General features: G+C 40.6%; 179 protein-coding genes, 17 tRNA genes, 1 rRNA gene and 1 pseudogene (1 of these 198 cut by a window edge). 129 read left to right on the top strand and 69 right to left on the bottom strand.

The genetic code is table 11. The features are described 5' to 3' along the window. The first annotated feature begins 188 nt into the window (after positions 1 to 188). The 19 genes from rrf to FBF75_RS05020 all read left to right on the top strand — a co-directional run bounded on the left by rrf (position 189) and on the right by FBF75_RS05020 (position 3731). A 5S ribosomal RNA gene (rrf, locus tag FBF75_RS05110) occupies positions 189 to 304 on the top strand. A 9-nt stretch (positions 305 to 313) separates the two neighbouring features. Continuing rightward, a tRNA-Asn gene (locus FBF75_RS05105) sits at positions 314 to 388 on the top strand. Positions 389 to 392: 4 nt separating this feature from the next. After that, positions 393 to 483 (top strand) — tRNA-Ser (locus tag FBF75_RS05100). 19 nt (positions 484 to 502) lie between these two features. Then, positions 503 to 577 (top strand) — tRNA-Glu (locus FBF75_RS05095). A 32-nt stretch (positions 578 to 609) separates the two neighbouring features. Beyond that, positions 610 to 685, top strand: a tRNA-Val gene (locus tag FBF75_RS05090). A gap of 15 nt (positions 686 to 700) precedes the next feature. Continuing rightward, positions 701 to 777 (top strand) — tRNA-Met (locus FBF75_RS05085). A 14-nt stretch (positions 778 to 791) separates the two neighbouring features. Then, positions 792 to 868: transfer RNA gene (locus FBF75_RS05080), tRNA-Asp, on the top strand. Positions 869 to 887: 19 nt separating this feature from the next. Continuing rightward, a tRNA-Phe gene (locus tag FBF75_RS05075) sits at positions 888 to 963 on the top strand. 6 nt (positions 964 to 969) lie between these two features. Further along, a tRNA-Thr gene (locus FBF75_RS05070) sits at positions 970 to 1042 on the top strand. 15 nt (positions 1043 to 1057) lie between these two features. Then, positions 1058 to 1142 (top strand) — tRNA-Tyr (locus FBF75_RS05065). 13 nt (positions 1143 to 1155) lie between these two features. Continuing rightward, positions 1156 to 1229, top strand: a tRNA-Trp gene (locus FBF75_RS05060). A gap of 24 nt (positions 1230 to 1253) precedes the next feature. Beyond that, positions 1254 to 1329 (top strand) — tRNA-His (locus FBF75_RS05055). A gap of 9 nt (positions 1330 to 1338) precedes the next feature. Next, positions 1339 to 1410 (top strand) — tRNA-Gln (locus FBF75_RS05050). 7 nt (positions 1411 to 1417) lie between these two features. Continuing rightward, a tRNA-Gly gene (locus tag FBF75_RS05045) sits at positions 1418 to 1492 on the top strand. 5 nt (positions 1493 to 1497) lie between these two features. Further along, a tRNA-Cys gene (locus tag FBF75_RS05040) sits at positions 1498 to 1568 on the top strand. A gap of 14 nt (positions 1569 to 1582) precedes the next feature. Next, positions 1583 to 1671 (top strand) — tRNA-Leu (locus tag FBF75_RS05035). A 38-nt stretch (positions 1672 to 1709) separates the two neighbouring features. After that, positions 1710 to 1791 (top strand) — tRNA-Leu (locus FBF75_RS05030). A 324-nt stretch (positions 1792 to 2115) separates the two neighbouring features. After that, on the top strand, positions 2116 to 2910 hold the full coding sequence (locus FBF75_RS05025) for a phosphotransferase (protein WP_017360395.1): 795 nt from the start codon (positions 2116 to 2118) through the stop codon (positions 2908 to 2910). Between the two features lie 119 nt (positions 2911 to 3029). After that, a complete protein-coding gene (locus FBF75_RS05020; protein ID WP_017360394.1) occupies positions 3030 to 3731 on the top strand; it encodes a hypothetical protein in 702 nt (233 codons plus the stop codon). 45 nt (positions 3732 to 3776) lie between these two features. Here the strand turns inward: FBF75_RS05020 and FBF75_RS05015 are convergent, their stop codons facing one another. The 5 genes from FBF75_RS05015 to FBF75_RS04995 all read right to left on the bottom strand — a co-directional run bounded on the left by FBF75_RS05015 (position 3777) and on the right by FBF75_RS04995 (position 6572). Then, positions 3777 to 4322 carry a histidine phosphatase family protein gene (locus FBF75_RS05015; RefSeq protein ID WP_017360393.1) on the bottom strand — a complete coding sequence of 182 codons (546 nt, stop codon included), beginning with the start codon at positions 4320 to 4322 and terminating at the stop codon, positions 3777 to 3779. A gap of 71 nt (positions 4323 to 4393) precedes the next feature. Further along, positions 4394 to 4585, bottom strand: a complete 192-nt coding sequence (locus FBF75_RS05010; RefSeq protein ID WP_017360392.1) for a hypothetical protein — start codon at positions 4583 to 4585, stop codon at positions 4394 to 4396. Positions 4586 to 4702: 117 nt separating this feature from the next. Next, on the bottom strand, positions 4703 to 4996 hold the full coding sequence (locus FBF75_RS05005; protein ID WP_017360391.1) for a hypothetical protein: 294 nt from the start codon (positions 4994 to 4996) through the stop codon (positions 4703 to 4705). A gap of 64 nt (positions 4997 to 5060) precedes the next feature. Beyond that, positions 5061 to 5750: a DUF1963 domain-containing protein gene (locus tag FBF75_RS05000; protein WP_017360390.1), complete on the bottom strand. Its 690-nt coding sequence runs from the start codon at positions 5748 to 5750 to the stop codon at positions 5061 to 5063. Between the two features lie 18 nt (positions 5751 to 5768). Continuing rightward, complete coding sequence (locus tag FBF75_RS04995; protein ID WP_017360389.1) at positions 5769 to 6572, bottom strand: DUF2262 domain-containing protein; 804 nt, start codon at positions 6570 to 6572, stop codon at positions 5769 to 5771. A gap of 534 nt (positions 6573 to 7106) precedes the next feature. Here FBF75_RS04995 and ltaS point away from each other — a divergent pair. Then, positions 7107 to 9050 (top strand): lipoteichoic acid synthase, encoded by a 1944-nt coding sequence (ltaS, locus tag FBF75_RS04990; RefSeq protein ID WP_007497007.1) that lies wholly within the window; start codon positions 7107 to 7109, stop codon positions 9048 to 9050. A 156-nt stretch (positions 9051 to 9206) separates the two neighbouring features. After that, positions 9207 to 9773: a signal peptidase I gene (gene lepB / locus FBF75_RS04985; RefSeq protein WP_017360387.1), complete on the top strand. Its 567-nt coding sequence runs from the start codon at positions 9207 to 9209 to the stop codon at positions 9771 to 9773. Positions 9774 to 9815: 42 nt separating this feature from the next. On the opposite strand, the gene FBF75_RS04980 is transcribed toward lepB (FBF75_RS04985), so the two are convergent. After that, on the bottom strand, positions 9816 to 11108 hold the full coding sequence (locus FBF75_RS04980) for a homocysteine synthase (RefSeq protein ID WP_008349114.1): 1293 nt from the start codon (positions 11106 to 11108) through the stop codon (positions 9816 to 9818). 265 nt (positions 11109 to 11373) lie between these two features. On the opposite strand from FBF75_RS04980, the gene FBF75_RS04975 reads away from it, so the two are divergent. The 12 genes from FBF75_RS04975 to FBF75_RS04915 all read left to right on the top strand — a co-directional run bounded on the left by FBF75_RS04975 (position 11374) and on the right by FBF75_RS04915 (position 20643). Continuing rightward, the gene (locus FBF75_RS04975) at positions 11374 to 11529 is read left to right on the top strand and encodes an FbpB family small basic protein (RefSeq protein ID WP_008349111.1); all 156 of its coding nucleotides are present in this window, start codon (positions 11374 to 11376) and stop codon (positions 11527 to 11529) included. A gap of 162 nt (positions 11530 to 11691) precedes the next feature. After that, complete coding sequence (locus FBF75_RS04970) at positions 11692 to 12459, top strand: ABC transporter ATP-binding protein (protein ID WP_008349106.1); 768 nt, start codon at positions 11692 to 11694, stop codon at positions 12457 to 12459. A 14-nt stretch (positions 12460 to 12473) separates the two neighbouring features. After that, the gene (locus FBF75_RS04965; protein ID WP_136944495.1) at positions 12474 to 13463 is read left to right on the top strand and encodes an aliphatic sulfonate ABC transporter substrate-binding protein; all 990 of its coding nucleotides are present in this window, start codon (positions 12474 to 12476) and stop codon (positions 13461 to 13463) included. A 44-nt stretch (positions 13464 to 13507) separates the two neighbouring features. Beyond that, positions 13508 to 14296, top strand: a complete 789-nt coding sequence (locus tag FBF75_RS04960) for an ABC transporter permease (protein ID WP_231583298.1) — start codon at positions 13508 to 13510, stop codon at positions 14294 to 14296. A gap of 14 nt (positions 14297 to 14310) precedes the next feature. Then, positions 14311 to 15453, top strand: coding sequence for an FMNH2-dependent alkanesulfonate monooxygenase (gene ssuD, locus FBF75_RS04955; protein WP_046527430.1), 1143 nt, complete (start codon positions 14311 to 14313; stop codon positions 15451 to 15453). Between the two features lie 543 nt (positions 15454 to 15996). Beyond that, positions 15997 to 16209: a hypothetical protein gene (locus tag FBF75_RS04945; RefSeq protein ID WP_003211695.1), complete on the top strand. Its 213-nt coding sequence runs from the start codon at positions 15997 to 15999 to the stop codon at positions 16207 to 16209. 115 nt (positions 16210 to 16324) lie between these two features. Further along, positions 16325 to 17071: an ABC transporter ATP-binding protein gene (locus FBF75_RS04940; RefSeq protein ID WP_008349096.1), complete on the top strand. Its 747-nt coding sequence runs from the start codon at positions 16325 to 16327 to the stop codon at positions 17069 to 17071. Then, the gene (locus tag FBF75_RS04935; RefSeq protein ID WP_136944493.1) at positions 17049 to 18515 is read left to right on the top strand and encodes a hypothetical protein; all 1467 of its coding nucleotides are present in this window, start codon (positions 17049 to 17051) and stop codon (positions 18513 to 18515) included. The genes FBF75_RS04940 and FBF75_RS04935 overlap by 23 nt, the downstream gene beginning before the upstream one ends. Beyond that, the gene (locus FBF75_RS04930; protein WP_046527427.1) at positions 18499 to 19404 is read left to right on the top strand and encodes a PqqD family protein; all 906 of its coding nucleotides are present in this window, start codon (positions 18499 to 18501) and stop codon (positions 19402 to 19404) included. The genes FBF75_RS04935 and FBF75_RS04930 overlap by 17 nt, the downstream gene beginning before the upstream one ends. Then, positions 19401 to 19682: a hypothetical protein gene (locus FBF75_RS04925; protein ID WP_008349089.1), complete on the top strand. Its 282-nt coding sequence runs from the start codon at positions 19401 to 19403 to the stop codon at positions 19680 to 19682. Before FBF75_RS04930 ends, FBF75_RS04925 begins: the two co-directional genes overlap by 4 nt. A 79-nt stretch (positions 19683 to 19761) precedes the next feature. Further along, on the top strand, positions 19762 to 20442 hold the full coding sequence (locus FBF75_RS04920) for a hypothetical protein (protein ID WP_046527426.1): 681 nt from the start codon (positions 19762 to 19764) through the stop codon (positions 20440 to 20442). 127 nt (positions 20443 to 20569) lie between these two features. Then, positions 20570 to 20643, top strand: a tRNA-Gly gene (locus FBF75_RS04915). A 97-nt stretch (positions 20644 to 20740) separates the two neighbouring features. On the opposite strand, the gene FBF75_RS04910 is transcribed toward FBF75_RS04915, so the two are convergent. After that, positions 20741 to 21337: a hypothetical protein gene (locus FBF75_RS04910; protein ID WP_082114290.1), complete on the bottom strand. Its 597-nt coding sequence runs from the start codon at positions 21335 to 21337 to the stop codon at positions 20741 to 20743. An 83-nt stretch (positions 21338 to 21420) separates the two neighbouring features. Between FBF75_RS04910 and queG the strand changes: the two genes are divergently transcribed. The 9 genes from queG to FBF75_RS04865 all read left to right on the top strand — a co-directional run bounded on the left by queG (position 21421) and on the right by FBF75_RS04865 (position 31262). Next, positions 21421 to 22569 (top strand): tRNA epoxyqueuosine(34) reductase QueG, encoded by a 1149-nt coding sequence (gene queG / locus FBF75_RS04905; protein WP_136944501.1) that lies wholly within the window; start codon positions 21421 to 21423, stop codon positions 22567 to 22569. A 61-nt stretch (positions 22570 to 22630) separates the two neighbouring features. Continuing rightward, positions 22631 to 23533, top strand: a complete 903-nt coding sequence (locus tag FBF75_RS04900) for an amidase domain-containing protein (protein WP_098681060.1) — start codon at positions 22631 to 22633, stop codon at positions 23531 to 23533. A 43-nt stretch (positions 23534 to 23576) separates the two neighbouring features. Continuing rightward, a complete protein-coding gene (gene trmL / locus FBF75_RS04895; RefSeq protein ID WP_003211950.1) occupies positions 23577 to 24050 on the top strand; it encodes a tRNA (uridine(34)/cytosine(34)/5-carboxymethylaminomethyluridine(34)-2'-O)-methyltransferase TrmL in 474 nt (157 codons plus the stop codon). 442 nt (positions 24051 to 24492) lie between these two features. Beyond that, on the top strand, positions 24493 to 26388 hold the full coding sequence (locus tag FBF75_RS04890) for a PrkA family serine protein kinase (protein ID WP_017360374.1): 1896 nt from the start codon (positions 24493 to 24495) through the stop codon (positions 26386 to 26388). 140 nt (positions 26389 to 26528) lie between these two features. Continuing rightward, a complete protein-coding gene (gene yhbH / locus FBF75_RS04885; protein WP_007497035.1) occupies positions 26529 to 27692 on the top strand; it encodes a sporulation protein YhbH in 1164 nt (387 codons plus the stop codon). A gap of 363 nt (positions 27693 to 28055) precedes the next feature. Continuing rightward, complete coding sequence (locus FBF75_RS04880) at positions 28056 to 28688, top strand: biotin/lipoyl-containing protein (RefSeq protein ID WP_007497037.1); 633 nt, start codon at positions 28056 to 28058, stop codon at positions 28686 to 28688. Between the two features lie 39 nt (positions 28689 to 28727). After that, positions 28728 to 30347: a DHA2 family efflux MFS transporter permease subunit gene (locus FBF75_RS04875; protein WP_035392594.1), complete on the top strand. Its 1620-nt coding sequence runs from the start codon at positions 28728 to 28730 to the stop codon at positions 30345 to 30347. A gap of 17 nt (positions 30348 to 30364) precedes the next feature. Then, positions 30365 to 30889, top strand: a complete 525-nt coding sequence (locus FBF75_RS04870; RefSeq protein WP_017366904.1) for a flavodoxin family protein — start codon at positions 30365 to 30367, stop codon at positions 30887 to 30889. Between the two features lie 13 nt (positions 30890 to 30902). Then, the gene (locus tag FBF75_RS04865) at positions 30903 to 31262 is read left to right on the top strand and encodes a hypothetical protein (RefSeq protein WP_017360371.1); all 360 of its coding nucleotides are present in this window, start codon (positions 30903 to 30905) and stop codon (positions 31260 to 31262) included. Positions 31263 to 31377: 115 nt separating this feature from the next. Here the strand turns inward: FBF75_RS04865 and cspB are convergent, their stop codons facing one another. Next, on the bottom strand, positions 31378 to 31578 hold the full coding sequence (gene cspB / locus FBF75_RS04860; protein ID WP_008349061.1) for a cold shock-like protein CspB: 201 nt from the start codon (positions 31576 to 31578) through the stop codon (positions 31378 to 31380). A gap of 211 nt (positions 31579 to 31789) precedes the next feature. Further along, a complete protein-coding gene (locus FBF75_RS04850) occupies positions 31790 to 32881 on the bottom strand; it encodes a GGDEF domain-containing protein (protein WP_007497045.1) in 1092 nt (363 codons plus the stop codon). A 94-nt stretch (positions 32882 to 32975) separates the two neighbouring features. Here FBF75_RS04850 and FBF75_RS04845 point away from each other — a divergent pair, with 94 nt between their 5' ends. Next, positions 32976 to 33356, top strand: coding sequence for a hypothetical protein (locus tag FBF75_RS04845; protein WP_008349057.1), 381 nt, complete (start codon positions 32976 to 32978; stop codon positions 33354 to 33356). Positions 33357 to 33391: 35 nt separating this feature from the next. On the opposite strand, the gene FBF75_RS04840 is transcribed toward FBF75_RS04845, so the two are convergent. Beyond that, positions 33392 to 33808 (bottom strand): spore coat protein, encoded by a 417-nt coding sequence (locus tag FBF75_RS04840; RefSeq protein WP_136944492.1) that lies wholly within the window; start codon positions 33806 to 33808, stop codon positions 33392 to 33394. 153 nt (positions 33809 to 33961) lie between these two features. Here FBF75_RS04840 and FBF75_RS04835 point away from each other — a divergent pair, with 153 nt between their 5' ends. Together FBF75_RS04835 and FBF75_RS04830 are read left to right on the top strand one after the other, a co-directional pair. After that, positions 33962 to 34468 (top strand): YhcN/YlaJ family sporulation lipoprotein, encoded by a 507-nt coding sequence (locus tag FBF75_RS04835; protein ID WP_008349054.1) that lies wholly within the window; start codon positions 33962 to 33964, stop codon positions 34466 to 34468. 156 nt (positions 34469 to 34624) lie between these two features. After that, on the top strand, positions 34625 to 35500 hold the full coding sequence (locus tag FBF75_RS04830) for a hypothetical protein (RefSeq protein WP_017360367.1): 876 nt from the start codon (positions 34625 to 34627) through the stop codon (positions 35498 to 35500). Between the two features lie 29 nt (positions 35501 to 35529). Here FBF75_RS04830 and FBF75_RS04825 read toward each other — a convergent pair whose 3' ends face one another. Next, positions 35530 to 36174, bottom strand: coding sequence for a spore coat protein (locus tag FBF75_RS04825; protein ID WP_017360366.1), 645 nt, complete (start codon positions 36172 to 36174; stop codon positions 35530 to 35532). Between the two features lie 144 nt (positions 36175 to 36318). Between FBF75_RS04825 and FBF75_RS04820 the strand changes: the two genes are divergently transcribed. The 3 genes from FBF75_RS04820 (at position 36319) to FBF75_RS04810 (ending at position 43269) form a co-directional block, all read left to right on the top strand. Beyond that, the gene (locus tag FBF75_RS04820; protein ID WP_136944491.1) at positions 36319 to 39681 is read left to right on the top strand and encodes a CheR family methyltransferase; all 3363 of its coding nucleotides are present in this window, start codon (positions 36319 to 36321) and stop codon (positions 39679 to 39681) included. A gap of 82 nt (positions 39682 to 39763) precedes the next feature. Beyond that, positions 39764 to 42670: a 5'-nucleotidase C-terminal domain-containing protein gene (locus tag FBF75_RS04815; RefSeq protein ID WP_136944490.1), complete on the top strand. Its 2907-nt coding sequence runs from the start codon at positions 39764 to 39766 to the stop codon at positions 42668 to 42670. Between the two features lie 32 nt (positions 42671 to 42702). Then, a complete protein-coding gene (locus tag FBF75_RS04810) occupies positions 42703 to 43269 on the top strand; it encodes a class D sortase (protein WP_024719945.1) in 567 nt (188 codons plus the stop codon). A 34-nt stretch (positions 43270 to 43303) separates the two neighbouring features. On the opposite strand, the gene FBF75_RS04805 is transcribed toward FBF75_RS04810, so the two are convergent. Then, on the bottom strand, positions 43304 to 44206 hold the full coding sequence (locus tag FBF75_RS04805) for an RluA family pseudouridine synthase (protein WP_136944489.1): 903 nt from the start codon (positions 44204 to 44206) through the stop codon (positions 43304 to 43306). Between the two features lie 108 nt (positions 44207 to 44314). Between FBF75_RS04805 and FBF75_RS04800 the strand changes: the two genes are divergently transcribed. The 3 genes from FBF75_RS04800 (at position 44315) to FBF75_RS04790 (ending at position 47181) form a co-directional block, all read left to right on the top strand. Next, positions 44315 to 44656: a DUF5365 family protein gene (locus FBF75_RS04800; protein WP_136944488.1), complete on the top strand. Its 342-nt coding sequence runs from the start codon at positions 44315 to 44317 to the stop codon at positions 44654 to 44656. 306 nt (positions 44657 to 44962) lie between these two features. Beyond that, a complete protein-coding gene (locus tag FBF75_RS04795) occupies positions 44963 to 45628 on the top strand; it encodes an HAD family hydrolase (protein ID WP_019743733.1) in 666 nt (221 codons plus the stop codon). Positions 45629 to 45642: 14 nt separating this feature from the next. Next, positions 45643 to 47181 (top strand): bifunctional GNAT family N-acetyltransferase/carbon-nitrogen hydrolase family protein, encoded by a 1539-nt coding sequence (locus FBF75_RS04790; protein ID WP_007497061.1) that lies wholly within the window; start codon positions 45643 to 45645, stop codon positions 47179 to 47181. 45 nt (positions 47182 to 47226) lie between these two features. On the opposite strand, the gene FBF75_RS04785 is transcribed toward FBF75_RS04790, so the two are convergent. Next, positions 47227 to 47643 (bottom strand): hypothetical protein, encoded by a 417-nt coding sequence (locus FBF75_RS04785; protein WP_046343052.1) that lies wholly within the window; start codon positions 47641 to 47643, stop codon positions 47227 to 47229. A gap of 166 nt (positions 47644 to 47809) precedes the next feature. Between FBF75_RS04785 and FBF75_RS04780 the strand changes: the two genes are divergently transcribed. The 11 genes from FBF75_RS04780 (at position 47810) to FBF75_RS04730 (ending at position 61326) form a co-directional block, all read left to right on the top strand. Further along, entirely contained in the window at positions 47810 to 48226 is a 417-nt protein-coding gene (locus tag FBF75_RS04780; protein ID WP_008349030.1) for a VOC family protein, read from the top strand. Positions 48227 to 48309: 83 nt separating this feature from the next. Further along, on the top strand, positions 48310 to 49227 hold the full coding sequence (locus tag FBF75_RS04775; protein WP_007497064.1) for an AEC family transporter: 918 nt from the start codon (positions 48310 to 48312) through the stop codon (positions 49225 to 49227). Between the two features lie 28 nt (positions 49228 to 49255). Further along, positions 49256 to 50848 carry a PucR family transcriptional regulator gene (locus FBF75_RS04770; RefSeq protein ID WP_136944487.1) on the top strand — a complete coding sequence of 531 codons (1593 nt, stop codon included), beginning with the start codon at positions 49256 to 49258 and terminating at the stop codon, positions 50846 to 50848. Between the two features lie 241 nt (positions 50849 to 51089). After that, positions 51090 to 52427 (top strand): aspartate aminotransferase family protein, encoded by a 1338-nt coding sequence (locus tag FBF75_RS04765; protein WP_136944486.1) that lies wholly within the window; start codon positions 51090 to 51092, stop codon positions 52425 to 52427. A 163-nt stretch (positions 52428 to 52590) separates the two neighbouring features. Then, on the top strand, positions 52591 to 53148 hold the full coding sequence (locus FBF75_RS04760; protein ID WP_079920238.1) for a glycerol-3-phosphate responsive antiterminator: 558 nt from the start codon (positions 52591 to 52593) through the stop codon (positions 53146 to 53148). A 215-nt stretch (positions 53149 to 53363) separates the two neighbouring features. Further along, a complete protein-coding gene (locus FBF75_RS04755) occupies positions 53364 to 54179 on the top strand; it encodes an MIP/aquaporin family protein (RefSeq protein WP_008349011.1) in 816 nt (271 codons plus the stop codon). A gap of 15 nt (positions 54180 to 54194) precedes the next feature. Then, the gene (glpK, locus tag FBF75_RS04750) at positions 54195 to 55691 is read left to right on the top strand and encodes a glycerol kinase GlpK (RefSeq protein WP_007497075.1); all 1497 of its coding nucleotides are present in this window, start codon (positions 54195 to 54197) and stop codon (positions 55689 to 55691) included. A gap of 139 nt (positions 55692 to 55830) precedes the next feature. After that, a complete protein-coding gene (gene glpD / locus FBF75_RS04745; protein WP_017360355.1) occupies positions 55831 to 57492 on the top strand; it encodes a glycerol-3-phosphate dehydrogenase in 1662 nt (553 codons plus the stop codon). 144 nt (positions 57493 to 57636) lie between these two features. Continuing rightward, a complete protein-coding gene (locus tag FBF75_RS04740) occupies positions 57637 to 59382 on the top strand; it encodes a phospho-sugar mutase (RefSeq protein ID WP_046343060.1) in 1746 nt (581 codons plus the stop codon). Positions 59383 to 59533: 151 nt separating this feature from the next. Next, positions 59534 to 60679, top strand: a complete 1146-nt coding sequence (locus tag FBF75_RS04735) for a GAF domain-containing sensor histidine kinase (protein ID WP_052321030.1) — start codon at positions 59534 to 59536, stop codon at positions 60677 to 60679. Beyond that, positions 60676 to 61326 carry a response regulator gene (locus FBF75_RS04730; protein ID WP_052321031.1) on the top strand — a complete coding sequence of 217 codons (651 nt, stop codon included), beginning with the start codon at positions 60676 to 60678 and terminating at the stop codon, positions 61324 to 61326. Before FBF75_RS04735 ends, FBF75_RS04730 begins: the two co-directional genes overlap by 4 nt. Before the next feature lie 162 nt (positions 61327 to 61488). On the opposite strand, the gene FBF75_RS04725 is transcribed toward FBF75_RS04730, so the two are convergent. Beyond that, positions 61489 to 61737, bottom strand: a complete 249-nt coding sequence (locus FBF75_RS04725; protein WP_008349000.1) for a YhdB family protein — start codon at positions 61735 to 61737, stop codon at positions 61489 to 61491. A 128-nt stretch (positions 61738 to 61865) separates the two neighbouring features. Here FBF75_RS04725 and FBF75_RS04720 point away from each other — a divergent pair, with 128 nt between their 5' ends. Then, positions 61866 to 62249, top strand: a complete 384-nt coding sequence (locus FBF75_RS04720) for a YqzG/YhdC family protein (RefSeq protein WP_136944485.1) — start codon at positions 61866 to 61868, stop codon at positions 62247 to 62249. Between the two features lie 45 nt (positions 62250 to 62294). On the opposite strand, the gene FBF75_RS04715 is transcribed toward FBF75_RS04720, so the two are convergent. After that, positions 62295 to 63770 (bottom strand): catalase, encoded by a 1476-nt coding sequence (locus FBF75_RS04715; RefSeq protein WP_035703421.1) that lies wholly within the window; start codon positions 63768 to 63770, stop codon positions 62295 to 62297. 160 nt (positions 63771 to 63930) lie between these two features. Further along, positions 63931 to 64362: an Rrf2 family transcriptional regulator gene (locus FBF75_RS04710; RefSeq protein ID WP_035392563.1), complete on the bottom strand. Its 432-nt coding sequence runs from the start codon at positions 64360 to 64362 to the stop codon at positions 63931 to 63933. A gap of 183 nt (positions 64363 to 64545) precedes the next feature. Here FBF75_RS04710 and FBF75_RS04705 point away from each other — a divergent pair, with 183 nt between their 5' ends. Both FBF75_RS04705 and FBF75_RS04700 read left to right on the top strand, forming a co-directional pair. After that, positions 64546 to 65745 (top strand): globin domain-containing protein, encoded by a 1200-nt coding sequence (locus tag FBF75_RS04705; RefSeq protein ID WP_136944484.1) that lies wholly within the window; start codon positions 64546 to 64548, stop codon positions 65743 to 65745. Positions 65746 to 65812: 67 nt separating this feature from the next. Then, positions 65813 to 67237, top strand: a complete 1425-nt coding sequence (locus tag FBF75_RS04700) for a SpoVR family protein (RefSeq protein WP_410552160.1) — start codon at positions 65813 to 65815, stop codon at positions 67235 to 67237. A gap of 52 nt (positions 67238 to 67289) precedes the next feature. On the opposite strand, the gene FBF75_RS04695 is transcribed toward FBF75_RS04700, so the two are convergent. After that, complete coding sequence (locus FBF75_RS04695) at positions 67290 to 68654, bottom strand: alkaline phosphatase (RefSeq protein WP_017366922.1); 1365 nt, start codon at positions 68652 to 68654, stop codon at positions 67290 to 67292. 354 nt (positions 68655 to 69008) lie between these two features. Here FBF75_RS04695 and FBF75_RS04690 point away from each other — a divergent pair, with 354 nt between their 5' ends. Further along, positions 69009 to 69839 (top strand): C40 family peptidase, encoded by an 831-nt coding sequence (locus FBF75_RS04690; RefSeq protein ID WP_008348987.1) that lies wholly within the window; start codon positions 69009 to 69011, stop codon positions 69837 to 69839. Positions 69840 to 70295: 456 nt separating this feature from the next. Continuing rightward, positions 70296 to 71696 carry a branched-chain amino acid transporter BcaP gene (bcaP, locus tag FBF75_RS04685; RefSeq protein ID WP_017360346.1) on the top strand — a complete coding sequence of 467 codons (1401 nt, stop codon included), beginning with the start codon at positions 70296 to 70298 and terminating at the stop codon, positions 71694 to 71696. Between the two features lie 44 nt (positions 71697 to 71740). Here the strand turns inward: bcaP and FBF75_RS04680 are convergent, their stop codons facing one another. The 3 genes from FBF75_RS04680 to FBF75_RS04670 are packed head-to-tail and all read right to left on the bottom strand — an operon-like array spanning position 71741 to position 73561. Further along, complete coding sequence (locus tag FBF75_RS04680) at positions 71741 to 72031, bottom strand: hypothetical protein (protein ID WP_008348984.1); 291 nt, start codon at positions 72029 to 72031, stop codon at positions 71741 to 71743. Continuing rightward, entirely contained in the window at positions 72019 to 73077 is a 1059-nt protein-coding gene (locus FBF75_RS04675) for an anti-sigma factor (RefSeq protein WP_052321002.1), read from the bottom strand. Before FBF75_RS04675 ends, FBF75_RS04680 begins: the two co-directional genes overlap by 13 nt. Further along, entirely contained in the window at positions 73070 to 73561 is a 492-nt protein-coding gene (locus FBF75_RS04670; RefSeq protein WP_008348979.1) for a sigma-70 family RNA polymerase sigma factor, read from the bottom strand. Before FBF75_RS04670 ends, FBF75_RS04675 begins: the two co-directional genes overlap by 8 nt. 387 nt (positions 73562 to 73948) lie before the next feature. Between FBF75_RS04670 and FBF75_RS04665 the strand changes: the two genes are divergently transcribed. Beyond that, entirely contained in the window at positions 73949 to 74551 is a 603-nt protein-coding gene (locus tag FBF75_RS04665) for a lysophospholipid acyltransferase family protein (protein ID WP_017360344.1), read from the top strand. Positions 74552 to 74589: 38 nt separating this feature from the next. Here FBF75_RS04665 and FBF75_RS04660 read toward each other — a convergent pair whose 3' ends face one another. Together FBF75_RS04660 and FBF75_RS04655 are read right to left on the bottom strand one after the other, a co-directional pair. Further along, positions 74590 to 75921 carry a hemolysin family protein gene (locus FBF75_RS04660; protein ID WP_007497105.1) on the bottom strand — a complete coding sequence of 444 codons (1332 nt, stop codon included), beginning with the start codon at positions 75919 to 75921 and terminating at the stop codon, positions 74590 to 74592. A 58-nt stretch (positions 75922 to 75979) separates the two neighbouring features. Then, a complete protein-coding gene (locus FBF75_RS04655; RefSeq protein WP_076821966.1) occupies positions 75980 to 76420 on the bottom strand; it encodes a MerR family transcriptional regulator in 441 nt (146 codons plus the stop codon). A gap of 335 nt (positions 76421 to 76755) precedes the next feature. Here FBF75_RS04655 and FBF75_RS04650 point away from each other — a divergent pair, with 335 nt between their 5' ends. Next, on the top strand, positions 76756 to 78138 hold the full coding sequence (locus FBF75_RS04650) for a hemolysin family protein (protein ID WP_025207018.1): 1383 nt from the start codon (positions 76756 to 76758) through the stop codon (positions 78136 to 78138). 89 nt (positions 78139 to 78227) lie between these two features. Then, entirely contained in the window at positions 78228 to 78620 is a 393-nt protein-coding gene (locus tag FBF75_RS04645; protein ID WP_017360342.1) for a hypothetical protein, read from the top strand. On the opposite strand, the gene crcB (FBF75_RS04640) is transcribed toward FBF75_RS04645, so the two are convergent. The 3 genes from crcB (FBF75_RS04640) to FBF75_RS04630 are packed head-to-tail and all read right to left on the bottom strand — an operon-like array spanning position 78617 to position 80100. Further along, positions 78617 to 78982: a fluoride efflux transporter CrcB gene (gene crcB / locus FBF75_RS04640; protein ID WP_136944482.1), complete on the bottom strand. Its 366-nt coding sequence runs from the start codon at positions 78980 to 78982 to the stop codon at positions 78617 to 78619. The genes FBF75_RS04645 and crcB (FBF75_RS04640) overlap by 4 nt on opposite strands. Next, complete coding sequence (crcB, locus tag FBF75_RS04635) at positions 78983 to 79384, bottom strand: fluoride efflux transporter CrcB (RefSeq protein WP_136944500.1); 402 nt, start codon at positions 79382 to 79384, stop codon at positions 78983 to 78985. Next, the gene (locus tag FBF75_RS04630) at positions 79384 to 80100 is read right to left on the bottom strand and encodes a glycerophosphodiester phosphodiesterase (protein WP_136944481.1); all 717 of its coding nucleotides are present in this window, start codon (positions 80098 to 80100) and stop codon (positions 79384 to 79386) included. The genes crcB (FBF75_RS04635) and FBF75_RS04630 overlap by 1 nt, the downstream gene beginning before the upstream one ends. Before the next feature lie 305 nt (positions 80101 to 80405). Here FBF75_RS04630 and FBF75_RS04625 point away from each other — a divergent pair, with 305 nt between their 5' ends. The 3 genes from FBF75_RS04625 (at position 80406) to FBF75_RS04615 (ending at position 82521) form a co-directional block, all read left to right on the top strand. Further along, entirely contained in the window at positions 80406 to 80507 is a 102-nt protein-coding gene (locus tag FBF75_RS04625; protein ID WP_017360338.1) for a YhdX family protein, read from the top strand. A gap of 164 nt (positions 80508 to 80671) precedes the next feature. Continuing rightward, positions 80672 to 81760, top strand: a complete 1089-nt coding sequence (locus tag FBF75_RS04620; protein ID WP_017360337.1) for a mechanosensitive ion channel family protein — start codon at positions 80672 to 80674, stop codon at positions 81758 to 81760. A 29-nt stretch (positions 81761 to 81789) separates the two neighbouring features. Continuing rightward, positions 81790 to 82521 (top strand): NAD-dependent protein deacylase, encoded by a 732-nt coding sequence (locus FBF75_RS04615; protein ID WP_411809934.1) that lies wholly within the window; start codon positions 81790 to 81792, stop codon positions 82519 to 82521. Positions 82522 to 82559: 38 nt separating this feature from the next. On the opposite strand, the gene FBF75_RS04610 is transcribed toward FBF75_RS04615, so the two are convergent. Beyond that, positions 82560 to 83414, bottom strand: coding sequence for a polysaccharide deacetylase family protein (locus FBF75_RS04610; protein WP_039169286.1), 855 nt, complete (start codon positions 83412 to 83414; stop codon positions 82560 to 82562). 295 nt (positions 83415 to 83709) lie between these two features. Between FBF75_RS04610 and dat the strand changes: the two genes are divergently transcribed. After that, complete coding sequence (gene dat, locus FBF75_RS04605) at positions 83710 to 84564, top strand: D-amino-acid transaminase (RefSeq protein WP_017360334.1); 855 nt, start codon at positions 83710 to 83712, stop codon at positions 84562 to 84564. A 48-nt stretch (positions 84565 to 84612) separates the two neighbouring features. Here dat and FBF75_RS04600 read toward each other — a convergent pair whose 3' ends face one another. Further along, positions 84613 to 85119: a universal stress protein gene (locus tag FBF75_RS04600; protein WP_017360333.1), complete on the bottom strand. Its 507-nt coding sequence runs from the start codon at positions 85117 to 85119 to the stop codon at positions 84613 to 84615. Between the two features lie 559 nt (positions 85120 to 85678). Here FBF75_RS04600 and bmrC point away from each other — a divergent pair. From bmrC to FBF75_RS04585, 3 genes are all read left to right on the top strand, one after another. Beyond that, positions 85679 to 87436: a multidrug ABC transporter ATP-binding protein BmrC gene (gene bmrC, locus FBF75_RS04595; RefSeq protein WP_136944479.1), complete on the top strand. Its 1758-nt coding sequence runs from the start codon at positions 85679 to 85681 to the stop codon at positions 87434 to 87436. Next, complete coding sequence (locus FBF75_RS04590; protein ID WP_136944478.1) at positions 87433 to 89448, top strand: ABC transporter ATP-binding protein; 2016 nt, start codon at positions 87433 to 87435, stop codon at positions 89446 to 89448. The genes bmrC and FBF75_RS04590 overlap by 4 nt, the downstream gene beginning before the upstream one ends. A 234-nt stretch (positions 89449 to 89682) precedes the next feature. Next, entirely contained in the window at positions 89683 to 90339 is a 657-nt protein-coding gene (locus tag FBF75_RS04585; protein ID WP_136944477.1) for a hypothetical protein, read from the top strand. 118 nt (positions 90340 to 90457) lie between these two features. Here FBF75_RS04585 and FBF75_RS04580 read toward each other — a convergent pair whose 3' ends face one another. The 7 genes from FBF75_RS04580 to FBF75_RS04550 all read right to left on the bottom strand — a co-directional run bounded on the left by FBF75_RS04580 (position 90458) and on the right by FBF75_RS04550 (position 96706). Further along, entirely contained in the window at positions 90458 to 91075 is a 618-nt protein-coding gene (locus FBF75_RS04580; protein ID WP_017360329.1) for an NAD(P)-dependent oxidoreductase, read from the bottom strand. A 284-nt stretch (positions 91076 to 91359) separates the two neighbouring features. Then, on the bottom strand, positions 91360 to 91563 hold the full coding sequence (locus FBF75_RS04575; RefSeq protein ID WP_008348940.1) for an alpha/beta-type small acid-soluble spore protein: 204 nt from the start codon (positions 91561 to 91563) through the stop codon (positions 91360 to 91362). A 226-nt stretch (positions 91564 to 91789) separates the two neighbouring features. Then, on the bottom strand, positions 91790 to 92896 hold the full coding sequence (locus FBF75_RS04570) for an ABC transporter ATP-binding protein (protein WP_024719977.1): 1107 nt from the start codon (positions 92894 to 92896) through the stop codon (positions 91790 to 91792). 137 nt (positions 92897 to 93033) lie between these two features. After that, complete coding sequence (locus FBF75_RS04565) at positions 93034 to 93909, bottom strand: helix-turn-helix domain-containing protein (protein WP_035392536.1); 876 nt, start codon at positions 93907 to 93909, stop codon at positions 93034 to 93036. 20 nt (positions 93910 to 93929) lie between these two features. After that, complete coding sequence (locus FBF75_RS04560) at positions 93930 to 94139, bottom strand: YheE family protein (RefSeq protein WP_008348933.1); 210 nt, start codon at positions 94137 to 94139, stop codon at positions 93930 to 93932. 145 nt (positions 94140 to 94284) lie between these two features. Further along, positions 94285 to 95643, bottom strand: a complete 1359-nt coding sequence (locus FBF75_RS04555; protein WP_052321006.1) for a YheC/YheD family endospore coat-associated protein — start codon at positions 95641 to 95643, stop codon at positions 94285 to 94287. Then, positions 95600 to 96706, bottom strand: coding sequence for a YheC/YheD family protein (locus FBF75_RS04550; protein WP_052321007.1), 1107 nt, complete (start codon positions 96704 to 96706; stop codon positions 95600 to 95602). The genes FBF75_RS04555 and FBF75_RS04550 overlap by 44 nt, the downstream gene beginning before the upstream one ends. 214 nt (positions 96707 to 96920) lie before the next feature. On the opposite strand from FBF75_RS04550, the gene FBF75_RS04545 reads away from it, so the two are divergent. The 5 genes from FBF75_RS04545 to FBF75_RS04525 all read left to right on the top strand — a co-directional run bounded on the left by FBF75_RS04545 (position 96921) and on the right by FBF75_RS04525 (position 102809). Then, the gene (locus FBF75_RS04545; RefSeq protein ID WP_052321008.1) at positions 96921 to 98054 is read left to right on the top strand and encodes a DUF445 domain-containing protein; all 1134 of its coding nucleotides are present in this window, start codon (positions 96921 to 96923) and stop codon (positions 98052 to 98054) included. Between the two features lie 122 nt (positions 98055 to 98176). Beyond that, entirely contained in the window at positions 98177 to 98533 is a 357-nt protein-coding gene (locus tag FBF75_RS04540) for a YlbF/YmcA family competence regulator (RefSeq protein ID WP_007497132.1), read from the top strand. 446 nt (positions 98534 to 98979) lie between these two features. Next, the gene (locus FBF75_RS04535; RefSeq protein ID WP_008348923.1) at positions 98980 to 99846 is read left to right on the top strand and encodes a Cof-type HAD-IIB family hydrolase; all 867 of its coding nucleotides are present in this window, start codon (positions 98980 to 98982) and stop codon (positions 99844 to 99846) included. 113 nt (positions 99847 to 99959) lie between these two features. Further along, the gene (locus FBF75_RS04530; protein ID WP_017366935.1) at positions 99960 to 101459 is read left to right on the top strand and encodes a coproporphyrinogen III oxidase; all 1500 of its coding nucleotides are present in this window, start codon (positions 99960 to 99962) and stop codon (positions 101457 to 101459) included. Positions 101460 to 101534: 75 nt separating this feature from the next. Then, positions 101535 to 102809 carry a lysine N(6)-hydroxylase/L-ornithine N(5)-oxygenase family protein gene (locus FBF75_RS04525; RefSeq protein WP_057079748.1) on the top strand — a complete coding sequence of 425 codons (1275 nt, stop codon included), beginning with the start codon at positions 101535 to 101537 and terminating at the stop codon, positions 102807 to 102809. 36 nt (positions 102810 to 102845) lie between these two features. On the opposite strand, the gene FBF75_RS04520 is transcribed toward FBF75_RS04525, so the two are convergent. From FBF75_RS04520 to FBF75_RS04510, 3 genes are all read right to left on the bottom strand, one after another. After that, positions 102846 to 104069 carry a cation:proton antiporter gene (locus FBF75_RS04520; protein WP_136944476.1) on the bottom strand — a complete coding sequence of 408 codons (1224 nt, stop codon included), beginning with the start codon at positions 104067 to 104069 and terminating at the stop codon, positions 102846 to 102848. A gap of 3 nt (positions 104070 to 104072) precedes the next feature. Further along, on the bottom strand, positions 104073 to 104570 hold the full coding sequence (locus FBF75_RS04515) for a cation:proton antiporter regulatory subunit (protein ID WP_017366937.1): 498 nt from the start codon (positions 104568 to 104570) through the stop codon (positions 104073 to 104075). 64 nt (positions 104571 to 104634) lie between these two features. Further along, the gene (locus tag FBF75_RS04510) at positions 104635 to 104961 is read right to left on the bottom strand and encodes a potassium:proton antiporter (RefSeq protein WP_234710318.1); all 327 of its coding nucleotides are present in this window, start codon (positions 104959 to 104961) and stop codon (positions 104635 to 104637) included. Positions 104962 to 105096: 135 nt separating this feature from the next. On the opposite strand from FBF75_RS04510, the gene FBF75_RS04505 reads away from it, so the two are divergent. Further along, positions 105097 to 105912, top strand: a complete 816-nt coding sequence (locus tag FBF75_RS04505; protein WP_081375120.1) for an enoyl-CoA hydratase — start codon at positions 105097 to 105099, stop codon at positions 105910 to 105912. A gap of 35 nt (positions 105913 to 105947) precedes the next feature. Here the strand turns inward: FBF75_RS04505 and FBF75_RS04500 are convergent, their stop codons facing one another. Beyond that, positions 105948 to 106136, bottom strand: a complete 189-nt coding sequence (locus FBF75_RS04500; RefSeq protein ID WP_008348907.1) for a YhzD family protein — start codon at positions 106134 to 106136, stop codon at positions 105948 to 105950. A 173-nt stretch (positions 106137 to 106309) separates the two neighbouring features. On the opposite strand from FBF75_RS04500, the gene FBF75_RS04495 reads away from it, so the two are divergent. From FBF75_RS04495 to FBF75_RS04480, 4 genes are all read left to right on the top strand, one after another. After that, complete coding sequence (locus FBF75_RS04495; RefSeq protein ID WP_074042128.1) at positions 106310 to 107524, top strand: metallophosphoesterase family protein; 1215 nt, start codon at positions 106310 to 106312, stop codon at positions 107522 to 107524. A 16-nt stretch (positions 107525 to 107540) separates the two neighbouring features. Beyond that, positions 107541 to 110327 (top strand): ATP-binding protein, encoded by a 2787-nt coding sequence (locus FBF75_RS04490; protein WP_136944475.1) that lies wholly within the window; start codon positions 107541 to 107543, stop codon positions 110325 to 110327. A 62-nt stretch (positions 110328 to 110389) separates the two neighbouring features. Further along, complete coding sequence (yhaM, locus tag FBF75_RS04485) at positions 110390 to 111343, top strand: 3'-5' exoribonuclease YhaM (RefSeq protein ID WP_007497151.1); 954 nt, start codon at positions 110390 to 110392, stop codon at positions 111341 to 111343. A 108-nt stretch (positions 111344 to 111451) separates the two neighbouring features. After that, positions 111452 to 111682 carry a sporulation YhaL family protein gene (locus FBF75_RS04480; RefSeq protein ID WP_017360318.1) on the top strand — a complete coding sequence of 77 codons (231 nt, stop codon included), beginning with the start codon at positions 111452 to 111454 and terminating at the stop codon, positions 111680 to 111682. 55 nt (positions 111683 to 111737) lie between these two features. Here the strand turns inward: FBF75_RS04480 and FBF75_RS04475 are convergent, their stop codons facing one another. Next, positions 111738 to 112613 carry a peptidylprolyl isomerase gene (locus tag FBF75_RS04475; protein ID WP_007497153.1) on the bottom strand — a complete coding sequence of 292 codons (876 nt, stop codon included), beginning with the start codon at positions 112611 to 112613 and terminating at the stop codon, positions 111738 to 111740. Positions 112614 to 112774: 161 nt separating this feature from the next. Here FBF75_RS04475 and FBF75_RS04470 point away from each other — a divergent pair, with 161 nt between their 5' ends. Next, positions 112775 to 112861 carry a YjcZ family sporulation protein gene (locus tag FBF75_RS04470; RefSeq protein ID WP_008361129.1) on the top strand — a complete coding sequence of 29 codons (87 nt, stop codon included), beginning with the start codon at positions 112775 to 112777 and terminating at the stop codon, positions 112859 to 112861. Between the two features lie 145 nt (positions 112862 to 113006). Further along, positions 113007 to 113096: a YjcZ family sporulation protein gene (locus FBF75_RS04465; protein WP_017360317.1), complete on the top strand. Its 90-nt coding sequence runs from the start codon at positions 113007 to 113009 to the stop codon at positions 113094 to 113096. A 53-nt stretch (positions 113097 to 113149) separates the two neighbouring features. Here FBF75_RS04465 and FBF75_RS19790 read toward each other — a convergent pair whose 3' ends face one another. Further along, entirely contained in the window at positions 113150 to 113335 is a 186-nt protein-coding gene (locus FBF75_RS19790; protein ID WP_072368131.1) for a hypothetical protein, read from the bottom strand. Positions 113336 to 113417: 82 nt separating this feature from the next. Continuing rightward, on the bottom strand, positions 113418 to 113936 hold the full coding sequence (locus tag FBF75_RS04455) for a DUF3267 domain-containing protein (RefSeq protein ID WP_007497155.1): 519 nt from the start codon (positions 113934 to 113936) through the stop codon (positions 113418 to 113420). A gap of 234 nt (positions 113937 to 114170) precedes the next feature. Between FBF75_RS04455 and FBF75_RS04450 the strand changes: the two genes are divergently transcribed. After that, positions 114171 to 114515: a YhaI family protein gene (locus FBF75_RS04450; protein WP_007497157.1), complete on the top strand. Its 345-nt coding sequence runs from the start codon at positions 114171 to 114173 to the stop codon at positions 114513 to 114515. Here the strand turns inward: FBF75_RS04450 and FBF75_RS04445 are convergent. Both FBF75_RS04445 and FBF75_RS04440 read right to left on the bottom strand, forming a co-directional pair. Further along, complete coding sequence (locus tag FBF75_RS04445; protein ID WP_008348891.1) at positions 114493 to 115107, bottom strand: HTH-type transcriptional regulator Hpr; 615 nt, start codon at positions 115105 to 115107, stop codon at positions 114493 to 114495. The genes FBF75_RS04450 and FBF75_RS04445 overlap by 23 nt on opposite strands. A 187-nt stretch (positions 115108 to 115294) precedes the next feature. Continuing rightward, the gene (locus FBF75_RS04440; protein WP_007497160.1) at positions 115295 to 115651 is read right to left on the bottom strand and encodes a YtxH domain-containing protein; all 357 of its coding nucleotides are present in this window, start codon (positions 115649 to 115651) and stop codon (positions 115295 to 115297) included. A 128-nt stretch (positions 115652 to 115779) separates the two neighbouring features. On the opposite strand from FBF75_RS04440, the gene yhzF reads away from it, so the two are divergent. Beyond that, positions 115780 to 115971 carry a membrane protein YhzF gene (gene yhzF, locus FBF75_RS04435; RefSeq protein ID WP_008348888.1) on the top strand — a complete coding sequence of 64 codons (192 nt, stop codon included), beginning with the start codon at positions 115780 to 115782 and terminating at the stop codon, positions 115969 to 115971. A 253-nt stretch (positions 115972 to 116224) separates the two neighbouring features. Here the strand turns inward: yhzF and FBF75_RS04430 are convergent, their stop codons facing one another. The 3 genes from FBF75_RS04430 to FBF75_RS04420 all read right to left on the bottom strand — a co-directional run bounded on the left by FBF75_RS04430 (position 116225) and on the right by FBF75_RS04420 (position 118535). Beyond that, the gene (locus FBF75_RS04430) at positions 116225 to 116743 is read right to left on the bottom strand and encodes a tryptophan transporter (protein WP_008348886.1); all 519 of its coding nucleotides are present in this window, start codon (positions 116741 to 116743) and stop codon (positions 116225 to 116227) included. A gap of 125 nt (positions 116744 to 116868) precedes the next feature. After that, entirely contained in the window at positions 116869 to 117948 is a 1080-nt protein-coding gene (gene serC / locus FBF75_RS04425) for a 3-phosphoserine/phosphohydroxythreonine transaminase (RefSeq protein WP_007497164.1), read from the bottom strand. A gap of 158 nt (positions 117949 to 118106) precedes the next feature. Next, positions 118107 to 118535: an HIT family protein gene (locus tag FBF75_RS04420; protein WP_024719993.1), complete on the bottom strand. Its 429-nt coding sequence runs from the start codon at positions 118533 to 118535 to the stop codon at positions 118107 to 118109. Between the two features lie 487 nt (positions 118536 to 119022). Between FBF75_RS04420 and FBF75_RS04415 the strand changes: the two genes are divergently transcribed. The 3 genes from FBF75_RS04415 to FBF75_RS04405 are packed head-to-tail and all read left to right on the top strand — an operon-like array spanning position 119023 to position 121730. Further along, positions 119023 to 119763, top strand: a complete 741-nt coding sequence (locus FBF75_RS04415; RefSeq protein ID WP_008348877.1) for an ABC transporter ATP-binding protein — start codon at positions 119023 to 119025, stop codon at positions 119761 to 119763. Continuing rightward, a complete protein-coding gene (locus FBF75_RS04410) occupies positions 119756 to 120976 on the top strand; it encodes an ABC transporter permease (protein WP_076821949.1) in 1221 nt (406 codons plus the stop codon). Before FBF75_RS04415 ends, FBF75_RS04410 begins: the two co-directional genes overlap by 8 nt. Positions 120977 to 121022: 46 nt before the next feature. Next, a complete protein-coding gene (locus FBF75_RS04405) occupies positions 121023 to 121730 on the top strand; it encodes an EcsC family protein (RefSeq protein ID WP_061418577.1) in 708 nt (235 codons plus the stop codon). 28 nt (positions 121731 to 121758) lie between these two features. Here the strand turns inward: FBF75_RS04405 and FBF75_RS04400 are convergent, their stop codons facing one another. After that, positions 121759 to 122946, bottom strand: coding sequence for a M20 family metallopeptidase (locus FBF75_RS04400; RefSeq protein WP_008348870.1), 1188 nt, complete (start codon positions 122944 to 122946; stop codon positions 121759 to 121761). 697 nt (positions 122947 to 123643) lie between these two features. Next, positions 123644 to 124129 (bottom strand): antibiotic biosynthesis monooxygenase family protein, encoded by a 486-nt coding sequence (locus FBF75_RS04390; RefSeq protein WP_136944474.1) that lies wholly within the window; start codon positions 124127 to 124129, stop codon positions 123644 to 123646. Positions 124130 to 124256: 127 nt separating this feature from the next. On the opposite strand from FBF75_RS04390, the gene FBF75_RS04385 reads away from it, so the two are divergent. The 7 genes from FBF75_RS04385 to FBF75_RS04355 all read left to right on the top strand — a co-directional run bounded on the left by FBF75_RS04385 (position 124257) and on the right by FBF75_RS04355 (position 134507). Continuing rightward, the gene (locus FBF75_RS04385) at positions 124257 to 126392 is read left to right on the top strand and encodes a transglycosylase domain-containing protein (RefSeq protein ID WP_136944473.1); all 2136 of its coding nucleotides are present in this window, start codon (positions 124257 to 124259) and stop codon (positions 126390 to 126392) included. Positions 126393 to 126516: 124 nt separating this feature from the next. Then, positions 126517 to 127575: a uroporphyrinogen decarboxylase gene (hemE, locus tag FBF75_RS04380; RefSeq protein ID WP_136944472.1), complete on the top strand. Its 1059-nt coding sequence runs from the start codon at positions 126517 to 126519 to the stop codon at positions 127573 to 127575. Positions 127576 to 127607: 32 nt separating this feature from the next. Continuing rightward, complete coding sequence (gene hemH / locus FBF75_RS04375) at positions 127608 to 128546, top strand: ferrochelatase (protein WP_017366949.1); 939 nt, start codon at positions 127608 to 127610, stop codon at positions 128544 to 128546. A gap of 22 nt (positions 128547 to 128568) precedes the next feature. Next, a complete protein-coding gene (hemY, locus tag FBF75_RS04370) occupies positions 128569 to 129981 on the top strand; it encodes a protoporphyrinogen oxidase (RefSeq protein ID WP_048002574.1) in 1413 nt (470 codons plus the stop codon). A gap of 175 nt (positions 129982 to 130156) precedes the next feature. Next, positions 130157 to 130735 carry a TetR/AcrR family transcriptional regulator gene (locus tag FBF75_RS04365; RefSeq protein WP_007497184.1) on the top strand — a complete coding sequence of 193 codons (579 nt, stop codon included), beginning with the start codon at positions 130157 to 130159 and terminating at the stop codon, positions 130733 to 130735. Positions 130736 to 130799: 64 nt separating this feature from the next. Beyond that, positions 130800 to 133109 carry a YhgE/Pip domain-containing protein gene (locus FBF75_RS04360; RefSeq protein ID WP_136944471.1) on the top strand — a complete coding sequence of 770 codons (2310 nt, stop codon included), beginning with the start codon at positions 130800 to 130802 and terminating at the stop codon, positions 133107 to 133109. Between the two features lie 348 nt (positions 133110 to 133457). Continuing rightward, positions 133458 to 134507 carry a M42 family metallopeptidase gene (locus FBF75_RS04355; protein ID WP_025207042.1) on the top strand — a complete coding sequence of 350 codons (1050 nt, stop codon included), beginning with the start codon at positions 133458 to 133460 and terminating at the stop codon, positions 134505 to 134507. A gap of 32 nt (positions 134508 to 134539) precedes the next feature. Here the strand turns inward: FBF75_RS04355 and FBF75_RS04350 are convergent, their stop codons facing one another. After that, complete coding sequence (locus FBF75_RS04350; protein ID WP_008348850.1) at positions 134540 to 135829, bottom strand: cation:dicarboxylate symporter family transporter; 1290 nt, start codon at positions 135827 to 135829, stop codon at positions 134540 to 134542. A gap of 339 nt (positions 135830 to 136168) precedes the next feature. Beyond that, positions 136169 to 136306 carry a protein YhfH gene (gene yhfH / locus FBF75_RS04345; protein ID WP_008359029.1) on the bottom strand — a complete coding sequence of 46 codons (138 nt, stop codon included), beginning with the start codon at positions 136304 to 136306 and terminating at the stop codon, positions 136169 to 136171. A gap of 155 nt (positions 136307 to 136461) precedes the next feature. Here yhfH and FBF75_RS04340 point away from each other — a divergent pair, with 155 nt between their 5' ends. The 3 genes from FBF75_RS04340 to FBF75_RS04330 all read left to right on the top strand — a co-directional run bounded on the left by FBF75_RS04340 (position 136462) and on the right by FBF75_RS04330 (position 139923). Then, positions 136462 to 137205, top strand: coding sequence for an MBL fold metallo-hydrolase (locus FBF75_RS04340; protein WP_056705114.1), 744 nt, complete (start codon positions 136462 to 136464; stop codon positions 137203 to 137205). A 2-nt stretch (positions 137206 to 137207) separates the two neighbouring features. Beyond that, positions 137208 to 138197, top strand: a complete 990-nt coding sequence (gene lplA, locus FBF75_RS04335) for a lipoate--protein ligase (protein ID WP_008348846.1) — start codon at positions 137208 to 137210, stop codon at positions 138195 to 138197. Between the two features lie 172 nt (positions 138198 to 138369). Beyond that, positions 138370 to 139923 carry a fatty acid--CoA ligase family protein gene (locus tag FBF75_RS04330; protein WP_060780940.1) on the top strand — a complete coding sequence of 518 codons (1554 nt, stop codon included), beginning with the start codon at positions 138370 to 138372 and terminating at the stop codon, positions 139921 to 139923. Positions 139924 to 139938: 15 nt separating this feature from the next. Here FBF75_RS04330 and FBF75_RS04325 read toward each other — a convergent pair whose 3' ends face one another. Continuing rightward, positions 139939 to 140355 (bottom strand): YhfM domain-containing protein, encoded by a 417-nt coding sequence (locus FBF75_RS04325; RefSeq protein ID WP_007497192.1) that lies wholly within the window; start codon positions 140353 to 140355, stop codon positions 139939 to 139941. Positions 140356 to 140529: 174 nt separating this feature from the next. Between FBF75_RS04325 and FBF75_RS04320 the strand changes: the two genes are divergently transcribed. Next, entirely contained in the window at positions 140530 to 141813 is a 1284-nt protein-coding gene (locus tag FBF75_RS04320) for a M48 family metallopeptidase (protein WP_136944469.1), read from the top strand. A 46-nt stretch (positions 141814 to 141859) separates the two neighbouring features. Here the strand turns inward: FBF75_RS04320 and FBF75_RS04315 are convergent, their stop codons facing one another. From FBF75_RS04315 to FBF75_RS04300, 4 genes are all read right to left on the bottom strand, one after another. Beyond that, complete coding sequence (locus FBF75_RS04315; RefSeq protein WP_008348814.1) at positions 141860 to 143005, bottom strand: serine alkaline protease SapB; 1146 nt, start codon at positions 143003 to 143005, stop codon at positions 141860 to 141862. 386 nt (positions 143006 to 143391) lie between these two features. Then, the gene (locus FBF75_RS04310; protein WP_025207047.1) at positions 143392 to 143976 is read right to left on the bottom strand and encodes a histidine phosphatase family protein; all 585 of its coding nucleotides are present in this window, start codon (positions 143974 to 143976) and stop codon (positions 143392 to 143394) included. Positions 143977 to 144037: 61 nt separating this feature from the next. Further along, positions 144038 to 145399 (bottom strand): globin-coupled sensor protein, encoded by a 1362-nt coding sequence (locus FBF75_RS04305; protein ID WP_370539267.1) that lies wholly within the window; start codon positions 145397 to 145399, stop codon positions 144038 to 144040. Positions 145400 to 145424: 25 nt separating this feature from the next. After that, complete coding sequence (locus FBF75_RS04300) at positions 145425 to 146957, bottom strand: FAD-dependent oxidoreductase (protein WP_025207048.1); 1533 nt, start codon at positions 146955 to 146957, stop codon at positions 145425 to 145427. A 142-nt stretch (positions 146958 to 147099) separates the two neighbouring features. Between FBF75_RS04300 and FBF75_RS04295 the strand changes: the two genes are divergently transcribed. After that, positions 147100 to 147960, top strand: a complete 861-nt coding sequence (locus FBF75_RS04295) for an SDR family oxidoreductase (RefSeq protein ID WP_017366957.1) — start codon at positions 147100 to 147102, stop codon at positions 147958 to 147960. 58 nt (positions 147961 to 148018) lie between these two features. Here FBF75_RS04295 and FBF75_RS04290 read toward each other — a convergent pair whose 3' ends face one another. Then, on the bottom strand, positions 148019 to 148255 hold the full coding sequence (locus FBF75_RS04290; protein ID WP_008348804.1) for an IDEAL domain-containing protein: 237 nt from the start codon (positions 148253 to 148255) through the stop codon (positions 148019 to 148021). A gap of 289 nt (positions 148256 to 148544) precedes the next feature. Here FBF75_RS04290 and FBF75_RS04285 point away from each other — a divergent pair, with 289 nt between their 5' ends. From FBF75_RS04285 to FBF75_RS04275, 3 genes are all read left to right on the top strand, one after another. Next, on the top strand, positions 148545 to 149123 hold the full coding sequence (locus tag FBF75_RS04285) for a competence protein ComK (protein WP_046526639.1): 579 nt from the start codon (positions 148545 to 148547) through the stop codon (positions 149121 to 149123). Positions 149124 to 149266: 143 nt separating this feature from the next. After that, on the top strand, positions 149267 to 150373 hold the full coding sequence (locus FBF75_RS04280; protein ID WP_025207097.1) for an alanine racemase: 1107 nt from the start codon (positions 149267 to 149269) through the stop codon (positions 150371 to 150373). A 301-nt stretch (positions 150374 to 150674) separates the two neighbouring features. Then, entirely contained in the window at positions 150675 to 151157 is a 483-nt protein-coding gene (locus FBF75_RS04275; RefSeq protein ID WP_025207098.1) for a hypothetical protein, read from the top strand. Between the two features lie 30 nt (positions 151158 to 151187). Here the strand turns inward: FBF75_RS04275 and pdxR are convergent, their stop codons facing one another. Further along, the gene (pdxR, locus tag FBF75_RS04270; protein ID WP_169476044.1) at positions 151188 to 152627 is read right to left on the bottom strand and encodes a MocR-like pyridoxine biosynthesis transcription factor PdxR; all 1440 of its coding nucleotides are present in this window, start codon (positions 152625 to 152627) and stop codon (positions 151188 to 151190) included. 143 nt (positions 152628 to 152770) lie between these two features. Here pdxR and FBF75_RS04265 point away from each other — a divergent pair, with 143 nt between their 5' ends. From FBF75_RS04265 to FBF75_RS04235, 7 genes are all read left to right on the top strand, one after another. After that, positions 152771 to 153940 (top strand): MFS transporter, encoded by a 1170-nt coding sequence (locus FBF75_RS04265; RefSeq protein WP_017360232.1) that lies wholly within the window; start codon positions 152771 to 152773, stop codon positions 153938 to 153940. Between the two features lie 62 nt (positions 153941 to 154002). Further along, complete coding sequence (locus FBF75_RS04260; protein ID WP_025207101.1) at positions 154003 to 154281, top strand: barstar family protein; 279 nt, start codon at positions 154003 to 154005, stop codon at positions 154279 to 154281. A 158-nt stretch (positions 154282 to 154439) separates the two neighbouring features. After that, a complete protein-coding gene (locus FBF75_RS04255; protein WP_017366964.1) occupies positions 154440 to 155390 on the top strand; it encodes an ABC transporter permease in 951 nt (316 codons plus the stop codon). Further along, the gene (locus FBF75_RS04250; RefSeq protein ID WP_008348643.1) at positions 155383 to 156333 is read left to right on the top strand and encodes an iron chelate uptake ABC transporter family permease subunit; all 951 of its coding nucleotides are present in this window, start codon (positions 155383 to 155385) and stop codon (positions 156331 to 156333) included. Before FBF75_RS04255 ends, FBF75_RS04250 begins: the two co-directional genes overlap by 8 nt. After that, positions 156324 to 157082 (top strand): iron ABC transporter ATP-binding protein, encoded by a 759-nt coding sequence (locus tag FBF75_RS04245; protein WP_056705126.1) that lies wholly within the window; start codon positions 156324 to 156326, stop codon positions 157080 to 157082. Before FBF75_RS04250 ends, FBF75_RS04245 begins: the two co-directional genes overlap by 10 nt. Before the next feature lie 22 nt (positions 157083 to 157104). Beyond that, on the top strand, positions 157105 to 158049 hold the full coding sequence (locus tag FBF75_RS04240; RefSeq protein ID WP_129548218.1) for a siderophore ABC transporter substrate-binding protein: 945 nt from the start codon (positions 157105 to 157107) through the stop codon (positions 158047 to 158049). 191 nt (positions 158050 to 158240) lie between these two features. After that, on the top strand, positions 158241 to 159197 hold the full coding sequence (locus tag FBF75_RS04235) for an LCP family protein (protein ID WP_136944467.1): 957 nt from the start codon (positions 158241 to 158243) through the stop codon (positions 159195 to 159197). A gap of 34 nt (positions 159198 to 159231) precedes the next feature. Here FBF75_RS04235 and FBF75_RS04230 read toward each other — a convergent pair whose 3' ends face one another. Together FBF75_RS04230 and FBF75_RS04225 are read right to left on the bottom strand one after the other, a co-directional pair. Continuing rightward, positions 159232 to 159666, bottom strand: a complete 435-nt coding sequence (locus FBF75_RS04230; RefSeq protein ID WP_008348634.1) for a hypothetical protein — start codon at positions 159664 to 159666, stop codon at positions 159232 to 159234. 86 nt (positions 159667 to 159752) lie between these two features. After that, the gene (locus FBF75_RS04225) at positions 159753 to 160115 is read right to left on the bottom strand and encodes a YhjD family protein (protein ID WP_017360224.1); all 363 of its coding nucleotides are present in this window, start codon (positions 160113 to 160115) and stop codon (positions 159753 to 159755) included. 160 nt (positions 160116 to 160275) lie between these two features. Between FBF75_RS04225 and FBF75_RS04220 the strand changes: the two genes are divergently transcribed. Together FBF75_RS04220 and lepB (FBF75_RS04215) are read left to right on the top strand one after the other, a co-directional pair. Beyond that, positions 160276 to 160893: a TVP38/TMEM64 family protein gene (locus FBF75_RS04220; RefSeq protein WP_017360223.1), complete on the top strand. Its 618-nt coding sequence runs from the start codon at positions 160276 to 160278 to the stop codon at positions 160891 to 160893. Next, complete coding sequence (lepB, locus tag FBF75_RS04215; protein ID WP_007499139.1) at positions 160893 to 161405, top strand: signal peptidase I; 513 nt, start codon at positions 160893 to 160895, stop codon at positions 161403 to 161405. Before FBF75_RS04220 ends, lepB (FBF75_RS04215) begins: the two co-directional genes overlap by 1 nt. A 35-nt stretch (positions 161406 to 161440) precedes the next feature. Here the strand turns inward: lepB (FBF75_RS04215) and FBF75_RS04210 are convergent, their stop codons facing one another. Continuing rightward, on the bottom strand, positions 161441 to 162583 hold the full coding sequence (locus tag FBF75_RS04210; RefSeq protein ID WP_048002596.1) for an AbrB family transcriptional regulator: 1143 nt from the start codon (positions 162581 to 162583) through the stop codon (positions 161441 to 161443). 274 nt (positions 162584 to 162857) lie between these two features. On the opposite strand from FBF75_RS04210, the gene FBF75_RS04205 reads away from it, so the two are divergent. Genes FBF75_RS04205 through FBF75_RS04195 form a run of 3 tightly spaced genes read left to right on the top strand, consistent with a single transcriptional unit; the run spans position 162858 to position 164580 of the window. Continuing rightward, positions 162858 to 163280: a BlaI/MecI/CopY family transcriptional regulator gene (locus FBF75_RS04205; protein ID WP_136944466.1), complete on the top strand. Its 423-nt coding sequence runs from the start codon at positions 162858 to 162860 to the stop codon at positions 163278 to 163280. Beyond that, entirely contained in the window at positions 163273 to 164112 is an 840-nt protein-coding gene (locus FBF75_RS04200) for a M56 family metallopeptidase (protein WP_048002565.1), read from the top strand. Before FBF75_RS04205 ends, FBF75_RS04200 begins: the two co-directional genes overlap by 8 nt. Before the next feature lie 57 nt (positions 164113 to 164169). Next, positions 164170 to 164580, top strand: coding sequence for a DoxX family protein (locus FBF75_RS04195; protein ID WP_008348626.1), 411 nt, complete (start codon positions 164170 to 164172; stop codon positions 164578 to 164580). A gap of 191 nt (positions 164581 to 164771) precedes the next feature. Here FBF75_RS04195 and FBF75_RS04190 read toward each other — a convergent pair whose 3' ends face one another. Then, complete coding sequence (locus tag FBF75_RS04190; protein WP_007499129.1) at positions 164772 to 165218, bottom strand: ferritin-like domain-containing protein; 447 nt, start codon at positions 165216 to 165218, stop codon at positions 164772 to 164774. Between the two features lie 166 nt (positions 165219 to 165384). Here FBF75_RS04190 and addB point away from each other — a divergent pair, with 166 nt between their 5' ends. From addB to FBF75_RS04165, 5 genes are read left to right on the top strand one after another with little or no spacing between them, the layout of a single operon-like run. Further along, a complete protein-coding gene (addB, locus tag FBF75_RS04185; RefSeq protein ID WP_050827122.1) occupies positions 165385 to 168894 on the top strand; it encodes a helicase-exonuclease AddAB subunit AddB in 3510 nt (1169 codons plus the stop codon). Next, positions 168872 to 172576, top strand: a complete 3705-nt coding sequence (gene addA, locus FBF75_RS04180; RefSeq protein WP_050827123.1) for a helicase-exonuclease AddAB subunit AddA — start codon at positions 168872 to 168874, stop codon at positions 172574 to 172576. The genes addB and addA overlap by 23 nt, the downstream gene beginning before the upstream one ends. A 25-nt stretch (positions 172577 to 172601) precedes the next feature. Continuing rightward, on the top strand, positions 172602 to 173777 hold the full coding sequence (gene sbcD / locus FBF75_RS04175; RefSeq protein WP_007499123.1) for an exonuclease subunit SbcD: 1176 nt from the start codon (positions 172602 to 172604) through the stop codon (positions 173775 to 173777). Then, entirely contained in the window at positions 173774 to 177169 is a 3396-nt protein-coding gene (gene sbcC / locus FBF75_RS04170; RefSeq protein ID WP_136944465.1) for an exonuclease subunit SbcC, read from the top strand. The genes sbcD and sbcC overlap by 4 nt, the downstream gene beginning before the upstream one ends. Positions 177170 to 177186: 17 nt before the next feature. Then, positions 177187 to 177486, top strand: a complete 300-nt coding sequence (locus FBF75_RS04165; protein WP_048001713.1) for an HNH endonuclease — start codon at positions 177187 to 177189, stop codon at positions 177484 to 177486. A gap of 47 nt (positions 177487 to 177533) precedes the next feature. Here the strand turns inward: FBF75_RS04165 and FBF75_RS04160 are convergent, their stop codons facing one another. The 8 genes from FBF75_RS04160 to FBF75_RS04125 all read right to left on the bottom strand — a co-directional run bounded on the left by FBF75_RS04160 (position 177534) and on the right by FBF75_RS04125 (position 181003). Further along, the gene (locus FBF75_RS04160; RefSeq protein ID WP_003211468.1) at positions 177534 to 177752 is read right to left on the bottom strand and encodes a spore germination protein; all 219 of its coding nucleotides are present in this window, start codon (positions 177750 to 177752) and stop codon (positions 177534 to 177536) included. A 22-nt stretch (positions 177753 to 177774) separates the two neighbouring features. Continuing rightward, on the bottom strand, positions 177775 to 178209 hold the full coding sequence (locus FBF75_RS04155; RefSeq protein WP_024720023.1) for a spore germination protein GerPE: 435 nt from the start codon (positions 178207 to 178209) through the stop codon (positions 177775 to 177777). Beyond that, positions 178209 to 178385 carry a germination protein GerPD gene (locus tag FBF75_RS04150; protein ID WP_003210893.1) on the bottom strand — a complete coding sequence of 59 codons (177 nt, stop codon included), beginning with the start codon at positions 178383 to 178385 and terminating at the stop codon, positions 178209 to 178211. Before FBF75_RS04150 ends, FBF75_RS04155 begins: the two co-directional genes overlap by 1 nt. Then, entirely contained in the window at positions 178382 to 178996 is a 615-nt protein-coding gene (locus tag FBF75_RS04145; RefSeq protein WP_136944464.1) for a spore germination protein GerPC, read from the bottom strand. Before FBF75_RS04145 ends, FBF75_RS04150 begins: the two co-directional genes overlap by 4 nt. Before the next feature lie 31 nt (positions 178997 to 179027). After that, positions 179028 to 179261: a spore germination protein GerPB gene (locus FBF75_RS04140; RefSeq protein ID WP_035392485.1), complete on the bottom strand. Its 234-nt coding sequence runs from the start codon at positions 179259 to 179261 to the stop codon at positions 179028 to 179030. A gap of 14 nt (positions 179262 to 179275) precedes the next feature. Next, entirely contained in the window at positions 179276 to 179497 is a 222-nt protein-coding gene (locus tag FBF75_RS04135) for a spore germination protein (RefSeq protein ID WP_003211745.1), read from the bottom strand. Positions 179498 to 179624: 127 nt separating this feature from the next. After that, the gene (locus FBF75_RS04130; protein WP_008348605.1) at positions 179625 to 179786 is read right to left on the bottom strand and encodes an aspartyl-phosphate phosphatase Spo0E family protein; all 162 of its coding nucleotides are present in this window, start codon (positions 179784 to 179786) and stop codon (positions 179625 to 179627) included. Between the two features lie 122 nt (positions 179787 to 179908). After that, complete coding sequence (locus FBF75_RS04125; RefSeq protein ID WP_136944463.1) at positions 179909 to 181003, bottom strand: CotH kinase family protein; 1095 nt, start codon at positions 181001 to 181003, stop codon at positions 179909 to 179911. Between the two features lie 203 nt (positions 181004 to 181206). Between FBF75_RS04125 and FBF75_RS20000 the strand changes: the two are divergent. From FBF75_RS20000 to FBF75_RS04110, 3 genes and pseudogenes are all read left to right on the top strand, one after another. Continuing rightward, a pseudogene (locus tag FBF75_RS20000) lies at positions 181207 to 181257 on the top strand (hypothetical protein); the annotation flags it as partial. A gap of 274 nt (positions 181258 to 181531) precedes the next feature. Further along, positions 181532 to 181858 carry a hypothetical protein gene (locus tag FBF75_RS04115; RefSeq protein ID WP_048001711.1) on the top strand — a complete coding sequence of 109 codons (327 nt, stop codon included), beginning with the start codon at positions 181532 to 181534 and terminating at the stop codon, positions 181856 to 181858. 18 nt (positions 181859 to 181876) lie between these two features. Further along, on the top strand, positions 181877 to 182139 hold the beginning of the coding sequence (locus FBF75_RS04110) for a fumarylacetoacetate hydrolase family protein (RefSeq protein ID WP_007499116.1). 643 nt of this gene lie beyond the right edge of the window; the window shows 263 of its 906 coding nt (coding positions 1–263); it begins with the start codon at positions 181877 to 181879; its stop codon lies off the right edge, out of view.

The following is a 182139-nucleotide window of genomic DNA, read 5'->3' as shown; positions in this document are numbered from 1 at the left end:
ATCAGGTTGATAGGTCTGAGGTGGAAGCGTGGTGACACGTGGAGCTGACAGATACTAATAGATCGAGGACTTAACCTATATTCTAATGTGAAAAATGAACATTGTTATCTAGTTTTGAGAGAACATTTTTTGAAATATCTCTTGATTTATTTGTAATACATAGTATAATATCTTTTGTCACTAAATTGTCTGGTGATGATGGCGAAGAGGTCACACCCGTTCCCATACCGAACACGGAAGTTAAGCTCTTCAGCGCCGATGGTAGTTGGGGGTTTCCCCCTGTGAGAGTAGGACATCGCCAGGCTTTCTTCATTCCGCAGTAGCTCAGTGGTAGAGCTATCGGCTGTTAACCGATCGGTCGTAGGTTCGAATCCTACCTGCGGAGCCAATTTGGAGAGCTGTCCGAGTGGCCGAAGGAGCACGATTGGAAATCGTGTAGGCGGTAACCCCGTCTCAAGGGTTCGAATCCCTTGCTCTCCGCCACAAGATACATATAATAGAGGGCCCGTTGGTCAAGCGGTTAAGACACCGCCCTTTCACGGCGGTAACACGGGTTCGAATCCCGTACGGGTCACCATTTTTATAGAAATACATACCAGCATTTTATTCGGAGGATTAGCTCAGCTGGGAGAGCATCTGCCTTACAAGCAGAGGGTCGGCGGTTCGAGCCCGTCATCCTCCACCATATCTTTTATATCGTCGCGGGGTGGAGCAGTTCGGTAGCTCGTCGGGCTCATAACCCGAAGGTCGCAGGTTCAAATCCTGCCCCCGCAACCAAATTTCTCTTTATTGGTCCGGTAGTTCAGTTGGTTAGAATGCCTGCCTGTCACGCAGGAGGTCGCGGGTTCGAGTCCCGTCCGGACCGCCATTTTTCAAAAAGAATATTTGGCTCGGTAGCTCAGTTGGTAGAGCAACGGACTGAAAATCCGTGTGTCGGCGGTTCGATTCCGTCCCGAGCCACCACTATTTGCCGGTGTAGCTCAATTGGTAGAGCAACTGACTTGTAATCAGTAGGTTGGGGGTTCAAGTCCTCTTGCCGGCACTGTTTTTCAAATGTGGAGGGGTAGCGAAGTGGCTAAACGCGGCGGACTGTAAATCCGCTCCCTCCGGGTTCGGCGGTTCGAATCCGCCCCCCTCCACCATTTTTATTTTCATAGGGGCATAGTTTAACGGTAGAACAGAGGTCTCCAAAACCTCCGGTGTGGGTTCGATTCCTACTGCCCCTGCCAATTATATGATTCATAACATCTATGGCGGTTGTGGCGAAGTGGTTAACGCACCAGATTGTGGCTCTGGCACTCGTGGGTTCGATTCCCATCAATCGCCCCATTTTATTATTGGGCTATAGCCAAGCGGTAAGGCAACGGACTTTGACTCCGTCATGCGTTGGTTCGAATCCAGCTAGCCCAGTTGATATGCGGAAGTAGTTCAGTGGTAGAACACCACCTTGCCAAGGTGGGGGTCGCGGGTTCGAATCCCGTCTTCCGCTCCAATTATGGCGGCATAGCCAAGTGGTAAGGCAGAGGTCTGCAAAACCTTTATCCCCGGTTCAAATCCGGGTGTCGCCTTTTTTGAAAAGACTGCCGGGGTGGTGGAATTGGCAGACACACAGGACTTAAAATCCTGCGGTAGGTGACTACCGTGCCGGTTCAAGTCCGGCCCTCGGCACCATTTTTTATTTATTATAAGTTGCGCTCTTTAATGATCATGCCGGTGTGGCGGAATTGGCAGACGCGCACGACTCAAAATCGTGTTCCTCACGGAGTGCCGGTTCGACCCCGGCCACCGGTATCTATTAAAAGTTTCATGATTGGTTTTTACCGTGAACCTAACGTTTCACCCTCGTGGTGAAACGTTTTTTTGTGGTTTAAATGAGTTATTTAGATGAAAATAGAATCCTATTAGAACAGAATGAGCATGTACTACTTTTAACAGAATAAACTTTAGATGATTTGCAACATTTGGTACGATACATTTAACCATATAAGGAATCAAAATGGAGTAGCGCATTCACATAAAACAGTGAATTACCTTTGTGTAACTAAATGAATATTTGTGGGTACATACACATCTTTAGCTTGCATCATCATTGTGACCCAGTTTGGGGGAGAATTTATGAAAAAACAAAATGACCATGAAGAGTTATTGACAGGTGGAAATGTCTCCAACGTATATCGTTCAGGAGATACGGTTCGCAGAGAGGTAAAGTCAGACAATATGAATATACAAAAGCTGCTAAAGCATTTAGAAAAAAAGAATTTCTCCTATGCTCCAACGTTTTTAGGGGTTGATGAAAAAGGTAGAGAGATCTTGTCCTTCATTGAAGGTGTAGCCGGTCATGATCCCTTAAAAGAATACATGTGCTCTCACAATGCTTTAAAAGAAATAGCGAGAATGCTTAGACTGTATCATGATGCTGTTAGTGATTTTCCCATTTCAGACGATTGGGAACGAATGGACAATACGCCTAACAACATAGAGGTTGTGTGCCATAATGATTTTGCGATGTACAATATTATTTTCAAAAATAAAAAGCCAGTGGGAATCATTGATTTTGATGTAGCTGCCCCTGGTCCAAGGCTTTGGGATATTGCATATACCCTTTATACATGTGTGCCTCTCAGTAGACTTTTTCGCACTGAAACAGGGGAGGTCGTGAATTATCATTCATTAGAGCATGCAGCCCATATAAAGTATAGAGTCAAACTGTTTTTTGAAGCTTATGGTGAGGACATAGCAGAAGATTATGTGGATATGGTGCTGCTGCGTTTAGAAGGTTTATGTCAATACATGAAGCGAAAAGCGAGTGAAGGGGATAGAGCTTTTCAAAAAATGATTCATGAGGGGCACTTTGAACATTATCAAAAAGACATACAATTCATTCATGAGCACAGAAAAGAATGGGTTTGAGGATGCCAAGGGTTTTATAAAAGAAAAAGGACAACTCATCTTTTTACTAGTTTCATGTGGATGTTACAATTGGTTATAATAGTTCAATAGAATGAATGTAAAGAGGCGGAGTTGTTATCTTGCAAACGAAGACGATATTACAGACTATTATTGAAGATGAGCGATCACATGATTATCCGCTTTTTAGACAGTACTGTGTCAGGAAAGAACAGGGTCTGCGTAAAGATGCGTTAAAGGTTCTTCAGTCTTTTGTTGAAGAGATGAATAAGAACGAATTTACAGCACGGCGTTCATTTGTTGCTTGGCTGTTTGATTACATTGAACGTTTTGAGGATGGTCATCATTTGCTTGTGTATCCATTGGTAAATGGGGTGATCCACCCTGTTCTTCAAGAGTGGGAAAATATTGATCCAATGGATGCCAGACCGTATCGATGGCAAGGCTTGTTTGTGCATCAGGAGGAAGGGCTGCCCTATTTATTGAAGGCATTAGAGATGGGAGGCAGCAAAGAGCAGCGAGTGATTGTCCAAATTTGCGAAACCTATTTCTCGGCTTTGTGGTATTCGTTCCATCATATACATGAAGATCTTTATTTAAGCACCTATGAGAAAGATCATGAGCGAATTCAAGGGATTCAAGATGTCATGAAACTGATCGAAGATAAAAAGGTTCAAACCAATGTTGAAAAACTAGCAGTCTACTATAACCAGCTTTTATCGGACTGGAAGGAATTTCAGCAGACGGAGACAAGAGGCTTTGTGAAATGGTGTGCGGATCGTAAGAAGCCCTATGAGTGGGTACAGACATTTTACTATCACTAATAGTTGTTTTTCATAAGAAAAAGGCAGGGGTCAACTCTGCCTTTTTTATTTATGCCATATTCTTTCTATTTCTACATGGCCTGGTTTAAAATATTTCAGGATGTAGACATCTGGATTGCTTAGTTGTTCCCACTCCTTGAATCCAATTGCAGAATCGGCGTGTTTTAGAAGCAGGCTCATAATATTGCCATGAGTGGCGAATAAAGTATGATCTCTTCCTAATTTTATTTGTTCATAGAGTGCCTCTACAATACGATTCATCGCTTCTTGGCTCGATTCTCCGCCTTCACAGGTCATATGCAAGTCCGAAAAACTGAGCTTTAGTTTTTCATACCAATCTTCCATTGGTTGACTGCTTAACCTACGTTCAGAGAGACGCTTGTCAATTTGTACCTTGATCTGTTTGACATGAGCAAGAGGCTCAGCGGTTTGGATCGCTCGTTTATAAGGACTTGAGATGATCTGATTGAGCTGAATGCCGGAAAAAAGCTGTGCGAGTTCATGCGATTGTGTGATGCCTTGAGGCGTTAAAGACGCATCCTCGGATTGTCCATCTGCTTGACAGTGTCTGACGAAATAATATGTCTTCATAGGGGGTACACCTTCCTCTAAGTATAAAAAAATCATCCAATATTGGATGAGGGTTCACGAAAGTTTAGGTTCTATTTGTTCGTGTCTGCTTCTTTGTATGGATCTATGAGTTTGGAGGTTAGGTCTAAGTTGAACAAAAAATCATCTATGGTGTCTGTGCCAAAGGGAAGGGTGGAAAAATTAATTGGGATGCTGTCTTCTTGCGTTTCTGAAGTAATCGGCTGTTTGTGCTGCTTTTTTCTCCAGTTCTTAAACAAGCGCATGTGAGGCCCCCTTTTCTATAAAAAGATGGATTTATACATAATATACGGGGAGAGTTGTCCGAGCGTCAATTGTTTTCTTCAAAAGGATTTATTACATTTGTACGGAAAGAGCCACAGCTAAGTGCGGATCTTTCCGTGTTTTGACATGGCACGGTGTATGGCTTGTTGTACCTTTCGTTCGCATCTGATGTTGTATGGCTTCTTATGGAGTTTACTCGTCTTAAATTGACCAATTACACGGCGGACTCCTTGATCATAAATGATCAGCTCTCTGCTCGTTTGATCATTTAATAACGCTTGAAACCAGCTGTATTTTTTTAGCTGTGTTGCATTCCGTGATATATCTTCTTCATCTACCTGTAGAAAAGGGATATACAGAGCAAGATTGAAGATGTCTAAAATGAATCCCATATCACTGGCCCCCTTCATATCGTTTATTACGTTTAGAAAGGGGAATGGTTCCTTTCAATTGGTTTTAAAAACAATCCCAGTGCATGAACCATTCTTTATTGTCTTTGTCGTAATAGAAATACATCGTGCCGTTATCACCAATCATGAACCGAGGTTTTTCTTCAGAGGCGATTTGCAGCATGAATTCTCCTGACATCTGGTGGGGAGGAGATTGGATGTAAGCTCCGTATCCACCGATTTTTGTGAACGAGTAGTTTGAGTAATGCTCGAAGAAATGATCTGTCGCTTCTTCACTTTCATTAACCTCTGATAAGTCAACGTATGACCAAGCTTCCTCCCAGCATGGATAATCCGGTTGTTCCCCTTCGAGCCACTCTATCTGAAAAGGTTTAATTCCTTTCACGTCTTCAGGGGTCTCAGCGATTTCTAATCCTTCCATTGATGAATATTCAATGAGTTTCCAGCCCTCACCGTTTTTGGCGATATCAATCGGAAGGGTTTTCTTGTTGATGAAAATTTGAATCATCTTACATTCATCAAAGCCGTTCATTCCCCCTGGTACTTCGGGTAAATACATTTGTAAAATGGGAATCATAGCTCCATCTTGATCTGCCGGCCACCCTTTATCACGTTGGATGAAAAAATGGCCAGCAAACCAGCTGTACTTAGATGGATCAGGACGAAATCCGCCTATTTTGGCTACAATAGGTGTTTTTCCTAGTTGATTTAATTCGTCAAAAGCTTTGATCTTCATTTATCCATCCCCCATTCTTTAGCCAGCAATGTGTGCATCTTGAAACGTTCCATTCATATTGCCAGAGACAATGATGACATGTCCCCAAAATAAATCTCCGTCATGATAGTAGGCTTCGAATTCTCCATTTGGATAAGCATGGAGGCTTTCAAGAGAGATGCGGCTGATAAATTGATCCGGTGTGATCTCTTCTGAATGTTCAGCGGAGTCGTCTTGTTCCTGCCAATCTTTTGCTAGTTCAATCAGCTGATTTGCTGCATATGACTTCATGGAGGCATCCCATGTTGTCTGCTCTTCTACGAGTTGTCTAGCCGTTTTCAGAGAGTCATTCATTTCTTCCTCTTCTTCAAGATTGAAGTAAAGAAGGCACTCCTCATTGCCCCACTTGATGGTTGTTTCAAATAAGTCTAGTCCTTTCACTAATTCAAAGGTACCCAGCTTGTCATCATGGTAAAAGATAGGTTGTTGAGCTTCTTCTAATATTTCTTGAAGTTCTTTATCTTCAGTATCTGTATCAACAAGTGAAACGAGCATAAATTCACCTTCACCTTTACGTACTTGAAGTGTGACGATAGATTCTTTATGTAATTGCGCTTGTTTTTCTCGTAATCCCTTTTCATCTGTTAACCAGCACAGTCTCACTTTTTCGGTTATGATGCGGTCTTTTTCCTTCCATGCAATGAGCGGGATTGAAGCAGTCCAAAGAGTCTCTTTTCCTGCTTTTCCTGCGCCGACTCCAGAAGGTCCTGTAACAGCCATGATGTCTATCACTTCTTCTGAGAATCTTTGTTCAAATATGTTGATTTGTTTGTTTGATTTCATAGGATGTCCCCCAGCTTGATTTATTTGATGGAGCTATACCTTTATCACACCGTACATTGGCAGGGGAAATCAAGCTTTTTTTATTTAAAACTGTTTTTTAGGTATGTGGCAGCAGAGAAGATACATGGATTGTAGGAGGTTGAGTCACAATAAAAAAGCAAATCGGTTCGGATTTTGTATAAATTTGGCTAAGTGAGTCGAAAAGCCTAGGTGATTCTTCCTTTTCTTTATAATTACTTTGACACGATTAGATGAAAAAAGTAAAGTAGTACTGAGTGATTTACAAAACCTTCATCATTCTCTGAAACATGAAGTGGCAGTAAATTTAATGTAAATGGATATTTTTCCTTTTATTTACTCGTATTTTTTTTGAAACTTATGATGCTTCTTATTCGTTATATTAAAGGAGCACATGTAACCTGCGGAGAAAAGAGCATCGGAATGCTTGGTGCAGAAGATTTACATTTGCAAAATCAATGTAAATTTTTTATGATTTCATTTATATCAGATCGAAAATAAGAAAGAAGAGGTTTTATGAAAAAAATATTTGCGAACAAATATAGCTTTTTTGTTTTGGCTGTCCTTTTATTTTGGGCAAAATCGTACACAGCCTACAAAATGGACTTTAATTTAGGAGTGAAGGGATCTTTTCAAGAGGGTCTTCTCTTATTAAATCCATTCAGTTCAGCCATCGTGTTTTTAGGACTTGCTCTCTTTTTGAAGGGGCGTAAATCGGCCATTGTTTTAATTGTCATTGATTTTATTATGACCGCACTTTTATATGCGAATGTAGCGTACTATCGTTTCTTTGATGATTTTTTAACCTTCCCGACAATGAAACAAGCCGGTAATCTTGGGGGAGGTATGACTGGCGGTGTATTAGCAAGTATTAAGCCGCATGACCTTTTGTACTTCCTTGATATCATCATTTTAATTGCCATTGTCATTTGGAGACCAGAAGTGAAGAAGTTCCAAATGAAAAAAACTTTCGCACTGCTAATTGTGGCTGCAGGTGTTGGACTGTTCTTCGTTAACCTACACTTAGCTGAAAAAGATCGTCCAGAATTATTGACGAGAACATTTGATCATAAGTACATTGTGAAATATTTAGGTGTTTATAACTATGCGATTTATGACGGCGTGCAAACTGCACAAAATGCAACGCAGGTAGCAAATGCGAGTAGTGATGATTTAACGGATGTCGTGAACTATACGACTTCTCACTATGCGAAACCAAATGCAGAATACTTTGGTCAAGCTAAAGGGAAAAACATCATCAAAATCCATTTAGAAAGCTTCCAGTCATTTTTAATTGACTACAAGTTAAATGGAGAAGAAGTGACGCCGTTTTTAAACAAACTAGCTCATGGAAAAGAAGATTTTACGTATTTTGATAACTTCTTCCACCAGACTGGTCAAGGGAAGACTTCTGATGCTGAGCTCATGATGGATAATAGTATGTTTGGCTTACCAGAGGGTGCAGCGTTTGTGACAAAAGGTGAAAATACCTTCCAATCACTTCCTGCCATCTTAGATCAAAAAGCAGGCTATACGAGTGCAGTGCTTCACGGGGATTATAAATCTTTCTGGAACCGTGACACGATTTATAAACATATGGGAATTGATCAATTCTTCGATGCATCTTATTACAACATGGATGAAGAAAACCTTGTAAACATGGGTTTGAAGGATAAACCATTCTTTAAAGAATCAATCCCAATGTTAGAATCAATGAAAAAGCCATTTTATGCACACTTAATGACATTGACCAACCATTATCCATTTAATTTAGATGAGAAAGATGCGACAATCGCTAAGGCAACAACTGGCGATAAAACAGTGGATAATTATTTCCAAACAGCGAGATACTTGGATGAGTCATTAGAACAATTCTTTAAGGACTTGAAAAAATCAGGTCTATATAAAGACTCAGTGATTCTATTATATGGTGATCATAACGGTATTTCTGAGAACCATAACCGTGCAATGAGTGAGATTCAAGGGAAAGAAATTACGCCATATCAAAATGCACAAAATCAGCGTGTACCGCTCATGATTCGGATCCCTGGGAAACAAGGCGGCGTGAATCATACGTATGGCGGTGAAGTAGACGTGATGCCGACGCTTCTTCACTTACAAGGTATTGATTCAAATGAGTACGTGAATTTTGGAACAGATTTATTCTCTAAGAAGCATGATCAAACTGTTGCATTCCGTAACGGAAACTATGTGACACCAAAATATACCCTTGTAGATAATACGGTCTACGATACAAAAACGGGTAAAGTGGTGAAACAAAACAAAAAGACAGAAGCGATTAAAGCCCGTGTTGATAATCAGTTAAGCTTGTCAGATAAAGTACTATACAGGGATCTTCTTCGATTCCATAAGCTATCTGATTTTAAACCAGTGAATCCATCTGATTATTTCTATGGTAAAACAAACAAAGAGACAGAAGCGGATTCTTCTGCTAACTAACTGAGTTTTGGGCAAGCACAGAAAGGTGCTTGCCTTTTTCTCTCTTACAGCTTGATTTGTTGGCAAAATATGTTTATATTTAGGGAGAAACAAGCGTGGCGTCAGCGGTCAGCTGGCGATAACTCATTTTGTCCTAGGGGATTTCAGGAGGAGCTTATGACAACAAATACAAAAACACAAAAAAAGAAATCAGAATTATGGGGCTGGATCAAAGCCATCTTAATCGCATTTATTGCTGTTTTTATCATTCGTAACTTTTTATTCGCACCGTATATTGTAAAGGGGACTTCTATGGAACCGACACTGCATAATACAGAGCGGGTGTTTGTGAATAAAACAGTCGATTACTTCGGCGATTATAAACGCGGACAGATCATCGTTCTTGATGGGGAAGACCGCAGTACTCACTATGTGAAACGATTGATTGGTTTACCTGGTGATAAAATCGAAATGAAAAATGACCAGCTATATGTGAACGGTCAAAAAGTGGCAGAGCCTTATTTAGCATCAAACAAAAAGAAAGCTGCCGCAGATGGCACCTTGCTGACACCTGATTTCGGTCCTCTTACAGTTCCTAAAGGAAAGTACTTTGTCATGGGTGACAACCGCCAAAACTCAATGGACAGTCGCAACGGTTTAGGTCTTTTTACAAAGAGTGATATTCAAGGGACAACATCATTCGTGTTTTATCCCTTCCAAGATATTCGATTAATCAATCACTAGTCAATAAGAAAAAGCACACAGGTGTGTGCTTTTTTTGTTTGGTTAAGACTGGCTTTTTGAAATCGCCTGTTCTAGATCTGCCAGAATATCTTCAATCGCTTCTGTTCCAACAGATAAACGAATAAGTTCTGGTGTCACCCCTGTGGCTTTTTGCTCTGCTTCACTTAATTGCTGATGCGTTGTGCTGGCAGGGTGGATGATGAGTGACTTAGAGTCGCCTACGTTTGCAAGATGTGAGAAAAGCTGAACCGAATCAATGAGTTTTTTTCCTGCGTCTTTGCCACCTTTAATGCCGAATGTGAGGATGGCGCCTTGCCCTTTTGGTAAATAAGTTTGAGCCAGCTCAAAGGATTCATGGCCTTCAAGACCTGGATAGCTGACCCATTCTACAAGAGGATGATCTTGTAAAAATTGTGCTGTCTTCAATGCATTTTCACTGTGGCGTTCAAGGCGAAGATGCAATGTTTCTAAGCCTTGCAAGAGTAAAAATGAGTTGAATGGTGATAAAGCCGCCCCTAGATCACGTAAGAGCTGTACACGTGCTTTTGTGATATAAGCTGCTTCGCCAATCGCTTCTGTATACGTCAGACCATGATAGCTAGGGTCTGGTTCCGTCAGGCCTTTGAACTTATCACTATCACTCCAAGGAAACTTGCCGCTGTCGACGATGACTCCGCCAATGGATGTGCCATGGCCGCCGATGAATTTCGTCGCTGAATGGACAACAATGTCTGCGCCAAATTCAATCGGTCTTAACAAATAAGGGCTTGCAAGTGTGTTATCCACAATTAGAGGAATGTGGTGCTTGTGTGCAATGGCTGATACGGCTTCAATATGTAAAATGTCGCCTTTTGGATTTCCGATGCTCTCTGCATACACTGCTTTTGTTTTATCTGTAATGGCTGCTTCAAGTTCTTCAAGGTTTGAGGAATCCACAAACTTTACTGTTATTCCAAGCTTTTTCAAGGTATGAGCAAATAAATTATATGTGCCGCCATACAGACTGCTGGAGGATACGATTTCGTCACCAGCTCCTGCAATGTTTAAAATGGAGTAAGTGGTCGCTGCTTGTCCTGAGGAGACAGCAAGTGCACCAATTCCGCCTTCAAGCTCAGCGATCCGTTTTTCAAACACATCATTTGTCGGGTTCATAATACGTGAATAAATATTACCGGGTTCCTGAAGTCCAAATAAATTCGCCGCATGCTCACTATCTCTAAAACCGAAAGAGCTTGTTTGGTAAATAGGTACAGCTCTTGAATAGGTGGCTGAATCCAGTTCTTGACCTGCGTGTATTGCTTTTGTTTCTAAACGAAATTGAAGTTCTTCTGACATGTGTGTATCCTCCTTTTGTTAGATAAAACCAACTACTTTAATAAGAAATATTTAATAAGACTATAAATCTTGTTTAGTGCCCGGTCAATCATTTTTTAGATAAATCTGAAAAAACAATAAATATAGTTGACATGTCGGAATAGTATGTATTAACATAAGCATACTGAAAATACCAACAAGAATCGCTGATCGGTCAACCGAAGGCTCGTTCACTCAGACATGAGTGAAGGGCCTTTTTTTATTTTAATCAGGAGGGAAGTTGAAGATGGAGAAAAAGAAAAAACGAAAAAAATACAGAAAACATATGGATATCACATTAGACATTTTGATTGAGCGGAACAAATATGAGATTTACAGCAATCAAGAACGAATAGAAGCCATTTACGATCGTATTGATGAAAAACATACAAGGTCGAAATAACCATTTTATAAAATATAGTTGATTTATAGGAATAATATGATTTAGGATGGTGCTAACAACTCAATATGAAAAGCTGATCGGACAAAACGAAGGCTCTTATCTCTCTTTTGGGATAAGGGCCTTTCTGTGTATCTATCTGATGACAAGAGGAGTGAACTTGCATTGACTATTTCCATTGATATTGTGGATAAGTCTTTTTGGAAAGACAAACAAACCATTCAAGTGCTTGAAAACGTAAGGCTCACCATCGTTCCTGGTGAATTCGTGACGGTGATTGGTCCGAGCGGTTGCGGGAAAAGTACATTGCTGAAGATGATTGGAGGGCTTGATACAGATTATGATGGGCAGATCGTGATAGGAGAAAGGCGTGTGACAGAACCAGGAATGAAACAGGGCTTTATTTTTCAAGAGCATCGCTTATTTCCATGGTTGACGGTCGAAGAAAATATCGCTGCCAATTTCAATTTAAAACAAGCAGCTGTTCGCCGCAAAGTGGATGAATTAATTGACATTGTTCGGTTAAAAGGTTTTGAACACGCCTATCCACATGAGCTTTCAGGCGGGATGTCACAACGTGTTGCTATTGCAAGAGCACTCCTGCGTGATCCGGAGATTTTATTGCTTGATGAACCTTTTGGTGCGCTAGATGCATTTACACGGAAACACTTACAGGATGTGCTGCTGGATATTTGGCAGGAGAAAAGAACAACGATGGTGCTTGTCACTCATGATATTGACGAATCCATTTATTTAGCCAATGAAATTGTGCTGTTACAAGCAAGACCCGGCCGAATTCATAAAATCCTTCCCGTGAACTTACCATTCCCGAGGAATAGAACGTCAACAGCTTTTCAGAGCTTAAGACAAAAGGTGCTTTCAGAATTTGAGAAAACAGATGAGCTGTTACTGACGAATGGCTCAGGAATTTAAGGAGGTCAAATCGAATGAAAAGGCAAAAAAGGATCGTTCTCTTTCTGGGTATCCTCCTTGTATTAGCTGGGTGTGGTCAAGCAGCGAATGGCTCAGAAGACAAGCCGAAAGAGATTCGGATTGGGATTCAGCAAAGTCTAAGCCCACTTCTTTTAGCAAAGGAAAAAGGGTGGTTTGAGCAATCATTTGAAAAAGAAGGTATGAAAGTCAAGTGGGTGGAGTTCCAAAGTGGTCCTCCCCAATTCGAAGGGCTCGCCGCCAATCAATTAGATTTTTCACAGGTTGGTAATTCACCTGTTATAGCTGGTCAGGCAGCAGGTATTGATTTTAAGGAAATTGGTTTATCTCAGGATGGGTTAAAGGCGAATGGGATTTTAGTGAATAAGAACAGTGAGATTCAAAAAGTAGAAGATTTAAAAGGGAAAAAAATCGCCGTTGCCAAAGGAAGCAGTGGTTTTGACTTTTTATACAAAGTATTAGATCAGGCAGGTTTATCTGCAAAGGATGTCCAGATCATTCAGCTTCAGCCGGATGAGGCAATATCTGCGTTTGAAAATGGGTCAGTTGATGCTTGGTCGATCTGGGAGCCGTTCTTATCACTTGAAACGATAGAAAAGGGAGCAAAGCTACTGGTTAATGGAGAAGCGACCGATTTATATTCACCTGGATTCACACTTGTCAGAACCAAGTTTGCCGATGAGTACCCTGAACTAGTGGTGCAATTTTTAAAAGTATATGACAAAGCGGTGAAATGGCAGAAAGATCATCAACAGGAAGCCATTACACTTTATGCTCGTTTAAAACAATTAGATCAGAAGGTGGTGACACAAGTATTAAACAATACAGAGCCGCTCAATGAGCCCATTTCTAAGAAGATCATAAACGCCCAGCAGCATACAGCTGATTTTCAATATCAAACAAAGGCGATACAGCGGAAGATTGATGTCAATCAGGTGGTAGATAATTCGTTTATTGAAAAAATGCTGAAAGAGGAGAAGAATTGATGAAAGCTGCATCTAACCCAGCCCTTGTGACTAAAACCGAGCGAATGAAGAAAAAAAGGAGAAAAGCTTCATCCTTCATCATGTTAAAAGGACTTGTATTACCTGCTTTACTCATTGCGATTTGGCAGGGAGCTGCTGCTTCCCAAATCGTTTCTTCTACTGTACTACCTGCACCCACTGTCATTGCAGAATCTTTTCGTGAGTTGATTCGTTCCGGTGAGCTGTTTGGCCATATTTACATCAGTCTCTACAGAGCAATATGCGGGTTTTTACTTGGGGGAGGTTTAGGACTTGCGATTGGTTTGTGTGTCGGTTTTTCTAGGAAAACCGAGCAGTATGTAGATCCGACCTTGCAAATGCTGAGAACAGTTCCTCATTTAGCGGTGACTCCTTTATTTATTCTTTGGTTTGGTTTTGATGAATCAGCGAAAATTTTATTGATTGCACTTGGGGCTTTTTTTCCAATCTATATCAATACCTTTCTAGGAATTCGCAGTGTAGATAACAAGCTGTTCGATGTGGCTCGCGCTTTAGAGTTTAATCTGTATCAAAATATCACAAAGCTCATTTTACCTGCTGCCCTTCCTCATATTCTTCTGGGCGTGAGGCTTTCATTAGGCATTGCCTGGCTTGGTTTAGTGGTGGCTGAATTGATGGGGTCGAGTAGTGGAGTTGGCTACATGATTATGGATGCAAGACAATTCTCGCAAACTGATAAAGTGTTTGTAGGGATTATCATCTTTGCGGTAGTTGGTAAGATGACTGATTCATTTGTACGGCTGTTAGAAAAGCGACTGCTCAAATGGCGCACAAGTTATCAAGGTGGAAAATAATAGGAGGCGATATGATGAATATTCTATGGTTTATTCCAACGCATGGGGATGGGCGTTATTTAGGATCATCGAAAGGGGCAAGACAGGCAGACTATCCGTATTTTAAACAAATTGCTCAAGCTGCCGATCAGCTTGGGTACACAGGGGTCTTGCTGCCTACTGGTAGATCTTGTGAAGATCCATGGCTGACAGCGACCGCTTTAGCTGCAGAAACAACTCATTTAAAGTTTCTTGTGGCTCTTCGGCCAGGGTTGATGCAGCCGTCTGTTGCTGCTAGAATGACCTCCACATTTGATCGGCTTTCAGGCGGGAGACTGCTGATCAATGTTGTTGCGGGAGGAAGTAAAGAAGAACTTGAAGGAGACGGGCTATTCATTTCTCATGATGAACGCTATGAGGCAACAGAAGAATTTTTGACCATCTGGAAGCGGTTATTGAAAGGAGAGAATGTTCAGTTTCAAGGGAAGCATCTGCAAGCACAAAATGGACGTCTGCTATTTCCACCAGCTCAAACACCACATCCACCCGTTTTTTTTGGAGGATCATCAGAAGCAGGCATTCAAGCCGCTGCAAAACATACAGATGTTTATTTAACTTGGGGCGAGCCGCCTGCACAAGTAAAAGAGAAAATCGCACAAGTGAAAAAGCAGGCTGAAAAGGAAGGAAGAACGGTGAGGTTTGGTATTCGACTTCATGTGATCGTGAGAGAAACGGAAGATGAAGCTTGGCAGGCAGCGGAACATCTGATTCGTCATTTAGATCAAGTGACTATTGATGAGGCGCAAAAGACTTTACAAGGGATGGACTCAGTAGGGCAAAAACGAATGGTTGAATTACATCAAGGGAATAAAGAGAAGCTTGAAATTAGCCCTAATCTTTGGGCAGGTATTGGCTTAGTTAGAGGCGGGGCAGGAACAGCGCTCGTCGGGGACCCGCATACAGTAGCAGAACGTATAATAGAATATCAGTCTCTAGGTATTGATACATTTATCTTTTCTGGTTATCCGCACTTAGAAGAATCTTATTATTTAGCAGAACTTGTTTTCCCGCTTCTCCCATTTAAAAGAAATGGTGATGTAGGACCACACGTTCCTGCTGGTGAAATTATTGGGAACAATTACTTTCCTGATACAGCCTCTGCTGCAAGTTCCTCATAAATGAAAGCAAAGCAGTCATACTTGTGTCGGGCTGCTTTGCTTTTTTTATAGAAAGAGATGCAAGTAAAATGATATGTGCTGTGGAAGAAGGCAAGGGCTTTTTTCCCAACAGGATTTCTTGTATATACATATTTTAAGAGACAAGAGAAGAAGGAAAATATGCTCACTCTTTTATCGGAATTATCAGTTAATATGTCGTATTTGATGTGTTAACGACATATAATTAGGACTTTTATATCTGATATATCGGGGGAATTCTTTCTATCTCAAAAAAATGAAAGATTAAATAGAAGAGATGATGAAAATGAACTATTTGAAAAAAGGCAGAAAAAAGATGGATTTATTGCCAATATTTGGGTCTTGTGGTTCTTATGTTGTGGTGAAAAATAGTAAAAAAGGGAGAATTTATACAGTTGAACATGAACAATTGAATAAAAAGTCACATTTTACACGAAAATATGTTCGGTCAAAAATGGGATCTTCTGTTGATGTTTGGAGTGTGACGCCTATGATACGATCATCATAAGCTGGGAGGTGAAAAGTATGACTTATGCAGCGCCGCAAGTTGACTATTCCACTATGGAACCTGCTATTATGGACCAAGCTTGGTTCTTAGTATTTGTTGCTGTCCTTCTTGGATTGGGAGCAACAGTTGTTCTAGGAGCAGCAGTTTGGTGTTTAGCAAACGGCAAGGGTAGCTTTACAGGAGCCGTTCAGTGGGAAAGTGGCTTAAAAGTCCAAATTGAATGTAAGTAGCTATACTTAGGATTCATCTTTTTACTTCTTAGATAAGACACCAGGGCTAAACCGTCTGTGGCGGGCGGTTTAGCCTGATCTGTTTTTAAAGAATATGCAGACACTTGGAGGTTATATGTTTACGATCGAGAATTTAACCAAGACGTATAAAAATAACGTGACTGCTGTCAATGATTTTCATTTAAAAATTGCCCCTCATCAAATCGTTGCTGTGGCTGGACCAAATGGATCCGGTAAAACAACGATGATTAACTGTGTACTCGGCATCATTAAGCATACAGAAGGAACGATTCATATCAAGGACGTCACAAATGATGATCCATCCTTTAAAAAACAAGTCGCCTATGTTCCAGATGATCTGCTGCTCCCTGAAGCATTGACTGGTGCTGAATATTTAGATTTCGTTTCTTCTATGTATGAATGTAAAACAATTCAAAGAAGAAATCAACTAATTGAATTGTTTGATATGGAATCAGCTTTATCAAGACCGATTGAAACCTATTCCCATGGAATGAAAAAAAAGACACAGCTGATTGCTGCCTTTATGCTTGAGAGTCAATTAGTGATCATGGATGAGCCCTTTAGAGGACTTGATATTGAAGCGGTTATAAACACAAAAAAACTAATGAAACGTTATGCCGAGCACCATGGTGCAATCTTGCTTTCAACGCATGATATGCTTTCAGCGGAAGAGCTGTGCCACAAGATCGCCATTATTTCTAAAGGAAATAAAATGGATGAAGGGACGGTTTCAGCCTTAAAAGAAAAGTATCAATCAAGCACATTGGAACAGGTGTTTCTGAAAGCTTCAATGTTAAGTGATAGGGGTGCACATTTTGATGAAATCATTAATCATTTCTAAAATGATGCTTAAAATGTGGCAGCAGGAGATGTATAAGCTCTTTGATACTCAAACGAAGCGAATCATTGTGGTCTTATTCTTTTTGTTTGCAGTCACAATGGGAGCCATCATCGGATACAGTTTTACGGGTGTCTTTATGAAGGCTTTCTTAAATGGAGATGAACGTTCACTTGGGTTGTTGGTTGTGTCGATGGCAATCAATGCATCCATTTTTACAAGCTTGTTATTTGTGCTGATCAAAGTCAGAACACCTGAACAAGATCGTTTTTCTATGCAGCTCAGCTGGTTTCCGCTGTCTACCTTTCAAAAAAGTCTTGGTTACTTCATTCCGATGGTGACAGTCGTGACAGGGCTTGTTTTATTTTTCATCGGGATCTTGCTTTTACCTAATTTTATTGCACAAGGGATCGGTATTTTCTTTATTCTTACGTTCTTTTTGATGGTGCTGTTGCAATCGCTCTTTGTCTTAACACTGCTTCAGCTCATTTACAACGTGACTTATTTACTCGTACTAAAATTAAAATTACCGTTGCAAAAATTTGCAGCGATATTTGTTTTATTAGCGCTAGTTGTAGCCTATGGAATGACACATTTCGACATTAATCAAATACAGCAATCATATGTACAGTTTGATTATCATTTGATGTATTTTACAGCACCGTTTTTCTTAGCGGCACAAGGGATGTCTCCTGACGGGGTGAATTATGCGATGTTGATCCTCTTCATCTTATTATCTGCGGGAGGCGCATTTATTTCTCTTGCTTTAATGCCAATTATGGCTGAGAAAAAAGCGTTAACCTTTCTGCACAAACTGCCATTTTCATCTTCGAAAAAGTGGTCACTCATTGTAAAGGAAATAAAGTCACAAGTGAGAAATGAAGAAAATATTTTAAACTTTCTCATTCTCCTTATTGTCATTTTATTTGTCCGTTATCAGTTTGCCTTCCGCTTTGAAGGAGAAGCTTATTTTGTCTTATGTGCGCTAGCTGGGTTAACAGCTTTTAATTCATTCGGCAATGACAAACGTATGCTTGGGATGTATAAAACGTTTGGTCTAAGGCCGTGGGAAGTGGCACTTTATAAGTTCCTCGGGCTTTTGCTCGTTGGTGTGATCCAAATTGTTTTATTTATGATCACAACACTGACGCTCCCGGATCAGATCTGGATCGTGTTGATTGGCGCTGCTGTCTTGTGTAATGCAACGGCTCTCTTTTATGTGGTGGGTATTTTATTGCCCCTTGATCGAAATAATCCATACACAGGCATTTTCTCGTTTGGAGCGCTTATTTTAATCATGATTCCGATTGTATTTATTGGAAACTATGTGATAGGGGAATCGAGTCAAATGATTCAGTGGCTGCTTGTGGCAGGATTTGAATGTCTGCTCATCTTTGCCATATATAAAGGTTTTTCATGGAGGTATTCACATGATTCAACTTCTTAACAATAAGCTAAAGATTGAGCGGGTGCCGGCACTTGCGCCATATGTGACTTTACAAAAAAGACATTTGACTGATACGCAGTACGGAAGTTCGCTTCCGATTAACGAAAGTGCATATCATATGTTAACGAAAGTGGATGGTCAAAGGACAGAGGCGAGTATTACGGCAGAGCTCGCCGATTTGTTTCAGGTCGATGAGTCTGTGATTGCCCGTGATTTTTATCAATTGATGATGGGGCTGAATCAGCATCACTTGCTGTCGATTCATTATCAATCGCCATATCGGACTGTCACAGCCTTCTGTCAATTTTTTAAGCAGTATCAAGTAAAGATGAAAGAGCGGTTTGACTGCACGGGTCATTCATTTCTTCACATATTGGGTACGGCTCTGCTGATGGTGACGCGCAAAATCATCTTTTTCTGGGTGCTTTTTATGATCATGGCGGGAATCGCCTTTTTATTTATTCCTGATCCATCGATTGCAGCCATTGCGATTTATTTTACGATTATTTATTTCGGATTAATTACTGGAACTGCCTTGCATGAGGCGGCGCATGGGTATGCACATCGGAAGTTCGCCGGCCGGGATGGCCCTCAAGGCTTTTTTGCGAGCGATATGATGTCTGTGAAATTTGTGAGACCTGTTTTAGATCCGTTTCAGAAAAAACAAGTGTGGATTACACTGCTTGGTCCGCTTTTGCCGGGGCTCATTGGCGCAGTCGGAATCATTGTGACTGTTTTATTTCTAAAAGAAAATCCAATTTCGACAGGGTTTTTCATTTTTTCAATCACATATTTTATTCAATTGCTCTACCTTCTTCCGTTTATGGGGGATGGTAAGTCTATTATGAAGCAGTTATTGCTTGGTGGAATGGGAGGACAACGATCATGAACGTTCAGGCAATGAAACAAGGTGCAATTGTTGGTAGTTTCCTAGGTTTCTTAGGTTTTCCGATGTTGACCATTGGTGTTCTGTTCTATCACTTATTTCAATCAAAAACAAATAATGAATTATTATTTAACAGTCTTGCTTTTGAGATGGAAGGTTCGTCTGCATTTACGTTCCAAATCAAACCAAACTTTTTTATTTATATGGTTGTCATTTTTGCTGTCAGTTTTCTCATTGTGGCATTCCTATCAGCCATGAAACAGAAAAAAGCGAAAGATTAGGAGAATTCTCCTAATCTTTTTTTGTATAATCAACCAAATTTTAGTATAATGAAAAATAAAAGTATAAAAGGGGATATCAATGATTAAGAAATGGAGCATTCTTTTATTTACTGTTTTTCTATTAGCAGGATGCGGCGAGAAGGCTGCAGAAACAACAACGACAGAGAAAACGGTCTCAGAAAAACCTGCAACAGAGAAAAATAAGGAAAAAGCAACTCACGATGAAGTAACTGTCGAACCTATGAAACTAACAAAAAATGAAAAAAGTCTTTTGGAAGCATTATCAGATAAGCCGTTTGAAGCGATGACAGTGAAAGGACTAAAAGGCAGTAATAAAAGTGTATCCTTGATCGGTATGCATTACAAAGATGGACAATTATTAAAAGAAGATACAAAAAAAATCACCATTGACCTTCATCAAAATGGCGTCGATAACAGTGTGAATTTTATCTATCAGCTAGAAGATGAAAAAGATGATCTGTTAAAAGTAACGTATAGCTTATGGAAAGATAAAGAGCAAAGCGAACTAACGAAACTCTCGACTAGCATGGATTTCAAACAGGACGTGGGAGGAAACACAACGATATCAGCTTCAGATCTTTTTCACATGTCTCCTGGAGAGAAAAAAGTAATTTCTACTACCATCACAACTGGAATGAACCATGAGTTTTCTAGTTTAACAGGTTCTGAAAAGAATCTGAAAGAGGAATTAAAAGATGTAAAGCAGGCTTATTTGGTGTATTTGCAACTAGACAAATAACTATCGTAATATATATGGAGAATATGAAATTTTTTGACGAAAAATCTTCATATTCTCTTGACGAATTGTTAAGAAAGTTGTAACATAATAAAAGTCAACGCAATGACGTTCTCTTTAAAAGATTGATGCGGGTGTAGTTTAGTGGTAAAACCTCAGCCTTCCAAGCTGATGTCGTGAGTTCGATTCTCATCACCCGCTCCAATACATAATTTTGTTTATAACGCAGTATTTCGTTTCATAGATAAACGAAGTGTTGCGTTTTTTATTATGTCAGTATAATGTAAAAAGCACTGTGACCCTACAGTGCTTTTTCAATGAGTTCATATTTACTTTCTCCACCATGTATTTGTATAAACATCTTCGTCAAGGATTGTATAAGCGCTTCACTCTTTTCCCGGGAAATAGATGGTGGGAAGAGAATGATTTGAAGAATGTTTTTTGTGTCATGAGAAATTTGAGCTTTACTTGCTTGAGAAAATAACCCTGTAAGCTCTGCGCCATCCTGCCATTCAATATGACCAGTTTCATTTTTGGATAATGAAAGAGGCCCTTTCAATTGATCGGCATCTAATGTGAGGATAGGCAAGAAATATTTTAGTGAGAAAAATATCGACAAATCCTGTACGGAATTGGTCGAGTCAATAAATTGTTCTTTTTGAATATCAGCAAGAAGCGGAAGAAAGGGGACATCTTCTAGAAGATTCGTCCATTCTTTGATCGCGGGTACTTCTTCCAAAGTTTGATCTTCATATTCAAAAAACAAAGATTCTTGAAACAGGCGCAGTCGGCCTTTTAACATTTGAGGGGATTTTCCTATCTCAATATGTGAATATTCAATCTGTCCAACATGGATAGACTGGCTTTGAGGTTGGGAGATTTCCATTTGTATCTTCACAGTGACTCACTCCAATCGGTCATGATACACTCGTATTATACTGAAAACAACTGAAGAAACAAAGAAAGGAGGTTTGCAAGGTGATTCATGTTGGACAATTAAAAGAAGAATTAATTCAATATGCGAACGAAATTGGTGTCGATAAAATTCGATTTGCAACTGCTGATACATTTGATTCATTAAAGGACCGCCTCATCTTACATGAATCGTTAGGGTATTTGTCCGGTTTTGAAGAGCCTGATATCGAAAAACGAACAAATCCTGCTTTGCTGCTTCCAAAAGCAAAATCAATTGTCGCCATTGCGCTCGCATACCCTTCCAAAATGAAAGATGCTCCCCGAAGTACAAAGGATGCAAGAAGAGGGATTTTTTGCAGGGCTTCATGGGGAACTGATTATCATGTTGTGCTGAAAAAAAAGCTCGACATGCTTGAAGAATTTTTGCGCAGTAAACACGAAGATATACGGACAAAATCAATGGTGGACACAGGTGAATTGTCTGACCGTGCTGTAGCCGAACGTGCTGGCATTGGCTTTAGTGCAAAGAACTGTATGATTATCACACCAGAGTTCGGATCTTATGTCTATTTGGCTGAGATGATTACAAATGTTCCATTTGAACCGGATGAGAAAATAGAAGACCAGTGCGGAACTTGTAATAAATGTGTGGATTCATGCCCAACGGGTGCTCTTGTGAATCCAGGCCAGCTTAATTCTCAAAGGTGTATTTCGTTTTTAACACAGACAAAAGGGTTTTTACCTGACGAATTTCGCTCGAAAATAGGGAATCGGTTGTATGGATGTGATACGTGCCAAACGGTCTGCCCAATTAATAAAGGGAAAGACTTTCATCTACATCCTGAAATGGAGCCGGACCCTGAAATTGCAAAGCCGCTCTTAAAGCCACTGCTGACAATCAGCAATCGTGAATTTAAAGAGAAGTATGGTCATGTTTCTGGATCATGGCGAGGGAAAAAGCCTATTCAGCGGAATGCCATTTTGGCACTTGCTCACTTTAAAGATACATCTGCTTTGCCAGATTTGGTTGACCTGATGCATAAAGATCCAAGACCGGTCATTCGAGGCACGGCTGCTTGGGCAATCGGTAAAATTGGCGATGGTCAGCAGCTTTCAGAACTCGAAAAAGCCCTTGAGCGGGAAAGTGATGAAGAAGCAAAACAAGAGATCATCAAAGGGATTGAATTGTTACAAACACCTTTAAATACTAAATAACCTCCCATTGAACATAGAATGAACCAAACAGAGATGTTAAAAAAAGTTTGGTGGTGTCTGTGTGAAACAATTATTAGAACAAACGTTAGAAGACAGACTGGCATATTTATTAAATGGCAGTACGATCAAACAGCCGCAGCTGATGTCTGATGTGGACGCTGTGGAGCGAAAGAAAGAGCTGTTTGCAAGAAGACAAGTTGAGATTGTCAAGGCGAAAGCAAAAGCAAAACTTCTCGATTCAGCTATTCAAGATGATGGAGCTCAGCAAATACAATATCTCGCTCACCTCACTTATGTCTGTAAGGATATAGACGATTCTTTTTATTTAGAGGAACAGGTTGAGAAAAGAGAAGCGTTTCTTTATAACGACATGCTTGTGAAAGATCGGATGATGTTAGAAGAACGACAAAAGGAAGATCAGGTGGATGAGCGCTTCCAAAACGAAGACCAATTTGGAAGAGCTTTTCACTATGACCGGCGAGCAGCTGTTCAATATGCTGAGACGTATTGGAATAAACGGAATCCAGCCTATAAAAATTTTGAAGATAACTGTACGAATTTTATTTCACAATGTCTAAAAGCAGGGAATGCGCCAACGAGAGGATATCCGAACCGTGGATCTGGCTGGTGGGTTCGTCCACATACGTGGAGCTACAGCTGGACGGTGGCACATTCGATGAAAAATTATTTAGCCAATTCCAAAGCGGGGTTGAGAGCGAAGAAGCTCAAGGAGCCGCAGGAGCTTCAAATAGGTGATGTGATTTGCTACGATTTTGAGGGTGACGGTAGGTATAATCATACAACCATTGTCGTTGATCATGATAAAGGCGGAATGCCTCTTGTGAATGCACAAACGTATGACAGCCGTATGCGTTACTGGTCGTATGAAGATTCAACGGCTTATACACCTAATATTCGTTATACGTTTTTTCACATTTTGGACGATGCTCCGAAGGATAGTTAATGGTATAATGTTGAGCGGAAAAGAAAATTAGAGGTGAACTTTTTTGGGACTTCATGTCGTTTTATATCAACCAGAAATTCCAGCTAATACTGGAAATATTGCGCGAACATGTGCAGCAACAAATACAACACTTCATCTGATTCGTCCGCTTGGTTTTTCGACAGATGATAAAATGCTGAAGCGTGCAGGACTCGATTATTGGAAATATGCCAATGTCGTCTATCATGATTCATTAGATGAATTGTTTGAGGCTCATCCGAAGGGGCAATTTTTCTATATCACAAAGTTTGGGCAAAAGCCGCATACAACGTTCGATTACTCGCAACTAGATGAAGACTACTTCTTCGTATTTGGCAGAGAGACAAGTGGATTGCCAAAAGATTTGATTGAACGGAATATGGATCGCTGTCTACGTTTACCAATGACAGAGCATGTTCGTTCACTGAATCTATCGAATACGGCAGCGATTCTTGTGTATGAGGCGCTTCGCCAGCAGCAATACCGAGATTTGATATAAGAACATGATAAAAGCCGAGATCCGATCTCGCTTTCAGTGAATATGTAAGTACTGAAAATATGAACGAAATGAAAAAGGATGTTCCGCTGATGGAACATCCTTTTTTTCATTTACCAGGCTTGCCTTCGTAGCCAGCTGTGAAAATGGATACTAAAAACGTAATGATGACGCCCATCATAATGACCGTTCTCATATAAGCTCCCCCTTATCCCTTTGTTCCTTCGCTGCCAGTTTCATATGTTGTGAAGTTCGCCTTGAAAAGCAGGAGATGAAGATCATTTTCCTCCTGTTTTTCCTTTATTATGAAGGGTCTTGCGGATGGTTGTCAATTCAGTTTGCCAATTCGTCATTTTGAAGAACGAAAGCATGTAATAGGACGCCTCCGCATAGATTGTAAAACAGTATCTGATTTCTAGCTTCAATCTTGAAAGAGGAGGTTCATATGGATATTTTAAAGAAAATTGAACAGCACAGAGAAGAAGAGCAGCGACTGAAATGGGAAGGCACCTTCAGTGAATATTTAGATATTATTAAAGAAAATCCACTTGTCGCTCAATCTGCTCATTCTCGCGTTTATCATATGATTAAGGACAGCGGGATTGAAGAGGAGAATGGGGTCAGAACCTACAAATTTTTTGATCAGGAGCTTTTTGGTTTAGAGGAATCATTGGAAAGGCTAGTGGAAGAGTATTTTCACCCTGCGGCTAAACGTTTAGATGTCAGAAAGCGTATTTTATTGTTAATGGGGCCAGTCAGCGGCGGGAAATCGACGCTTGTCACAAGGCTGAAAAGAGGGCTGGAAGAGTATTCACTAACAGATCATGGCGCAGTCTATGCGATTAAAGGCTGCCCAATGCATGAAGATCCGCTTCATCTCATTCCGCAAAATCTGCGGGAGGATTTCTATAGAGAATACGGCATACGTGTGCAGGGGAATTTATCACCTTTAAACTTGATGAGGCTCGAAGAGGAATATGGTGGCCGCATTGAGGATGTGAGAGTGGAACGAATTTTTTTCTCAGAGGACAAACGGACCGGCATTGGTACCTTCAGCCCGTCGGATCCGAAATCTCAGGACATTGCTGACTTAACAGGAAGTATTGATTTTTCAACGATTGCTGAATTTGGTTCAGAGTCAGACCCGCGTGCGTACCGGTTTGATGGAGAGCTCAATAAAGCAAACCGTGGAATGATGGAATTTCAAGAGATGTTAAAGTGTGATGAGAAATTTCTATGGCATCTTCTTTCATTAACGCAGGAGGGGAATTTTAAGGCGGGGCGTTTTGCGTTGATTAGTGCGGATGAATTGATTGTTGCACATACGAATGAAACGGAGTACCGATCATTTATTTCGAATAAAAAGAACGAGGCTTTACACTCAAGAATTATTGTGATGCCGATCCCTTATAATTTAAAGGTGACAGAGGAAGAACGCATTTATCATAAGATGATTTCAGAAAGTGATGTCTCAGATGTTCATATTGCACCGCATACGCTAAAGGTGGCTGCGATGTTCTCTATTTTGACAAGGCTGAAAGAGCCGAAGCGGTCTGATATCGATTTGGTGAAAAAAATGCGACTGTATGATGGGGAAAGTGTCGAAGGTTTCCAATCTGTTGATATTGATGAGATGAAAAAGGAATTTCATGACGAAGGAATGAGCGGAATTGACCCGAGATATGTCATTAACCGCATTTCATCCACCATTATTCGAAAGAACATGGAATCCATCAATGCACTGGATGTCCTCCGTTCCTTAAAAGAAGGACTCGATCAGCATCCATCGATCTCAAGTGAAGATCGGGAACGTTATTTGAATTTTATTTCTGTCGCACGAAAAGAGTATGACGATATGGCGAAGAAGGAAGTTCAAAAGGCATTTGTGTATTCCTATGAGGAGTCTGCGAAAACTCTCATGGATAATTACTTAGATAATGTTGAGGCGTACTGCAATAAAAACAAACTGCGTGATCCGTTAACAGGTGAAGAAATGAATCCTGACGAAAAGCTCATGCGTTCAATTGAGGAACAGATCGGCATTTCTGAAAACGCCAAAAAGGCATTCAGAGAAGAAATCCTCATTCGGATTTCAGCTTATGCGAGAAAGGGCAAACGCTTTGATTATAATTCTCATGAGAGATTACGAGAAGCCATTCAGAAGAAGCTCTTTGCCGATTTGAAAGATGTCGTGAAAATTACGACATCGACGAAAACCCCGGATGAGCAGCAGTTGAAGAAGGTCAATGAAGTAGTGGCGCGATTGATTGATGAGCATGGCTATAATTCTACAAGTGCAAATGAACTCTTAAAATATGTAGGCAGTCTTCTGAATCGTTAATAAATGAAGGAGGCATTATTGGCGCAAACTAGCACCGGTAATGTCTTTTTTAAAAATCATCGTCATTTCGACGACGGCCAGCATACGATAATGGAATCGATGGGTACAAGAATTGTCCAAAAAGGTGAGGAGGGGGATGGATGTCCCGGCAAGAAAAAAGTCAGTTTATTGTGTCTCAGGAAGACTGGTCCCTCCATCGAAAAGGCTTTGATGACCAGCAGCGTCATCAGAAAAAAGTCAAAGAGGCGATTAAAAACAATTTGCCGGATCTTGTCACAGAGGAAAGCATCATCATGTCTAATGGCAAAGATGTGGTCAAAATTCCGATCCGTTCTTTAGATGAATATAAAATTCGGTACAACTATGATAAAAATAAGCATGTAGGTCAGGGGGATGGAGACAGCCAAGTTGGCGATGTGGTCGCTCGGGATGGATCTGACAGTAAGCAAGGGCAGGGAAAAGGTCAAGGTGCTGGAGATCAAGCCGGTGATGATTATTACGAAGCAGAAGTCTCATTAATGGATTTAGAGGAAGCGCTGTTTCGTGAGCTGGAGCTACCAAATCTTAAACAAAAGGAACTTGATGATATCGTTGTCGAGGAAATTGAGTTTAATGATATTCGCAAAACGGGGTTAACCGGTAATATCCATAAAAAACGAACAATGCTGTCAGCATTTAAACGAAATGCCATGACAGGAAGCCCTTCCTTTTATCCTATTTATCCAGAGGATATTAAGTATAAGACGTGGAATGAAGTCACCAAACCAGAATCAAAAGCGGTTGTCCTAGCGATGATGGATACGAGCGGAAGTATGGGGCTTTGGGAAAAATATATGGCGAGAAGCTTTTTCTTTTGGATGACACGTTTCTTGCGGACAAAGTATGAGACAGTCGAGATCGAATTCATTGCTCACCATACAGAGGCGAAGGTCGTAGACGAGGAGCATTTCTTTTCTCGGGGAGAGAGCGGGGGAACCATTTGTTCTTCTGTCTATCGAAAGGCACTAGAGCTCATAGACGAACGATATCCCCCGTCACGATATAATATTTATCCTTTCCATTTTTCTGATGGTGACAATTTGACCTCTGATAATGCACGGTGCGTGAAGCTCGTTTCTGAAATTATGAAAAAAGCCAATTTATTTTGTTATGGTGAAGTGAATCAATATAATCGGCATTCTACGTTAATGTCAGCATACAAACATATTCAGGATGAGAAATTTAAGCATTATATTTTGAAGCAAAAATCAGACGTTTTTCTCGCATTAAAAAAATTTTTTCAGCAGGAAGAAGTTCTTTCTTAAAGAGAACATTCAAAAAAACCTTTCAGCATAAGGGCTGAAAGGTTTTTTGTGTGGAGAAGGAAGGGATCACCAGAAAAAAAGTAAAACTTTCTCTTTGACATTTCAATTTTCATTTATTAATATTTAATCTTGTTAAATATAAGTTTTTCAAAAAAAGATGCCGATCGTCTTTTCTTCTTTTTCTGCTTTTTGCTCATAAGTGAACAATAAGTATAAATGGGCTGCACACCATTTTCAGCAGAGTAGAAAAAGGGGAAACAGGCAGCTCTATGAGCTTGTTTCATAATCTGTCAGATGATGGGCATTCTAAGTTTGCTAAAGCAGATGACACTATATTTTTATACATGAAAGGAGAAACAAAACATGAACAGAGGGCGTTTATTGCTAACAAATATTATTGGCCTTATTGTGATTCTTGCCATTATTGCCGGAGGTGCTTATTACTACTACGAAAGCACAAACTTCGTAAAAACAGATGAAGCAAAAGTGACAGGTGACATGTATCAAATTACAGCGCCAGCAGCTGGACAAATCAAAGGCTGGGACATCAATGAAGGTGACGAAGTGCAAAAAGACAGCACAGTGGCAAAAGTTGAAGGAGAAGCAAAAACAAACATTAAAGCAGTGGCTGATGGCACATTAGTCAAAAAAGAAGTACAAAACAACCAACAAGTGCAGCCTGGGACAGTTCTTGGTGAAACGATTGACCTAAGCAAGCTTTACATTACAGCGAATATTAAAGAAACAGACATTAAGAACATTGAAAAAGGTGACAAAGTGGACATCGTTGTAGACGGCGATCCTGATACAACATTTGAAGGAACAGTTGAACAAATTGGTTATGCAACAAACTCAACATTCAATATGCTGCCAGCAACAAACTCAAGTGGTAACTACACGAAAGTGACACAAAAAGTAGCAGTGAAAATTTCAATTAAAAATCCATCTGACAAAGTACTTCCAGGTATGAATGCTTCTGTCAAAATTTCATCTTAATGATGACTGATATCAAAAAATGAAAGGAGGTTGTCTGAGATGGCAAATCAACCTGCAGCGACAAAACAGGGAGCAGGCTCCTTGTCTTTACTGATCATTTTAATGGCCGGTTTGTTCGTAGCGATTTTAAACCAAACGCTTTTGAACGTAGCCATGCCCCATTTAATGACTGAATTTAATGTGAGTGCGACGACAATTCAGTGGCTTACAACAGGTTACATGCTTGTCAACGGGGTGCTCATTCCGTTATCTGCGTTTTTAATCACACGTTTTGGCCAGCGCAGCTTATTCCTCGTGGCGATGATTTCATTTACACTAGGGACTTTTATTTGCGGTATTGCGCCAAACTTTTCTACGATGCTGATTGGTCGTTTGATTCAGGCAGTCGGTGGCGGTATCTTACAGCCGCTCGTCATGACAACAATCCTTTTTATTTTCCCTCCAGAAAACAGAGGGAAAGGAATGGGGATTTTTGGTCTTGCGATGATGTTTGCGCCAGCTGTCGGACCAACGTTATCTGGTTATATTATTGAACACTATTCATGGCGTATTATGTTTTATGGACTTGTACCAATCGGTGCGATTGTCATTATCGCGGCTTTCTTTATGTTTAAAAATATTGTAGAGCCTAAAAAAATCAAGCTGGACAGCCTTGGTGCGATTCTGTCGATCGTTGGTTTTGCTTCGCTTCTATACGGAGTGAGTGAAGCGGGAAGTGATGGTTGGACAGATCCAATCGTTTTATCTACGATTATCATTGGTGCGATTGCGATCATTCTCTTTATTTTCCAACAGCTAAAAGCGGATAATCCGATGCTTGATTTCCGCGTGTTTAAATACAGCATTTTCTCATTATCAAGTGTTATTAACATTATTATTACCGTTGCCTTATACACTGGGATGTTCTTACTACCGATCTACTTGCAGAACCTCGTTGGGTTTACTGCACTGCAATCGGGGTTATTAATGCTTCCAGGGGCACTTGCGATGCTCATTATGTCCCCAATTTCAGGGATTTTGTTTGATAAATTTGGACCTCGTCCACTTGCCATTGTAGGGATGCTGATTACGGTTGTCACCACATACGAGTTTACAAGGCTGACGATTGATACATCTTATAGTCACATTGTGCTCATGTATGCAGTACGTGCCTTTGGTATGTCACTCTTGATGATGCCAGTCATGACTGCTGGGATGAACCAATTACCGCAGCATTTAAACAGTCATGGTACAGCGATGTCAAACACACTGAGACAAATCAGTGGTTCGATCGGTACGAGTTTGATCACGACGATTTATACAAATCGCACGACATTCCATTATTCCAATATGGCAGATCAAACGAATACGGCTGACCCGTTCTTTATGAATTCATTCCAGGCGGCTGTCTCTAATGTGATGCACCATATGGGCATGACAGCAGAAGCTGCTCAAAAATATGTGTCGACCCAGCTCTTTACGAAAGCACAAGTTGATTCCAATGTGATGGGCATCAATGATGCTTACATGTGGGTGACATTATTCTGTGCAGCTGGTGTGATTCTCAGCTTGTTCCTGCGAGATGTACGTAAGGATAATAAGCGAAAAGAAAAGCAGGATAAGAAACAAGAAATGACATTGCTTCCAGCACCTAAGGAAGCAAACCAAGATGCAAGATAAGTGTGGAGGGACCGTACATGAAAATTTATGTCGTATACGATAGTGAAGGTGACCATACAAAAGCACTTGCAGAAGCGATTGCAGCTGGCGCAGGTGAAACAGAGCAAGCTGAAGTGTTCATTGATCATGTGAAAGATGCGGATATCCGCAAGCTTGATCAAATGGATGCAATCATTTGGGGCTGCCCTGGTCACTTTGGTACCATTAGTTCTGGATTAAAGACATGGATTGACCGTCTTGGGTATTTATGGGCAGAAGGAAAACTTATCGATAAAGTCGGTGCCGTTTTCTGTACCACTGCAACAACACATGGCGGATTAGAAATGACGATGCATAATTTGATTACGCCAATGTTCCATCAAGGGATGCTTGTGGTCGGCCTTCCTGGAAATGTTCCAGAAAATGCGTTATACGGCTCTTATTATGGAGCAGGTGTGACGTGCCCGATTGATTCTGATGAAGTGATTTCTACAGAAGGCATTGAGCTGGGGAAAGCATTAGGAAGACGTGTAGCATCAGTCACTGCGTCATTTAAGCGATAAGGAGAGGGTTCTTTTGGCGACGATTATTGTAGCGTTAGTAGCTGCTGTTCTAGTCATTATCGGATTAGTAGCGTTCAATGTCAGACACGCTTCGGCCGAGAAGGAAGAGATCAAAGAAGATGTATCGAATCATCCTGACGTGCCGCATAGCGAGCCAGAAGTTGCGGCGAGACCTGTAGAGCCTGAAGTGGAAGAAAAAGCGTCAGAGCCTTCTCAGACAGATGATGCTCCGTCAGGTGATGATTTCTATAGACAGGCGCTTCAAAAGTTTAAACAGCCAGAACCACCTGTCAAAGAAGAAGAACCAGAGACGAAAATGAATGATGATATGTATCGTTCTGCTTTACAGAAACTAAAGCAGAAGGACAAATAAAAAGAGAACCTCTCGTCAGGTTCTCTTTTTTTTATTACACAAAAAAACCGCCGGCATAAAAGCCGAGCGGTTTTCCTTCACTCTATAAAGTGCTAAAAGAGCAGATGCTCTTAAATTACGCTTTGTTAACGTTAGCAGCTTGTGGTCCACGGTTACCTTCAACGATTTCGAAAGAAACTGATTGACCTTCTTCTAAAGTTTTGAAGCCTTCGCCTTGGATAGCAGAGAAGTGAACGAATACATCGTCTTGACCTTCTACTTCGATGAATCCGAAACCTTTTTCAGAGTTGAACCATTTTACTTTACCTTCTAACATGAAATTTCCTCCTAAAGCGATCTTAACGCTTAAATTCACTATTCTTGCTCTTACACAAACTTCAAAGACGAAAACTCTTTCAAAACTTTCTTCTTAAAGATGATACGAACAAAAATAATTACCTTTACTTTACCAGTGTTTGCGGGAAAAAACAACTGTTATACGAAAACTTTTTTAAAAATAATTAGCGCTAACAAATTGAGGAAAAAGCCTATGTTAAGTGTTCTCTTTTTCGTCCAGAAAAGCTCACTTTGTTTCTGCCTGACTGCTTCGCTTTATAGAGCTCCTGGTCTGCAATAATCGGTAATTGTTTCATGTTTTCACTTGTTCCTGCATCATAAGCACATCCAATTGACACCGTAATGTGAATCGATGTTCCGTTTTGTAAATAAATTGGCTGATCCGCCATTTTTTTTCGTAAACGTTCCGCAATTTGCCATGTTTTTTCAACGGAACAATTCGGTAAAAGCACAGCAAATTCTTCACCACCGATCCGCCCAATATAATCAGAGCTTCTTGTGTTTTTAATTAGCCTTGTTCCGATTTCTTTTAAAACGATATCTCCCTCATGATGTCCATACTGATCATTGATGGTTTTGAAATAATCGATGTCTAGGTAAATCAAGGACATTTGATGGATAGGTTGCTTTAAGTTCAGAGAAAAAGCATCACTTAATATTTCATCGAATTTCCGTTTATTTAAAACACCAGTTAAAAAGTCATAATGAGCTTGGAATTTATACAAATTTAACATCTGATACGCTTTTGTTTGATGCTCAATGACATAAAAGTTAAATAAACCGGCAATATACGAGAAAATCCAATAGGCAGTATGCAGTTCAAACGATCTTTCATTGACGATGATGATAAATAAAATCGTCGCAATGACGTTACTCATGGTAATAGATAACAGCATTTTTACGACGTGATTGATATGACGCTCAGCAATTAAAAAAGAAGCTGTGGCGATAAATATCATGGAAAAAATATTAATGAAAGAAGCAACATTGGCTTCGATTAATAATCGGCCAATAATGATCACGCAGGCTGCAATGAACGTTTGTGCAATGCCTCCATAAAATGCCGTTAAAATAAGGGGGATATGTCTTAAATCGATGATGGCTGGTCCTGCTTTAATAGAGAAAAACATTAAGAGGACACCGAGTAACCCAGAAATCATTCCTTTAAAAATTTGTCTGAGCAAGGTGTCTTCCTTTTTTAAAAAATTCTCTTTAAACACAAGCATCAATAAATAATGGAAAGTGACAAGAATTGTTAAATTAATAAAGAGGTCTCTTAGCAAAATAAAATCACCTTTTTAAAATTACTAAAATTTGTTGCAAAAGAAAAGAGGAAACAAGATAATTAATAAAAATTTCACTTATGAGGGGTTTAAAATGAGGAGAAAACAATTTCCAGATCGAACGGACTGGCTTTCTTTTTTTGAGACGTGGCCTGATGAAGGATTTGAACGAGATATGCCCATTGAATATCAAGATCTAACGTTTCGGTTTGAGAATGAGGAAGAGCGATTTGTGGTGACGATGTCTCTTGGAGTACAAGAATTTTCTTTGAAGGCTGTTCGAAAAAAGGACGCATCCGTTTTAGGAGTATATGCCTTTAAAACTGTGCGACATGTAGAAATAAAAAAGGATCGGCAGCATGAAAAAGAGCTGTTGATACTATTAGATGGTGTGGAACGGTTTGTTATCACGATCGAAATCACCTTCTTACCTTCCTTCTGCATCATGGTGAAAGAGCATTTTTCAGGAGAATGAACAGGAGCCTTTCTGAAAAAAGGCTCCTGTTTTAGTTATTTGTGCTCGATGTCATTGAGTACTTGCTGAATAGATTCATCATCCATTACATTCATGACACTTTCATCAATGTGAAGAGACTGGGCGTAAGACTCTCTCGGCGGCTGATGAGTTTGGTATGTTTTTGATGATGTTTGATGCTGATTTGTTTCATTTGGCTGGACAGCGGTGAATGCCTGCTTGATCATTTGTCCGACTTCAGCTGTGCCTTTTGAGTCTTTATGTGAATGCGAATGGGACTCATGACGAGATGACTCATGCTGGTGTTGATCTTTGCCTTTCATCATTGAGGACAAATTCATTTGAGTCATGCTGCTTAGTCTTCTCCGTAATAGTGGTGAAAATAATGCAATGATGGCTGTTGATGCTGCGATCATTGCACCAGTACTCATACCTTTTCTCTTTTTAAACAAACGAATCCCTCCATTTGATCGTGATGATACTTCTTCATCATGTTTAGGATGACCAATCAAGGCTGATTTATGAATTCATTGCTGAAATAGAGGATGTGTGCATAAAAAGTCTGCTGGATGAAAAACCTATGAGCAAAAGGAGGGAATCAATTGATGAATAAGAAATGGATGCTATCTTTATTACTCGTTCCAACATTGATCACTGCTGGGTGTGGAATGAACAACCAAGGCGATGAACGAAGAGGAACAATGAAACGACAGTACGAAAATGTCACATATAAGAACGACAACATGAGACAGGATCAACCAAATGTGCAAACACCTCAGAAGGTGAAAGTGGCAGATAAGGCATCAGAGCTTGTTGCCAACATGTCTGAAGTGAAAACAGCGAACGTACTTGTCACAGGGAAAAATGCATTTGTTGCTGTCGTGCTTGAAGGCAATAAAAGCGGAGATGTAACAGACGATTTGAAAAAGAAAATTTCTGACAAAGTCAAATCGACGGATCAACAAATTGATAATGTGTATGTATCTGCTAATCCAGACTTTGTCGATCGTATGGCAGGGTACGGAAAACGTATTAGAAGTGGAGAGCCAATTTCAGGATTCTTCGACGAGTTTACTGAAACGGTTCGACGTGTCTTCCCTGAATCTAAATAGCTACGACAAAAGCCGTATGTCATATGCGGCTTTTTTGTTTGGAACCGCACCTTGCGCACCTGACTGCATAAAGTAAAAAATATATCACCTCTTGTTGATCTTTGTTTTTTCATAGAAAGAGAAAGAGGTTGCAGGATGAATTCAGGTGGGGAGTAAATGAAAGCAAAACCGTCATTAATTCATAAAAAACTTGTAAGCGGAATGATTGCAGCAGGTTTGATTTTTTATGCGTTCACTGCGTACTTGATTTATGTAGCGTTCCAGCTGGCAGGGCAATATCTAGAGGAGCATTCTTCGCCTAAAACGGTCTTAACGGAAGGACTCAATAAGCAAGTCTATGAACATATTCGAATCTACTATGCAGACGATGAGAGCGCCTTTGTCGATCTGACCATAGAAGCGCTTGAGCAGGCAAAGAAGAGGACGATGTCAGTGTTTCAGTATGAAGCTGATAAACCGTTAGATATCATTTATTTTGATGATAAAGAGACGATTGAGCAATTTGCTGGCATCAAGCATATTACAGGTTTTTATTCTGATGTTGATCATATGATTGGATTATACCCAGATAAACGGGAAGAATTGTTGAAGAAAGAGACACTGCCTTTATACTTTTTCAACACGTTATTCATTCATGAGTATGCCCATTTCGTTTTCTATGAAAAGGTGCATGCATATAAGGTATCTCCAGTCGTCTTTCCCCTTTGGTTCCATGAAGGAACAGCAGAATGGACGGCCTATGATGTGCTGAATGCCACGTCTGAACGGTTTGACGTCATTCCTTTTAAATCTCTTTATTCTGATCAAGACTGGCAAGAATCTCGCACGACGTATGAGACAGATGTTTATTTACAAAGCTACTATATGATCTATGAGCTTGTGGAGCTTTATGGACGAGATGTCATACATGAGATCATGGAGGAAACGGCGAAAACTAGTCGTTTTGATAGAGGGTTTGAACAAGCGACAGGACAACGTCTCACAGATTTTGAAGAGCAATTTAAACTGAATTATCAAAGAAAAAACGGCTGACCTGTAAATAGGTCGGCCGTTGTTTTTATTTAATGAAGCGGTTTTTGCTGGTTGGCTTTGCTCGGCGGCATCTGCACTTGTCCCTGCATAGGGGCAAATGTAGATGTCATCGCCTGCATATCTTGAGCTGTAAGCTGCGGAACTTGATAATAGCTATGTTTGTTTTGATATAAGAAAATTTCATACGCCATTTCAATAAAGTTCGGGATTTGCGCTGCAAGCACACGTCGTACCACAGGGTTTGTGACCTCTAATGCAGTCATTGAGAGTAATCCAGCATGAGATTTCATAAGACCAAGCATATGCCCTGTAATTCCCGCATCCTTTACATCCTGTAATGATTGATTTGGCTTCTTAGGCTGAGATGGTTTTATTCCGTATGTCACCTGTGTCTGTTCGTTCATCATATAAGTAGATGTTTCTTCACTAGGCTTTTGACCAGTAGAAAAGCAATCTACCGTGACGTTGTACTGGGACAATACAAATTGATATTGTCGATCTAACATGTCGGATAATGCGGGATCTTGGATAAATTGCCGAAAGATCATGTATTGATCCAAAATATTAATGGTCCCTGCTAATACCTCATGTAAATCAAATAACTCATGCCCGCCATGATTGAATTGGGGCTGCTGGACATGTCCTTGAACGTTTGGTTGCTGATCGTTTTGCATAAAGAATCCTCCTTCTGTTTATACAGTCTGTTTTAATGTGAGGAAGTTTTCCTCCTTTCATGCAAAAAACATTATTTACAATTAGAGGGTTTTCTTCCTTTTTGTCGAAAAAATGTATCAGACGAATGAACATGGGGGTACCAGATGCAGGACAAAATCATTAATCGTTTGATAGAAGACGAACATGTGCAGGCACCAGTGATTGGCATCGGTGTTTCGCCGTTTGAACAGCATCATCTTGAGGCTTTTTTTCAATCATTTCCGCATGAATTAAATGCCTCTTTTATTGTTGTGCAAAATCATGTGACAGGCGATTGTGTAACTGATTTGGAAGCACTTGTTTTACCGATTGGCTACCGGGCAAAGCCGATTAAGCATGGTGAGAAAGTCATGAAAAATACGATTTATGTTTGTCCGCAGCATGCAGCTGTGACATTGACAGAAGACAAACGGCTACACATAACAGAGCAGCATCCTACAAACAAGGCGTGTGCTGTGAATTCGTTGTTTCAGTCACTTGCCAATGTGCAAAAGGAAGAGGCCTATGCGATCTTTTTTCAAAAAGGCTATTGTGTAGGAAGTGGTTTGCTTCAAATCGTTGAGCAAGGCGGTACAGCCATATCGTGCAGTGAGACAAATAGTGGGTTTGATCGTATGTATCATCAAACATTTCAAGACCCTTCTTCACTTGCGTCATATATAGCCAACATCATCAACGTTCCGCAGACAGATGTTGCAGACCCTGTTTTAATCAGAATCATTGAACGTCTTGAAATGCATAAAGGAATTGCATTTTCAACCTATGAGAAGCGCAGACTGCTCTCTGTCATTCAAAAAAGAATGAGGAGTGCGAACCAATCGATCTCCTTGTTGTCCGAGTACGATCGTTTATTAGAGAGAGAACCAGATGAGCTTGATCGCCTGCATGTACAGCTTTTAAGCGGCACGACTTCCTTTTTTAGAGATATGGAAGCCTTTCGAGTATGTGAACATCACATCATTCCGTCGATCATTGATAATACATTAAAAAATGGGAAATCTCGATGCCGAATTTGGATTGCAGGATGTTCTACAGGTGAAGAAGCCTATTCTTTTGCGATGTTATTTTTAGAAGAAATGAAACGAAGACAAGTGTCCATTGAACTTCAAGTGTTTGCAACAGACATCAACCGGAAAGCCATTCAAAGTGCAAGCAAAGGTGTTTATTCGCTTGAATCTATGGCACGGATGCCAGAAAAATGGAGGGCGCGATATTTCGAAAAAAAAGGTGACGCTTTTATTGTGAAGCAGTCGCTTAGAAAACATATTGTCTTTGCTCCTCACAATTTATTGATCGATTCACCTTTTATCCACCTCGATTTTATCAGTTGCCGAAATGTTCTGATGTACTTCCAGCCAGAAGTACAAAAACGAGTCTTATCTCGATTCCAATATGCACTAAAGGATCAAGGGATGTTGATATTAGGACCGAATGAAAAGGTACCCAATATCCCTCGTTTATTTCATTTGTTAAATGAAAAGTGGAACATTTACACCCACTCAAACGTTCCTAAATACAATGCAGGTCATACGGAGTTAAAAAAACGAGCTGTCCAATATATGAAAGAAGTAGAGCAGGAGTATGATGCATGTTTCATCATAGACGATTGCGAGAAAATTCTCGCGATATCAAACGGTGCCTATTCTTTCTTAGCGCATGCAGAAGTCTCAGATGAATTATGTGAATATGTAACCCCTGATTATATGAAAGAGATACTAAGTCAAAGCTTTCAAAAGGTGTGGACTGAAGAGACTGAGGTTGTCTTTCAACATGTCCTCATTTCGGAAAATGGAAGAAAGCAGTATGCAGATTTTACAGTGAAACATTTTGATCGCCGTTTTAAAGGAGTATACGTCATTCTCATTCGGAAGAGTGAGAGAGGAAAAAATCAAAAGAACGGCAGGGACAAAGGGATGTTAGAGCAGAATTCGGTTTATCAACAGCGAATTGTCGATTTAGAAAACGAGCTCAATGAGGTCAAACAAAAGGAGCAAGAAGCAAGGGCTCAATTAAAAGAAAAAAACAAGCAAATAGAAGTGCGCGAGAAAACAAACGAGCATTTTATTAATATCATTAACAACTTAAAGGTGACAAGAGAAGAACTGTACCGGCCGTCTGTGAAGCCAGAACTTGCCACGTTGTTTGTGGACCGGGAAATGAATATTCGCTATCACACTCCTACAGCTGCCTCTTTATTCACTTCAGCTCAAACCCGGCACCAGCAAACGTTTCAATCGATGGTGAAGAAGCTATCGAAGGAAATGCTCTATCATGATATTCAATCTGTCATTTCAGATAGGCGCGTGATCGAACGTGAAATTGAAACGAACGAAGGAGAACAATTCACGGTTCATTTGACGCCTTTCTATGATCAAGATCGCGAGGGAGCAGTGATGACCTGGATCAAAATGACCGAAATGACGAAATTGAAGCAGGCTCTTCATCTTGCGGTGACAGCACTTGATAACAGCCATATTCATATTGTGGTTGCAACAGGAGAAGGCGTTATTCAGTGTGTCAACCAGCGCTTTTGTCAGTTTGTACAACAGCATGAATATGACTTGATCGGAAAAGATATTTTTTCTGTCTATTATGCGTTGTGTCAATGTGATGATCTAGTGAAACAATGGGACGTGTGTTTAAGAGAGGGCAGCTGGACAGGTGAGTTGTATTTTCAGGACTTATCAGGGCGTGAGCGATGGGAAAGAGTCTCTTTACACCGAATCGATGACCCTGACAAAATGCAGTCTACTGTCATGCGGATTTCGGAGGATATTACAAGTCAAAAACAGTCTGAGAAAATGCTGATGAAGTCTGAAATGCTGTCAGCAGTTGGACAGCTTGCAGCTGGTATTGCCCATGAGATACGTAACCCACTTACGTCGTTAAAAGGCTTTTTACAGCTAATGATTCAAAGTAAAAAGTATAAGAAGGATTATGCCGATGTGATGATGTCAGAGTTTAATCGGCTTGAGTCTATTATTAACGAGTTCCTTGTGCTCTCTAGAAGCAAATCTGTTAAATTTGAACCGGTGAATGTGAACCTTCTCCTCGAAGAAGTCATTATGGTCGTTGAATCTCAGGCGGTCTTAAAAGGAGTGTCGATTCAAAAGAATTTGGCTCCCTCTCTGCCACATATTCAAGGCATTCCAAATGAACTGAAACAAGTGTTCCTTAACATTCTTAAAAATGGAATTGAAGCGATGGATGGAGTAACAGGTGTGATCCAAGTGACTTCATTATTGAAAAACGACCAAATGATGCTGATATTTGAAGACCAAGGAAAGGGCATACCAGAAGAGGAGATTGGGAAATTAGGTGAACCTTTTTACACAACGAAAGAAAAAGGCACGGGTCTTGGATTAATGATGACCATTAAGATTATTGAAAGTCATGGCGGTACCATTCGTTTTGAGAGCAAAAGCTTTGAAGGAACACGTGTGATTATTACGTTTCCAAGTAATTGAGATCAGTTTTACACGAAATCCATCCAGTCTCAATATTTGCTTTGTACACTAGAAGAGATGAAGTTCAAAGGGGAGAAATCTAATGAAACGTATACAATCCATTCGAATGGTCTGTTGTTTGATTTTGGTGATATTTAGTCTGCAATCTTTACTGCCTAGTATGATGACAGCTGAGGCGTTTAGTGTTTCTGAGAAGAAGGACACTTTGTGGAAACAAACAAAGCCGATGAACATAAAAAAAGCTCGCAAACTGATAGGAGAAACGGTGACGGTGAGCGGTATCGTAACAGCAGATCAATCCGCTATAGGGAATGGGAAACTATCAACATATATTCAAGACAAAACAGCTGGTCTCAATATTTATTCTGCGCAGCCTAAAAACTTCCCAGAACTAAAAGCTGGCATGAAGGTCACGGTGACAGGCAAGATCACGACTTATAAAGGGCTCATTGAAATTGTGCCAGATCAAGACCATCTGAAGATTGATGCTGTGAATCAACCATTGCCTTCGCCAAAAAAAGTTTCAGTGAAACAATTGGAAACGGATCAGGCAGGTAAATATGAAGGAAGATTAGTGAAGGTAAAAGGCTATGTAGAACAGGCGCCAGATCAGCCGGCTGGCGGTGGATACAATGTGGTCATCATCGATAAAAAATATCATAGCACAGTCCTTAGAGTCATGGTTGATACTGGTGCCATTGATCAAGTGAAGACCGGAAAATGGTATGAGTTTACTGGCGTTTTAAGCAGATATGATACGCTGCAAGTACTTCCAAGACACAAAACCGATGTCAAATTGCTGAAGCACCAGCCAAAGCCGCCAAAAATCAAAAAAGAATATGAGGCAACGGTAGATCGTGTTGTGGATGGAGATACCATTCATTTGAAGAAGCCTGTGCTCGGCACAACAAAGGTACGCTTCGTGAATATGGACACACCAGAAACCTACCACCAGCCCAAAAATGAATTAGATCAAAACCAGCTGCGCTTTGGACAAAAAGCGACGGATTATTTAAAAACGCTTCTTTCAAGTGGTGATCGAGTCACATTAAAGATTGGCCCGGAAGCAAAGGATGGATATGGACGTCTTTTAGCTCAAGTCAAAACCAAAAAAGGGCTGAATACGAACCTAGAGCTTGTGAAAAAAGGATATGCCCCTACTTATTTCATTTGGCCTGTTGGAGATGAAAAAGAGTATCGGATGTTCCAGCAAGCAGTGAAAGATGCCAAGGAAAAAGGGCTTGGTATTTGGAATGAAGAAGATCCTCTGCTAGAACAGCCGTTTGAATTTAGAGCACGCGAGCAGAAAAAAGGGCTCACACGTTATGTGGGAGATTCATCTGCAAAAACCTACGTATCACCTGACAGCTGGAATGAGATCGATGTGGATAAACGTATCTTTTTTGCTTCTAAAGAAGAAGCAGAGCAGGCTGGATATCAGGCGTCAGAATCATCCAGTGAAGTTCCATTAACCATTTTAAGTATGAATGATTTGCATGGGAAAATTGATCAGCAATATGAGCTGGATGTAAAAGGTGATGGCAGTAAAGGAACATATGGACGGATGGATTATGTGGCGGCTTATATAAAACAAAAGCAAGCTGCGCAAAAAAATACACTGACAGTTCATGCAGGAGATATGATAGGCGGAAGCTCGCCGGTTTCTTCTCTTTTACAAGATGAACCAACCGTTGAACTAATGGAGAACATCGGCTTTGATGTTGGGACTGTCGGCAACCATGAGTTTGATGAAGGTGTAGATGAATTATTGCGCATCTTAAAAGGTGGAGATCACCCGAAAGGCACAAAAGGATACGATGGGCAGAACTTCCCGCTTGTTTGTGCAAACTGCGAATACAAGGATACTGGCAAACCACTTTTACCAGCCTATGAAATCATGGATGTCGAAGGAATTCCTGTAGCTTTTATCGGGGTTGTGACAACATCAGCGGCAGGTATGGTCATGCCAGAAGGAATTAAAGACATTCAATTTACTGATGAAGTCCAAGCTGTCAATGAAGCAACGAAAGAATTAAAGCAAAAAGGGATTAAAGCGATCGCAGTTCTGGCTCATATGACCGCCTCTCAAAATGGCGATACCATTACTGGAGAAAGCGCAAGGCTCGCCAAAGAAGGTGATGACGAAATTGATGTCATTTTCGCTGGCCATAATCACGAAGTGGTCAATGGAGAAGTGAATGGAAAATTAATTGTCCAAGCCTTTGAATACGGAAAGGCAATTGGAGAAGTCAATGTCACACTTGACCGGAAAACAAAGGATATTGTCAAAAAGAGTGCAAACATCCAGTATATAGACCAGGCTGGTATTGAAAAGGATCAGGAAGCAGCGGACATTTTAGCCCATTACGGAAAAGAAGTGGAGCCGATTATTAGTGAGGTTGTTGGAGAAGCTGGCGTCAAGATGGAAGGTGGCTATTCCAATGATGGTGATACACCACTTGGCAACCTCATTGCGGATGGCATGAGATATTCAATGAAAAGTGACTTTGCCATGATGAATGGCGGCGGGATCAGACAAAATCTCGAAAAAGGACCGATTACTTGGGGTGATCTCTTTAATATTCAGCCATTCGGAAATGTGTTAGTGAAGCTGGACATCAAGGGGAAAGATTTAGTTGATATCATTGAAGCTCAAATATCTCCTCAATTTGGACCGGATTATAGCATTTCAGGCTTTTCTTATTCGTACGATCCGTTAACATATAAAGTAGTCGACTTAAAACTGCCTGATGGTTCTTCCGTTGTTTTCGACAAAACGTATACACTCACAGTGAATAATTTCATGGCGACTGCCACTGGAAGTAAGTATGCGCCGATTGGACGGCTAGGGAAGAATCCGGAAACAGGCCCAGAAGATTTAGAAGCAACAGTCGCTTTTGTAAAGAGCTTCGAGGGAGCTTCTATTGTGTATCAAAAAGAGGGCCGAATTCAACAAGCGAAACAAGAAGAAAAGGCAGCAGCAAGCTAAAGAATCATCACCAAGGGCGAAGGAGTTAAAGCATGAAAAAGTGGCTTGCAGTGATTGTCATGTCAGCGGGAATTGTGGTGCTTGGCTGGGGAATCTGGCAAATGGCTTCTACTCACCTACAAACAGCACATTCTTTAGAGGAAGCAAAAAAGGTCGTAGAAACTGATCAAGGGATGACAAAGGAAAAATTTTCACCTGAAATGGGGAAAGCCTCTGGCATCCTGACCATTCCGAAATTAAAAGCCGATTTGCCGATTGTTGAAGGGACAGATGCGGACGACCTTGCCAAAGGCGTCGGTCATTACAAAGGCAGTTATTACCCTGATCAAAATGGACAAATCGTTTTGTCGGGACACAGGGATACGGTCTTCCGCCGGACTGGTGAACTGGATATTGGGGATCAGCTGAAAATCACTGTACCGTATGGTGAGTTTGTTTATGAAATTACGCATACGAAAATTGTGGATCAGCATGATACATCCATTATTACCTTACAAAATAAAAAAGAAGAGCTTGTGTTAACCACATGCTATCCATTTCATTTTGTCGGCAACGCACCAGAGCGGTACATTATTTATGCGAAAAGAGCATCTGTCTAACGTCAAAAGAGCCTGTATGATCAGGCTCTTTTTTCTACATATTGTCCATTAATTCAGCCATATCAGGTGGGAGCGGTGCTTCTATCGTCAGCTTTTCACCTGTGAATGGATGGTTCATGTCTACTTGTTTGGCATGAAGGGCGCACCTGTTTATCAGGTCACGCTTCCCGCCATATAATGTATCGCCAGATAAAGGATGCCCGAGACTGCTAAGATGGACCCGAATTTGATGCGTTCTGCCTGTTTCTAATCGCAGCTTAATGGCCGTCATCTGTAAACGTTTATTGAGATGGAAGACCTCATAATGAGTCTTGGCGCTTTGACCAGTAGGAGAAACCCTCCTTCTGACGGCATGGTGTTTATCACGTCCAATGGCTGCTTGGATCGTTCCTTTCTTTTTCTTAAACAGTCCTTGTGCGATGGCAAGATACGTTCTGTTAATCGCTTTTTTTGAAAGCATTTGATCGAGTACAGCATGTGCCAACCTGTGTTTGGCAAAAATGACGGTGCCACTTGTGTCTTGATCCAGCCTATGTATATGTCTGACCCGCTTTTCTTCTCCATTTGCTTGAAAATGGAAAGCGACTAGGTTCGCCAGCGTACCTGTTTGTCCTTTTTCATTTGGATGCGTCGGCCTTCCAGCAGGCTTTTGGACAATTAATAAATGCTCGTCTTCAAAGAGTACCTCTAATTCACCGTATTCTGGCGTTACATCACTTTCTTCCGTCTCAAATAAATCAATGAGAATCTGATCACCTGTACTCACTTTTGCAGCATGGTGGGCAGGTTTTTGATTGAGACGGACTTTTTGGTGCTCCATCCAAAAATGGATAATCGGTTTAGAGGCAGACACTTCTTCTTTTAAAAATTGACTTAAGGAAATGCCATTTTGCTGCTCACCTACTTTTAGGGAGAGCGTGTGTCCTTTTATGATCATGATATTCGTCCTCTCTTTGGGTATATATAGGAAACACTTACCTTGGCGAATGACTTTTTTTCTGTGCTATTCTGAATGGAGTAATAACGACAGAGAGGTAGATGCCACGTGAGATTAATGAAAGCTGCGACAGACCTTCAGGAGCAGGAAATTGAAGAAATATCAAAGGAAATTGAAGATCTTTTATCCCATTCCGTAAATGAAGAAGAGCAGGAAAAACAACCCCCGCTTACATTCATTGATGGTGTGTATAACGGGACAATGGATGATGCTTTTGGTATCTTATCAGGTCTTCAGTTATTACATACCATTATTTTAAAGCCGAAGCGTCATATCACAAAACGAGATCGTGAGTTATTTGAACTCAACCGTGAACAAGTTAATGCGTGCGGCTTTTCTTTCCCGTTTGATTTAGATGATTTTGCAGGCCGTCACCTTCAAAATGCGTAAAAGTTGGTGTGAACTTCCTTGTTAACTTACAAGGTCGTCGCACATACTATTTTTAAGGGAACGGAGAAACCTTCAAGATCTGTAATACCAATTCCGCTCTTTTTCAACAATGTCTATTCTCCACGAATCGGAGCGCTTGGATCTCTTGCAGAAAGAATCGAACATGACAGGAGCCTGACAAAACGATGCAGGCTCCTTTTATACATAATCATTTTAGCAGACATTCATCTTTGAAAGTCAATTTTATTCACGATATGATAGCAGTATGGAAGATATTTCAGACTTTCGGAAAAAGGAGTGGCCTCTTTGGTAAAGGCGATTATATTTGATTTTGATGGATTAATTTTAGATACAGAAACACATGAATATGAGGTTCTGCAGGAAATGTTTGCTGAGCATGAATCGGAGCTGCCTCTGTCTGTATGGGGAAATGTGATTGGAACGCAGGCGGGTTTTAAGCCTTTTGAATATTTGGAAGAGCAGTTAGGGAAGACATTAGATCATGAGGCGCTTACAGCGGACCGGCGTTCTCGTTTTCAAAAGAGAATGAAGGACGAAGCAGCAAGACCTGGTGTAGAAGCTTATTTAGAAGCGGCAAAGGAGCTTGGAATTAAGATTGGACTCGCTTCCAGCTCAGATTATAAATGGGTGTCTGATCACCTCAAACAAATTGGACTTTTCGATTACTTTGAATGTATCCGCACGTCAGACGATGTGGAAGAAGTGAAGCCTAACCCAGAACTTTATTTGCAAACCGCACAATGCTTAGGCGTTGAGCCAAAAGATTGCGTGGCATTTGAGGACTCTGTGAATGGGTCAATCGCTGCCAAACGAGCGGGTATGAAATGTGTCATCGTGCCAAATAAAGTGACGAGCACACTGCAGTTTGAAGAATATGACGCGAGATTAGAATCCATGGCTGAAATCGAATTGCTCCAGCTATTCCATCAGCTTGAAAAAGAGGATCAGTAAGGGGGCAATACATCATGGCAGAAAAACTAGATTTAACGCGATTTGAAAAAAGAATGGTGATTCGAAATATTAGAGAAGAAGATATCGACCGAATCATCGCATTGCAAGAGGTATGCTTTCCAGGCATGGACCCTTGGAAAAAAGAGCACCTTGAAAGCCACCTTGAACATTTCCCAGAAGGCCAGTTCTGTGCGGAATTCGAGGGAGAAATCATTGGCTCATGTTCAAGTTTATTAATTAACTTTGATGAATACGATGATCGTCACACATGGCAGGACATCACAGATGATGGATATATCACAAACCATAATCCAGATGGGATGAATATGTACGGAATTGAAGTAATGGTCAGTCCTGAGTACCGCCGGATGAAAATCGGTCATCGTTTATACGAAGCAAGAAAAGACTTAGCGAGAAGATTAAATTTAAAAAGCATCATCATTGGTGGACGTATCCCGAATTATCATAAATATCAAGAGGAAATGACGCCTCGCCAATATGTAGAGCAAGTCATGCTGCACCAAATTTATGATCCTGTGCTATCTTTTCAGCTGTTAAATGAATTTAGCCTGATGCGGATCAATCCGAATTACTTGCCGGATGATAAAGCTTCCAGCACGTACGCAACGCTAATGGAATGGAACAATGTCGATTATCGCCCGCAATCGAAAAGATATTATAAATCGGCGTTCCCAGTGCGAATTTGTGTCATTCAATATGCAATGAAGCAAATTCATTCCTTTGAGGAGTTTATGAATCAAGTGGAGTATTACGTGGATGTGGCATCAGATGCGTCAGCTGACTTTGCCGTTTTCCCGGAAATCTTTACAACCCAGCTTATGTCATATTTAGAAGAGAGATCACCAAGTCTAGCAGTGCAGCGGATCACAGAATATACCGAGGACTACATCAATTTGTTTACAGATCTCTCGGTCAAGTACAACATTAATATCATCGGTGGTTCTCATTTCGTTGAAGAGGAAGGGAAAATCTATAATATCGCCTATTTATTTAGACGTGATGGAACGATTGAAAAGCAATATAAGTTGCATATCACGCCGAATGAAAGAAAATGGTGGGGGATTTCAGCTGGTGACCAAGTCCGGGTATTTGATACGGACTGCGGTAAAATTGCGATCCAAATTTGCTACGATATTGAATTCCCTGAGCTTGCTCGAATTGCAGCTGACAAAGGAGCGAAAATTATTTTCACTCCATTCTGTACAGAAGACCGTCAAGGCTATTTACGAGTGCGTTATTGTGCGCAGGCGAGAGCGGTTGAAAATCAGATATATACGGTCATTTCTGGAACGGTCGGAAACCTTCCGCAAACAGAAAACATGGATGTCCAATATGCACAATCAGCCATCTTTGCACCATCTGATTTTGAATTCGCAAGAGATGGCATTGTAGGAGAATGCAACCCGAATATTGAAATGGTGGTTGTCGGTGATGTCGACTTAGAAATATTAAGAAGGCAGCGTCAAGATGGGACGGTTCGTCAGCTGAAAGACCGAAGAAGAGACGTGTACCATATTGAATATAAGAAATAACCAAAACAAGCGCCCCGCAGTTATGCGAGGCGCTTTTCTGTATGTTTACATTTTCTTTAATGCCACTGTAGCAAAATGGGCAATGCTTTTGGCAGCTAAAAATGGAACGTCTGATTTAACAAGAGATTGATAAATCGTTTTTTCTACTTGTTTCCATGTAAGATCAGACTCTTCTAAAAGATTTTTTAAATCAGGTCCTACATGCTGGTTGAAAAACTGTTCAAATTGTTCACGTTTTTCTTGTCCGGCAATCACTTCTAATTTTTGTAGCCACTTTTCTTGTTTTTGGAAAGATTGTTCGATGTTTTGTTTAATGGTGTCTGTTGTTGAAGGAAGCTGAAAATCACTTTCTGCTGTCACCTGCTTCGTTTGAATAGATGCAGCATCAGCTGTTTGTGTAATAGGTGAAGCGAATAAAAGGACAGAGGTGGAGAGCATCAAAGATTTTGCGATTGTTTTCATTAAGAAAACCTCCTAGTTCATTTAGTATTGTGCACGAGATTTATTATACATTTTTGTTAAAATAAGGTAATGGGGCTTACCGCTTATTTTTTCATGCGACAAAGGGATGCCAAATGAAAAGACGAATATACTGAATGGAAATGATGTTTTACAAAGGGAGAGGGATATGGGGCGACAATCTAAACATCTGTATATCAATTTGCCGGTTAAGCATGTAAATGAGTCAAAGGCTTTCTTTGAACAGCTGGGTTTTGACTTTCAACAAGAACTGACGAATGAACATGCTGCTTGTTTCGTGATGAATGAGACGATCACAGTCATGCTGTTATCACTTAAGCATTTCCAATCCATTTCAGAGAAGGAATTGGTAGATGCTAGAAATGGCGCAGAGGTCATTATCTCTTTACAGGTCGAGACGAGGGAAGAGGTTGATGAGCTTGTAGAGCGTGCGATCGCAGCTGGTGGTTCACCGTTTAAGGAAAAACAAGACCATGATTTCATGTATGGCTGGAGCTTTCAGGATCGTGATGGTCATTTATGGGAAGTGTTTTATATGGATGAGGAGAGAAGCGACCTTTCATAAGGGTGCTTCTTTTTTATTGATGATCAGTGGTATGATAAGAGGGTAAAAAATAAGGAATTCATCTAGAGAAAAGTAGGTGCTGCATGGAGTTTTTACTTGTCTTAATGCCAGTGTTCGGCATATTCCTTATAGGGTATATTGGGCAGAAGACAATTGGTTTTGATATACATACGCTCTCATCAATGTCTTTATATTTAATGTCACCATTTCTTGCGTTTGAAACCTTTTATCAAAATAAAGTATCGATGGACTATGTGTACTTATCAATATTTGTCGTAGGGCTTTGTCTTTCACTTGTTTTATGTGTCTTCATTTTATCTCGAATTTACGGGTATTCGAATGAAACGTATTGTGCCATGATTTTGTCATCAGCATTTATGAATAATGGAAATTACGGCACGCCTGTTGTCCTTCTTGTTTTTGGAGCAGCTGGTTTAGATATTGCGATTGTGCTAATGGTCCTTCAGCAGCTCGTCATGAGTACGATCGGCATGTATTATGCAGCAAAAGGTGGAGAAGACGCGGGAGACTTAAAGGTCGTTCTAAAAAAAGTGCTGCGTATGCCGGTTGCTTACGGGGCTCTTCTTGGTCTATTATTTCAGCTCATTGACCTTTCATTACCTAAAGAGCTTATGACAGGTGTTCAGCTGGTCGGGGATGCAGCGATACCAACGATTATGCTGATTTTAGGTATGCAGCTCGCAGTGATTTCTTTTAAACAAGTGGATTATCGCAATATTTCCTATGCGGTGCTGCTCAAGCTGTTTATTTCACCTCTCATCGCCTTTGGTTTTACACTTATTTTACCTGTAGATGATTTGGTGAAACAAATTATGATTTTAGTTGCAGCGATGCCGACTGCGGCGAATACCACGCTGATGGCTGTGCAATTTCGAACGAAACCTGAGTTTGTCTCAAGCACGACGTTTCTCAGTACGATTTTAAGTATTGTGACTTTACCTGTTTTATTATGGATTTTATCCATGCACCCTCTGGGATAGGGGACGGCAAACAAAGGGGGACTTATGAATGAATGTAGATGTTCATTTTCAAGTAAGTGATGTGTTAAAAACGAAGCATTTTACGCATGCGAAAGTGTTAGCTGGGGAAAAGGGATTGTTTCGGCAGGTAAAATGGGTACATGTACTTGAAGTGCCTGCTGTAGAGGATTTGTTAAACGGAGGCGAGCTGATCTTAACGACGGCCGCAGGCTTCCATGATCAATTGGAAGTCTTTCAGGCGTTTTTAAGACAGTTGATTGACTCAGGTGCGGCTGGATTATGTATTGAGTTTGTACCGCTCCGGTTTGATGTACCGGAAGAACTGATTATTTATGCAGAAGAACGTGATTTTCCGCTAATTCTGTTTACAAAAGAAGTGAAGTTCGTCAATATTACACAGCATCTCCATACGATGATGATTGAACGTCAGTATCAGATGATGGCAGATTTAGAAGCCTTGTCGTCAAAGTTGAATGAGCTTTTACTAACTCCTCATCCGCAGATGGATATTTTGGATCAAGTGTATCAGCATGTGAGAGGGATACTTTTGTTGATCCCTGTTCAAGGTGAACCGATTATTTTATGTGATTCTTCCAAACAAACAGAAGAGCTTGTGATGAATTATTTGCAATATGCTTCATTACCAAAAGGATATGAAGTGACGCAAAAACAAGTCCTTGCACTCAAACAAACCTTTGCAGACCTCGTCCTCATTCATCAATCGAACACGCTCTCGGAATTTGAACTGCTTGTGATGGATAAAGGAGCGAATGCCCTTGCCCAGCAAACATTAAGAGAGCTTTATACAGAAGAGCTGAAGAAGACAAAAGAGAATGAATGGCTGCAAAAATGGTTTCATGAAGAGCATACAGAAAGAGAGATCATAGAACACCTTGAGGAGACAGAAGGGCTGAAAAAACCGACCGGCTGTGTGGTGATGCTCTTTCAAAAAAACCACCAAATAGAAGAAATCGCAGGGAATCTTTATTTTCTTGTCTCTTGCCGTTCTATTTTTCAGCGTGCTGGTTTCTATTTGATTGTGTACGAGCATCAAGGACAAACCTTATTTATTTTATTGAATACAAGAAAAGTTGAGGACTGGAAAGAGCGTGCAGAAAAAGCGGCAAACGACATCACGCAATTATATGACCGTGAGAAGCCCGGCGAGGCAGTCATCAATTTTGGAATCGGTTCATATTGTGAGCAATTTCAGCACATGAGAAAAAGTTTTCAGGCAGCGAAAGAAGTGCTGCATTTAAAGAAAGTGATGCCGCAACGGATAAAAAGCCCATTTTATCAAGATTTACATATGCTTCGATTGATGCCTGTCATGAAAGAAAGCGGGTTATTAGAATGCATGGTGAAAGAGTATTTGGAGCCGGTGATTCTATATGATAAACAAAATAGCGGAAGGCTCTATCAGACGCTGAATATCTTTTTACAGACAAACGGTTCTAAAAAAGAAACCGCAAGCCAGCTCTATATTGTGAGGCAGACGCTTTATCACAGATTGGATAAGCTTCATGCTTTACTTGGTGAAGATATGATGCAAGCGCCAAAACGTCAAGCGCTTGAATTTGCGATCCTTGCTTATGAATTTTTACAGGGGAATCGCCATTAACGGTATATGTTAGATTTGCCAAGGGATCAAGTAGAGTGTCTCATGGTTCTTTTCAATCAGTTGACGATCTGTCTAATGTAATGTGTCTGGCCCCTTTTTTATAATGAGAGTAACGACACGGGCGGTCTTGTTTCAGTTTCATATGCCTCACTTTTTATCCATATAATGAATGGAGAGGTCATATGCAGGACCGGTTTAAGCTTCTTTGATGATGAAAACGGATACATGGGGGCGTGGGAAGATGAAAACACATAACGCACAAGATCTTCAGGCGAAAGATGATCAGTTCATTTGGCATCATATGAAAGGGACAAACAAAGAAAATGAAAGTATGGTGATTCATGAGGCAGAAGGCGCATGGGTGACAGATATTCATGGAAATCGCTATTTAGACGGGATGTCAGGGTTGTGGTGTGTAAATGCCGGATATGGACGTAAAGAGCTTGCAGAAGCGGCGTATAGGCAATTAAATACGATGCCTTACTACCCACTGACACAAAGCCATGTGCCAGCGATTCAGCTGGCTGAGAAGCTCAATGAATGGCTAGGCGGGGACTATGTGATTTTCTTTTCTAACAGTGGTTCTGAAGCGAACGAAGCGGCATTTAAAATAGCCAAACAATATCATGCGCAAAAGGGAGAGAGTACACGAACAAAATTCATTTCCCGATATCGATCGTATCATGGCAATACAGCAGCAGCTCTAGCCGCAACGGGTCAAGCGCAGCGCAAGTACAAATATGAACCGTTAGGGCAGGGGTTCATCCATGTCGCACCGCCTGATATGTACCGGCATCCTGAAGATCAAGAGAGCTTGGCAAGTGCTGATGCAATCGATCAAGCGATGACGTGGGAATTAAGTGAGACCATTGCTGGCGTCATCATGGAGCCGATGATTACAGGAGGCGGTATCTTAATGCCGCCAAAAGGATATTTGAAGAAGGTGAAAAAAATCTGTGAAGATCATGGGGCGCTCCTCATTGTGGATGAAGTGATATGCGGCTTTGGCCGGACAGGAAAGCGGTTTGGATTTATGCATGAGGAGGTAAAACCAGATATTATCACCATGGCAAAAGGGATCACAAGTGGATATTTACCGCTATCTGCAACGTGCGTGAAACGAGACATTTATGAAGCGTATGCAGGAGAAGATACGTATGACAGGCTACGGCATGTGAATACATTTGGCGGTCACCCTGCTTCCTGTGCGGTTGCGCTTGCTAACTTAGAGATCATGGAAAACGAGCAATTAGTGGAGCGGTCACGCACGCTTGGCCAAGACATGCTCGAACGTTTGCAAGAGTTAAAAGAGCATCCATTTGTCGGTGATGTGAGAGGAAAAGGCCTGCTGTTTGGAATTGAGCTTGTGCAGGATCAGGCGTCAAAAAAGCCAGCTGATCCAAGTGTAGTCGGTCAATTGATTGCAGAATGTAAAAAGCGGGGATTGATCATCGGGAAAAATGGCGATACAGTGGCTGGCTATAATAACGTGGCACAGCTCGCCCCACCGCTAAATATCACTGATGAAGACGCCTCATTCATTATTCATACTTTAAAAGAAAGCATGGCACAATTATAGCAGAGAGGTTTCTCTGCTTTTTTCTATGCCCTGAAAGGATCAGGTTTTGATCGATTTGCTAGGCTGAATGGTCAATGGGCACACTAGGTGTATTGAAAAAAACATGCGATTCTATTACTGTAAGGAGAAGATAGAACCAATACACACGAGAAGGAGACGGCATATGAGTTTTCATGATCAACCCATTCTACCTGCTGTTCGCAATATGAAGCAATTTGAGGAATTTTTAAAAAGTCCATTTACATATGGGGTCTTACTAGATGTTCATTTAGGGCGGCTTAAGGGCATCATGAATGAGGCGAATGCGCATCATAAAAAAATGTTTGTCCATGTCGATCTTATTCACGGAATCAAACATGATGAGTACGGAACGGAATTTATTTGTCAGGAAATGAAACCAGCTGGCATTATTTCTACTAGGTCTTCTGTCATAGTAAAAGCCAAGCAGAAAAAGGTATATGCCATCCAGCGAATGTTTTTACTTGATACAAGTGCGATGGAAAAAAGCATGGAGTTTGTCGGAAAACATCGTCCAGATTTTATTGAAGTATTGCCAGGTGTCGTGCCAGATTTAATTACAGAAGTGCGCGAAAGAGCTGGAATACCAATATTTGCAGGAGGATTTATCCGAACAAAAGACGATGTAGAAAGGGCGCTTGCAGCAGGGGCGACAGCTGTCACCACATCGAATACAGAGCTTTGGAAAGCATTTCAAAAGTGAAAAAGATAAAATGTGAAAATTGATTGACAACGTTTTCATCCTCTGATACTATAGCACTAAGTTAATATCATGTGATGGAGAAACGGAGATCCACAACGACGCTTTACTAGGTGACAAATGACCCTGATGTAAAGTATGTTTGTTGTGGATCTTTTTTCTTTATCTTTTCTACACATTTATAGGGGATGGCAACTGAACCAGAGGAGGAATTTTTCATGACACCATTTTGGGGTGAAGTCGTTGGTACAATGCTTCTGATTATTTTCGGAGGCGGTGTGTGTGCGGCAGTCAGTTTAAAGAAATCGCTCGCTTATCAGTCCGGCTGGATTGTAATCGCTTTCGGATGGGGATTTGCAGTAGCGATTGCAGCTTATGCCACTGGAGGAATCAGCGGTGCACATTTAAACCCGGCGCTGACAATAGGTCTAGCATTAGAAGGAAGTTTTCCTTGGGCTGATGTTCCAATGTATATTGTCGGTCAAATGCTTGGCGCATTACTCGGAGCTATTATTGTCTTCTTACATTACTTACCGCACTGGAAAGCGACAGACGATCCAGGTGCAAAACTAGGCGTATTCTCAACTGGTCCTGCGATTCCGCATACTTTTGCAAACGTGCTCAGTGAAGTCATTGGTACATTTGTATTGGTGGTAGGAATTTTAGCGATTGGTGCAAATAAATTTGCAGACGGAGTTAATCCGTTGATTGTTGGTTTCTTAATTGTTGCAATTGGTCTTTCATTAGGTGGTACAACTGGTTACGCAATTAACCCTGCACGTGATTTAGGTCCAAGAATCGCACATGCCATTCTGCCGATTCCAGGTAAAGGTCCATCAAATTGGAAATATGCTTGGGTTCCTGTTGTTGGTCCAATTTTGGGTGGTGCATTTGGCGGTGTTTTCTATAATGCAGCCTTTAAAGCGAACGTCACACCAGCCTTTTGGATTGTAAGCGTTATTTTAGTTGTGGTATTGTTAGGACTCTATGTTTCTACGAAAAACCAGACAAATGCTGTCAATGAAAGTATGTAAGGGGAGGAAAACACCATGGCAAAAGAAAAATATATTCTGGCATTAGATCAAGGGACAACAAGCTCAAGAGCGATCTTATTTGATCAAGAAGGTAAAATTGCCCATACAGCTCAGAAGGAATTCAATCAATATTTTCCGAACCCAGGCTGGGTAGAACACAATGCAAATGAAATTTGGAGCTCTGTTCTATCAGTTATTTCAACTGCTTTAATCGAATCAGGAATTGAAGCAGATCAAATCGCCGGTATCGGAATTACGAACCAGCGTGAGACAGCTGTTGTTTGGGATAAACATACAGGCGCACCTGTTTACAATGCAATTGTTTGGCAGTCACGACAAACATCTGGTATATGTGATGAGCTAAAAGCGCAAGGGCACGATGAAACGTTTAGAAATAAAACGGGTCTACTCATTGATGCTTATTTCTCAGGTACTAAAGTGAAATGGATTTTAGACAATGTCGAAGGTGCTCGTGAGAAAGCAGAAAATGGTGACTTGCTGTTTGGCACAATTGATACATGGCTCATTTGGAAAATGACTGGCGGTCAATCACACGTGACAGATTATTCAAATGCATCAAGAACGTTAATGTTCAATATTTACGATCTGAAATGGGATGAAGAACTCCTTGATATCTTAGGTGTTCCAGCTTCCATGCTGCCAGACGTCAAACCATCATCACACATTTATGGTGAAACAACAGACTATCACTTCTTCGGTAAAAATATTCCGATTGCAGGAGCGGCAGGAGATCAGCAGTCTGCGTTATTCGGTCAGGCTTGCTTTGAAGAAGGAATGGCGAAGAACACATATGGTACAGGATGTTTCATGTTGATGAATACAGGGGAAAAAGCAATTAAGTCGGATCATGGATTGTTAACGACGATTGCATGGGGCATTGACGGCAAAGTTGAATATGCTTTAGAAGGAAGTATTTTCGTTGCTGGCTCAGCGATCCAGTGGCTGCGTGATGGACTTAGAATGTTTAAAGACTCAAAAGACAGTGAAGCTTATGCTGAGCGCGTTGAGTCAACAGACGGCGTATATGTCGTACCAGCATTCGTTGGTTTAGGCACACCATATTGGGATAGTGATGTCCGAGGCGCTGTATTCGGTTTAACACGCGGTACTTCTAAAGAGCACTTTGTTCGTGCAACGTTAGAATCACTTGCTTATCAAACGAAAGATGTTTTAGATGCGATGGAAAAAGATTCAAACATCTCACTTAAAACATTGCGCGTCGATGGCGGGGCTGTAAAGAATGATTTCTTAATGGGCTTCCAAAGTGATTTGCTCGATGTACCAGTAGAACGTCCAGAAATTAATGAAACGACGGCACTCGGTGCGGCCTATCTTGCGGGAATAGCAGTTGGCTTCTGGAACGACCGTTCAGACATTGCAAAACAATGGAACCTTGACAAGCGCTTTGAACCTAAAATGGAAGAAGACAGCCGTGACTCGTTATACAGCGGGTGGAAAAAGGCTGTAAAAGCAGCTCAAGCTTTCAAATAAACAAAAAGTATGGTATACTTCAAGTAAGTTAATAGAACGGTTGGAGAACTGGAGAGACCGCAAGCACCGAAGTGTAGAAATACGCTTTGGGTGTTTGCGGTCTCTTTTTCTTTACCGTACAACATGGGAGGAACAAGAGATGACTTTTTCTAGCTTAGAAAGAGAACAAATGCTTCAGGACATGACAAAAAAACCATATGATGTGTTTATCATTGGTGGGGGTATTACTGGCGCTGGTACAGCACTTGATGCGGCTTCACGTGGAATGCGTGTCGGTCTTGCGGAAATGCAGGATTTCGCAGCGGGTACGTCTAGCCGCTCAACGAAACTAGTGCACGGTGGACTTCGTTATTTAAAACAATTTGAAGTGAAAATGGTCGCAGAGGTCGGTAAAGAGCGTGCCATCGTATACGAAAACGGTCCTCATGTGACAACGCCAGAATGGATGCTTCTTCCGATGCATAAAGGCGGGACATTCGGTAAGTTTTCAACTTCAATCGGACTTAGAGTATATGACTTTTTAGCTGGCGTTAAGCATAGTGAACGCAGAAGTATGCTAAGTGCAAAAGAGACACTTGCAAAAGAACCACTTGTGAAAAAGGATGGCTTAAAAGGCGGGGGCTACTATGTTGAATACCGTACAGATGATGCACGCCTGACAATTGAAGTCATGAAAGAGGCTGTGAAATTCGGGGCAGAAGCGGTCAACTATGCGAAAGTAAAAGAATTTATTTATGATAAAGGCAAAGTTGTCGGTGTTGTCATTGAAGATGTCACAACACAGAAAACATACGATGTATATGCGAAAAAAATCGTCAATGCGACAGGTCCATGGGTCGATCAGCTAAGAGACAAGGACCACTCAAAAGAGGGGAAACATTTACAGCATACAAAAGGAATTCACTTAGTATTTGATCAATCTGTTTTCCCATTAAAACAAGCAATCTACTTTGACACACCTGATAAACGAATGGTCTTTGCGATTCCAAGAGAAGGAAAAACGTACGTGGGAACAACAGATACCGTTTACAAAAAACAGCTGGAACATCCGCGTATGACAAAAGCAGATCGTGATTACGTGATCAAAGCCATTCAATATATGTTCCCAGATCTTAACATTACAGAGAAAGACGTTGAATCTAACTGGGCTGGTCTTCGTCCACTCATTCATGAAGAAGGGAAAGATCCTTCAGAAATTTCTCGTAAAGATGAGGTATGGACATCATCTTCAGGCTTAATCACGATTGCCGGCGGTAAATTAACAGGTTACCGTAAAATGGCTGAACACATTGTGAATCTTGTACGTGATGGACTGAAAGAGGAAACTGGAAAAGATTTCGGACCATGTAAAACGAAACATATGCCAATTTCAGGTGGGCATGTAGGCGGTTCGAAAAATATGGCATCCTTTGTTCAAGCGAAAACGGCAGAAGGAGCATCCGTTGGTTTGACAGAACCGATTGCACAAAAATTAGCTGAGAAATATGGCTCAAACGTCAGCAATGTCTTCAAGCGTGTAGAGCAGCTTCAAGGGGAAGCAGACAAACGAAACATTCCCGCATATGTGTTGGCTGAACTTGTCTATGCGATCGAAGAAGAATTGGCTGTTACACCTGTTGATTTCTTCTTGAGAAGAACAGGCAGCCTATTATTTAATATCAATTGGGCAAAAACGTATGCACAGCCTGTTGTTGACTATATGGCAGATCGTTTTGGCTGGGATGAAGCGACAAAACAGAAACATCAAACTGAATTAGACCGACTATTCCATGAAGCAGTCGTACCGCTTGATGCTGAATAAGTAAAAAGCCGATCGTGTATCGGCTTTTTTTATTTTGTTCATCGTTTTTTCATATGTTCATGATATAACATGACATGAAGGATAATTCCATATAAAATAACAGTAGATGTTATTTTATTGATGATAAGAGCTGGGAGGACGACCATGAGTTGGAATACGAATTATGAGCGTTGGATCAATGAGAAGCACCTGGATACTGAACTAAGGGAATGGCTGGAGGCACATCAAGATGATCATCAAGCGCTTGAAGACTGCTTCTACAAAAACCTTGAGTTTGGTACTGGAGGAATGCGCGGAGAAATTGGTGCTGGAACGAACCGAATGAATGTTTACACTGTTCGAAAAGCATCTGCTGGTCTTGCTGCGTATATTGCAGCACATGGAGAGGATGCAAAAAAAAGAGGCGTCGCCATTGCCTATGATTCACGCCATAAATCTCCTGAATTTGCGATGGAAGCGGCCAAAACACTAGCTTCACATGGCATTCAAACATACGTATTTGACGAACTGCGTCCGACACCAGAACTCTCTTTTGCAGTTCGAGAACTGAATGCCTTTGCAGGGATTGTTGTGACAGCAAGTCACAATCCGCCAGAATATAATGGCTATAAAGTTTATGGAGAAGATGGAGGCCAAATGCCCCCATTTGAAGCAGATCAAGTCATTAAAGAAGTAGATGCCATCGAAAATGAATTAGCCATTTCAGTGGAATCAGAAGAAGTATTGAAGCAAAATGGTTTGATCCGCATGATTGGTGAAGAAATCGATCAAGCGTATATGGAAAAATTAAAAACGATTCGTGTGCACCCTAAGCTTGCAAAAGAAGTCGATGTCAAAGTGGTGTTTACCCCGCTTCATGGGACGGCGAATAAACCTGTCCGAAACGGACTTCAGGCTTTTGGTTATAAGCATGTGACGGTTGTACCTGAACAGGAAAAACCAGATCCGCAATTCTCGACGGTTACGTCTCCAAATCCAGAGGAGCATGCCGCTTTTGAATACGCCATCAAGCTTGGCGAAAAGCAAAATGCTGATATGTTGATTGCGACAGATCCAGATGCAGATCGATTAGGTATCGCTGTGAAAAATCATGATGGTGAATTTACCGTTTTGACTGGCAACCAAACAGGCGCCTTACTACTTCATTATTTATTATCTGAAAAACAAAAACTAGGTCAGCTGCCGCCTCGCCCCGTTGTGATGAAAACGATTGTGACAAGTGAGCTTGGGCGTGCTGTTGCCTCAGCATTTGGAGCTGACACGATTGATACGCTCACTGGCTTTAAATTTATCGGAGAAAAAATCAAGCAGTTCGAGGAAAGTGGAGAATACACGTTTCAATTTGGCTATGAAGAAAGCTACGGCTATTTGATCGGTGATTTTGCACGAGATAAAGATGCAGTTCAAGCTGCGTTATTAGCAGTTGAAGTCGCAGCCTTTTATAAGAAACAAGGCAAGTCATTATATGATGCGCTTGTTGATATTTTTAAGGAATTTGGATTTTACAGAGAAGGGTTAAAGTCGTTAACCTTAAAGGGGAAAGTAGGAGCGGAGCAGATTTCTGCTATTCTTCATACCTTTAGATCAAACCCGCCAGCTTCTATCGCTGGTCAGCGCATTATGGTCATTGAGGATTATCAATCAAGTCAAAGGCACCTTGTGGCTGAAAAGAAAGAAGAAACGATTCATCTGCCGGCATCAAACGTTCTGAAATATTTCCTTGAAGATGGCTCATGGTTTTGTTTACGACCTTCTGGTACGGAGCCTAAAGTCAAATTTTATATTGCAGTCAAAGGCACATCGTTAACTGACAGCGAAGAAAAGCTGAAACACTTATCAGAAGAAGTCATGAAAGTCGTCTATGACATTGTGGAAGAAACAGCTAAATAATACATCAAAAAGCCATCATGTCATGCATGATGGCTTTTTCTCAGTCAAAAGGATGAGAAAAAATCATCCTTTTTGAGAAAGAGCCGCACAGATGCTCATGGTATAATCAACATATTGATCAGAGAGGCAGTAAAAGCCGGGGGTACACACGATGGGAGATTACCAAGAAAAAGTCAAAACATTAAAAACGTTAAAAGAAATTGCTGAAAAGCTAAATGAAGGGATGGAAATGAAGGAAACGCTTCATGAAGTGCTTCATATGCTTATGGAAGTGACAGGCTTTCAAACAGCATGGATTTATTTTATAGAAGAAGACGGATCGTATGAACTAATGGCAGAAGTATGCTTACCTGAAGCGCTGGCAAAGGATCGAAAGCAATTGATGTGTCAAAACGATTGCTATTGCATCAACCGTTACACAAAAGGCTCACTGCAATCAGCGACCAATATCATCAATTGTAAACGGATTGAAACGGCGATTGAGCAAAAGCTTGGAGATACAGAAGGAATTACCCATCATGCAACCGTTCCTCTCCAAGCATGTAAGCGTACGTTTGGCTTATTAAATGTGGCGGCAAAAGGGAAGGTCACATTTACACAGGAGGAGCTGAATCTGCTTGAAAGTATTGCACTGCAAATTGGTACGGCTATTCAGCGTATGAAGCTTGTGCAAAATGAGCAGCAGCATGCACTGCTAGAAGAACGAAACCGGCTTGCGCAGGATTTACATGATTCTGTGAATCAAATGCTGTTTTCCGTGAGTTTGACTGCAAAGGCAGCGCGTCAAATGACAAGTGATCAAAAATTAGGTGAAATGATTGATTTTATTCAGCATTTATCACAAGATGCCCTCATTGAAATGCGATCACTCATCTGGCAGTTAAGACCAAAAGGGCTTGAAAAAGGATTTACGACAGCGATTGAAGAGTATGCACAGCTATTAGGTCTCAATTGTTCATTGTCTTTATCAGGCTGTATGGAAATAGATCATTCAAAGCACGAAACCTTATTTCGTGTATGCCAAGAAGCTCTAAATAATTGCCAAAAGCATGCGGGCGTTGAGAAAGTAGAGGTCAAACTGGAGCAATCAGGAGACACGTTTGGTATGAAAATCATCGATCAGGGAAAGGGATTTCGGTATGATGAACAAATGAGTCTTCCTTCACTTGGATTGAAAGGGATGGCTAAACGTATTCGTAGAGCAGGAGGTACATTATGTATCAACTCTGAGCTAGGTAAAGGAACCACGATTCATGTGAAAGTCCCATTTTCTCAAGAAAGGAAGGGGTTGTCATGAGGGTAGTCATTGCAGATGATCATCATATTGTCAGAAAAGGGCTGGTCTTTTTCTTGCAAACTCAGCCAGATGTAGACATCGTCGGTGAGGCATCCAATGGGGAAGAGGCACTGCAGGTAGTCAGGCAAACGAATCCTGATATTGTCTTGATGGACCTTTCTATGCCTGTGATGAATGGAATTGAGGCAACAAAGCAAATGACACTCGACATGCCGGAAGTCCGCATTGTTATCCTGACAAGCTATGCAGATAAGGACTATGTCATCCCTGCTATTCAAGCGGGAGCGAAGGCTTATCAGCTCAAAGATGTAGCACCTGAAAAGCTTCTCACGACAATGATTGAGGTGCAAAATGGTACGTATCAATTAGACGGTCATATTACGACGTTTCTCATCCAGCATCTAACTGAACCTAAAGAGCAGAAATGGGCATTGATGAACGAACTGACCAATAGAGAACGTGATGTCTTATTTGAAATCGCAAAAGGGAAAAGTAACAAAGAAATTGCCTCATCGCTGTTTATTTCTGAAAAGACTGTGAAAACTCACGTGTCTCATGTGTTATCAAAGTTAGAGCTGGCAGATCGAACTCAGGCCGCTCTCTATGCAGTAGATTATCAAAAAAATCAGCCGAAAGAGCTGTTGTAAAAGAAGAGCATTGGTGGACATTCCAAAAGACTTCATGAGTATTTCTCATGAAGTCTTTTCTTCTTTATGAAAGGCGGTTAGTAAAAGGCTGAAAAGAAAACAAAGTGCTAAAAGGAAGTTCATTTTAGCCTTTTGTCAACAATCCAAAATCAACCTTTTCCTTTATGTGTACATCGGTTCTGCATATGCTTCAGCAACGGCTGCCTCTGAAGCATGGTCGATATACTGCAGGAGTCCATATAAACATTTTTCAACATCTGCATCGTTCCGGTTAAATTGATACGCATGTAAGAAATGCTCAATACGTTTCGAGAGCAAATCATCTTGCGTACGGACCATAAGAATAAGTAAATTATCCCATTGCGAGCGATGCGTATAATAAAGTGCCTTATCATAATCTGCCACATTCATTAAACCTTCTCCTTTCCCTTGAGAAGTCCTCATTAGTTTGCTCGGATCAGGTCGACTTTTTCAGGGGAAAAGTTGGTGTCTGCATAAACAGGGTACCGGGAATTATAGGCTGAATAAATGCTTGATGTATGAAAAAGAACCAACCAGCAAAACCTAAACAAAATAGACATGAAAGTGAGAATATTGATATTATGCACCCGAAATTATGGATGCTTTTTGCAGTAGGAATTGTTTTATTCGGCAATCTCATGGTTCATCCATCTTCACAAGCAGCTGTGCAGCCGGCAGAGAATTGGGAAAGACTTGCGTATACTGCGTTGCAAGATGAATATGAAGGCGCCGCTTTAAACGATTATCATTACATTGGACGTACACAAGTGAATGAAGATCAAACAAAAGATGTGTTTCGCGTGACCGTGAAGGAAGGCTCCACAAGATTTGCAGCACATGCAGAAATTTATTTTCATCCGGTGACGGGTCATTTGATTAGTATTAACGTGTTTCGGTTATAAAAAAGCACCTCTTTTAAAAAGAGGTGCTCCAGCTGAAAAGAAGATTTATTTCATGCTTCCTTGAAGATATGAGCGAATATCCACACCGAGTGAATCCGCTAAACGCTGTCCATAATCTTCATCTGCACGATAGAAGTTGCAGATCGCAAGTAATTTCGTTTTTTCATTTACGTCTTTCAAGTCAGCTGTCAGGTTTTTGATCAATGCTTGTTTCTCTTCTTCAGAGTAGCTTCGATATTTTTCTCCAGCTTGTTTGAAATCGTTTGGTTTTTCAATTTTTTGTCTCACCATACGGTCACCGTGAAGAACGGGTTCACTTTCTTTGTAGTGAGGGTTTTCTTTTGGCTGATCGTCATAACGGTTTGGTTCATAGTTAATATGACCGCTTGGACGAGTTGTTGTCATAAAGCCATCCTGTTGGTTATTGTGTACAGGCGCATAAGGACAGTTCACTGGGATGCGCATGTAGTTTGCACCTAGGCGGTGACGCTGCGTGTCAGGATAAGAGAACAGACGACCTTGAAGCAGTTTGTCTTCAGATGCTTCAATTCCTGGTACTAGGGCACTTGGCGTGAAAGCAGATTGCTCTGTTTCAGCAAAGAAATTTTCTGGATTGCGGTTCAGTGTCATGCGGCCCACTTTTTGCAGCGGATAATCTTCCTCGCTCCACGTCTTCGTCGGATCACATGGATCATAATCTAGTTCATCATAATCACTGAGCGGCATAAGCTGAACGTAAAGATCCCATGCTGGATAATTTCCTTTTTCAATACGATCATACAAGTCTCTTGTCGCATGCTGGAAGTCGTTTGCTTGGATTTCTGCAGCTTCTTCCATCGATAAATTGCGAATGCCTTCTGATGGTCTCCAGTGGTATTTCACATATTTTGTTTCTCCGTATTTGTTTACCCATCTAAACGTATGAACACCAGAACCGCGCATTTCAGCGTAGTTCGCAGGAATACCTTCGTCAGAGAAGAGCCATGTGAGCATGTGAGTGGATTCAGGTGTTAACGTCATAAAATCCCAATAACGGTCAGGATCTTGAATGTTGGTTACAGGATCTGGCTTAAGAGAGTGAACCATGTCAGGGAATTTGAGTGCATCACGAATGAAGAAGATCGGCAAGTTGTTCCCAACTAGATCATAGTTGCCTTCTTCTGTATAAAATTTGACAGCGAAACCACGAGGGTCACGTAATGTTTCAGGTGAACCTTTAGGGTGAATAACCGTTGAGAAACGGACAAAAACATCTGTTTGTTTTCCTTCTTCACTTAAGAAAGCTGCTCTTGTATGTTTCTCCATGCTATTTTCTACTTCAAACACACCATAAGCGCCAGCGCCTCTTGCATGAACAACACGCTCTGGAATACGTTCACGGTCAAAGTGTGCAAGTTTTTCAATCAAATGGTAATCATCAAGAAATGAAGGCCCTCTGTGACCAGCAGTTCTTGAGTTTTGATTATCGCCAACTGGCACGCCTTGATTCGTTGTCAAATTTTTATGATTAGAATTTGTCATTCTTTTTCTCCTCCTGTAAACAAAAAATGGTTTCTAGCAATCTATATACCCTAATTATATTGAATCAAACATGATAGTCAATATTTATTTATAATAATTTTAAATAAATTATTATTACAAGGAGGTAAAGAAAAAGACGAAAGAAATAAATTCTTTCGCCTTAGAGCAGAAGCTCTCTTAGAGCATCTTTGTTTTGTGTTAAATCACTTAATGTGTATTGGTCAAGAACGTTTAAATAAGCAGTGAGTGCTTCATGAAGTACGTGCTTTAATGAACAAATCGGGGAGATAATACAGCTGTTTTTCTTCGGATCAAAGCATTCAACCATGACTAAATCATCCTCTGTATAGCGGACAACCTCACCAATATTAATGCTTTCTGGGCTTTTCCCCAGCCTAATCCCACCATTTCTTCCGCGGATCGTTTCTACATAACCACGTTTTCCAAGATGGTAAATGACCTTTGTCAGGTGATTTTTCGAAATGCCATAAATATCGGCAATCTGCTGAATATTTGACAGTTCATTGTTTTCTCTCGAAGCTAAATAAATGAGTACCCTTAATGAGAAATCTGTATAATTCGTAAGTTTCATTTGGACGACCTCTAAACCTAATAGAGTTTTGTATCATCGTAACACATTTTAGACAAAAACTGTTCGAGAAAGTACTAAATGTGACAATATTTAAAACATGCATTTTAAATATTGCTTTTATAAGCTGTCATCCATTACGATAAAGATGTATTTAAAATACATCTTTCGAAAGAAGGAATAACGATGTTATCCACAGATCAAATGAATGCCATTAAACAATCAGCCCCTCTTCTAAAAGCTGAGGGAACAAAACTTGTGACTGTTTTTTATCAAAATATGATCAGACAGCACCCAGAGCTACTCAATCAGTTTAATAAAACAAATCTCATGAATGGAAGTCAGCCAGAGGCGCTTGCCGCAACACTCTATCAAGCTGCACTGCACATTGATCGCTTGGCAGACTTGCTTCCTGCTGTGAAACAAATTGCCCATAAGCATGTCAGTGTCATGGTGAAAAAAGAGCAGTACCCAATCGTCGGATATCACCTTCTTGAAGCAATGAAAGAGGTATTTGGGTTATCAGAGGAAGATGACACATTGTCGGCTTGGAAGGCTGCATATGACATCATTGCGAATATATTCATCACCATTGAGGCAGAAATGATGGCTGAAAATGTGAAACAAACTGGTGGATGGGCAGATGTCAAACCATTTATTCTGAAGAAAAAGAAACAAGAATCTCCATCACTCATTTCATTTTATTTCGTACCAGAGGATGAATCGGAGCTGCCAATGTATGATGCTGGTCAATACATTACGGTGCAGGTAGATATGCCGGGTGAAGCCTATGTATGCAGCAGACAATACAGTTTATCAGATCAATATCACCCATCTTACTATCGCATCACCGTGAAACGAGATGGGCATGTCTCCACATTCCTGCATGATGAAATGGAAGAAGGCGATATTCTTCACGTCAGTATGCCGCAGGGAATGTTCTGCTTGCAAGATGACACAAAAGAACCCGTTTATTTGATTAGTGCCGGTTCTGGTGTCACACCAATGATTGGTTTAGTGAAAACAGCGTCGCATAACAATCAGCCATTCACGATGATTCATGCAGACAGACTAGAGGATGTAACCGCTTTTGAACAAGAGTTTGAACATGTTCTCACTTCATCTCCAGAGGGGCGTATTATCCTTTGTAACGAACAATTTGAAAAGAGTGTAAAGAGTGAGCTGGTTGAGAAGGCGGCTTCCCGTATTGACCAGCCATTCCTCCAATCAGTCATTGGTGAAGGGAAAGGCCAATTTTATGTTTGCGGTTCCCCAGCATTTACTCAAGAGATGATCCTTAGTTTAAAAGCGATGGACATCCCAGAAGAGAATATCCATTATGAATCGTTCGGCGGGCAGTCTATGAAAGAGATGGAAGTCGTCTAAACAACTGGCTGAACATCATGTTTTATTAAGTACGCTCATATAGTAGGGATAAGTCCGATGAGGAGGGATGGTTTCCTTGAGCGTATCTGAAAAGCGTCTTTTACAACGAGCCATTGATGAAATTACAGAAATTGCAGAAGGATTTGGTCTAGATTTTTATCCGATGAGGTATGAAATCTGTCCCGCGGAGATTATTTATACATTCGGTGCATATGGCATGCCAACACGATTTAGCCACTGGAGCTTTGGAAAGCAATTTCACAAAATGAAGCTTCATTATGATTTAGGATTAAGCAAAATTTATGAGCTGGTGATTAATTCAAATCCTTGCTATGCCTTTCTCCTTGATAACAATTCGCTTGTTCAAAATAAACTAATTGTGGCTCATGTCTTGGCACACTGCGATTTCTTTAAAAACAACTGCCGTTTCCAAAACACAAAACGAGATATGGTGGAAAGTATGTCAGCGGCAGCAGAGCGAATTAAAGAATATGAACATATCCACGGTACAAAAGAAGTCGAGTCCTTTTTAGATGCAGTATTGGCATTGCAGGAGCATATTGATCCGTCGCTTGTTCGTTCAAAATTAAGCTGGAATCTCGACGATGAAGATGAATATGAAGAGGACAAACCAAAACGTCAAACGCCATATGATGATTTGTGGGGAATGGATGAACCAAAAACACGTGAGAAAAAGAAAACGATCAAGCAATTCCCCCCAAAGCCAGAAAAAGATATATTGCTCTTTATCGAGGCACACTCCCGGGAGCTAGAGCCTTGGCAGCGGGATGTGCTGACGATGCTGAGAGAGGAAATGCTCTATTTTTGGCCGCAGCTAGAAACGAAAATCATGAATGAAGGCTGGGCATCGTATTGGCACCAGCGGATTATGCGTGAACTTGATTTAGATTCAAGTGAATCGATTGAATTTGCCAAATTAAATGCAGGTGTCGTGCAGCCATCTAAGACAGGAATCAATCCTTACTATTTAGGGCTGAAGATTTTTGAAGATATTGAAGAGCGCTACGATCATCCATGCGAGGAATTAAACAAAGCAGGAGTGACGGAAGGGTCCGGTCGCAGCAAAATGTTTGAAGTGCGAGAAATTGAATCAGACATTTCTTTTATTCGAAATTACTTAACGAAAGACCTTGTGATGAGGGAAGATTTGTACTTGTTTCAAAAGCAGGGGAGAGACTATAAAGTCATTGATAAAGAATGGAAGGCAGTCCGTGATCAGCTAGTCAGCATGAGGGTCAATGGCGGCTTTCCGTATTTGACAGTCATCGATGGCGACTATTTAAAAAACAATGAACTCTATATTAAACATTGGTATGAAGGCATTGAGCTTGATCTCAAATACTTAGAAAAGGTGCTTCCATATTTGTATCAGCTATGGGGAAGAAGTGTGCACATCGAGTCAGTTCTTGAAGGAAAAGAAGTGATGTTTTCATACGATGGAAAAGGGGTTCATAGGAAGTATCTCACTTAATGATCAAAAAAAAGATGTCTACGACTAGACATCTTTTTTTGTGATTAGCACTTTATTGGTTTTTCAGCAGTTTGAAAATGTGTTTCGCTTGATCTGTATTTTCCATAAGCCCTTTTAGCTGTTCGCTTGTTGGTCCATAAGCATAAAAAGGTACTTCATCCCCTGTATGACCCGATGTGGTCCAGCCTGTATGAGACCTCGTATTGATGACCTTTTCGATGGCATCATCAATTTGAACAGGATCTTTTGTTTCAGCTGCCTTTTGAATAGAGGCGATTTCCTCTTTTGTGAAATCAAGGTCGATGTATTGTTTGAGCGCAGTCTCGACCGTCATACCCCCTACAATTTTGTTTGCAATGAAATCAGGTGTCTTTTTTGCTGCTTTGACAGGCTGATAATCCCAGCTTCCCGAGCCGTCTGCCCCGAAGGAAAGGCCGCCAGTTGAATGATCTGCTGTCGTGATGACTAATGTGTTTTTATCCTTTTTTGCGAAACGAATGGCTTCTTCAAATGCTTTTTCAAAATCCTTCATCTCACTCATCGCACTGACAATATCGTGGTCATGTCCAGCCCAGTCAATTTGACTGCCTTCAACCATGAGGAAAAATCCTTTTTTGTTTTTAGACAGCTGTTTGATGGCTGAGGATGTCATGTCTTGCAAGGAAGGGGTCATTTTATCACGATCAATTGCTTTATCGAGACCACCGTCAGCAAAAATGCCTAACAATTTTTGCTGTTTGTTTTTTTGTAAGTCAGCTTTATTGGTTACGTAACGATAGCCTGCTTTTTGAAATTCTTTCGTCAAATCACGATCTTTGCGGACAAAATCGATCAGTCCTCCGCCAAGCATGACATCGACTGTATGCTGTTTGCCAATTTTCTCATCGAAGAAATCATCAGCAATGGCTGCTGTGTTTTTTCTAGACACATCGTGGGCGGCATACGCAGCAGGTGTCGCATTGGTTAATTCAGATGTGACGACGAGACCAGTAGACTTTCCTTTGCGTTTTGCTTCTTCTAATACTGTTTTTAGTTTTTTGCCATTTTTGTTTACACCAATGGCGTTGTTGTATGTCTTTTGACCAGTTGCCATGGCTGTACCAGCTGCTGCTGAATCAGTAATGTTACTTTTAGAATCATCAGGGTATGTTTTATGCATGCCAGTGAGGTAAGGGTCAAACGCTGTTTGCTTGGAAAGATCACCGTTGTGTTTAAATGAGCGGTAAGTTGAAAGGTAAGGTGTTCCCATGCCATCTCCAATGAGCACGATCACATTTTGTACGTCATTTTTTGGTTTCTTTTTAGCCTCAGCTTTGTCAGCCTGTCCAAATTCAATTCCTGAAAAAATACCAATCGATAACACTGATGCGGCTGCGATTGCAGCTATTTTCGTTTTCGAGCTTTTCAACACACTCATTCATTTTGCCTCCTCATTGTTTATGTATCGCTCTCACGTTTACAATGGTAGAGCAGAAGTGTGGATTCCAAATGACAGCACCGTAAAGTTCACTTTAAAATTGTAAAGGTCCACTTTACATAGAATGAACCAAAAAGAGAAATGAATGTATGATTTATCTATGACAAGATGCATTTGTTTTGTCATGATTGTGTAATAAAAATGAAATAAAAAGAACCCTAAAAAAAAATAATTTTTGCCGAATTAATAAGCATAATGTCGTAGGAAGTCAAGACTATTTCTTCTGGTATTCGATCCTTATAATAGAAAGTAGATAAAAATTCGGATCACGATAGAAACATACAGGAGGAACAAATGAAAAAACAATTGATCACAGCTGCAAGTGCAGTTCTACTTGGGACGACATTATTTGCCGGAGCTGCCTCAGCACAATCAGTAAAGGTTCAAAAAGGTGACTCTCTTTCTGTTCTAGCGAAAAAATACAAAACAACCGTGAGTAAGATTAAATCAGACAATAAACTGAAATCTAACACGATTTATGTTGGACAAACCTTAAAAGTGAATGGTACTTCTTCAAAAAAGGTAACGAAAACATCAAAAACAACAACAAAAGTAAAAGCGTCTTCAGCGACAGCCACTCATAAAGTTGTCAAAGGTGATACTTTATCTAAAATCGGCAAAAAATATGGAATGACAGTGAAAGAGCTGAAATCGTTAAATAAACTCAAAACAGATCTGATTAAAATTGGACAAAAGCTGAAAGTGAAAAAGACATCCAAAGTGAAACCAACACCTGTCAAAGAAAAAACAGTTGCTACTTCTTCTTTAAACACGTCTAAACTCGTAGCAGATGCGAAAGCACAAAACGGTACACCATATAAATGGGGTGGAACGACACCGAAAGGCTTTGATTGCAGCGGTTTTATGTGGTATATCATTAACAAACAAACAAAGATTTCAAGACAAACAACTGAAGGTTTTTGGGGATCAATGAAAAGCGTCTCAACACCTAAAGTTGGAGATTTTGTCTTCTTTACAACCTATAAATCTGGCCCATCTCACATGGGTGTCTACCTTGGGAACAACAAGTTTATCCACGCTGCTTCTGATGGTGTGACGATCAGCGATATGACTTCAAGCTATTGGAAGCCAATTTACCTTGGCGCAAAGACATTTGTAAACTAATAATGGATCTTAAGAGACTGCTTACTAGGCAGTCTCTTTTTTTGTATATCGTTTGCGCAGCTCAATCAGTCCTTTATCATAGCTCTCTATGAGTCTAAAGGCTTTTAAATAAGCAAAAGTGAAGACAAGTTATCAAAAGAATAATTTTATTTTCACTTTATAAAAATTATATCAAAAAAGTATAATTTTGTATGTTGTATAATAAATAGAAGAAGCCAAGCTATGATTTGAATAAAGATTGAAGAAAATCTACCCTGATGATTGACAAATATTTTGTTGATAAATAAGAATTTTCACTCTATTTCGAAAAAAAGTGTTTTCATTTTTTAATTTTCATATATAATAATTTTACGCCACTAATTTATTGCGCTAAATTAAATCTAAATATTCAGAAAATAAAGTGAATTACGAAGTGGTGGCGTCTTTAGACGGATACTAAGTTTTGGGAGTGATGGTATGAGCAATTCGTTGTTTAGAAAGAAGAGCATTTCAGAGCTAATTGCGGCAACACAAGGGGAAAAAGCGTTAAGAAAGGAATTAGGTTCATTTGACTTAACGATGCTTGGTATTGGAGCGATTATCGGTACAGGGATATTTGTTCTGACAGGTACAGGCGCCGTCACAGCAGGACCAGGACTTGTTTTATCATTTGTGATTGCAGGTCTTGCATGTTTATTTGCGGCATTGTCATATGCGGAATTCGCTTCCACAGTGCCAGTATCAGGATCTGTTTATACATTTACGTACGCATCTATGGGAGAATTTTTAGCGTTTATCATTGGCTGGGATTTGATATTAGAATATATGCTAGCCGCTAGTGCCGTTTCAGCAGGCTGGTCAGGCTACTTTGTGTCGTTTTTAAATGGGATAGGGATTCATATACCGGTTGAATTAACAGCAGCACCAGGTGGTTTAAAGGGTCAAGTGACATATTTTAATCTTCCTGCATTTATTATTTTAATGATCATCACCTTCTTGCTGTACTTCGGTATTAAAGAATCAAAACGAGTCAACAACATTATGGTCATTATGAAAATTGCGGTGATTCTGCTCTTTATTTTAGTCGCTGTGAAATATGTAAAACCTGAAAACTGGACACCATTCGTTCCTTTTGGAACTTCAGGCGTGTTAAGTGCAGCAGCTCTCGTATTCTTTGCATTTATCGGATTTGATGCAGTTGCTTCTGCGGCAGAGGAAACAAAAAATCCATCCCGCAACTTGCCAAGAGGAATCATCACTTCCTTATTGATTTGTACCGTGTTGTATGTGGTAGTCAGTGCGATCATGACAGGCATTGTTCCATTTATGAACTTTGAGGGAGTATCCCATCCAGTGTCTCTTGTTTTACAAGTAGCCGGTCAAAATTGGGTGGCGGGTATTGTAGATGTTGGGGCGATTTTAGGGATGACCACGGTCATGCTTGTCATGCTGTACGGCCAAACACGTGTCATGTTTGCCATGTCTCGTGATGGCTTGGTACCAAAGGTTCTTTCAAAGGTTCATCCAAAACATAAAACACCTTATATCAATACTCTTTTCTTTGGAACATTGTCAGCATTAATGGGTGGATTCATTCCGCTTGATGAGCTGGCAAGTCTAGTGAACATCGGAACACTTTCAGCTTTCATTTTGATTTCAGTTGCTGTCATTGTCATGAGAAAAACACAGCCTGATTTACCGAGAGCATTCAGATGCCCCGCAGTGCCGCTCATTCCGATCTTGGCTATTCTATCTTGCGGACTGCTCATTTATAAGCTTGGCACCATCACATTTGTTCGTTTCTTAATCTGGCTTACCATTGGGCTTGTTGTCTATTTCTTATATTCAAGAAAGCACTCCGAATTAAACAAAAAATAAGAGTGTACAGAAAAAGCCAGTCAAGTATGACTGGCTTTTTAGTATTAAAAACCTAATTGAAGATCGACATCAATGGAGACGATCGCATAGACACAAACGATGACAAAAATATTCAGAACGACGCCTAGAAAACCTGGTCCAGTGCGGCCTTTTTTAATGAACAGTTCAATCACACCGAATGGAACTGCGGCCATTGCAAAAGGAAGCATTTGAAACGAATAAAATGTCACATTGCTAATAATGGCGAGGTTCAGCATGAGCAGCGATAATATAGCGGTGCCGACCGAAATCCAGCCAAACACATTATGCTCTTTAAAAATTCTTACCAATTCCATAATTCCACCTCGCTCACTTTGGCCGTTTTAATGCGTTTTGTCTTCACAAATTTTTCTATTTCTTTAGAAGGACCTGTGACAACAGAACCGTAAACCGTGACACCATTTTGATTGATATAGCGTATTCGGTTAGAGAGGTCAAGTTCAGGTCTGCCAGAGATCGTTTTTGCCCAGGATGGATGCTGGTTGACATAGGCGAGGGCATCTTTGAACTGATCAACCTCTGTTTTTGATGTGTGCTGAAGCTCTTTTAAAAATTCAGAGTCTTTCCCGGGAAAACCGATTGGACGCTGATTTCCACTTAATGAATCTTCTGTTTTGATCGCATTCCAAAGCACTTTCATATCATATTTATTAGCAAATGAATACACGTCTTTCGGTGTGTATGCTTTGTCATAGGATACATACACTTCACTCACTGTTCCTTCAGGTAGCTTGTCTAGAGTAGTGAGTGTTTGTTTTTTAGATGTATCTGCCTGAGACGAAGGGTGCGTAAAGAAATCCTCCGTATTACGTGCGCTGTCGCCATAATAAGAGATCGTAGGCTGCTTTAATTTATCGAAAAACATTTCGATTTGTTCACTACCGATGGCTTCTGTTTTATTGCCAATTTGTTTTTGCAGCTTAAGTTCTGTGTTCATACCAAACAGTTTGACCTGTCCTTTTAAATCCTTCATATCAATGGCGACATTCGGTTTTGTTAGGGCGACTGTTACAGCGGCCGTTTCCATAAAATGATTGCCTTTACTGTCTGCTCCGCCAACGCCGTAGTATAGATAACTACCTAGTGTACATAGCGGTAAAATAATCAGAGTAGATATGACAGCAAGCACAGAAATACGTAAATAGGACTTTCTTTTTCCGTATTGTAAAATGGCTTTTTGTTTTTCAGGACTGATGGAGAAGTCTGTCCAATCTGAGTCATTCAGTTCTTGGCTTAAGCGTTTTTCATTTTCTTCGAGCTCTTCTTCAAACGCCATCATCTCTTCCTCGTTCATCTCGCCATTATTATATTGTTCCCATCGCTTATTAAACTCTTCATTCATCATTAACACCTCTGTTATATAGTGCTTTTAGGCGCTGCCTTGCACGAAATAAAACACTTTTAAAATTTGCTTCAGTAATATTCATGACCTTGGATGCTTCTTTGTAATTCAGTTCTTTTAAATAATACAATGTCAACGCTTCCTTGTAGTTATCTGGAAGCTGCTCCAAATACATGTTGAGGACTTCTTTTATTTCAATCTGTTCAGCAGGACTTTGTACAGACGTTTGTAAAAGGCCGCCAATGAGATCATCCGATATGGTCACTTCTTTTTTATGTTTCCTGACATAATCAATAAAAGCATTTCGTGCCACCTGAAATAACCAAGGTTTCACTTTGCTATGGTCGTAGGAATGAATATGTATATAAGCACGCATAAAGGTTTCCTGCAATAAGTCCTCTGCCAAATGTTTGTCTTTTGTCATGGAGAGCAGAAACCTGTAAACATCGTTCATATACATTTGATAAATTTCATCGATCGTCACTGATTTTTCTCCCCTCTATGTTATACACGCATAAGAAAGGCATAAAGTTGCACGAAACTTCTCATAGGCCGTACATTACTCATCTCTTTCACCGAATCAAAATCATTTCTCCTTATCATAGCGAAATTTGCATCATTTATAAAGTGTTTTCAATAGAACAAATCAGGAAAAAAACTCAAAAAACGACAATTTTGGACACATTTCTTCCTCTATTCTCTCCTAAAAACACATACTTGAATACAGAAGGAGCGGTCATCTTAATTGAAAAGATGATTTTTAGTGAACCATCTCTATTTTATCAGCAGGAGAAAATTTTTAGTACCAGGTAATAAAAAATTTGTTATAATAGAAACAAATCCTTCATTCTTCAAACAAAGGAAGTGCACTATGTATAAATTTTCAGGCTATACCGTCAAAGCATTTTTTGCTCTCCGAGGCGGAATCAAAGTATATCAAAAAGAGAATCTGCCAACAGACCGGGGGTTTGTCATTGCTTGTACGCATGAGGGTTTTGTGGATGTTCTTGCATTAGGCGCAGGAATTCTTCCGTTTGAGATCCACTACATGGCGAAAAAAGAATTGTTTGCAAATAAATGGATCGGCGGATTTTTAAAGAAGATTCATGCTTTTCCAGTTGATCGAGAGAATCCAGGGCCAAGCAGTATTAAAACGCCCATTAAATTATTAAAAGAGGGGAAAATCGTTGGGATTTTTCCAAGCGGAACACGTACAACAGAAGATGTTCCTTTAAAAAGAGGGGCCGTTACGATTGCGCAGCTCGGCAAATCACCAATCGTACCAGCAGCGTACAAAGGACCTTCTAATGCAAAAAGCCTTTTTAAGAAGGGGAAAATGCGCTTAATCATTGGTGAACCGATTGAGCTGTCTGAATTTGATCATCTGCCGCCAAAAGAAAGATTAGGTGCGATGACAGAAGTATTAAACACAAGAATCAAAGAACTTGAAGCTAAGTTAATCGAAAAAGGATAAAGAAAACGACCACTTGCTAAGGCAAGGGTCGTTTTTTCTTAAGAAGCGCCTTCTTCAGCTGCTTCTAATAGTTGTTCGTTTAGTTTTTTGACTTCGATGTATGCCACATGGTGTCCATCGACTTCATTAATGATAAATTCATAGCCTTGTTCACGAATCGCGTCATTTTTCTCGACTTCATATTTTTGTGTAAGGAACCAGCCGCCGATTGTGTCGACTTCTTCGTTATCAAGCTGAATACCTAGTAGCAGGTTAACTTGATCTACAAGGACCTTTCCATCAAAGATATAGTGGTCTTCTCCCAGTTTACGCACTTCGTTGATTTCATCAATATCGAATTCATCACGAATCTCACCGACGATTTCTTCAAGGATGTCTTCAACTGTTACAAGTCCTGCTGTACCGCCATATTCATCTGATAAAATGGCCATGTGTACACGCTCACGCTGCATTTTAAGCAGTAGATCATGAACAGGAACTGTTTCAATTACATGAATAATCGGGTTTACAAAATGTTCGATCGTATCACTTGTGGAACATTCACCACTAATACATGCAGTGAGTACTTCTTTAATATTCACAACACCGATAATGTTGTCTTTATCGCCATCTTCAATTGGATAACGTGTATATTTCTCGACTTTGGTCACTTTCAGCATTTCCTCAATCGTAATATCGTGCGGGAAGCTGACAACTTCGGTACGAGGAATCATAATTTCTTTCGCCAGACGGTCATCAAATTCAAAAATTTTATTCACATATTTGAATTCAGACTGGTTAATCTCGCCGCTCTTATAGCTCTCAGATAAAATAATCCGCAATTCTTCTTCAGAGTGCGCCATGTCATGCTCAGAAACTTGTTGAAGACCAAATGCTTTTGTTAACAAACGAGCAGATCCATTTAATACCCAGATAAAAGGGAACATCACTTTGTAAAAAATCATAAGCGGTCTAGCAAATAGAAGGGACACTTGCTCAGCCTTTTGAATGGCGAGTGTTTTTGGTGCAAGCTCTCCAACCACGACGTGTAAAAACGTCATAATACTAAACGCAATAATAAAAGTGACAATATGACTGGCTGATTGAGGAATCGACAGCTCTACAAATAGTGGAGCAAGCATGTGCGCAATTGTTTCTTCCCCTAACCAACCAATCCCAAGGGCGGTAATGGTAATACCGAGCTGACAGGCCGACAGATACTCATCAAGGTGAGTCGTGACGTGCTTGACAGCAACTGCTGTTTTATTACCTTCTGCAATTAATTGATCAATTCTTGAGCTTCTTAAGCGAATGATCGCAAACTCCGATGCAACGAAAAACGCGGTTAAAGCTATAAGTAAAGCAACTATGAGTAAATTCACTATGTCCAATTAAGGCCTTCGTTCTGACTTTGAGAACGAAGGTAACACCTCCTGTTTAGTAAAAATTTTAACTTAACAGCAGTAAAAATGATTGGACAGCCGTCATTTTTTCAGGAGTAAGCTGCTCTTTTAGTTTTTCACGTTGTTCTGGCTGAAGCTGCTTACAACGTGCCAAAATGCGGTCCATATGCTCATTCATCCGATCGATATCAGAGGTTAAATGGACAAGTTCGTCATGTTCTTCCTTTTGAGAAGGGAATTGTTCATCTAATCTGGATTTGATGTCAGAAAGAGCCAATCTCTGCTGTTTGCAAAGAACGATTAATTGTAATCGTTTTAAAGCATGTTCATCGTAATAACGATAATTAGAGCAAGATCTAACAGGCGCAAGCAACCCTAGATTCGTATAATAATCTACAGTTCGTTTCGTCACCTGTGCAATCTGTGCTAGTTCACCAATACGATACTTTTTCTCAGCCCCATCTGAACATCTCCTCCTAACCGTCACGTTATAGTTTATGAAAATAGTTTAATATAATTCGAGTCTGAAATACAAGATAATTGTTCAGATTTCCTGCCAATATGAAGAAACAAAGGGCATTTCCATCAATTTAGGTTGTCATCTCTAAAATACTGTAGCGATACAGGAATTTTCAGATTATTTATGGTAAGATAAAATGAATACCGTTTCATATATATGTAGAGAGACGGATTTTACGTGAACCGGAGGTGGTTAAGTGGGGCCCTCAAAGTAGTCTTATTTAATCAGTTAACCGTTTTGCAAAAGACAACATCATCAATCAGGAGGTGACTCCTTGTTCTTCTAAGAAAGAGCAAGGTTAAATGGACGATATTGTTAATCTGAGTATAGTCGGAGTTTTGATTGCTTTAACAGCTTTCTTTGTTGCATCTGAATTTGCCATTGTAAAGGTGAGAAGTTCAAGAATTAATCAGCTTGTTGCCGAAGGGTCCAAAAAGGCTATCATGGCGAAAAAGGTGACATCAAGGCTAGATGAATATTTGTCAGCCTGTCAGCTCGGTATTACAGTGACATCCCTTGGTTTAGGGTGGATCGGTAAACCGGCAGTAAAAGAACTTTTAGTTCGAGGTTTTGGTTTGACAAACATTCCTGATTCAGCAATCAGCCTGATCTCAGCAACACTTGCGTTCTCTATTATTACCTTTTTGCATGTAGTTGTTGGCGAGCTTGCACCAAAAACACTTGCCATACAAAAGGCAGAAAAAATGACGCTTTGGCTGTCAGGACCGCTGCATGCATTTTATATCCTTATGTACCCTTTCATTTATGTGTTGAACGGGTCAGCCCGTGTACTAACGAAAATGATGGGTATCGATATGGGGTCTGAAAAAGAACATTCCCATTCCGAAGAGGAATTAAAGATTTTATTATCTGAAAGCTTAAAAAATGGGGAAATCAACTCATCAGAGTATAATTATATGAACAAGATATTCGATTTTGATAATCGAATCGCAAGAGAAATTATGATACCGCGAAGAGAAATTTGTGCGATTCCAGAAGATATGCCGTTAGACGAAATACTGGCGATCATGACAAAGGAAAAGTACACACGCTTCCCCGTGTTTTCAGGGGATAAAGACCATGTCATTGGCATGCTCAACAAAAAGCAGCTCTTTGCAGATATTGTATATCTAGGAGAAAAAGATCAACTGAAGCTTCAAGATTATATTTATCCAGTGATTGAAGTGATTGACACGATTCCAATTCAAGAGCTTCTCGTCAAGATGCAGCGCGATCGAATGCATATGGCGATTTTAACGGATGAATATGGCGGGACATCTGGACTTGTCACAACGGAGGATATTTTAGAAGAGATTGTTGGAGACATTCGAGATGAATTCGATGAAGATGAGCAGCCGGTCATTCAAAAGAGAGCGGAGCATCATTATATATTAGATGGAAAAGTGAGATTAGAGGAAGTTCAAGATTTGATCGAAATGTCATATCATGATGAAGAAATTGATACGATTGGCGGGCTAATCTTAAATGAGAACATTGATATCCGAGAAGGACAATCCATTTACCTTGATGATATTCGGATGAAGGTCTTGGAGATGGATGGACGCTATGTGAAAAAGATCGACCTGAAAAAAGGCGTCACATCATCAGAAAAAGAAAATACACGCACAGGGCTTGATATAAAAGAGCCGCTGTTAGTAAATGAAATGACCTTGAGCGAAAAATAAGCTCAAGGTTTTTTTAGGTATTTAGCCTCTTTTTTGAGAATATATGTTCGTATATAATAAGAACAAACGTTCGTAAAAGGGGGATGGACATGCTCTGGTATGAAACAGCAAGTATCACGGAGAAAAAAACCTCAATGAAACGTATTGAGTTTCATTTAAAAAATTTCAAGAACTATCAAGCAGCCATTTTAAATATTGAAAGACAGCTTGAAAAACGAAGTTCTCTCCAACATCATCATATGGCACGTCAAAAATTAGAAGAGCAGAAAAGTCAGTATGAACTGATTGTTGCTTGTATTGAAACGGCTTTAAAAGAATTGGATGAAATAGAGCAGCAGCTCATTGATTATAAGTATTTTCGAGATTGGCGCATGGCAAAATGTGCAATCGAAATCGGCTATAGTGAGAAGACACTATTTTTAATGAAGCGCCAGCTGATGGATCAACTGCTCATCAGCCTAGCTGCCATCACAGATATTTAAAACAGAAGTTGTCCTATTTGATAAAACACCGCAAAAATGCATAAAGAGCCGATAATTGTCACAAGTAAATAGGCAGCAAGTTTCCCAATTTTACGCTGCATCAGCATCGTCGCAGATTCTACACTAAACGTAGAGAATGTGGTAAAGCCGCCAAAAAAACCGGTTCCTATGATCACTAGCAGTGGATGATTGGACGTTACAGCGCCTGTGAGAAAACCTAAACCGGCTGCACCTAATAAATTAATGCAAATAATACTGTACGGGAAAAGGGCATGGGATGGAGTTTTCTGGATTGTTTGGCTGATGAAGAAACGACATGCACTACCGATCCCTCCAGCTACAGCTGTACAAAAAACAATCATTTATCTGCTTCCTTTCTGCTGCTTATTTTGATGAAAGAGCCGTTCAGCAAGGATCAGGCCAGCTAAAGCAGCGGCTACTCCAGCAATGACTGAGAGCAGGATGTACATCATACTTAAATTGAACTGCCCTGCCTGTAACAGAAGAACTGTCTCTTTAGAAAAGGTGGACATGGTCGTAAACCCGCCGCAAAAACCTGTTCCAATCAAAGCTGCAAGATCTTTTTTTCCTTTCTGAAATAGAAAGTATCCTGTCGCAAAACCAAGAAGCAGGCTGCCGGAAATATTTTCAATCATCGTTGCATAGGGGAATGTCTGGCTGATGACAGTTTGACTTAGTTCATATCTGCAAAGTGTACCAATCAATCCACCGATAAAAACGGCGAAATAAGTTTTCATGTGCATCATTTCTCCTTTTGAAAAAATAGCGGGTTATCCGTTACCACACCATCAATTGGATATTTTTTGATTCGATCCGCTGTTTTTTGATCTTTTACAGTCCATATGAATACTTCCATTCCGAATGAATGAATACGATCAATCCACCATCTATTGATCATCGTTTTCTTCATATTAAGACAATTTGCTAACGAGCTGTATGTCGTTAACTTTCGTTTCGTTAGTTTAAATGCATCAGGCTTGATAATTAAAGCTGTGCGAAGAGAAGGGGCGAATGCTTTGATTCTTTGCAGTGAATGAACATCAAAAGATTGAATGATGATATGACGAGAATAGGCAAACCGATTGATGATGCGGGCAACTGCCTTTTCGATTCCTATCTGCCGTTTTGGGTGTTTGATCTCGATCAATATCCCAATCCGCTGACTGTATCTTTCAAGAATTTCTTGTAATGTTGGAATTCGTTCATTCGTATACTGTTGGTCAAACCAGCTTCCTGCGTCCAGTTTTTTCAACTGATCAAGTGTATAACTTTTGACTAAGCCGTTTCCGTTCGTCGTTCGATCAACGGTATCATCATGGATGACGACGACGTGCTGATCCATGGTCATTTGTACGTCTAATTCAATATAATCTGCTCCTTGCTCGACAGCTACATCAAACGCAGCGATTGTATTTTCTGGGGCGGCACTTGATGACCCTCTATGTGCGATAATATACACTTGCTCCAGCTCCCTGACATAGTTCTGGTCTTATCATATCAAATGCTTTGGTGGTTTTCCTTCTTTACTATATGGAGAAGAAGAGCGCCGTATTATCATGGAACCTCATGTACTGAAAAAGCTTGATGTATCATTTTGAAAAGTTTACAGGAATAGAGCAAGCTTTGATTGAGTAAACCTGAATTACATCAATTTTTCTTCGATCAATTTTGTCCAAATCGTCAGCGTTCGTCAAAATATTAGTGCTTTCGTCATGTTGACTGAAAATTCTGATGTTTTATAATGATGAAAAGGAGGCGAGATGATTGGGTAAAGGGAGAATTAGAGTGGAAGAACGTATTAAGGCCGAAACGGATGCTGAAATGTTTAAAGCGACTCTCCTTGATCAGGCTCAGAAGAAAAAGTAGTTTGCTGCCCGTCGATATGTCTCAAGCCAAAATTTCATAATTGAACATCATGCCTCGGGATAGGTCCCGAGGCTTTTTATATAGAGGTCAGACATTTAAGAGAGGACATAAACGAAGGTTATATTATAAACTAGAGAGGATTGTTTTAAAGGAGAGAGACAGAGATGTTTACACAAAAATGGATGGATACATATTTTACAGTCGATATTGCGATCCAAATAGGCATTAGCCTTTGTATTTTATTGCTTTTTTTATTACTTCGAAAAGTATTTACGAAATACTTGTTTCACCTGCTCTTTAAGCTGACAAACCGGTCTAAAACCGAAGTCATTAACCAAATTGTTGTGGCGTTTGAAAAACCTGCGAGACTGTTTTTTGTGGCACTAGGTTTATATTTTGCGTTAAGACAAGCCCCATACTTTGAGCACCATATGGATGTCATTGTCAAATTGTATAGATCCTCTATTATTTTGATGCTGACGTGGGGACTTTGTAATCTAACCGCAGCTTCTTCCTTCTTATTTCAAAAAGTGAATTCAAAATTTGAATTAGAGATGGATGATATTTTAGCGCCATTTTTATCAAAGGTTCTTCGTTTTATTATTATTGCACTGAGTATTAGCGTCATTGCACAAGAGTTTAATTATGATGTGAACGGACTTGTGGCAGGGCTTGGTCTAGGTGGTCTTGCTTTTGCGCTCGCTGCGCAGGATACAGTGGCGAACTTTTTTGGAGGAATTGTGATTATTACAGAGAAGCCTTTTACAATGGGCGATTTTGTAGAGACTCCAAGTGTACTTGGGACTGTAGAGGACATTACCTTCCGAAGCACAAAATTTAGAACACCTGCTGAAGCGGTGGTGACTGTACCAAATTCGACCCTTTCAAAGGAGCCGATCACAAATTGGACGAGAATGAATAAACGTCAAATTACGTTCTCCGTTCGCGTATCGTACAATACACCGAAGGAAAACATTGATAAGTGCATCAAACGTCTGAAGCAAATGCTTTATGAGCATGATGGGGTTCATAAGGAAACGATTATGGTGAATTTCGATGTGCTGGCAGACAGCTATTTAAACTTATTCTTTAACTTTTATACAAACACAACGGCTTGGTCTGAAAACCTGGATATTAAGCAGGATATTAACTATCGCATTATTGATATTTTCCATGAAGAAGGGGTAGAATTTGCTTTCCCTGGACAGACCATTTATATGAAACAAAAAGGTGAGAAACAGCTTGGTGAATAAAGGAGGAATGGTGGTTGGATCAAACAAAAGTGGCAGCGCTAAGAGAGAGATTATCAAAGGCCTCACATATTACAGTCCTTTCAGGTGCTGGGATGAGCACAGAATCGGGAATTCCCGATTTTAGATCAACGGGTGGACTATGGACAGAAGATACTTCTCGCATGGAGGCAATGAGCCGGTCCTACTTTTTATCACATCCTCATCAATTTTGGCCGAAATTCAAAGAATTGTTTCAAATGAAGATGAGTGGAGAGTACAAGCCAAACGCTGGACATGCTTTTTTAGCCAATTTAGAAAAGCAAGGAAAACGCGTGGATATTTTCACGCAAAATATCGATGGTCTGCATAAAAAAGCGGGAAGCCAGCATGTGTATGAACTGCATGGTTCCATTCAAACAGCTACATGTCCATCATGCGGGTCAACATACGAACTGCCTTATTTATTACAAGAAGAGGTACCGGTTTGTGAGCGGATTTCATCAGACGGCCGCACATGTGGACGAGTACTTAAAACAGATGTTGTCCTTTTTGGAGACATGGTGAAGCACTTTGATCAAGTGGAGAAATCGCTCCAGCAAACGGACATGCTACTCGTCATGGGAACTTCCTTAGAAGTGGCACCAGCCCGATATATTCCAGAAGATGCTGCTCATCATCCTTCCATCTTTAAGGTCATGATGAATTTAAGTGAAACGGAATTCGATCCGCTGTTTGATCTTGTCTTTCACGAACGAATTGGCGAGCTTGTGAATGCTTTATAAATCATAAAAAACCCGCATCCAATAGGTGCGGGTTTTCTTTATTGCTGTAGTGGCTTCATTGTTTCATCAAGGACTTCAAACGTGTAGCCCTTCGCCTTTAATTGTGTGATCAGACTGTTTAAGTATTTTGCGGTAGCTGGCTGATCATGCATTAAGATGATTTTTGGCTCTTTCGGGTACTTGGTTTCAAGCACTTGCAGCTGATTTAATACTTCTGGTACATATTTTGAGCTTTTATATTTCCAGTCAAGACTGTCAATGGTCCAGTCCCAGTATACAAAGCCTTTTTGTTTTAAACGTGTTTTTTGCTGGTCTGTTAAGTTTGGAGAACTGCCATAAGGTGTTCTCACAAGATGTGTATATTCACCAGTAACAGAAGCCAATATACGTTGATCTTCTTTCATCTCATTTACAGGAGAATCACTTTTTTGATAAAAGCGTTTCACATCATGCGTGATGCCATGAAGTCCTAATTGATGCCCTTCTTGATGAAGTCTTTTCACAGCTGCTGGGTGTTCTTTGATTTGCGGCCCGAGCATAAAGAATGTGGCCTTCACTTGCTGTGATTTTAGCACATCTAACAGCTGATTTGATGTAGCAGAAGGGCCATCATCAAAGGTCAAAAAGATCGTTTGATCCGTTACATGTTTGTTTGGATTGATCTTAAAATGTGCATCTAATGTTTTTGGCGAATCATCTTTTGGTTTCAGACTTGTACTTGTGTCTCGAAATGGACTGCTCGCAGACACTTCATTCGGTTGATCTGCTGCCTGCATATTGGTTTTAGACATATCCCAAATGAAAAAAAGGATCAATGTCAGAATGACTAGACCAATCGCCTTTGAGAGCAGCATCGTGTTTGAAGGTGTCTGTTTTTTCGTAACCCGTTGCATTACAATCGCTCCAATAAATCAGTAGTTTGTGTCGAATCATGTAGTGGATTCTGTCTTTTTTCGCTGTTTTTTGTCGTGCTCATATGGAGTAAGTATACAGGAAAAAAGAGCCTATGAATATAGAAGATGCTAAAAAATTGGAATCTTTTTGGTTATGAATCTATATTTGTTACAATAGAAGGTTATCCAGTCAAATGGATATGAAATAATTCTGAATAATCATTGAAACGTTTACATTTATCCGCTAAGATAGCATCAGATTCAACCATTAAGCGAAGCGAAGGGGAGATTCCATATGAAAGTATTGTACAATGGGGATTTTATTGAAAAAAAAGATGCACATGTTGATATTGAAGACAGAGGCTATCAATTTGGCGACGGAGTCTATGAGGTCATCCGCGTATATAATGGGACTTTGTTTACATTAAAAGAGCATACTGAGCGTCTATTCAAGAGTGCAAAGGAAATCGGCATTCATCTGCAAGGTACAGTATCGGATATGGAAGAGAATTTGAAGAAGCTAGTCGCAGATAATCAAGTGATTGATGGCGGCGTGTATATTCAAGTCACGCGAGGCGTCGCACCTCGTAAACATCAATATGGTGCACTTACCCCTCAGATTACGGCATATACATTTCAAGTGAAAAAGCCTATTCAAGAGCAGACAGCTGGTGCGAAAGCTCTATTGTCTGAAGATCTTCGCTGGTTAAGATGTGATATTAAAAGCTTAAACCTTTTATATAACGTCATGGAAAAGCAGAAAGCGTCTGAAGCTGGTGCGTTTGAAGCGATTTTAATAAGAGACGGCTTTGTGACAGAGGGGACGTCCTCGAATGTGTATGCCGTCATTGACGGTGTCATTCGTACACACCCAGCAAATAACCTGATTTTAAACGGCATTACACGTAGAAAGCTGCTAGAGGTTTGTCAGGAAGAAGGATGTCGTGTGGAAGAAACCCGCATGAGTAAAGACGAACTTTTGCATGCGCAGGAAATTTTCATTAGTTCAACGACAGCTGAAGTGATTCCAATTGTAGAGATAGATGGTCAGCAAGTTGGGAAAGGTGTTCCAGGAGAGATCACGAAGCGTGTACAGGAAGGGTTCCAGAAAAAAATTAAGCATGAAAGCGAAGCATCTATTTCTTCATAAAAAGAAAAAGGCTGTAAACATTGGTTTACAGCCTTTTGTGATTTATATTTATTTCACGATCAGTACAGGTATATCTGATTTGGACGATAACTTTTCACTCACACTGCCAAAGAGCATTTTTTTCAATCTGCTCTGGTCACGTGCTCCCATGACGATGAGATCTGCTGAAATCTTTTCAGCGTATTCGATAATCGCTTCTGCAGGCTCCCCTTCAACAATTTCAATCGCAGCTTCAAACTGCTCTTCATTTAACAGCATTCTTGCTTCTGCAACGACCTCTTCTGTATGGTCTTCAAAAATCAAGGGACTTTGCTGTTCATCATGAGGTACATACACAGGGGGTGTTTGAAGGTCTGCCATGCCGCCTCCGATATAAGCGCCGCCAGTCATTGGGCGAGGTGCATCAAACACCTGTCTGCTGGATTTCCCATCATGAGCGTAGGCAACGGTCAGCTTGGCATTCAATGTTTTGGCTAAAGCGATTGCCTTCTTTAATGCTTTCTTACTGTCTTCATGTCCATCAAACGCAACGACCATCCGATCAGCTTGAAACAATGTCCTCATTCCTTTCAAAAGGAGTCTATACGTTCATGGTATACCCGATATCTGAAAAAGATACACATAAAGGGTGTGAACTTTTTGTTAGAAAATTTCATTTATTGAAAAATATTTATTGACAAAATGGTGACAGCCACTATAAGATAAAAAAAGATTCAAGAGCCAAAAGGAGGAAATGTCATGTGCAACATCATTGGAAGAATGAAATCAAACTGCATGAATGGGTTGATTCACGTGACAATTACACCTTCATTGGTCATTGAAAAGGGACTCGTATGTTCCAATTGATCGGATGAATCAAGGCGTATGTTGCGTATTTGTCAACATGCGCCTTTTTATCATGTATAAAAGAGGCGTACCAGTCAGCTGGTTGCCTCTTTTTTTGTTGTATACATTTCGTATCTCGAAATAATGGAATGCATCAACAACTAAATGAAGAGGAGTGAAAGCATGTGAACATGCCAAAGGCAAGACAAATGACAAAAGCTCAAAAAACGAAACAAGGTGACAATCAGGAAAATATAGAAAGCGGCTAGCTTTAAAAGGAGAGACAAACATGTTTTCAGTATTTGTGAAATTAGGCTGGTTCTTTAAACAAGAGTGGCGGCGCTATACAATCGCCATTACGCTGCTGCTCATTGTGAATGTGCTTGAAATGCTGCCACCGAGGTATCTAGGTCAAGCAGTTGATGACATTCGGTCTGGTCAATTTACAACATCCAGTATCTTATTTTACGTAACCATTTTTTGCTTACTTGGTGTCAGTGTCTATGCACTCACCTACTTTTGGATGTATCAGTTATTTGGCGGCGCGAATGTCATGGAGCGTGTGATGCGCGGAAAATTAATGCGCCACTTACTTAAGATGACACCCACCTTTTATGAAAAGAAAAAAACCGGAAATTTAATGGCGTTAGGTACAAATGATTTGAATGCTGTGGCTTTAACAACAGGCTTTGGCGTTTTAACATTAGTCGATTCCACTGCTTACATGCTGATGATCTTTTTTACGATGGGACTGACGATCAGCTGGAAATTAACTTTAATGGCCATTATTCCGATGCCACTGATGGCGATTTTGATAGCGTTTTATGGCAGTAAAATTCATGAACGCTTTACAGTCGCTCAAGATGCATTTGGTGATATGAATGATCGTGTATTAGAATCAGTTGCCGGCGTTCGGGTGATTCGGTCTTTTGTACAGGAAAAACAAGATGTGAATCGCTTTCGAGAAATGACAGACGATGTCTTTCAAAAAAATATGAGAGTGGCGATCATTGATTCATTGTTTGAGCCGACGGTGAAATTGCTTGTAGGGATCAGTTATTTAATCGGTATCGGTTACGGCGCATATCTTGTGTTCAAAAGTGATTTAACCATTGGTGAGCTTGTCGCATTTAACGTCTATCTGGGGATGATGATCTGGCCAATGTTTGCCATTGGTGAATTGATTAATATCATGCAAAGAGGAAATGCCTCATTAGACCGGTTGAATCATACACTCAGTTATCAACCGGATGTAACTGACGCAGCCAAGCCAAAAAGATTACAAGAGCCTGGCGATATTCAATTTGAACATGTGACATTTAGGTATCCAACTTCCTCTAAAGATAATCTAACGGATGTCTCCTTTACTGTACGAAAAGGGCAAACGATTGGTATTACAGGAAAAACGGGAAGTGGAAAAACAACGATTGTCAAACAGCTTCTTCGTCAGTATCCGACAGGTGATGGGAAGATCTTACTTTCAGGTGTTCCAATTGAGGACATTGAATTGGATCAACTGTTCCAATGGATTGGCTATGTTCCACAAGATCATGTCCTTTTCTCAAAAAGTGTAGAAGAGAATATGCGTTTCGGTCATAGAGACGCGAGAGAAGCTGAATTAGCACAAGCGATTAAAGATGCTTACTTTGAAAAGGATTTGCGCCTTTTACCAGAAGGCTTGGAAACCATGGTTGGAGAAAAGGGAGTGGCGCTGTCAGGAGGACAGAAGCAGCGGATTTCCATTGCACGTGCTTTATTAATTGATCCAGACATTTTGATTTTGGATGATTCGTTATCTGCAGTTGATGCAAAAACAGAAACGGCTATTTTAGAGAATTTAAGACAAAATCGTCATGGAAAAACGACATTTATTACAACCCACCGTCTATCAGCTGTAGAGCATGCGGATCTCATTCTTGTCATGGAAGAAGGATGTATTGTTCAAAAGGGAACCCATCAAGCGCTTATTCAGCAAGATGGATGGTATAAAGAGCAATTTCTGCGTCAGCAGCTGACAAATCAGCTGGAAGGAGGGGATGAGGCATGACAACAGGAAGAAGACTTCTTGCCTATGCACTCCTATATAAAAAAGTATTGTCTGTTGCTTTGATCTTTCTGATCATTGCAGTTGGTGCTGAGTTGACAGGACCTTTCATTGGGAAAAAAATGATTGATGATCATATTTTAGGTGTAGAAAAACCGTATGTTGAGGTAAATGAAAAAACAGATAAAACGGTTTATTACCAGGGAAATAACTATATAAGAAGTGACCGGCTACAGAATCAAAATGAAGCTGGAAAGCAAATCAATGTCGTGCAAGTCGGATTTGGGTACTATTCTGTGAATGAACCGATTCGATTTGACGGGAGCCGGACAATAAAAGGGGATCAGCTCACCATTGAAAATGGGAGCGAGCGTGAGACGTATCAGGTACAGCGTTTATCCAAAGAGGAAATCTTTGCTTTTTATCAGCCGGAAATCAGTGGTTTGGTACAGCTTGTTCTATTTTATTTTGGGATGCTCGTCATTGCGATTTTCTTTCAATATGGGCAGCACTACTTACTCCAGCGTATTGCAAATCGCATTATTCAAAAAATGCGAGTGGACGTATTTGAACATATCCAAACGCTTCCGATTCGGTATTTTGATAATTTACCGGCTGGAAAGGTTGTCGCGCGGATTACCAATGACACAGAAACCATTCGTGATTTATATGTAACAGTACTCGCTAATTTCGTCACAAGTGCCATTTACATGGTTGGAATTTATATCGCCATGTTCTTATTAAATGTGAAGCTGGCGCTTATTTGTTTAGTGGCTGTTCCGATTATTTTCCTATGGTCAATGACTTATCGAAAGTTTGCGTCGGTTTACAATCATCGCATTCGTTCCATCATTAGTGAAATTAATGCCAAGCTAAATGAAGCCATTCAAGGAATGACGATCATTCAGGCGTTTCGACATGAACAAGCAACGAAAGAAGAGTTTGATGAGCTGAATAACAATCACTTTCGATATCAGCGAAAGATGCTTCATTTAAATTCACTGCTCTCACATAACTTGGTGAATCTGCTTCGGAACTTAGCATATGTCGCACTCATTTGGTATTTTGGCGGCGCGTCCTTAAGCGCGACGGGCATTGTGTCGATTGGGGTGCTCTATGCATTTGTCGATTATTTAAATCGTTTGTTCCAGCCGATTACAGGCATTGTGAATCAATTTTCTAGATTAGAATTAGCAAGGGTTTCATCTGAACGGGTCTTTCGATTATTAGATGAGCCTGGTACTGAAGTGGAAGAACCGGTTCAGAAGAAAATCGAGGGGCACGTTCAATTTCAGGATGTTACCTTTGCGTATAATGAAGGGAAAAATGTATTAAAGAACATCACCTTTGAGGCGAAAAAAGGTCAGACGGTGGCACTCGTTGGACATACCGGTTCTGGGAAAAGTTCGATCATGAATTTGCTGCTACGTTTTTATGATATTCAGCATGGGGACATCCTCATTGATGGAGAAAGCATCTATGATCAGTCGCGCCAAACGCTGCGTAAGCAAATGGGCATTGTACTACAAGATCCTTATTTGTTCTCTGGAACGATTGCGTCCAATGTCAGTTTAGGAAATGAAGACATTAAAAGAGAAACGATTGAAACATCGTTAAAGCAAGTGGGCGCAGCAGAACTATTAAAGCATTTGCCTGAAGGTTTTGATGAACCAGTTGTTGAAAAGGGGAGTACTCTTTCCTCTGGGGAGCGTCAATTGATTTCATTTGCCCGTGCACTGGCATACGATCCAGCGATCTTAATTCTAGATGAAGCGACGGCTAACATTGATACAGAAACAGAAGCCATCATTCAGCGGGCACTGGATGTCGTCAAAGAAGGACGAACCACTTTTGTCATTGCACACCGATTATCTACTATTAAGAAAGCTGACATGATTTTGGTGTTAGAAAAGGGTGAGATTGTCGAACGCGGCAGCCACGAAGAGCTCATGGAGCAAAGCGGACTGTATGCGCAAATGTACGAATTACAAAAGGGAGCTGTGACGAGCAGCTGATAGGATAAGCAGAAAAAGCCTCTTTCAATTTGAAAGAGGCTTTTTTATGATAATACTGAAGGGATGTAAATAACGACAGTGATATTTTAAGAATGAAAATAATTCTAAGTACTTATAAAAATGGATTATTAATGTTTTTTTATCCATAAATTCTAGTTTTTTCATCTATATGCATATTGTGTTTTCTTTTTTTTTGATATTGTATTATATGAATAAAAAAGAGGAGGATTGAAAGTGAAGAGTAAACAAGGATTATTTAAAAATGTCATCTTGATTACCGCAACAGTATTAATTTTTTCTGGGTTTAGTAGTGGAGTTACATTATCTGCATCAGCAGCTGAACAACAATCGCCAAAGAAACAAGTGGTTGAGACAAAATCTGATTTATCATCACAAATTCAATCTTATAAGGCTGATGATCAAAATGGACAAATTCATGCTTTAGGTAATATTGATTCGTCAGAGTATGCTGATAGGGTTACTGTAGACTTGGATCAAGTCTTAAATATGCAATCTGCCCAGCGTAATGTTTATAAAAAAGCATTTCAAAAAAAAGATTATAGCAATTTAAAAGATGCACTAGGAGCAAGTTCAACAATACTTGGATTATTGTTTATTGCTAATACACCTACAGGAGTAGTTACTGGAGTGACAGGTTTACTAGCTACAATAGCACCTAGTGCACAAGCAGAATTAGACAAACTTGTAAAAAATGGTTACTATGAAATGGGCGATTTACAAGAGTTTTTACACGAAAATAAAAAGTATGATTTAATTGATGTACAACTGCCTTTTATTGAATACAAAGTTAATGGGAAAAGAATTAGATTTGTTACAGGAACAGGTGTAATTAAGCGAGTTCATTCAAAATCCGGTTGGATCACTCTCTGATAATTTTTTGTAATACATGGTCAAATTTATATGGTCATAAAAAGTCGAGGGGAAATACCTCGACTTTTTTAAGTCCTAAATATAAAATTTCCAGTTTGCATGATAGTGTTTGTAATGGTCAATAAGCGATACCGACGCGTTGATGCACAAATTCCTTTGAGTTTAACTGCTGATACAAAAAGTGTGCGGTATCTTCAACTGAAATTTTCTGTCCATCTATAGGGAGAAAATTCTTTTCATAGCGATATGACCGTGTCACTTCTCCATCTGGTAAATAGGTTGGGCAAATGATTGTCCAATCTAGTTCAGTTGATTGAAGAATTTCAAATGCTTTGGCATGTTCTTTAGCAGCTCGGGAAGTGGTTCGCCTTGATTCATTTGTTTCAAAGCGGTAAAGCTCAGGCTGCCGCCTTGCTTTTAAAATCCCCGCAGTGCCAATCGTTATAATTCTTGATGTTCCTGTTTGCTTCATGGCTTGTACGATATGCTCCATTGAAACAGATAAAGTATCATCACCATCTGTTGATAGACAGCTCACGACAATATCTGATCCTTTAATCGTTTCAAGGACATCCTCTTGATTTCTGGAATTGCCGGTGACTTGAAACATACCCGCAAGCATTTCTTCCCGGTTTGTCCGAATTAACGAGCGAACCATGTAACGATCATCTTCTTTTACGAAACGAAGAAATGCTTGTCCTACACGTCCATGAGCACCGAAAAGAGCTATTTTCATCTGATCGATCCCTCCACTACATACTATAAGTGAAAAGAACTTAAAATGGTACAGTTTTATGTCATGCTTTTTTTATAAAGATGAAAGGACCGAATACTATGAGCATATTCACATAATAGAGAGAGACCGACAAATTGTAGAAGTTCAAAATTCACACCTGAAATAATGTCCATGAAGATCCGCTCCTTTCTAATACATCATATGAATTCAAAAGGAATCGGTGAGGGATAAAACCAAAAAAAGAAGACACCATAAGAGGTGCCTTCTATGATCCAGATATGAAATTAAGCTTTTGTTCCGCCAAGGTTTTGCTGAGCGTAAGATACAAGACGTTTCGTGATTTCTCCACCAACTGAACCGTTAGCACGAGCTGTTGTTTCTGCTCCAAGGTTTACACCAAACTCAGAAGCGATTTCGTATTTCATTTGATCGATTGCTTGCGCTGCTCCAGGAACTAGTAATTGATTTGAACTATTAGAATTTGCCATGATGTGAATCTCCTTTTTATATATGATTTTTTTGGTTGGGTTTGCTGGAATCGCACCAGCGAAATGACCAAGTCATTTGCCACTTGGCGAAACCCAATGTGGTAACTGCTTTGTACTAAATATTATGGTTCGCTACGAAAAAAACATACGGAAATAGAACATGGTAAATGTTGTTTTCATATACAAAAAACCACCACCCAATGGTGATGGTTTGTGGAACGTCTTCTTATTCAGCTGAGCGGATGCGCAGCTCAGTCTCTGTATCAAAGAAGTGCGCTTTATTCATATCAATGGCAAGAGGGATCGTCTGACCTGCCTGAATATCTGTGCGAGAATCAACACGTGCAATAAACGTTTGACCAGCGAGAGAAGAATAAAGCATCGTTTCGGCTCCCATTAATTCAGCCACTTCTACGTTTGCTTCAATTTTTGTTCCTTCAGAAGCCTCTATAAACACAGGCTCATCATGGAAATCTTCTGGTCTGATGCCTAGAATCACATCTTTTCCGATATAGCCCTGACTGCGTAATACTTTCATTTTTCCTTCTGGTACACGAATGTGCGTATTCCCAATGGCAATGGCTCCGTCAGACAGTTTTCCTGTAAAAAAGTTCATCGCTGGAGAGCCAATAAATCCTCCTACAAAGACATTCTCTGGGTTTTCATACACATCCTTTGGTGCGCCAACCTGCTGAATAAAGCCATCTTTCATGACAACAAGCCGAGTAGCCATTGTCATAGCTTCTGTTTGATCGTGTGTGACATAGATGAATGTCGTCTGTAGCCGCTGATGAAGTTTAGAAATTTCGGCACGCATCTGAACTCGAAGTTTAGCATCTAAATTAGAGAGAGGTTCATCCAAAAGAAAGACTTTTGCATCTCGCACAATGGCCCTTCCAAGTGCAACACGCTGTCTTTGACCTCCAGACAATGCCTTAGGTTTTCGATCTAAGTATTGTTCAAGTCCTAATATTTTTGCAGCGTTTCGTACCCGCTCATCAATTTCTGCTTTAGGAAATTTTCGAAGCTTTAATCCAAAAGCCATATTATCGTACACATTCATATGAGGGTATAAGGCATAGTTTTGGAAAACCATCGCAATATCCCGATCTTTTGGTGCCACATCATTCATTCGCTTGCCGTCTAATAGAAAATCCCCTTGTGAAATTTCTTCAAGGCCTGCAATCATGCGGAGAGTTGTTGATTTTCCGCACCCAGATGGACCAACAAACACAATAAATTCTTTATCCTCAATATGTAGATTAAAGTTATCTACTGCTGTTACTTTGTTATCGTACACTTTATAAATTTGATTTAGCATCATTTCAGCCATAGGTGGTAGCCTCCCAGTCCTTTTTGAAAGCGCTTTACTTATAAATGAAGTGTATAAAAAGGAAGGGTGTCTGTAAATGGACAACGTGCACAACATCTTATTTTCATTTTTAGGCAAGGTGCTCATGATAGGATCATTTAAGAAAGATCGAGAAGATTCATCATGAAATAAGCAGCTGACGCTTCTTGAAAATGCCGTATATCTAGCCCTGTCCGTTCAATAAATTTATCAATCCGATACTGAAGGCTGTTTCGATGAACATATAACGCTTTTGCTGCCTGCGATGCATTTAAATTACACTGCATATAGGTCGTGAGAGTCCGGTAAACGTCCCGATCAAAGATTGTTTCTATAAATGCATCTGAAATAGCGGCAGAAACCATGTCTGTATCATGGCGAATGAAAGCAGGTAGACATTGATAAAATGTTGCAACCCCTGACCTAAGTTTTCCTTGCTTCAGATGCCATAAAAAGAGCTGATGTTCATTTAATAATCTCATTTTTAAATTTCCATTCGGCAAATGCAGCTGTCCTTGCATGAAGACAACGTCTGTTAAAAAATCACTTGTGATGGCTTGAGACAAATCATGTAGCTGTTCAAGTTGACCATTTTCTGATGTAGCGTTTGTTTGAATGAGCATAGCTGTTTCAGTGCCTGTCCATATGAAATGAATATGTTCGAGGCTGCTGTTCACAGCCTCTTTTATTTGCTGCCTTTGTTCTGCTTGATGATCCATTTTAAAAAAATGAACACGGACGGATTGATCTATGGTGATTGATTTGTTTTCAAAGAGATAGCTGTACCATTTCTGTTCTTCTTCCGTTTCCTGCGTATGAGGTACATCAATTGGTGTGAGGAATGAATTGAGAAGAAGCGCTTCTCTTTCTGTTAGCTCCGTTTTGTTTACTCCGAAAATTTCGCCTTTGTCTGTTTGATACCAGAGAGTTTGTTTATCATTTGTTGGTGAACTGATGATATGGTGTCCGTAAACAAGTTTTAGCTTTTCTAACATGGCGAGGCTCCTTAAACAGTTTAATCATACACATGGAATAGCATTAATTCGTGAATTTCTTCTTTTAAGGTTGGTTCAACTTCATGAGGCGGAAGCTGAGAGCCCCATTCAATATCACCCGTTTTGTGATAAATGCCTTCATAGTGTGAACCATTATGAAAAAAGGATATTTTCCAGCCAGGTAATTGCGCTTTTTTAAAGAGAGGTTTCCATTGAAAATGAGAAATCATATCATCATTGCCTCCTTGCTTTTATTGATGAAACAATAAATACACACGACAATCCGGAAACAACCTTGAACTTGGTTTTATTGTATCTCATCTGATGAAAAGAGCATAGGGAAAGCACAGATTTCAGAGACATGAAAAGAAAACATCAGTAGGCGTTTGCATGGTCTATAGGAGTAAGAGCCATTTGTGTTAGGTAAGATGCGTATTCAACGATTCTTTTCCCAATCAGCCATTCTGAGTTTTTCAATGGTGCATGCAGAAAAATCTCGCGGCCTGGACGAGAATTGGCTTCAAACATCCAGATAGCACTCAAGTGATCAATACCTAAGTCAAAGCCAATTTCCCCAATCAGACCAGGCATTTTTTCATCTATCACACGACTAAGTGCTAGGGCAGTATCAGAGAGCTCTTGCAAAATCTTCAAACGTTTCTCTGCATCAGGAAAGATATCATACAGTGTTTTTACTGAACCACCATGCAGTTGATGGGTTGTGACAGTGTGATCTCCTGAAACTTTTCCAGCAACGGCTGTAACAGTCCAATGACCATACTTATTTTTATTCGTATGAATTCTGAAATCCAGTGGTTGATTTTCTATTTGAAGTAGCTCAATGCCTTGTTGTGCAATCAAGTCTTGCATTGCACAATCTTTTCGCAGTTTTTTCACGAAATGGTCTACTGAATGATATGAAGTGGATTTCCCTTTATTTGAGCAGACAGTGATCCCGTTTTCCGTCTTCTTTAACTGATAAATACCGTCTCCGTGACTGCCGTTTGTTGGTTTTAAATAAATGACATGATGCAGATGAAGGAGTGTTTCTATTTTAATTAAAGCATCAAAAGGATCTAATCGTATGGAATGTGGTAAGAAAAAGCTTGTTTTTTCATCTGTTAATAGCTGTTCATGAATGTCCCATTTATTAAAAAAATAAGGGTTGAACCAAGGGATATCGTAGTCTTGAGTGAGTTTTCGTTTTGTTTCTTGAATGAATGCCGACTGAGCAGCCTTTCTATTAGGCAGCCGGTCATAAACAACGGATGGGAGGGGCATCTGCTTTTTTACCCAGCGCTCCTCTTGGTAAAGCAAACCGTCTACTATTCCTTTATCCCAATCGATAGAATGAGTACCAAAAAGATATGCAAAACCAGCATGCTGCCTGCAAGATTGCAGCAGTTTTATAAAATAGGAAGATCTTGCGCCTAAAGGTGCTGTATTTTGTTCGAATCCTGCAGTGAAAATGCCGATGAGAGGTCCTATATAGAGTGTATGTTGAACTAATATGACATCAGCTTTCGTTTTGTATGGAATGAGTAAAGCGCAATAAAGGTCTTCTGATAATAAAATCCTTTGTGATTGATGATGATAGGAAATGGTGAAATCATCTACTAAACAAGAACCTAAAGCAATAGATAAAATTGCCCCCTGCTCTTTAAACTGGACAGGGAGATGTACTGTTTTTTCACTTGCTGAATGAGGAGCGATGATGTAGCGTTTTCTCTTCATAAGGAACCTCCTTTTCTTCAGCCATCATCGATTTGGCATGTTCAAGTATGGTCTGAATCAATTGATTCTCCCTCTCAGGGTAAGCTTTTAAAAAAGAGGATCGTCCTGGCTTTGATCTTACATTTGAGATGAAAAGTCTGCCTTCATTTGTATGAAGCAAGTCTATAGCGAATTCAATACACGGTGAGAAAGTTTTGTCTATAAACGCTGGAAGAGATGACTGAATGGAGGCAATATCATCTAACAACAGCTCCTTGATGTGTGGCTTTAATGAGTTTAAATAGTGATCAAAGGCTACCACATGAATGGAATTTTGTGTATTGCTTAAAAGGCTGTTTTCTACTGATGGTTTTGTATGAATCCCCATGCTATTCCATTGATTTTGTGAATTTTTTATAAGAAAAATCCTAATTTCATTGAATATAACGTCTTTTTGATCATTCGTGTTAAAAAATTGAAGGAAAGATCGGCCGATATACTTTTTGCACCAACGCTCAACCTCTTCTGAATGTGAAAAGGTGATGATTTGCTTAGCGTTTAGCTGCACAGTAATGAGTGATTTGTCTCTTAAAGAAATGAAGCAAGAGGGTGCTGCGTGCTGTTGAGAAAGCGGCTGTATTTTACAATATTCGCCCTTTCTGACCAAGTTGAGAAGGTCTGAAGGCTCTGTCAATAGAGAGCAGACTGGTAAGTATGGTTGTAAAGAAGGCAGGAGACGGAGCTGCTCGAATAGCCGCATTTTATTTGAAATTCCAGTATTCAAAAAAACGGTTTTTGGATACTTTTTTAACCAATTCATGATAGGTTTTGCTTTTTTAGATTGTGCGTCATGCTGATAAAGACAACGATCATAAATCAAGTCAGGAATCTGAAATTCTGACGCTTCAAATCCTTTGCCAGTCTTAAATTTTTGACCGTGAATGATATTTGAAGCAGGCTTTAAATCTAGAGGTGAAAAACGAACAACTTCTAAATCAAAAGAAGAGGCTGCTTTGGCAAGCTGAAGTGTGAATGCCTCTTCATGCTTCGGAGAAAGAGTGACAATGCCGAGCGTTGACGTCATGAAACAACACCTACTTTTCAAATTCTTTTTTTAACATCTGAAAAACACTTTTTGTTGATTTTACATAAACTTGGCGTTCCTATATCATTACGATAGATCGTTGTCTCATATGTCACATTGAATGCTTCATTTGCTTGGGCTCTTGACAACAACTATAATACGTATAGATAAAAACAATAAACTTCAGGTGTTGTTTGAAAGGTAGATGACGACTTTGGATATATTCACAACGTTTATCTTTATGATTGTGATAGGTGCAGTTATAGGGGCAGCAACAAACCATCTCGCAATTAAAATGCTCTTTCGTCCGTATAAGCCATATTATTTATTTGGGAAGCAGCTCCCATTTACACCAGGTCTTATTCCTAAAAGGAGAGATGAAGTAGCCAAGCAGGTTGGCGTCATGGTGATGGAGCATTTACTAACGCCAGAGGGTATTAAAAAACGATTTGAATCATCGGAGGCAAGGCAAGAGATATTGCAGACAGTGCACCGATATATTGATAAAGGTGCTGATATGGAAATGACGGTTTTCTCCATGTTAGAAAGATACGGTTTTTCACAGGCTGACGTTAAAGCTGACGCATGGCTTCATCAGTGGACTGATCATAAGCTCCACTCACTGCTTGAAAAGTATGATCAGCAAACGTTGTCTGAGCTGTTGCCACAGGATGTAGAAAATAAGCTTGCATCCAAAATTCCAGATGCCGCAGATTATATTTTAAAGAGAGGCATTCATTATTTTGAAAGTGATGAGGGAAAAGCAAGACTCGGTCATATGATAGATGATTTCTTAAAAGAACGGGGAATGCTTGGCAGTATGGTCCAAATGTTTTTAGGGAATTCAAGCTTAATTGATCGCGTGCATCCTGAAATGATGAAGTTCTTAAAGAATGCAGAGACAAAAAGGTTTTTATCAGATCTACTTGTTCAAGAATGGGACAAGGTAAAGCAATTTTCTTTACATGAGCTTGATGAAAAATGGAATGTGAAAGAGCTTCTATTTAGTGTGAAAAAGCAATTGCTTTCACATTTTTCTACAAAGGTGCTGTTAGATAGACCAGTAGGAGTTTACATCAGTGCAGTAGCGGATGATCTTAAGACCAAATTTGCTCCATCTCTCATTGATAAAGGGATTGAAGCCGCATCTAATGCGCTTGAGGGACTGCTCGCAAAGCTCCAATTTGAAGAAATTATTCGTGAACAAATTGAACTTTTCCCGCTTGAAAAAATGGAAGAGCTTGTGATCAGCATATCTAATAAGGAGCTGAAGATGATCACATTTCTAGGCGGTCTTTTAGGTGGATTGATCGGTGCTGTCCAAGCGATTTTTGTCACCTTATTCTAAGGCAAGATCGAGAAATTTCGATGAATTTATTGTATATATGTGAAACGAAAGCCATAGTTTGTTATAGTGGAGTGGTGTCCGCCGATCCATATCGGTGATAACGGATAGAAAGGAGACATAACATGTCTGTAAATCTTTATGATGTTGCATATGACCTTGAAAAAGCATTGCGTCATAGCGAAGAATATTCAGCGTTAAGAAATCTTTATGATGAGGTAAACGGGGATGAGTCCTCTAAAAGAATGTTTGAGAACTTCCGTGACATTCAAGTAAACCTTCAACAAAAACAAATGACTGGTCAAGAGATTACACAAGAAGAAGTAGAGCAAGCGCAAAAAACGGTTGCACTTGTGCAGCAACACGATAAAATCTCTCAGTTGATGGAAGCAGAACAACGCGTAAGTGTTCTCATCGGTGAATTAAATAAAATTATCATGAAGCCTCTTGAAGAGCTTTATGGAAATGCAGAAGAAAATTAATTGAAAGGGCGATCATATTCGCCCTTTTTTTCATTCATATCGCCGCTTGTATATCTTTAAAAAAAGGGTTGTCGAAGCTCGTAAATTCTGCGATAATACTTATTGAAAGTGCTTTCAAAAAGCGCTATCGTGATGAATTGGGTGCGTTCCACTTTGGATTTACGACGATGAGTCAAATGAGAGAGAAGCGCTTCTGGGAGAAAAGCAAAGCATAAGGGGATATGATATAAGCAATGCTTTGGTGTGTGAAAGATGAGGGGATCATGGGGAGCTTCATCACGCCATTGTTACGCATCCAAACCATACATAAAAAAAAGCCTAGGGGTAGGCTTTTTTTATTTGCGATTGAGGCATAAAACAAGGGCTGCTTCAACTGCATGTTCTAAAGCGATAAGCTAGGGCATATCCTCATCGTAAGTACAGTCATCAAGAAGGGGGATGCCTCAGTGTCAAAAAAGCTACTTGCACTCAATATAGATGGAACGTTACTTCGTTCCAATGGGAAAATCCATTCCGCTACAAAAGAAGCTGTGGAATATGTTAAGAAAAAAGGGGTTTACGTGACGATTGTCACCAACCGTCATTTTCGATCTGCACAAAAAATTGCCAAGGCGTTGAAAATACCAACTTCAACTCTTGTGACGCATAGTGGTGCATTTATCGCGGATAAGCTTGATGAGCCGCTCCATGTGAAGAAATTAACGGAAGAGAAAACATTTAATCTTGTGCAGATCCTTGAAAGCTTTGATTGTAATGTTCGCTTGTTACATGAAAAATTCTCAATCGGCAATCGGAAAAAAACACAGTCTCAACTGATGGGAAAAACGTTGATTCATCCGTCTGATCCCATTTTCTATCCCGTTCAATTTGTTGAATCATTAAGTGATATGCTCATGGATGAACCGGTTAGCACACCTGTCATTGAAGTGTATTCGACGGCAGCACTTCAGCCTGAAATCCACACAACCATTCAACAAGCATTCCCATCTGTGGATCTGATTAAGATCAGTGATGAGAAAATGAACATTGTATGCAAAGGGGTATCGAAAGAAGCAGGACTTTCTCTTTTAACTTCAGCACTAGGTTTTACATTAGAAGATACGGTCGTGATCGGTCACGGGACAGACGACATCCCGATGCTTGAGTTAGCTGGCTTAGGCGTTGCGATGGGGAATGCACCTCATTCGGTCAAACGTAAAGCCGATTGGGTGACACGTTCTCATGATGAACAGGGTGTTGCTTATATGATCAAAGAATACTTTAGAATGCAGCAAAGGGAAGGTTTTTTACATCAATTTGATATTAAACGATAATACAGTGAAGGCCCTGTCTATTAAGAAATGGCAGGGCCTTCGTCTGTTCTCTTCATTGCTTTTCCTAGATGAATTTTGTAAAATGAAACAAGTTTGAAGATAAAGGTGATACGATGCGAATTTTAGTTAAAGGGCTGTCTGATGAACGATTTCATCGACCGCTTGTCAATATAGCCAATTTATTTGAAGAAGATAGTGAAGTGCTGTTTGATTCCGGTGAAGCAAACGATGGCCTAGTGATGGTGTTTGATTGGAAAGAAAATGGCGGTATGGTGGAGGCTTCTGGCCATATTGCTGGATCAGATATGACGAGTCGTTTTACAAGAGAGATGCCAGAGAGCTTGAATGAAAAAGAGCGCTGGAAGCAAATCAAAAACACTGTGTTGTCTGTTTATTTACATCTGCTTCAGGAATATACAGGAATGACGCAAAAATGGGGGATTCTTACGGGGATACGCCCTACGAAATTACTTCATAAGATGCTAAGAGAAGGCATGACAAAGGAAGAAGCACATGCAGCGTTAAAGCGCGATTACTTGATTCATGATGAAAAGATCCATTTGATGCAGGAGATTGTTGATCGTCAAATCAAAGCTATTCCAGATCTGTACGATCTACAGGAGGAAGTGAGTATTTATATCGGTATTCCTTTCTGTCCAACAAAATGTGCTTATTGCACGTTCCCTGCTTATGCCATTCAAGGACAAGCTGGAAGAGTGGGAACGTTTCTTTTTGGGCTGCATTATGAGATGCAAAAAATGGGCGAATGGTTAAAGGAACATGGGATTAAAGTGACGACTGTTTATTTTGGCGGAGGTACTCCAACGAGTATTACAGCAGAAGAAATGGATTTGCTATATGAGGAGATGTATCGCTCTTTTCCAGATGTGAAACATATTCGGGAAGTCACTGTAGAAGCGGGACGACCTGATACGATTTCACCTGATAAGCTGGAAGTGCTCAACCGTTATCATATTGACCGGATTAGTATCAATCCGCAATCATATGAGAATGAAACATTGAAAGCGATTGGCCGGCACCATAGTGTGGAAGAAACGATTGAAAAGTATCATTTATCAAGGCAGTATGGCATGAATAATATTAACATGGACTTAATCATTGGGCTGCCAGGAGAAGGGCTAAAGGAATTCCAACATTCCTTGAACAAGACAGAAGAACTGAAGCCTGAATCTTTAACGGTGCATACCCTTTCCTTTAAGAGAGCGTCTGAAATGACCCGCAATAAGGAAAAGTATCAAGTGGCAGACCGAGAAGAGATCACACGTATGATGGATGAAGCGGTTGCTTGGACAAAGGCACATGACTATCATCCGTACTATTTATACAGACAAAAAAACATTTTGGGGAATCTCGAAAATGTCGGGTATTCGTTAGATGGACAGGAAAGTTTGTATAATATTATCATTATGGAAGAGGTGCAGACGATCATTGGCATCGGATGCGGCGCTGCGAGTAAATTCATTGATCCGCGAACCGGAAAAATTACGCAGTATGCCAATCCAAAAGATCCAAAGTCTTATAATGATCGTTATGAGCACTATACGGAAGAGAAGATTCAGTTTCTTGAGTCATTATTTGTTTCTCACATGTAAACACTGCGGTGACGCAGTGTTTTTTTCATTTGTAAAAGGGTATATAGGGGGTAAAAAGATAAAGCAGGTGTACATATGATGGATGTGATCGGAATTGGGATTGGGCCAGCAAATTTAGGATTGGCCGCTTTATTAGAGGAGTATGAAGATGTGACATGCTGTTTTTTTGAACAGGAAAGCGAATTTGCTTGGCATCCTGGTATGCTCATCAAAGGAACGGACTTACAAGTTTCCTTTCTAGCGGACCTTGTGACAATGGCTAATCCAAGGAGCAAGTATACATTTTTAAATTATTTACATGAATCAAACAGGCTTCACCGCTTTTATACATTTGAACAATTTGATATCCCCCGGAGAGAATTTAATGAGTATTTATCATGGGTTGCAGGTGAATTGGATAGCTGTCAGTTCGGGATGAAGGTGGAAGAAGTGACCGACTGTGAAGACGGGTATCTTGTAAAAGTTCGGCGGTTGAAAGATGGATCGCTTTCTGAATATCGAGCAAAGCATGTCGTCCTTGGAACGGGAAGCAAGCCGATGGTCCCTGTCGATGTGCCAGAAGCTGCGTTGCCGCATGTGACCCATAGCAGCCGTTATGTAGATCAACAAAAAGAACTTCATGAAGCTGAAACGGTGGCGGTGATTGGTTCAGGTCAGAGTGCAGCTGAAATTTTCTTAGACCTGCTTCAGCATCAGAAGAAAGGACAGCAGCTTTCGTGGTTTACACGTTCAAGTGAATTTAGAGAACTAGAGACAGCGGAGCTTGGTCAGGAGCTATTTACACCTAAGTATGTTGAATATTTTCATTCCCTTCCTTATGAAGAACGGATGAACACATTGCCTAGACTGACAGGATTAAGGAATGGCATAGATGCATCGACGCTTTCTCGTATTTATCAGGAATTGTACCATCGCTCCGTTTCAGGAGAAGAGCCTTCTGTACTCATTCAGCCAATGACGGAGCTTGAAGCGATACATATGGAGGATGAGCAGCAGTTAGAGCTGCATTTGACACAATGGCAGCTCAAGAAAGAAAAGAAAATCACAGCCGATCATGTGGTATTGGCTACAGGATATACGCCTAATATTCCGGAATGGTTTAGCGTATATGAACCATTGATTGAATGGGAGAGCGATAAGCATTTTAAAGTGACAGATGACTTCAGGCTTGTGTTTAAAGACAAACGGTCTCATCATTTCTTTACATTCACGAACCTCGATCACTCTCATGGAACAGCGGCGACCAATTTAAAACTATCGATCTACCGCAATCAGAAAGTCATCCGAACCATTCGCGGGGATACGAAAGAACAAGTGAAGCAAGAAACGGCATTTCAGCAATTTGAATAGATATAAAAAAGGGCCCCAGCACAGGGCCCTTTTCAATTAAATGGTTGTTTCTCTTTTTACTTTTGGTTTTTCAGTTTTCCATTTGAAGATTTTGTTTAGGATTTGATAGATACGCTTTGATTCTTTCGTCACTAGCGGTCCTAAAATCGCAAGGATTAATACATATAATGCAGCAAATGGCTTCAATGTAGCGGCAAGCCCGCCTGCAATCCCAAGTTCGGCTACAATGATGGAAAACTCTCCTCTTGATACGATGGTTAATCCAATATTAGAAGAAGCTTTATGAGAGAAACCGGCTCTTCTTCCAGCAAACATCCCGGCGGTGAAGTTCCCGATCAAGGTGAGAATGACAGCGCCGATCGCAAGCCAGAAGGCATCTCCTAATGTAAATGGATCAATACTTAATCCGAAGCTGAAGAAGAACATGGCGCCAAAGAAATCTCTAAAAGGAACAACGAGATGTTCAATGCGGTCTGAGTGCTCTGTTTCTGAAAACACAAGACCGAGTAAGAGAGCGCCAATGGCCTCTGCGACATGAATCGTCTCTGAAAAACCAGCCACGAAGAACAAAGCGGCAAAAATGACAATGATAAATACTTCATTTGAACGGATATCGAATAGTTTGTTTAATAGTTTTGGCAGCTTACATGCGATGATAAAGAAAATCATCATGTAACCAAAAGCGATTAAAATAGATAATAAGGCACCGCCAACGGACGTGGCATCTCCAAGGACAAGACCAGATACGACAGATAAATAGACGGCGAGAAAAATATCCTCAAACATAATAATCCCAAGAATTAACTCTGTTTCAGGGTTCGCTGTCCGTTTTAAATCGACAAGGACTTTGGCGACAATGGCGCTGGATGAAATGGTGATAACGCCTGCCATAATGAGAACTTCAAGGAATCCAAAGCCTGTGATAAACCCATAAAGCAATCCTAAGCTAAAGTTGATCAAAATATAAATAGATCCGCCGACTGCAATGGATTTACCTGATTTTATGAGTTTGCCGACAGAGAACTCAAGCCCGAGGTAGAATAGAAGGAACAGGACACCCATTCTACCAAAAAACGAAATAATCTCGGTGCTCTCGATAAACTTCAAATCAATGATCCCGATTGTTGGTGCATGCGGACCAACAATCATTCCGAGGACAATGAGAAAAGGAATGATGGAAAATTTAATTTTATTGGCGATTAAGCTGGCAATGGCGATGAGAATAAGCGCCGTTCCAACTTCAAAGACTAAATGATCCATTCATCACTCTCCCCCTCTAGAAAGAAAATCACGTATCAATCGCTTCAAGTGTTTTCTTTCGCCTGAAATGACCATCGTATCATTTGCTTGAATAATCGAATCGGCACCAGGGTTGAGTAATTTTTCATTTGTATGTTTAATGATCGCAATGACGGTGACTTCATAATTTTGTCTCACATCTAAATCGCCGAGTGTATGTCCAACTGCTTTTGCGTCTTTTTCTACCTTAAACCATTCAATGATCAAATCATTGAACGCCATTTCAATCGTTTCAAGTGCTTGCGGCTTATACACCATACCGCCAATAATGGCCGCAATTTGCCGGGCTTCAGCATCATCGAGAGAAATGGTGGACAGTACTTCATCTGGATCTTCATCGTCGAAACGATAAATCTCCCGTCTGCCATCATCATGAATCACAATCGTCATCTTTTCTCTATTTCTCGTTTCAATTTCAAATTTCTTTCCAATCCCAGGAAGATCATTTTCTTTAATGTTCATTTTATCCCTCCGAATATGATAGGTTTTGTTTTTCATATAGTGAGTACGGATGAAATAAAATGAATCAGTCGAGGTAATTTGATTGGTACATAATGGGGATTGCACACTTCATTTCTAAAAAACATAAATCAATGGATAACGCAGTGGCTGGTGCAAGCTTTACAAGAAAAGCTTTTGAAGCGCCCATTGATAACCTCTGTTTTAACAGAAGAGATGATGCATGTTTTTTTGAAAATGGAGGTGTCTTCACAGCGTTGATTTCTTCATCATAAATCGATGGAGAAATCAGGCTCGGTGTGCTCGCTTCTGCTTGTGAAGCAAAAACGACATTTGAAAAGGGAGAAAACATGACGATGCAGCTAATCAATATACATATGGAACTTCTTATCAATCATTCTCCCCCTTTCATATGATGTTTTATTTCTTATTTTACTATATAAAAATATATTTCTCGTTTCAACAATTATGCTTATTTTAGTATCAGTTGATCTTGAAATTTTTTATGTAGAGGAAAAGGAATTGCTTGATGGAAATTGAAGTAAGTGATGAGCTTGAAAAGAAAGAGGGGGAATGGATGATGACATATATCAATTGTCAGGTAGATGGGGATATTTTTGAAATCGCTTTCAATAGACCTGAAGCGTATAATTCGTTTCATGTTGACATGTTTGCTGAATTGAAGGAAGCGTGTGATACAGCGAGTGAGAGCAGTGCAAAAATTGTTGTACTCAAGGGGATGGGCAAAGGGTTTTCAGCAGGCGGAGATATTGGCATGATGCTAAAGCAAGATCGTGAAGAAGATTTTCATCGCGTGATGGATTTGATCGAGGGAATTACACTTTCTTTAGCCAGTATGAAAAAAGTGACGATTGCACTTGTCCACGGGGCAGCGGCTGGTCTTGCTTTTAGCTTTGCCCTTAGCTGTGACTATTTGTTTATGCATCAAGATGCTAAACTTGCTATGAACTTTAATGGAATCGGGTTAATTCCAGATGGTGGAGGGCATTTTTTCCTCACTAAAAGAGTTAGTGAACAAACCGCCAAACAATTGATTTGGAGCGGACAAAAGCTGCCGGCTGAAGAAGCGCTCAAGCTTCGCCTTGCAGACGGCGTGTTTCAAGATGAGGTGGATACGTATCAAAAAGCGTGCGTCAAGCCATTTTTAAATATGCCGCTTCAAGCCTTTGTTGAAACAAAGATGATTTATTTTCAGCAGTCAGAATCACAGCTGTTAGCCGTTCTTCAAAAAGAGCGTGCTGCACAAGCTAGACTGAGACAAAGCCGTGATCATCAGGAGGGTGTTCAAGCGTTTTTGGAAAAAAGACGTCCTGTGTTTCATTAAATAGAAGAATGAATGGCCGGCGGATGCCGGCTTTTTTAACGTTCAAATAAAAGCAGTTTACCTGCATCATTGACGAGCCGGTGAGAATGCTTTGTGTATTGTTGTTCGATTAAACGATGCCGTCCTAATTCTTTTGCTTTTTCATCACTATCTGTGGTGATTTTTTCGTTTAATAAGGTTTCACCTGACGAATCAAATACAGTCAAAAAGTAGGTTTTCTCCATCTCTGATCTTCCCTTTCTTCTTGTTTTTTAATGAATTATACAAGGAGGAAGTTAAAACCTCTTTTTTTACCCCTAAAAATGTGTTTTTTAGAATAAGAGCGATAGAACGTGCATTCGTAAAAACGGCGTGATAAAATATGGACAACTACAGTAACGTACAAGGAGATAGACGTTTGACGAAGCTCACTTTTATTCATGCCGCAGATCTTCATTTAGATAGTCCGTTTGCGGGAATGTCCAATATACCGAACCGAATTTTTAAGAGGTTGAAAGAAAGTACATTTCAAAGTGCCAAGAACATGTTTGAACTTGCGATTGATCGAGAAGTAGACTTTATGCTGCTGAGCGGAGATCTATTTGACGAATCAAATCGTAGCCTAAAAGCACAGCTTTTTTTAAGAAATCAGTTTCTTCAGCTGCAATCACACGGGATTGAAGTGTTTGTTATTTATGGTAATCATGATCATTTAGGTGGTGAATGGACACCAATTGAGTGGCCAGAGAATGTTCACGTTTTTTTGAGCAGTACGCCAAGTGAGCAAGCCTTTTATAGAGATGGTCAGCTTGTGGCAAGTATTTACGGGTTCAGCTACAAAGAGCGAGCTGTCCATGAAAATATGACACCTTATTATGAAAAAACAACAGATGCCCCCTATCATATTGCCATGCTTCACGGCACATTAGCAGGTCAAGAAGGGCATGATGCGTATGCACCATTTCAGCTTCAGCAGCTTCTAGCGCGGGATTTTGATTATTGGGCGCTTGGACATATTCATAAGCGGGCTCTTCTGCATGAAGATCCAATGGTGATCTATCCTGGAAACATGCAAGGAAGACATATAAAAGAAACAGGAGAGAAAGGCTGTTATGTCGTTTACCTATCTGAAGATGCTCAAAGAGCGGAGTTTATGGGCTGTTCAGATGTCATCTTTGAGACATTGACAATAGATATCACACATACCGCTCATATGACCGATCTTGTGATACTTGTGGACAAAAAGATGAGTGGACTGAAAGAGAGAGGTGTTCCTCATTTTGTAAAAATCGAACTAACTGGCGATGCTCCTGCTTATATGGAGCTCACGCAGCTTGAAGTGCTTGAGGAGCTGATGGCTGTTCTTCATGAACAGGAGGAAGATGAAGACTTGTTCGTTTGGGTGATGTCGATTGACTGCCGGACACATGAAGATGCCGTCTATCCAGAAGATTCTTTTTTGACAGAACTAACAGCAGAAATTGCCGAGTTTGATGCGTATGATGAGCTGCTTTCACCTATCAAGCGTCATCCAACTTATAGAAAGTCAGGAAGAGCTTTTACAAAAGAGGACGAGATCGATATTAAAGAAGAGGCACAAAGACTGCTGGCAGAACAGCTGAAGCAATTATGAGAAAAGGAGAGGCATGATGAAAATACGTTCACTCCATATTGCGAATTTCGGGAAATTTTCCAATCAAACCTTCCACTTTTCTGATGACGGTTTTCAGTTAGTTTATGGCCTGAATGAATCGGGGAAAACGACATTGAAGGCATTTATTGAATCGATGTTATTTGGTTTTTCCAAAAGCCATATGTATAAGCCAAAGCATGGCTCATTTTATGGCGGGTCTCTTACATGTTTAGATGAGGAATTAGGTGTCATTCATATTGAAAGAACATCTGATCATGGCGGACAAGCTCAGGTGTTGCTGCCAAATGGTGAAGTGAAAGATGAAGCGTTTCTACATGCGATGTTAAAGGGAACGGATCGCAGATTATACCAATCGATCTATTCTTTTGACGTGTTTGGTCTGCAAAATGTACAAACATTAAATCAAGATCAAATAGGGGAATTTCTACTCTTTTCAAGTTTGTTTGGCTCAGATGCGGCATCCAAAATGGACAGCAGGTTACTAAAACAGCAGGAGCAGCTTTTTAAACCGAATGGACGTAAGCCTGAATTAAATCAGCAGCTTGATCATGTAAAAGAGCTGTCAAGTAAGTTGAAACAGGCCAAATTGGTAGAAAGTCGTTATACTGCAAAGAAAAAAGAACAAGCTGAATTAACCGAGAAGGTAGAAATGCTTCAGCATGCAATGAGACAGACTGAAGAAGAGATTCAGCTTTTGACTGAACATATTCGACTTTATCCTATGATAGAAAACAAGATAGAGTTAAAAAAAGATTTGGCTAGTTATCCAGAACGAGTCAAACGGTTTAGACCGGAAACCGCGCATGAACTTGATAAATTAGAATCACACCTTCACCCAAAAAAGGCGCAAGTGACGGCACTGAAACAAAAATTAGATCATTTGCAAACGTCGCTCACGCAAGTTCAGCCACTCTATGACAAGGATACGGTATTGGAGATGAAGCGAGTCATAGCTGAATCATCTGATGCTGAACTTGTGAAGAAACGCTTAGCAGAAGGGAAAACAGAGCAGAATTCTTTGAAACAAAAAATAGAAGAAGCATCAGCGAAGCTGAAGTGGCAGCGTCCAATCAAGCTTGACCAGCTGGATGATTCACTTGACTTTGAGTGGGAATTAAAAGAGGCTGTGAGCCAATACGTTCGTTTAATGGATAGGAAAACGCAGCTCGATGACCGGTTTGATCATGCAAGACATGAGCTAGAAGAAGCGGAAACCGCTCTAAAAGGATTAAAGGAACAGCCCGTTAAAGAGCAAGATGCAGAAGATGTCAGGGGCACAAGGGCTACAGTGAAACAGAAGCATTCCAGAGTGTGGTTATTCCCGCTGATGTTCGTGCTATGTGCTATCATTCTCACGGTCTTATTCGTTTTAGCAGAGAGCTGGGTGACGTTACTGTTTGCAGGATTTTCCGTATTTATCTTGATTGCTATTTATCCAGTGCTTAAACAGACTCAGATGAAGGAAGCAAACGACAGTAACGCCTATCATTCCTTTCAAGTTCAAACAGCTTCAGCTGAAACGCTAGTGAAGCAAAAGGAGCTTTTATACGAAAGAATGATACAGCAGTATGAAGACTGGGAGCGGGAACTGGAACCTGTACAGCAGCAAGTAGAAGGTATGAGAAGGCAGCTGGGTTTGTCCTCAGAGCTCTCATTCCTTGTGGAAGCTTTCCATATCTTGAAACAATTAAAAGCGAATACAGCGGCATATGAGGCGCTTAACAAGGAAATAGAGATGCTCACACAGCAGCAATCGATCTACGAGCAAAGAGTTTCAGCGCTCATGAGTCTCCTTCAAAGAAAAGAAGGGACCATTCAAGAGAATATCTCAGCTTTTCAAGAGATATTGAAAGATGAGGAAAAAAGAGAAAAAGAACGTCAGACATTGCACGTATCCATTCAACATGTAGAGCAGCAGCTGACAACATTAGAAGGAGAAGTTCAATATTATGAAAAACAAACGGACGAGCTTTTTCGAAAAGTAGAAGCAGCGTCAAAAGAAGATTATCATGTCCTATCTCATCTATCCAAAGAATACCGTGAGCGGCTGTACAATTTGCAGCAGCTGACCCAAGAGCTGCACAAAAGCGGTTATATAGATGAGGAAGAGGTCATTGTCCGTAAAGGTTTACGCACCCTTGAGGAGCAGTGTGCACAAGCAAAAAGGCGTCTGAATGACATGCAAGAGAATGTGACGAATATGAAAAGACGCTTGGCAGAATTAGCAGTAGAAATACGCCAAATAGAAGCATCAGGTACGGTGTCTGATTTGACTCATCAGCTTGCTGTAGAGCAGGAGCAGGCAAAGCATCTAGCGAAAAAATGGGCGGCTATTCAGCTCGTTCGTTCCGTCATTCGAGAGAAACTCAATGAGCATAAAGAAACGAGGCTACCAGCACTCCTCCAAACAGCTTCCCGATTTATTCAGCCGTTGACGAATGATCGTTATGAAGTGATTTTATTTTCTGCCGAAGATGACCGGCTGATTGTGAAACGGAGGGATGGACGCCTATTCCGCCCGGAGGAGCTTTCACAAGCAACATGTGAGCAGATTTATCTCTCGATTCGTTTTGCACTTGCTTTGTCCCACCAGCAAGAGTGTCAGCTCCCATTTATGATGGATGACAGTTTCGTTCACTTTGATCATGTCCGTCTAGAAAGGGTACTGGAGCTGATGAATGAACTCACTCGTTTTGAAACACAGCTGTTTTATTACACTTGTCATCATTATATGAAACAAGCAGCGGAAAACGGGCAGATTACGAGTTTAGCAGTGGAATGATTGACAAATTATGACTTATGTTATACTTATATGAGCAGAAACATGGAAGGAGCATTTATTGAATGGCTAAAGGGATCATGACCTATGACGTCGGCGAACAAGTTGACCTGCATTTATTAATTAAATCATCTACTAAAGGGATTGCGAGTAATGGCAAACCATTTTTAACGTTAATTCTTCAAGATCAAAGTGGAGATATTGAGGCGAAGCTATGGGATGCAAAGCAGAATGATGAACTCACATATGCCGCACAAACCATTGTAAAGGTAGTAGGTGATATTCATCATTATCGCGGAAGGAATCAGCTGAAGCTTAGGAATATACGTCCTGTTGCTGAAAACGAGCAAATCCGCATTGATGATTTTCTAGAAACAGCTCCTATTCCAAAGCACGATATGATGGATACCATCATGCAATATATTTTTGATATGAAAAACCCTAATATTCAGCGTGTCACAAGACATTTGCTGAAGAAATATGGACAGGAATTCGCTGATTACCCAGCAGCTACGAAAAACCATCACGAGTTTGTTTCGGGTCTTGCCTATCACGTGGTATCGATGCTTCATTTAGCGAAATCCATTGTTGATCTATACCCATCACTTGATCGAGATCTTTTATATTCAGGGATCATTCTACATGATTTAGGGAAAGTCAAAGAGCTTTCGGGTCCTGTCTCCACCACATATACAGTAGAAGGGAACTTAATTGGCCACATTTCTATTATGGTGACAGAAATTGCGAAAGCCGCAGAGGAGCTTGGCATTGATTCTGAGGAAATTCTGATTCTGCAGCATTTAGTGCTGAGTCATCATGGAAAAGGGGAGTGGGGCAGTCCTAAACCACCAATGGTGAAGGAAGCGGAAATTCTCCACTATATAGATAATTTAGATGCAAAAATGAACATGATGGATCGTGCGCTTGAGCATGTGAAGCCAGGAGAATATACAGAGCGTATTTTTGCACTAGAGAATCGTTCGTTTTATAAACCAACCTTTCACAATGAATCATCATGATAAAACGCCCGTTTGATGCGGGCGTTTTTTTTCATAACTTGTCTTCTTTTCGCATAAGCATGTAACACAAAGGGAGAGAGGTTTGTCCTAAAAAAGGAGGCGAAGACGATGTTGTTTTTTCCATGGTGGGTATATGCATGTATCATTGGCATTATTTTTTGTGCCTATAAATTAATGACGACAGCCAAAGAGGAGCAAGAGATTGATCAATCCTTTATTGAAAAAGAGGGAGAAATCTTTATTGAACGAATGGAGCAGGAGAGAGAGCGTAGACGTCAAGGACAGCAAATGAAACGATCCCAGGAAACGGCGAAGCATGAGGACCATTCGATTGCATAATCAATAAGAATAAAAAAACCCCTCTACAAGTTCATGTAGAGGGGTTTTTCGTTCATTATTGGTTTGTTGTTTGTTGTGTGGTTTGCTCAGATTTTTCTTTGAATGTATTTTCAAGTTCTTTATCTTTTACTTTCACATCAGCATCTTTCACCAATTTGTTTAAGATCGTTTGAATTTCATTGTTATCTGCTTGTTTTTGATCAAGCAGTTCTTTTTTCAAGTCTGCTTTCATGTCATCGTATTTACCGCGTTCTTCGGTCTTTTTAATGATATGGTAACCAAATTGAGATTTTACTGGTTTGCTGATCTCATTTACTTTTAGTTTGAAGGCAGCTTTACTGAAGTTCTCATCCATTTGGCCATCTTTTGCGAACCAGCCTACATCGCCGCCTTGTGCTGCTGAAGCAGTGTCAGTTGAATATTCAGATACAAGGTCATCCCATTTTTCGCCTTTATCTAATTTCTTTTCTACTTCATCTGCTGTTTTCTTGTCAGCAACTAAAATGTGGCTTGCGCGGATTTTCCCTTTTAGGTCATCGTAATACGCTTTTACTTCTTTGTCAGTGATTTTGATGTTAGCTTTGGCAGCCTTTTGAGTCAGCAGCTCATATTTTACTTGATCTTTGATGTAATCTTTTCCGAATTCATCTTGAAGTTGTTTTAAACGATCTTCACCAAGTGTCTTTTTATATTCTTCCAATTTCTTATCAATTTCTTTATCTGATACTTTGTATTTGTCAGCAAGAACCTTTTGTTGAACAAGTAGGTTTAAAGCATCTCCACCTGCTTGTTTCTTAAGTGTTGTGTAAAGCTCTTCTTTTGTGACATCTCCTGATTTTGTTGTTGCGATCACTTCTTTGTCACCGCTACTGCATGCGCCAAGAGTTAAAACACTTACTGCTGTTACAGCTGCTAAAGCCATTTTTTTCATTCAAAAAACACTCCTAATCTTTCCAATTTATTTATCATTGCTTGTATCATAACATATTGTGACATGCTGTAAAAAGAAATGCAAATGGGAGGGCATTCGTCTAGTCAAATTTTTGCGACCAACATACACATATATTGATCACAAAAAGGAGGCTGAATTATATGGGAGCAGGATATTCTAATGGGTTTGCTTTATTGGTCGTGCTATTCATTTTGCTGATCATCGTTGGTGCAGCATATCTTTATTAATTAAATCGCTGTAACAGAAAGGAGCCGTCCTGCCATGCGTGCGGGCGGTTCTTTTTTAAAACGATGACAGGTGCCTAAACATTTTAAAATTTTTTGCATACACTGAGCTTAGAACAGAGGAAGAACTGGCAGGAGGTGTTTTCACATGGGAGGAGAAGTCTTTGCTGGCGGTTTTGCACTAGTCGTCGTGTTATTCATCTTATTGATCATTATCGGTGCATCGTGGATTTGCTAATAGATCATCATACACAAAAAGCTGCCATCAAACAGGCAGCTTTTGCTTTGATCTTAAATAGATATGGTAATTTCAACAAATGATGAGATCAGTAAGATCAGTATCGATACATTGATAAAGCGAAACACCTTATCTTGCCGTTCTTCAGGAATCTCTCTGACAAGGCATAATGTATTAGTAAGCCTGTTTATTGAATACACAATAAACGCGGCAAAGACGATGAAGTAAAATAAAACTATCGGAGATCCCCCCTCTCTATGCTATTCCCATACTACATTACCAAATTTTTTATGAAAAAGATAGAAGTTGGCTTTAAAAACCTCATGATGAGGAAGTTGGGTCAACTAAAATATCAAACTCGTCTTGGGCTTGATCAATGATGCATGATTTTGGCGCTTTTAGCAGTTTCCAAGCAAATAAAAAGTCAGGCAAACAATAGCCTGCATGAATACTTGCGATCATGATAAAATAGTGTGCGTACATTGGAAATGCCATTCCTAAAACAAAGTAAACAGGTGAGATGACACAAAACGGGCTGAGCAGTGAGAAAAGCATCACTCTCTTAGGCACGCGCTGCCAGCAATTTCGTTTAAATAACGTCATTTTTTTCTTATGTTTCATGACTGGGATCAAGTGAACCACGCGGTGGACAAGCAATGTCGCAAGTAAAAGCACGACAAAAAGTGGTGCATTGTGACTGCTGAGTCTCGTTTCAGGATGAGTCAGTTGAAAACATAAAAATGCCATAATGAAAAAAAATACAGTAAGACATATGGCTGAAATCATCATTCTCGTATAACCATAATCCTTTTCAAGATTAATGGTCTTCCAACAATTCATTTTTCATCCTTCCAATCTCAAAAAAACTAATTGAATATCTCAAGATAATTTACTCTTCCTGAGGATAAAAATCAATGGTTTTCAAGAAAAAAAATAAATTGTTACATTCATATGGAATAAAGAGAGGAAACTTTGGGTTTTTCAAGAAAAAAAGACATAAGGGGGAGGTTCGTCTCTTTCGTCAATGAGTAATTTCGGCTAAAATAGAGTGACTAAGAGAAAGAGGGAACGTACATGAGTATTGAGGAACGAATGAGCCAGCTCGAATATTATATGGAACTGTTACTGACGGCAACAGATATGAGCCGTTATCCATATTATGCGCTATTGATCCGGCAGCGTGTATCGAAAGAAGAGGCAAAGGACATTGAGCGTATTTGTGCTGAGCTCTCAGATGAAATGGACAAGCAAAAAGCACAAGGCTACGTCATGTTCGACGATCTCCTTGCGCTGTTTGCGGGACAGTTAATTGAAAAGCTGGATGTTCATGAGACGATTTTTGCTTTGCATGATCAAGGGCTGTTTCAGCCGTTAATGAATGAATTTATAAAGATCATTAAACAATTTGATTTGCTTTAGCCGCTTTTTCCTCTGCTGAGTCTTCAAGTTCTTCAGGCTTTTTCGTGACTTTCCCACGTTCATTCAAAAAGTCCTTCTCAATGTTTGAAAACGATTTCTCAAAAATCTCCATGAAGTCCTCACCATAAATGTTTCGGATAATACACATCATTTCTAAAATTTCAGGGAACTTTCCGTAAATGTCATGAAGCGGCTGTGCGCCTTTGACAATACCAGTTCGGGCCGGGTCATAATCTTCGAGTAGTTTATGGAATGTCTCTTCGCCTTTTGGCGTTAGCTCAATATACGTATTGCGTTTATCGTTTAACTTTTTAGAAAATTTTAAAAATCCTCGTTCCTCCAGTTTCTTGGAGAAGTTAAACGCCGTTGATACATGCATGACGCCAAACTTTGCAATTTCTGATATTGAAGCTCCTTTTAATTGATACGCAATCCACAAAATATGATGTTCATTGATATTTAGGTTATACGGTTTGATCCACTGCTGCCAGTCCTTTTCAATGGATTTCCAAAGAGCTTTGCTCAATTGGGCCATTCTTTGACTGAATAAAAGTGCTTCTTTTACATCGAAAGGCTGTTCCGAATGATTCATCCATTTCACCTACTTCTCTTTTTCTTGTAATTCTATTATGCCAATAAAATAAAGATTAATAAAGCTGAAAATTCAAGAATTTTTAAAAGTCATGAAAAACATTGACAAAATAACCTTTTTTCAACAAAAAAAGTGCGGGATACGCACCCCGCACACTTTTGTAAACGAATATTTTTTTGTGAGTATATTAGTTTTGTAAGGTTTTCTCCAGTTGTTTGAGCTTTTCCTCAATTTCCTGAATTTCCTTTTGTAAGTCCTGCTGATGAGGTTTGATTTCCTCGCGCCATTGCTGAATGGATGTTTGCAATTCAGTTCCGACCTCTTTAATGACCTCAGCACTTTCTTTTGCGGTTTCAACAATCTGCTCTTTTAAAGCTTGTCCATCTCTTTTTAATCTTGTCAGCGTATCTTCGAATTTGTCATAGCCGTCTTTCATCTTTCCGCGTACATCTCTGCCAGAAGAGGGAGTCGTCAGGAGCACTGCCGCACCTCCGAGGAGACCGCCTACAAATAATCCTGTTAATAAAGAACGTCCACTAGCCATTCCAATCACCTCTAGTCAAATTTTACACATTCGCATGTTCTCTCTGAGCTGACGATCAGCTTCATTGAACTTCCATACATAGCTTGCTTTATTTTAGCATACTTTTGAAGAAAAGGGAGGGGAGAAGGTTGTCTGTCTTTCTGTTCGTTTTTACGTGTATGTGTGTGATTTTCGCAGGTGGTTCTATTCATTATGTAAGGCAGCTTGGGTATGCAGGGTCTTATCCGCCAAAACATGTATTAAGACAAAAAGCAATTGTGTGTGCAGCAGGTGCAGGGATTTCGCTCTCCATTTTGCTGCTTACCCTTTTTCTTTTATAGAAGCATGAAAAAAACCTCTTCATCTAATGAAGAGGTTCCAGCATGTAGACAAACCCTCGCATTCTTTGTCAGTCCTGCGTGCTGGTGCTCACGAATGTCAAATTCGCTCCGCGCCAGTACTCGTCCTTCCTAGACTTCAAGGGCTTTCAATCATGCTGAAAAGAAGACAAAGGGCTAAAATAAAGAATCATTTTAGCCCTTTGTCAACAATATGAAAAAACCTCTTCATCCAATGAAGAGGTTCAGTTATTCGTTAAGCGACTTCAATCATTCTTGCGCGCTTTAATATGGACTGAGCAATCGGGAAGACAAATACCATAGCTATCGTATTGATCACAGTTGCTGGCAAGACAACACCTACAAGAAGTGCTGGTAACGCAGCCGGCAGTCCAGTAATCAGTAAAGCGGCAGATAGGAAAATCACGCCTGATACGACGGTCCCAACAGCGGTGAGTACAGCAGTCAGAACGACTTTGTTCTTGATCTTCTGGCAAGATAAGAAAAGGGCTAAGAAGATAAAGGCTGTCACCGGTTTATCAATCATATTTGGAATTTGTCCGCCTGGAAAACCTGTTGTCAAAGCGGAAATGACCCCAGTGACTAGGGCGATCACAACGACATGCTGTACCTTCGGAAAAAGGATGATGCTTAAAAACATCATGACCAGCATCATATCAGGCTTCATTCCGAAAAAGATGGGCGGGAAAATCGTATGCAAAACAGCTCCCATTGCTGCAAGCAATGACATAATCACTAATTCTTTTGTTTTCATTTCTATGCTCTCCTCTGCTAAGCTCTTAGAACTCTCCAATAATATGGCTGATCATTTATTGCAAGAGTCATGACTTTATATTTCTCGTTATTATAACAAATTTATTTCACGATAGAAAAGCCTTTTTACTCATTTTCTTGCTGGAACTTTTTCATAAAGTCCGCAAGCTTTTGGCAGTCTTCTATAGAGACAGCGTTGTAAATCGAGGCTCTACATCCGCCAACAGAACGGTGGCCGGCGAGTCCAACCATTTGTTCTTGTTTTGCTTTCTCCACAAAGGATGCAGTGAGTGCATCATCACGCAGGGTAAACGTGACATTCATATGCGAACGGCTGTCAGCACGTGCATGCCCTTTGTAAAAACCGCCACTTTGATCAATCGTATCATACAGAAGCGCTGCTTTTTGTTCATTGCGTTTTTCTGCTGCTTCTACACCGCCCGCCTGTTTCACATGCTCCAGGACAAGGGACAGCATATAAATCGCAAAAGTTGGTGGTGTGTGATAAAGAGAATTGGCTTTGGCATGTGTTGAATATTTTAAAATTTTAGGTGTGCCGCTTTTTTCTTTCTCTAATAAACGTTTGCGCGCGATCACAATCGTGATACCAGAAGGCCCTAGATTTTTTTGTGCCCCGGCATAAATGAAATCAAATGAAGACACGTCTATTTTTTTGCTGAGAATATCACTGGACATGTCGGCAATAAGCGGGAGTGACGTGTTCGGGAACGTTTTCCACTGAGTACCGAAAATGGTATTGTTCGATGTGATGTGCAAGTAAGCACCGTCATTTAAAACGGAAGCATCTACATCTGGAATATACGAATAGTTGTCGTCTTCACTTGAGGCAAACACTGATGTTTCACCAAACCCTTTTGCTTCTGACAAGGCTTTTTCTGACCAAGCACCTGTTTGGATGAAATGAGCCGTTTCGCCTTCATGTAAGAAGTTCATCGGAATCATTGCAAATTGAAGACTTGCCCCGCCTTGTAAAAAGAGGACCTCATAATCTTCTGGAATGTCCATCAATTCTACCAAGAGTGCTTTCGCTTTATTGTGGACTTCTTCATACTCACCGCTGCGATGAGAAAGTTCCATCACAGACATCCCGGTTTGTTTAAAATCAACAAGTTCTTCCTGTGCTTTTTGAAGCACTTCTAGCGGCAGCGCCGCCGGACCAGCATTAAAATTCGTCGTTCGCTTCATCACAATCTCTCCCTATTTCTCGCGTTAATGGATCAAAAGATAAAACCATCCTATCACAAATTTGAAGCATTTGGACAAAAAATTTGAATCGTCCTAAATATCTTACGATTCAGAGAATAAGCACAGAAAAGAAGTGAAAAAAAGAAAAACCTCATCCATTAAGATGAGGTAAGGCGCGTATGGATGGCAGAAGAAATGTCTTTTAAATCCTCTGCTGTATATTGATCTTGGTGAGATTTCCATACGGCACCAAAGCCGTCGCCTTTGCCATAACGCGGAATAATGTGCATATGGTAATGGAACACAGATTGTCCGGCTTTTTCACCGTTGTTGTTCAGAAGGTTTAAACCAATTGGTTCAAATTCTTGCTTAATCGCTCTAGCGATTTTCGGAATCGCTTGGAAGTAATGATTAGACACTTCTGGTGTCATGTCATAAATGTTTTCTTTATGTATTTTCGGGATTACAAGGGTATGTCCTTTTGTTACTTGGCTGATATCAAGAAAAGCCAATACATGCTCGTCTTCATATACTTTTGCACATGGAATGTCTCCATCAATGATCTTGCAAAAAATGCAGTCGCTCACGCCATGTCACTCCTCATTATTTTTCCTTTATCGTATCACAAAAAGAAGCAAAAAAGAAAACAGGACAAGCGAACTCCTTTGGTCGCTCATCCTGCTCCTGCAGAAGAAATGCTGATGCTTTCATTTGATATGCCTTTTGAATTCTCTATTTACTGAAATAAAGAATTCATATGCCTGCTATTTCTGCCGTAAACACCTCATTTGACGTTTTGGTTCGTCGTATACATATTTGTATAGGACACAAAAATCAAGAATCAGTGAAGCAAAACAGAAGCTAAGGTTTTTAGATGAAAAACCAATTTGTCATGCGGTCATTGCCTTTAACAAACACCTCATTTACGTATTGGTCATCAAGTTCATTTCTTCTACATACATTATGATGACCAGTATGCCTATGTTTTATTCATGAGTTGTCTATAGGTAAACATTTCAAATTGTCTTTCGTTTTTGGTACTATAAAGGAAAAAAGAAAGAAAGGAACGAACTGATGTCCCTTCTAACTGTAAAAGATGTAACGGGTGGATATACAAAGAATCCCGTTCTGAAAAATATTTCATTTGAATTAGAAAGAAACCAAATCGTTGGTCTCATTGGCTTAAACGGGGCGGGAAAAAGTACAACCATTCGTCATATTATTGGATTAATGAAACCTCATAAAGGGGTCATTGAGCTGAACGGACGAACCCTTCAAGAAGATCAAGAGGCGTATCGTTCACAATTTACGTTTATTCCAGAGACACCTGTCTTATATGAAGAATTAACGTTAAAAGAGCATTTAGAGCTGACAGCGATGGCTTACGGCCTTTCAAAAGAACAATTAGAAGAACGTCTGCCGTCTTTGCTGAAGGAATTCCGAATGGAGAAGCGATTGAAATGGTTCCCTGCTCATTTTTCTAAAGGGATGAAGCAGAAGGTGATGATTATGTGTGCATTTCTTGTGGAGCCAGAGTTGTATATTATCGATGAGCCGTTTTTAGGGCTTGATCCGCTTGCGATCAACGCACTATTAGAACGTATGAATGCGGCGAAACAAAATGGCGCAAGTGTTCTGATGTCAACGCATATTTTAGCCACAGCGGAACGTTATTGTGATTCCTTTATTATTTTGCATGAAGGGGAAATTAGAGCGAAAGGAACACTGACAGAACTAAGAGAGCAGTTCAACATGAGAGATGCGACACTCGATGATCTTTATTTGGAATTAACAAAGGAAGAAAGCTATGAGTAAAACAACGCAAACCATTTGGAAATCACGATTAGAAGAACACGTACAAGAAACAAGAAAATATTTAAAATATATGTTCAATGATCATCTTGTGATTGTGCTCATTTTTTTCCTTGCAGGCGGGGCGAGCTGGTACAGTAATTGGCTGAAGCATATTCCAGCTCACTTCCCATCCTATTGGGTCATGGCAGTTGTTTTCTCATTGGTACTGACTAGTTCTTACGTGCGAACGTTGATCAAAGAGGCAGATCTTGTGTTTATGCTTCCTTTGGAAGCTAAGATGGACCCTTATTTAAAACAAGCGTTTAACTTTAGCTTCATTTCTCAGTTATTTCCTTTGATTGCCGTGTCCATTATTGCACTTCCGCTATATTCGGCTGTCTCCTCAGGCGATCTGATGCTATATGTGCTCATTTTGGCGCAAATGATCTTAATAAAAGGTCTGAATACAGCAATTCAATGGAGAATCACTTATTTTCAAGGGAAACATGTCAGATGGATTGATGCAGTGATTCGTTTTCTGCTCAATACAATGTTAATGTATACCGTTTTACAAGCAGCTTATGCCATTGCCATCGTCTTTTATCTTTTATATGCTGTCTATCTCATTTATCTAACAAATGCAGTAAAAAAACAGCCCTTTCAATGGGAATTGCATATTTCTGATGAGTTAAAACGAAAACAGCGTTTTTACCGCTTGGCAAACTTATTTACGGATGTCCCTCATTTAAAGAAACAAGTGAAAAGAAGGGCGTATATGGACTGGGTCTTGCAATTTGTCCCTTATGAACAGCGTAAAGCTTTTTCTTATATGTATGTGAGGGCGTTTTTACGTTCAAATGACTATTTTGGTCTAGTGTTTAGGTTAACGGTCGTGTTTGTGCTCATCCTCTTGTATACAGGTGCAGCAGGCTGGGTGGGGGCATTACTTGTCTTGTTTACAGTCTTTATCACAGGTGTACAGCTTGTCCCGTTAACAAAGCACTTTGCTCATCTGTCGTTACAGGCACTTTATCCTGTGTCTCAGCAAGAAAAAGATCGAAGCTTTTTTGTTCTCGTACGAAATGTACTCATCATCCAGTCATTTGTACTGAGCTCCGCCGTTTTCCTAGCAGGTGGATGGAAGGGAAGCGGACTTGCTCTTCTCATTTCACTGGTATTTGTGCTTGTCCTATTCAAGCCTTATGTACAAAGCAGATTAAAAAAGATGAGATAAGCGTTTTTTACAGCGAGCGTATGATGTCACCAAGGAGGGAACTGGGATGAATGCAGCTGAACGGGAACTGTATGAAGAGGCCATTTTTTTTCAAATGCGTTTTTTAAGAAAACCATCCAAGATCGAGCGGTTTTCAAAAGGCGTTCAGCAGCAAGTGAATCGCCGAATCCCTGCTCGATTTCATCAAGTCATCACAAGTGCGGTGAAAACAATGGTTGAATCCACCGTATCAGGAAGCCATTTTACTTCATTTACAGTCATTGATGAACAATTGTCTCTTGTAGAGCGAAATGAGCTGGCAAAGGAAAAGGTGACATATTATCAAAAGGCCGCTGCGATTGAAGGAATTGGCACAGGTGCGGGTGGATTGTTTCTCGGAATGGCGGATTTCCCTCTCCTTTTGAGTATTAAAATGAAATGTCTATATGAACTTGCTTGTATATATGGATTTGACTTGTCTCAAAAAGAGGAAAGGCTCTTTTTGCTTTGTATTTTTCAACTCGCCTTTTCAAGCAGTGCACACCGTCAAAAAATGATGAAACTCATTGAAGAATGGGAAACAACCCGGGAAGAAATGGATTGGTATAGCTTTCAGCAGGAATATCGAGATTATATTGATCTTGTGAAGCTGTTTCAATTAATGCCTGTGGTCGGTGCCGCTGTTGGCGGGGTGGCAAATCATCAGCTGACAGGACAGCTTGGTGAAGTCGCACGCCATGTGTTTCACTTGCGTGTGTTGAAAGAATTGAAATAGAAAAGCCGCTGGTGGCAGCGGCTTTTTTTTATTCATCGTAGGAAAGGACGGCATGAGCGAGTACCTTTGCTGCGACAGGCATTGCGTTTTCGTTAATATCAAATTTCGGATGGTGATGTGGATACACATCTTGGCTGTTTTCTGGCATAGCGCCTGTGTAGAAGAAAGTACCAGGAACATGCTGAAGGTAGTAAGCAAAGTCTTCTCCGCCCATTTGGGTTTCTGCTTCTTTTACTTCTGTGACTCCTTCTGTCTGTTTGGCTATTTCTGCTATATATTCAGTTGGTGCAGGGTGATTTTTGACTGCAGGATAGCCTCTTACATATTCATAAGTATAAGAGGCATCGTGCATGTGGCAGACACCTTTCACCACCTGTTCAATTTCACGTTCAATGATATGACGTGCACTCTCTTCAAAGGAACGTGCAGTACCTGTCAGCACGGCCGAATCTGCAATGACGTTAAAGGCATTTTCAGCGACAAATCCTCCTACAGATACAACCGCAGAATCAATCGGGTTGACTTTACGGGCCACGACCTGCTGAAGATTGGCTACAATTTGTGAACCGATGAGTACGGCATCTTTCGTCAGATGCGGCTGTGCGCCATGTCCACCTTTCCCTTGCACTTGAATAGAGAAACGATCGGCGGCTGCCATAAAGTTCCCGCTTTTATAAAGAACAGTGCCGCATGGCTCTGATGACCAAAGGTGAGTGCCGAAAATGACGTCAACACCGTCTAAACAGCCATCTTCAATCATTGGTTTCGCACCGCCGGGGGCATATTCTTCAGCGTGTTGATGAATAAGGACGATTTTTCCTTTTAATTGATCTCGGTGCTCATGTAAGATCTTCGCTAAGACGAGAAGTGTTGCTGTGTGGCCATCATGACCACATGCGTGCATGACGCCAGGTTTTGTTGAACGGTAAGGTACATCCTTTTCATCATGAATGGGAAGTGCATCAAAATCAGCTCTCAGTGCAATGGTCGGTCCAGGGGAAGCTCCTTCAATAAAAGCGAGTACACCATGTCCGCCTACATGTGTGCGTGTTGGGATATGTAATCTGTCATAATATTGAGCGATGTAAGCAGCTGTTTCCTCTTCTTGAAAAGAAAGTTCTGGATTCATATGGAGATGGCGTCTAATTTCAACCATTTCCTCATAATGTTCATCAAGACGTTCATTGATCCTTTTGTGTAAAGTGGATACTGTCATTGATCCGAAAACCTCCTTTAGGCTCTTTTACTGATTGTATGGTAATTGTTAGAATCTTTCAACAGAAGAGGATGTCGAGAATGATAGAAAAGGTCATTTTACATAAAAGTCGAAGGTTAAGTATGAAGCTTGAAAAAGGGGGAGTGGCATTGGGAAGCTGTCCAAATTGTTCAAAAGCATTTTCTTTCGTCGAAAAATTTCATTTATCGCATACGAGAATGATGCTTTGTCCAAGTTGCCGGCATCAAATCAAAGAAACGTTCGTTTCGAAGATGAGCTTTTTGATGATTTGTTTGATTCCACTGTTGGTACTACTTATTCAGATGAAAGGTGCTTCACCTATGCTCAAATGGCCAATCTTATTAGGATGGATCTTGCTGAATTTTTATGTACTTCAGCCAATCATTCATCGGTATGAGCTTAGAGAAAAGCGTTGAAAGCCCAGCAGTAGAAGGGCTTTTTTTTATGAAAAAAAGAAGTGCGAAGAGCAGCACTTCCCAGCGTGTAGACAAACCCTCGCATTCTTTGTCAGTCCTGCGTGCTGGTGCTCACGAATGTCAAATTCGCTCCGCTCCAGTACTCGTCCTTCCTAGACTGCAAAGGTTTTCTATCACGCTGAAAAGAAGACAAAGGGCTAAAATCAAGTTCATTTTAGCCCTTTGTCAACAATCTAAGAAGTGCGAAGAGTAGCACTTCCTCAATGGTCTATGACGGCATGATAGGATGTCAGATAGGCAGGACGAGAGAAGATGGAGCCAGTATCCTCGTGCGGCTGAAAGAACGCTTCTGACTCTTGAAAGTCTTGAAATAAGTCTTCAGATTCCCAAAGGGTCAAAATTAAGTACACCTCTTCATCCTTTTTTGGTCTTAACACACGAAGCGCCTGAAAGCCGCGCTGGTGTTCTGACATATTTGTTTTTTTCTGAAAGGTGGATTCAAAAAGTGCTCTGCTTTCGAGCTTTACAGGGATATGATTCAGCGTGACAAAGCCAGATTGGACGAGCCCACCTTTTGTATAAATCACATCATAGGCATGGGGTGCTTTAAAGACTGTCTCACCCTCCGTTTCATGAAAAAGAGCCGCTTGTTCCTTACCGACCGTATAAAGCAGATTTTCAAGATGATGTTTTTTTGCGATTTTTTGCAAAAAGTCTGCTGTTCCATATGTAATATAGAAATTCATCTAAACCGCCTCCTGCTTGATAGTATAACAAAAGAATGATATATAATTCTTTGGTAGTCAATCCATAAAACATATTATGAAGCAATACATCCCATACTATCCGTATAAAGGAATGAGGTGACCTAATTTGAAGAAAAAGAAGATAATCATTCCATTAGTCATTGCAGGAAGTACAATCGTGCTTTCATTTATTGGCTATCTGACCATTTTATTTTTAGGACATTATGTCATAGACGAAAAGAAGCTCGTTTTTCACGCTTCCTCGAAAATCATTGATCAGAATGGAAAAGAACTCACAAGCATGTATTCAGAAAATCGGGACCCTGTGTCATTAAAAGAGGTCCCAGATAAAGTGGCGAAAGCTTTTGTTGCTGTAGAGGACAAGCGCTTTTATGAGCACCACGGAATTGATGCACAATCGATTTCAAGGGCGGTTTATCGAGATATATTAGCAGGTGGAAAGGTAGAAGGCGGCAGTACCATCACCCAGCAGCTCGCCAAAAATATCTTTCTCACAAATGATAAAACGTTTCTTCGAAAAACAAAAGAAGTCATTATTGCGATCAATTTAGAAAGAGATTATTCAAAGGACAAGCTGCTTGAAATGTATTTGAATCAGCTTTACTTTGGTCATGGCGTCTATGGGATCCAAGCAGCGGCCAATTACTATTTTAGTAAAGATGTAAAAGATCTCACTGTCAGTGAAGGAGCTACACTTGCTGCCATGCCAAAGGCACCTTCAACGTATTCCCCTGTTCTACACCCAGATAAAAATAAACAAAGACGGGATACCATCCTGAATTTAATGAATGAACAAGGATATTTGTCTTCTACAGAAACAGTTGAAGCAAAAGGAAGAACACTTGGTATTCATTTAAAAAAGAAATCAGAAACCCCTTGGGTGGACAGTTATGTAGATCTCATGATTAAAGAAGCAGAATCACAGTATTCGATTTCGCATGAACAATTGCTTCAAGGCGGCTATACTATTACCGTACCAATCGATATGAATTTGCAAAAAGTTGCCTATGATGCGATGAAAAACAATCGTTATTTCCCGGGAAAAAGCGGGTCACCTGAAGGCAGCGCTGTGTTTATTGACAACGCATCTGGTGGTGTAAAAGCAGCAATAGGCGGACGAGAATATCAGGCAAGAGGCTATAACAGAGTCACAGCTGTTAGACAGCCTGGTTCTGTCTTTAAGCCGATCGCAGTATATGGTCCAGCGATGCAGGAGAAAAAATTCAGACCGTATTCACTGCTTGAGGACAAGGAAAAAAGCTATGACGGCTATTCTCCAAAGAACTACGATGGACAGTACGAGGGCAGGGTCACGATGGTAGAGGCTCTCATGAAAAGTAAAAATACGTCTGCCGTATGGACGTTAAGCCAGCTTGGCATCGATACCTCTAAATCCTATCTTGAGAAAATGGGAATGGATATTTCGGATAAAGGACTTGCCATAGCGCTTGGCGGGTTAGAAAAAGGGGTTTCTCCATTGCAGATGGCTGGAGCATTTCATACATTTGCAAATGAAGGCGTCTATAAAAAGCCATTCTTCATTCAGAAAATCACGAATGATGATGGTGAAACCGTTGAAAAAAATCGAAACAAAGAAGAACGAGTGTTTAGCGTACAAAATGCTTGGAATATGACAAGAATGCTTCAACAGGTCGTCAAAGGCGGAACCGCTCAGAGCGGATCATACGCTGGAGATTTGGCTGGTAAAACAGGCACAACTACGTATTCCGGTGTCAAAGGGGCAACGAAAGATGCTTGGTTTGCTGGCTACACGCCTAGTACAACAGGGGCAATCTGGATGGGGTATGACAAAACGGATAACAGTCATTATTTAACTGGCGGCAGTCAGTATCCAGTGCAGTTAATGAAAGATATTTTAACGACCGCTCAAATAACCAATGAAACATTCCAAAAACCAGAGGGAATTAAAGAACTTCAATCGCCAATCCATTTAGAAGGACTGTCAGGCTTTGAAGCACGTTATGCATTTAAAATCAAAGGGCTCTTTACATTGGAGCTGTCATGGGATGAACAGGAAGACAAACGCGTTGAATATCGTATTTATGAAAAGAGAAATGGAAGCGAGACCCTGATCGACTCAGTAACAGGAACAAACAGCTACACAATGCCGTATGCAAATGTGTTTTCAGATGTGCAGTATAAAGTTGTTCCATACAATACTCAAACAGAAGAAGAAGGCGAAGGTAGTGCTTATATCAAGCCAGAGGCTTTTGGACGTTAATATTCGGCGATTTTTTGAACATTGAGCCGCTTTAGTATACCGAGCCTTGAAAAAGCGGTATAGTAAAAGCAGTGTTTGAGCCTTATACAAAGAGAGTGTGAGGCGAAAGGTGGAATGAAAGGTAATGGGAAAAACGAAGGCTTTTAATGACACGTTCTTAAAGGCGTGCAAAGGGGAAAAAACAGACCATGTACCGGTTTGGTATATGAGACAGGCAGGACGCTCGCAGCCTGAATATCGTGTCCTTAAAGAAAAATACGGGCTATTTGAAATTACGCATCAGCCAGAGCTATGTGCTTACGTAACAAGACTTCCTGTAGAACAATATGGTGTAGATGCCGCTATTTTATATAAAGATATTATGACTCCGCTTCCAGCTATTGGAGTGGATGTTGAAATTAAAAATGGAATTGGACCAGTGATTGACTCGCCTATTCGGACAAAGGCAGATATCCAGCGTCTTGGAGAGCTTCATCCTGAAGAAGACCTGCCATATGTGCTTGATACGATCAAGCTGTTAACAGAGGAGCAGTTGAATGTTCCGCTGATTGGTTTCGCAGGTGCACCTTTTACGATGGCAAGCTATATGATCGAAGGCGGTCCATCTAAAAATTATCATAAAACAAAGGCGCTCATGTACAGTGAGCCAGAGACATGGATGCTTTTGATGAATAAATTAGCCGATATGACGATCACATACATACGCGCTCAGGTAAAAGCAGGCGTCCGAGCATTTCAAATCTTCGACTCTTGGGTTGGCGCTTTAAATGCAGCAGATTACCGGACCTTCATTAAGCCTGTCATGCAGCGTATTTTCACAGAGCTGAAGTCTGAAAACGTACCAATGATTATGTATGGTGTCGGTGCGAGCCATCTGGCGAAAGATTGGCATGACTTGCCGCTTGATGTCGTTGGACTGGATTGGCGTATGAGTATAGACGAAGCGCGAAAAGAAGGCTTAACAAAAACGTTACAAGGAAACCTTGATCCAACGATATTACTTTCTCCTTGGGAAGTGATTGAAGAAAGAGCAAAAGCGATTTTAGATCAAGGAATGAAATCAGATCAATTCATCTTTAACTTAGGTCACGGGGTATTTCCTGATGTCTCACCAGACACGTTAAAGAAGCTGACTGATTTTATTCACGATTATTCAGCTAAACATAAAAAGACATCCATCTAAATGATTTCAAATGATCCGAAGGAGTGTTGGTTGTGGAGAAAAAGAAAATGGGGCTACTTGTCATGGCATATGGCACCCCATATAAAGAAGAAGACATTGAACGTTACTATACACATATCCGCAGAGGCAGAAAGCCAGAGCCGGAGATGCTGCAAGATTTAAAGGACCGCTACAAGGCAATTGGCGGCATTTCTCCTTTATCAAAAATTACAGAACAGCAGGCAAATGGTTTGTGTGAACATTTGAATGAGATCCAAGACGAGATTGAATTTCATGTATACATTGGGTTAAAACACATCGAGCCTTTCATTGAAGATGCTGTCGCTGACATGCACCGAGATGGTATCACAGAAGCGGTGAGTATTGTCCTAGCACCGCACTTCTCCACATTTAGTGTGAAATCGTATAACAAACGTGCACAAGATGAAGCAGAAAAGCTTGGCCATCTGAACATTACTTCTGTTGAAAGCTGGTACGATGAGCCGAAGTTTGTGGACTATTGGGTGAAACAAGTGAAAGAGACGTATGCATCCATGAGTCAGGAAGAAAGAGATTCAGCAGTGCTGATTGTGTCTGCACACAGTCTTCCTGAAAAAATTATTGCAGCAGGGGACCCATACCCTGATCAGCTTGCACAATCTGCAAAAATGATTGCTGAAGGTGCAGGAATTGAGCATTATGAAATTGGCTGGCAAAGTGAAGGCAATACGCCTGATCCGTGGCTTGGACCAGACGTACAGGATCTCACGCGTGACCTATTTGAGCAAAAAGGCTATAAAACATTTGTATACGTGCCTGTTGGATTTGTCGCTGATCACCTTGAAGTGTTATACGACAATGATTATGAATGTAAAGTCGTCACGGATGAAATTGGTGCAGCCTACTATCGTCCAGAAATGCCAAATGCGAAACCAGCATTTATTGATGCACTGGCAGCAGTCGTATTAAAGAAGCTTAATGAAAGTAAGTAATCATATAAAAGAAGGCGATCCTATGCATGACAATCAAAAACACCTTGTCATCATTGGCGGTGGCATCACGGGTTTGGCCGCCGCCTTCTATTTGGAAAAGGAAATTGAAGAAAAAGGCCTTCCTCTCCAAATATCTCTTATTGAAGCGAGTCCTAGGCTAGGTGGAAAAATTCAAACATTATATAAAGACGGTTATATCATTGAACGTGGACCCGATTCATTTTTAGAAAGAAAGGTCAGTGGACCCCAGCTGGCAAAAGATGTTGGCCTATCTGATCAGCTCGTCAATAATGAAACAGGGCAAGCGTATGTATTAGTCAATGAAACCCTTCATCCGATGCCAAAGGGCGCTGTCATGGGCATTCCAACTCAAATCAGTCCTTTCATTACAACTGGGCTTTTTTCAGTTGCCGGAAAAGCACGTGCAGCGATGGATTTCGTTTTGCCAAAAAGCAAACAGACAGAAGATCAATCTCTTGGGGAATTTTTTAGAAGACGTGTGGGTGATGAAGTGGTGGAGAATTTAATTGAACCGCTACTATCAGGCATTTATGCTGGTGACATTGATCGCCTGAGCTTAATGTCTACCTTCCCGCAGTTCTATCAAACAGAACAGAAGCATCGTAGTTTGATTCTTGGGATGAAAAAATCACAGCAGCATGCAAAAGCGCAACAAGTGACAGCGAAAAAGCAAGGACAGTTCCAGACAATCAATCAAGGGCTGCAAGCACTTGTTGAAGCGGTCGAAAGTAAACTCAAGCTGACGAAGATTTACAAAGGGACAAAAGTGACCCAGATCGAAAAAGCCGAGGGAGGTTATGGCGTTCAATTAGACAGCGGTCAAACGCTTTTTGCAGATTCTGCCATTGTGACAACTCCTCACCAATCGATCTATTCCATGTTTCCAAAAGAAGCAGGGCTTGAGTACTTGCATGACATGACATCGACTTCTGTTGCAACAGTTGCACTCGGATTTAAAGAAGAGGATGTTCACAATGAATATGATGGCACTGGTTTTGTCATCTCAAGAAATAGTGATTTCTCCATTACAGCATGTACGTGGACAAATAAGAAATGGCCTCACACTGCACCTAAAGGAAAAACATTGCTTCGTGCATATGTTGGGAAAGCTGGCGATGAATCAATTGTCGAACAGTCTGATCATCAAATCGTGAGCATCGTGCTGGAGGATTTGAAGAAAATCATGGATATTAAAGCAGATCCAGAGCTGACGACAGTGACTCGCTGGAAAACAAGCATGCCGCAATATCATGTGGGTCATCAAAAACAGATTTCGACGATGAGAGAAACGTTTAAGCAATCATATCCTGGTATTTATATCACGGGTGCTGCATTTGAAGGTGTTGGGATTCCTGATTGTATTGATCAAGGAAAAGCTGCCATCTCAGAAGCTGTATCTTATCTATTTTCATAAAAAACAAACTCCCTTTTCTGTCATGGAAAGGGAGTTTTTCATGTTCGTATGTTTAGAAAAGAGTGGTGAATAATAAAATTGAACAAAGTTGTTGCATCTGACGAAAAAGATGTGGTATATTACTTTCTGTACTTAATGACCGAAACGTTCAAATAGTCATTTTGGGAGTGAGATCATGAGTGTTGATAGGAGACAAATGATTTTAGATGGAGCAACAAAGGCATTTACCCAGTTCGGGTATAAAGCCACGACAATGGACCTTGTAGCAAAGCTTGCCAACGTCGGAAAAGGAACGATTTATACCTTTTTTAAAAACAAAGAAGAGCTGTTCGATGAAATTTTCACATCACTGTTAATGGAGATGAGGAAAATTGCAGATGAAGCAATAGATGAGAAGAATAGTTTCTCTGAAAACCTTCACTTAGCACTCTTTGCAATATTAGAATTTCGAAAAAACCACCAACTTACAATTAAAATCTTTCAGGAAAATGCAGAGCTTGGCACATCAGCAGTGAAAGAAATGATTGAAAAAATGGAGCAGATGATCATTCGCTATATTAAAACAAAAGTAAAAGAAGCGATTGAAAAAGGCGACATTAAGCCCTGTGATCCTGAATTGACGGCATTTGTGATGGTGAAACTATATATTGCACTTATTTTTGACTGGGAAAAGCGATATGAGCCTTTAACAAAAGAAGAGGTCGCTGAATCGCTCGAGCTTTATGTACTAAAAGGACTGTCTGCAACAACATAATTTTTTTTAAGTTCAAATGACCGAATTCTTAATTTAGTCATTCATCAATGGGAGGAAAACAGCAATGAATGTAATTCGGAATCAATGGAAAGACATTGTGACGAGCAAAAAACTACTGATCCCGATTTTAGCTGTCTTATTTATTCCACTGATTTATAGTGGTGTATTTTTAAAAGCTTACTGGGATCCATATGGTACAGTTGATCAATTACCTGTAGCGGTTGTCAACTTGGATGAAGGTAGTCATTATGACGGCAAAACCCTTCAAGTGGGCGATGATTTAGTGAAGGAATTGAAGAAAAACGATAGTTTCAAATGGCATTTTGTTGATAGTGAAGAAAAGGCCATCAAAGGGTTAAATAACGAAGACTATTATCTCGTCGTCGAGATTCCGAAAGATTTCTCGAAAAATGCGAGTACAGTACTAGACAAACATCCGAAAAAATCGAATCTGAAATATTATACGAATCCAGGCGCAAACTATGCTGCGTCTCAAATTGCGAATAACGCCATTATCAAATTAAAAGATTCGGTTTCAAAGGAAGTCACAGAAAATTATGCAGAGGTCATCTTTGATAACTTCAAAACGATTGCAAAAGGATTAGATCAAGCAAGCGATGGAGCGAAGAAAATTGATGACGGAACAAAAAGCGCAAAAGACGGTAGCCAAAAGTTAAAAGACAATTTGGCGAAATTGGCAGAAGGAACGTTAACGTATAGCGAAGGTGTTCATCAGTTTGCAGGAAAAATGGGTGAACTGAACACTGGAATTCAATCTCTTGATAGCGGTCTTGGTCAGCTCTTAACAGGCTATCAAACGCTTGATCAGAAATTTGGTGAGCTTGGCACAGGAATTGATACATTGACCGAAGGGTTAAACACAAGCCGTGAAGGACATGAGCAGCTTTCTTCTAAAATGCCGCAATTCACAGCAGGCATTGAGCAGCTGAACAATAAAGCACAGTCATTTTCAGAAAAAATCGCTGCTGTGGAGAAAGTATTGTCTTCACCTGAATTAGCGAATCTTGAAAAGATGGCGCCTAAGATTGATCAGGTGAAAAAAGATGCAAAAACGTTTAGTACCAAACTTGCTTCTTTAAAAGAAGCATTATCTAATCGAGATGCAAAAGTAAAAAGTATTATTCAAAACAGCTCGATGACAGATGAAGAGAAAAAGGCGGCAATGGATCAGCTAGACAGTCTTCCTACAATCGAACTGCCTGATTTGTCTGGTCTTGAGCAAAGCTTAGCGGCGCTGCAGGAACTGCCTGACGCAAGTGAAGTTCAGTCTGCGGTTGCATCTGCAAAAGCACAGCTACAGCAAGTCAAGCAGCTGCCAGAGAAAACAGAACAGCTGTATACATCGACAGTCGCCATACAAAATGCGATTGATCAAATGACATCCGGTACGAATAAATTGTATCAAGGTGCACTGAAGCTTCAAACGGGACAAGGGAAATTACAAGATGGCCTGCAAACAGCAAATGGAAAGCTTGATACAGCGAAAAGTGGTGCGGATAAACTGGCAAACGGATCAAGTCAGCTTAGTGCAGCATTGAATAAACTAGAAAGTGGATCAGCGAGTATCCAAAGCAACTCTTCTAAACTAGCTGAAGGGTCAAAATCCCTTGATAAAGGATTAGGTGACTTAAAAAGTGGGACTGGAAAGCTTTCTGATAAGCTAAAAAGCGCTGCAGATGAAACAGGAGACATTGATGCGGGGCAGGACAACTACAATATGATTGCAAGCCCAGTCAAAACAGAGAATGATACAGCGAAAAAAATTGATAACTATGGAACAGGGCTCACACCATATATTTTATCAATGGGACTCTTTGTTGGAGCTCTTATGCTGACTGTTGTATTCCCAATGAAAGATCCTGCAGGACGCCCTAGAAATGCGTTTGAATGGTTTGTCAGCAAATATAGTGTGCTTCTCTTAGTCGGTATCTTGCAGGCAGTGATTGCAAGCACCATGCTGATCTTTGGGCTTGGACTTGAAGTGGAAAGCCTCTGGCGCTTCTATCTCTTTGCAATCATCGTCAGTCTGACATTCCTAGCGATCATTCAGCTTCTTGCGACGACGATGGGGAATCCAGGACGCTTCATTGCCGTCATTATCTTGGTTCTTCAGCTTGCAGCAAGTGCGGGTACATTCCCGCTTGAGCTTGTACCAAAATTCTTCCAAGTCATTCACAGTCTGCTTCCAATGACGTATACCATCAACGGATTTAGAACGATCATTGCAAGCGGTGATAACAGTTATTTATGGCACCAAGCAGCGATTCTTGGAACAGTAGCCATCATCATGATGGCTGCAACAACAGCATACTTTGCTTGGAACATAAGAAAAATGAAACAAGAAGAAGCTTAATCAAAAAAACCTTTCTCTTCCATGAGAAAGGTTTTCAGCGTGTAGACAAACCCTCGCATGCGGTGTCAGTCCTGCGCTTCGGTGCTCACGAATGTTAAATTCGCTCCGCCCCGATGCTCGTCCTTCCTAGCATGCAAAGGTTTTCTATCACGCTGAAAAGAAGACAAAGGGCTAAAATCAAGTTCATTTTAGCCCTTTGTCAACAATCTGAAACCTTTCTCTTCCATGAGAAAGGTTTTTTTGATTAGAAATTAGACATCAGGAACCCGAAGCGATATATTTTAAGAAGGATGCTGAAAAAAGGCATGCTTGGAAAGAATTTCTTTTAGATGAAGGAGGATATGCCGAATGACAACGGAAGTAAATGAAACGGTTCAGCTTATTCAAAAGCTTGTGTCGATCCCAAGTCCATCAGGAAATACTGAGAAAGTGATTGGCTTTGTCGAACGTTTTTTACAAGATTTACATATTGAAACGAAGCGAAATCGAAAAGGCGGATTAATTGCCACCCTAAAAGGAACAGATGACAAGGAACACCGCATGCTGACAGCACATGTCGATACGCTCGGTGCGATGGTCAAAGAAATTAAATCAAATGGCCGGCTGCGTCTTGCACTCATTGGAGGCTTTCAATATAACTCGATAGAAGGCGAGTATTGTGAAATTGAAACAGTAACAGGCCGTACATACACAGGTACCATTCTGATGCATCAAACGTCCGTTCACGTATATGAGGATGCTGGAAAAGCGAAGCGAAATCAAGAAAATATGGAGATTCGCTTAGATGAGAAAGTGAAAAATGCAGACGATGTGCAAGCACTCGGCATTCAAGTAGGAGACTTTATCTCATTTGATCCTAGAGTGGAAGTGACGTCTTCAGGTTTTATTAAATCAAGACACCTTGATGATAAGGCAAGTGTGGCGTTGTTGCTGAGATTGATTCACCGCATTCAAACAGAGAACATCACATTGCCGCATACGACACATTTCTTAATTTCAAATAATGAAGAAATCGGATACGGTGGGAACTCGAATATCCCGGAAGAAACGGTGGAATATTTGGCCGTTGATATGGGCGCCATCGGTGACGGTCAATCAACCGATGAATACAGTGTGTCGATATGTGTGAAGGATTCTAGCGGTCCTTATCACTATGGTCTCCGCAAACATCTAGCAGCATTAGCTGAGGCAAATAAAATCGATTACCGCCTTGATATATACCCTTATTATGGCTCAGATGCGTCAGCAGCGATTCGAGCAGGGCATGATATCATTCATGGACTGATTGGACCTGGCATTGACTCTTCGCATGCCTTTGAAAGAACCCATGAAGACTCCTTGATTCATACAGCCAATCTTCTGTACCACTATGTTCAAAGCAAATTAATCACAGTATAAAAAAAGAACCCCATGATCGGGGTTCTTTTTGATTAGCTTGAAAGTTGTGTTGGCTCAGGTACATCTTGTCCAGTCATCACGCGGTGTCCTTTTTCAGGGTCATATTGCCCTTCCCATTTAGACATCACGACAGCTGCAAGTGCATTACCAGTTAAGTTGACAACGGTTCTTGCCATATCCATGATACGATCAACACCTGCAATAAAGGCTAGACCTTCAGCAGGAACACCAATCGTTCCGAGTGTTGCAAGTAATACAACAAAGGATGTACCAGGAACGGCAGCCATTCCTTTTGATGTCACCATCAGTACAAGGATTAGTGTGAGCTGCTGTACGATCGTGAGGTCAATGCCATATACCTGCGCTAGGAAAAGCGCCGCAATGGCTTGATACAAGACGGAGCCGTCCAGATTAAACGTATAACCAATTGGGATAACAAAAGAAACAATTCCTTTTGGACACCCGATGCGCTCCATTTTATCCATGACTCTCGGTAAAACTGTTTCAGAGCTGGATGTACTAAAGGCGAGAAGCATTTCGTCTTTCATGTAAGCAAGAAATCTGAAAATATTGACGCCAATCATCTTTCCAATAATTCCGAATACAACGATAAGGAAGAGAGCGAGCGCAAAATAAACAAGACCTACGAGCTTACCTAATGAAACGAGAGATTCAAGACCAAATTTTGATACTGTCACACCAATGAGCGCGAACACACCAAATGGTGCAGCTTTCATCACAACATTGACGACATGGAACATCGCATGTGACACACCTTCAAAGAAGGCGAGCACTGGTTTGCCGCGTTCACCAATCGCTGAAACGCCAAGTGCGAATAATACAGTGAAGAAAATAATCGCAAGCAAATCACCTTCCGCCAATGATTGGAAGAAGTTCGTCGGAACGATATGAAGGAACGTATCAGCAACTGATTTACTGCTTTGTTCTTTTTCCGTTTCAACATACTGGCTAATATCCTGTTTTTCTGTATGTCCAAAGTCAACGCCTGCACCTGGTTGAACAAAGTTCGCAAGCACAAGACCAAGGATGATCGCAAACGTTGTGATAATTTCAAAATAAAGAATGGTTCTAAAACCAAGCTTCCCTACTTTTTTACCATCACCCGCACCTGCAACACCTAAAATTAAGCTAGATACGACAATCGGAATGACAATCATCTTAATGAGTCGTAAGAAGAAGTCTCCAATTGGTTTTAAATATGTCTCAACACCAGGGTTACCGAAAAAGATCGCACCAACCACGACACCGAGAATAAGACCGATTAGGATTTGAGTAGCTAATCCAAATTTTAATTTTTTCATAGATTTCCTCCCTAACATATTCATTAAAGGGATATTCCCATTATATTAAGTTTTAATATATGAATTAAAGTATAACTAAAATTAAAGAGGTTCGTCCACGATTAAATTATATTAAGAAAATACAAAATTATTTGAAAAAATGGACACTTCGAACCCCCTTCGTTGTTTTAAGTCAATAAAAAGTGCCTTCCGAACTAAAAGTCATCATATGAAAATACTAAAAAACCCTTCTGTACCAAGGGTTTTACCTTTTTACCTATTTTTCAGAAAAAATAAAAAGCACTTTTGACTCCAACTGACGATGGAGGAAAAAAGTGCTTTTTTATTCTATTTATTACCTTATTTAAGATAACTTACTTGTGAGCATTCCTCACATTCATTACCGTAACACTCGTGCTGTTCCATTAAATCATTTCCACATTTTGTGCATTTTTTTGAAGGCAAATTTCTAAAAAACTCAGTGATTTTTCCTAGCATTTGTCATCCTCCAATACGTTTTATTGCTATCATTGTATTATAACAGATTAATAATTGTCAATCTGTTTTGTAACAATAGGCAAGAAGAATGCTTTTTTTATGAAAAATGGGTATATTGTAAGAAGGGGATTTTTTGAAAAGGAGGAAATATGACGATGAAATTAACCGTGATTGGCTGCTACGGAGGATTTCCAGCAGCTGGTGAAGCCACATCAGGTTATCTTTTTGAATCAGATGGTTTTCGTCTGCTTGTCGACTGCGGGAGCGGAGTTCTGTCAAAGCTTCAGCAATACATTGATATAGAAGAACTAGATGCTGTACTCCTTTCTCATTATCATCACGATCATATTGCAGATATCGGACCTCTCCAATATGCGAAGCTAGTGGGTTATCATTTAGGAAAAAGCAGTGGTCCGCTGACGATCTACGGACACACCGGGGATCAAGCAGCATTTCAGCGGCTCTCTGATGATGTACATACAAAGACAAAACCTTATCAGCCGGAAGAGGGCATTCAAATCGGACCATTTCAAATTGATTTTTTGAAAACGGTTCATCCGGCAGAATGCTATGCGATGAGAATTCAGGCACATGAGGCTGTGGTGGTGTATACAGCCGACTCCAGCTATCAGGATGCATTTATCCCTTTTAGCAAGGATGCAGACTTACTTATTGCCGAAAGCAACTTTTACGCCGGACAAGACGGATCGGGTGCAGGACATATGAACAGTACTGAAGTAGGGAAGCTGGCTAGTGAAGCAAATGTTGGGGAGCTCATCATCACCCATCTGCCTCATTTCGGTCGGCATAAAGACCTAGTCAATGAAGCACAGGCGTTATATACTGGCAATATACAGCTTGCCCATTCAGGGCTTAGATGGAACAAGGAAGGAAGATAGAGATGCTGTTTATCGATAACGAGCAACATTATGACCCAATGATTAATTTAGCAATTGAAGAGTATTGCTTAAAATATTTAGATCCAGAAGAAACGTATTTGCTGTTTTACATCAACCAGCCGTCTATTATTATTGGAAAGAACCAAAATACAATAGAAGAAATCAACACAAAATATGTGGAAGACAATGGCATCAAAGTCGTTCGCCGGTTATCTGGCGGTGGTGCAGTTTACCATGACAAAGGAAACTTGAACTTCAGTTTTATTACAAAAGACGATGGGGACAGCTTTCATAACTTTAAAAAATTCACCGAGCCAGTCATCAAAGCGCTTGAAAAGCTTGGCGTCAAAGCGGAATTAAGCGGCAGAAATGACATCATGGCAGATGGGCGTAAAATTTCGGGGAATGCTCAATTTGCTACACGAGGACGTATCTTCAGTCACGGCACCCTATTATTTGATTCAGAAATCGAACATGTTGTCTCGGCATTAAATGTGAAGAAAGAAAAGATCGAATCAAAAGGCATCAAATCCATTAGAAGCAGGGTTGCGAATATTAGTGAACTGATGGATCAAAAGATGACAACAGAAGAATTTAGAAAAATTCTTTTAAGCTATATTTTTGACACGAACGGAGACGTGCCTGAGTATCAGCTGACAGAAAAGGATTGGGAGAAGATTCATGAGATTTCTCGTGATCGATACCAAAAATGGGAATGGAACTACGGCCGTTCACCTAAGTTTAACTTGCAGCACTCTAAGCGTTTTCCAGCTGGATCGATTGATCTTCGATTAGAAGTGAAAAAAGGCATCATTCAAGACTGCAAAATTTTTGGTGACTTCTTCGGTGTAGGGGATATTGCTGATATTGAGAAACGACTCATTGGGCAGCAATATGATCGCAAAACCATTAGTGATGTATTAGAAGACATGGATATGCGCCATTATTTTGGTAACGTATCAAAAGAAGATTTTCTGGATTTGATTTATTAAGCAAGGACAAGCACGGCTAGAGATAGCGGTGCTTTTTCTAATGAAAGAGATGAAAGCGGTTTACATTTGATCTTGTGAATTTTTTCGATTGTCTATTATAATAGAAAGGAGGAATGTTTGGTCATAAAATGAATGGCTATTCATTCATTGATGAAGTATAAGGGGTGGGAGAATGGATTTGATCAAAAATCTTGAGCAGACTGCGATGACCAAGGGAGAGAACGTCGCACTGATCTTTGAAGGGAACAAGTGGACCTATCAAGAACTGATGACAAGTATCGAACGTTTTGCAGATGGTTTAGTGAGCGAAGGGTTTCAAGCGGGAGATCATATCGCGCTGATTTTAGGAAATTCACCGCATTTTGTGATTTCATTTTTTGGTGCATTAAAGGCAGGGCTTGTTGTTGTACCTGTCAATCCAACATATACGCCAAGTGAAATTGGCTATATGCTGGTCACTGGTGATGTAAAAGGGATTGTTGCTCCGGATCAGCTTCTGCCGATATACGAGCAGGTGTATGAACAGCTTCCAGCGATTGAACGAGTCATTATTTGTGCTCAAAATGAATCTGCGTGTAGGTCAAGTTTAAAAGAAGTATCTGATCGTCTTGTTTTCTTCGGAAAGCTTGTGTCTGGAGATGCACCAGAAGCTGAGCATCCTTCCATACAACCTGACGATACGGCCGTTATTTTATTTACATCTGGCACAACAGGAAAACCAAAAGGGGCAATGCTCACTCATGTTAACCTTTATTCAAATGCAAGAGACATTGCGGAGTACCTGTCAATTGATGAGAAGGACAAGGTGATTGCTGCTTTGCCGATGTTCCATGTGTTTTGTTTGACCGTCTGTATGAATGCCCCTTTGATGCATGGAGCGACCATTTATGTCCTGCCGCATTTCAGCCCATCAGAGCTTTTACGAATGATGGAGAAAGAAAAACCAACGCTATTTGTGGGAGTTCCAACCATGTATAACTATTTATACCGCCAGGACGGTCATGAGGAAGCGATGAAGTCGGTGAGGATTTGTATATCAGGCGGTGCGTCCATGCCTGTTGCTTTACTTCACGGTTTTGAAGAAAAGTTCGGTGTCACGGTGCTAGAGGGTTACGGATTATCAGAGGCTTCCCCAGTGACGGCATTCAATCCCCTTGATGGAAAAAGAAAACCAGGCTCGGTCGGCACTGATATTATGAATGTGAAAAATAAGATTGTGAATGAACTTGGAGAGGAAGTTGGACCAAACGAAGTCGGAGAACTCATCGCAAAAGGGCCAAACATTATGAAAGGCTATTATCAAATGCCAGAAGACACAGAGGCGGCCCTGAAAGACGGCTGGCTGTACACAGGAGATTTGGCGAGAAGAGATGAAGACGGATATATTTATATCGTCGATCGAAAAAAGGACATGATTCTCGTTGGCGGGTATAATGTCTATCCAAGAGAAGTAGAAGAAGTGCTTTATCAACATGAAGCTGTAGCAGAAGCCGTTGTCATCGGTGTGCCAGATCCAAACACAGGAGAGGCTGTTGTCTGTTACATTTCCCCTAAGAAACATGCTCACATCAATCAAGAAGACATCATCACCCATTGTTCACGCTATTTGGCGAAATATAAGCAGCCCCAAACGATCCATTTCATTGATAATATTCCAAAAAACACGACTGGTAAAATTTTAAGAAGAGCGCTAAAAGACAAGTACCAAGCAGAAACAAGTAAATAAAAAAAGAGTCTCTTCTTATGAAGAGGCTCCTTTTTGAATCGCTTCTTGTACCTGTTTTCGAAAGGAATTTGACTGTTTTTGATTTAATTCATAATAGGTGCCGTCTACTAAAAAAACAACTTGAGAGCGGTTGGTCCATAGCTGAAAAGAAGTGCCATTTGTCCGTCCAAACATGACCTTGGCGATATAATCTGGCTTTTTTACATTCTTTTTGAGATGGCTGCTTGTTTGTTTCCCTTTGTTTAATTGTTCAATTAGATCCTCAGTTGTATCTTTATCATCTATTTCATAAGAAATGGACTGGTTCGTCGGTGAAAGCAATAATTTCTCTGCTCGATTTTCATCGAAGATGTCACTTGTCCGGCTGAACACATAAAAGAAGGTAATCAGTAAAAGCCCAAAGATCACAATTCCTGCAAGGATTTTCTTCATGATGAACCTCCAACTCACTTTTTTATGGTTAGTTTCTCCGATTTTTGAACAGCATAATCATTTTTTCACTCAAGCTTTTTCAGATAGGGCATGCTATGATGGAGCCACATGAGACAGGTTCTAAACAAAAACGTGCGTGATTACAATAGAGAGAAATGGAAAGGAGGCTGACCAGTGCGAGTACGCAAATGGGTAGCTCTTGCAACGGTAGCATACATATTGTACGGTCTTTTTATTTATTCTTACTTATTTCTAATGGGGGATTCATCTGTCCCTGACAGTGTGAAAGGGACAAGTGCAGACCCGCATACATTTATGACAAGCCATGAGCTTTTGATCAGTGGAAATTACTCGAACATTCGTAACCTGTTGTACTTTATGACAATTCCTTTAGATTGGTATGTCTTTTTCCTTTTGCTCATTTCAGGGTTTTCAAGGAAATTAGCAGATTGGAGCTTGGCAGCAGCTCGTTTTCACCTTGTGAGCAAACTTGTGTATGTGTTTGTGCTGTCACTTTTGACGATGCTGATCACATTGCCGGTCAAGTGGGTGAGCTACCAGTTGTCCTTGTACTACGGTGTTTCAGCACAAAGCACAGCAAGTTGGCTAAAAGACCAAACGCTTGATTTTTGGATTCAATATCCACTGCTTGTTCTATGCGCGATTGTGTTCTTTTGGCTCATTCAAAAGAAAAGGAAATATTGGTGGCTGTATGCTTGGTGTTTAACCGTTCCAGTTACACTATTTCTCTTCTTTATACAGCCGGTCGTTATTGATCCACTCTACAATGATTTTTACCCATTGAAGGATCAAGCGCTTGAGAAAAAGATATTAACTCTTGCAGAGAAAGCACACATTCCAGCAGATCATGTATATGAAGTCAACATGTCAGAGAAAACAAACACGATGAATGCTTACGTCACAGGAATTGGTGAAAATAAGCGTATTGTTTTGTGGGATACGACACTTCAAAAGCTGAAAGACCGTGAAATCTTATTTATCATGGCGCATGAGATGGGACATTACGTGATGAAGCATGTGTATATCGGTTTAGCAGGATATTTAGTGTTGTCTCTGGTTGGATTTTTTGCCATTGACCGTCTTTATTTTTCCCTTTACCAAAAAGGCGCTTCTCCATTTCGTCTGAAGGCACCACATGACGTTGCTGCTCTTCCGCTTCTGTTGATCATTGTATCTATGCTGTCATTTGCTGCTTCTCCTTTTACAAATGCTGTGTCAAGACATCAAGAACGTGCAGCTGATGAATATGCCGTGAATTTGACGAAAGATGGAGAGGCGGGGGTGACGTCATTTCAAAAGCTTGCAAAATCAGGGCTTTCCCAAGTCAATCCGCCACTTTTAGTGAAAATATTCCGCTATGGACACCCAACGATGATGGAGAGAATCATCGATATGGAAAAAGCCGCAAAAAAAGAGGAAACATCGAAAAAGCAATAAATAAAAAATCCGGCTCAGTTCGCCGGATTTTTTTGTCACACTTATTTTAGTTAGAAGCTGCTTGAACGTTAATCAATCCTTTTCCGTAATAGAACGAATTACCAAGCGGTGTTGCCGTATTTTCTAAGCGCTGACGAACCTGAGACGTTGATAGATTCGGATACTTAGAAAGGATAAGCGCTGCTGCTCCTGCTACATGAGGAGATGCCATCGATGTTCCCGTATAAGATGTATATCCACTGCTTGGTACTGTACTTAAAATCGATGTACCAGGTGCAGAAACATCTAATTCAGGACCTGCGCTAGAGGACGAGTTTCTGACATTGTTGCTGTTCACGTTGGCAACAGCAATGGTTGAGTCGTATTTAGCAGGATAGCCAACGGTGCTAGTAGAGCCAGTGGAACCTGAATTCCCTGCTGCGGCAACGACAACTACTCCGCGATTATTCGCTGTGTCTACAGCATTTTTAAGCGCTGTGGAGCCGTTTGGTCCGCCTAAGCTCATATTGATGACATCCATGTTATTGGCAACAGCCCATTCAATACCACTGATAATCCAGCTGTATTGTCCATCGCCGTAACGATCTAACACTTTAACGGCATACAAGGAGGCGCTTGGCGCAACCCCAAGAACACCAATCGTGTTATCAAGGGCAGCAATGGTTCCGGCTACGTGAGTTCCGTGTGATTGAAAGTCTTGTGTGGCATTTGGCTCTGAAGGGACGAAGCTAGCACCGCCTGCAACATTTAAGTCAGGGTGTGCGGCGTGGATTCCAGTATCAAGGACAGCTACTTTGACGTTAGCACCTTTATAACCTTGAGCGTGTACGGCTGGAGCTTTGATTTGAGGGATACCATAAGGGACGGTTTGGGCATATGCTTCTGCTTTGTGGTCTTCTTCTACATAAGCAATGCTAGGGTCGTGTTCAAGTTTTTTTGCGGCTTGTTCAGACATCTTCACTTGTGCAGCATTAATGAGGCGGTATTGTTTTTCTAATTTCCCACCATTTTGTGTCACTGCTTGTTTCTTAGAGCTGTTTGTGGTGGCAGAAGCTTTAAAGCCAACGATATAGCTTTTTTCGCTTTCTGACTTTGAGGCAGTCTCGGCATTTGCCATCGAGCCTCCAAACCCTGCTGAAAACAGAAGAGGGACAGCCAATAAAACACTTGTCATCACATTTTTCTTTTTCACGCACATTCCACATCCCTTTTTCTTATTTCAGAATAATCATCCGTAGTCTATTAGAATGATCCGTTTGATTATTCTGTATTTTCAGTTTAATAGAGATAGGCAAATAAGAGTAGACCTGAATTTTTGTGGAAGTCCTAGCGAAAAATAGGGAATTAAGTCGCTTGGAAATGATGGTAAAATATGTTTATTTTATATTTCCAACGGTTTTCTATTAAAAAAGAATCGTGCTTTTTTTCTCATGATCCATTTGAGGATAAACATTCGATACCCGAAATGCTATAAAATAGGTAGAAAAGGCTATCATCTATTTCGAATTTCGATATAAAAAAATATTATTTTATCATTGTTTTTGACATGAAAAAGAACCTGCTATGAAAACAGGTTCTTTAAGAAGGGGCAGATTGTGTTAAATGGCTGACCACGTTGTAATCGTTCACCTTCCATTCACCATCTGTCCATTCCACATAATTTAAGCAGGCATTCTCAAGTCTTGTATCCTTAATACCCATATGTTCGTCAGCTAGTGAGGTGAGTAAGGCATGGATGGCAGCCCCGTGTGCTACGATTAGTACCCGTTGATCTGGGTAGGTTGCTCTCACTTTTTCGATACCTTCTAGCATTCGATCTTGAAGTGCCGATAGTGGTTCCATATTTGGATACTGTTTATTTGGAAACAGTTTCTGACGTTCCTCAAATGACATGCCTTCAGCGTCGCCATAGTCACGTTCAATAAAATCGTCCATGATCACGAGAGGTGCATGTACATGCTGTAAAATCAAATGAGCTGTTTCTTTTGCCCTTGATAGCGGACTGGAAATGACAACATCCCAGTGGGCATCTTTTAAGTAAAGACCGGTTTGTTCCGCTTGCCATTTACCAGTGTCATTTAAAGGGATATCTGTTCGTCCTTGAATTCGTTTTGCTGCATTCCAATCGGTTTCTCCGTGTCTGACTAGGCAAATTGCTGTCAATCAAATCCCGCCTTTTCTATCTTTTCTTCTATTATACTAAAACAGAAGAAGAATGACTGGATCAGTGATTTGTCAGACTCGTTAAGGACTCGACCGAACTTGCCACTTGGGACACTGTTTGTTTGACTTCTTTCAATTCGTTTAGGAATGTTTGCAAATCTATTTCAATTTTTCCGTTTTGGTTTTTGCTTAAGTTCATGCTGCTGACGATATCATCGAATAGCGAGTTGATTTGGGTCATTTTTTCTTTACTGTCTGTCACAAGTAAATTCACATCAGCAATATGCTGTGACACAATGGCGATTTGTGAATTTGTGTTGTTGACGAGCTCAGATACAGTTGAAACCGTTTTCTTTGTATCCTCTGATAATTTGCGAACCTCGTTTGCAACGACAGCAAAGCCTTTGCCATGTTCACCTGCTCGAGCTGATTCGATTGAAGCGTTTAAAGATAGTAAATTCGTTTGCTCCGCAATACCTGTGACGATCCCAAAAATTTGTTCAATTTGTTTTGCAATTTCTTCTAAGCGTTTAATTTCTGTTTCAATCTTTGTCATACTGCCGTCAATTTGGTTCATTTGCGTCTGCTGAATTTCTAACTCTTTTTTACCGCCAATTGATTTCTCTTCAACTTGTGCTGAAATCTTTGTGCCAGCCTGTGACATATCCGCCATCTCATCAGATTTTGATACAAGTTTGTCCACTGCATTTGTTGTGTTTGAGAAGAGAGAAGCAAGTGAATTAGATGTTTCTGTAATTTTTGTATGAAGCTCTTTTTGCTGTAGTTCTGCTTCATCACGAACTTTAGAGTATTCATTTTGGAACGTATCTAGGACAAGCTGCTGCTCTAGATTTAAAATTTTCGTCGTCGCCTTCACTGCCGTCTGATATTCTTTGAAATCTTGGATATGCTGGGCAAATAAATCCATAATGGATAGCAATAGGTCTTGGAAGGCTGCCATATACCATTTAGGTTGAAGCCCAATTCTTAAATGAACTTGTGCAATTTTAATTCTTTTGGCCACATAAGATTCGTCAATCACACCGGCAAACATTTCACTAATATGAATGCGTAGTGTTTTCTTTAGACGCTCGACTGAGCTGTTATCTTGAATGATGTGCATCAAGGAAGACTCGACTTCTAGGTTTTTATAAAATTTATCGACGATATGTTCAATTTCATCTTGAACGATTGGATTCAGCTGTTTCAAGATAAAAAGGTCTTGCTGCGTCAAATCAATCATTTTAATTTGTTTGGCAATGTCCGTATTCTCCGGAAAATTGATTCGTTTTATCCCATCATCCTGCTGTGTGAAAAAAGCAGTGTTTTTCTTTTTACTCTCTTTTTTAAATAACAATGTGTTTGTCCCCCCATGATCATCAAAAATATCAGACTTTATGTTTTTTATCGGATAATATTGGATTTTTTAAAGGGGAAACAGTGAAATTTTACTGTTCTTTATATGACCTTTTTAGTGGTTTTTTCGCCGGACCTTCTACTACTTCTCCCGTAATGGAGAAACGAGACCCGTGACAAGGACAGTCCCACGTGCGGTCACTATTATTCCACGCGACTTCACAGCCTAAGTGAGTACAGGTTGTATCGACAAGAAAGAGATCGCCGTCCTCTGACTTAAAAGCGCCACATTTTTTGTGCTCATAAGATACAATGCCGCCTTCACCCGGTTTTAAATCATCAATTGTTTGATCAGCTCGCTTTAATTTACCGCTGATCAGCTTCGCTGCAACATTGGTGTTTTCTTTGATAAAGTCTTTTACGAATGCGTCTGACACGAGTCTTGATGGAGTAAAGATGGATTCGTAAGGATTCGATTTTCCTTCGATCAAATCTCCGATCAGTGTTGCTGCTACGTGGCTAGTGGTCATGCCCCATTTTCTAAAGCCTGTTGCCACAAAAATATTCGAATGATGTGATGTCAGGCGGCCAATGTATGGGATTTGATCCATTGTGACCATATCATGCGTGGACCAGCGGTAAAGGACTTCCGTTATGCCAAGGGTCGCTTCACCAAACTTTTCTAGTGCTTCATAGTGTGCGGATTCATCTCCGCCTTGTCCGGTTTTATGGCCTTGTCCACCGATGAGCACGACGTCTTCTCCATGGAATTTTGCTGTTCTTAATGAATGGGCAGGCTGATCAATTCCTAAGTACATGCCGTCTGGAAGCGGTTTTTTTGTTTTGGCTGCGACGACATAAGATTGCTCAGGATGGATTCGCGTGAAATACAGTCCTTTGCCATCGTAAAAAGGAAAGTGTGAGCATGAAATGATAGAGCGCCCCATCAGATGATGGCCACTTTTTGTGATGACAGCAGGGTGTTTTCCTTCTTTTACATCGACTGCCGTTGTCTGTTCAAATATGCGCACGCCTCTGTCAATGAGCTGATCGATCAGTGCATGAAGATAATGAAGAGGATGAAATTGTGCCTGCTGCGTCATGGCGAGGGCTGCCTTGATGCCAGCATCAAACGGGAGCGCTGTTTTCCATTCGCGATCGATACCGAGCTGTTTGTACGCATCTAATTCCTTCTTTAACTTTTTGACGCCGTTTTCTTCTGTTGTATAAAGATAAGCATCTTTTACCTCAAGATGACAATCAATGTCATACTCTTTCACACGTGCTTGGATGAGTTCCTTTGCTTTTTCATTTGCTTCTACATATAAACGGGCTTTCGGCATACCAATATGTTGAATCAGATCATGATAGTACACATCATGCTGGGAGGTAATTTTCGCTGTTGTATGTCCGGTGGTTCCTTGCAATACTTGATCAGCATCTATGATGATGACATCCAGTCCGCGTTCTGTCATTTCAAATGCAGTAGCGATACCGGTAATACCAGCACCGACAATGATGACATCTGCTGTAAGATCTTCGCTGACAGTAGGAAAAGAGGGCTTCTCACTATCAGCTAGCCATAATGACTTTGCTTGTTCCGATCCTTTATGTTCTTGTTCCATGTTGTCGCCTCCAGTCACTTGTTGTGTATAATTTTTCCACGATGCTGAAAATCATACATTTTAATGAAAACAAGAGCGAAATACATAAAAAAATGAGCAACACATAAAAATAAACGAGATAAAAAGGAAGGAGTGGTCTGACGTGTCAACAAAGCAGCCAAAGAAAACGTTACCGCCTCAGCATCAGAACGAACGTCCAGGACTTGAATATAAAATGAACCCTAGACCTATCTTTGATCGAGAGGTGCAAGGCAAAAAGCTGACAGGGAAAACGGCGATTGTCACAGGTGGAGACAGCGGGATTGGAAGAGCAGTATCTGTCTTATTTGCGAAAGAAGGAGCCAATGTAGCGATTGTTTATTTGAATGAACATCGTGATGCGGAAGAAACGAAGGACTATATTGAAAAAATGGGAGGTCGCGTTATCTTAATAGCAGGTGATCTAGGCGATGAAGCTTTTTCACACGAGGTCGTCAAACAAACAAAAGATGCTTTCGGTTCGATTGATATTTTGGTCAACAATGCAGGTGAACAGCATCCGCAAAAAAGCATTGAACAGATTACCTCTCACCAGCTTCTTCGGACATTTCAAACGAATATATTTGCCATGTTCTATTTAACAAAAGCGGTGCTCCCTCATTTAAAAAAAGGAAGCAGTATTATTAATACAGCATCGGTCACTGCTTATAAAGGTCATGAAACCTTAATTGATTATTCATCGACAAAAGGGGCGGTTGTAACGTTTACAAGATCATTATCTCTATCTCTGATTAAACAAGGGATTCGGGTAAATGGGGTAGCGCCTGGACCGATTTGGACACCGCTGATTCCATCCACATTTACGGAAAAGGAAGTGTCTGAATTTGGTGGAGATGTCCCAATGGAGCGGCCTGGTGAACCAGTAGAGTTAGCGCCGAGTTATTTATTTTTAGCGAGCGAAGACTCTTCTTATATAAATGGACAAATGATTCATGTGAATGGCGGAACCATATTAAATGGATAAAAACAAAAAACTTGCGGTAAAGAGACAAGTTTCTGTCTCTCTGCCGCAAGTAAAATCATCATGATTGATGTAAGCAATGTTCTGCATATTGAGCTGACAGGTCATTAAAACGCTTTTCATCACGCTGATCTAGCGCCTTGTCAATCTCTTCTCTAAGGAAGGTTAAGCGCTGTTTATAAAGCGCCTCATCTAAAACCATTTGAATATAAATGTCTAAAATAGTAACGCCATTCTCTTCGGTTTTTTGGGTGTTGCGGGACTTCATGAGCTCAGCATACGTTTTTTTCTCTTTCATAAAGAATCCCCCCGATGCCTTTTTTATAGTATATGGATTGGCGGAGAAAAAATCAACAAGAATTTATAATTTTTAGACAATTTATTTTTGAGCCATATCGACACCCCTTGTCCAGTCGACAAGATGCGATATATCTTTAAAAATGGCTTTTAGATAGATCGAATGTACTAAAAAACATGATAAAAAGATAATTTTAAATAAATATTGAAAAAATCCTGTCGTTTCTTATACGTTGGTGATAGATTAATAGTATCTAAAATAACCAAAAATTAACACAGGAGGAAATGAAGTGTCAGGAATTAGTGAAACACCATTAGATTCATACGTCATTAATCAAACAACAATGGCGGTCCTTCCGGTTGAAGAAGGAAAACGTGTATATTCAAGAGTGATCGAAAGAGAGACAAGCTTTTATGTTGAATTAAAGCCGCTGCAAATTATAGAACGCAGTTGCAGGTTCTTTGGCTCAAGCTATGCAGGCAGAAAAGCGGGAACATATGAAGTAACAGGTATTTCCCACAAGCCTCCCATCGTGATTGACTCATCCAATCATCTGTATTTCTTCCCAACCTATTCATCCAACCGCCCTCAATGCGGATGGATCTCCCACAAATACATTCATATCTTTCAGGAATCATCCCTCGGAGACACGGTTGTTACTTTTACAAATGAGCAATCGGTCAAACTAGATGTCTCATATAAGTCATTTGAGAGTCAGGTACACCGAACAGCGTATCTCCGAACGAAATTTCAAGATCGACTTGATGGAGGTCTTCCTAAGAAACAAGAATTTATGCTGTATCCAAAGGAACAGCAGCTCAATCTTGTGTATGATTTTATCTTAAGAGAACTTCGTAATCGTTATTAGTGAGAGACCAGCGGCAGACAGCCGCTGGACTGCTTACTCATTGCCATCACTTTTTTGCAGAAAAAACCATTGATTATCGTATAAAAAAATATATAATTTATCTATATCGTATAATTTTTTATACAACGAAAGGGGTCATGGGGATGATGTATGAAGAGCTGGATACGCCGGCACTACTCATTGATAAAAGGGTGATGATGGAGAATGTAGCGGCGATGCAGCAATACGCAGACCGTCAGCATGTCAAATTGCGCCCTCATACGAAAACGCATAAAACGCCTGCACTTGCCAAGCTGCAGGAAGAGAAAGGTGCATCTGGCATTACGGTGGCGAAAGTAGGAGAGGCTGAAGTAATGGCAGCCCATGGGCTCAAGGATATTTTTATCGCCAATCAAATTGTAGGTGAGACTAAACTCAAGCGGATTCGTAAACTGGCAGAGTCGATACAGATTTCATTCGGTATAGATTGTGTTGAGCATGTGAAGCAGATTGAGCAAGTCTTTCGTGAATCAGAGAACAAAGCGGAGGTTTTAATTGAGATAGAGGTTGGAGAGGGAAGGTCTGGTGTCATTGAAGAACGTGATTTCTGCCACATATTAGAGGCGATTCAAACAAGTGATGCCGTTCATTTAAAGGGGATTTTTTCTCATGATGGTCATACGTATCAAGCCGAAAGTAAAGCACATTGCCATACATTATACAATGAGGCTGTAAATCGAACGCTCCGTTTTGCGCAGATTGCAGAAGAAGCTGGTATGCCGATAGAGGTCGTCAGTATTGGATCAACACCGCCATTTTTATTTCAATTTGATATTCCAGAAGGAGTCACAGAAATACGGCCAGGCACATACATCTTGATGGATGCTTCCCAGTCCAATGTAATCGGCACATATTCACATTGTGCAGCATCTGTGCTGACAACGGTCATTAGTAAACCGACAGAGCGCCGGGTGATTACAGATGTAGGGGCCAAGGGGCTGACGGCACAAACACGTACAAAAGGGCTGACCAAAACAGAGGGCTTAGGCAAAGTGAAAGAATATGATGATGTATTTGTTTCAAGCGTATATGACGAGCATGCCATTATCTATCATGAAGGCTTTCGTCAAAGTGTACAGATCGGTGAGAAGGTGCAAATTATTCCGAATCACATCTGTCCTGCTGTGAATCTTCATGAAAAAGCATACCTCATTCAAGATGGCGAAGTGGTAGAAGAGCTGGAGATTGCTTGTAAAGGAAAGCTGCAATAAATGGGTAGGGTCATAAAAGGCGCCGAAAGGGGTCTTTTTTATTTGAGAAAAAATGACGACGATGAAATAGATTGAAACCAAATGTGCCTTTCTCGTCGTCTATTGACTGTATCATCATGAAATGGCAGGGAAATGTGAACCATTAGAAGGATTTTCATTCATTTCCGCATAAATCACAGAAGTGATACATGCGGTCTGTTACAATAAAAATAAGTCATTTCTTGCAAGGTGTTCGTATGAGGTAAAAGTTGATCATATTTGACCGATATGAACAAATGGGAAAGAGAAATGGGGGCCGTGTATGAAAAAACGATGGCATTTGATGCTGCTATTTACCGTGACAGTGACACTACTCACGGCCTGCAATCAAGCAGGTCAGCCGCCTTCAAAACAAAACACAAAAGAAGCTGCGTATGAACAATGGGTTCAACGTTATATGGATGAGTTAAATGAAGCATATGAACACATGACCGATCAATTTATTTCAGATGGACATGGAAAAATTCAAGTCAATGAAAAATTGACAAAAGCGACGAAAGCATTCGACCGTGTCATTCAAAAAGGGCTTACTCATCAAGAAGTGCCAGCTGTGTATCAAAAGGCAGACAAACAATTAAAGACAGGTCTTGCTTCATTTGAAAAAGGAGTTAGCAAGGTAGAGCAGCTGTTAAAGCGTCCTGATCAAGAAAAGCTGTTTATGTCAGCCACTCAACATTTTCAAGATGGATTGCAAGAGACAGCCTCTTTCATTGAAGAAGTAGGAAACGTTCAGCAATCACAATGAAAAGCCTGGAAGAGAGACTTCCAGGCTTTTTCAGATGTGCAGTGTTTGCTTTAATCGGCGTACACCTTCTTGAATCATGGCTTCATCCGTACAGGCAAAACCAAGCAGCAACCCTTTCCTTTTGCTTTCATAACAATAGGGGCTTAATGGATAAATGCCGACACCTGCCGCTTTTGCGGCCTCAATCGTACCTTGTTCATCAAAGTCTGATGTTCCTTCCAAAAAGACGTGAAGGCCTGTATCAGTTCCATATAAACGGAAGTGTTTGTCAAAGTGATGTGTCAAAAGAGCATCCATCATCGCTGCCTGCCGTTTTTTATACACCTGTCTCATCCGCCTGACATATCGCGTAAACTCGCCTTCTCTGAAAAAAGAGGCAAGAGTGATTTGCTCCATGATCGGCAGCTGTCTTTGAATAAGTGATTGCAGTGCAGCGATTTCTTTGATGACTGCTTTGGAGCCGATGATGGCAGCAAGGCGGATGCCTGGTGCAAGCACCTTGGAAAAACTGACAATATAGATCACATGATCGGGTGCTTCTGAAAATAAAGAAGGAAGCGGTCCGCCATGATAACGATAATCCCCATCAAAATCATCTTCTAATATGTAAGATTGAGCCTTCGCAGCAAACTGCAGCAGCTCCCGTCTTCTATTGACGCTCATACAGACACCGGTTGGCCGCTGATGAGAGGGCGTTACAGCGATCAGCTTTGTACGTTCTGGCAATGTATTCACCATCATTCCTTCTTCATCGACTGGTGCGGGGTAAATATTCATTTCGCGATGTAAAAAGGACAACCTAGCTCCAGGAAAACCAGGATCTTCAACAGCGACTGTATCTCCTTTTTTGAGCATGACTTGTGAAATTAAGTCAATGGCTTGCTGTGTGCCCCCTGTTAACACCATTTGGTCTTCTTCTATATCAATGCCGCGTTCAACCGATAAGTATTGGCGAATTTCTGAACGCACTTCCCATAATCCATGCGGAGAAGAATAGCCCCAATCTTTCATATTTAAGCGCTGTAATGCTTTTAGAAGCGAGCGTTTCCATATGTTTTGAAAATGGTCGTCGATGGCTGGTTCTTGATGGCGGAAATCAATCTCAAGTGTGTCATGAAATTGATTGGCCGAGAGCCAGTGATCCATTTGTTTTTCAGCCTCGTCAAAGTGAGGTCTTATCGGAAGTGCAAAAGGCGGTTCGTTTTGATGTGGGGGAGAAGCAGCATAGTGATTACTTGAAATGACCTTTGTCCCGCCTCTTCTAGAGGTGCTGACATAGCCTCTTGCTAGCAGTTCATCATAGGCAAGCTGTACGGTGGATCGAGATACGTTGAGCTCTTGTGCTAATACTCTTGTCGGAGTCAACTGATCATCAGGATTCAGTGTGTTTGTATGAATTTTTTGAATGATGCCATTGACGATTTGCTGCCAGAGCGGGGTAGAGCTGGAACGGTCTAAATGAATGTACACAGTGCACCTTCTTTTCTTTGTCATGTCATCATTGATGATGACATGGAATTATGGACTGGTCAATAGCTTCATTTTTGGATGTGGGAAGAAATCCAAATGATGTGTACACTGGTTCATATCATTTACACAGAGGAGAGAGTCCCATGATTCCTGCATCAAAAGAAGAAACAGCACAGCTATCCATGATTCCGTTTGTGTTCGTTTTATTTAGCCTTTTTATGATTACAACAGCAGTGAACCTGCAAGTCCCTCTTTATACGGAATATGCAGAGCAGGCAGGATACGGAAAGGCGTCAACAGCCCTTGTGTTTGCTGCGTATGTTTTCGGACTGATTCCAGTATTACTGTTACTTGGCGGCATGTCTGACCGGGCTGGACGAAAACCGATTTTATTGATCGCACTTTGCTTTTCATTATGTGCCACCCTGCTCATGATCGTGCATCCGACCATCCAAATGCTCTTTGTCGCCCGGCTGCTGCAAGGAGTGGGACTTGGGTTAAGTGTTGGCACATGTACTGCCTACTTGATTGCTTTATATCCAGAGAAATCGGGCTGGATCCCAACGTTTATCGCATTATGCAGTTCAATTGGATTTGGTGGAGGTGCTCTTTTTACAGCGATTCTTTCTTTTGAGCAAGTGTCACTGACGCCTCTTAGCTATTGGATTGTGTTGGTCTTGATTATGTTGACGATTGTTGCTGTATTCTTTTTGGTGCCGCCTGTACAAGGGGATGCAAGTAAACCGCTAATGAACATGCCGAGGTTTCCAAAAGGGACAATGCCTGCGAACATAGCCATTGCTATCGCATGGTCTGTGTGCGGTCTTGTCATTTCGATTTTGCCAGCACAGCTTAAATTAAATGGCTATGAATTGTGGGTAGGCCCGGCGCTGTTTTTTATTAATATGGCAGGTGTTCTGATGCAGCCTTTTGTCCGAAAGATGAATAGCAGTGCAGCGCTTCGTATCGGTTTTATTTGTCTTCCGTGCGGATATGGCCTGCTGTTATTCGGTGCTAATAGCGGGTCTATATTCCTTGTCCTTGCTGGAACTCTTTTAGCGGGCACAGCTTGCTATGGATTTACTTACTTAGGCGGTCTCCAGCTGATTGTTGAGAAAGGGAAGAAGGAAGCGGCTAGAGCCGTTGCTGGATATTACTTGTTTGCGTATCTAGGTCTTGGCATACCAAGTGTGTTCGTTGGTCTCTTTGCTGATATGTACGGTACTCAGACAGTGTTAACGCTCTTTTTCATGCTCGTGCTGGCAGCCTGTCTGATCTTGTTTAGTTTAAGTTTCAGAGAGAGGCAAAAGTGAAATGGATTCTTTCTCTTTCCTCTCCAATTCGTTTAAAATAAAGACAGAAGAGGGGGAGGAAAATGAAAAAAGTACAGCTAAATGGAGCGATGTGCAGATCACAAGAGGAGCTTCATGATCAACTAAAAACAGTGTTACAACTTCCTGATCATTACGGGAAAAATCTTGATGCCCTTTGGGACTGTTTAACAGGAGAAGTGAGCTTGCCTGTAGAGCTTACATGGATTCATTATCAAGCAAGCAAAGACGAGCTTGGTGATTATGCAGAGAATTTGCGGCAGTTATTTCAAGAGGCTGAAGAGGAACTGCAAGGGCAGTTTCAATTGAATATTGAAGTGTAAAAAAGCAGCTGATCCTAAAAGCTGTTTTTTTATGCAGTTTTCACCCTTTCTCATTCTACTATTGAATATTTCACTAAATATGATAATATATGAACTGCCGTTAATTGATAATGATAATCATTTGTGGCAGAGAGCTTGATAGAAAGTGTGAACCCTGTATGAAGTTGTACCAATTAAGTTTGTTGTTTGTGTGTTTGGCATGTGCGTCGCTGTTTGTCGGAGTACAGGACCTGTCTCTTTTACAGTTGTTTCATCTATCAGATGAACAAATGAACACCTTATTTTCAAGTCGCATCCCGCGGCTGATGAGTATTGTGCTTGCTGGCATGAGCCTGAGCTTATGCGGTTTTATCATGCAAAGCATGACGAGAAATAAATTTGTCTCTCCAACGACTGCAGGAACAATGGATTGGGCCAAGCTGGGTATTTTAACCGCTATGCTTGTTTTTACACAGGCAAGCCCGCTGATGAAAATGGCGATTGCGTTTTTATTTACGTTAGCTGGCAATCTATTATTCTTAAAAATTCTACGCCATATTAAGGTGAACGATACGATCTACGTACCGTTAGTCGGCTTAATGTTTGGCGGAATTGTTAGTTCAATTTCCACGTTTATAGCCTATAAATATGATTTGATCCAAAACGTATCCGCATGGCTGCAAGGGGATTTTTCTCTTATTGTTCAGGGGCGTTATGAACTGCTCTATGTGAGTGTTCCTCTATTGATCATCGCGTATTTATATGCTGACCGCTTTACAGTGGCTGGTATGGGTGAGAGCTTTGCCGTCAATTTAGGTTTAACGTATAAACGTGTCATGGCAGTTGGTTTGGTGATTGTTTCGATGATTACTTCTGTAACGATTTTGACTGTTGGCATGCTACCTTTCCTCGGCTTAATCATTCCGAATATTGTATCGATCTACCGAGGGGATCACTTGAAAAAGAGCCTTCCGCATACGGCTTTATTAGGGGCCATTTTTGTGCTCATATGTGACGTGCTCGGACGAGTGATCATTTATCCATATGAAATATCTGTCGGGCTTATGGTCGGCATCATTGGAAGTGCGATCTTCCTGTACATGTTATTAAGGAGGAAGCGCTATGCATAAGAAACGAACATTATTTCTCATTGCAGCCATTGCAGTCGTATTCGTTGTCATCTTCGTCACCTTTCAAATGGGGTACTGGGAGTACACAGTGCCGAGCCGTTTAAAAAAGGTGCTTGCCATGACTTTGACAGGAGGCGCGATTGCCTTTTCCTCTGTTGTGTTTCAAACATTGACCAATAACCGAATCTTAACGCCAAGCATTTTAGGGTTAGACGCGCTTTACTTGTTTTTGCAAACGGCAATTATTTATCTTTTTGGATCGACCAATTTGATGATCGCGAATAAGAACCTGAATTTCTTTCTCTGCGTTGGATTAATGATTCTGTTTTCTGTGCTGCTCTATACGGTCATGTTCAAGCGCAAAAACAAGCATATTTTCTTACTCCTGCTTGTCGGGATTGTGTTTGGAACATTGTTCAAAAGTCTTTCTTCCTTTATGGAAATGCTCATTGACCCGAATGAATACCAAGTCGTACAGGACAAGTCCTTTGCCAGCTTTAATCACATGAACACAGATATTTTACTCTTCGCTTCTCTTTTATTTGCGGCACTTTGTCTTTATATATGGACCTTCCGCGCGAAATTAGATGTCATGTCGTTAGGAAAGGAACAGGCTGTGAATCTCGGGATTGACTATGACAGGATCACAAAAAAGATGCTGATCGTCATTGCCGTCCTTGTTTCTATTGCGACGGCCCTCGTCGGCCCGATTACGTTTCTTGGCTTACTCGTTGTAAATGTGGCAAGAGAGCTGTTTCGTACATATCGGCACACGTACTTGCTATTAGGCTCGTTTTTCATTAGTGTCATTGCGCTTGTAGGCGGGGAATTTCTTGTGGAAAAGGTATTTACGTTTCAAACACCGCTTAGTGTGCTAATTGATTTAGTCGGCGGACTGTATTTTATTTATCTACTTTTAAAGGAGAGTCGTTCATGGTCGTGATGAAGGGAGTCAGTAAGACATATAACGGAAATACAGTGCTTCACGAAACAACTGTCAGTGTAAAAAAAGGACAGCTGACTTCTCTCATTGGTCCAAATGGCGCAGGCAAAAGTACGCTTTTGTCCATCATGAGCCGCCTGATTCAACCTGATACTGGGGAAGCTTATTTAGAGGACAAACCTTATCGTGCCTACTCTCCTCAGGAGCTTGCGAAAAAAATGAGCATCTTGAAGCAGTCGAACCACATGAGTGTGCGCCTGACCGTTCGTGAGCTTGTCAGCTTTGGCCGCTTTCCTTACTCTCAAGGCCGCTTGACAAAAGAAGATGAGAACATGATTGATGTGTCGCTTCAATACATGAGACTCGTCGAAATCCAGCATCAATATTTAGATGAACTAAGCGGCGGACAAAGGCAGAGAGCCTTTATTGCCATGGTGCTGGCTCAGGATACGGATTATATTTTCTTAGATGAGCCTTTAAATAATTTAGATATGAACCATTCAGTTGAAATGATGAAGCTGTTTCAGCAGCTCGTGAAAGATCTTGGAAAAACGATTGTTGTTGTTCTCCATGATATTAACTTTGCATCTGTCTATTCAGATCACATCGTCGCCTTAAAAGAGGGTCAGGTAATCAAAGAAGGAAGCGTTGATGAAGTGATTCAAACAGAAGCACTTGAACACATTTATGACATGCGCATACCGATCGAAGTCATTCGTGGTGAGCGTATTTGCTTATATTTTTCTTGAAAAAATGAAGAGGTGATCAATCATGAAAAAATGGATTTGGATGATAACAGTATTAACAGCGATTGCTGTCCTTGCTGCCTGTGGTAACCAAGGAAAAACAGCGGGAACGAATGAGGAAACCGTAACAGTAAAGGATATGTTGAATAAAGACGGTGTGAAGGTCAAGAAAAACCCGAAAAAAGTCGTCGTCTTTGATATGGGAAGTCTCGATACACTTGATAAACTTGGTGTCAACGTGACAGCCTTACCAAAACAAGTGATTCCTCACTATTTATCTAAATATGAAAGTGACAAATATGAGAATGTCGGCGGCTTAAAAGAGCCAGACTTTGAGAAAATTGCAGAAATCAAGCCTGACTTGATCATTATTCAGCACCGTCAAGCAGATGCATTTGATGAATTTTCTAAAATTGCTCCGACGATTTATATGGATGTAGATAACGCTAACTATATGGAATCATTTAAAAAGAATGCTGAAACATTAGGAAAGATTTTTGATAAGGAAGACCAAGTCAAAAAAGAACTTTCTGCTATTGATCAAAAAGTAGATGCATTAAAGAAACAAGCAAAAGAGTTAAAGAAAAATGGTCTCGTCATCATGGCGAACGACAGCAAAATGACGGCATTTGGTCCTAAGTCAAGATATGGTCTGATCCATGATGTATTTGGCATCACACCAGCAGATCAAAAGCTAGAGCCATCTGATAAACATGGACAAAGCATTTCGTATGAATATATGGTCAAAACGAATCCAGATTACTTATTTGTCGTGGATCGCGGCGCGGCGATTGGAGAAGAAACGTCTGCGAAACAGCTTGTTGAAAATGATTATGTGAAATCAGTCAACGCAGTGAAAAACAATCATGTGGTGTATTTAAACTCTGACATGTGGTATTTAGCAGGCGGCGGCCTTGAATCATTGAATGCGATGATTGATGAAGTGAAAAAAGGAATTGAACAAAAGTAATGGATGAAAAGAAGACAAAGAGCTAAAAATAAGCTCATTTTAGCTCTTTGTCACAATCAGAAGCTGCTCATTTTGAGCAGCTTTTTTATTGTGGATACATAAAAATATGTTGCGTGCAGGAAACTTTCATCAAAATATGTTATAGTGGAACCTACATTGTGAGACTAAGATAGAGTGAGGGTTCGGAAAGGATGAAGGAGAAAACAAGATCAAAAAGAAGGCTAAGACCTTGGGTGAAAGTCGTGCTGTTTATCATGGCATTTGTCATGATCATGGCAGTATCTGTCACAGGATACGCATACTATAAAATTTCAAAAGCGTCGAATAAAGCGCAAGTATCTTTAGAAAGAGGAGAGACCTCGCAAAAGCGTGTGAAAGCTTTTGATCCAGGAAAGGATAGCTTTTCGGTGCTGCTCTTAGGGATTGACAGCCGTCCAGGTGAAACGGTAGACGAAGCAAGAAGTGATGCGGTCTTACTGGCGACGGTGAATCGAACAGACAAAACGATCAAGCTCCTAAGTATTCCTCGTGATTCTTATGTTGATATACCGGGGAGAGGATATGATAAAATTGCTCACGCCCATGCGTTTGGGAGTGCAGATTTATCAGTCAAAACGGTAGAGAATTTGTTAAACATCCCGGTAGACTATGTGATTGCAGGAAACTTTAAGGCGTTTCAAGACATTGTCGATGAGCTAAATGGAATTGACGTATCGATTGAAGATGAAGGCATTGCAAAACAAATGGAAAAGGATTCAAAAGGAAAAGTTCATGTGGAAACAGGCACGCATACGCTCAGTGGTGAAGAAGCATTAGCGTTTGTGAGAACGAGAAAGGCAGATAGTGATCTCATGCGCGGAAAGCGCCAAATGGAAGCACTTCAAGCCATCTTTGAAAAATCCAAATCCATTTCTTCCATACCGTCTTATGACAACATCATTGATACACTTGGGGATAACGTCTCCACCAATTTATCCATGAAACAGTTGATCGGTCTATTCCCGTTACTGAGTTCATTAAAATCAGTGGATACCATCCAGTTAAAAGGGCACGATTACCAGCATGGGAATGTGTATTACTTTGAGTTAGATGGACCAGGATTAGAAGAAGTGAGACAAGAGCTGAGAAAACAGCTCGAATTATCATAATGGAGAAAGAGCCTGCCACTGTGGCAGGCTCTTTTTAATAATAGAGGGTTGCAGGCATCGTTGGGTACCACACACCATTTAAAGCAAGCGCCCAGCCATACACCTTTTGACCTGATTCAATCTTGTCCTTTACCGAAGTGAGCGCTTCGTATGAAGAGACTTGATAAGCCTGTCCGGTTTTTTTAGCGACAATGACCGATAGAATATTGTCATTGAATACACTTGGCTCTTCGTCCGTACTCGTCCAAGCAATTCGATTATAGTAATTCATGTTAAAAGGATTTTCGAGTGCTTTCACTTCAAACTTCACTCGTTTTCCAACGATAGAAACCGTTGTATAGGCTACACTTGTTATTTGTGCAGATGTTGCTGGGGCTTGTTTTCCTGTTTGCAGTGGTTCTAATGCTGACACTGTGCTTGGCACAAGTAATCCTGCTGCTAAGGTGAGTGCTGTTATTTTTTTGAACATTAGTTTTTAACCTCCTAATTTTTGGTATAATAATCAATTCGCCAAAAACTGAAGAGTTCCTTCTATAAATGTAAAATATAACCATATTATTTTCCTGAATGGAGGAAATAATGGGTGAGCATTTCTTCTACACGATGACGTATACGGGGATTAAAATATTTATGCTTTTCTTCATAGCCATTGATCAGAAATAAATATGTCGTAAATCCTTCATCGTGTTCAATTTGCTGTACGTTCATTTTTTCTTTACGCAACTGTTGTTTCAGTTGATAAAGGGCTTTTTGTGCTTCTTTTAATGAAGAGGTGACTAGCTGAATATATGGTTCATTTAGTTTGAATGTTTGATGTTTTTTAAGGTACGTCAAATCACGATTGAGGATGGAGATGACCATTGGAAGAAAGATGGCTTGTTCCATCATCTGAAGTTGTACGCTTGATAATCTCGTCATGTCCATGCCTGCTTTCTTTATATATAGAACATTTGTTCTTATTTATTATATCGGATGAGTTAAAAAATCTCAAGGGGGGGGCTGAGAGGGATTCATTTGTATATTTTTATCTTTTCCATGTAAAATGAAAGATAGACAAACCTTGAAGGAGTCAAACAAGTTGCCATCATTTCTTGCTATATTTACTCATGAAAATATCACATCATTTTTTGAAAGCTACAAGGCTTTTGGACCCATTGTGGCTATATTACTCCCTTTAATAGAAGCATTTCTACCGTTTTTACCTCTCGTGGCATTTGCGGTGGCCAATGCAAATGCTTTTGGGCTATGGGAAGGCTTTTTATTGACCTGGATTGGTGCAAGTGCAGGTTCTATCCTTGTCTTTTTACTGATCAGAAAATTTGGACAGATGAGGATGTTGAACTTTATTAGCAGACACCCTTCTATTCAAAAGCTAATGCTTTGGGTTGAAAAGCGGGGATTTGGTCCGTTGTTTATTTTACTCTGCTTTCCTTTTACACCGTCTGCTGCCGTTAATGTCGTAGCAGGTCTATCAAGAATCAGCGTCTGGCAGTTCTCATTAGCTGCTTTATCAGGGAAGTGTGTCATGCTCTTTATTATTAGTTTTATCGGCTATGACATTTCAGCTTTAGTAAAGAATCCGTTAAGAAGTGTTTTTGCGGTTCTAGTCATTGCTTTATTATGGTATGTTGGAAAGAGAGTAGAAAATAGGTTGAATATTCGGATGAGTCAGCGTGAGGACAAAGGAGGCTCTTAATGAAAAAGAAGCCATTGCTATGGTTCATGATTATTACATGCATCGTCTTGTTGTTCCAAGTAAAGAATTTCATGTTTGTCACGTACAAAGTAGAAGGGGTTAGTATGGACCCGACATTTACAGATGGAACAGAATTATTAATTAACAAGTTCTCGCCAAAACTCACGAAAATTAGCCGGTTTGACTATGTATTATTTCATGGCCCTAAAAATCAAATCTTGATCAAACGGGTCATTGGGCTTCCAGGAGAAACAATCAAATATGAAGATGATCAACTGTTTGTTGATGGTGTAAAGTGGAAAGAGCCGTATTTAAAAGAGCAGAAAAAACATAAAATGGGCAACGTCCTAACAGGTGATTTTCAGCTGAAAGCCATCACCGGTCGTCAGAACATACAAAACAATCATTACTTCGTGATCGGAGATAATCGAATACATAGCTTTGACAGCCGGCATTTTGGAACGATCTCAAAGGATCAAGTAGTCGGTGTAAAAAGGAATCATGATGAATAAAAAAGAGCCGCTCTGGATAAGTAGAGCGGCTCTTTCTATTTAGCGGTTTTATAATCAGTCTGTCTTTTTGCCCAGACATGATGTAAAAAACGAAAAAACGGTGGCAGCATGGCGATGACCAAAATAATTCTAACGACTTGTACAGCCACAACAAAGGTGGAATCCTCATGAAGTGTAACAGCTGTTGTGGCCATTTCTGCAATACCGCCAGGCGAAAAAGCAAGAATGGCTGTAATGACAGAAATACCTGTTATTTCTGCAATGGCAATTGAACTGAGAACGGTCGCAGCAATCAATCCGGCTGAGCTGACGACTGCCACAATCAAGGTATTTTTTAACCCGACAAACATTTGTTTATTCATTTTTGACCCGATGGTTGCCCCTAGAAATACCTGTGACGCAATGTTTGCTTGGGCTGGCCAGTAAGGAATCAAATCATGACCTGTCAAGGCGCCTGCCCCTACTTGGAGAGCTGCCACACCTAACATACTGCCGATGAGCCAAGGGGCGGGAAAGTGAAGACGCACGGCTAGGCGTGACATCAGCCATGCCCCTAAAATGAGTGCAGCAGTCCAAGAAATGTTTGATATTGTGAAAACGCCTGATGAGAAGGCGCTGCCTTGGGCGACTACCACATCTGATTGGCTTTTTGTATTTAAATAAAATACCGTAAATGGAATGGTCAGTACAACCATTAACACACGTATCGTTTGTACGAGACTCACTACAGCTGTATTAGCTCCAACCTCTTGGGCGATGCCCGGCATAGCGGAAAGACCGCCGGGGGCAGTGCCGACAAAGCTGGTCAGCATATCTGTTTTACTCAGCTTCCATAAGACAAACCCGGAGAGCATGGCTAATAAAATAGAAAAGACGAGCATGAAACTCACGGGAAGCCAATTTTCAGCGAAAATGTGAAGGACTTTCATGTTCATTTTTTGTCCTAGTTCGATTCCGAGAATGAATTGACCAAGGAGTAGCCATCTGCTGTGAATACGTAAGGTATTCTTTCCTTTACGCTGAAACAGGGCTGGACGGCGCAGGGCAATAAATGCAGCTGTCATTAATGTGCCAATCATCCAGCCGATAGACATCCCTGTTAGAGACAAAAGGAATCCACCTAAACCGCTTACCGCAATCAAAATGAGATCGGTTCGAAGGCTGTTTCCTTGCTTCATCACGTATAAACCTTCTTCCTGTATATTTGTTCAGTAAGTGAAATGTTGTTATCTTCACTATAATACAAAAGCCTCTATAAATAAAATACGAATTTTTTTAGTATTTTCATAAGATAATCTTATGGATAACTCTGTTAGAAAAAATTGTTTTTGATATAAATGACATATAATTTTTGTCAAAAACAAATACAATATACAACGATTTTCCCCTATTTTTGTTATCGGTTGACTATCATTTTCAATTACACTACAATGCTTAGTGTGAGGTGATGACATGAAAATTCCTTCTTTTAAATATAATGAAAAGGGATTGAACCGCTTTTTCGGTCCTTTAGAAGGAAGGATCATGGAGATCCTTTATCAAGGTGAGGATCTGCCGATTAAAGAGGTACAGCAGAAGCTGTCAGATGAGAAGCCAATTAATTTCAACACGGTCATGACGGTACTCAATCGATTAACCGAAAAAGGAATTGTGGAAAAAAAAACAAAAGGGCGTTCATCTATCTATAACCCTGTTTTAACAAAAGAAGAATTTCTAAATGAGCAAACGAAATGGATTACTCAAGGACTGATGGATGATTTCGGCCCCCTTGCAGTCAATCATATGGTGGACGCAATTGAAAGTGCTGATCCTGAATTACTGAAGGTACTCGAAGCAAGGCTTGCATCCAAAAAAGAGGAGAAACGACATGATTAAAATGAAGTCGAGTCTGCTGTTTTTAGGCGGTATATTGATTGGCTTAGTGATCTTTTACCAGATGGGCTATTATGTACTCTCAAGCTTTTTTGGCTGGAATCAAGCATATAACCTGATCCACGTATGTCAATCTGTTCTCGAATTTTATGGATTCACTCCTTTAAAGTATTTTCTGGATGCGTTCGTCTTGTATACGCTTGGTTTTGCCGTTTTCTATATGACAAAGCAGGTCAGAAAGTATCTTCATTTCAAAAGAAATATGATGATGGCAGTCGATCAACATTCAACGCAAAGTCTATCAGACAAGTATAGAAATGAGATCATTGTGTTTCATTGCCATGAACCGCTTGCTTTCGCAATGGGGATGCTTCGGCCAAAAGTGTATCTCTCAACAGCGCTTATAGACATGCTGGATGAAGGAGAAATCGATGCTGTTGTCTATCACGAATTACATCACAAATACAGCTACGATCCTTTAAAGACTTTCACTTTCTCTATGCTCACGAAAGTGATTTGGTACATTCCTGTGTTAAAGCATATGAGACAAAGTTACTCCGTTTTTCGTGAGGTCATTGCAGATGACTATGCCATTCAGCAGACAGGGACTGAGCTAGGAGTAGGGCAAGCCCTTTTGAAACTCATTAAAAATAGAACCCAGTTTCAAAAACAAACGAAATTTGCCGTGTCCTTTGGAGATCGAGCATTGAATTTAAGAATCCAAAAAATCTTAAACCCAACATACAACATACCGTTCAATGTACCACTTATCCCAACTGTGACATCAACCATCCTCATGTTGGTCTTAATGATTATGCTCAACTTAAATTACTAATTTTTTTTACGAATGAACATTACATGATGTAGTGTAAAAATGGGAGGAAATCACTATATGAAAACAAATCAAGAAATAGGAACACTTTTTGTACGCGTCATCTTAGGCATTATTTTCTTTTTACATGGGCTTCAAGCATATCAAGGTGGACTAGGAGGCACTGCGGCATTTTTTGGTCAAATTGGTGTCCCAGAATTTATGGCCTATATTGTCAAAACAATTGAACTGGTTGGTGGAATTGCCCTGATTCTAGGTTTAGGCACACGTCTTTTCGCAGCTTTATTTGTGCCAATTATGGCTGTAGCCATTATCACAGTTGGTTTTGCAAGAGGATTTGTGGGCGGTTATGAATTTGAACTTTCTTTAATGGTCATGGCGCTTTACTTGACACTTAGTGGAAGCAAGATGCTATCGATTGATGGATTGTTAAAACAACAGCAGCAAAGCAATGAAGCAAAATTTCATTAAATAACAAAAAACTCCTTCTGCGATTTGTAGCAGAGGAGTTTTTTTATGGTCAAAAGGTCGTTTTATCATTAAAAAAGGAAAAGCGAAGAGTCGTTTTGATGATGACAGCCCTTTATTTCACATATTGAATGAGCAAAAAAGCAATTTCATTTTTTGACGGAACATACGATCTCCTATTAAAATAGGAGTAACTAAGAAACATGGTGCGTTAAAAGATATAGAAACCAGACAGCATGCTGCTGTTCATCTTGAGCAATACGCTTCATTAATTCCTTTGTTCCTTGATCACGGACATAGTCTGATACCGTTAAGTAAAAATCGACTGTTTTTTGTTCGTCTTTAAAGGCAAATAAGAGACCTTCCCTAAATTGGTCTGGACAAGGCTCTGTTATGCTTGGTTTGTGGTTTTTACCAGTCAAAGAATAGTATAGCTTTGTAAATAGCTGATAATGTCTGACTTCATCCTGACGTATTTCTTGAATGATTTTTTTCGCTTCAGGATTTTTTGCTTTTTGTGCAAGTTTTTCATAGCATTGGATCGCAGAATATTCGCCATTGATGGCCTTTTCAAGGTCTGCAATGATCCTTGTGTTTTGGCGCATGTCATATGGCGAGTAGTCATAATAACCGTAATACATGATATTGCCAGCCTCCTTTTAGATCATGATGGTTTATGATATGAAAAGAGTCGGGAAAGGTGCCTATTTTCTTTTCGATCGGAGGAGAAAGGGAAGGTGATAGGAAAATAGCTATTTACCTTTATTTTCGCTAGAATATGAGTACATAAGAAAGGTGTTGTGGAACGTGGAGATTCAGTTTTTAGCAGGCAGATCGGGGAGTGGAAAAACGACTGCAATTCTAGAAGAAATCAAAGAACAACTGCGGCTTGATCCGCTGGGTCCGCCAATCATTTTTTTAGTCCCGGATCAAATGACATTTTTAATGGAATATGAGCTTGCAAAAACGTCTGAAGCTGGTGGAATGATCAGGGCCAAAGTCTTTAGTTTTACTCGGCTTGCCTGGTCTATATTACAGCAGACTGGCGGTGCGAACCGTCAATTTGTCACAAGCACAGGAATTCAAATGCTCTTAAGAAAAGTAATAGAAGAACAGAAAGACAAGTTTAAGGTATTCAAAAAGGCGAGTGATAAACCGGGATTTGTTGAGCAAATAGAAAAGACGATGGCTGAATTCAAAAGGTACTGTATGATGCCGGAGGATATTGAAAAAATCTCGGCATCCAGTATGCATTCAGAGTATACAGAAGAAAGACGTGCGGCGGAAAAATTGCATGATCTTCATGTTCTTTATCAGCAGATGGAGCAGCATCTGCAAGATGAGTATGTGCATTCAGAGGATTACTTGACACTTCTGGCTCAGCAAATTCCTTTATCAGAAGAATTGAGAGGGGCACACATTTATATAGATGGTTTTTATCAGTTTACCCCCCAGCAGCTTCTTGTCATTGAACAGCTTTTGCTACATGCAGAAAAAATAACAGCTGCATTCACAGTGGATCGTTCCTATCATGACACGCAGCCAAATGAACTTGATTTATTTCGCATGACAGGTAAGACATATTCCCAGCTTTATCAGCTGGCTAAAGAGTGCGGAGCGGTTATTTCTGAGAACATTTTGGAGAGAAATAAGCGGCATCTTCATACCCCAGATCTAGCTTATTTAGAAAATCAATATGAACAGAGACCTTTGCGGCCGTATCAAGAAGAAACGCCTCACCTTACCGTATCGAAAAGTGCAAATAAACGAGCTGAAATTGAGGGGGTAGCGAGAGATATTCTTGATTTAGTAAGAGAGGAAGGTCTTAGGTTACGAGATATCTCAATTGTTGCAAGACATGTAGACGACTATAAAGATACGTTAAAAGAGGTGTTTCGAGATTACGATATTCCTTTCTTTATTGATGGAAATGAATCGATGCAGTATCATCCGCTCATTGAGTTCATTCGTTCGAGCCTCGATGTCATAAAAGGGAACTGGCGGTATGAGGCGGTGTTTCGCTGTGTGAAAACGGAGTTCTTATTTCCGCTTGAACTCGCTAAAAACAAAGCAAGAGAACAGGCGGATCAGCTTGAAAACTATTGTATTGCTTACGGTGTAAAAGGTGAACGCTGGACGAATGGTTCACGATTTCATTATCGCCGCTTCCAATCACTAGATGAAGATTTTGGACAAACCGATCAAGAAATAGAAATGGAGCAAATGCTGAATGATGTAAAAGAATGGATTGTTCCGCCTCTCTTTCAATTGCAAAAAAGATTGAAAAAAGCGCAAAAGCTAAGAGACATGGTGGAGGCAGTGTATGTCTTTCTAGAAGAAGCCCAAGTGCCAGAAAAGCTTGAAAAGGCAAGGCTTGAGGCAGAAGAAGCAGGCAGGTTAGCTGAAGCGATGCAGCATGGTCAAGTGTGGGATGCTGTCGTTCAATTGATGGATGAATTTGTTGAAATGCTGGGCGAGGAGGAGCTCTCATTTCCATTATTTCAACAGATGATAGATACAGGACTGTCCTCTCTCAAGTTCGCTTTGATTCCCCCTTCACTTGATCAAGTGTTTATCGGAAGTATGGATTTATCCAGAATGTATCAAGTAAAGTGTACGTTTGTCATTGGAGTAAATGATGGGGTTATACCTGCCCGGCCCTCTGATGAAAGTGTATTGTCTGAGGACGACCGGGAATGGTTAAAACGTGCAGGAGCAGAGCTGGCAGAGACAGGGAAGGAACGGCTGCTGGATGAACAATTTTTGATATATCAAGCGCTGTCCAGTCCATCGCACTACCTGTATTTATCCTATTCAGCTTCAGATACGGAAGGGCGGTCTCTTTTGCCTTCGACCCTCATCAAGTATTGTGAGGAACTGATGCCAAACCATCAGCAAGCCCTCTATGTGTTAGATCCAGAGCAGTTGGATGATCAGGAGCAATTAAAATTTGTAACAAACGAGCATGTCTCGTTATCCTATACCGTTTCGCAGCTGCAACAATGGCTCAATCAATATCCGATCAGCGGCGTATGGTGGAGTGTATATAATCATTTGATGACCTCGTCAAACCGCGACGTATCAAAAAAAATCATGTCCAGCTTGTTCTTTACAAATAGAGCGAAACGTTTAAAGCCGAATGTCACAAAAGAACTTTACGGTGACCATATTCAGGGCAGTGTTTCAAGAATGGAGAAATTCAATGCATGTGCATTTTCTCATTTTGCTTCCCACGGGTTAAAACTAAAAGATCGACAATTTTACAAATTAGAAGCACCTGATATCGGTCAGCTCTTTCACTCGGCTTTAAAACTGATTTCAGATACGCTTGTTGAACAAAAAAAGGATTGGAAAAACTTAACGAAGGAAGATTGTGTGACCTACTCAAGGCATGCAATCGAACAGCTGGCTCCACGTCTGCAAAAAGAAATTTTATTAAGCTCTAATCGGCATGCTTATATAAAAGAAAAGCTCCAAAAAATCCTCATCAGGGTGTCTTCTATATTAAGCGAACATGCAAAAGTGAGCGGATTCTCTCCGGTTGGACTTGAGTTAGGTTTTGGAGGTCAAGGACCTCTGCCGCCGTTTACTTTTCAATTAAAAAACGGCTGCACGATGGAGCTTGTTGGAAGGATTGACCGAGTGGATAAAGCAGAAGGATCAAAAGGACTTCTATTAAGAATTGTCGACTATAAGTCCAGTGAGAAGGGGCTTGATCTAGCAGAAGTTTACTACGGTTTAGCCTTGCAAATGCTCACTTATTTAGACCTGACCATTACGTATTCTAAAGAATGGCTTGGCATGGAAGCGACACCGGCAGGAATTTTATACTTCCATATTCATGACCCGCTGATTCAAGCGCCTATTCCGCTTGGAGAAGATGCAATTGAGCAGGAAATATTGAAGAAATTTAAAATGAAGGGTCTATTGCTCGAAGATGTGGAAGCAGTGAAGTTGATGGATCAAACACTCGAATCAGGAAGATCACAAGTCATCCAAGCTGGTTTGAAAAAGGATGGTTCTTTCCGATCTGACTCTGCGGTATTAAGTGAAGATCATTTTCACATTCTCACAAAACACGTTCGGCGAACCTTTGAAGAGGCAGGAGAAAGAATTACAAGCGGTGAGGTAGAGATAAACCCATATAAATTAAAGGATCAAACCCCTTGCCGCTTTTGCTCCTTTAAGTCTATTTGCCAATTTGATGAATCAATAGAAGATAATGAATTTAGGGTGCTCACCTCTGAGAAGGATGATGTCATGTTAGACCGGATCAAAAAAGAAGGGGATCAGTATGCAAATACCAAAACCGAATAACAGTACTTGGACAGATGACCAATGGAACGCCATCGTTTCAGAAGGACAAGATATTCTTGTTGCTGCGGCGGCAGGGTCAGGGAAAACAGCGGTCTTGGTTGAACGGCTCATTCGAAAAATGACTCGGCCGGAGCAGCCAGTTGATGTGGACAGGCTGCTCGTAGTGACTTTTACCAATGCTTCAGCAGCAGAAATGAAGCACCGGATCACTGAAGCACTTGAAAAAGAACTATCTAAAAACCCTGGTTCCCTTCATATGCGGAGACAGCTGTCACTTATGAATCGTGCCAATATTTCTACCTTGCACTCTTTTTGTTTGCAAGTTCTCCGTACCTTTTATTATGAGATTGACCTTGATCCAGGTTTTCGTTTGGCTGATCAAACAGAAGGAGAATTATTAGGAGATGAAGTGTTAGATGAACTGTTTGAGGATGAGTATAAGGCTGGAAAGCCGTCATTCTTTGAACTCGTTGATCGTTACACATCTGATCGGCATGATTTAGATCTTCAATGGCTTGTCAAAAGAATTTATGAGTTTTCTAGGTCACATCCAGCGCCCGAACAATGGATGCGGGCATTCCTTTCTCTTTATGATGTGGATACACAGACAAAGGTAGAAGAGTTACCCTTTTATCCATATATCAAAGAGGACCTTTCTCTCGTTTTAAGAAGCTGTCAGGAACTGCTGGAACAAGCGCTCACTTTATCAAAAGAGCCGGGCGGTCCAGCACCGAGAGCAGAGAATTTTATAGATGATTTAGAGCAAGTAAATGAATTAATAAGGCATCAAGATGATTTTGGAACACTTTATGAGCTTTTGCCAAACATCAATTTTAAAAGGTTAAAGACTTGCAAAGGGGATGACTATGACCCAGCTCTGTTAGAAAAAGCAACAGATGCACGCAATCAAGCCAAAAAACAATTAGAAAAGCTAAAAGATGAATACTTTATGCGCAGTCCCGATCAGCATTTAAAAAGCTTGGCTGAAATGAAGCCAGTTGTAGAAACACTTGTAGAGCTTGTGATTCAATATGGCGAGCGTTTCGAAAGAGCAAAACAAGAAAAATCAATCGTAGACTTTTCGGATCTAGAACATTATTGTTTGCGCATTTTAGCGAAGCAGGACGCAGAAGGAAATCTCATTGAAACAGAAGCGGCTAAATACTATCAACAGCAATTTGAAGAAGTACTCGTGGATGAATACCAGGATACAAACCTTGTCCAAGAAACGATTTTAAAGCTCGTGTCTAAAGGAAAACATCCTGCCGAAGGCAACCGCTTTATGGTTGGTGATGTGAAGCAGTCCATTTATCGCTTTAGACTTGCAGAGCCGATGCTCTTTTTAAATAAATATAAACAATTCAAAGCAGATAGCAAAGAAACAGGTAAAAGAATTGATCTAAATAAAAACTTCCGCAGCCGGGCTGATGTTTTAGACAGTACCAACTTTCTGTTCAAACAGCTGATGGGAGAAACAGTTGGAGAAATTGAATATGATGAACAAGCTGAATTAAAGCTTGGAGCGAGTTATCCGCAAAGCGAAGACACGACGTCAGAAATGCTTCTTGTTCATTTAGATCAGCACGACACAGAAAACGATGAAGAACGAGAAGAGTTAGAGACGGTACAATTTGAGGCGAGAGTGATTGCGAAGAAAATAAAAGAACTGGTAGAACAGCCTTTTCAAGTGTACGATGCAAAACAGCAGCTGACCCGCAACTTGCAGTATCGAGACATTGTGATCTTGCTTCGCTCAATGCCGTGGGCTCCGCAAATGATGGAAGAGTTGAAGAAGCAGGGAATCCCTGTTTATGCGAATCTTTCCTCAGGTTATTTTGAAGCTACAGAAGTATCTGTCATTCTTTCTTTGTTAAAAGTGATTGATAATCCATATCAAGATATTCCGCTCGCTGCTGTTTTAAGGTCACCTCTTGTTCATTTAGACGAAAATGAGATGGCACTGATTAGAACAAGTGATAAAAAAGGCACTTATTATGACGCTGTGAAGGCATTTATGAGTGTGACACACTCTGATCATCCGACATGCAGAAAGCTGGAGCGTTTCTTCCTTCAATTACGCAAATGGCGTGATTTTTCGATTCAGCATTCGGTAGCAGAACTGATTTGGGAAGTGTACCGAGATACACAATATCTAGATTATGTCGGCGGGATGCCAGGAGGTAAGCAAAGACAGGCAAACCTTCGGGCTTTATATGATCGAGCGAAACAGTATGAAAAGGCTGCATTTAGAGGGCTGTTTCGATTTCTTCGATTTATTGAAAGAATGCAAGAGCGTGGAGATGATCTTGGAGCGGCAAAAACGTTCAGTGAAACAGAGGATGTTGTCCGCATGATGACCATTCATAGCAGTAAAGGACTCGAATTCCCTGTTGTGTTTACTGCAGGACTTGGCAGGAACTTTAACATGATGGATTTAAACCAGTCCTATTTGCTCGATAAAGAATTAGGTTTTGGCAGCAAATATATTCATCCTGAGCTGAGAATTAGTTATGCAACATTACCGCTGATCGCGATGAAAAAAAAGATGAGAAAAGAACTATTATCTGAAGAACTGAGGGTTCTATATGTGGCGCTCACAAGGGCAAAGGAAAAATTATTTTTAGTCGGCTCTGTCAAAAATCAAGTGAAAGCTTTAAGCAAGTGGCAAAATGCCGCAAACGGAGACGACTGGCTTCTTCCTGATTTTGAACGATATCAAGCGAGAACATACTTAGATTTTATTGGCCCAGCTCTTATCCGTCATCAAGCGATGTCTTCTCTTTTAGAAGAATCGAGAGAAGTCGTTCTCTCGCATCCATCATCATTTTCTATCACCTTTCATCAAGCGTCCGATCTTCTACAAGAAGACATATCACTTGAAAAACAAAAACAAGACGAAGTGGTACAAGCATTAATGGAAGGTGTGCCTGTTCAAGGATATGGCGATTACGAGGAGGAAGTAAAAGAAAGACTTTCATGGCGTTATCCATATTTAGCGGCCTCCCAAGTAGGGACAAAGCAGTCAGTTTCTGAAATCAAAAGAATGAAAGAAATACAGGATGAATACAGTGTGCCTTCTTCCGTTCGAAAAGCTCGTGCGACATTGTACGAACGACCGGCTTTTATGAAGAAAAAAACACTCACAGCCGCAGAACAAGGGACGGCCATGCATACAGTCATGCAGCATATCCCTCTTCCTTCAAATGAACCATATGATGAATCTCGTGTAGAAGAGCTGCTCCATTCTTTAAAAGAGAAAGACTTACTAACAGATGAACAAATCCAGTCCATCAATCGAGAAGGAATTGTGGCCTTCTTTTCTACTGCTATTGGTCAAAAACTGCGGAAAGCGGACTGGGTGAAACGAGAAGTATCGTTTAGTATGGTTTTACCGGTTAAAGAGGTATACAGCCATATTGATGCAGAAGGTGAACCTGTGCTCATTCAAGGAATGATTGATTGTTTATTTGAAGCAGATGGCAAGCTCTATTTACTTGATTATAAAACAGATCGAGTGACTGGCAGATTCTCAGGTGGCTTAGAGGAAGCTGAAGCGATGTTAAAAAAACGCTATGAAACGCAAATATCGTTGTATACAGCAGCGGTAGAGCGTTTAACAAACAGAACATTAGAGGAGAAAATCCTTTATTTCTTTGATGGAAATCTAGAAATTTCTTTATAGGTGGAATGAATGAGAGGTGAATCACATGAGGATTCTGCATACAGCGGATTGGCATCTAGGGAAAACCCTTGAAGGCCGAAGCAGGCTTGAAGAGCAAGCGGAGTTTTTAGATGAATTAAATCAAATCGTCAAGGATGAACACATTGATGTCATTGTGATGGCAGGCGATGCCTTTGATACAGTGAACCCTCCTGCTCGCGCAGAACAGCTTTTTTATGAAAGTCTGTCTGCATTATCTGATAAAGGAAAGCGTCAGGTGGTTGTGATCTCTGGCAACCATGATAACCCAGACCGTTTATCAGCCGCATCTCCTTTAACGAATGAGCAGGGGATTCATTTAATTGGATATCCGACAAATGATTTAATTCATGTCGATGTTCCTTCTGCAAGTGAACGTCTATCTATTGCCGCACTCGCTTACCCATCCGAAGCAAGGCTAAACGAGGTGCTGGCTGAAACATTTGAAGAGAAACTGCTCCGTGATCAGTACAATTTAAAAATACAACAAATGTTTCAACATTTAAGCAACCAATTTCAGGCGGATACGGTCAATATCGCAACAAGTCATATTTATGTGGCAGGTGGCAGTCAAACGGATTCGGAAAGGCCGATTGAAGTGGGAGGCGCATATACCGTTGCGGCCGAAAGTCTGCCTGAGGCGGCTTGTTATGTCGCACTGGGGCATTTGCATCGCCCCCAAACCATTAAACGTGCCAAAACGATTGCCCGCTATTCTGGCTCTCCACTTGCATACAGCTTTTCTGAAGCAGGCTACGCCAAATCAGTCACCATTGTAGATGCAAAACCGAATGAAACAGCAAGCTGGAAAGAAGTGTTTTTATCAAGCGGTAAACCACTTATGAAGTGGAAGGCGACTGAAGGACTGAGCCAAGTACACAGTTGGCTGGATGAAAAGCGGGATCTTCAAGCCTGGATTGATTTAGAGATTCACTTAACAGATCAGCTGTCGATCGAACAAATTCATCAGCTTAGAAAACAGCATAGTGGATTTGTCCATATTAGACCAAAGTTTAAAGAGTTACAGCAAAAAGAAGAACAAAAACAAGTGGAAAAGCTCTCGATTGAAGAGCGGTTCGTGAAATTTTATGAGCGTCAGACAGGTGGAGGTCTACCTGATGAAAAAACCGTCAAGCTATTTTTAGAGCTTGCCAATGACATGCAAGAGGAGGAAGCGAATTGAAGCCGATCACGCTAACCATTAAAGGACTTCATAGCTTCAGAGAAGAGCAAACCATTGACTTTAGCTCCTTATGTGATGCAGGTGTGTTTGGTATTTTTGGACCGACTGGAAGCGGAAAATCGTCTATATTAGATGCCATGACACTAGCACTCTATGGCAAGGTCGAACGTGCACTCAATAATACGCATGGTATTTTGAACCAAGCTGAAGAAAAGCTGTCTGTCTCCTTTACGTTCGCTTTGCAAAGGGAACACCATATTTCTTATAAAGTGGAACGTGCCTTTAAACGGGCAGATGAAATGAAGGTTAGAACGACGTTATGCCGATTGATTGAAATTGGTGATACGCAGACAGTTCTTGCAGATAAAGCAAGTGAGGTCAATCGTAAAATAGAAGAATTACTTGGTTTAACCATTGACGATTTTACGAGAGCGGTTGTTTTACCCCAAGGAAAGTTTGCGGAATTCCTTTCATTGAAAGGAGCCGACAGACGCCAAATGCTGCAGCGTTTGTTTAATTTGGAGAAATATGGTGATCAGCTCGTCAAACGTTTACGCGCAAAGGCTCAAAATCACTATGGTCAGAAAAACGAACTGCTGGCTGAACTGACTGGATTAGGAGAAGCTGGTCCAGAGGCATTAGCGAAAGCTAAAGAAGCAGCTGCGCAGGCGCAAGCTATTTTTCTTGAGAAAAAACAAACGCGGGACGAAGCGTTCACTACTTTTACAAAAGCGCAAGCCATCTGGCAGTATCAAAAGGAACAAGAAGCGTACGAGAAGGAACAAAACAAACTCAATCTACTGGCATCCACGATGGAAGAGAAAAAGAATCAACTTCGCATTGCAGAGCAGGCAGAGACATTAAAGCCTTATGCGGATGCATTAACAAAGGCTGAAAAGCAGCTCTCTCAAGCATCAAAAGAGAAGCAGGAAGCAGAAAAACATTTACTTCATCAACGAACGATCTATGATCAAATGACGCAGGAGTATGAGCAAACACGGCAAAAGAAAATGGAAAATGAGCCAGAGCTTCTTCAAAAGAAAGAGCAGCTGATTCAATTAAAAGAAATTGAACGAAAAAAAGAAACAGCTCTTCAGGAAAAGACCGTACTAGAGCAGCAAAACCATGAAAAAGCGCAGCAATTGACTCAAAAAAAAGCGGAAGCCGAAAACCTGCAATCTTTATTAGAGCGTGCGCTTGCGAAACAAACACAGTTGAAGCATGAGCTGGAACAATTACAAGTCTCTGTCAAAGAGCGGAAACTTGTACAAGACGCACTTCGTTTCAGTGAAAATGTTCAAAGAATGAATGTGAGTATTCAAAAGGAAGAACAAAAGATTGAGGAGCTAAGACAGCGTTCAGCACAGGCGACACAATCATATGAAAAGCTTCAAAAACAGCAAAAAGATCATCATGAAAAAATAAATCAATCGTTTCAAGCGATAGAACAATTGTATTTTTATGTATGTGAATTTGAACGAGGTCTTACAGAATGGAGTCATAAAGAGCAGGACAAAAAACAAGAAAAATTAAAACAGCGTGATGTTGTCAGATCGGCAGAATTAAGAAAAGAATTAGCGGCAGAGCTAGTAGACGGTGAACCATGTCCTGTTTGTGGATCAATTCATCATGATCCAAATGCTGTGATAGACAATGACCATGAAGAAACGGTTGCCCAAATTGATGAATGGATTGTAAAAATGGATAAAGAGCTCAAGCAGGCAGAGGAATATGCTAGAGACATGTTTGCTGCAAAGCAGCTGCTTGAAACGCATGCCAATCAATTAGTTAAACAGTTCTCCTTTTTATCTCAAAAAGCCCCCGATTCGGAAGTAGCTGCAGCAGTAGAAGCAGTACAGAATCCGCAGTCTTTGCACCAGCTGATTCAAGAATGGAAAGGCGTAAAACAAGATATTCAAGCAATCGAAAGCAAACGAGCTCGTTTAATGGACGTCACTTATGATCAAGCGGCAGAAATGAGCAAAGTCAAAGATCAACTGACATTTGAGCAGCAGCGCATACAAGAACTAGACATGCTGATCAAGGAGCTTCGATCTGAGCTTTCCGAACAACTGACGCAATTTGAACAGACCTTTCCTCACCTGACAATCAACCAAGTGCAGGAAATGCAGCAACAAATTGACGAAAAGGATCAACAAGCGGAAGGTTATCAAGAGCGTATTGAGAAGAGTATTTCTTTTCTAGAGGAAAAACAGCAGGCAAAAGAGCATCTGCAAACAGCCATATACGATCTAGAGAAGGAACTCGATAAGCTGGCGCATCAGCTGGGAAGCCAGCAACACCTGATCGATCAATATGAAACAGATTTACAGCGATATCCTTTAAAAGCCGCTTCTCTTTCTGATGAACTGGACGAAGTTCAACAATCTCTTGCTCATTTAAATGAAAAAGAACAGCAATCGTACGAGCAATTTAAGCATGCACAGCAATTATTTAGTGAGGCACAAAGCCATTTCTCAAGCAGTGAACGTCAGCTCCAAGAGGCGAAGCGGCGAAAACAAGAAGCTGAGAAAGCGTGGCAAAAAGAAACAGCATCTACTCCTTTTGCTCATCCTCAGGAGATAGCACCTGCTTTAATGGATCGATCTGTACGTCTTACAGTCAAACAGGAAATTGATGAATTTGAGGATAAAAGAAAGCAATGTGCAGCAAACTTAAAGCGAATTTCTGAACTGTTAAAAGGTGAGTCGCTGGATGAAGACGAGTGGACAGACATTCAACTAAAAAAAGAAGCGGCGGAAAAAGCGCTTGAAGAAGCGACAGCGCTGAGTGGATCTGCACAAGAGCATCTGCGAGTGATTGAAGCAAACCATCAGCGCTTTGCAAGCATTCATGAACGCCTTGAAGAACTGCAGCAAGAAATTGACCGGCTGGATAAGCTTCAAACTGTGTTTAAAGGGAATACATTTGTTGAGTTCCTAGCAGAAGAACAGCTAGAAAGTGTCAGCCGTGATGCTTCTCATCGTCTTGGGATTTTGACAAGACAAAGGTATGCCATTGAAGTCGATTCAGAGGGCGGTTTTGTGATGCGGGATGATGCCAATGGAGGTGTCAGACGTCCGGTATCCAGCTTGTCTGGGGGAGAAACTTTCCTGACGTCTTTAGCACTTGCCCTTGCTCTGTCTGCACAAATTCAGCTGAGAGGTGAGTTCCCGCTGCAATTCTTCTTCTTAGATGAAGGATTTGGTACGCTCGATCAAGACTTGTTAGATACGGTGATTACAGCATTAGAGAAGCTACAGTCTCAAAATTTGGCCGTTGGTGTGATTAGCCATGTGGAAGAATTAAAGATGAGACTGCCAAAGAAACTGATTGTCCACCCAGCAGATCCAAGCGGGAAAGGAACAACAGTCTCGATGGAATTAATGTAAAGTGAGGTGATCTCAGGATGGCAAAGCAAACGATTGGATTATGTGAGCTGTGCGGAAGACAAGAGGTCGTCCTTACGGAACATCACTTGACGCCAAGAGAAGAGGGAGGGGCCTTTCTACCGACTGCCTTCCTGTGTATCCCTTGCCATAAACAGATACATGCTCTTTATACAAACCAGGAGCTTGCCGCACGTTTGAATACGCTGGATGCACTAAGACAAGATGAAAAGCTTGTTCCGTACATCAAATGGATTCGAAAGCAGCCGGCAAGCAAGCTGGTCAAAACAAAGAAATCAAGACAACGCAGAAAGAAATAAACATAAAAAAGCGCTCCTCTAAATGAAATGAGTGAAGAGGAGCCGCTTTATGCATTGCCTACCATATTCTGATCATTTAAGTCAGGATCCACATAGTTGGTGGCGCTAATGCCATTATTTAAAATCAAGAAATCTCCGGTATTCCCCGCTCCAGAGCCTAAAGCAGATTTTGAAGAACTTTTAGGCGAAAGATAAAATGAGTCACCGACGTTTACGACGCCCCCAGAAATCGAGTTAATGTAAATGGGTCCGACAATTGCTGGCATAATCGACATCCTTTATTCGAAGTCATATCACCATCATATGCGCAGGTAGGTCCAATTGTGAGTTTGGCGGATGTTCGTCATTGTTGCTAAATAACTCTCGAATATGCTTCACTCGCGCAACGGCATTTATTCCGCACGTAGAGCCAATTTGATAGATAGACGAGGAAGAGACCCCTTCTACATGAATGGACGAAACTTTAATGAGAGGCTTTTCATGATAAAAGGCCGTTCTAACCGCTCGTTCTGGCAGCATCAATGGGATCGGCTCATAATACACTTCAAATTCTTTTGCATCTAGGTTTTCAGCTTCATTTCCATAAAACAAACTAATGGTTCGCTGAACAGCTAACACCTTCACGTTCGGACATAGCTCTTGTGTATCACCAATTTGAACAACACTTGAAATCCCGACAGAATTCACCTTCGAGAACTTCACTTGAGATGTGCGCTTGATCATTATCGAGGGGCTAGAGGAACAAACGGTCCAATAATTAATGATTCTGGCGGTGTATCGAAAATCGATGACAGTTGTACGTGATCCGTGTCCCCGATAATAAATAGGGAAGAGGACGATACCCCAACTACTTTAATGCTTCCGGTTTCGATGTTGCGGTTGACGACTGTGAAATTCATCCGTTTTCCTCTCCTTTCGTTTCATTTGGAATATGGGCTAAAAAGTGCTCGATTGCCCGTTTGACATCATGTTTCACGTATTCAGCAATTTGCTCGGAACGTTGAAGCGGGGTCATATCTTCCCTTTGTGGCAGCTGCCCCGCATAATATTTGATTCTGCTGTCTATTTGTTTTCGAATGTCCTCAATGATATGGTGTTTGTTGCTTTCATCAAGCGAGCCTTCGTATCGCTGCTCTAGTTCTTCAAGAAGCTGCGGTGCTTCTTCATTTAAGAATGCATCGACAAGCTGGCGTGTTTGATTGAAAAATTGATCAGCCATTTCTTGCTGCATCATTCCAATTCCCGGGGTTGTTGTTTGGCCCACTTCAAAATTTTGAACACTATTTGGATCAGATGGATTGAGGCCGATATTTAATGTGCCTTCCAGCCGCTCGATTTTCAGTTGATCAAATTGATAATCAATCCGTTCAATCGTTGTTGTCGGTTTAACTTTGATCATTTGCATTTCCTGCTGAAGCTCGTTAAGCCTTTTTTCAAGCATCATGATTTGCTGTGTTTGCTTTTGAATGATGCCATACATTTGTGAAGCGCTGTTTTGATAGTCATACATATGCATACACCTCCGGGGATTGCAGATGAACTTATGTTGTTGGTGACTGAAGCGGTACAAAAGGTGCCGTGCTTGCGCCTTGAGACTCTTCAATTCCTTGTGTGCCTGCTGCGGCAGGTGCTGACTCTACATAGCTTCCAGTGTTATACAGATTGGAGAGTGCCTTGATTGATCCAGCACTGCCGATTTGCAGAACGGATGAGTTACTCACAGACTCCACACGTAAGTAATTAATTTGTATCGCTTGATTAATATAGAAGTTCAATGGATTCTCACTCCTTACAAGTTACCAACAAGCGGTTGATCAATGACATCACTATCATACGTATTTGTCACACTTTTATAGTTGCTAATGCGTAATTGATCACCAGTGTTAAAACTGCCTGCGCCGGCAAACGTTTTAACCTGACTATTTGGAGAAATGGTGATGCAGTCTCCAACATGAACGACTCCGCTCGTTCCGACGGCATTTACTTTAAAGGCTCCAACAATAGCCGGCATAGCGGTGCACATCCTTTAGAAAAATAGGGCACTTCGTTTTTGGGCGTTTCACCATAGCTTATGATGGGTCTTTTAATATGTGATTGTCTTTTTGAAGAACTTTGATGAGAGGAATGAAGTGTATGGTTTACCCTTTATTCGAGCATTCTTTAGAGGTGGTTTTGATGCCTTTATTTAAGAGTGTGTCAAGCTCTTGACTGCACCTGATAGTTTCTTCGGCATTCATTCCGAATTTTTTTGCGGTCTCAATCAAATGTAATCTTTTTTGTTCAATTTCATAATTGATCATAACGGACGCCAACTCTCACATTTTTTATCAAATAGAAGGATATGGTTAGTATACCCTATTTTTCTATAAAAAAAGCTCTTTCGTCAATATGAGAACTAAAGTGACAAAATTCGAAAGTGTCTTTACAGGCGCGATGTCTCTTTTTTAATCTCAGTTTGTAAATAACGTCGTCTTTTGTTGATATACTGTCGGATTAATTCTCGCTCTGAACGCAGCATGTCTTGTCGGTTTTTCGTATATGGATCATCTCCAATTCGCTGCTCAATCGAAGCATGCCATGACTCAATGATGGGGAGAAGCTGTTTTTCTAAAAAATGTGTATCTAGTACGTGCTGGAAAAGGGCATAATATTCTCTTTTAAATGCAGGGATGTCTAGTAATCTAGCGGTTAATGTATTGAAACCGCTGACTGGAATATAATCAAACGCCATTTCTTCTCCGTGAATATCACGACCCCAAGTCGCATCATAATCCCAAGGCATTACTTGAAACCTTCCTTGATCATTCACATAAAGCGCATAGTTATGAACAAAGCCATCAAAATTTTGGGTACACACGACACCAATGAGCCAGCGGAAATATTGTGTTACATCAAGGTACTGCTCAATCTTATTTGCAAACGTGTCGTCCCTTGCGGTGTTCAAAAAGTAAATAAATTCACTCAGCTGCTTGTCGTGTTCAGGTGTTCCTGTTTTTTTCTCATAACCGAGAAGAAGATGTTTTTTAGGCTTTTTATCAAATGAACTTAAAAGAGAGAAATTGGCGTCATCATCTACAGCATAATAAATGCCGCCTCCATGCAGCTGTCGTTTTTGGAGGAACAGCTCATCTACAGATTCTATTTTTAAATAAATGCCTTCTTTTCTTCCATTAATAGTAAGAAACACATGAGAAGCGGTCGGGCTGAACACACCCATTTGTTCAAAGAAATAAAAAGACAGCCTGTTGCGAATGAAAGAAGGATCATTGTACTCTGCATTTAAGTGAAAAAGGGATTCGCCCTGTCTTTGCTTTGGTTTTCGATATTCAATTTGATAGGATTTTTTCTTGAGCTTTCGGATGTGTGATCCTCGGTATGAGGCATAAATATGTGACTTCGTTTGGCCGGTTTTCAGAATGGCCTCGACGGGTTCATCGTTCCATACGTCCTTTTTTAATTCCATGAGATCTTTTGGATGAATCCAGATATCCAGTTGTTTTAAAGGTTCTGTGTCCATGCGTTCATCACCCTCCTATATCTCCTCCACTATATGAAAATGAAGGAATGTCCTGTACCTGCTGGTAGGTATTCATGGAGTTTTCTAAGAAAGAGGCATTCGCCAAGAACACTTGTCTATCGAGTCTCGTAACATAAAGCAGAGAAGATAAACAGCTTTGTCTGTTTGTTTTGTCAGAGCACAGATTGGGAGGGGAATTGTTCGTGAGCACATTTGATCATTCGCATATTGAACATGCAGTTGATTCACTTCGAAGTGAGGGGCGTGATCATCACTTAGATCGTGAACCAGAATCGGGACATTCGCACAAATCATCTCGTTCTCGTCATTCAAATCGCCGTCACTGGTTCTTTGGTGGAGGAGGCTGCCGTAAGTCACATCGCAGCAAAAAAAGCCATAAAAGCTATCGTTCTAAAAAAAGCTATCGCTCTAAAAAAAGTCGCTGCTCAAAAAAAAGTGTAAAGAGCGAGAAACCATGCAAAAGTAAAAAGTCGTATAAAAGCAAAAAGTCTTGCCGCAGCAAAAAGAGTGAACCAAAAAAATCATGCCGCAGCAAACACAGATCACATCATAAGAAAAGCTGCCGCAAATCACACCGCAGCTATCGATCTAAACGTTCTCATCACCACAAACGGAGTCACTCTTGCCGAAGATGCGGAAAGAAAAAACATCATTCCCGCCATCAAGGAAATGTTGATCGTAAATGGGATCAAGGGAATATGTGGGAGTATCGACGCTACCGCTAAATGTCAGGTCTTCATTTTTGAAACCCTTTTTAAAAGAGAGTATGATAAAAAAGGGTTTTTTTTATTTCGTAGAGAAATAAAAATGAGACATCATAATGTAGTGAAATGAAGATTGTGAGGGGAAGACATGAAGTTTTTTACAGGTGAGATACATAACAGATTGTTTATCGGGGTCGTCATTGATGATGAATGGGTGATGGACGTCAAAAAGGCAGAAGCAAAACTATTTGAGCTAGAAACATTGCCAAACTCTTTATCTGAATGCATCAATATGGGGGACAAGTTTGTCGAACACGTCAAACAGCTTCTTGATTGGGCGGAGAAAAAAGAAGAAGACCGCGGCTCTTATGTCTATCCGCTTTCGGACGTGACACTCCATGCACCGATTCC

The organism is Bacillus sp. S2(2019) (assembly GCF_005144805.1).
Lineage (GTDB): Bacteria > Bacillota > Bacilli > Bacillales > Bacillaceae > Bacillus > Bacillus altitudinis.
This window is presented reverse-complemented; position numbering and strand designations above follow the sequence as displayed.

Excerpts from the sequence above, each read along its gene's own strand:
- FBF75_RS05025 (WP_017360395.1), top strand. The coding sequence starts at position 2,116 with ATGAAAAAACAAAATGACCATGAAGAGTTATTGACAGGTGGAAATGTC.
- FBF75_RS05015 (WP_017360393.1), bottom strand. The coding sequence starts at position 4,322 with ATGAAGACATATTATTTCGTCAGACACTGTCAAGCAGATGGACAATCC.
- FBF75_RS05010 (WP_017360392.1), bottom strand. The coding sequence starts at position 4,585 with ATGCGCTTGTTTAAGAACTGGAGAAAAAAGCAGCACAAACAGCCGATT.
- FBF75_RS05005 (WP_017360391.1), bottom strand. The coding sequence starts at position 4,996 with ATGGGATTCATTTTAGACATCTTCAATCTTGCTCTGTATATCCCTTTT.
- FBF75_RS05000 (WP_017360390.1), bottom strand. The coding sequence starts at position 5,750 with ATGAAGATCAAAGCTTTTGACGAATTAAATCAACTAGGAAAAACACCT.
- FBF75_RS04995 (WP_017360389.1), bottom strand. The coding sequence starts at position 6,572 with ATGAAATCAAACAAACAAATCAACATATTTGAACAAAGATTCTCAGAA.
- ltaS (WP_007497007.1), top strand. The coding sequence starts at position 7,107 with ATGAAAAAAATATTTGCGAACAAATATAGCTTTTTTGTTTTGGCTGTC.
- lepB (WP_017360387.1), top strand. The coding sequence starts at position 9,207 with ATGACAACAAATACAAAAACACAAAAAAAGAAATCAGAATTATGGGGC.
- FBF75_RS04980 (WP_008349114.1), bottom strand. The coding sequence starts at position 11,108 with ATGTCAGAAGAACTTCAATTTCGTTTAGAAACAAAAGCAATACACGCA.
- FBF75_RS04975 (WP_008349111.1), top strand. The coding sequence starts at position 11,374 with ATGGAGAAAAAGAAAAAACGAAAAAAATACAGAAAACATATGGATATC.
- FBF75_RS04965 (WP_136944495.1), top strand. The coding sequence starts at position 12,474 with ATGAAAAGGCAAAAAAGGATCGTTCTCTTTCTGGGTATCCTCCTTGTA.
- FBF75_RS04960 (WP_231583298.1), top strand. The coding sequence starts at position 13,508 with ATGAAGAAAAAAAGGAGAAAAGCTTCATCCTTCATCATGTTAAAAGGA.
- ssuD (WP_046527430.1), top strand. The coding sequence starts at position 14,311 with ATGAATATTCTATGGTTTATTCCAACGCATGGGGATGGGCGTTATTTA.
- FBF75_RS04945 (WP_003211695.1), top strand. The coding sequence starts at position 15,997 with ATGACTTATGCAGCGCCGCAAGTTGACTATTCCACTATGGAACCTGCT.
- FBF75_RS04940 (WP_008349096.1), top strand. The coding sequence starts at position 16,325 with ATGTTTACGATCGAGAATTTAACCAAGACGTATAAAAATAACGTGACT.
- FBF75_RS04935 (WP_136944493.1), top strand. The coding sequence starts at position 17,049 with ATGAAATCATTAATCATTTCTAAAATGATGCTTAAAATGTGGCAGCAG.
- FBF75_RS04930 (WP_046527427.1), top strand. The coding sequence starts at position 18,499 with ATGATTCAACTTCTTAACAATAAGCTAAAGATTGAGCGGGTGCCGGCA.
- FBF75_RS04925 (WP_008349089.1), top strand. The coding sequence starts at position 19,401 with ATGAACGTTCAGGCAATGAAACAAGGTGCAATTGTTGGTAGTTTCCTA.
- FBF75_RS04920 (WP_046527426.1), top strand. The coding sequence starts at position 19,762 with ATGATTAAGAAATGGAGCATTCTTTTATTTACTGTTTTTCTATTAGCA.
- FBF75_RS04890 (WP_017360374.1), top strand. The coding sequence starts at position 24,493 with ATGGATATTTTAAAGAAAATTGAACAGCACAGAGAAGAAGAGCAGCGA.
- yhbH (WP_007497035.1), top strand. The coding sequence starts at position 26,529 with ATGTCCCGGCAAGAAAAAAGTCAGTTTATTGTGTCTCAGGAAGACTGG.
- FBF75_RS04880 (WP_007497037.1), top strand. The coding sequence starts at position 28,056 with ATGAACAGAGGGCGTTTATTGCTAACAAATATTATTGGCCTTATTGTG.
- FBF75_RS04875 (WP_035392594.1), top strand. The coding sequence starts at position 28,728 with ATGGCAAATCAACCTGCAGCGACAAAACAGGGAGCAGGCTCCTTGTCT.
- FBF75_RS04870 (WP_017366904.1), top strand. The coding sequence starts at position 30,365 with ATGAAAATTTATGTCGTATACGATAGTGAAGGTGACCATACAAAAGCA.
- cspB (WP_008349061.1), bottom strand. The coding sequence starts at position 31,578 with ATGTTAGAAGGTAAAGTAAAATGGTTCAACTCTGAAAAAGGTTTCGGA.
- FBF75_RS04845 (WP_008349057.1), top strand. The coding sequence starts at position 32,976 with ATGAGGAGAAAACAATTTCCAGATCGAACGGACTGGCTTTCTTTTTTT.
- FBF75_RS04835 (WP_008349054.1), top strand. The coding sequence starts at position 33,962 with ATGAATAAGAAATGGATGCTATCTTTATTACTCGTTCCAACATTGATC.
- FBF75_RS04830 (WP_017360367.1), top strand. The coding sequence starts at position 34,625 with ATGAAAGCAAAACCGTCATTAATTCATAAAAAACTTGTAAGCGGAATG.
- FBF75_RS04825 (WP_017360366.1), bottom strand. The coding sequence starts at position 36,174 with ATGCAAAACGATCAGCAACCAAACGTTCAAGGACATGTCCAGCAGCCC.
- FBF75_RS04820 (WP_136944491.1), top strand. The coding sequence starts at position 36,319 with ATGCAGGACAAAATCATTAATCGTTTGATAGAAGACGAACATGTGCAG.
- FBF75_RS04815 (WP_136944490.1), top strand. The coding sequence starts at position 39,764 with ATGAAACGTATACAATCCATTCGAATGGTCTGTTGTTTGATTTTGGTG.
- FBF75_RS04810 (WP_024719945.1), top strand. The coding sequence starts at position 42,703 with ATGAAAAAGTGGCTTGCAGTGATTGTCATGTCAGCGGGAATTGTGGTG.
- FBF75_RS04805 (WP_136944489.1), bottom strand. The coding sequence starts at position 44,206 with ATGATCATAAAAGGACACACGCTCTCCCTAAAAGTAGGTGAGCAGCAA.
- FBF75_RS04790 (WP_007497061.1), top strand. The coding sequence starts at position 45,643 with ATGGCAGAAAAACTAGATTTAACGCGATTTGAAAAAAGAATGGTGATT.
- FBF75_RS04785 (WP_046343052.1), bottom strand. The coding sequence starts at position 47,643 with ATGAAAACAATCGCAAAATCTTTGATGCTCTCCACCTCTGTCCTTTTA.
- FBF75_RS04780 (WP_008349030.1), top strand. The coding sequence starts at position 47,810 with ATGGGGCGACAATCTAAACATCTGTATATCAATTTGCCGGTTAAGCAT.
- FBF75_RS04775 (WP_007497064.1), top strand. The coding sequence starts at position 48,310 with ATGGAGTTTTTACTTGTCTTAATGCCAGTGTTCGGCATATTCCTTATA.
- FBF75_RS04770 (WP_136944487.1), top strand. The coding sequence starts at position 49,256 with ATGAATGTAGATGTTCATTTTCAAGTAAGTGATGTGTTAAAAACGAAG.
- FBF75_RS04765 (WP_136944486.1), top strand. The coding sequence starts at position 51,090 with ATGAAAACACATAACGCACAAGATCTTCAGGCGAAAGATGATCAGTTC.
- FBF75_RS04760 (WP_079920238.1), top strand. The coding sequence starts at position 52,591 with ATGAGTTTTCATGATCAACCCATTCTACCTGCTGTTCGCAATATGAAG.
- FBF75_RS04755 (WP_008349011.1), top strand. The coding sequence starts at position 53,364 with ATGACACCATTTTGGGGTGAAGTCGTTGGTACAATGCTTCTGATTATT.
- glpK (WP_007497075.1), top strand. The coding sequence starts at position 54,195 with ATGGCAAAAGAAAAATATATTCTGGCATTAGATCAAGGGACAACAAGC.
- glpD (WP_017360355.1), top strand. The coding sequence starts at position 55,831 with ATGACTTTTTCTAGCTTAGAAAGAGAACAAATGCTTCAGGACATGACA.
- FBF75_RS04740 (WP_046343060.1), top strand. The coding sequence starts at position 57,637 with ATGAGTTGGAATACGAATTATGAGCGTTGGATCAATGAGAAGCACCTG.
- FBF75_RS04735 (WP_052321030.1), top strand. The coding sequence starts at position 59,534 with ATGGGAGATTACCAAGAAAAAGTCAAAACATTAAAAACGTTAAAAGAA.
- FBF75_RS04730 (WP_052321031.1), top strand. The coding sequence starts at position 60,676 with ATGAGGGTAGTCATTGCAGATGATCATCATATTGTCAGAAAAGGGCTG.
- FBF75_RS04725 (WP_008349000.1), bottom strand. The coding sequence starts at position 61,737 with ATGAATGTGGCAGATTATGATAAGGCACTTTATTATACGCATCGCTCG.
- FBF75_RS04720 (WP_136944485.1), top strand. The coding sequence starts at position 61,866 with ATGAAAAAGAACCAACCAGCAAAACCTAAACAAAATAGACATGAAAGT.
- FBF75_RS04715 (WP_035703421.1), bottom strand. The coding sequence starts at position 63,770 with ATGACAAATTCTAATCATAAAAATTTGACAACGAATCAAGGCGTGCCA.
- FBF75_RS04710 (WP_035392563.1), bottom strand. The coding sequence starts at position 64,362 with ATGAAACTTACGAATTATACAGATTTCTCATTAAGGGTACTCATTTAT.
- FBF75_RS04705 (WP_136944484.1), top strand. The coding sequence starts at position 64,546 with ATGTTATCCACAGATCAAATGAATGCCATTAAACAATCAGCCCCTCTT.
- FBF75_RS04700 (WP_410552160.1), top strand. The coding sequence starts at position 65,813 with ATGGTTTCCTTGAGCGTATCTGAAAAGCGTCTTTTACAACGAGCCATT.
- FBF75_RS04695 (WP_017366922.1), bottom strand. The coding sequence starts at position 68,654 with ATGAGTGTGTTGAAAAGCTCGAAAACGAAAATAGCTGCAATCGCAGCC.
- FBF75_RS04690 (WP_008348987.1), top strand. The coding sequence starts at position 69,009 with ATGAAAAAACAATTGATCACAGCTGCAAGTGCAGTTCTACTTGGGACG.
- bcaP (WP_017360346.1), top strand. The coding sequence starts at position 70,296 with ATGAGCAATTCGTTGTTTAGAAAGAAGAGCATTTCAGAGCTAATTGCG.
- FBF75_RS04680 (WP_008348984.1), bottom strand. The coding sequence starts at position 72,031 with ATGGAATTGGTAAGAATTTTTAAAGAGCATAATGTGTTTGGCTGGATT.
- FBF75_RS04675 (WP_052321002.1), bottom strand. The coding sequence starts at position 73,077 with ATGAATGAAGAGTTTAATAAGCGATGGGAACAATATAATAATGGCGAG.
- FBF75_RS04665 (WP_017360344.1), top strand. The coding sequence starts at position 73,949 with ATGTATAAATTTTCAGGCTATACCGTCAAAGCATTTTTTGCTCTCCGA.
- FBF75_RS04650 (WP_025207018.1), top strand. The coding sequence starts at position 76,756 with ATGGACGATATTGTTAATCTGAGTATAGTCGGAGTTTTGATTGCTTTA.
- FBF75_RS04645 (WP_017360342.1), top strand. The coding sequence starts at position 78,228 with ATGCTCTGGTATGAAACAGCAAGTATCACGGAGAAAAAAACCTCAATG.
- crcB (WP_136944482.1), bottom strand. The coding sequence starts at position 78,982 with ATGATTGTTTTTTGTACAGCTGTAGCTGGAGGGATCGGTAGTGCATGT.
- crcB (WP_136944500.1), bottom strand. The coding sequence starts at position 79,384 with ATGCACATGAAAACTTATTTCGCCGTTTTTATCGGTGGATTGATTGGT.
- FBF75_RS04620 (WP_017360337.1), top strand. The coding sequence starts at position 80,672 with ATGTTTACACAAAAATGGATGGATACATATTTTACAGTCGATATTGCG.
- FBF75_RS04610 (WP_039169286.1), bottom strand. The coding sequence starts at position 83,414 with ATGCAACGGGTTACGAAAAAACAGACACCTTCAAACACGATGCTGCTC.
- dat (WP_017360334.1), top strand. The coding sequence starts at position 83,710 with ATGAAAGTATTGTACAATGGGGATTTTATTGAAAAAAAAGATGCACAT.
- bmrC (WP_136944479.1), top strand. The coding sequence starts at position 85,679 with ATGTTTTCAGTATTTGTGAAATTAGGCTGGTTCTTTAAACAAGAGTGG.
- FBF75_RS04590 (WP_136944478.1), top strand. The coding sequence starts at position 87,433 with ATGACAACAGGAAGAAGACTTCTTGCCTATGCACTCCTATATAAAAAA.
- FBF75_RS04580 (WP_017360329.1), bottom strand. The coding sequence starts at position 91,075 with ATGAAAATAGCTCTTTTCGGTGCTCATGGACGTGTAGGACAAGCATTT.
- FBF75_RS04575 (WP_008348940.1), bottom strand. The coding sequence starts at position 91,563 with ATGGCAAATTCTAATAGTTCAAATCAATTACTAGTTCCTGGAGCAGCG.
- FBF75_RS04570 (WP_024719977.1), bottom strand. The coding sequence starts at position 92,896 with ATGGCTGAAATGATGCTAAATCAAATTTATAAAGTGTACGATAACAAA.
- FBF75_RS04565 (WP_035392536.1), bottom strand. The coding sequence starts at position 93,909 with ATGTTAGAAAAGCTAAAACTTGTTTACGGACACCATATCATCAGTTCA.
- FBF75_RS04560 (WP_008348933.1), bottom strand. The coding sequence starts at position 94,139 with ATGATTTCTCATTTTCAATGGAAACCTCTCTTTAAAAAAGCGCAATTA.
- FBF75_RS04555 (WP_052321006.1), bottom strand. The coding sequence starts at position 95,643 with ATGAAGAGAAAACGCTACATCATCGCTCCTCATTCAGCAAGTGAAAAA.
- FBF75_RS04550 (WP_052321007.1), bottom strand. The coding sequence starts at position 96,706 with ATGACGTCAACGCTCGGCATTGTCACTCTTTCTCCGAAGCATGAAGAG.
- FBF75_RS04540 (WP_007497132.1), top strand. The coding sequence starts at position 98,177 with ATGTCTGTAAATCTTTATGATGTTGCATATGACCTTGAAAAAGCATTG.
- FBF75_RS04530 (WP_017366935.1), top strand. The coding sequence starts at position 99,960 with ATGCGAATTTTAGTTAAAGGGCTGTCTGATGAACGATTTCATCGACCG.
- FBF75_RS04525 (WP_057079748.1), top strand. The coding sequence starts at position 101,535 with ATGATGGATGTGATCGGAATTGGGATTGGGCCAGCAAATTTAGGATTG.
- FBF75_RS04520 (WP_136944476.1), bottom strand. The coding sequence starts at position 104,069 with ATGGATCATTTAGTCTTTGAAGTTGGAACGGCGCTTATTCTCATCGCC.
- FBF75_RS04515 (WP_017366937.1), bottom strand. The coding sequence starts at position 104,570 with ATGAACATTAAAGAAAATGATCTTCCTGGGATTGGAAAGAAATTTGAA.
- FBF75_RS04505 (WP_081375120.1), top strand. The coding sequence starts at position 105,097 with ATGGAAATTGAAGTAAGTGATGAGCTTGAAAAGAAAGAGGGGGAATGG.
- FBF75_RS04500 (WP_008348907.1), bottom strand. The coding sequence starts at position 106,136 with ATGGAGAAAACCTACTTTTTGACTGTATTTGATTCGTCAGGTGAAACC.
- FBF75_RS04490 (WP_136944475.1), top strand. The coding sequence starts at position 107,541 with ATGAAAATACGTTCACTCCATATTGCGAATTTCGGGAAATTTTCCAAT.
- yhaM (WP_007497151.1), top strand. The coding sequence starts at position 110,390 with ATGGCTAAAGGGATCATGACCTATGACGTCGGCGAACAAGTTGACCTG.
- FBF75_RS04480 (WP_017360318.1), top strand. The coding sequence starts at position 111,452 with ATGTTGTTTTTTCCATGGTGGGTATATGCATGTATCATTGGCATTATT.
- FBF75_RS04475 (WP_007497153.1), bottom strand. The coding sequence starts at position 112,613 with ATGAAAAAAATGGCTTTAGCAGCTGTAACAGCAGTAAGTGTTTTAACT.
- FBF75_RS04470 (WP_008361129.1), top strand. The coding sequence starts at position 112,775 with ATGGGAGCAGGATATTCTAATGGGTTTGCTTTATTGGTCGTGCTATTC.
- FBF75_RS04465 (WP_017360317.1), top strand. The coding sequence starts at position 113,007 with ATGGGAGGAGAAGTCTTTGCTGGCGGTTTTGCACTAGTCGTCGTGTTA.
- FBF75_RS04455 (WP_007497155.1), bottom strand. The coding sequence starts at position 113,936 with ATGAATTGTTGGAAGACCATTAATCTTGAAAAGGATTATGGTTATACG.
- FBF75_RS04450 (WP_007497157.1), top strand. The coding sequence starts at position 114,171 with ATGAGTATTGAGGAACGAATGAGCCAGCTCGAATATTATATGGAACTG.
- FBF75_RS04445 (WP_008348891.1), bottom strand. The coding sequence starts at position 115,107 with ATGAATCATTCGGAACAGCCTTTCGATGTAAAAGAAGCACTTTTATTC.
- FBF75_RS04440 (WP_007497160.1), bottom strand. The coding sequence starts at position 115,651 with ATGGCTAGTGGACGTTCTTTATTAACAGGATTATTTGTAGGCGGTCTC.
- FBF75_RS04430 (WP_008348886.1), bottom strand. The coding sequence starts at position 116,743 with ATGAAAACAAAAGAATTAGTGATTATGTCATTGCTTGCAGCAATGGGA.
- serC (WP_007497164.1), bottom strand. The coding sequence starts at position 117,948 with ATGAAGCGAACGACGAATTTTAATGCTGGTCCGGCGGCGCTGCCGCTA.
- FBF75_RS04415 (WP_008348877.1), top strand. The coding sequence starts at position 119,023 with ATGTCCCTTCTAACTGTAAAAGATGTAACGGGTGGATATACAAAGAAT.
- FBF75_RS04410 (WP_076821949.1), top strand. The coding sequence starts at position 119,756 with ATGAGTAAAACAACGCAAACCATTTGGAAATCACGATTAGAAGAACAC.
- FBF75_RS04405 (WP_061418577.1), top strand. The coding sequence starts at position 121,023 with ATGAATGCAGCTGAACGGGAACTGTATGAAGAGGCCATTTTTTTTCAA.
- FBF75_RS04400 (WP_008348870.1), bottom strand. The coding sequence starts at position 122,946 with ATGACAGTATCCACTTTACACAAAAGGATCAATGAACGTCTTGATGAA.
- FBF75_RS04390 (WP_136944474.1), bottom strand. The coding sequence starts at position 124,129 with ATGAATTTCTATATTACATATGGAACAGCAGACTTTTTGCAAAAAATC.
- hemE (WP_136944472.1), top strand. The coding sequence starts at position 126,517 with ATGGGAAAAACGAAGGCTTTTAATGACACGTTCTTAAAGGCGTGCAAA.
- hemY (WP_048002574.1), top strand. The coding sequence starts at position 128,569 with ATGCATGACAATCAAAAACACCTTGTCATCATTGGCGGTGGCATCACG.
- FBF75_RS04365 (WP_007497184.1), top strand. The coding sequence starts at position 130,157 with ATGAGTGTTGATAGGAGACAAATGATTTTAGATGGAGCAACAAAGGCA.
- FBF75_RS04360 (WP_136944471.1), top strand. The coding sequence starts at position 130,800 with ATGAATGTAATTCGGAATCAATGGAAAGACATTGTGACGAGCAAAAAA.
- FBF75_RS04355 (WP_025207042.1), top strand. The coding sequence starts at position 133,458 with ATGACAACGGAAGTAAATGAAACGGTTCAGCTTATTCAAAAGCTTGTG.
- FBF75_RS04350 (WP_008348850.1), bottom strand. The coding sequence starts at position 135,829 with ATGAAAAAATTAAAATTTGGATTAGCTACTCAAATCCTAATCGGTCTT.
- yhfH (WP_008359029.1), bottom strand. The coding sequence starts at position 136,306 with ATGCTAGGAAAAATCACTGAGTTTTTTAGAAATTTGCCTTCAAAAAAA.
- FBF75_RS04340 (WP_056705114.1), top strand. The coding sequence starts at position 136,462 with ATGAAATTAACCGTGATTGGCTGCTACGGAGGATTTCCAGCAGCTGGT.
- lplA (WP_008348846.1), top strand. The coding sequence starts at position 137,208 with ATGCTGTTTATCGATAACGAGCAACATTATGACCCAATGATTAATTTA.
- FBF75_RS04330 (WP_060780940.1), top strand. The coding sequence starts at position 138,370 with ATGGATTTGATCAAAAATCTTGAGCAGACTGCGATGACCAAGGGAGAG.
- FBF75_RS04325 (WP_007497192.1), bottom strand. The coding sequence starts at position 140,355 with ATGAAGAAAATCCTTGCAGGAATTGTGATCTTTGGGCTTTTACTGATT.
- FBF75_RS04300 (WP_025207048.1), bottom strand. The coding sequence starts at position 146,957 with ATGGAACAAGAACATAAAGGATCGGAACAAGCAAAGTCATTATGGCTA.
- FBF75_RS04290 (WP_008348804.1), bottom strand. The coding sequence starts at position 148,255 with ATGAAAGAGAAAAAAACGTATGCTGAGCTCATGAAGTCCCGCAACACC.
- FBF75_RS04280 (WP_025207097.1), top strand. The coding sequence starts at position 149,267 with ATGATGTATGAAGAGCTGGATACGCCGGCACTACTCATTGATAAAAGG.
- FBF75_RS04275 (WP_025207098.1), top strand. The coding sequence starts at position 150,675 with ATGAAAAAACGATGGCATTTGATGCTGCTATTTACCGTGACAGTGACA.
- FBF75_RS04265 (WP_017360232.1), top strand. The coding sequence starts at position 152,771 with ATGATTCCTGCATCAAAAGAAGAAACAGCACAGCTATCCATGATTCCG.
- FBF75_RS04260 (WP_025207101.1), top strand. The coding sequence starts at position 154,003 with ATGAAAAAAGTACAGCTAAATGGAGCGATGTGCAGATCACAAGAGGAG.
- FBF75_RS04255 (WP_017366964.1), top strand. The coding sequence starts at position 154,440 with ATGAAGTTGTACCAATTAAGTTTGTTGTTTGTGTGTTTGGCATGTGCG.
- FBF75_RS04250 (WP_008348643.1), top strand. The coding sequence starts at position 155,383 with ATGCATAAGAAACGAACATTATTTCTCATTGCAGCCATTGCAGTCGTA.
- FBF75_RS04245 (WP_056705126.1), top strand. The coding sequence starts at position 156,324 with ATGGTCGTGATGAAGGGAGTCAGTAAGACATATAACGGAAATACAGTG.
- FBF75_RS04240 (WP_129548218.1), top strand. The coding sequence starts at position 157,105 with ATGAAAAAATGGATTTGGATGATAACAGTATTAACAGCGATTGCTGTC.
- FBF75_RS04235 (WP_136944467.1), top strand. The coding sequence starts at position 158,241 with ATGAAGGAGAAAACAAGATCAAAAAGAAGGCTAAGACCTTGGGTGAAA.
- FBF75_RS04230 (WP_008348634.1), bottom strand. The coding sequence starts at position 159,666 with ATGTTCAAAAAAATAACAGCACTCACCTTAGCAGCAGGATTACTTGTG.
- FBF75_RS04225 (WP_017360224.1), bottom strand. The coding sequence starts at position 160,115 with ATGACGAGATTATCAAGCGTACAACTTCAGATGATGGAACAAGCCATC.
- lepB (WP_007499139.1), top strand. The coding sequence starts at position 160,893 with ATGAAAAAGAAGCCATTGCTATGGTTCATGATTATTACATGCATCGTC.
- FBF75_RS04210 (WP_048002596.1), bottom strand. The coding sequence starts at position 162,583 with ATGAAGCAAGGAAACAGCCTTCGAACCGATCTCATTTTGATTGCGGTA.
- FBF75_RS04205 (WP_136944466.1), top strand. The coding sequence starts at position 162,858 with ATGAAAATTCCTTCTTTTAAATATAATGAAAAGGGATTGAACCGCTTT.
- FBF75_RS04200 (WP_048002565.1), top strand. The coding sequence starts at position 163,273 with ATGATTAAAATGAAGTCGAGTCTGCTGTTTTTAGGCGGTATATTGATT.
- FBF75_RS04195 (WP_008348626.1), top strand. The coding sequence starts at position 164,170 with ATGAAAACAAATCAAGAAATAGGAACACTTTTTGTACGCGTCATCTTA.
- FBF75_RS04190 (WP_007499129.1), bottom strand. The coding sequence starts at position 165,218 with ATGTATTACGGTTATTATGACTACTCGCCATATGACATGCGCCAAAAC.
- addA (WP_050827123.1), top strand. The coding sequence starts at position 168,872 with ATGCAAATACCAAAACCGAATAACAGTACTTGGACAGATGACCAATGG.
- sbcD (WP_007499123.1), top strand. The coding sequence starts at position 172,602 with ATGAGGATTCTGCATACAGCGGATTGGCATCTAGGGAAAACCCTTGAA.
- FBF75_RS04165 (WP_048001713.1), top strand. The coding sequence starts at position 177,187 with ATGGCAAAGCAAACGATTGGATTATGTGAGCTGTGCGGAAGACAAGAG.
- FBF75_RS04160 (WP_003211468.1), bottom strand. The coding sequence starts at position 177,752 with ATGCCAGCAATTGTCGGACCCATTTACATTAACTCGATTTCTGGGGGC.
- FBF75_RS04155 (WP_024720023.1), bottom strand. The coding sequence starts at position 178,209 with ATGATCAAGCGCACATCTCAAGTGAAGTTCTCGAAGGTGAATTCTGTC.
- FBF75_RS04150 (WP_003210893.1), bottom strand. The coding sequence starts at position 178,385 with ATGAATTTCACAGTCGTCAACCGCAACATCGAAACCGGAAGCATTAAA.
- FBF75_RS04145 (WP_136944464.1), bottom strand. The coding sequence starts at position 178,996 with ATGTATGACTATCAAAACAGCGCTTCACAAATGTATGGCATCATTCAA.
- FBF75_RS04135 (WP_003211745.1), bottom strand. The coding sequence starts at position 179,497 with ATGCCGGCTATTGTTGGAGCCTTTAAAGTAAATGCCGTCGGAACGAGC.
- FBF75_RS04130 (WP_008348605.1), bottom strand. The coding sequence starts at position 179,786 with ATGATCAATTATGAAATTGAACAAAAAAGATTACATTTGATTGAGACC.
- FBF75_RS04125 (WP_136944463.1), bottom strand. The coding sequence starts at position 181,003 with ATGGACACAGAACCTTTAAAACAACTGGATATCTGGATTCATCCAAAA.